200 protein-coding genes, 1 tRNA gene, 4 pseudogenes, 2 riboswitches and 1 other annotated feature (2 of these 208 cut by a window edge) are annotated in these 230,686 nt (G+C 64.1%); of the genes and pseudogenes, 93 read left to right on the top strand and 112 right to left on the bottom strand.

The genetic code is table 11. The features are described from left to right. From P73_RS20740 to P73_RS20705, 8 genes are all read left to right on the top strand, one after another. Positions 1-720, top strand: the 3' portion of a protein-coding gene (locus P73_RS20740) for an ABC transporter ATP-binding protein (RefSeq protein WP_043871034.1). Its footprint begins 9 nt before the window's first position; 720 of the gene's 729 nt are visible here — the last part of the coding sequence; its start codon lies beyond the left edge, outside the window; it ends in the stop codon at positions 718-720. Between the two features lie 15 nt (positions 721-735). Next, positions 736-2,073, top strand: coding sequence for an LLM class flavin-dependent oxidoreductase (locus P73_RS20735; RefSeq protein ID WP_043871033.1), 1,338 nt, complete (start codon positions 736-738; stop codon positions 2,071-2,073). A 250-nt stretch (positions 2,074-2,323) separates the two neighbouring features. Beyond that, positions 2,324-2,623 (top strand): hypothetical protein, encoded by a 300-nt coding sequence (locus P73_RS20730; protein ID WP_052453483.1) that lies wholly within the window; start codon positions 2,324-2,326, stop codon positions 2,621-2,623. Between the two features lie 237 nt (positions 2,624-2,860). Then, positions 2,861-3,595: a PRC-barrel domain-containing protein gene (locus tag P73_RS24620; RefSeq protein WP_158401963.1), complete on the top strand. Its 735-nt coding sequence runs from the start codon at positions 2,861-2,863 to the stop codon at positions 3,593-3,595. Between the two features lie 720 nt (positions 3,596-4,315). Beyond that, positions 4,316-5,287 (top strand): Bug family tripartite tricarboxylate transporter substrate binding protein, encoded by a 972-nt coding sequence (locus tag P73_RS20720; protein ID WP_043871032.1) that lies wholly within the window; start codon positions 4,316-4,318, stop codon positions 5,285-5,287. A gap of 112 nt (positions 5,288-5,399) precedes the next feature. Beyond that, positions 5,400-6,911 (top strand): tripartite tricarboxylate transporter permease, encoded by a 1,512-nt coding sequence (locus P73_RS20715; protein ID WP_052453481.1) that lies wholly within the window; start codon positions 5,400-5,402, stop codon positions 6,909-6,911. A 26-nt stretch (positions 6,912-6,937) separates the two neighbouring features. Beyond that, positions 6,938-7,474, top strand: coding sequence for a tripartite tricarboxylate transporter TctB family protein (locus P73_RS24615; protein ID WP_052453480.1), 537 nt, complete (start codon positions 6,938-6,940; stop codon positions 7,472-7,474). Positions 7,475-7,530: 56 nt separating this feature from the next. Then, entirely contained in the window at positions 7,531-8,292 is a 762-nt protein-coding gene (locus tag P73_RS20705) for an SDR family NAD(P)-dependent oxidoreductase (protein ID WP_043871030.1), read from the top strand. Positions 8,293-8,362: 70 nt separating this feature from the next. Here the strand turns inward: P73_RS20705 and P73_RS20700 are convergent, their stop codons facing one another. The 7 genes from P73_RS20700 to P73_RS20670 all read right to left on the bottom strand — a co-directional run bounded on the left by P73_RS20700 (position 8,363) and on the right by P73_RS20670 (position 14,711). Next, positions 8,363-9,061, bottom strand: coding sequence for an aspartate/glutamate racemase family protein (locus P73_RS20700; protein ID WP_052453478.1), 699 nt, complete (start codon positions 9,059-9,061; stop codon positions 8,363-8,365). After that, positions 9,058-10,092, bottom strand: coding sequence for a DUF6282 family protein (locus P73_RS20695; RefSeq protein ID WP_043871029.1), 1,035 nt, complete (start codon positions 10,090-10,092; stop codon positions 9,058-9,060). Before P73_RS20695 ends, P73_RS20700 begins: the two co-directional genes overlap by 4 nt. 29 nt (positions 10,093-10,121) lie before the next feature. Further along, positions 10,122-11,408, bottom strand: a complete 1,287-nt coding sequence (locus tag P73_RS20690; RefSeq protein ID WP_043871028.1) for a TRAP transporter large permease — start codon at positions 11,406-11,408, stop codon at positions 10,122-10,124. Next, positions 11,405-12,028: a TRAP transporter small permease subunit gene (locus P73_RS20685; RefSeq protein WP_052453477.1), complete on the bottom strand. Its 624-nt coding sequence runs from the start codon at positions 12,026-12,028 to the stop codon at positions 11,405-11,407. The genes P73_RS20690 and P73_RS20685 overlap by 4 nt, the downstream gene beginning before the upstream one ends. Positions 12,029-12,088: 60 nt before the next feature. Next, entirely contained in the window at positions 12,089-13,138 is a 1,050-nt protein-coding gene (locus P73_RS20680) for a TRAP transporter substrate-binding protein (protein WP_043871027.1), read from the bottom strand. Between the two features lie 202 nt (positions 13,139-13,340). Continuing rightward, positions 13,341-14,180, bottom strand: a complete 840-nt coding sequence (locus P73_RS20675; protein WP_043871026.1) for a MurR/RpiR family transcriptional regulator — start codon at positions 14,178-14,180, stop codon at positions 13,341-13,343. 123 nt (positions 14,181-14,303) lie between these two features. After that, on the bottom strand, positions 14,304-14,711 hold the full coding sequence (locus P73_RS20670) for a VOC family protein (RefSeq protein ID WP_043871025.1): 408 nt from the start codon (positions 14,709-14,711) through the stop codon (positions 14,304-14,306). A 75-nt stretch (positions 14,712-14,786) separates the two neighbouring features. Here P73_RS20670 and P73_RS20665 point away from each other — a divergent pair, with 75 nt between their 5' ends. After that, positions 14,787-15,404: a TetR/AcrR family transcriptional regulator gene (locus tag P73_RS20665; protein ID WP_043871024.1), complete on the top strand. Its 618-nt coding sequence runs from the start codon at positions 14,787-14,789 to the stop codon at positions 15,402-15,404. A gap of 130 nt (positions 15,405-15,534) precedes the next feature. Here P73_RS20665 and P73_RS20660 read toward each other — a convergent pair whose 3' ends face one another. Further along, the gene (locus P73_RS20660; protein ID WP_245629203.1) at positions 15,535-17,070 is read right to left on the bottom strand and encodes a multicopper oxidase family protein; all 1,536 of its coding nucleotides are present in this window, start codon (positions 17,068-17,070) and stop codon (positions 15,535-15,537) included. A 60-nt stretch (positions 17,071-17,130) separates the two neighbouring features. On the opposite strand from P73_RS20660, the gene P73_RS25780 reads away from it, so the two are divergent. Continuing rightward, positions 17,131-17,547 (top strand): hypothetical protein, encoded by a 417-nt coding sequence (locus P73_RS25780; protein WP_139267077.1) that lies wholly within the window; start codon positions 17,131-17,133, stop codon positions 17,545-17,547. A 154-nt stretch (positions 17,548-17,701) separates the two neighbouring features. On the opposite strand, the gene P73_RS20655 is transcribed toward P73_RS25780, so the two are convergent. After that, positions 17,702-18,445 (bottom strand): HugZ family pyridoxamine 5'-phosphate oxidase, encoded by a 744-nt coding sequence (locus P73_RS20655; protein ID WP_074743107.1) that lies wholly within the window; start codon positions 18,443-18,445, stop codon positions 17,702-17,704. 85 nt (positions 18,446-18,530) lie between these two features. Further along, positions 18,531-20,660, bottom strand: a complete 2,130-nt coding sequence (locus P73_RS20650; protein WP_158401962.1) for a TonB-dependent receptor domain-containing protein — start codon at positions 20,658-20,660, stop codon at positions 18,531-18,533. 593 nt (positions 20,661-21,253) lie between these two features. Here P73_RS20650 and P73_RS20645 point away from each other — a divergent pair. The 8 genes from P73_RS20645 to P73_RS20605 all read left to right on the top strand — a co-directional run bounded on the left by P73_RS20645 (position 21,254) and on the right by P73_RS20605 (position 29,975). Further along, positions 21,254-22,237: an MsnO8 family LLM class oxidoreductase gene (locus tag P73_RS20645; RefSeq protein WP_043872044.1), complete on the top strand. Its 984-nt coding sequence runs from the start codon at positions 21,254-21,256 to the stop codon at positions 22,235-22,237. Positions 22,238-22,250: 13 nt separating this feature from the next. After that, positions 22,251-23,591: an LLM class flavin-dependent oxidoreductase gene (locus P73_RS20640; protein ID WP_043871022.1), complete on the top strand. Its 1,341-nt coding sequence runs from the start codon at positions 22,251-22,253 to the stop codon at positions 23,589-23,591. Between the two features lie 10 nt (positions 23,592-23,601). Then, positions 23,602-24,801 (top strand): M20 aminoacylase family protein, encoded by a 1,200-nt coding sequence (locus P73_RS20635; protein WP_043871021.1) that lies wholly within the window; start codon positions 23,602-23,604, stop codon positions 24,799-24,801. Beyond that, a complete protein-coding gene (locus P73_RS20630) occupies positions 24,794-25,417 on the top strand; it encodes a GNAT family N-acetyltransferase (protein ID WP_052453474.1) in 624 nt (207 codons plus the stop codon). Before P73_RS20635 ends, P73_RS20630 begins: the two co-directional genes overlap by 8 nt. Further along, a complete protein-coding gene (locus tag P73_RS26835; protein ID WP_074743105.1) occupies positions 25,414-27,213 on the top strand; it encodes an amino acid ABC transporter permease/ATP-binding protein in 1,800 nt (599 codons plus the stop codon). Before P73_RS20630 ends, P73_RS26835 begins: the two co-directional genes overlap by 4 nt. Before the next feature lie 136 nt (positions 27,214-27,349). Next, entirely contained in the window at positions 27,350-28,279 is a 930-nt protein-coding gene (locus P73_RS20615; RefSeq protein ID WP_043871020.1) for an ABC transporter substrate-binding protein, read from the top strand. A 55-nt stretch (positions 28,280-28,334) separates the two neighbouring features. Next, positions 28,335-29,261 carry an ABC transporter substrate-binding protein gene (locus P73_RS20610; protein WP_139267076.1) on the top strand — a complete coding sequence of 309 codons (927 nt, stop codon included), beginning with the start codon at positions 28,335-28,337 and terminating at the stop codon, positions 29,259-29,261. 222 nt (positions 29,262-29,483) lie between these two features. Next, positions 29,484-29,975, top strand: a complete 492-nt coding sequence (locus P73_RS20605) for an asparaginase domain-containing protein (RefSeq protein ID WP_043871019.1) — start codon at positions 29,484-29,486, stop codon at positions 29,973-29,975. A gap of 86 nt (positions 29,976-30,061) precedes the next feature. On the opposite strand, the gene P73_RS20600 is transcribed toward P73_RS20605, so the two are convergent. After that, complete coding sequence (locus tag P73_RS20600) at positions 30,062-30,634, bottom strand: TetR/AcrR family transcriptional regulator (RefSeq protein ID WP_174446930.1); 573 nt, start codon at positions 30,632-30,634, stop codon at positions 30,062-30,064. 125 nt (positions 30,635-30,759) lie between these two features. Between P73_RS20600 and P73_RS20595 the strand changes: the two genes are divergently transcribed. Further along, complete coding sequence (locus P73_RS20595; RefSeq protein ID WP_043871018.1) at positions 30,760-31,626, top strand: aldo/keto reductase family oxidoreductase; 867 nt, start codon at positions 30,760-30,762, stop codon at positions 31,624-31,626. Between the two features lie 672 nt (positions 31,627-32,298). Here P73_RS20595 and P73_RS24610 read toward each other — a convergent pair. The 6 genes from P73_RS24610 to P73_RS20565 are packed head-to-tail and all read right to left on the bottom strand — an operon-like array spanning position 32,299 to position 38,888. Beyond that, on the bottom strand, positions 32,299-33,576 hold the full coding sequence (locus tag P73_RS24610) for an acyl-CoA dehydrogenase family protein (RefSeq protein WP_052453473.1): 1,278 nt from the start codon (positions 33,574-33,576) through the stop codon (positions 32,299-32,301). Further along, entirely contained in the window at positions 33,569-34,924 is a 1,356-nt protein-coding gene (locus tag P73_RS20585; RefSeq protein ID WP_074743103.1) for an LLM class flavin-dependent oxidoreductase, read from the bottom strand. The genes P73_RS24610 and P73_RS20585 overlap by 8 nt, the downstream gene beginning before the upstream one ends. Before the next feature lie 39 nt (positions 34,925-34,963). Then, the gene (locus P73_RS20580) at positions 34,964-36,202 is read right to left on the bottom strand and encodes an acyl-CoA dehydrogenase family protein (RefSeq protein ID WP_052453471.1); all 1,239 of its coding nucleotides are present in this window, start codon (positions 36,200-36,202) and stop codon (positions 34,964-34,966) included. After that, positions 36,190-37,260 carry an ABC transporter substrate-binding protein gene (locus P73_RS20575; protein ID WP_043871017.1) on the bottom strand — a complete coding sequence of 357 codons (1,071 nt, stop codon included), beginning with the start codon at positions 37,258-37,260 and terminating at the stop codon, positions 36,190-36,192. Before P73_RS20575 ends, P73_RS20580 begins: the two co-directional genes overlap by 13 nt. Before the next feature lie 28 nt (positions 37,261-37,288). Further along, the gene (locus P73_RS20570; RefSeq protein WP_245629202.1) at positions 37,289-38,089 is read right to left on the bottom strand and encodes an ABC transporter ATP-binding protein; all 801 of its coding nucleotides are present in this window, start codon (positions 38,087-38,089) and stop codon (positions 37,289-37,291) included. Beyond that, on the bottom strand, positions 38,028-38,888 hold the full coding sequence (locus P73_RS20565; protein WP_074743101.1) for an ABC transporter permease: 861 nt from the start codon (positions 38,886-38,888) through the stop codon (positions 38,028-38,030). Before P73_RS20565 ends, P73_RS20570 begins: the two co-directional genes overlap by 62 nt. Before the next feature lie 20 nt (positions 38,889-38,908). On the opposite strand from P73_RS20565, the gene P73_RS25200 reads away from it, so the two are divergent. Continuing rightward, positions 38,909-39,867, top strand: a protein-coding gene (locus tag P73_RS25200) for an IS630 family transposase (protein WP_144401203.1) whose coding sequence is annotated in 2 segments (ribosomal slippage) — positions 38,909-39,250 and positions 39,253-39,867 — 957 coding nt in all. Because the reading frame shifts where the segments join, the coding sequence is not laid out codon by codon here. Positions 39,868-40,548: 681 nt separating this feature from the next. On the opposite strand, the pseudogene P73_RS20550 reads toward P73_RS25200, so the two are convergent. Together P73_RS20550 and P73_RS20545 are read right to left on the bottom strand one after the other, a co-directional pair. Beyond that, positions 40,549-41,611: pseudogene (locus P73_RS20550) on the bottom strand (IS256 family transposase); the annotation flags it as partial. A 5-nt stretch (positions 41,612-41,616) separates the two neighbouring features. Beyond that, entirely contained in the window at positions 41,617-42,591 is a 975-nt protein-coding gene (locus tag P73_RS20545) for an ABC transporter substrate-binding protein (protein WP_043871016.1), read from the bottom strand. 208 nt (positions 42,592-42,799) lie between these two features. Here P73_RS20545 and P73_RS20540 point away from each other — a divergent pair, with 208 nt between their 5' ends. Next, positions 42,800-43,732, top strand: a complete 933-nt coding sequence (locus tag P73_RS20540) for a LysR family transcriptional regulator (protein ID WP_043871015.1) — start codon at positions 42,800-42,802, stop codon at positions 43,730-43,732. Here P73_RS20540 and P73_RS20535 read toward each other — a convergent pair. Then, positions 43,729-44,493: an ABC transporter permease gene (locus tag P73_RS20535; protein ID WP_043871014.1), complete on the bottom strand. Its 765-nt coding sequence runs from the start codon at positions 44,491-44,493 to the stop codon at positions 43,729-43,731. The two genes, P73_RS20540 and P73_RS20535, sit on opposite strands and share 4 nt — an antisense overlap. Then, a complete protein-coding gene (locus tag P73_RS20530; RefSeq protein ID WP_082033320.1) occupies positions 44,490-45,350 on the bottom strand; it encodes an ABC transporter ATP-binding protein in 861 nt (286 codons plus the stop codon). The genes P73_RS20535 and P73_RS20530 overlap by 4 nt, the downstream gene beginning before the upstream one ends. Positions 45,351-45,619: 269 nt before the next feature. Between P73_RS20530 and P73_RS20525 the strand changes: the two genes are divergently transcribed. Beyond that, complete coding sequence (locus P73_RS20525) at positions 45,620-46,486, top strand: TauD/TfdA dioxygenase family protein (protein ID WP_043871013.1); 867 nt, start codon at positions 45,620-45,622, stop codon at positions 46,484-46,486. Between the two features lie 257 nt (positions 46,487-46,743). Here the strand turns inward: P73_RS20525 and P73_RS20520 are convergent, their stop codons facing one another. From P73_RS20520 to P73_RS20455, 12 genes and pseudogenes are all read right to left on the bottom strand, one after another. Beyond that, positions 46,744-48,192 carry a mannose-1-phosphate guanylyltransferase/mannose-6-phosphate isomerase gene (locus P73_RS20520; RefSeq protein WP_043871012.1) on the bottom strand — a complete coding sequence of 483 codons (1,449 nt, stop codon included), beginning with the start codon at positions 48,190-48,192 and terminating at the stop codon, positions 46,744-46,746. An 8-nt stretch (positions 48,193-48,200) separates the two neighbouring features. Continuing rightward, on the bottom strand, positions 48,201-49,172 hold the full coding sequence (gene fcl / locus P73_RS20515) for a GDP-L-fucose synthase (protein WP_043871011.1): 972 nt from the start codon (positions 49,170-49,172) through the stop codon (positions 48,201-48,203). Positions 49,173-49,182: 10 nt separating this feature from the next. Then, positions 49,183-49,644: pseudogene (locus tag P73_RS20510) on the bottom strand (GDP-mannose 4,6-dehydratase); the annotation flags it as partial. A 92-nt stretch (positions 49,645-49,736) separates the two neighbouring features. Then, a protein-coding gene (locus P73_RS20505) for an IS3 family transposase (RefSeq protein ID WP_420836116.1) occupies positions 49,737-50,959 on the bottom strand; the annotation gives its coding sequence in 2 pieces (ribosomal slippage) (positions 49,737-50,671 and positions 50,671-50,959; 1,224 coding nt in all). Next, positions 50,562-50,678 (bottom strand) — a sequence feature (AL1L pseudoknot). It overlaps the preceding gene by 117 nt. 77 nt (positions 50,960-51,036) lie before the next feature. Next, positions 51,037-52,388 (bottom strand): IS3 family transposase gene (locus P73_RS20495; protein ID WP_139267244.1). Its coding sequence is split into 2 segments (ribosomal slippage): positions 51,037-52,052 and positions 52,052-52,388, totalling 1,353 coding nucleotides; the frame shifts between segments, so codons are not numbered across the junction. Between the two features lie 43 nt (positions 52,389-52,431). Then, complete coding sequence (locus P73_RS20485; protein WP_139267167.1) at positions 52,432-53,091, bottom strand: lipopolysaccharide biosynthesis protein; 660 nt, start codon at positions 53,089-53,091, stop codon at positions 52,432-52,434. A 103-nt stretch (positions 53,092-53,194) separates the two neighbouring features. Continuing rightward, positions 53,195-53,572, bottom strand: a complete 378-nt coding sequence (locus tag P73_RS20480; RefSeq protein ID WP_043871010.1) for a MarR family EPS-associated transcriptional regulator — start codon at positions 53,570-53,572, stop codon at positions 53,195-53,197. 328 nt (positions 53,573-53,900) lie between these two features. Further along, positions 53,901-54,113, bottom strand: coding sequence for a hypothetical protein (locus P73_RS26045; RefSeq protein WP_043871009.1), 213 nt, complete (start codon positions 54,111-54,113; stop codon positions 53,901-53,903). 109 nt (positions 54,114-54,222) lie between these two features. Continuing rightward, entirely contained in the window at positions 54,223-54,858 is a 636-nt protein-coding gene (locus P73_RS20470; RefSeq protein WP_043871008.1) for a YjbF family lipoprotein, read from the bottom strand. After that, positions 54,855-57,026 carry a YjbH domain-containing protein gene (locus tag P73_RS20465; RefSeq protein ID WP_082033318.1) on the bottom strand — a complete coding sequence of 724 codons (2,172 nt, stop codon included), beginning with the start codon at positions 57,024-57,026 and terminating at the stop codon, positions 54,855-54,857. The genes P73_RS20470 and P73_RS20465 overlap by 4 nt, the downstream gene beginning before the upstream one ends. 51 nt (positions 57,027-57,077) lie before the next feature. Continuing rightward, positions 57,078-57,599 (bottom strand): transcription termination/antitermination protein NusG, encoded by a 522-nt coding sequence (gene nusG / locus P73_RS20460; protein ID WP_043871007.1) that lies wholly within the window; start codon positions 57,597-57,599, stop codon positions 57,078-57,080. Positions 57,600-57,614: 15 nt separating this feature from the next. Continuing rightward, a complete protein-coding gene (locus P73_RS20455) occupies positions 57,615-58,685 on the bottom strand; it encodes an MraY family glycosyltransferase (RefSeq protein WP_052453612.1) in 1,071 nt (356 codons plus the stop codon). 443 nt (positions 58,686-59,128) lie between these two features. On the opposite strand from P73_RS20455, the gene P73_RS20450 reads away from it, so the two are divergent. From P73_RS20450 to P73_RS20440, 3 genes are read left to right on the top strand one after another with little or no spacing between them, the layout of a single operon-like run. After that, a complete protein-coding gene (locus tag P73_RS20450; protein WP_043871006.1) occupies positions 59,129-60,184 on the top strand; it encodes a polysaccharide biosynthesis/export family protein in 1,056 nt (351 codons plus the stop codon). Position 60,185: 1 nt separating this feature from the next. After that, entirely contained in the window at positions 60,186-60,623 is a 438-nt protein-coding gene (locus P73_RS20445; protein WP_043872028.1) for an arsenate reductase/protein-tyrosine-phosphatase family protein, read from the top strand. A gap of 7 nt (positions 60,624-60,630) precedes the next feature. After that, positions 60,631-62,835 carry a polysaccharide biosynthesis tyrosine autokinase gene (locus P73_RS20440; RefSeq protein WP_052453466.1) on the top strand — a complete coding sequence of 735 codons (2,205 nt, stop codon included), beginning with the start codon at positions 60,631-60,633 and terminating at the stop codon, positions 62,833-62,835. Positions 62,836-63,310: 475 nt separating this feature from the next. Here the strand turns inward: P73_RS20440 and hydA are convergent, their stop codons facing one another. From hydA to P73_RS20405, 7 genes are all read right to left on the bottom strand, one after another. Further along, the gene (gene hydA / locus P73_RS20435) at positions 63,311-64,747 is read right to left on the bottom strand and encodes a dihydropyrimidinase (protein WP_043871005.1); all 1,437 of its coding nucleotides are present in this window, start codon (positions 64,745-64,747) and stop codon (positions 63,311-63,313) included. 10 nt (positions 64,748-64,757) lie between these two features. Then, positions 64,758-65,534, bottom strand: a complete 777-nt coding sequence (locus P73_RS20430; RefSeq protein ID WP_202966928.1) for an SDR family NAD(P)-dependent oxidoreductase — start codon at positions 65,532-65,534, stop codon at positions 64,758-64,760. After that, positions 65,531-66,451 (bottom strand): NAD-dependent epimerase/dehydratase family protein, encoded by a 921-nt coding sequence (locus P73_RS20425; RefSeq protein ID WP_043871004.1) that lies wholly within the window; start codon positions 66,449-66,451, stop codon positions 65,531-65,533. Before P73_RS20425 ends, P73_RS20430 begins: the two co-directional genes overlap by 4 nt. Positions 66,452-66,464: 13 nt before the next feature. After that, on the bottom strand, positions 66,465-68,078 hold the full coding sequence (gene nikE / locus P73_RS20420) for a nickel ABC transporter ATP-binding protein NikE (protein WP_043871003.1): 1,614 nt from the start codon (positions 68,076-68,078) through the stop codon (positions 66,465-66,467). Beyond that, positions 68,078-68,923, bottom strand: a complete 846-nt coding sequence (locus P73_RS20415; RefSeq protein ID WP_043871002.1) for an ABC transporter permease — start codon at positions 68,921-68,923, stop codon at positions 68,078-68,080. The genes nikE and P73_RS20415 overlap by 1 nt, the downstream gene beginning before the upstream one ends. A gap of 8 nt (positions 68,924-68,931) precedes the next feature. After that, positions 68,932-69,972, bottom strand: a complete 1,041-nt coding sequence (locus tag P73_RS20410) for an ABC transporter permease (RefSeq protein WP_043871001.1) — start codon at positions 69,970-69,972, stop codon at positions 68,932-68,934. A 67-nt stretch (positions 69,973-70,039) separates the two neighbouring features. Then, the gene (locus P73_RS20405; RefSeq protein WP_082033317.1) at positions 70,040-71,683 is read right to left on the bottom strand and encodes an ABC transporter substrate-binding protein; all 1,644 of its coding nucleotides are present in this window, start codon (positions 71,681-71,683) and stop codon (positions 70,040-70,042) included. A 226-nt stretch (positions 71,684-71,909) separates the two neighbouring features. Here P73_RS20405 and P73_RS20400 point away from each other — a divergent pair, with 226 nt between their 5' ends. After that, positions 71,910-72,689, top strand: a complete 780-nt coding sequence (locus P73_RS20400; protein ID WP_052453465.1) for a GntR family transcriptional regulator — start codon at positions 71,910-71,912, stop codon at positions 72,687-72,689. 166 nt (positions 72,690-72,855) lie between these two features. Here P73_RS20400 and P73_RS20395 read toward each other — a convergent pair whose 3' ends face one another. Beyond that, positions 72,856-73,758, bottom strand: coding sequence for an EamA family transporter (locus P73_RS20395; protein ID WP_043872023.1), 903 nt, complete (start codon positions 73,756-73,758; stop codon positions 72,856-72,858). Between the two features lie 817 nt (positions 73,759-74,575). On the opposite strand from P73_RS20395, the gene P73_RS20390 reads away from it, so the two are divergent. Continuing rightward, positions 74,576-76,345, top strand: coding sequence for a thiamine pyrophosphate-requiring protein (locus P73_RS20390; RefSeq protein ID WP_043871000.1), 1,770 nt, complete (start codon positions 74,576-74,578; stop codon positions 76,343-76,345). 470 nt (positions 76,346-76,815) lie between these two features. On the opposite strand, the gene P73_RS20385 is transcribed toward P73_RS20390, so the two are convergent. Continuing rightward, on the bottom strand, positions 76,816-77,187 hold the full coding sequence (locus P73_RS20385) for an ArsR/SmtB family transcription factor (RefSeq protein ID WP_043872022.1): 372 nt from the start codon (positions 77,185-77,187) through the stop codon (positions 76,816-76,818). 247 nt (positions 77,188-77,434) lie between these two features. On the opposite strand from P73_RS20385, the gene P73_RS20380 reads away from it, so the two are divergent. From P73_RS20380 to P73_RS20315, 14 genes are all read left to right on the top strand, one after another. Beyond that, positions 77,435-78,289, top strand: coding sequence for an ABC transporter substrate-binding protein (locus P73_RS20380; RefSeq protein WP_202966927.1), 855 nt, complete (start codon positions 77,435-77,437; stop codon positions 78,287-78,289). 20 nt (positions 78,290-78,309) lie between these two features. Further along, a complete protein-coding gene (locus P73_RS20375) occupies positions 78,310-79,455 on the top strand; it encodes an LLM class flavin-dependent oxidoreductase (protein ID WP_043870999.1) in 1,146 nt (381 codons plus the stop codon). 162 nt (positions 79,456-79,617) lie between these two features. After that, positions 79,618-81,474, top strand: coding sequence for a TRAP transporter large permease (locus P73_RS20370; RefSeq protein WP_043870998.1), 1,857 nt, complete (start codon positions 79,618-79,620; stop codon positions 81,472-81,474). Positions 81,475-81,514: 40 nt separating this feature from the next. Then, on the top strand, positions 81,515-82,528 hold the full coding sequence (locus P73_RS20365) for a TRAP transporter substrate-binding protein (protein ID WP_043870997.1): 1,014 nt from the start codon (positions 81,515-81,517) through the stop codon (positions 82,526-82,528). Continuing rightward, entirely contained in the window at positions 82,525-84,117 is a 1,593-nt protein-coding gene (locus P73_RS20360; RefSeq protein WP_043870996.1) for a gamma-glutamyltransferase family protein, read from the top strand. The genes P73_RS20365 and P73_RS20360 overlap by 4 nt, the downstream gene beginning before the upstream one ends. Before the next feature lie 639 nt (positions 84,118-84,756). Continuing rightward, entirely contained in the window at positions 84,757-85,368 is a 612-nt protein-coding gene (locus P73_RS20355) for an NAD(P)-dependent oxidoreductase (protein WP_043870995.1), read from the top strand. A 4-nt stretch (positions 85,369-85,372) separates the two neighbouring features. Beyond that, entirely contained in the window at positions 85,373-86,707 is a 1,335-nt protein-coding gene (locus P73_RS20350) for an LLM class flavin-dependent oxidoreductase (protein WP_043870994.1), read from the top strand. 11 nt (positions 86,708-86,718) lie between these two features. After that, positions 86,719-87,957, top strand: a complete 1,239-nt coding sequence (locus P73_RS20345; RefSeq protein WP_052453463.1) for an acyl-CoA dehydrogenase family protein — start codon at positions 86,719-86,721, stop codon at positions 87,955-87,957. Then, positions 87,954-88,898 carry an ABC transporter substrate-binding protein gene (locus P73_RS20340; protein WP_043870993.1) on the top strand — a complete coding sequence of 315 codons (945 nt, stop codon included), beginning with the start codon at positions 87,954-87,956 and terminating at the stop codon, positions 88,896-88,898. Before P73_RS20345 ends, P73_RS20340 begins: the two co-directional genes overlap by 4 nt. Then, the gene (locus tag P73_RS20335; RefSeq protein ID WP_043870992.1) at positions 88,898-90,493 is read left to right on the top strand and encodes an ABC transporter substrate-binding protein; all 1,596 of its coding nucleotides are present in this window, start codon (positions 88,898-88,900) and stop codon (positions 90,491-90,493) included. The genes P73_RS20340 and P73_RS20335 overlap by 1 nt, the downstream gene beginning before the upstream one ends. 66 nt (positions 90,494-90,559) lie before the next feature. Beyond that, the gene (locus tag P73_RS20330; RefSeq protein ID WP_043870991.1) at positions 90,560-92,155 is read left to right on the top strand and encodes an ABC transporter substrate-binding protein; all 1,596 of its coding nucleotides are present in this window, start codon (positions 90,560-90,562) and stop codon (positions 92,153-92,155) included. Between the two features lie 4 nt (positions 92,156-92,159). Continuing rightward, on the top strand, positions 92,160-93,146 hold the full coding sequence (locus P73_RS20325; RefSeq protein ID WP_043872019.1) for an ABC transporter permease: 987 nt from the start codon (positions 92,160-92,162) through the stop codon (positions 93,144-93,146). Beyond that, positions 93,146-94,018 (top strand): ABC transporter permease, encoded by an 873-nt coding sequence (locus P73_RS20320; RefSeq protein WP_052453462.1) that lies wholly within the window; start codon positions 93,146-93,148, stop codon positions 94,016-94,018. The genes P73_RS20325 and P73_RS20320 overlap by 1 nt, the downstream gene beginning before the upstream one ends. Beyond that, complete coding sequence (locus tag P73_RS20315; protein WP_043870990.1) at positions 94,015-95,664, top strand: dipeptide ABC transporter ATP-binding protein; 1,650 nt, start codon at positions 94,015-94,017, stop codon at positions 95,662-95,664. The genes P73_RS20320 and P73_RS20315 overlap by 4 nt, the downstream gene beginning before the upstream one ends. A gap of 6 nt (positions 95,665-95,670) precedes the next feature. Here the strand turns inward: P73_RS20315 and P73_RS20310 are convergent, their stop codons facing one another. From P73_RS20310 to P73_RS20275, 8 genes are all read right to left on the bottom strand, one after another. After that, a complete protein-coding gene (locus P73_RS20310; protein ID WP_139267170.1) occupies positions 95,671-96,603 on the bottom strand; it encodes a LysR family transcriptional regulator in 933 nt (310 codons plus the stop codon). 856 nt (positions 96,604-97,459) lie between these two features. Next, the gene (locus P73_RS20305; protein ID WP_043870989.1) at positions 97,460-97,903 is read right to left on the bottom strand and encodes an RpiB/LacA/LacB family sugar-phosphate isomerase; all 444 of its coding nucleotides are present in this window, start codon (positions 97,901-97,903) and stop codon (positions 97,460-97,462) included. Positions 97,904-97,913: 10 nt separating this feature from the next. After that, on the bottom strand, positions 97,914-99,161 hold the full coding sequence (locus P73_RS20300) for an ABC transporter substrate-binding protein (protein WP_043870988.1): 1,248 nt from the start codon (positions 99,159-99,161) through the stop codon (positions 97,914-97,916). A 65-nt stretch (positions 99,162-99,226) separates the two neighbouring features. Beyond that, positions 99,227-100,117, bottom strand: a complete 891-nt coding sequence (locus P73_RS20295) for a carbohydrate ABC transporter permease (RefSeq protein ID WP_202966926.1) — start codon at positions 100,115-100,117, stop codon at positions 99,227-99,229. Then, positions 100,104-101,021: a carbohydrate ABC transporter permease gene (locus tag P73_RS20290; RefSeq protein ID WP_043870987.1), complete on the bottom strand. Its 918-nt coding sequence runs from the start codon at positions 101,019-101,021 to the stop codon at positions 100,104-100,106. The genes P73_RS20295 and P73_RS20290 overlap by 14 nt, the downstream gene beginning before the upstream one ends. Beyond that, entirely contained in the window at positions 101,018-102,100 is a 1,083-nt protein-coding gene (locus tag P73_RS20285; protein WP_043870986.1) for an ABC transporter ATP-binding protein, read from the bottom strand. The genes P73_RS20290 and P73_RS20285 overlap by 4 nt, the downstream gene beginning before the upstream one ends. 9 nt (positions 102,101-102,109) lie before the next feature. Then, a complete protein-coding gene (locus tag P73_RS20280) occupies positions 102,110-102,802 on the bottom strand; it encodes an RraA family protein (protein ID WP_043870985.1) in 693 nt (230 codons plus the stop codon). A 16-nt stretch (positions 102,803-102,818) separates the two neighbouring features. Beyond that, positions 102,819-103,580, bottom strand: coding sequence for a FadR/GntR family transcriptional regulator (locus tag P73_RS20275; protein ID WP_202966925.1), 762 nt, complete (start codon positions 103,578-103,580; stop codon positions 102,819-102,821). A gap of 97 nt (positions 103,581-103,677) precedes the next feature. Further along, a riboswitch (cobalamin riboswitch) is annotated at positions 103,678-103,871 on the top strand. Positions 103,872-104,060: 189 nt separating this feature from the next. After that, positions 104,061-104,203, top strand: a riboswitch (FMN riboswitch). Between the two features lie 73 nt (positions 104,204-104,276). Between P73_RS20275 and P73_RS20270 the strand changes: the two genes are divergently transcribed. Both P73_RS20270 and P73_RS20265 read left to right on the top strand, forming a co-directional pair. Beyond that, positions 104,277-104,711: a 6,7-dimethyl-8-ribityllumazine synthase gene (locus tag P73_RS20270; RefSeq protein ID WP_043870984.1), complete on the top strand. Its 435-nt coding sequence runs from the start codon at positions 104,277-104,279 to the stop codon at positions 104,709-104,711. Between the two features lie 265 nt (positions 104,712-104,976). After that, positions 104,977-105,630: an NAD(P)H-binding protein gene (locus tag P73_RS20265; protein WP_043870983.1), complete on the top strand. Its 654-nt coding sequence runs from the start codon at positions 104,977-104,979 to the stop codon at positions 105,628-105,630. Positions 105,631-105,701: 71 nt separating this feature from the next. On the opposite strand, the gene P73_RS20260 is transcribed toward P73_RS20265, so the two are convergent. The 11 genes and pseudogenes from P73_RS20260 to P73_RS20215 all read right to left on the bottom strand — a co-directional run bounded on the left by P73_RS20260 (position 105,702) and on the right by P73_RS20215 (position 115,423). Beyond that, positions 105,702-106,796 carry an alpha/beta hydrolase gene (locus P73_RS20260; protein WP_052453461.1) on the bottom strand — a complete coding sequence of 365 codons (1,095 nt, stop codon included), beginning with the start codon at positions 106,794-106,796 and terminating at the stop codon, positions 105,702-105,704. Between the two features lie 130 nt (positions 106,797-106,926). Continuing rightward, positions 106,927-107,280, bottom strand: coding sequence for a LysR substrate-binding domain-containing protein (locus P73_RS26800; protein ID WP_217621816.1), 354 nt, complete (start codon positions 107,278-107,280; stop codon positions 106,927-106,929). A gap of 155 nt (positions 107,281-107,435) precedes the next feature. After that, positions 107,436-107,576 (bottom strand): annotated as a pseudogene (locus P73_RS26795) (LysR family transcriptional regulator); the annotation flags it as partial. Between the two features lie 68 nt (positions 107,577-107,644). Then, positions 107,645-108,430: a hydroxyethylthiazole kinase gene (gene thiM, locus P73_RS20250; RefSeq protein ID WP_043870982.1), complete on the bottom strand. Its 786-nt coding sequence runs from the start codon at positions 108,428-108,430 to the stop codon at positions 107,645-107,647. After that, entirely contained in the window at positions 108,393-108,797 is a 405-nt protein-coding gene (locus P73_RS24605; RefSeq protein ID WP_052453459.1) for a Rid family hydrolase, read from the bottom strand. Before P73_RS24605 ends, thiM begins: the two co-directional genes overlap by 38 nt. Further along, positions 108,794-109,483, bottom strand: a complete 690-nt coding sequence (locus P73_RS20240; protein ID WP_043870981.1) for an HAD family hydrolase — start codon at positions 109,481-109,483, stop codon at positions 108,794-108,796. The genes P73_RS24605 and P73_RS20240 overlap by 4 nt, the downstream gene beginning before the upstream one ends. Continuing rightward, positions 109,480-110,871, bottom strand: a complete 1,392-nt coding sequence (locus P73_RS20235; RefSeq protein WP_043870980.1) for an amidase family protein — start codon at positions 110,869-110,871, stop codon at positions 109,480-109,482. Before P73_RS20235 ends, P73_RS20240 begins: the two co-directional genes overlap by 4 nt. After that, positions 110,868-111,785 (bottom strand): sulfurtransferase, encoded by a 918-nt coding sequence (locus P73_RS20230; protein WP_082033315.1) that lies wholly within the window; start codon positions 111,783-111,785, stop codon positions 110,868-110,870. Before P73_RS20230 ends, P73_RS20235 begins: the two co-directional genes overlap by 4 nt. After that, positions 111,752-113,101, bottom strand: a complete 1,350-nt coding sequence (locus P73_RS20225) for an LLM class flavin-dependent oxidoreductase (protein ID WP_043870979.1) — start codon at positions 113,099-113,101, stop codon at positions 111,752-111,754. The genes P73_RS20230 and P73_RS20225 overlap by 34 nt, the downstream gene beginning before the upstream one ends. A 188-nt stretch (positions 113,102-113,289) precedes the next feature. After that, positions 113,290-114,186 carry a LysR family transcriptional regulator gene (locus tag P73_RS20220; RefSeq protein ID WP_043870978.1) on the bottom strand — a complete coding sequence of 299 codons (897 nt, stop codon included), beginning with the start codon at positions 114,184-114,186 and terminating at the stop codon, positions 113,290-113,292. Between the two features lie 349 nt (positions 114,187-114,535). Further along, positions 114,536-115,423, bottom strand: a complete 888-nt coding sequence (locus P73_RS20215) for a LysR family transcriptional regulator (RefSeq protein ID WP_043870977.1) — start codon at positions 115,421-115,423, stop codon at positions 114,536-114,538. 114 nt (positions 115,424-115,537) lie between these two features. Between P73_RS20215 and P73_RS20210 the strand changes: the two genes are divergently transcribed. The 4 genes from P73_RS20210 to P73_RS20195 are packed head-to-tail and all read left to right on the top strand — an operon-like array spanning position 115,538 to position 119,653. Beyond that, the gene (locus P73_RS20210) at positions 115,538-116,839 is read left to right on the top strand and encodes an FAD-dependent oxidoreductase (RefSeq protein ID WP_202966923.1); all 1,302 of its coding nucleotides are present in this window, start codon (positions 115,538-115,540) and stop codon (positions 116,837-116,839) included. 3 nt (positions 116,840-116,842) lie between these two features. After that, positions 116,843-118,123, top strand: coding sequence for a TRAP transporter large permease (locus P73_RS20205; protein ID WP_043870976.1), 1,281 nt, complete (start codon positions 116,843-116,845; stop codon positions 118,121-118,123). Positions 118,124-118,153: 30 nt separating this feature from the next. Further along, entirely contained in the window at positions 118,154-119,131 is a 978-nt protein-coding gene (locus P73_RS20200; protein ID WP_052453458.1) for a TRAP transporter substrate-binding protein, read from the top strand. A 24-nt stretch (positions 119,132-119,155) separates the two neighbouring features. Continuing rightward, positions 119,156-119,653 carry a TRAP transporter small permease gene (locus P73_RS20195; RefSeq protein ID WP_043870975.1) on the top strand — a complete coding sequence of 166 codons (498 nt, stop codon included), beginning with the start codon at positions 119,156-119,158 and terminating at the stop codon, positions 119,651-119,653. 260 nt (positions 119,654-119,913) lie between these two features. Here the strand turns inward: P73_RS20195 and P73_RS20190 are convergent, their stop codons facing one another. The 6 genes from P73_RS20190 to P73_RS20165 form a co-directional block, all read right to left on the bottom strand. Further along, a complete protein-coding gene (locus P73_RS20190; RefSeq protein WP_043870974.1) occupies positions 119,914-121,788 on the bottom strand; it encodes a DUF2207 domain-containing protein in 1,875 nt (624 codons plus the stop codon). Between the two features lie 438 nt (positions 121,789-122,226). Then, on the bottom strand, positions 122,227-123,930 hold the full coding sequence (locus tag P73_RS20185) for a DUF4091 domain-containing protein (RefSeq protein WP_082033314.1): 1,704 nt from the start codon (positions 123,928-123,930) through the stop codon (positions 122,227-122,229). A gap of 29 nt (positions 123,931-123,959) precedes the next feature. Further along, positions 123,960-125,075 carry an ABC transporter ATP-binding protein gene (locus P73_RS20180; RefSeq protein ID WP_043870973.1) on the bottom strand — a complete coding sequence of 372 codons (1,116 nt, stop codon included), beginning with the start codon at positions 125,073-125,075 and terminating at the stop codon, positions 123,960-123,962. A 67-nt stretch (positions 125,076-125,142) separates the two neighbouring features. Further along, entirely contained in the window at positions 125,143-126,354 is a 1,212-nt protein-coding gene (locus P73_RS20175; RefSeq protein ID WP_245629201.1) for an extracellular solute-binding protein, read from the bottom strand. A gap of 45 nt (positions 126,355-126,399) precedes the next feature. Beyond that, the gene (locus P73_RS20170) at positions 126,400-127,242 is read right to left on the bottom strand and encodes a carbohydrate ABC transporter permease (RefSeq protein ID WP_043870972.1); all 843 of its coding nucleotides are present in this window, start codon (positions 127,240-127,242) and stop codon (positions 126,400-126,402) included. Next, on the bottom strand, positions 127,239-128,117 hold the full coding sequence (locus tag P73_RS20165) for a carbohydrate ABC transporter permease (RefSeq protein ID WP_043870971.1): 879 nt from the start codon (positions 128,115-128,117) through the stop codon (positions 127,239-127,241). The genes P73_RS20170 and P73_RS20165 overlap by 4 nt, the downstream gene beginning before the upstream one ends. A 292-nt stretch (positions 128,118-128,409) precedes the next feature. Between P73_RS20165 and P73_RS20160 the strand changes: the two genes are divergently transcribed. Continuing rightward, a complete protein-coding gene (locus P73_RS20160; protein WP_043870970.1) occupies positions 128,410-129,291 on the top strand; it encodes a DeoR/GlpR family DNA-binding transcription regulator in 882 nt (293 codons plus the stop codon). Then, complete coding sequence (locus tag P73_RS20155; RefSeq protein WP_043870969.1) at positions 129,288-130,223, top strand: ROK family protein; 936 nt, start codon at positions 129,288-129,290, stop codon at positions 130,221-130,223. The genes P73_RS20160 and P73_RS20155 overlap by 4 nt, the downstream gene beginning before the upstream one ends. A 54-nt stretch (positions 130,224-130,277) precedes the next feature. On the opposite strand, the gene P73_RS20150 is transcribed toward P73_RS20155, so the two are convergent. Genes P73_RS20150 through P73_RS20140 form a run of 3 tightly spaced genes read right to left on the bottom strand, consistent with a single transcriptional unit; the run spans position 130,278 to position 133,750 of the window. Continuing rightward, positions 130,278-131,366 carry an N-acetylglucosamine-6-phosphate deacetylase gene (locus P73_RS20150; protein WP_043870968.1) on the bottom strand — a complete coding sequence of 363 codons (1,089 nt, stop codon included), beginning with the start codon at positions 131,364-131,366 and terminating at the stop codon, positions 130,278-130,280. After that, positions 131,363-132,652: a class II D-tagatose-bisphosphate aldolase non-catalytic subunit gene (locus tag P73_RS20145; RefSeq protein WP_052453457.1), complete on the bottom strand. Its 1,290-nt coding sequence runs from the start codon at positions 132,650-132,652 to the stop codon at positions 131,363-131,365. The genes P73_RS20150 and P73_RS20145 overlap by 4 nt, the downstream gene beginning before the upstream one ends. 3 nt (positions 132,653-132,655) lie before the next feature. Then, positions 132,656-133,750, bottom strand: a complete 1,095-nt coding sequence (locus tag P73_RS20140) for an AgaS family sugar isomerase (RefSeq protein ID WP_043870967.1) — start codon at positions 133,748-133,750, stop codon at positions 132,656-132,658. A gap of 182 nt (positions 133,751-133,932) precedes the next feature. Here P73_RS20140 and P73_RS26340 point away from each other — a divergent pair, with 182 nt between their 5' ends. Next, positions 133,933-134,688 (top strand): hypothetical protein, encoded by a 756-nt coding sequence (locus P73_RS26340; RefSeq protein WP_202966922.1) that lies wholly within the window; start codon positions 133,933-133,935, stop codon positions 134,686-134,688. Between the two features lie 265 nt (positions 134,689-134,953). On the opposite strand, the gene P73_RS20130 is transcribed toward P73_RS26340, so the two are convergent. Next, positions 134,954-136,123: an IS110 family RNA-guided transposase gene (locus P73_RS20130; RefSeq protein WP_052453456.1), complete on the bottom strand. Its 1,170-nt coding sequence runs from the start codon at positions 136,121-136,123 to the stop codon at positions 134,954-134,956. Between the two features lie 76 nt (positions 136,124-136,199). On the opposite strand from P73_RS20130, the gene P73_RS20125 reads away from it, so the two are divergent. Next, positions 136,200-137,096, top strand: a complete 897-nt coding sequence (locus P73_RS20125; RefSeq protein ID WP_082033313.1) for a type II toxin-antitoxin system HipA family toxin — start codon at positions 136,200-136,202, stop codon at positions 137,094-137,096. A 391-nt stretch (positions 137,097-137,487) separates the two neighbouring features. Here P73_RS20125 and P73_RS20120 read toward each other — a convergent pair whose 3' ends face one another. Both P73_RS20120 and P73_RS20115 read right to left on the bottom strand, forming a co-directional pair. Further along, on the bottom strand, positions 137,488-139,668 hold the full coding sequence (locus tag P73_RS20120) for a TonB-dependent siderophore receptor (RefSeq protein ID WP_043870965.1): 2,181 nt from the start codon (positions 139,666-139,668) through the stop codon (positions 137,488-137,490). 82 nt (positions 139,669-139,750) lie between these two features. Then, on the bottom strand, positions 139,751-140,710 hold the full coding sequence (locus P73_RS20115; protein ID WP_052453455.1) for an ABC transporter substrate-binding protein: 960 nt from the start codon (positions 140,708-140,710) through the stop codon (positions 139,751-139,753). Between the two features lie 157 nt (positions 140,711-140,867). Between P73_RS20115 and P73_RS20110 the strand changes: the two genes are divergently transcribed. The 3 genes from P73_RS20110 to P73_RS20100 are packed head-to-tail and all read left to right on the top strand — an operon-like array spanning position 140,868 to position 143,574. Next, entirely contained in the window at positions 140,868-141,854 is a 987-nt protein-coding gene (locus tag P73_RS20110) for a FecCD family ABC transporter permease (protein ID WP_052453454.1), read from the top strand. Further along, on the top strand, positions 141,851-142,795 hold the full coding sequence (locus P73_RS20105; RefSeq protein WP_052453453.1) for a FecCD family ABC transporter permease: 945 nt from the start codon (positions 141,851-141,853) through the stop codon (positions 142,793-142,795). Before P73_RS20110 ends, P73_RS20105 begins: the two co-directional genes overlap by 4 nt. Continuing rightward, positions 142,792-143,574: an ABC transporter ATP-binding protein gene (locus P73_RS20100; protein WP_202966921.1), complete on the top strand. Its 783-nt coding sequence runs from the start codon at positions 142,792-142,794 to the stop codon at positions 143,572-143,574. The genes P73_RS20105 and P73_RS20100 overlap by 4 nt, the downstream gene beginning before the upstream one ends. A gap of 277 nt (positions 143,575-143,851) precedes the next feature. Here the strand turns inward: P73_RS20100 and P73_RS20095 are convergent, their stop codons facing one another. Together P73_RS20095 and P73_RS20090 are read right to left on the bottom strand one after the other, a co-directional pair. Beyond that, positions 143,852-147,721 carry an amino acid adenylation domain-containing protein gene (locus P73_RS20095; protein ID WP_052453452.1) on the bottom strand — a complete coding sequence of 1,290 codons (3,870 nt, stop codon included), beginning with the start codon at positions 147,719-147,721 and terminating at the stop codon, positions 143,852-143,854. Beyond that, a complete protein-coding gene (locus tag P73_RS20090; protein WP_052453451.1) occupies positions 147,718-147,981 on the bottom strand; it encodes an MbtH family protein in 264 nt (87 codons plus the stop codon). Before P73_RS20090 ends, P73_RS20095 begins: the two co-directional genes overlap by 4 nt. A gap of 193 nt (positions 147,982-148,174) precedes the next feature. Here P73_RS20090 and P73_RS20085 point away from each other — a divergent pair, with 193 nt between their 5' ends. The 6 genes from P73_RS20085 to P73_RS20060 all read left to right on the top strand — a co-directional run bounded on the left by P73_RS20085 (position 148,175) and on the right by P73_RS20060 (position 154,634). Then, on the top strand, positions 148,175-149,500 hold the full coding sequence (locus P73_RS20085) for an MATE family efflux transporter (protein WP_052453450.1): 1,326 nt from the start codon (positions 148,175-148,177) through the stop codon (positions 149,498-149,500). Beyond that, entirely contained in the window at positions 149,497-150,651 is a 1,155-nt protein-coding gene (locus tag P73_RS20080; RefSeq protein WP_043870963.1) for a PLP-dependent transferase, read from the top strand. The genes P73_RS20085 and P73_RS20080 overlap by 4 nt, the downstream gene beginning before the upstream one ends. Continuing rightward, positions 150,648-151,601, top strand: a complete 954-nt coding sequence (locus tag P73_RS20075) for an alpha/beta hydrolase (RefSeq protein ID WP_074743293.1) — start codon at positions 150,648-150,650, stop codon at positions 151,599-151,601. Before P73_RS20080 ends, P73_RS20075 begins: the two co-directional genes overlap by 4 nt. After that, entirely contained in the window at positions 151,591-152,646 is a 1,056-nt protein-coding gene (locus P73_RS20070) for a GNAT family N-acetyltransferase (RefSeq protein ID WP_052453449.1), read from the top strand. Before P73_RS20075 ends, P73_RS20070 begins: the two co-directional genes overlap by 11 nt. Next, positions 152,643-153,923: a lysine N(6)-hydroxylase/L-ornithine N(5)-oxygenase family protein gene (locus P73_RS20065; protein WP_052453448.1), complete on the top strand. Its 1,281-nt coding sequence runs from the start codon at positions 152,643-152,645 to the stop codon at positions 153,921-153,923. Before P73_RS20070 ends, P73_RS20065 begins: the two co-directional genes overlap by 4 nt. Before the next feature lie 147 nt (positions 153,924-154,070). Then, positions 154,071-154,634, top strand: coding sequence for a sigma-70 family RNA polymerase sigma factor (locus tag P73_RS20060; protein WP_052453447.1), 564 nt, complete (start codon positions 154,071-154,073; stop codon positions 154,632-154,634). On the opposite strand, the gene P73_RS24600 is transcribed toward P73_RS20060, so the two are convergent. Next, positions 154,601-155,257 carry a 4'-phosphopantetheinyl transferase family protein gene (locus tag P73_RS24600; RefSeq protein ID WP_139267174.1) on the bottom strand — a complete coding sequence of 219 codons (657 nt, stop codon included), beginning with the start codon at positions 155,255-155,257 and terminating at the stop codon, positions 154,601-154,603. The two genes, P73_RS20060 and P73_RS24600, sit on opposite strands and share 34 nt — an antisense overlap. A 775-nt stretch (positions 155,258-156,032) precedes the next feature. On the opposite strand from P73_RS24600, the pseudogene P73_RS26715 reads away from it, so the two are divergent. After that, positions 156,033-156,227: pseudogene (locus P73_RS26715) on the top strand (winged helix-turn-helix transcriptional regulator). Positions 156,228-156,270: 43 nt separating this feature from the next. On the opposite strand, the gene P73_RS20050 reads toward P73_RS26715, so the two are convergent. Continuing rightward, complete coding sequence (locus P73_RS20050; protein WP_202966920.1) at positions 156,271-156,906, bottom strand: TetR/AcrR family transcriptional regulator; 636 nt, start codon at positions 156,904-156,906, stop codon at positions 156,271-156,273. Positions 156,907-157,043: 137 nt separating this feature from the next. On the opposite strand from P73_RS20050, the gene P73_RS20045 reads away from it, so the two are divergent. Further along, entirely contained in the window at positions 157,044-157,928 is an 885-nt protein-coding gene (locus P73_RS20045; protein WP_043870962.1) for an aldo/keto reductase, read from the top strand. 34 nt (positions 157,929-157,962) lie between these two features. Here P73_RS20045 and P73_RS25190 read toward each other — a convergent pair. Beyond that, positions 157,963-158,921 (bottom strand): IS630 family transposase gene (locus P73_RS25190; RefSeq protein ID WP_144401203.1). Its coding sequence is split into 2 segments (ribosomal slippage): positions 157,963-158,577 and positions 158,580-158,921, totalling 957 coding nucleotides; the frame shifts between segments, so codons are not numbered across the junction. 20 nt (positions 158,922-158,941) lie between these two features. On the opposite strand from P73_RS25190, the gene P73_RS25765 reads away from it, so the two are divergent. Both P73_RS25765 and P73_RS20030 read left to right on the top strand, forming a co-directional pair. Further along, the gene (locus P73_RS25765; protein WP_139267198.1) at positions 158,942-159,337 is read left to right on the top strand and encodes a hypothetical protein; all 396 of its coding nucleotides are present in this window, start codon (positions 158,942-158,944) and stop codon (positions 159,335-159,337) included. 24 nt (positions 159,338-159,361) lie between these two features. Next, complete coding sequence (locus tag P73_RS20030) at positions 159,362-160,546, top strand: MFS transporter (protein ID WP_043870961.1); 1,185 nt, start codon at positions 159,362-159,364, stop codon at positions 160,544-160,546. 354 nt (positions 160,547-160,900) lie between these two features. On the opposite strand, the gene P73_RS24595 is transcribed toward P73_RS20030, so the two are convergent. The 8 genes from P73_RS24595 to P73_RS19990 form a co-directional block, all read right to left on the bottom strand. Then, positions 160,901-161,230, bottom strand: coding sequence for a hypothetical protein (locus tag P73_RS24595; protein WP_139267197.1), 330 nt, complete (start codon positions 161,228-161,230; stop codon positions 160,901-160,903). Then, entirely contained in the window at positions 161,227-162,084 is an 858-nt protein-coding gene (locus P73_RS20020) for a methylenetetrahydrofolate reductase (RefSeq protein ID WP_052453443.1), read from the bottom strand. The genes P73_RS24595 and P73_RS20020 overlap by 4 nt, the downstream gene beginning before the upstream one ends. Beyond that, positions 162,077-163,291, bottom strand: a complete 1,215-nt coding sequence (locus tag P73_RS20015; RefSeq protein WP_043870960.1) for an amidohydrolase family protein — start codon at positions 163,289-163,291, stop codon at positions 162,077-162,079. Before P73_RS20015 ends, P73_RS20020 begins: the two co-directional genes overlap by 8 nt. A 3-nt stretch (positions 163,292-163,294) precedes the next feature. After that, positions 163,295-164,386, bottom strand: coding sequence for a ferredoxin--NADP reductase (locus P73_RS20010; protein WP_043870959.1), 1,092 nt, complete (start codon positions 164,384-164,386; stop codon positions 163,295-163,297). An 81-nt stretch (positions 164,387-164,467) separates the two neighbouring features. Then, complete coding sequence (locus P73_RS20005; protein ID WP_043870958.1) at positions 164,468-164,782, bottom strand: zinc ribbon domain-containing protein; 315 nt, start codon at positions 164,780-164,782, stop codon at positions 164,468-164,470. A gap of 65 nt (positions 164,783-164,847) precedes the next feature. Further along, complete coding sequence (locus P73_RS20000) at positions 164,848-166,698, bottom strand: MtaA/CmuA family methyltransferase (protein ID WP_043870957.1); 1,851 nt, start codon at positions 166,696-166,698, stop codon at positions 164,848-164,850. Positions 166,699-166,722: 24 nt separating this feature from the next. Next, complete coding sequence (locus P73_RS19995; protein WP_082033310.1) at positions 166,723-167,949, bottom strand: uroporphyrinogen decarboxylase family protein; 1,227 nt, start codon at positions 167,947-167,949, stop codon at positions 166,723-166,725. Beyond that, positions 167,946-168,860: a tetrahydromethanopterin S-methyltransferase subunit H family protein gene (locus tag P73_RS19990; RefSeq protein WP_043870956.1), complete on the bottom strand. Its 915-nt coding sequence runs from the start codon at positions 168,858-168,860 to the stop codon at positions 167,946-167,948. Before P73_RS19990 ends, P73_RS19995 begins: the two co-directional genes overlap by 4 nt. 282 nt (positions 168,861-169,142) lie before the next feature. Between P73_RS19990 and P73_RS19985 the strand changes: the two genes are divergently transcribed. Further along, positions 169,143-169,736 (top strand): TetR/AcrR family transcriptional regulator, encoded by a 594-nt coding sequence (locus P73_RS19985; RefSeq protein ID WP_043870955.1) that lies wholly within the window; start codon positions 169,143-169,145, stop codon positions 169,734-169,736. A 103-nt stretch (positions 169,737-169,839) separates the two neighbouring features. On the opposite strand, the gene P73_RS19980 is transcribed toward P73_RS19985, so the two are convergent. From P73_RS19980 to P73_RS19955, 6 genes are all read right to left on the bottom strand, one after another. Continuing rightward, positions 169,840-170,808: a 2-hydroxyacid dehydrogenase gene (locus P73_RS19980; RefSeq protein ID WP_043870954.1), complete on the bottom strand. Its 969-nt coding sequence runs from the start codon at positions 170,806-170,808 to the stop codon at positions 169,840-169,842. 7 nt (positions 170,809-170,815) lie between these two features. Further along, on the bottom strand, positions 170,816-171,715 hold the full coding sequence (gene sucD / locus P73_RS19975; protein ID WP_043870953.1) for a succinate--CoA ligase subunit alpha: 900 nt from the start codon (positions 171,713-171,715) through the stop codon (positions 170,816-170,818). Positions 171,716-171,728: 13 nt separating this feature from the next. Continuing rightward, positions 171,729-172,907 carry a malate--CoA ligase subunit beta gene (locus tag P73_RS19970; RefSeq protein WP_043870952.1) on the bottom strand — a complete coding sequence of 393 codons (1,179 nt, stop codon included), beginning with the start codon at positions 172,905-172,907 and terminating at the stop codon, positions 171,729-171,731. A 3-nt stretch (positions 172,908-172,910) separates the two neighbouring features. Beyond that, positions 172,911-173,861 carry an HpcH/HpaI aldolase/citrate lyase family protein gene (locus P73_RS19965; RefSeq protein WP_043870951.1) on the bottom strand — a complete coding sequence of 317 codons (951 nt, stop codon included), beginning with the start codon at positions 173,859-173,861 and terminating at the stop codon, positions 172,911-172,913. A 21-nt stretch (positions 173,862-173,882) separates the two neighbouring features. Beyond that, positions 173,883-175,073 (bottom strand): aminotransferase class V-fold PLP-dependent enzyme, encoded by a 1,191-nt coding sequence (locus tag P73_RS19960; protein ID WP_043870950.1) that lies wholly within the window; start codon positions 175,071-175,073, stop codon positions 173,883-173,885. Between the two features lie 133 nt (positions 175,074-175,206). Next, positions 175,207-175,839 carry a LuxR C-terminal-related transcriptional regulator gene (locus P73_RS19955; RefSeq protein ID WP_052453441.1) on the bottom strand — a complete coding sequence of 211 codons (633 nt, stop codon included), beginning with the start codon at positions 175,837-175,839 and terminating at the stop codon, positions 175,207-175,209. A 367-nt stretch (positions 175,840-176,206) separates the two neighbouring features. Between P73_RS19955 and purU the strand changes: the two genes are divergently transcribed. Together purU and folD are read left to right on the top strand one after the other, a co-directional pair. Beyond that, positions 176,207-177,055, top strand: a complete 849-nt coding sequence (gene purU / locus P73_RS19950) for a formyltetrahydrofolate deformylase (protein ID WP_043871989.1) — start codon at positions 176,207-176,209, stop codon at positions 177,053-177,055. Positions 177,056-177,087: 32 nt separating this feature from the next. After that, entirely contained in the window at positions 177,088-177,978 is an 891-nt protein-coding gene (folD, locus tag P73_RS19945; protein WP_043870949.1) for a bifunctional methylenetetrahydrofolate dehydrogenase/methenyltetrahydrofolate cyclohydrolase FolD, read from the top strand. A 32-nt stretch (positions 177,979-178,010) separates the two neighbouring features. Here the strand turns inward: folD and glyA are convergent, their stop codons facing one another. Both glyA and P73_RS19935 read right to left on the bottom strand, forming a co-directional pair. Next, positions 178,011-179,309 (bottom strand): serine hydroxymethyltransferase, encoded by a 1,299-nt coding sequence (gene glyA, locus P73_RS19940; RefSeq protein WP_052453440.1) that lies wholly within the window; start codon positions 179,307-179,309, stop codon positions 178,011-178,013. Between the two features lie 13 nt (positions 179,310-179,322). After that, positions 179,323-182,043, bottom strand: a complete 2,721-nt coding sequence (locus P73_RS19935; RefSeq protein ID WP_043870948.1) for a phosphoenolpyruvate carboxylase — start codon at positions 182,041-182,043, stop codon at positions 179,323-179,325. A 619-nt stretch (positions 182,044-182,662) separates the two neighbouring features. Between P73_RS19935 and P73_RS19930 the strand changes: the two genes are divergently transcribed. From P73_RS19930 to P73_RS19900, 7 genes are read left to right on the top strand one after another with little or no spacing between them, the layout of a single operon-like run. Then, positions 182,663-184,078 (top strand): M24 family metallopeptidase, encoded by a 1,416-nt coding sequence (locus P73_RS19930; protein ID WP_043870947.1) that lies wholly within the window; start codon positions 182,663-182,665, stop codon positions 184,076-184,078. A gap of 35 nt (positions 184,079-184,113) precedes the next feature. After that, the gene (locus P73_RS19925; protein ID WP_043870946.1) at positions 184,114-185,352 is read left to right on the top strand and encodes an ABC transporter substrate-binding protein; all 1,239 of its coding nucleotides are present in this window, start codon (positions 184,114-184,116) and stop codon (positions 185,350-185,352) included. Between the two features lie 40 nt (positions 185,353-185,392). Further along, positions 185,393-186,307 (top strand): carbohydrate ABC transporter permease, encoded by a 915-nt coding sequence (locus P73_RS19920; protein WP_052453439.1) that lies wholly within the window; start codon positions 185,393-185,395, stop codon positions 186,305-186,307. Continuing rightward, positions 186,304-187,134 (top strand): carbohydrate ABC transporter permease, encoded by an 831-nt coding sequence (locus tag P73_RS19915; protein ID WP_043870945.1) that lies wholly within the window; start codon positions 186,304-186,306, stop codon positions 187,132-187,134. The genes P73_RS19920 and P73_RS19915 overlap by 4 nt, the downstream gene beginning before the upstream one ends. Before the next feature lie 4 nt (positions 187,135-187,138). After that, a complete protein-coding gene (locus P73_RS19910; protein ID WP_043870944.1) occupies positions 187,139-188,287 on the top strand; it encodes an ABC transporter ATP-binding protein in 1,149 nt (382 codons plus the stop codon). A gap of 8 nt (positions 188,288-188,295) precedes the next feature. Further along, positions 188,296-189,195, top strand: coding sequence for an ABC transporter substrate-binding protein (locus tag P73_RS19905; RefSeq protein WP_043870943.1), 900 nt, complete (start codon positions 188,296-188,298; stop codon positions 189,193-189,195). Between the two features lie 3 nt (positions 189,196-189,198). Next, entirely contained in the window at positions 189,199-189,912 is a 714-nt protein-coding gene (locus P73_RS19900; RefSeq protein ID WP_043870942.1) for an aspartate/glutamate racemase family protein, read from the top strand. Here the strand turns inward: P73_RS19900 and P73_RS19895 are convergent. The 10 genes from P73_RS19895 to P73_RS19850 all read right to left on the bottom strand — a co-directional run bounded on the left by P73_RS19895 (position 189,909) and on the right by P73_RS19850 (position 198,985). Further along, positions 189,909-190,811 (bottom strand): MurR/RpiR family transcriptional regulator, encoded by a 903-nt coding sequence (locus P73_RS19895; protein WP_043870941.1) that lies wholly within the window; start codon positions 190,809-190,811, stop codon positions 189,909-189,911. The two genes, P73_RS19900 and P73_RS19895, sit on opposite strands and share 4 nt — an antisense overlap. Before the next feature lie 150 nt (positions 190,812-190,961). Continuing rightward, positions 190,962-191,279, bottom strand: a complete 318-nt coding sequence (locus P73_RS19890; protein ID WP_043870940.1) for a hypothetical protein — start codon at positions 191,277-191,279, stop codon at positions 190,962-190,964. Between the two features lie 18 nt (positions 191,280-191,297). Beyond that, the gene (locus tag P73_RS19885; RefSeq protein WP_202966919.1) at positions 191,298-192,008 is read right to left on the bottom strand and encodes an orotate phosphoribosyltransferase; all 711 of its coding nucleotides are present in this window, start codon (positions 192,006-192,008) and stop codon (positions 191,298-191,300) included. Continuing rightward, positions 192,005-193,270, bottom strand: coding sequence for a Zn-dependent hydrolase (locus P73_RS19880; protein ID WP_043870938.1), 1,266 nt, complete (start codon positions 193,268-193,270; stop codon positions 192,005-192,007). Before P73_RS19880 ends, P73_RS19885 begins: the two co-directional genes overlap by 4 nt. After that, on the bottom strand, positions 193,267-194,205 hold the full coding sequence (locus P73_RS19875; protein ID WP_043870937.1) for a dihydroorotate dehydrogenase: 939 nt from the start codon (positions 194,203-194,205) through the stop codon (positions 193,267-193,269). Before P73_RS19875 ends, P73_RS19880 begins: the two co-directional genes overlap by 4 nt. Next, entirely contained in the window at positions 194,205-195,047 is an 843-nt protein-coding gene (locus P73_RS19870; RefSeq protein ID WP_052453438.1) for a dihydroorotate dehydrogenase electron transfer subunit, read from the bottom strand. Before P73_RS19870 ends, P73_RS19875 begins: the two co-directional genes overlap by 1 nt. 14 nt (positions 195,048-195,061) lie before the next feature. After that, positions 195,062-196,345, bottom strand: coding sequence for a TRAP transporter large permease (locus P73_RS19865; RefSeq protein ID WP_043870936.1), 1,284 nt, complete (start codon positions 196,343-196,345; stop codon positions 195,062-195,064). Next, positions 196,342-196,833 carry a TRAP transporter small permease gene (locus P73_RS19860; RefSeq protein ID WP_043870935.1) on the bottom strand — a complete coding sequence of 164 codons (492 nt, stop codon included), beginning with the start codon at positions 196,831-196,833 and terminating at the stop codon, positions 196,342-196,344. Before P73_RS19860 ends, P73_RS19865 begins: the two co-directional genes overlap by 4 nt. Before the next feature lie 122 nt (positions 196,834-196,955). Beyond that, positions 196,956-197,963: a TRAP transporter substrate-binding protein gene (locus tag P73_RS19855; protein WP_052453437.1), complete on the bottom strand. Its 1,008-nt coding sequence runs from the start codon at positions 197,961-197,963 to the stop codon at positions 196,956-196,958. Positions 197,964-198,103: 140 nt separating this feature from the next. After that, positions 198,104-198,985: a helix-turn-helix domain-containing protein gene (locus P73_RS19850; RefSeq protein WP_043870934.1), complete on the bottom strand. Its 882-nt coding sequence runs from the start codon at positions 198,983-198,985 to the stop codon at positions 198,104-198,106. Between the two features lie 378 nt (positions 198,986-199,363). Here P73_RS19850 and P73_RS19845 point away from each other — a divergent pair, with 378 nt between their 5' ends. From P73_RS19845 to P73_RS19805, 9 genes are all read left to right on the top strand, one after another. After that, a complete protein-coding gene (locus P73_RS19845) occupies positions 199,364-200,722 on the top strand; it encodes a sigma-54-dependent transcriptional regulator (protein WP_043870933.1) in 1,359 nt (452 codons plus the stop codon). 24 nt (positions 200,723-200,746) lie between these two features. Next, positions 200,747-202,693, top strand: a complete 1,947-nt coding sequence (locus P73_RS19840; protein ID WP_052453602.1) for a sensor histidine kinase — start codon at positions 200,747-200,749, stop codon at positions 202,691-202,693. Positions 202,694-202,940: 247 nt separating this feature from the next. Then, entirely contained in the window at positions 202,941-204,662 is a 1,722-nt protein-coding gene (locus tag P73_RS19835) for an OFA family MFS transporter (RefSeq protein WP_043870931.1), read from the top strand. Between the two features lie 35 nt (positions 204,663-204,697). After that, on the top strand, positions 204,698-205,606 hold the full coding sequence (locus P73_RS19830; RefSeq protein WP_338032858.1) for a LysR family transcriptional regulator: 909 nt from the start codon (positions 204,698-204,700) through the stop codon (positions 205,604-205,606). 389 nt (positions 205,607-205,995) lie between these two features. Further along, positions 205,996-206,847, top strand: coding sequence for a CsgG/HfaB family protein (locus P73_RS19825; RefSeq protein WP_202966918.1), 852 nt, complete (start codon positions 205,996-205,998; stop codon positions 206,845-206,847). An 18-nt stretch (positions 206,848-206,865) separates the two neighbouring features. Then, complete coding sequence (locus tag P73_RS19820; RefSeq protein ID WP_043870930.1) at positions 206,866-207,579, top strand: hypothetical protein; 714 nt, start codon at positions 206,866-206,868, stop codon at positions 207,577-207,579. A gap of 120 nt (positions 207,580-207,699) precedes the next feature. After that, complete coding sequence (locus P73_RS19815) at positions 207,700-208,107, top strand: hypothetical protein (protein ID WP_043870929.1); 408 nt, start codon at positions 207,700-207,702, stop codon at positions 208,105-208,107. Positions 208,108-208,299: 192 nt separating this feature from the next. Further along, a complete protein-coding gene (locus P73_RS19810; protein ID WP_043870928.1) occupies positions 208,300-208,809 on the top strand; it encodes a putative pterin-binding protein in 510 nt (169 codons plus the stop codon). Positions 208,810-208,828: 19 nt separating this feature from the next. Next, positions 208,829-211,399, top strand: coding sequence for a hybrid sensor histidine kinase/response regulator (locus P73_RS19805; protein WP_043870927.1), 2,571 nt, complete (start codon positions 208,829-208,831; stop codon positions 211,397-211,399). Between the two features lie 3 nt (positions 211,400-211,402). On the opposite strand, the gene P73_RS19800 is transcribed toward P73_RS19805, so the two are convergent. Beyond that, positions 211,403-211,852 carry a response regulator transcription factor gene (locus tag P73_RS19800; RefSeq protein ID WP_338032856.1) on the bottom strand — a complete coding sequence of 150 codons (450 nt, stop codon included), beginning with the start codon at positions 211,850-211,852 and terminating at the stop codon, positions 211,403-211,405. A gap of 554 nt (positions 211,853-212,406) precedes the next feature. Between P73_RS19800 and P73_RS19795 the strand changes: the two genes are divergently transcribed. The 4 genes from P73_RS19795 to P73_RS19775 all read left to right on the top strand — a co-directional run bounded on the left by P73_RS19795 (position 212,407) and on the right by P73_RS19775 (position 216,927). Then, a complete protein-coding gene (locus P73_RS19795; protein WP_074743372.1) occupies positions 212,407-212,916 on the top strand; it encodes an RNA polymerase sigma factor in 510 nt (169 codons plus the stop codon). 51 nt (positions 212,917-212,967) lie between these two features. Then, a complete protein-coding gene (locus tag P73_RS19790) occupies positions 212,968-213,966 on the top strand; it encodes a FecR family protein (protein ID WP_043870926.1) in 999 nt (332 codons plus the stop codon). 159 nt (positions 213,967-214,125) lie between these two features. Next, a complete protein-coding gene (locus tag P73_RS19785) occupies positions 214,126-215,532 on the top strand; it encodes a TonB-dependent siderophore receptor (RefSeq protein WP_052453435.1) in 1,407 nt (468 codons plus the stop codon). A gap of 43 nt (positions 215,533-215,575) precedes the next feature. After that, a protein-coding gene (locus P73_RS19775) for an IS3 family transposase (protein WP_139267244.1) occupies positions 215,576-216,927 on the top strand; the annotation gives its coding sequence in 2 pieces (ribosomal slippage) (positions 215,576-215,912 and positions 215,912-216,927; 1,353 coding nt in all). Between the two features lie 57 nt (positions 216,928-216,984). Here the strand turns inward: P73_RS19775 and P73_RS19770 are convergent. Together P73_RS19770 and P73_RS19765 are read right to left on the bottom strand one after the other, a co-directional pair. Beyond that, complete coding sequence (locus P73_RS19770; RefSeq protein ID WP_043870925.1) at positions 216,985-217,977, bottom strand: acyl-CoA dehydrogenase family protein; 993 nt, start codon at positions 217,975-217,977, stop codon at positions 216,985-216,987. Between the two features lie 8 nt (positions 217,978-217,985). Beyond that, on the bottom strand, positions 217,986-219,701 hold the full coding sequence (locus P73_RS19765) for an ABC transporter permease (RefSeq protein WP_202966917.1): 1,716 nt from the start codon (positions 219,699-219,701) through the stop codon (positions 217,986-217,988). Positions 219,702-220,114: 413 nt separating this feature from the next. On the opposite strand from P73_RS19765, the gene P73_RS19760 reads away from it, so the two are divergent. The 4 genes from P73_RS19760 (at position 220,115) to P73_RS19745 (ending at position 224,909) form a co-directional block, all read left to right on the top strand. Next, on the top strand, positions 220,115-221,491 hold the full coding sequence (locus P73_RS19760) for an aminotransferase class I/II-fold pyridoxal phosphate-dependent enzyme (protein WP_052453434.1): 1,377 nt from the start codon (positions 220,115-220,117) through the stop codon (positions 221,489-221,491). A 239-nt stretch (positions 221,492-221,730) separates the two neighbouring features. Next, positions 221,731-222,978, top strand: coding sequence for an efflux RND transporter periplasmic adaptor subunit (locus tag P73_RS19755; protein ID WP_043870923.1), 1,248 nt, complete (start codon positions 221,731-221,733; stop codon positions 222,976-222,978). A 1-nt stretch (position 222,979) separates the two neighbouring features. Then, positions 222,980-223,699, top strand: a complete 720-nt coding sequence (locus P73_RS19750) for an ABC transporter ATP-binding protein (protein ID WP_043870922.1) — start codon at positions 222,980-222,982, stop codon at positions 223,697-223,699. Between the two features lie 4 nt (positions 223,700-223,703). Then, complete coding sequence (locus tag P73_RS19745) at positions 223,704-224,909, top strand: ABC transporter permease (RefSeq protein WP_043870921.1); 1,206 nt, start codon at positions 223,704-223,706, stop codon at positions 224,907-224,909. A 161-nt stretch (positions 224,910-225,070) separates the two neighbouring features. On the opposite strand, the gene P73_RS19740 is transcribed toward P73_RS19745, so the two are convergent. The 4 genes from P73_RS19740 to puuE all read right to left on the bottom strand — a co-directional run bounded on the left by P73_RS19740 (position 225,071) and on the right by puuE (position 228,000). Beyond that, a tRNA-Met gene (locus tag P73_RS19740) sits at positions 225,071-225,147 on the bottom strand. Positions 225,148-225,249: 102 nt separating this feature from the next. After that, positions 225,250-225,735: an ureidoglycolate lyase gene (locus P73_RS19735; RefSeq protein ID WP_043870920.1), complete on the bottom strand. Its 486-nt coding sequence runs from the start codon at positions 225,733-225,735 to the stop codon at positions 225,250-225,252. Further along, positions 225,732-226,562: a bifunctional allantoicase/(S)-ureidoglycine aminohydrolase gene (locus P73_RS19730; RefSeq protein WP_043870919.1), complete on the bottom strand. Its 831-nt coding sequence runs from the start codon at positions 226,560-226,562 to the stop codon at positions 225,732-225,734. Before P73_RS19730 ends, P73_RS19735 begins: the two co-directional genes overlap by 4 nt. Positions 226,563-226,572: 10 nt before the next feature. After that, complete coding sequence (gene puuE / locus P73_RS19725; RefSeq protein WP_043870918.1) at positions 226,573-228,000, bottom strand: allantoinase PuuE; 1,428 nt, start codon at positions 227,998-228,000, stop codon at positions 226,573-226,575. 151 nt (positions 228,001-228,151) lie between these two features. On the opposite strand from puuE, the gene uraH reads away from it, so the two are divergent. Together uraH and P73_RS19715 are read left to right on the top strand one after the other, a co-directional pair. Continuing rightward, on the top strand, positions 228,152-228,511 hold the full coding sequence (gene uraH, locus P73_RS19720) for a hydroxyisourate hydrolase (protein ID WP_043870917.1): 360 nt from the start codon (positions 228,152-228,154) through the stop codon (positions 228,509-228,511). A 1-nt stretch (position 228,512) separates the two neighbouring features. Then, complete coding sequence (locus P73_RS19715) at positions 228,513-229,748, top strand: urate hydroxylase PuuD (RefSeq protein ID WP_043870916.1); 1,236 nt, start codon at positions 228,513-228,515, stop codon at positions 229,746-229,748. Here the strand turns inward: P73_RS19715 and P73_RS19710 are convergent. After that, positions 229,745-230,686, bottom strand: the 3' portion of a protein-coding gene (locus P73_RS19710) for an aldose epimerase family protein (protein WP_043870915.1). 54 nt of this gene lie beyond the right edge of the window; the window shows 942 of its 996 coding nt (coding positions 55-996); the start codon falls outside the window, past its right edge; the stop codon is at positions 229,745-229,747. The genes P73_RS19715 and P73_RS19710 overlap by 4 nt on opposite strands.

The raw sequence follows: 230,686 nt of genomic DNA, 5'->3' as shown, positions 1-230,686 counted from the left end.
CATCAGATCTTTTCTCCTGCCGTTACGCTGCGCGACGTCAGCCGCGCCTTTGCGGGGCGCACCGTGCTCGACCGCATCTCGCTGGACATCCGGAAGGGCCAATTCGTCGCCCTGCTGGGCGAGTCCGGCTCGGGCAAGACCACTCTCCTGCGGGCTCTGGCGGGACTCGACGACGACGCGGAGATCCAAGGACATTTTACTGTTCCCGACCACGTGTCCGTCCTGTTTCAGGATGCGCGCCTGTTGCCCTGGTTGCGTGTGATCGACAACCTGACGCTTGGCCTGCGCCGCTCCGACGCCCGTGAGGCCGCGCAGGAGATGCTCGCGGCGGTGGGGCTCGACGACAAGGCCGACGTCTGGCCCGGCACCTTGTCGGGCGGGCAGAAGCAACGTGCGGCTCTGGCGCGAAGCCTGCTGCGCGCGCCGGACCTGCTTCTGGCTGACGAGCCCTTCGGCGCGCTGGATGCGCTGACCCGGCTGAAGATGCATGCCCTTCTGTTCCGCCTGGTGGAGTTGCGCAAGCCCACCGTGATCCTCGTCACCCACGACGTGGACGAGGCGCTTCTTCTGGCCGACCGCATCCTGATGCTGAAGGACGGGCGCATTGCGGAGGATCATCGCGTGGACCTGTCCCATCCCCGCCGTACCAGCCATCCCGAATTCGAAGCCCTGCGTCTGCGTTTGCTGCGCAGCCTGGGCGTCGAGACCGATATCGTGTGAGAAAGGAGCGACGCCATGGCGCGCCAACTGCACCTGAACCTGTTTTTGATGCCACGCGGCCATCACGAAAGCGCATGGCGCCACCCGGCGGCCGTCGACCGGAAGCTGACGGATCTCGAACTCTATGCCGGTGCGGCGCGGATCGCCGAGGAGGCGAAATTCGATGCCGTATTCCTGGCGGATGCTCTGGTCGCGCAGAATAACGGTGGATTGGTGGCATCGGGGGCGTTGGAGCCCATTGCGCTTCTGTCGGCCCTGGCCGCCCTGACGCAGAGGATCGGTCTGATCGGTACGGCGTCGACCACTTACAGCCTGCCCTACACGCTGGCGCGGCAGTTCGCGACGCTGGACCACCTTTCGAAGGGGAGGGCCGGCTGGAACATCGTCACCTCCTGGGCCCCGCAGGCCGGGTCAAACTACGGGCGCGAGGCGGACGTGGGTCATGGCGAACGCTACGCCATAGCCGAGGATTTCGTACAGGCCGTGGAAAAGCTCTGGCGCAGCTTCCCTGCCGAGGCGGTCCTCGACGACCGTGCGGGTGGGCGCTACTTCGATCCGGCACTTGTCCAGCCGATCCACCATAATGGACGGCACTGGCAGACGCGGGGACCGTTGAATGTGCCCGGCAGCCCGCAGGGGCGCCCCGTCTTTATCCAGGCTGGCCAGTCCGAGGATGGCCGCGCCTTTGCCGCCCGCTGGGCCGAGGCGATTTTCACGGCGCATCTGGCCAAGGAGACCGCCCGCGCCTTTTATGCCGACATCAAGGGGCGGGCCGCTGCCCTGGGTCGCAGTGCCGAGGACATCGTGATCCTGCCCGGCCTTTCCGCGGCTATCGGCTCCACACAGGCAGAGGCCGACCGCGTGTGGGAGGAACTCGACGCGCTGACGAGCCCGGAGATCGGCCTCGCTCGTCTCGCGGCCCGGTTCGGAGGGCATGACTTCTCCGCCGTCCCGCTCGATCGGCCCCTGACCCGCGACGATTTCCCGGATCCCTCGGCCGTGGACGCGTCGAAGAGCCGCGCGACGAGCTATGTCGACGTCGCCCTGCGCGAAGGGCTGACCCTGCGCCAGTTGTTGCAGCGCCTCGCAGGGGCGCGGGGGCATTTCACCATCGCTGGCACTCCCGAGAAGATTGCCGATGTGATTCAGGATTGGTTCACAGATGGGGCGGCGGATGGCTTCAACATCATGCCGCCTGTCCTTTACAGCCAGTTCGAACTGTTCGCCCAGGAAGTCGTTCCGATCCTGCAAAAACGTGGCTTGTTTCGTGCTGACTACACCGGCACGACGTTGCGCGAACATTTCGGCCTCGCGCCGGTTGCCGCCTCCGGAGTGCTGCCGATGACTGCCTGAGCCTCTCTGCGCGGCGGTCGGCATCTCGGGCGGCCGCGCATCCTGTCTTCGGGACCGGAGACGACGGAGCGATGCCTTCCTCGCGGGCGTGGCAGAGACGTCCCGCAACGGCGACCGGAGTTGTCCCCGTGTGCCGTCATAGGCCATTGATCAACATAGACTGGTCCAGCCGAGCAAGAGCGCCTATCCCGGTGGGCACGAAGATTTCGTCGTCTGGCTGGATTACTACCTCGATCACCATCCACAGATCATGCGGTTCTTCCCGCGCATTCGCGAGATCGGGATCTACACCTGCGCCGATTGGCGGGACACGCTCGACTGGACGCGCAAGACCTACATGCAGCGCAACCGGTTGATCTTTGACGGCGCCGCGGCTCTGGAGGCCGCTTTGAATTCCAGTGTCCGTCACGACATGCGCACCGATCTCGAGGCGTTCCCTACCTTCACCGGGGGAAATGTCTCACGGAGGCTGAGCGCTGGAAGTCTCGGGCGCGCCTCCCCTTTCGATCTTTCGAGGGATGCGTGTTGGCTCGGGATGGCGCCTGAGTGACACCGACGAACAATCGCGCCAGTCCGCGGCAGGCGTTCCCGGAGGTTTCAGGGCATTTCAACGTCCGGCTGCCTTTCATGGTTCCCTCGACGCGCGAACTTCGCGTTTTGCGGCAGGGAGTTGCCGAAATTCGTGCGTCGCATGAGCGGCAAGTGGCGTGTCTCTCTCGCATGGAGGTCGCGACGCTTTCCCCCGGCTGAAACCGCCTAAGTTGAGGGGGGAAGGAGGATGAAGATCATGAAAAAGTACCTGTATATTACCGCTTTCACCCTTCCCATTGTGGCCGGTCCGGTCTGGGCACAGGATGAGACCACCCCGGACGAGACCGCCCCGGCCCCGACCGAGCAGATGGAAGACCAAACCCCCGGCGGAGACACGGGCACCACGCCCGATGCCCCCGACGCCGGGACGACAACACCCGACGACGGCACGATGACGCCCGACGCCGGGACCACCACACCCGACGACGGCACGACCGCGCCTGACGACGGGACGACCCTCGACAGTGATCCCTCGGCTGCCGAGGCCCCTGCCGAAGACGGGGCGCCGGCCGCGGCGTCGGGTGCAGTCGTGCCGCAGCAGGAAAGCGCGGAAATTCTCGGTGACTGGATTCTCAGCACGAGCGTGACCTCCCCTGACGGCGAGACCATCGGCAGCATCAAGGATATCATCATCACGGAAGATGGCCAGATCACCGGCGTCATCCTCGGTGTCGGAGGGTTCCTCGGGATCGGTCAGAAGGACATCGCGGTCGACTACAGTGAGCTGGACATCCAGTACGATGGCGACGCCATCGAGCTCGCAATGACGCGCGAGGAAGCCGAGGCCGCGCCCGAGTACCAGTATCGCGAGAAGGAAACGGCTCCCGCGCCTGTCGATGACACCATGGGAACCGGCGGAATGGACAGCGGCATGGGCGCCGGAACCGGCATGGGTGGAGACACCGGCATGGGCGGTACCACAGTCGAGTGACCTCTGCATGGCTCGCTGTTTTGAGCCACAAACCTTTGCTGCGCCCGGCGGGACGTCCCGCCGGGCGTTCGCATGTGATCAGTCCGGCCTCCCTTATTTCTGGCGGCCCCGAACGGGCGTCGCTCTTTCGCCGGGGCGCACGCATGGGGTGCCTGCCTGACAGCGTGACGCTATGGAAAACAGCGGCTCCCGCGTCTCCCCTGAAACAGCTTGCGCAAGCCGCCGACATATGGCGTGGTCCCGCGCTATCCGGCCGGGGCCGGGACGGTCGCCATGACCAGTTCGGGGGCAGGGGCGCCGGGGATGTTGCGGAATGGCCGGAGCGGGCGGCGGTGAGGGGCAAGTCAATGGCTGCCTTGACTTAGTCGTCGGAGCGGCGGCGATTGCGGGTCAATTCCGAAGCGGCTTCCGGGGGCGATTTCTGTGGCGATGATTGGGTATGAAATCAGTCAAATTTATTACGTATACGTATTAGTAACGTGACTGGGAATCTGCGAGACCACGTTTCTCCGGCGTGAGATTCAATGATGAAGACCTATCTTGTTCCGGGTTTCCCTCTTTTCTTGAAAGATAGTTGCGTGCGTGGGGCGGAGAGCTCCTGGTTTTCCGCGGTCTGCGGCCTGACACGCTTTCGTTGACAAAACGCAATTCGAGCGTATGGTGAAAGTTATAGTGCGTACACGTACAAATAACGATGCAAAGCAAGAGGGAGGAATTGCTATGTTTCGGGGACGTGGCCTGATCGGGCTGGGGTTTTCCATTGCCATGCTGACGGCACCGGTACAGGCGCAGGACGCCTGTGAATGGCAACCGTCGAGGGACATGCGGCTTATCGTGACCACCGGAGCGGGAAGCGCATTCGACGTCCTGGCACGCGCGGCCGCCAACCAATGGGAGAAGTATTTCGGCGTCGATGTCGTCGTGCAGAACCTGCCGGGGGCGGGTGGCCTTCTGGGGGTCGATGAGGTCCTGTCCTCCCGTCCCGACGGGAATGTCATCGGCCTGATGCCGAGCACGGGTTATCTGGACCAGCTCATCGAGCCTTCGTTCCCCTGGGATGTCAGAGACATTCCGGTGTTCCTCGGGATCAGTACGCCCAGCATCGGCGTGCTGACGAGCGTCGACTCCGGCTACGAGACCTGGGAGGACGTGCGGAACAGCGACGACCGGCTCGTCATCGTGCGCTGGGACAAGCTGACGATGGACATGCCGATCGTCGTGGACCTGTCGGAGCACGACGCCGATATCGCCACGGCGGCCTTCGATTCCTTCGCTCCCATCATTGCGTCCATCCAGTCCGGCGACGCGCAGCTCTGGTCGTCGGTGCTCAGCGTGACGGCAATGGAGCATGTGGAGGAAGGAACGATGCGCGTCCTCTTCGTCTACAGCGACGAGCGGCTGCCGAACCTGCCCGACGTGCCCACCTATCGTGAACTGGGCATGCCGGAGGAATGGGGGACGAACTCGGTCTCGCGCATGTGGTTCGCGCCCGTCGACACGCCGCAGGAGACGCTGGATTGCCTGAACGAGAGGCTGGGTCAGCTTCTGGAGGATCCGGAGATCGGTCCCTGGGCCCGCGAGAATGGCATCATCGAAGAGATCGTTCCGGGCGAACAGACCAAGACGCAGCAGGAAGGCCTCTACGAGATCATCTCGGAGCACAACGATCTCTACATGGAGCACGGCGGCTAGGCCGTTCGTCGGCTCCCGTGCAGGGAGGGGCGGACGGACGTCCTGCGGTGCCTGCATGATCGGCAGGCACCACGCCCCTCGGTCGCTGGTTCACGTCATGAGGATATAGAAGATGTCCGCCGACATAATGACTGCGTTTTTCGCCGGGTTTTCGGAGGCCCTGGCCTGGCCGAGCATCGGCTATATCATTGCCGGCGTCGTGATGGGCCTGGCATTGGGAATCGTGCCGGGACTGGGCGGGATCGTGGGATTGTCCCTGCTCCTGCCGCTGACCTTCACCCTCGACATCGGACCCGCCCTCGCGATGATGATCGCCCTCATGGCGGTGACGACCACCTCCGACACGATACCGGCGGTGCTGCTGGGGGTGCCGGGGACGGCGGCCGCGGCGGCGACGGTGGTCGACGGCTATCCCATGGCGCGGAAGGGGCGCGCGGCGGAGGCGCTCGGAGCGGCCTTCTTCGCCTCCGCGCTGGGCGGGATCTTCGGCGCTCTGGTCCTGGCCGTCTCCATTCCCATCCTGCGGCCGCTGGTCCTCGCGTTCGGCCCGCCCGAGATCTTCCTGTTGGCGATGCTCGGGATCGCCTCGGTGGGGACCATCGGCGGCGGCGATCCGCTGCGCGGCTGGGCTTCCGGGGCGATCGGCGTCATGTTGGCGATGGTCGGGCGGGACCCGATCCATGCGGTTCCGCGCTTCAGCTTCGGCCAGCCGATCATGTGGGACGGCATTCCCATCATCGCCGTGGCCTACGGGCTGTTCGTCATTCCCGAACTCATCACGCTCAGCCGGAGCGGGGCACGGATCTCCAACGTCGCTCTGCCGAAGAACCTCTGGGCCGCGCAGATGCGGGGCGTGCGCGACGTGGCGGCAAACTGGTTCCTGGTGATCCGGTGCAGCGCCATCGGCACCTGGATCGGCTTCATTCCCGGCCTCGGCGGCGCGGTCGCCGACTGGGTGGCCTATGCCCATGGCAGGGCGACGGTGCGCGACAGCGAGACCTTCGGCAAGGGCGACGTGCGTGGCGTCATCGCCCCGGAATCCGCGAACAATTCCTGCAAGGGCGGGGAGCTCATTCCCACCCTCGCCTTCGGCGTTCCGGGCAGCATCACCATGGCCTTCGTCTTCAGCGCCCTGCTGATCGCCGGCATCGCGCCGGGACCGGCGATGCTGCGGGATCATCTCGACCTCAGCATGCTGATGATCTGGTCGCTGGTGATCGCCAATATCGTCGGGACGGCGATCTGCTTCGGACTGACGCGCTATCTGGCGAAGCTGACCATGGTGCCGGGATTCTGGATCGTGGGCGTGATGGGGCCGGTCGTGATGCTGTCGACCTATGCCTTCAGCAACGTGACCGAACACATGATCATGCTGATGGTGCTCGGCCTTGTCGGTTGTTTCATGCGCCAGTTCGGCTGGCCGCGTCCGCCCATGCTGGTCGGCTTCGTGCTGGGCTCGATCATCGAAAGCAATCTCGTGAATTCGGTTCGCATGTTCGGATATGAGTTCCTGTTCCGGCCGATCTCCGCGGTTCTGGCGCTGATCCTCGTTCTCGTCTTCGTCAACGGCACGATCAGGCCGATCTACCGCAACCGCAGGCGCAACCATCCGGCCAAGTGCTGAGCTGACACCATCGAAAGGATTTCACCATGCGTGCCGAACGCCTGACGCGTCTTCTGTTCGACCTGTTCCTTTTCTTCGTGATGGTGTTCTCGCTCGTCTGGATCACGATCTCGGACTGGAATTTCTATTCCGCGCTCATGCCAATGGTCTTTTCGATCTTCGGGGTGGTGATGACCGGGGCGGTCGTGCTGCGCGATCTTCTGGTTCCCGAAGGCGGAGAGACCGGGCGGGCCGAGGGCGGTCCTGCGCAGGATATCGACACGGTGGAGGGAGAGGGCGAGGATGCCGGGCCCGACGAGTATGATGAAACATTTGGCGCATTCGTCCCGCCGATGCTGATGTTCTTCTCCTGGCTCGTCGCCTTCTACATCGGGATCGTGATCATCGGTTTCCTGCCGGCGGTCGCCATCGCGACCATCGCATTCCTGCGGATCTTCGGAACGGCGCGCTGGCTGCCGGCGGCGATCGCGGCGGTGTTGCTGGTGGCGGCGTCCTATTATTTCTACGACACGCTGATGCATGTCGTCTGGCCGGATCCGCTGATCATGCGGCTGCTCGAATGACGGCGCCTGTGCCCGGTCAGGGCATGGGGTGCGAGCTGGAGCGAGGGAGGAAGGACATGTCCTTAGAGGGAAAAGTCGTTGTGGTGACCGGCGGCGGGGCCGGCATCGGCCGGGCCTGCTGTGTGGCGCTGGCCGCATCGGGGGCGACGGTCGCGGTCGGGGATATCGACCCCGGCACGGCCGCGGAGACGCTGGCGACGATCGAGGAGGCCGGCGGTCGGGGTTTGGCCGGGCGGGTGGATGTCACGTCGTCCGAACTGGTCGAGGCGTTTGTGAATGGCGTGACCGGGAGGTTCGGTCGCATCGACGGACTGGTGAATGCGGCAGGGGGGATCGTGAGCGCCACCTCGGTCGCCGATTGCAGCGAAGAGGACTGGGACAGGACCTTCGTTCTGAACGTGAAAAGCACCTATCTGGTGAGCCGTGCGGTGCTGCCCGCGATGCTGGCCTCCGGGTCGGGAGCGATCGTCAATTTCAGTTCCGCCGCTGGCCTTGCCGCGCGGAGGAACCTTGCCGCCTATTCCGCCGCCAAGGGGGCGATCGTGGCCTTGACCCGCGCCATGGCCGCGGATTTCGGGGACCGCGGCATCCGCGTGAATTGCGTCGCGCCGGGGCCCACGATGACCGACGCATTCCGCGCGCATGTGCAATCGGCGGCCTACCCCGATGCCGTCTTGCGGGAGCGGGCGTCGGAACAGCTCCTCGGGCGATTGGGAAAACCCGAGGATATCGCGAAGGCGGTCCTCTTCCTTCTGTCCGGAGAGGCGGACTGGATCACGGGGCATACCTATCCGGTGGACGGCGGGAATACGGCGTGAGCGCCGGCTCGATGGCCGGTCGCCGGGCTGTATTTCGATCCGACCGGCCCCGCTGCTTCATACCCGCACCTCAGCCGAGTGCTCGCAGGACGGCCCGGATCGCCGCCGGAACGGGTTCGATCACCGGGACGGAGAATTCCCGTGACAGCCAGCGCGCCACGCTGACGAGCGGGCCGCCGCCCACGACGACCGCTTCGGCGCCGTCCTCGTTCACGGCACGGTCGACCTCCCGATACAATGCGGCCTGAAGGGCGGGGGGATCCTCCATCAGGCGGTCGGGATCGTCCTTCGTTGTGCGGACGGAGGTCAGCAGCGCGCCGAAACCGTAGTGGACGGCAGATCGGCGGATCGCCTCGGCAAGCAGCGGCGTCGTCGTCGCCACGGCGAACCGTCTGTCCCCGGCTGCGGCTTCGGTCATGCTGGCTTCGGCGAGACCGATCACCGGGCAGGAAAACCGCGACCGGAGCCGGTCAAGGCCGGGATCTCCGAATGCGGCGACGACCACCGCATCGGGCGGCGGATCGAGGGGGAGGGCGGCGATGTCCAGAACCGCCTCCTCGGCCGTCCGAAGCGCGGCGTCATCGGTGATGAGCGCCGTGCCGAAGGCGGCCGTTCTCGCCGTGATCGTGAGGCCGGCGCCCGGCCCCTGCCGCGCGGCTCTCAGCATGCGGCGGGTGGTGAGGCGCGATGTGTTCGGGTTGAGGAGCAGGAGATGTCCGAGCGTCTGTCGGGCGAGATCCGCGGGGGCGGGCGAGTGCGTGCGGGTCATGCGGTGTCGCGCTCCGGCGACAGGCCGAGGAGGCGCTCGGGGTTGTCCCGGATCAGGCGCCGGATGTCCTGCACCGGAAAGCCGAGATCGAGAAGCGAGCTCGCGAGGAGCCTCATGCCCTCGACCGGCGCGGGGGCCGAACGGATGCCGTAATCCGTGCCGACGACGAAGTGCTCCACACCGATTTCCCGGATCTGTTTCGCCCAGCCGACGAAGCCGTCGAAAGCCGGTTCGCTGGCGATGCCCGCGATCTCGTCGGCCCATTCCGGCTCGACATAGTAATTCGTGCGGCGCAGCCCCTTGTGGAACAGCCAATCTGAGCAGCAGGCCTCCAGAAACACGCCCTCGGCAGCAAGCTGTTTCTGTTCGGCCAGCGACAGCCGGGCCCGTGCGGGATGGGACACGAGAATGCGGGCGATCCCGCGGTCACGCGCGAGCCGGCAGAGGCGGATGGCCTCGGGACCGGACAGATGGCCGGTGACGAGGTAGACGTCGGGCCGTTCCGCGATCAGGTCGAGGATCTCGTCGAGTTCCGGGGAGATCGGATCCTCCAGCGGAATGCGGATCGCACGGGACAGTTCTTCCTGCGCGAATTTCGGATAGAGATCCTTGAAGGGAACGGGCGCGCCGTTGATCATCCGGCCCTCGTGGCTTGCCATGTAATAGGTGCAATGCGCGCCGAAGTGGATGAATTTCGCGCCCGCGCCGTAATGCAGCGCCGTCTTGACGGCGCGCGGGTTCATCCCGCCGAGGCAGGTGGTCAGGATGAGGCCGCCGTAGACCTCGATCCCATCCACCTGGCGCGACACCATCCATGCCGTGCCGGCACTGTTGCCGAAGGTATGGTCGTAGAAGACCACGGCGCGCTGTCCGGCCTCTCTCGCCGCGACGGCGAGCTGGAAGGGATCCATGCGGCCGGGGCAGGATCTGAGCCATGGCCCGCTATGGATATGGGTGTCGATCGCGCCGTGCAGCAACCGGTCCGGCAGGTCGTAGGACCGGCAGTCCGGCGTTTCATTCTCAATCGTCATGGAGACTCCGGGTTTGGCGACATGACCGTTCAGTTCGACAGGAGATCCGGGCCGAACAGGACGATCTGGGGAAAGATTGTGATGAGGATGATGAAGGCCAGCATGGTGAAGACGTAGGGCAGCGCGCCGATCATGACCTCGGAGATCTCGCCCTCTTCGCGGATGCCCTGGATGACGAAGAGGTTGAGGCCGACCGGAGGCGTGATCATGGCCATCTCGATGAGGATCATCATCAGGACGCCGAACCAGACGGGATCGAAGCCTGCGGCGAAGATGCTCGGCGCGATGATCGGGATCGTCGCGACCATCATCGTCAGCGTGTCCATGAACATCCCGAGGACGAAGTAGAAGACGACGACGACCAGAAGAAGCGCGTAGGGGGTGAGATCGAGATCCACGATGAGCTGGTTGATCCGCGCCGTGAGCCCGATGCTGCCGATCACGAAGTTCAGGAAATATGCCGCGACGAGCAGGGCCATCGACATTGCGGTCGTCCGCATCGTCGCGAGCAGCGCCTCGCAGAGCATCGGCCAGTTCAGGCGGCGGTTCTTCCAGGCCATGCCGAGGGCCGCGATCAGTCCCAGCGCCCCGGATTCCGCCGGCGTGGCGATGCCGGCATAGATGGAACCCACCACGAGGAGGAAGATGACGAGCGGCGCGATCAGCGAGGGCAGGGTGCGGAACCGTTCGGACCAGCCGTGACGTGTCCGCGTCCCGCGCGTGCCGGGCACCAGCCAGCAGATCATGAGGGTGGCGCCGATGAACAATGCCACGAGAAGCAGTCCCGGCAGGAAGCCGGCCAGGTAGAGCCGCGGGATCGAGGTTTCCGTCAGCAGGCCGTAGAGGATCATGTTCGTCGAGGGCGGGATCAGGATGCCCAGCGTTCCGCCGGCCGCCAGTGTGCCGAGGAACAGGGACCGGTTGTAGCCCTGTTTCTCGATCTGCGGGATCGCCACGGTCCCGACGGTCGCGGCCGTGGCCACACTGGTGCCCGAGGTCGCGGCGAATATCCCGCTGAAGGCGAAGTTGGAATGCATCAGCCCTCCGGGAAGCCAGGACATCCAGGCCTCCATGGCCCCGTACATCCTGTCAGCCACACCGGCGCGGAGAAGGATCTCTCCCATCAGGATGTAGAGGGGGATCGCCAGGAGGATGAATTTCGTGCTTGTGGACCAGGCCATGTCGCCCATCGCGGAGGCGAGCGGGAGGAAGCTGTAGCTTTCCGTCAGGGCGAGGCCGAGAAGGCCCATGGCCGCGGCGACCGGCAGGCTCAGCCCGACCAGGACCAGGAGCAGGATGATCGTGACCTGTATCATAGATGTGCCTCCGCTTCGTCCTTGCCGGACCGGGGTCCGATCAGTGACTTGACGCCTTTCGGATCGCGGCGGATCAGCCGGGAGACCGCGACGAGGAAGATGGCGATGCCTGTGAGCACGAAGATCACGTAGGCCAGTGCCCAGATACCCTGCGGGATGAAGAGGGGCGTCTGAAGCAGCGTGACTGCGCGCGCGCCGCGTTCGAACGAGACAAGCGCGGTCTCGGCCGCATGAAAGGCCACCACGGCGAAGAAGCCGGTGATGGAGGCGAGCGCCAGAAGGTCGAGCGCCGTGCGCAGCGGGCGAGGCAGGAACCGGACCACGGAATCCACCCGGATATGGCCGCGTTCGACGAGGCAGTAGGGGAATGCCATCGTCGAGCCGATGGCGAGCGCATAGGCCGTGAGCTCGTCTGCGATCCCCGTCGATCCGCCGAGCACCTTGCGGGCAAAGATCTCGACGGCGACCAGCGCGCCGGCGCCGAGGATCAGGAAGCCGCCCGCCAGGGCGAGGGTGCGGGACAAACCCTGCGTCAGGGACAGGAGCCGTTCGGTCGGGACGTCCTCCGTGTCCGGCCGTTCCGGCGGGGCAAGATCGGATTTTGCGATGCGATCCATCATCCATTCTCCGTTGATGGCGCCGCCGCCCGGCCGGGATGGCCGGGCTCGGGCCTGTGCAAGTCACTCTGCGGCGAGTTCGAAGCCGGTTGCCTTGCCGACGGTGTCGTTCCAGTCCGCGACGCAGTCGGCCCCGCAGCGTCCGGCGAAGGCCGGCAGGATGCTGTCACGGATGACGGCGGTCCGCGTTTCGGCATCGGCCTCGCTGATTTCCACGACGGTCATGTCGGCCTCGATGCCCAGTTCGCAGGGGCCTTCCCCGGAGTTGCAGGCGATCCCCTCGGCGGTGGCCCTGGCGGCAAGGTCCCAGAGAACCGGTTCGAGATCGGCATAGGCTGCCTCGATCAGCTCCTGCTGGTCTTCGCTCAGCGCGTTCCAGCGGTCCAGATTCACCCCCCAGTATTGCACCGCCCAGCCGAGGCTCATCGGATAGAGATAGCCTGCCACCTCGAACCATTTGGACGTATTGCCGGTCAGGGTGCCGGTGATCGCGCAGTCGATGACCCCGTTCTGGAGGGCCGGCACGACATCCGCATAGGGGATGGCGACCGCCGTCGCGCCGATACCGTTGACGAAATCGGTCAGCGCCTGCCCGAAGATCCTGATCTTCCTGCCCCGGATATCGTCAAGCCCGGAAACCGGATCGCTGCACCAGATCGCCTGGGGCGGATTGGCCGCGAGCGCGAGAAGCTTGATGCCGAAATCCTCCTCGAGCGTCTTCTCGAGCACCGGGCGATAGGCGTCGCAGACGGCGCGCGCTTCCTCGAGCGTGCCGGTGAGCCCCGGCAGATCACAGCCTTCGAACCTGGGCGCATCACCGACCGCCTGATTGAGGCCGCCGCTCCCGAACTCGATCGCGCCGTTCGACAACATGCGGGTGACCTCTCCGCCGGAGAGACCGAGCTGCTCCGCGGAGATGAGTTCGGCCGCGATCCTGCCGTCCGACAGCGCCGGAAGCGTTTCGGCGAAGAAGGGCGTTTCCCCCTGGGTGTAGAGGATGTTCTGAACCGGCTGACCGACCACCCTGAGGGTGACGTCGGCAGATTGCGCGTGGCCTGCGGTGGCGAGCAGCGTCGACCCCGCCGCGGCGCAGGCGAATAGGAAAGGTTTCATGCACGTACTCCGTTCGGTTGCTTCGGATGTCCCGTCCCTTCTGATGGCGGAACATTCGTTTCTTCCATTACAGAGGATGTGAAACATTTGTTTCTTATTGTGCAAGGTGGACGCAGGCGAAAAACATTTGTTTCACGGCCGGATACATGTGCCGCCTGTTTGCCGGGCGCTCCTCCGGCATGAATGCACGAAGATTGTGCGCTTAGAGTTCAGCGAAGGACGTATTCAGGGATTCGATGCCGCGCAGCCGCGACAGCCCCTCGCGTCCCGAGGCCTCGATGAGCCGGTCCGCGATCAGATGGCAGACCGCCATGACCGCGACATGGTTGAAGAGGGAGCCGGCGGTGGCCGTATGGCATCTGACCTGCCATCTGGCCGCAGGCTCATCGGGTGCGCCCTCGTCGGTGATGTAGAGGAGTGTCGCGCCCTTTGCGGCGACCGCCCTCGTGATCTTCTCCTGTATCGCCACCCGGCGCCGGAGCCCGAACATCACCACAAGGTCACCGGGATCGAGACTGATCAGATGCTCCCCGAGGGTTTCGCCCTGACCCGGAATATCCGTTATATTCTCGAAAACCTGCAAGAGTTGCCATGTGAGGTAGGCTGCCAGAGGTCTGCTGGCGCGAAAGCCGAGCACCCAGATCTTTCTCGCCCCGAAGAAGGCCGCCGTCATGTCCGTCAGGGTCTGCTCGTCGAGACCGGCGAAGGTCCGTTCCAGATTTCGGATGCCCTGGTTGAAATGTTTCGACATCGACCGCGGGCCCTCGCCCTGCTCGCGGGAGGAGAGGTAGAACCGGGATCCGGTTTCCCGTTCGGCCCGCACCTGGTGCCGTGCCTCTTCGTAGCTCGCATAGCCGAGCCTGCGGATGAAGCGGGAGACTGTCGCCTTCGACACCTCCGCGAGATCCGCGAGTTCCGCGACCGAGTAGCTGGCCAGCTCGCCCGGAAAGTCGCGCAGGAAAAGCCCGAGGCGCTTTTCGGCCGGATGCAGGGTCTCGAGCTTTTCGTTCAGACGGTTCGTGAACGGCTTCGAATTCTCCAACGGACCCTCCTGAAACAATCGTTTCAAGGATGGCCGAGCCGTCAGCGAATGTCCAGCCGCGGCTGCAATCTGGCGGAAACGGAGCGACCTGCCCGCACATTCCTCACGGCACAGGAGCGCGCGTTACAGTTCCGACGACAATCGCCCTTCGCGCTGCGGGGCGCGAACAAGCCGTTCGACGAGGTCATCCGTCCACTCCACATATTCGACGTGAAGGCCGTCGGGGTGGCGTGCGTAGAGCATCCGGCCTGTCGGCACATCGACGATCGGCTGGGTGATCGTCGCACCGCAGGCGAGCAATTCCGCTTCGACAGCTTCTATGTCGCGCACGATGACCGGGCCGTGACTGTCCCGGATGGGCGCCAGTGACTCTTCGGTTCCGGCCACGACGAACATGTCGCCGATCCCGGCCAGGTCCCACGCGCCGAAGCGGAAGCGGATATGCGGCTTTCGCCCGTGAAGCCGTTCGAGCGTGGCGAGAGTCGCGTCGCAGTCGGCGGAAAACATCCGTGCATAGGTCTTTAGGATCATGCTGCACCTTGTTTAGCGTTCGATAAAAAATATCCCTCTTGACGGTTGCCGGTCAACGGATTTTTAGTGGTCACTATGAAACAGAAGGCGAACAAGGGCGGTCGCCCGCGCGGCTTCGACCGCGATGAGGCGATCGCGACTGCCATGCGCCTCTTCTGGCGGCACGGCTATGAAGGCGTCTCGCTGGCCATGCTGACCGACGCGATCGGCGTGGCGCCCCCGAGCCTTTATGCGGCGTTCGGCAGCAAGGCCGGACTTTATCGCGAAGCCGTGGACCGCTACGCGACGGGGACCGCACTCTTTCCGTTGCAGGAGGAGGGGGAAAACCTGACCCTCGATCAGGCTCTGTCGCGTCTGTTCGACCGGGCGATCGACACGGCGGCGGGCGAAGACGGCGAGCGCGGCTGCATGGTGTCCACGGGCCTGCTCGCATGCCACCCCGATCATTGCGACCTGGCGGGTGAGCTGGCAACCCGCCGCCGCGACACGGCCGTGCGCCTCGATCAGGAATTGCGTCGCTGGTTCACGCCGACCCGGTCCGCCGAGGCGGCCCGGTTCCTGTGCGCTGTCCTTCAAGGCATCGCCGTGCAGGCGAAGGATGGCGCGACCGAGAACGATCTTCGCGCGGTGGCAGAGCTCGGACGGGCGGGAGTAACGGCTATGGTAGCGATCCGGCCGGAGATCAGCCACTGAGCGATCAGGACGGACATCTCCCGCGACGTGATCGTCAACCTGCCATGAGCGTGCCCTCGGAGCAGCCGGCGTCCCGAAGGACGCCGGACCCGTTCTTCCGGGTAAACGAGGCGCTATTGCGGAGCGCACATCACCTCATATCCTCATAAATCACGTAGGACATCATACCGGTTGCCATGTGGTACAGATGATGACAGTGGAACGGCCATTTCCCCGGATTGTCAGCGTCGAAGGCAATCGTCATCGTGCTGCCGGGAGGCACGAGAACGGTGTCGCGAACCGCTCCGGAGAGCCTGGCACCGTCAATCGAGATCACCTGGAAGTGGTGACCGTGCAGATGCATGGGGTGAGACATCATGGAAGAATTTCGCATCGTGATCTCGATGCGTTCATCCTGGCCGACACGAAGATCGTCTCCTCCCTCGATGGCCCAGGCATATCCCTCCATCTGACCGGTCAGGGACAGGCTGAACTGCCGGTCGGGTTGTCTTGCCGAGAGCGGAACACCTGCCCGCAGCCGCTTCTCAAGTGCGCTGCCGACGATCGGGCCGGCGGTCTCGCCTGAACTTCCGATCCGGCGAACGGTGGCCTCGGGTGTCGCGAGGATCACGCCGGTGCGTTCGACCGCGCCCTCCCTCAGCGCCAGAACGGGATAGGCGCCCTCGCCCGCCGGAAGGGTCAGGAGGATATCCAGCCGTTGTCCCATGCTGATTGGAAAATTCGTGCCGACGATCGGCTCGACATCCTGACCGTCGACGGCAATCAGCGTTCCCTCGACGATTCCCGTGTCGATGGTGAAGCCGGTCGCCGTCGCGCCGTTGATGATCCGAAGCCGGAGGCGGCCACCCCTCTCGACACGGACGACCTCCGGGTCGTCAAGTGTCCGGTCATTCGCGAGATAGGCATCGTAGTCGATGTCGTTCAGGTCCATCCCGGCGGTCGGGCTATCCGTCATACCGTGCGTCGGCATGTGGCCCATGGCGGAATGATCCATCGCCGGCATGCCTTCCATCGTGGAGTGGTTCATGGCTGCACCATGCCCGGCGCCATGTCCCGTGCCGCGCTGAAGCTGTGCCAGAAGTTCCTCGGCGGGCACGAAGGAAAAGTCATGCAGGAGAATGACGACCTCCTGTTCGTCGCGCGCCCGGTCCTCCGCGGTGCGGACAATGAGCGGCGCGGCGAGCAGGTTCTGTTCCTGCAACGTGTGCGCGTGCATCCAGTGCGTGCCGCCACGCCCGACGGGGAAGCTGTATCGGTGACGGTTCGCGGAGGCCAGTTGGGGCAGAGGATTGTCGGGCACACCGTCCGCCTCCCAGGGCGGGGTGAGGCCGTGCCAGTGGATGAGGGTGGGGTCTTCGATCTCGTTTACAAGCTCGACGTCGAACGCTTTTCCGGCGTCCAGGGTCACCCCGTGGATGCCGTTTGGCTGTAGCAATCCGAAAACCTCCGCGGCGCGGCCGTTCACCTCGATCGTCCGACGCGCAACGGCAAGTCGTATCGGTTGTGCGGATCCGGTCTGCTGTGCCCAACCGAGGCCGGGGCGAAGGACTCCGCCGGCCATCAGGGCTGTTGCGCCGGTCATCGTCCTCGTCAGGAAATCACGTCTGTTCATGGGTCTGGTCCTCTTGGTGCCTGTTTGCACAGGCGATCTGATCAACTGCGCCATGGGGCGCGTCTGGAAACCCGCGCATGTCGGGCGTTCGTCGGATCAGGTTCGAGGAGGCCGGTGAGGCGGGCCGAGCGCGATGCCGCTGCGATGATCGGGCAGTTTCATGTCGTGCGGTGTGGCGGCTGGCTCGGGGGCATGCAGACCCGTCATGTCAAGCGCCTCAAGGCAGAGGGCACAGGAAGATGCACAGCTTCCTTCGGGGTGACGGACATCGGGTTTGCCGGTCCCGCCGTCCGGCCGCGCAAGGTCGCGGTGATCGTGACCCGCAGGGAGGTGGCTCACATGGCCGGACGATGGGGTGACATCGTCACACCGCGGCGTCCGGGCGCTCGCCGCGCCGAGCCCGAGCAGCGCGAATACAACGGCGGTAACAAGCGCCGCTTGCATGTATCCCATGAGTGTCACGAGCCGAATCATCTCTCTCTCACCTACCGGCAGTCGTGCTGTATACCACCGCCGTCGGGGCTGGATTGATCACAATCAAGCGTCCACACGACAATGTGGCGGCGTGAGGAACGGTCGATCCGACTGCACGTGCCTTCCCGTGACCGCGCATGAAGAGCCGGTGATCGGTCCGCCATTCGTTTCGCTCCGCGGGAAAGACCTGCGCCACAGGCGAAACCGCCGGTCAGTGCAGCATCGCCAGCACGTCATCCGGGGTTCTGGCCCGTTCAGGAAACAGGAGGCGATGAAATTCCCTCTCCGAGGCGAGGTCAATGCCCTCGGGATCAATCGTCGCGATGCGCCACCGTCCCTTCGCTCCCCGCATATTGGCCGTTATCGCGTGGCTTTTCCCCGACGGACTTTCAAGACGACGGATCAGATCCTCTTCCGCGCGCAGGAGCTCTTCCGCACCTTCCAGGGGCACGCGGAGGTCCTGCGCAGTCAGGTCATCCGCGTAGCGTGCGGGCCCGCCGTTCAGCAGCGTCGCGGAGACGTCGAGGCGGAACAGCCGCGTATCCCTGAGATCCATGTATTTCGACGAACGGTGGAATTTGCGTCGGTATCGGCGACCTGCGCGGTCGAAGGCCTCGCCCTCCAGCAGGTGCGCCTCGCCGATCAGGGTCAGGCGCCGGTCCCTCAGCACATCCAGACCCTCGCTCTGACAGAGCGTCACCGAAATGCGGCGATCCGCGAGAATATTGCGGGTATGGTGACTGAGTTCGGAGGCATAGAAGACCACCGATCCATCGGGTTCGACGGAGGAATTCGTCACGGTGCTGTAGGGAAACCCCTCGTGGCGGTCCAGCGTGGCCAGCGCCATGTTGCGCGTGGTGCGCAGGATCCGCTGCGCCAGGGCCTTCGCACCGAAGGGTTCGACATGGGCCGTGTCGAGCGGCGCTTCGCGTTTCAGATGCATTGAGTGCGACATGATCGGTCTCCTGTATCGGTCTGGCTGGCTGGCCTTCCGGCTGGCTTGCCCGACGCCATGGCCGGGCGGCAGCGCGCCCGGCGGATCAGAACCGCGTGGTGAGGCCAGCGATGAAGGTGCGTCCTCGTCCCGCCATTTCCTGATAGCCCGCGGCACTTCCGCCGGGATACCCGTAGGACTTGTCAAAGACGTTCTCGACGGAGAAGAACAGCTCAGCCCCTTCGCTCACGGCGTAGCTGCCGTAGAGATCGACGAGCGTGTAGCTCCTGGTCTTTTCCAGGTAGGCCCCGTCGGGATAACTCGTCCAGTCGAAGGCCGCCTGGACGGTCGAGCCGGTGTGACGGATCTGGCTGCCGAGGGTCAGCCGTTCGTCGAGCGCCCGCAGTCCGAGATCGAGCGTCGCCATCCGGTCCGGTTGAGCCGAGGTCAGGCCATTGCCCATCCCGGTGCCGTTCGCGACGGGCTGGTCGTCCGTGTCGCTGATCGAAAAGCTGAGGTTGACGTAGACCCTGCCGCTGTCATAGCCGCCCTCGAATTCGAGCCCCTCCATCGTCGTGGTGCCGTCGGTGTTGATCCACATCGCGCGGCTGCTCGGATCGCCGGGGATCTCGACGAAATCGTTGACGATATAGTTTTCGATCCTGCTGCGGAAGGCGGAAAGCTTGAACCAGCCTTCGTCGCCCGCCGAGAGCAGGCCCGTCTGCCGGTATTCCCCGCTCAGTTCGAAGGTGCGGCTGCGTTCGGGGTCGAGGGAGAGGTTGTTGGTCATGCCGGAGCCGACCCCGTCGCCGAAGGGAACGAGGGAATAGAACATCTCATGCGTGCTCGGCGGCCGGAAGGTCTGCGCATAGCTTGCGCTTACGGTAAAATCCGGCGTCAGGTCGTGGCTTATGCCGAGATTCGGCAGAAGTTCCCCGCCGTCGCGCGTCACCCATTCATCGCCGCAGGACGGACCGCCCGCCGGGCAATCGGCCACGCCGGAGGGATAGGGCGGGCGGTAGCCATCGACCCGCCAGTGATCATAGCGCAGCCCGCCGAACAGGACCGTCCGGCCGTAGTCGATCTCGCCCTCCGCAAAGAGGCTCGCCTTGTCGAGCTTGCCCGGATGGTTGCCGCCCCGCATCGCATGGGTCTGGAAATCGTCCCGTGTCCAGCTCAGGCCGTAGTCGAGGACGAGATCGGCGCCGCCGGCGAGGCCGAAGCGGCTCCTGTTGGTGAGCGAGATGCCGGTGGTTTCCTCCTCGGTCTCCCGACCGGCATAGGAGCCGCCGGTTCCGGGATAGAACAGGGTGGTCTCGTTGTAATAGGCGGAGAGCTTCAGGTTCACCAGATCGCTGCCTGGCGCGTATTCGTAATCCGCCGTCCACGTCCGGTTGTCGACATCCCATGTATAGCTCGAATTCTCGAAGGTGTTCTCATACCATCGGGCACCGAAGCTCAGCTTGTGCGCCGCGTTCGGCGCGATTTCGATCTTGGCGAGCTTGCCTTCGGGCGTGTTGACGGAGGAGCGGTCGCTGCTCAGCTCCCCGCCGTCTCCCGTGGCATAGTCGTCCTCGTCGGTATAGGCGTAGCCCATCAGCACATCGACATGCCCGTCGCCGCCCCAGAGCCCGCCGAACCGCTTGCCGTAGCTCAGGAGGCCCGAATAGTTGTATCCGTTGTCGCCGAATTTCAGGCGCGCCATCCCGCCCTCCGTTCGCCCGCGCAGCAGGACGTCGTCGAGTGTGAGGGTGCGGAAGTCGGCAGAGCCCGTCAGCGTGCCGGATCCGGCCGCGCCGGCGACGACCCCGCGCTGGACCTCGAGGGCGCTGAGAAATTCGGGATGGACATAGAGCAGGCTGCCGCCGGAGGCTTCATGCCCTGCCGTGTTCTTGAAGCTCTGCGGCACCCCGTCGATCATCGCGTTCACCCGGCCATAGCCAGACATGCCGCGGATGTTGACCTCGATCCCCGGCTGGCTGGAGCTTTGACGGGTGGACACGCCGGGGATGGCGTTCAGCGCATTCTGCGCATTGCCGGAATACCTCGTCTGAAGCGTTTCGGAGGATATTTCGGTGTCCGCGGTGTCTGCGTCGCCGTCGACCACGATCGGATCGAGCGTGACGGCCGAACCACCGGACGACTGGGCCATGAGGAGGGAAGGGGAAAGCGCCAGCAGGCTTGCGCCCGAGGCAAGATAGAGGGCACGTCCAAGCGGACGCATTACATGCGACATTATCGTCTCCTGCGACTCTCGAGAAATAAAATTTCCCTGGATCGTTCGCAGGAGGCGCGGAGCGCCCGCCTTTTCGACTGTCTCGGAAGGTCTGTTGTGCGCATAAGGCTTAACGCATTTGTTAACCGTTTCGCAACAGGCTTCCTTCGGGACGGTTGGTCCTGACTCGTGGGATGACATTATGGCAAAGCCTCTCGGGTTTTGCGGCATAATCCTGCGCTGGTGCCGATGCCTCATCGAACAGGCGGCGCCGTTGTAGCGGAGCAGGCGCTGGTCTGCTCGCGGATGGATCGGGAGCCAGCCGGCCGCCACACCTTCCATCATGTCCTTTTTCGACCACGGTAGCTGCGGTCTCAGTCGTGGTTCCAACCCCGTTCGTCGGTCGCGACTCACCTGCGGCTGAAAGCGCGCCGTCCCGCTTCATGTCTCACGGCGCCTTGTCCACCCGCTATCCGGCACTCTCAGGAGATCTTCTGCCCCACAGCCCGAGGCGACAGGATTCTTCCTGTTTCGGCGTTCAGAAGGCAGGTTTCCGTCTATTTACAAAAAATCGACCGACAATATCGTTTATTTGCGCTCTGATGGAGAAGAAATTGACCTACCGATTGAGTTTGCTCGACAAATCCCCTGTCGCACCGGGAAGCAGCGGCGCGGATGCCCTGGCAGTTTCGACAGAGGCCGCCCGGCTGGCCGATCAGTTGGGCTATCATCGCTACTGGTTCGCCGAACATCACGGTCAGCCCGGATTGGCCAGCGCCGCGCCGGAATTGCTGATTGCCCATGTGGCCGCGCTGACGCAGCGCATCCGCCTGGGCAGCGGCGGCGTGCTGATCCAGCATTACAGCGCCTACAAGCTGGGCGAGCTGTTCTCGATACTGGCCTCGCTGGCGCCGGGCCGCATCGACGTCGGCATCGGCAAATCGCCGGGGGGCCTGCCGCTGGCGACGCGCGCGCTGCAATCGGAACTGGCCGAGGGCAGCGCGCAGGCCGTCACCCGCAAGATCGAGGAGCTGAGCGAGTGGCTGAAAGGTCAGCGCGACGGGACGGAAATCCACCCGCGCGCCACGACCACCGCCGCACCCTTCCTGCTGGGCGGCAGCCCCGCCAGCGCCGAACAGGCGGCAAGGCTGGGCTGGAACTTTGTCCATGCCGGCCATCAGGACGGCGACCGCGCCAATACGCTGGAAGCCCTTGCCCGCTTCGAGGCGATCGCGGGCCATCGTCCGCTGCTGGCGGTGCAGGCCTTCGCCGCGCCGACCCGTGCCGAGGCCGAGGACCGTGTCGCGGGGCTGGGCTTCGTGCGGCTGACGCTGGAGGACGGACATGCCGTCAACCTGCAATCCGAGGAGGGGGCGCATGAATACGCCCGTCAATACGGGGCCGGGATCCGTCGGATCGAGGCCAAGACCCCGACCGTCATCGCCGGAACCGCCGATGAGGTCCATGCCGAACTGCACGCCCTTTCGCAGGATCTGGGCGTTACGGAATTCATCATAGACCAGCCCGTACCCGAGGCTGAGGCGCGGCTGCGCTCGATCCGACTGATCGCGCGGGACGCCAGGCAGGCCGCGGCCTGAACAGGAGAGTGACATGAGCGCAAGACCGATTTCCCTTGGCATCATGCTGCACGGCGCCGGTGGCCACATGAATTCGTGGAAGCATCCCGCGGGTCCCGCCGATGCCAGCGTGAACCTCGATTTCTACGTCAGCCAGGCGCGCAAGGCCGAAGAGGCGGGTATCGCCTTCGCCTTCGTGGCCGACGGGCTTTATATCAACGAAAAGTCGATCCCGCATTTCCTGAACCGTTTCGAGCCGCTGACCATCCTGTCGGCGCTGGCGGTGGCGACGCGGAAGATCGGGATGGCGGGCACGGTCTCGACCTCTTATTCCGATCCGTTCACGGTGGCGCGGCAGTTCGCCTCGCTGGACCTGATCTCGGGCGGGCGCGCGGGCTGGAACGTGGTGACGACGCCACTGGAAGGGACGGCGCTGAATTATTCCCGCCCCCATCCCGAACACGCGCTGCGTTATGAGATCGCCGATGAATATCTCGCGGTGACGCAAGGACTATGGGACAGCTGGGACGACGATGCGGTGATCCGCGACCGGCAGACCGGGCAGTTCTTCGACCCTGCGAAGCTTCATGCGCTCAACCACAAGGGCAGGTTCTTCGAGGTCGCGGGGCCGCTGAACGCGCCGCGGTCGAAACAGGGGCAGCCGGTGATCTTCCAGGCGGGTTCCAGCGACGCCGGGATCGTGCTGGCGGGAAAATATGCCGATGCGGTGTTCACCCATTCGCCCTCGCTCGAGGAAACGCGGGACTTTACCACTCGCGTCAAGGATGCCGCGGTGGCGCATGGCCGGTCGCGCGACGACGTGAAGATCTATCCCGGCATCGGTCCCGTCGTGGCCGAAACCCGCGAGGCGGCCGAAGCGAAATATCACGCGATCCGCGCGCTGCTGACCCTCGACGAGGCATTGGCCTATCTGGGCCGCTATTTCGACCACCACGATTTCAGCCAGTATGACCCGGACGCGCCGTTTCCCGACCTGGGCGAAATCGGGCGGAACAGTTTCCGCTCGACCACGGATCGGATCAAGGCGGAGGCGCGTGAAAAGGGACTGACCCTGCGCGAGGTCGCGCTGGCCACCGCCACGCCGCGCCCGACCTTCATCGGTACCGGCGCAGAGGTGGCCGAAAAGATGATCGGCTGGATCGATGCGGGCGCTTCCGATGGGTTCATCCTGGGCTTTCCGGTTGCGGCCGAGGGACTGGAGGATTTCATCCGGCTGGTCATCCCGGAACTCGAGGCGCGCGGCCGCTACAGCCGCGATCTGCCGGGCGAAACGCTGCGCGACCACCTGGGCCTGCCGTTCAAGGTCAGCCGTCACGCCGGGCCCCAGGCGCAGGCACGCGCCGCGAGAGGCTGAGGGATCGACCATGACCGTCACCGCACCGCTTGCCGCAGGGGCCGAACCGGCCGTTCCATCCGCCATTGCCGCGCAGATCGGAGATTTCGTTGCGCTGCGCCGCCAGATTCATGCCCAGCCGGAACTGGCCTTCCACGAAAGGCAGACGGCGGAACTGGTCGCCGGGCTGCTGTCGCAATGGGGGTTCCGGGTCTCCCGCCTCGCCGGAACCGGACTGGTCGCCACGCTGGAGAACGGCTCCGGTCCGCGGCTTGGCATCCGCGCCGACATCGATGCGCTGCCGATCACCGAGGCCACCGGGCTGGACTATGCCAGCCGGGTGCCGGGGGTGATGCATGCCTGCGGCCATGACGGCCATACCGCGATCCTGCTGGCGGCGGCGCGGCATCTGTCTCAGACGCGGCGGTTTCGCGGCACGCTGCGGCTGATCTTCCAGCCCGCCGAGGAAATCGGCGCGGGCGCGCAACGCATGATCGACGAGGGCCTGTTCCGCGATCATCCGGTCGATGCGATCTTTGGCCTGCACAACTGGCCAGGAGAACCGGCCGGGCGCTTCGGCTTTGTCGAGGGCGGGGCGATGGCCGCGATCGACCGTGTCGAGATCCGCATCGCGGGCCGGGGCGGCCACGGTGCCGAGCCGCATCTGGCCGTCGATCCCATCGTTGCGGCGGCGCAGGTGGTCGGCGCGCTGCAAGGCATCGTGTCGCGCAATGTCGATCCGCTGCAAATGGCGGTGGTGACGGTCGGCTCGATCCATGGAGGCAGCGCCTCGAATATCATCCCGGACCATGTCGATCTGAGCCTGAGCCTGCGCAGCTACGACGCCGATCTGCGCATCCGCCTGCGCGACAGGGTGGAGGAACTGGCGCAACTGTCCGCCGCCGCGCATGGCGCGCGGGCGCATATCCGCCAGATACCGGGTTTTCCAAGCGTCATCAACGACGGCACGCAAACCCGGCTGATCCGGCAGGTCGCGCAGGACAGTTTCGGCGCGGATGCGGTGATCCCCGGTTTCCGGCCGCGCACCGCCTCCGAGGATTTCGCCCATTACCTGCACCACCGTCCCGGCAGCTTCGTCTTCGTCGGCAATGGCGACAGCGCCCCGCTGCACAGCCCGGAATACCGTTTCAACGACGACATCATCGCGCCCGCCGCCGCCCTCTGGGTCGCGCTGGCCGAGCGCTTCCTGACAGGAGAGACCGATGACTGACCAGATCATCCAGTCCAGCCCCCTGGACCCCCGCGCCCGACCCCTGGTCGAGGATCTGATCCGCGAATATGACAGCCGCTATGGCACGTTGTTCAGCGAGGGCGGGGCGCGGGAAGAATTGTTCCGCTATCCGCCCGAGGCCTTCGCCGCGCCGCATGGCGCCTTCCTCCTGCTGATCCGGGACGCCGAGACGATCGGCGGCGGTGCCTTCATGCGCTTCGACGAGGATACGGCGGAGCTGAAACGCATCTGGACACGCAGTGACCTGCGCCGGCAGGGCCTTGCACGCCGCATCGTCGAGGCGCTCGAGGATAGCGCGGCCGAACTGGGCTATACGCGGCTTTACCTGACCACCGGCTTCCGCCAGCCCGAGGCTCAGGCGCTTTACCTGCGGCTCGGCTACCGCCCGCTTTACGACCCGGAGGTTCCGCCCGAGCTTTACGGCACCCTGCCGTTTGAAAAACATATCGGTGCCCTTGCAGGTCAGCCGGGCAGAGCACCGCTGCGCCAGCCTGCGGAAACGCCGGAGGCCGCGATCCGTGCCGTTGCCGCGCGCAAGGCGGCCTCGACCTCGACAGCCGGCGCTGTGGCGCAACCGGCGGGACGGATCGCATGAGCATTACCGATCTGTGCCGCTCCTCCGCCCCCGACGGCACCAAGGCGCGGCTGGGACAGGACTTCTCGCGTCTCAATGTCGTGCCGCAACGCCACCTGGCGCGCACGCTGGGAACCATTGCTGCCGCAATCGTGCTGCTGGCGGCGCTGAACTCGGTTCTTGGCAATCCGCGTTGGGGATGGCCGGTCTTCGCGGAATGGTTCCTGTCGGAACCCGTTCTGGTCGGGCTGGGGCGCACCCTGCTGCTGACCGCGCTTGGCGCGCTGTTCGGCTTTGCGCTGGGGACGGTGCTGGCGCTGGCGCGGGTGTCGTCCTCGCCCCTGCTGGTCGCGGTGGCGTGGGGGTTCATCTGGCTGTTCCGCTCGATTCCGCTGATCGTGCTGCTGCTGATCCTGAACAACCTGGGCTATCTTTACGAAACCGTCGCGCTTGGCGTGCCCTTCACCGACATCACCTTTGCAAGCTGGTCCACGACGCAACTGATGACGCCCTTCCTGGCCGCTGTGCTGGGGCTGACGCTGAACCTTGGCGCTTTCTCGGCCGAGGTGATCCGCGGCGGCATCCTGTCGGTCGATCAGGGCCAGCACGAGGCCGCCGCCGCCCTTGGCCTGCCCCGGCGCCACCAGGCGCGCCGGATCGTGCTGCCGCAGGCGATGCGCTCGATCGTGCCGACGGCCTTCAACGAGATCATCGGTTTGGCGAAGGGCACCTCGGTGGTCTACGTGCTGGCCCTGCCGGAGCTGTTCTATACCATCCAGATCATCTATCGCCGCAACCTGGAGGTCATTCCGCTGCTGATGGTCGCGACGGTCTGGTATCTGATCATCCTCTCGGTCCTGTCGGTCATCCAGTATCATGTCGAGCGTCACTATGCCCGTGGCGCCCTGCGGACCCTGCCGCCCAACGCCTTCCGTCTGGTCCTTGCCCGGCTGGGACTGGTGAGCCTCTACCCTTCGGCGGCGCCTCTGCCGCAGCCGGTCCCGCATGGCGGGCAGGCCGTGCAGCCCGCCGGGGACTGGACCGCAAGCCTGCCGCAGGGCGGTACGGTCGAGATCCGCGGCGTCACCAAGTCCTTCGGCGCTCTGACCGTGCTGGACGACGTGACCCTGACCATGCCCGCGGGCAGCGTGACGGCGATCATCGGACCTTCGGGATCGGGCAAATCGACCCTGTTGCGCACGATCAACCACCTTGAGCGCGTGGATCGGGGCTTCATCGCCATCGACGGTGAGCTGATCGGCTATCGCCGTGAAGGAGACACGCTTTACGAACTGAAGGAGGCCGAGATCCTGACCCGGCGCACGGAAGTCGGGATGGTGTTTCAGAACTTCAACCTCTTCCCGCATCTGACGGTGTTGCAGAACGTCACCGAGGCGCCCGTTGCCGTCCGTGGCCTGTCCCGTGACGAGGCGGAAAGACAGGCGCACGACCTGCTGGCACGCGTTGGCCTGGCCGACAAGGCCAATGCCTATCCGCGCCAGCTATCCGGCGGCCAGCAACAGCGGGTGGCCATTGCCCGCACGCTGGCGCTGAAGCCCAAGGTGCTGCTGTTCGACGAGCCGACCAGCGCGCTGGACCCCGAACTGGTGGGCGAGGTGCTGGACGTGATCAAGGAGCTTGCCCGTTCCGGCATCACGCTGATCATCGTCACTCACGAGATCGGCTTTGCCCGAGAAGTGGCCGACAGCATCGTCTTCATGGAACAGGGCCGGGTTGTGGAGACCGGCGCGCCGGCGCAGATCCTGACGCATCCAAGACATTCCCGCACCGCTGCGTTCCTCGCCAAGGTCCTGTAGGGCAGGCGCGCGCGGACTGGCGAAAGGGGCGCCCGCCTTCCGGTCCTCGCGCATCCCGGCATCCCCGATATTCCCTGTTCCGGTTCGCCCTCGGCACCGGGCCGGGGGCGCACGATCCCAACACAAGGAAGATCAGATGACATATCCCGATCCCCGCCGGCTTGTCGTTGCCGGCCTGACCGCCGCTCTGCTGTTCCCTGGCGCCGTTGCGGCCGAGGTCGATCTCAGCCCGGAGCAGCCTGACCGCATTCGTGTCGAGCCGGTGCAGGAGGCCGTCGACCTGCTGCCCGAGGAGTACGAATGGGTCACGCCGGGCAAGCTCACCGTCGCTTCGGTTCCCAACCGGCTGCCGTTCGCGGTCTATGCCACCGACACGCGCACCCCGGTCGGGGCCGAACCCGACATCGCGCAACTGGTCGCGGACAGCCTGGGGCTGGATCTCGAGCTGGTTGCGGTCGCGTGGGCCGACTGGCCGCTTGGCATCACCTCGGGCAAATACGACGCGGCGATCCACAACATCACCGTCACCGAGGAACGCAAGGAGAAATTCGATTTCTCGACCTATCGAAGCGACCTTCTCGGCTTCTATGTCGCCACCGGCAGCGACATCCGGTCGATCGAGACGCGCGAGGACGTGGCCGGCCTGAAGGGGGCGGTCGCATCGGGGACCAATCAGGAACAAATCCTGCTGCGCTGGATCGAGGAGAACCGCGCGGAAGGGCTGGCTGACACCACGGTTTCCTATTTCGACGACGAGGTGGTGCAGGATCTGGCGCTGGAGTCCGGGCGCATCGACTTCTATCTGGGACCGAACGCGACCTCGGCCTTCAAGGCGGCGCAGGATGGCAAGATCCGGCTGGTCGGCACCCTTTCCGGCGGCTTTCCCGAAACCGCGGAAATCGCGGTGACCACGCGGAAGGGGGCGGGGCTGGCCGAGGCGATCACGGCCGCGCTGAATGCCCAGATCGAGAGCGGGTCTTACGGAGAAGTGCTGGGCAAATGGGGCCTGAGCGCGGAGGCGATCGCAGAGTCGCGCACCAATCCGCCGGGCCTGCCGAAGAAATAACTCACCATATCCCCCGGTCCGAGGGATCGGGACCTTACCCACAGGAAGCCTCAAGATGAACCGTATGACCATTCCCGCCCTGCTGACCGGCGCGCTCCTGTCCCTCGGCGCGGCGGCGCAGGAAAGCCCCTTCGATCTCAGCCCGGATCAGCCGGGCCGCGAGCATGTCGAACCGAACCCCGAGGCCATCGCGGCGATCCCGGCGGATTTCCCTTTCGTGACGCCGGGCAAGCTGACCGTCGGCTCGAACCCGGCGGGTGGGCCGCCGCTGACCGCCTATGCCACCGATACCCGAACGGTCGTGGGCGCCGATGCCGACGTCGCCCTGCTGATCGCCGAAAGCCTTGGGCTGGAACTGGAGATCATCCCGACCGCCTGGGCGGACTGGCCCCTGGCCCTGCAATCGGCCAAGGTGGACGCCGTATTTTCCAATGTCGGCGTGACCGAGGAGCGCAAGGAAAAATTCGACTTCGCCACCTATCGCCAGGGATTGCACGGCTTTTTCGTGCATGAGGACAGCGAGATCCAATCCATTGCCGAACCGCAGGACATCGCCGGGCTGAAAGTCGTCGTCGGCATCGGCACCAATCAGGAGCGGATCCTGAACAAATGGAACGAGATCAATATCGAGGCGGGGCTGCCTGCCGCTGAACTGATCTACTACGATGACGAGGGCACCAAGCTTCTGGCGCTGCGGTCGAAGCGCGTCGATGTGATGGTCCAGCCGAATGCACAACTGGTCTTCATCGCTGCGCGGGACGGCGATTTCCGCAGCGTCGGCACCCTGTCGGCGGGTTGGCCGGAGCGCTCGGACGTGGCGGCACCCTTCCGGAAAGGGTCCGGTCTGGCCGAGCCGGTGTCCATCGCGATCAACGGGTTGATCGAGGATGGCGTCTACCTGCGCACGCTGGAGCGCTGGCATGTGGGTGAGGAGGCCCTGGAGCAATCGCAGGTCAACCCGCCCGGCCTGCCGAAGTTCTGACATCCGGCGGTTTCATGGGGCGTGTTCCCACGACGATCATTCGCGTGCCAGTGCTTCTGCCGGTGCTCGACCGCCTCATCCTGCCGAGTTTCTGCCCGCACCTGTCGCTCTTTCTGCCCAACCTCGTTATTGGCGGATTGAGCGGCGGCGTGGAGCATCCCCGATGCCGCCAACAACGCGAACAGGTGCGCGACCATTTCAGCGACAGGAGACCGAGGCGGCATGAAAGATGTGAGGATCATCGTCACCGGGGGTACGATCGACAAGGTTCATGATATGCAAGGGGAGGGGCTGGGCTTCGCGCCGTCCGGCGCAAGTCACATCCCCCTGCTCCTCGAGCAGGCCCGGTGCTTTTTCCCGAAGGTTCAGGAGATCCTGCTCAAGGATAGCCTCGATTTCGATGAGGCCGACCGCGCCGCGATCCTGTTTGCCGTGCGCAATGCGCCGGAAACCGCGATCGTCGTGACCCATGGCACCGGCACTATTGGCCGGACCGCGCGGGAGCTCGCCGGGCAGGTGACTGGCAAGACGGTCGTTCTTACCGGCGCGATGCGCCCCTTTTCATTCGGCGCCTCTGACGGCCCGTTCAATCTCGGTGGAGCCGTCATTGCGGCACAGCATCTTCCCGAAGGCGTCTGGGGCGTCATGAACGGACGTGTCTTCGCCGCGGAGGCCCTGGATAAAAACACCGGGACTGGCCGTTTCGACACCTGACAGAGGGAGAATGAGGCAGAGGCCAGAGGAACGTGGCGCAGCATGTCTGAACGAGGCCGGAACAGGTCTTGTCCGACCCACGGCAGCTAGGCTTGAGACGAACTGTGCAGATATGCCGTGACCAGACGCACAAGCTGTTCCCTCAACGCATCGCCATACCCCGTCGGCGTGTCGCCATTTAGCAAGGCGATCACCGGGCCCGCCACGGCATGCAGCACGACCGCGGCGGTGACATCGGGCGCCGGAAAATATACATCGCTGGCGCTTTCCAACATCGCCGAGACTGCCTTGATGATCCTGCTTTGCAGGTCGGCCATCAGTTCCGGGCCTCCGCGCTCTCCGGCGACGGCGTAGAGTGCCCTCGACTCCGCAGGATCGCGCAACTTCACGGCAAGATAGGCCGTGACCAGTTCGGAGGCCATGACCGAAACCGGCATGCCCTTCTGAGTGCGGCAGGTTTCCTCCACAACGGCAAGCACACCGTTCAGGTGCCGTTCGAGCACAGCGGCAAGCAGAGCGTCGCGGTTCGGATAATACTGATAGAGGCTGCCGACGGAAACGCCTGCCCGCTCGGCGACGCGGGTGGTGGTGCAACGACTCAATCCCCCCTGCGTCAAAACCTGAATCGTCGCGGCATGCAGCATGTCGATCGTCGCCATGGAGCGACGCTGAACGGGATGTTTTCTGGGCTTTAACGCGGCAGTCGTGCTGTCCATCAAACGCGAATTCCAAATGTGAGTGATTCTTCATATCTTGTGTGGCGACAAGGAACAAGGAGTTCAGGATGGCTGATATTCGAGACACAGCTAGTTTCACGCTCGGCGATCGGCGTGTGCGGCGCATGGGATATGGTGCGATGCAACTGGCCGGACCCGGTGTGATGGGGCCTCCCAAGGATCGCGCCGCGGCGGTGGGGGTTCTGCGCGAGGCCGTCGAATGGGGTGTCAACCATATCGACACCAGCGATTTCTACGGCCCCCATGTCACCAATCAGATTATCCGCGAGGCCCTGCACCCCTATGCCGACGATCTGACTATCGTGACCAAGGTCGGGGCGAGGCGCGACGCCGAAGGCAACTGGCTGCCGGCCGCCACGCCGGGCGAACTGGAACAGGCCGTTCACGACAACCTGCGAAACCTTGGGCTGGAGGTTCTCGATGTCGTCAACCTGCGTGTCATGTTCGACATGGCCACATCCACCGAAGGGCCGATCGAGAAGCAGGTCACGGCTCTTGCAGAATTGCAGGCGCAGGGGCTGATCCGCCACATCGGTCTCAGCAACATCACCGCGACACAGCTTGCCGAAGCCCGTGGCATCGTGCCGATTGTCTGCGTTCAGAACATGTATAACATCGCCCTGCGCAACGACGATCCGCTGATCGATGAGACAGCCTCCGCCGGCATTGCGTTCGTGCCATTTTTCCCGCTGGGAGGGTTCTCCCCCCTCCAGTCCGCGACGCTGACGGAGGTGGCGACGCGGCTGGGGGCGACGCCGCTGCAAGTCGCTTCCATGTGGTTGCTGCGCCGCTCTCCCAACATTCTCATGATACCCGGCACCTCATCGATCGAGCACTTGCATCAGAATCTCGAGGTTGCGCATATGGAGCTGCCGGAAGATGAATTCGCACTGCTCGATGGCATGACCGGGTGAAGAGGGCATGGGGTGTGGGCGGATCAATGGTCGATCAATGTACCCCCCATAGGTCTGAAACGTGAGCGGTCGAAGATAGTCACATCAAGCCAATGGCCGGGAGCCGCTCGCTTTTCCAACGCCATTCGCGCCCAAGGCTCGCGGCGCGGAATATCGAAGTAGATCTGAAGCCGAGTTCGCACCAGCAACTTTACGAAATTATCGCATGATCGTGCGTTTGTTTACTCAGTGGTGCGATGAGAATGGGCACTCTGAAGGCGTAATGCAACGGCAAGCCTCTCCTCTGGGTAAGAAAGAAATCCTGAGTGCCATCAGTCGCCTCGGAACCACCAGACGTCATCTTCATGATAAAGCGCTTTTACGGAGGCTTTTGGCGCTGAGAGGACGCGAGGCGTGAACACGAGCGAAAAGTGAACGGTAGTTGACGCGCTTTAAGGATCGCGCTGATCTCGGATAGCGACCTTCCAGTTCATCATCAAATGTTTTGGAACAGTTCAGGATGCGGGATAGCGACGTCCTCACATGGTGGATGTCGCGCCGGGGTTTTCAAGTGCCAGCACCAACTGGCCGGGACCGGACTGCACATCCGGATCGCACCTGGATGGTTGCCTGGGGCCACGTCTGAATTTACCTAATCCGGCTCCCGCGAAAATGCTCCGGGCGGGATCTTCCTCAATCCGCCACGGCAGCGACAGACGGTTCCTGTGGGGTGATTGCGGTAAAGGGATGACCCAGAGTGAAGGCATCCGGTCGGCGCCCGTTCAGGGCCGCCTGCCCCAGGGTCACCGTCTTCCAACGCGAGGCATCGTGCAGGCTATGTGTGCGCGCATCGCGCCAGTAGCGATCGAGGTTTCGGCTCCTGGTGGCCACACGGGATCCGCACAGCTCGAAAAGCGTGGTCGCGCTGTTCAGGGCGAAGCGTTCCGTGACGATCTTCGCTTCGCAAACGGCGAACAGCACCTCTCCGGCGTGCGGCCGGTCGCTTGCCTTGGCGGCGTCGAGCGTGTCGGCCGCGCGGAAGGCGGCCCTCTCGGCGGTATGCTGCGAGATGACGAGTTCGCCCACCGCGCTCAGCGTCAGCGGATCCTCCACCGCCGCCATCGCATCGCTCCCGCGTGGAGGTGTGGCTTCGGTGCGAAGGATGTCCAGAGTCTCCCTCAACGCGCCATCTCCCAGCCCAAGCTCGATACCGGAATGGAGCAGATGGGAAACCCCCGAGAACAGGGCGGATTCCCCGGAGTCCGTCAGGGTCATCTCGAAATATTCGCCGGGGTCGAGGAAAACCGAGTCCAGTGTCACATTGCCGCTTGCGGTCGTGCGCTGGCCGACACCATCCCAGTTGTCGTGGATGGCCAGACCCGCGCGGCGCACATCGATGAAGGCGACGAGATCGGAGCCGGCACTTTTTCCACTGCTGCACATAACATACAGCCAGTCTGCCAACAGCGAACCCGTGGCGAACGCCTTTTCCCCGGACATGCGGGCGCCATTCTCGTCCAAGCTGAGGAAGGTGCCGTGCCGGTCGCCGCTTCGGCTGGGCCGGGCATCCTTCGAGGCGTTGCCGAGGAGATCTCCGAGTATTACCCTGCGGAGCAGCCGTTCCCGCAAAGCGGGCGGGGCCCATCTCCGCAACATCTCGATCCCTGACCAATGCGTGAGCGCGATCTGCGCGATCGAGGAATCGGCCGAGGCTATCAGCCTGATTGTTTCAAGAAGTGTGCGGTAGCTGACTTCGGGGCCACCCAGATCGCGCGGCACGTTCAGGATGCCGAGGCCAGATCGCGTGAAATCGGCAAACTCCTGATGCGGCAGAACCTTTTCCAGATCACGACGGGCCGCACCACCTCTGATGGACTCCACGAACTCGCGGGCGACGGCGAGCGCATGTTCATCGGACACAATGGACGCAACCTGCGTCGGAACGGTTTTGTTGGGATTGCGATCAGGCATTCGCACCGCTCCGATGCTGCTGCGCGTGCAGGAACTGATCCGGGAAGTCGTCCAGTCCCAGATGCGACCTCAGGGTATCCCCTTGATATTCCGTCCTGAAATAGCCCCTTTCCTGGAGCAGCGGCACCACGCCGCCGGTCAACAATTCGATCCCTTCGGGGGCATAGGTCGGCAAGAGAATGAACCCGTCGGCTGCGCCTGCATCGAAGATGGTGATCAATTCTTCCGCGATGGACTGGGGAGACCCCTCGAAAACCCAATGGCCGGAGGACGTCGCCTCCACTTCGATCAGTTCCCGCAGCGTCCGCTTCTCGTCGACCGCGAGGCGTCGGTATACGTCGAACCGGCTCTTGATCCTTTCCACGGTTTCGCCGCCGGGCAACAGCGAGGGAGGAATCTGCTCGTCGAGCCCCACCTGGGACAGGTCGGCGCCGCCGAGACGCTTGGAAATACGCTCGCGGCCGAAATCCTCGTGAATCAGTGCCGCCAGCTCCCGCCTGAGATCCCCCGCCTCCTCCTTCGTCGGCGCAATCAGCGGCGTTGCACCGACCAGCACCTTCACGGTGTCCGGGTTCCTGCCGTGGGCGGCGACCCTCGCCTTGATGTCACGGTAGAAGGCCTTGGCGCCCTCGAGAGATTGCTGGGCGGTGAAGACGACCTCGGCATATTGGGCAGCGAGATTCTTGCCTAGCTCCGAGGAGCCTGCCTGAACCAGCACCGGCCGTCCTTGGGGAGAACGAGCCACGTTCAGCGGACCCTTGACGCTGAAGAACTCGCCTTCATGGTTGATCTCGCGTACCAGATCGTCCCGCGCATAGATCCCGCTGTCACGGTCGATGACGAGGCTGCCGGGCTTCCAGCTGTCCCACAGGGCCATGGAGACATCGAGGTATTCTGCCGCGCGGGCGTAGCGTTGCTCCGCGGGAGGCAGCGGCTCGCTGCCGAAGTTCTCCTCCCCCAGGAAAGATGTGACGATGTTCCACGCCGCCCGGCCGTTGCTGAGATGATCCAGCGATGCAAACTGCCGGGCCAGGTTATAAGGCTCGCTGAACGAGGTCGATGCCGTTGCCACCAGGCCCACCTTCGATGTCTGTCCCGCAAGCGCCGCCAGCAGAGTGAAGGGCTCGAGAAACGACCGTGGCGCATATCGGTGGCCGCCCATGGTGGAGAGGCCGTCGGCGACGAAGACCGCGTCCAGCTTCGCATTCTCGGCAAGTCGGGCGATCCAGGCATGGAAGGCCAGGCCATGAGCATCCTCTACCCGGCTCCGCGGACGGCGCCAGGCGCCGTGGTGGTTACCAACGATGCCCGTCTGAAGCATCAGGTGCATCTGGTTGCGCTTGGTCATGGACATGTCTTTCTCTCAAGGGGGAGCAGGCTTTTGCGATCAGAAGTAGCCGTTCGTAGGCGGCGGTGTGTCGTTGAGGATGGCATCGCCCACCACCTGGGACTTGTAGTACATTGGACTGTGGGCAGCGATCGTCCTCGCATTCCGCCAGTGGCGGTCGAGAGCGGTGGACCTGGACACGGCCGAGCCGCCTCCGGTCTCCAGCACAAGATCGCCACTGGTGACGACAAGTTCGGCAACGATGGAGTGGATCTTGGCCACCTCCACAGCGCCCTCGACAAGCAGGTCGCCCAGACTGTCGCCGCGGCGGAGCGCCTCGAAGGTGCGGTCGAGCTTGGCAGCTGCCGACAGGACGCCGGCACGGGCGATCGTGGCGCGGGCCGCGATGCGTCCTATGATCTGCTGGACGAAGAGGTCGTTCCTGGGCTGGTCTGCATGTCCATGGGCAGCGGACCGCGCGCGCTTGAGCACGAAGCTCCGTGCGTCCTCGAGGGCGGCGGAGGCAATCCCGGCAAGCAGGGCCGCAAGATACAGCTGCTGAAGCGAGGAGCGGTAGCGGTTGACCTCTGGCAGGTCCTCGAGGGGTTCCACTTCCGATTTCCGGATGTGGACGCCAGTGAACCGCACGCCTCCACTTGCGGAGGCGCGTTGACCGATGCCATCGAAATCGTCGAGAAGCTCCACTCCCTCGCGCAGGGTCGGAATCGTGACGAGCTGGAGGCTCCGGTCTTCGCTCCTGGCCATCAGAAAGAGCCAGTCGGCATAGAGCGTGCCCGTCGTGTAGTATTTCTCTGTGTCAATCGTGTAGCCGTCCCCATCGGGCCGCAAGGTCGACTCGATCTCCATCGGGCGCGCGGTGGCACGTTCGGTGACTGCGGACCCGCATGTCTGGCCGGCGGCGATCCGTTGGAGCCAGGTGGAGCGGGCCTCGCTCGCGGGCGTCAGGAGCAATCCCTCGAGGAAGCCGAAGTGCGAGCGGAACGCATGTGCGATGCTCGAGTCGGCGGCCGCGACATCCATCACGACGGACATGGCCTCGGGCAGGTCGAGGGCAGGCGTGCCATCGGTGTCCGGAAACCGCAGGGCACCGAAGCCGAGCCTCTTCAGTCGGTTGACGGCCTCCCTGTCGCTGGTGCTTCTGCGATCTCGGTCGGCGGACGTGGACCGCAGTTCCGCCAGGGCGTCCCGAACGCTCTGCTCACGCCCCTCTCCAGCAAGCCAGGCACGTCCGGGCAAAACGGCGAAGCCCGCGAGAGTCTTCTCTGCTACTTGGACCATGAGTTGATCACCTCGTCTAGGACAGGTTCGAAGTCTCGATTCCACAAGGCCGAAACATCGACCTCTTTCTTCAGGGTCCCGGCCGCATAGAAGCCGTCGGCAAGCGCCTGTTCCCTTGCGATCACGGCGTCATCGATCCTGATGTAGCTCCAACGGTTGTTCTCCCACCACGATCTCGCAGCCTCCGGTTCGAGCTTAAGCACTCTGGCGAAGATCTCCGTGGCCTTCTCGGGATTGTCTTTCAGCCATTCCTGGTAAGCGCCCCATCGCTTGAGGAACTCCTCGATCTCCGCCTTCTTGTCGGCGAGGACGGAGGGCTTGGCGGTCAGGCAGGCGAGGTTCGGAACCTGTGTGTCCGTGGGCGTCCACAGCACCTTGGTCTTCCCCGCCTCGATCGACCGGCTGACTACCACATAGGGCCCGGAAAACACGTCGGCTTCGCCGCGCTCGAACGCCGCACCTGCGGTATACGCATCGGCCAATTGGATCGGCTCAATATCGGCGGCCGTGAGATTGGCTTTCGTGAGAGATCCGACATATTGCGCGTAGGCGGCGCCTCCGAAGCTGTAGGACCACTTCCGGCCCCTGAGATCCTCTGCCCCCTCGATTCCCGCCTCGGCACGCACAGCGGTGATCGGGCTGGGGAAGGGCGATTTCCAATTGTAATCCCATGCGACGAAGTTCTGGAGAAGCGGACCGTTGCTCCAGTCGCTCGCGGCATTGGCCGCCTCGAAGAGCACACCAGTATCGCCGACATATCCGATATCGATGGCTCCCGAATAGAGCGCGGTCAACTGCGCCTGCGCGCCGGTCAGAACGCCCCATTCGAGATCGAAGGAGGCGCTATCGAACACGCCGGAAGCTTTCACGAGTTCCGGTGTCGCCGGATCCTGGATGCCGATGATCAGGGTCGGGCGCTGCGCACCTGCAACGTTATTGGCTGCCTCGCCGCCTGATCGGCGCGTCACGGCAATAAACGCGGTTGCAGCGAGCGCAGCAACCAGCAAGATAGCAGCTATTGTCGTGCCCAGAGGATGGGTGCGGTTCGGGAATTTCATAGAAGTTGCATGTCCTTTTGGGAGCTTATCAAGTTTTTTCGACCACGCCGAGCTGGTCGAGCAGCTTGCGCCGGAGGTCCGCGAACCAAGGCGCGGAGCGATCACGCGGCCTGTCCTGGTCGATGGAAATGTCGAGCCGCACCTTGCCGTCGGAGAGCACGAGAACACGGTCCGAGAGAAGGATCGCCTCATCAACGTCATGAGTGATCAGCAGGACCGAGGGCCGGTGGACGCGCCACAGTTGCAGCACGAGGCTATGCATCCGGATCCTGGTCAATGCGTCCAGCGCAGCGAAGGGCTCGTCAAGAAGAAGCAGGCCCGGCTCCCGGATCAGGGCGCGGGCCAGCGCCACGCGCTGTGCCTCGCCTCCCGACAATGCCAAGGGCCATGCCTCCACCTTTTCTTTTAATCCAACCTCCTCCAGGGCGGCGATGGCTGCCCTGCGGGCGGCTCCCGACCGGCCGTTTGCGATCACGACATTCCGCCAGACCCGCTGGGACGGCACGAGGCGCGGTTCCTGAAACACGACGGAGCGGACCTTCGGCACAGTCACCTTTCCACCGTCATGCGCTTCCAACCCGCTCAAGATGCGAAGAAGGGTCGTCTTGCCGGTGCCGGAGGGGCCGAGAATCGCAACGAATTCCCCTTGTCCGATCTGAAGACTGAGCCGATCAAGCACGGCCCGTCCATCATAGATCTTCGTGAGGCCATCGACATCAACGGCGATATTCTGGCCGATTGGGGGAGCCTCGCGGACCCCGACTGCATCATACTCTGACATCTGCCCTCCACGGCAGCGAAAGCCGCTCGAACAGCCGCCAGATTCCATCCAGCATGATCCCCAGCATGGCATAGACAATGACCAGCGCGATCACGATGGCGGAATGCTGTTGCTGATTGGCCGTCATGAGCAGGTATCCGATGCCCGATGTGGCATTGAGTTGCTCGGAGACCACCAGGGCCAGCAGCGCGGTCGATGACGAGTAGCGCAGCCCGACGATCACGGAGGGCAGGCTGGTCGGCAGGATGACCCTCAGGGCGATCTGGGGCGGCGAAAGCTCGAAGACCCGCGCGGATTCCACCAGTTTGCGGTCGACATTCCTCACGCCGCCGTAAGTGTTTATATAGGCTGGGAAAATCGTCGCGAAGATGATCAGGATGATCTTTGAAAGCTCGCCGATACCGAACCAGGTAATGAACAGCGGCAGCAGGGCGATGAAGGGAATCGCGCGAAAGATCTGCATCGGAGCATCGACGATTTCCTCGTCGATCTTCCACAGCCCGGAAAATACGCCGAGAAATACGCCGATCGCGGAGCCGATCGTAAAGCCGAGCAACGCCCGCTGGAGAGAAATGGGAAGAGCTTCGCTCAGATCCCCGGACGTGATCAGATCCGCCAAGGCGCGCATGACATCGGTGAAGGCCGGCAGGGTCGTGGCCGGGATGACTCCGTAGTATCCGGCGACCTGCCAGAACGCCAAGACGCCGAAAACGACAGCGGCGCGCAGGGACAAACCGCGCAGCCAGCCGCCCACCGCTCGCCGCCGCGGCGCGGACAGCGACACTAAAGCGTTTCGGCTTGAATTTGAATCGGCGGGGGTTTCCTTGAGGTGGCTGATGTGATTCATCCTGTTTGGGAGGATGGATCATGTCAGCACCTTTGCCGAATGCGCTTCGGGCGCGGTTTCAGGAGTATATTGAGGAAGGGTTAAGCGGGCGGGCGGCGGCGTTGCGCCTGAAAGTGTCTGCGGCGACAGGCGCGCGGTGGGCGCGTCAGGTTCGGACCAAGGGCCATGCGGAGCCCGCACCGCAAGGCCCGCCACGTGGTCGGGGAAAGCTGGCAGCGCATCAGGCTTTCCTGAAGGAACTGGTCGCGCAAGACCCCGACATCACGCTCTTTGAGTTGCGCGACGCGCTGGCGGCCGCGGCAGGCGTGCGGGTGCATCATTCTTCCATCGCCAACCTGCTGTCCCGGCTCGGTTTCACATACAAAAAAAGTCGCTGGTCGCCACCGAGCGCGGTCGCGCCAAGGTAAGACAGCAGCGGACTGAGTGGTTCAAGCATCGGCTGCCTGCCATTGCGGCCTTTCCCGAACGCGTTGTCTTTATTGATGAAACGGCAGTGAAGACCAACCTGACCCGTCTGCGTGGCCGGGCCAAGCGGGGTCATCGCCTGACCATGGATGCACCGTTTGGCAGTTGGGGAACCCAAACGCTGATCGCCGGGCTGGCCTCGGATGCTTTGATCGCACCATGGGTCATCAAGGGTGCCATGGATGGCCCCGCCTTTGCCGTCTACATCCGAGAAGTGCTTGTCCCGGAGATCGCCCCCGGCACCGTTGTCATCCTGGACAATCTGGCGACCCATCGGAACAAGGAGGCGGCTCAGGCCTTGCACGACCACGGCTGCTGGTTTCTGTACCTCCCGCCTTACTCGCCGGATCTCAATCCCATCGAGCAAGCATTCTCCAAACTGAAAGCTCACCTTCGAAAGATCGGCGCCAGAACCTTCACCGAAGTCTTCGACGCCATCGGCGCAATCTGCGAGCTCTACGACCCAACAGAGTGCTGGAACTACTTCAAGGCTGCTGGATATGTCTCGGGTTAAAGCCGAAACGCTTTAGCGCCATCGATCGGTCCGGAACCTCGTCGTCTCGATCGCCATCGCGGCCGGCGTATAACGCAACCGCCCCGGAGGAGCCCGTCGAGACGAGGTTTCGGCTGCCTTGGCTGGTGCGGATGGCAGAACCCCAGGTCTCCTCTCTCATTCCGTCTCTCCTTTGCGTATCGACGAACGTCGAGCGCGGTGCCGTACCTTGGCCGTACCTTGTGCCGGATTGGAGACCGCGTCGGCTTTCTCGGGTATTTCTAGCAAACCCATTGGAAAATGGGCGTCTGTTGTAAGACAGCGGGAAGGAAGAAATACTCCGCTCGTCTGCTGCAAATTGGAAGAAAGCTGCTGACGCAGAGGCATCCGCCCCTCTACGATCTTCATAAATCTGATCATGTTAATCGTGATTCGACTTAGATCCGGAGACTGATCCTCATGCTGCCATGACAGTTGCATCGCGAACTGTTCAGCGGGGCGTCGTAGCACAAATCATGTGAAGGATTCACTGTGTGGATCCAGCACGATAGCGGGGTGTGATGAGCAGTCGGGGCCCAGCGAAATGCAAGAGCACGAACTGGTCAGCCTACAATGAAGTATTGAAGCGGCATGGGGATAGTGCCCAGGGAAGTGATGTAGGAACTGGCGTCCACCTGCTTCTTCATAGCTGGTGTTGCTCGTTCACTTCGCGTCGATCATTGTCGCCGCGTCTGGATCGTTGCATAGAGCGGTCAGCTTTTCCACCGGCACGTAACGGCGTGAGACCGCCCACTCATCATTCTGTTCCAGCATCAGCGCGCCGACGAGTCGGATGACGGCTCTACGGTTTGGGAATATCCCGACGACGTTGGTGCGCCGCTTGATCTCCTTATTCAGGCGCTCAAGTGGATTCGTAGAGTGAATTTTCGGCCAATGTTCCCTGGGAAAGCTCTTGTGGGCCAGGACGTCCTCTTCTGCGCGGCGCATCAGATCTGCGAGCTTGGGATGGCGTGGCTCGAAGGCGTCGACCAGCTTGCCCCAGTGCTCTCTGAATGCCGCGAGCGTGTCCTGCTCGAAGGCGTTCTGAGCGCGGCGGTGATGATCGGGCAGTACCTTCCTGCCGACGCAGGCGAGCGCGTTGCGCATGAAATGCACGCGGCAGCGCTGGACGGTCGCGCCGCGCACCTTGGCTGCCGCAGCCTTCAGCCCCCTGGGGTCATCGGCGATGATCAGGCATGTACCGCGCAGGCCGCGATCTGCGAGAGAGCGCAGGAATTCGTCCCAGAAGACCTCTGTCTCACTCGGCTGGACGGCGATGCCCAGTACCTCGCGGCGACCATCCAGGTTGACCGCCACGGCCGCGACGCTGACGAACCGGCCAGAGCGGCGGGCCTTGATGTAGGTGGTGTCGAGCCAGAGGTAGGGCCATTTGCCTTCCAGCGGTCGGCTCAGGAAGGCATCGCCCCCTTCGTCGATCTCACCGCAAAGCCTCGAGACCTGGCTTTTCGACACGCCGGTCATGCCCATGGTTTTGACCAGATCCTCCACCGATCGTGTCGAGGCCCTGGACATAGGCTTCCTGGATGACTGCCGTCATGGCCTTTTCTGCCGCTCGGCGCGGCTCCAGGAATGCTGGAAAGTCGCTGCCCTTGCGCAGCTTCGGGATCTTCACGTCGACCGTCCCGGCACGTGTTTCCCAGGCTCGGAACCGGTCTCCATTGCGCCGGTTCATCCGTTGGGCGCTGTGTTCGTGCGCACCGGCGCCGCCGATCAGCGAAAGCTAGGATCCACCAGTTCATCCGGGTCAATGACTTCCCGATCATAACCTTGTGAGGCTGCAACGACCTCCCAGCCGGCCTTCAGCCGTTCGGATCGCAACGCGCCCATGCCGTCGGCGTCGCTGATCTCGTTGCTCATGAGCGGGATGGCGGCCTCGAGTTGTGCAAGGGCGATTTCCCGATCGATTTCCGGGGCGCTGGCGATCAGGGCGTCGATCGTTTCCTCCGGATGCTGGATCGAGAACTCCACACCTTTCCCGAATGCGCGAACGAAGCTGGACACCACTTCGGGGTTTTCCGCGATCATACGGTCGGATGTGTAGAGCGATAGCCCGTAGCCCTCGAGGCCGAAATCCGCCCAGGGAAGGACCCTTCCTTCCTTTCCATTCTCTTGCAGCAAGGCGAGTGCGAGCGGCGCCGTCGTCACCCAGGCGCCGATGGCGTCGACCTGCCCCGAGGAGAGGAGAGGTGCGAGCACGGCAGGTTCTGCCTGACGGAGCTCGATATCATCGCGAGAGATTCCATTTTTTGCAAGAACATGGTCGAACACGGCCTGGGAACCCGACAGCGCGGCAAAAGCGTTTGTCTTGCCCTTCAGGTCCGCGATCGACTCGATACCGCTTTCCGCCAGAACGACCGTGGCGCTCGGCTGTTTCGTGAAGATGGAGTAGATCGCCTTGACGGGAATGTCCTGCTCGGCTGCGGCGCTGAACAGGGCGGAGATGTCGCCGGTCGCGAAATCGGCAGATCCCGTCGCGAGTTTGGTCAGCGCGTCGGACGAACCGCGTCCGGAGACGATCGTAACGTCGAGACCTTCCTCTTCGAAGTATCCCTGGTAGAGGGCGGCGTAGACAAATGCCTTGTCTCCCGCCGGAAGCCAGTCGATCTGAACGGTGACGTCCTCGGCCTGCGATGCCGCCGGTGAGAGTAGAATAGTCGCCAATCCGGCTGCCGCCAGGAACTTCATGATGTTTCTCCGTTGCAATGGGTTTAGCGGCGCGACTGGCGGGAGTACCGGGCGCCACGTCAGCAGTTTGACCCAGGCCGGGACAATGGCAAATCAGTAAAATCCGGCTAAATCGTTCTCAAAAAAAGAACAGGGTCCCGGCCACAATTCTTGCTATCGGCCGGAACGGCGGGGACAATCCTTCAACGACTCGCTGGGGATCCCGAATATGCTGCGTCTGCAAACCCGATCCATTCTCTACTTTGACAAGGTGCGGCAGTGCGGTTCGATCCGGGAAGCTGCGCGCCATCTCCATGTCGCGGCCTCGGCGGTTCATCGTCAGATTGTCAATCTTGAGGATGAAATCGGCGCGCCGTTGTTCGATCGCCTGCCGGACGGCCTCAAACTTACCTCGGCCGGTGAGGTGCTGACGCGGCACGTCCAGACGATTTTGAAGGATGCCCGCCGTACCGAACGTGAGCTTCAGGCCCTTCGCGGAGTCCGGGCGGGCGAGATCGTAGTCGCGACGGTGGAATCAGCGGAATTCGACCTTTTGCCGCGGGCAGTGATGCGAATGCGGGATCGGTTCCCTGGGGTCGAGATCCTGTGCCGGACAATGGCAGCCAGTGCGGTTCCCGACGCGGTGCAATCTGCAGAAGCGGATATCGGCCTTTCCTTCGGAATTCCCAGACGCCCCGAATTCCGCCGGGTTTGCACGACGCGGTGCGATTTCGGCGTGGTGATGAGGCCGGATCATGAGCTCGCTGCTGAGCCGTATTTATCCGTCGGTCGATGTGTGCATTTCCCGATGGTTCTTCCCGCCCCGGCCGCGACCATGAGCCCTACCTCGAACCATGCCGTCATCCTGCCGCTGCTTCAAACCGTGGAAGAGCGGCTGAATGTGGTTGCGCGGGTCAGCTCCATTGCCATGGTGCGACGGTTGGTCAAGCAGACCGGCGCGATCGGTTTTCAGAACCGGATCGGAATGGAGCACGAACTGATGCGTCGTACACTCGTTCATGTGCCTCTGCATGCCCCGAATCCGCTTTCGAGTGACTTCGACGTGTTCACGCGCAGCGGAAGGTCCGCGCATCACGCCTTGGATGCGCTTATCGAAATCATCAAGGAAGAACTGATGAACGAGGAGAAACCGCAAAACTAAGTCTTTGCGGTAATGCTCCAGGGGAAGAAAATGCGCTGGACCAGCGTGACAAGCCAGTAAAGCGTGAGGCTCATCAGGATCAGAATGATTAGGGCAGAAAAACTCTGCGGCAGCCGCATCAGCGATGTGGAAAAGAGCACGAGGTATCCCAGGCCCCGCTCGGAAGAGACGAATTCCCCAACGACGGCGCCGATGACGGCGAGGGTAGAGGCGACCCGTAGCGACGCGAACACGTAAGGGATGGCGGACGGCAGGCGGATGTCCCAGAGCTCTCGGAATTTGCTGCCGCGAAGGGAGCGAGACAGCTCGATCATCTCGGGGGGCGCTGCGAGGAGTCCTGTCGTCGCCGAGATCACCATGGGAAAATAGGAGATGAGACAGGTGATGACCGCCTTTGAGGTCAGATCCGCACCCAGAGCCACGATGATGATCGGCGCAAGGGCCACGATAGGCAACGAATGAATGATGATTAGCAGGGGCATCAGAGCGCTCTTCATCAATGGCGATCCGGCCAGCAGAAGCGAGATCGGGATGCTGAACAGGACGCTCGCCCCGAAGCCCACCAGTACGATTTCGAGTGTGGCCCAGGTGTGCATGGCCATGATTTGCCAATCCGCTCCCGCCAGAGCTGACAGGATGGCGGTGGGGGGTGGCAAGACGAAGCTTGGAATCTGCAGTGCCCTGCATGCCGTTTCCCACATGACGAGAAAGAGCGCGAGCGCCAGGACTGGTGGGACTGCCGAGGCGAACCGGGCATTCATTCGGTAACCTTCCGTTTGCTGAAGACATGCCGGCGGATATCGTCAGCCATGCGACTGAAGTTCGGGTCCGTGAGGGTGTCGAGGCTCCGTGGCCGGGGAAGGTTTGTCGTCTTGATCTCCGTAATCCGTCCCGGACGGGAGGCCATGATCGCTATGCGGTCCGAAAGCAGGAGCGCCTCCTGGATCGAATGCGTGACGAATACCACGGTCTTCGGTCGCGCGGTGAGGATGCGAAGGAGTTCGATGCTCATTTCGTCGCGTGTGAGCGCGTCGAGGGCGGAAAAGGGCTCATCCATGAGAAGGATGTCGGGATCTTGGAAGAGCGCGCGTGCGATACCCACCCGCTGCTGCATGCCCCCTGAAAGCTGTGGCGGCCGCCGGTGTGCGAAATCCTCAAGACCGACCATCTCAAGCAGATCCAGCCCCTTCCGTCGCTCCGCGCTGCTGACCCGGCCTCTCTGATGCCGTGCCGGGAATGTGACGTTGTCCAAGACCGTCAGCCACGGCAGGAGGGTCGGCCTCTGGAACACCAGGCCCACGTCGTCGCGCGGGCGCGAGACGGGTAGGCCAAAGATCTCGACACGCCCCTCCGTTGGTTGAAGCAGGCCCGCGATCAAGCGGAGCAGCGTTGATTTCCCGCAGCCGGAAGGACCGATCACACCCAGGAATTCGTGCCGATGGACATCCAGATCTATGGCGTCAAGCGCGACGAATGCCTCCCTGGTCCGTGCCCCGGCAAAGGTCTGTCCGACCCCGCGCAAATGAATGGAAACCGGCGCTTCCGACAAGGACGACGCGCGCTCGCACGGCGCGATTGCCGACGCCGGCAGCCGAAGATGTCGATCTCGTGTCTGCATGCCTTCCCCTTGAACCCGCCGCGACACATTTGCAGGCGCAGCGATCCATCCATGGATAGAACCAACCGTTCCCCTTCTTCCATAAGAAAATATGGACCGGATTGTTCGTGAAACGAGAACGGAGATGGGGCGGCGGCGTTCTATTCTTGCGAACTGTTCGAGCGGCAAATGCTAATGGACGAAACGCCTCCGGATTGGTCAACTCCTCTGCACCGGCTGTCCTCAGGGTGCGCCGAGCAAGTCCCGAAGATCATCAGAGGAGAATGACAATGTCCATCTTCGACAGTGCAGAACTCACGCAACTGCGTCCGGATCTCGGAACCAGCATCCGGGGGCTGTCTCTGCCCGATTGCCTGAGCGAAACCTTCGCCCAGGAGTTGAGGCTGCTCCTTGCGGACAGGGGCGTGGTGGTTTTCAAGGACCAGAAGATCACGCCCGCCGAGCAGGTGGCCCTCACTTCCCTGTTCGGTGAACCGGTTCCCACCACGGCGCGGGAATTTCCGGTGCCCGGTCATGAACAGATTGCGATCCTCTCCAACATCAAGGTTGATGGAAAACCCATTGGCAGCACCGACGCGGGCCGGACGTGGCATACCGACGCAGCGTTCAATGCGCAGCCGACCTCGATCACGGTGCTCCACGGCCTTGAAGTGCCTGCGATAGGGGGAGGAACCGCCTTCGGCAGTCTGCGGCGCGCCTATGACAGCCTCACGCCGGAGGAGATCCGGTCGTTGCGGGGAAAATCGGCGCATTACAGTATCTGGAAACTGATCCGCGCACGTCCCGACGCCCGCGAGATTACGCCTGAAGAGGAGGCGCAGCGCCCGCCGTCGAGCCATCCGATCCTCCGTATCCATCCGGAGACGGGCAGGGAATGCATCTACATCAATCGCGGCGACTGCATCGGGATCGACGGCTTTTCGGATGAGGATGCCCAAGACTTCGTGGATCGCATGTTCGCCGTTGCCTGCGATCCCGCACATGTCTACGAACACAAATGGGAGGCGGGGGATGTGCTGCTCTGGGACAACCGGATCGTTCTCCACATCGGGACACCTTACGACACGAAGACGGAACGGCGCCTGATCCACCGTTCTTGGGTTAAGGGCGAGAAACCGATTGCGGCTGTTGGTTAATGATGGGCCAGGGACGATGGTGCTTCGTAAGACCGTCTATCCCCTGTGTTTGAGCTCCCGCCCGCAATTCGGACACTGACCTAAGCTACGATCTGCAATCTGCTGATTTTCGACGAGAAGGAGAGCAGATATGTCGAAACGCAACCAGCCCGTCACCCCGACCATAGCCGGAAAACTCTGCCCGCTGCTGGTCCAAACACGGGGATCGCTTCAGCGGCAGTGTCGCATGGTCTAGTATAATGGTGCTTTCTACTGCCTCACCCCTTCGCGCCTTGCCCCCGCGCATAGACGTCATCGTAGCGGATAATGTCGTCCTCGCCGAGGTAACTGCCGGTCTGAACCTCGATCAGGGTCAGCGGCACCTTGCCGGGGTTCTCCATGCGATGCACCGCGCCGAGGGGGATGTAGACGGACTGGTTCTCCGTCACGAGCTTCGTCTCGTCATTGACGGTGACCTGCGCGGTGCCTGCGACGACGATCCAGTGCTCGGCGCGGTGGTGATGACTTTGCAGGCTCAGCGCCGCGCCGGGGTGGACATGGATCCGTTTCACCTGAAAGCGTTGCCCCACGACCAGGCTTTCGTACCAGCCCCAGGGGCGGAAGTCGCGCGGCAGGGTCTCGGCCTGAGGCACATCCCTGGACTTGAGGGCGGCGACGGCGGTCTTCACGTCCTGCGCTTGATCCTTGTGCGCGATGAGCACCGCATCGGGCATGGCAACCGCGACGATATTCTCGAGGCCGATACCGACGATCTCCTGCGCCTCGCTCGTCGCATGCAAGAGCGTGTTGGTGCAGCCTATCGCGGTCGCCTGCCCCGTGGTGACGACGCCTGCGGGATCGGCGTCGCCCTCGCGCCAGACGGCATGCCAGTCCCCCAGATCGGACCAGCGGCCCGCATAGGGCACGACCGCAAGGTTTTCGGACCGCTCCATCACCGCATAGTCGATGGAGATGTCTTCGAGATCCGACCAGGGCGCGGGGGCGAGGCGGGTGAAGCCGAGATCGCGTTCGGCGCCCTCGACCGCGGCCCGTGTCGCGGCCAGGGTGTCCGGCGCATGACGCGCGAAGGCCTCGAGGATCGCGGTGGTGGTGAAGAGGAAGATGCCGGCGTTCCAGAGATGCATGCCATCGGCCAAAAGCGCCTCGGCCGTGGCGCGGTCGGGTTTCTCGACAAAGGCCTTGAGCGGTTGCGGCGCGGCACTGAACTCCGCGTCAGGCTCCTGGGAAAGCTTGAGCCAGCCATAGCCGGTCTCGGGTCGATCCGGCCGGATGCCGAAGGTGACGAGATCCCCGTCGAGCGCGGCGGGAGTGGCCGCTCTGACGGCCTCACGGAATCGCTCCGCGTCCGGAATGACGTGATCGGAAGGGGCCACGAGCATCACCGAACCGGGTGCGCGCGCCTCGAGCGTGAGAGCCGCTGCGCAGATCGCCGCCGCCGTGTTCTTCGCCTCCGGCTCGATGAGCACATCCCCCGGCGCGATTTCGACGCCTGCGAGCTGTTCGAGAACGATGAAGCGGAAATCCGATCCGGTCACGATTGCGGGCGGCGCGAAGCCTTCGCCGCTCAGGCGGCGCGCGGAAGCCTGGAAAAGGCTCTCCTCTCCGACGAGCCTGACGAATTGTTTGGGATAGGACTTGCGCGACAGGGGCCAGAGCCGCGTGCCGGAGCCGCCGCAGAGAAGGACGGGATGAATGGGGTGGGTCATGACTATCCTCAGTTTCTGAGATCGGCCTGGTGATCGAGGAACCAGCGGTAGGTCTCCGCGATCCCGTCCTCGAGCGCGATTGTGGACCGCCATCCCATCCTGTCGAGCCGGCTCACGTCCATGAGCTTGCGCGGCGTGCCATCGGGTTTCCCCGGATCGGTGGTGATCCTCCCTTCGAAGCCCGTCACCTTGGCGACGAGCCGCGCGAGGTCGAGGATGGAGATATCCGTGCCCGATCCGACATTGATATGGCTCAGCATCGGTTCGGTATTGGCCTCATACTCCGCTTTCGGCAGATCGAAGACGAAGAGCGAGGCGGCCGCCATGTCGTCGACATGCAGAAACTCGCGCCGGGGCGTGCCTGAGCCCCAGATCACCACCTCCTCACGACCGCCGACCGCTGCCTCGTGAAAGCGGCGGATCAGCGCGGGAAGCACATGGCTGTTCTCGGGATGGAAATTGTCCCCCGGCCCGTAGAGGTTCGTCGGCATGACCGAGCGAAAATCCGTGCCATGCTGGCGATTGTAGCTTTCGCAGAGCTTGATCCCGGCGATCTTCGCGATCGCATAGGGTTCGTTCGTCGGCTCCAGCGTACCGGTCAGCAGCGCGTCCTCTCGCATCGGCTGCGCCGCCGCTTTGGGATAGATGCAGGAGGAGCCGAGTTGCAGGAGGCGGGTGACGCCACTGGCGAAAGCCTGATGGATGACATTGCATTCGATCATCAGGTTTTCGTAGATGAATTCCGCCGGATAGCTGTTGTTGGCATGGATGCCGCCGACTTTTGCCGCCGCCAGGATGACCGCATCGGGGCGCTCGCCGGCAAAGAAATCCCTGACCGCCGCCTGGTCTGTCAGGTCCAGCTCGGCATGTGTGCGGGTCACGATCTCCAGATCTGCGCCCGATTTGTGCCGTGCCTCGAGCTGGCGGAGAATTGCGCCGCCCACCATCCCGCGGTGTCCTGCAACATAGATCCTTGTCATCCTTCGCGCCTCATCCTTCGAGTGCCACGGGCAGTTCGAGTCCATGCTCTTTCAGAAGCGCCACGCGACGTGCGGACTTCAGGTCTTCCGCGACCATCTCGGCGCACATGTCCTGCGCGGTGATCTCCGGCACCCAGCCGAGTTTCTGCTTGGCCTTCGCGGGATCGCCCAGAAGCGTGTCCACCTCGGCAGGGCGGAAATAGCGCGGGTCGATGCGCATGATCACGTCGCCGGCCCGCAGCGCAGGAGCCATGTTGCCCGTGACTGCGGTGACGGTCGCGATCTCTTCGGTGCCGGAACCGGAGAATGCGAGCTCGATGCCCAGTTCGCGCGCGGTCCAGGTGATGAACTCCCGCACGGAATACTGTACGCCGGTCGCAATCACGAAATCCTCCGGTGCGTCCTGCTGGAGCATCATCCACTGCATGCGCACATAATCCTTCGCATGGCCCCAGTCGCGCAGACTGTCGATTGTCCGTCGTCAGATAATTTGGGGCAGTTAGTTGGCTGAACTAAGAGAGGGTCTGAACCGCTCCGGGTTTGCCGGAGGCTGTTTGGTTTAAGTTATGCGGCTATGGTCTTAGTTACCAGAGCTGCGTAGAAGTTTGCCTCTGCTTCCGCTGGTGGGATGTTCCCGATGGGCTCGAGGAGGCGGCGATTGTTGAACCAGTCGACCCATTCCAGAGTGGCGTATTCCACGGCGTCCAGACTGCGCCACGGGCCACGGCGGTGGATGACCTCCGCCTTGAAGAGACCATTGATTGTCTCGGCCAAAGCGTTGTCATAGCTGTCACCGACGCTGCCGACCGAGGGTTCGATTCCTGCCTCGGCCAAGCGTTCGGTGTATTTTATCGCCAGGTATTGCGATCCGCGGTCTGAGTGATGGATCAGTCCCACACCAGGCTGCCGCTGATGAACAGCCTGTTCCAAAGCGTCGAGAACGAAGCCTGTGTGAGCCGTGCGGCTGACGCGCCACCCAACGATCCGGCGCGCGAACGTGTCGATCACGAATGCCACATAAACGAACCCTTGCCAGGTGGCGACATAGGTGAAATCGCTGACCCAGAGCATGTTCGGTGCCGGCACCCGGAATTGCCGGTTTACCTTGTCCATCGGGCACGGCTGCTTCTTGTCAGGGATCGTCGTTTTATGCGGCTTGCCCCGGATGACGCCCTGCAGGCCCAAATCCTTCATCAACCGGGCTATCGTGCATCGGGCCACATCAAATCCTTCCCGCCGCATCTGGCGCCAGACTTTGCGCACGCCATAGACCTTGTAATTCTCATCGAACACGCGCTCGATCTCGGGGCGAAGCTCGTCGTCGCGCTTGAACCGATCCGAGCGCAGATCAGGGTCGGCCCGTTTGGCCAGATGATCGTAGTATGTGGACGGGGCAATCGGCAGGTGCTTGCAGATCGGCTCGACCCCGAGCTCTCCACGATAATCGTCGATAAAGGCGATCATGACTTCGGTCGGCGGTCGAGCTCCGCCATCGCAAAATACGCCGACGCCTTCCGCAGGATCTCATTCGCCTGCTTGAGTTCGCGGTTCTCGCGCTCCAGCGCCTTCATCTTCTCGGCCATCTCGGTACTGACCCCAGCACGGTCGCCACGATCAATCTCTGCCTTTTTGACCCAGTCATTCAGCGTGTTCGTCGAACAGCCTATCTTCGCCGAGATCGATACGATCGCTTGCCAGCGGCTCTCATGCTGACCGGCGTTGTCCAAAACCATACGAACCGCTCGCTCGCGCACTTCAGGGGAATATTTGTTCGTTGTCTTGCTCATGATGCTCCATCCTACTCAAGAGTTGGAGCCTCCGGCAAACCCGGAGCGGTTCAGTCTGGCTCATCCGGTTGATTTAATTATGCGGCGGAATTGCGGTGAAGCAAACGTCGCGTTTCGATGGTTTTTCGTTTGATCCTCTCTCGTTGTTTTAGAATGGCTTGTCCGCGACCGAAGTAGACATCGGCGGGCGTGAGGTTATGCAGGCTCTCATGATAGCGCCGGTGGTTGTAATGCTCGACGAAGGCCTCAATTTGGCTGCTGAGTTCGCCGGGCAGGTAATAGTTCTCCAGCAGGATCCGGTTTTTCAGGGTCTGGTGCCACCGCTCGATCTTACCTTGGGTTTGCGGGTGATATGGGGCACCGCGAACATGCTCCATTTTTTGATCTTCCAGCCACTCAGCCAGTTCAACCGAGATGTAACTGGCTCCGTTGTCACTGAGGAGCCGCGGTTTGTGAACGACGGTTGCCTGATCGCAGCCGGAGGCCTGCAACGCCAGATCCAGCGTGTCGGTCACATCCCCCGCCTTCATCGTGGTGCAGAGTTTCCAGGCGATGATATAGCGACTGTAATCATCCAGGATGGTCGACAGGTAGAACCAGCCCCAACCGATGACCTTCAGATAGGTGAAGTCGGTCTGCCAAAGCTGGTTGGGTCTCGTCGTCTTGTCCTTGAACTCATCGGCGGCGGATAAAACCACGTAAGCCGGGCTTGTGATCAGGTCGTGCTCCTTGAGGACGCGATACACGGAAGACTCTGATACAAAATATTTTTCCGTGTCCGTGAAGCGCACGGCCAGTTCCCGCGGCGACAGTTCGCTTTCCTCCAGCGCCAAGCTAACGACCTTCTTGCGAACAGGCTCGGGAATACGGTTCCAGACCCGTGACGGTCTCGAACTGCGATCTTCCAGCGCTTCGGGGCCGCCCGATAGATACCGATCATACCAGCGGTAGAAGGTAGCCCTGGGGATGCCCAGCTTGTCCAAGGTTCGCTTCGTCGGCAAGTGCGACTGCTCGACCAAACGAATGATCTCCAGCTTCTCGGATGCAGGGTATCTCATGAGTCGTCGCCCCCATCCCCGAGAATGCTTTTTTTGAGCAGGCGAAGCTCGAGCGCCTGCTCGGCAACAACTTCTTTGAGTTCGCGGGATTCACGACGCAGGGTTTTGACTTCGGTCGAGTTTGCCTCTCGCGCCGTGTCGCCGGCGAGACGCTTCTTGCCGGCCTCGAGGAATTCCTTCGACCAGCTGTAATACAGGCTCTGAGCGATACCTTCCCGGCGACACAGCTCAGCAATGCTGTCCTCACCTTTCAGGCCATCCAACACGATCCTGATCTTCTCTTCCGCTGAATACTGTTTGCGGGTTGCGCGCCGGATGTCTTTGACAACCTTCTCGCCATGGCTCTGTTTGGGTACGGATTTCTGTCTCATCTTCACTCCTTGGTGGTTACGATGAGCCAGAAATCCTCTCTTATCAAATCGCCCTAAGCTGTCCCATTGGCGCTGACGTCACACACAGGAAACCAAGGCTCAGCGCGATCTGAACCATCGCCTGCCCGAGCAAGAGACCGAATGGCTTTACTCCCAGAAGCCCCAACAGGACTTTGCTGACATCCGAGATCCCTCTGGATCCGATTTCGCTTTTTGCCATGGCCCCATAGCGACGTTTCCGGGTCGCCCATGCGGACATCGCTTCGGAGAAGACGATAAACGGCAATGACAGGAGGATCAGCCAGACGTAGGGGCGAAGCAACTCCGCTTCGGTCAAGGCGAGCACCTGTGACGGAGCGAACAGAAGTGCGGCGGAGAGGCACAAATAGAGGACTGCCGCAACGAGCAAGGACAGAGCGAGGATATTGATCGCTGTCGCATCGCGCCGGGGCAAGGGAATGGCCATTACGAACCGCATAGACAATAGCGGCTGAAACAGAAGGACGAAGGCAGTATAGACTGAAAGGGTGCCGAAGTCTTCGGGCGCATAAATCCGCGTCAGAAGCGGCATCAAGGCGAGGCCGACAATCCGCGCAGTCACGCTGCCCGACATGATCTTGAGCATCCCGCGCGACGCTCTTCCCGATGCGTGATTGCGGTCGAAAATGCGGGCGAAAAGGGTTCTGCCAGCATCTAACATCATGCTTGCTTTCCCCAACTGGCGGGAGTTCTGATCTTGCTAGACTGCATCATCGGATTCAATGGTTCCGTCGGATTCAATGGTTCCGAAGGTCAGGTCCACACCCTCACCCCTCATCACGCCCGCTCCTGCACCCTTCCACGCTTCCGTCCAACTCGCGCTGCACCCGTGCAATCTCTGCCGTTAGTGCCTCGTACTCTTCCATCTTGCGCGCGAGGAACCGTCGGGTGAGGCGGGCTTTCTCGGTCACGCCCCTGGCGGTGAGCAGGTAGCGGTAGGAGGCCTTGTTCTCCGCGGCGGAGAAGTTTCCGGCCTTGATCAGACCCTTTTCGATGAGCGCGTGCAGCAGGTAGTGGATCCGGCCGAGGCTCGTGCCCAGGGCGCGGGAGAGCTCGCGCTGGGAGATCTCGGGGTTCTGTTCGATCTCGCGCAGAATGCGGAAGCGGATGTCTTCCTGAATCGTCTTGCGCCGGCTCTCCGTCATTGCGGGGCCGCCACGGCTACCGCACCGGAGGTGGCCTCAGCGCCACGCCCGTCCGCAATCGGCAAGTTTCGCGCGAATGCGTTCATAGTTGAACGCTAACAGGTTTCTGCGGGTGCGAAAAGACGCAAATGCCGGAGGAATGGAGGCCGCCGCCTCCCGGTGGAAAACCGCCGATCCTGCGTCAGGGGGCCGGACAAGAGTCCTGTCGGCCGTCGCCGTGGCGAAGGCCGAGGCGTGAGATGGGCGCCGCTTCTGAAGGGCGGCGCCCATCGTCGTTGTTCGGACACGTTGATGAGGCGTCACGCATGTTCTATGCGCATCCCGCCCCTCAGGTGCCGCTGGTCGAGTCCGAGGAGCTGTCGTTCGCGACGATCCCGATGATGATCGCGCCGACGATCGCGCCACCGACGGCTTCTGCGGTCGTGATGGCGGGGGCTCCCAGCGTGGTCGTGGTCGTGGTTGTGGCCGTGGTTTCCTCCTGCGCCATCGCGGCGGTCGCGACGGAGGCGAGGAGTGTCGTGGCAACGAGAAGTCGTTTCATGGTCACTTTCCTGTCTAAATTGAAGTTTCATCAAGTTGCAGTTGACTGTCACACTCATGCGGTCGGTCCGCGATGTTATTGTCCCGCGATTTGTGCCGGGCCGCAATCGTCATGTGACGGTTTCCATCACCAGGTAGCCGATCTGCGGACTGACCCATTGGCGCGAAGCCTTGATCCGGCCGGACCCGTCGATCTGGTACGTGTTGTGGAACGCGTGCTCCGCCGCATGGCAGCGCTCATGCAGGACGGAGTTTTCTCTCGTGTAGTTGCAATTGTAGGTCGTGCTGACGATCCTGTTCTCGCCGTCGAGATGCTGCATGATCTTTGTGCCGGCTGTCGCCTCCCGTCGGTTCAGGAGAGCGGTCGGGATACTCGAGGAGACGAGATCATAGCCGAAGCCGCGGGTGGCGACGATCACGCCGCTGCGCAGGCTCACGGCGGACTGACCGTTCTGGGTGTGCCAGGTGAGCACATCGCCATTCTGCGCGACCGGTACGAAGCCGGAGGCCAGCCCGAGTTGCGGCGCCTCCACCAGAAGAACCGTCCCCCCAAGGGCGGCGATCGTGTCCGGCGTCGCGTCCCGGCGCAGATCCGCCATCGTCGTCGGCTGTCGCGGCTTGGCGGTGACGCCCGAGGCCACCGTTTGCGCCACCGTGACGAGGGTCGACCGGTCACCGGTTCCGCAGGCGGAGAGAAGGGCGAGGGTGAGGCCGAGCGTGGCGAGCGGCTTCATGGTTGCGGTCATCTCCAGAACCTCCCCCAGCTTTCCGTCAGAGCGGTTTCGTGGTTCTTGCGGACGGTTTCATACAGGCGGTCATCGACGCGCAGGCGCGCGCCTCCGTCGCGGGCGAGGGATTGCAGGGTCGTCTGCTGTACCCTGCGATCCGGCGTGCCGAAGAGTGTCTCGACGGGGATGGTGAACCGAAGTCCCTTGTCAAAGGAGCCTTCGCCGAAATCATCGAAAGACACGTCGGTCAGCGTGACATAGGCCCCGACCCTGAAGCCGTTGCGAAACTCGCGATCGAGCGCGAAGGTCGCCCCCCAGTCGCCGGCAAGGTAGCGCCCGACGTCGACCTGCGCCAGGAAACCGCGGTCGAAATCGTAATAGGCCGAGACATGGCCGGTCGCGACCTCGTAATCCTGGAGACCGAACATCTGGTCGAATTCCCGTTGCCAGACGTAGTTCACTTCGGCCCCGAGCGCGAGGCGGCTGTCGACCGGTTTCCACAGCAGTTCTCCGGAGATGCCCGCGAACATCGGTTCGAGCAGTCCGGCGGTGATGCGGCTGTAGAGATGTTCCCCCGGTCGCCCGAAATGGGCGGCGGTCAGATGCTCGATCCCCGGATCGCCTTCCTCGGAATAGAGACTGGCGTCGGAGCGGACATGCGGCAGGACCGAATTCGACGGATCGCTGCCGCCGACATTGCCGGCGAGTTTCTTGCGCAGCGCGCCGGAGATTCTCACGCCGGGGGAGAGATCGTATTGCGCATTCAGTTCGAGGCCCAGATCCGCTCTGACAGGACGGTCAGGGTCGAAGTAGGACAGCGCGATATAGGGGCCGAGCGACCAGCGGAACCGCGGATAGAGATCCTCGGGCGCGATCTGATCGGCATCGCCGAGGGGCGCTTCGTCGATCTGTGCCCGCGCGCGGCTTTCCTGAGGGGCGCGCGCTGCGAATTCGAATGCCTCGAGATCGCGCCGCTTCAGGGTCACCATCGACTGCGGCTGGCCGTTCTCGATGGGGATGATCCGGAAGGTTTCCACCGAGGCGGGCAGGGTGCGGGTCATCACGCGGGCGGCGCGGCCGACGGCCTCGGCGGAGGCGCCATAACGGTGATTGCGCAGCTTCAGGGTCACCGTGTCTGCGCTCAGCGACACCGCCTCGAAATCCAGGCCGAGCGTGTTCATCATCTTGCGCGTCTGCGCAAGGGAGTCCGTCGTGACGGTTTCGCCGGTGGTCCAGCCGAGATCGGCCGAGGCGCCGGGGGCGCGGACCGCAACAGGGGGTGGGGCAGGTTCGAGGCCACCGTAGGCGGTGGACTCCCGCGGATTGAACGTCAATGTCAGCGACGCGCCGACCTCGGTGCCGTGAAGATAATATCCTTGGGCAGAGATGTTCTGTGCGAGGCGGTAGTCGAGCCCGAAGTTGAACGGGCTCTCCCAGTCGTTCGCCCCGGACCGGCGTTCACGATCGAAGTCGTCCGAGGAATATTCCGCCTTGAACACCAGCTTGTCGGTCACCTGCCAGGCCAATCCGCCGAAGGCTGCGGCGTCGCCGGTGAACCAGCGCGAGGGCTTGGGGCGGCCGCCGCGTCCGACGAAGCCGCCCTCGCGCGTGTCGAAATGATCGCTGATCGCGCCGAGCGGATTATCGAAAGTCCCGTAGGACGCAAGCCGGCCCCAGCCGATGCCGCCGGTCACCGAGAGGGTCGGTGTGATATGCTTGGTCGCGACGATGTATTCGCTCGAATAAACGCTCGTCCCGATGAAATCCTGAAGGCCGATGGCCAGGGCCGGCGACCATTGGCCTTCCTCGAGCAACAGGTATCGCAGGTCGAAGGAGCGGTCGTAGAGTTCGTCGCCGTCCGTGTTGTAGGGGTCGATATGGGAATAGCGGAAGCTGCCCGCCAGGCGCGGCAGGATCTGGAAGCTGAGCGTTGTCCGCGTCGTCCCACCGAAATGCGAGACCGTCGCAGACAGGTCGCCTTCCGCCGCCATCTCCGCGGAGGGCATGTCGATGAGGCCAGGCGCGCCGAAGAGGTTATAGCTCAGGGTGGGCGCGCGGGCGATGCCGGCGGGCGGTCCGTCCTGCGCGGCGGCCCCGGTGACCGGTCCGAGGAGCAGGAGGCTTGCTGCGAAAAGGCTCCGTCCCGTGCGCGTCCCGCGTGTAAGGATCGTCTTGTGCTGGATCATTCCCGAAGCGCCTTTCAAATCCGTCGGTTGCGCTTATGCGCCTGTACCCTTTCAGGCACGTTGCAGTTCAGAGCCACGCAATGCAACCCGTGTTTCCCGCCCCAGTATTTCCAGCAGCACCCAGATCCGCTTTTCCCTGTCGATCCGTTCCACCATCGTGGTGAAATTGGCGAAAGGACCCGATCTGACCCGGACGGCGTCTCCCTCCGCGAGCTCTGCGTCCGGCAGCAGCCGCCCGCCGCTGTCGCAGCGGATCACCAGATCGGACATGAGATCCGAGGGCACCGGAGACGGGCGATTTGCGAAGGACACGAGACGTGCCACGCCGCGCGTGCTGTTCACCTTGCGCCAGGCCGTGCCGAGCGGATCGAGCGCGACGAACAGATATCCGGGAAAGAGCTGCTCGCGCCGCGTCTCGAACCTGTTCGCGCGGGTCACCGGGACGTCATGCGTCGGATTGAACACCTGGAAGGACTGGCGCTTCAGATGGGTGATCGCCATGTTCAGGCAGTTCGGCCTGAGCTGAAGAATGTACCAGCGCCAGTCCTGCCCTGCGGAAGTCTCGAAACTCATTACGTCACCGTGATCTCAGCGGCCCGTGGGCGCCGGGATCTGTTTGCGGAGCAGTCCCACCTTCCCGAGGGCGAGCTCGAGAAGGAAGCGGCGGCCGGAGCGGCGCCGGCAGGAGCGTGCGACGAGGATGCCCGTGGAATAGGTGGTCACGAACAGCACGGAGAAGAGGAGCAGCGCCAGTGCCGCGGCGTCCGGATTGTTCCAGAACATCACCCCGGCGACCGAAGGGGCGACGAACATCGGCACCATCACGAGGGTCGACAGCGGGTTGGCGATGTGACGGGTGTTCCGTCCCAGCTTGCTGATTTCGAGCATCCGCATGACGAGCTGGTGGAAATGAAGCCGGTCGGGCTGGTCCGTCGGTTTGCCCGCGCGTCTGCGCCGGGCGATCGCGAGCGCCGTGTCGGCGAGCGGCCAGAAGAACACCAGAAGCAGTGCCCAGGGCGTCAGCGTCGGAAGGAGGGCCAGCAGCAGGAAGGAGAGCCAGGCGAGCAGGTGGCCGATGCCGTAGGCGCCCGCGTCTCCCATGAAGATCTTGCCGAAGGGAAAATTGAACAGCAGGAATCCGCCGAGAGCGGCGGCGAGGACGAGGCCCCAGGCCATAATCTCCGGCCGACCGCCCTGTTGCGCGATCACCGCGAGCGAAAGTGCGACGGTGATTCCTATCAGGCTCGACAGCCCGTTCAGCCCGTCGACCAGGTTGAACGCGTTGCAGATGCCCGCCCCGCCGAGAATGGTCAGGGCGATGGCGACCGGGGCGAGGGAGATCAGGAGATCGAGGCCCGGCATGTCCGTGCGCGGGATCCAGACATCGAAAAGGCCGATGCAGAGCGCGGAGGAGAGCGCAGCGGCGAGGAGCCGGACGCGCGGTCGAACGTTATAGCCTAGATCCTCGGCAAGCCCCGCAAAGACGACGGGAACGAGGGAGGGCGCCAGCAGCCATGTGGTCTGGACGGAGATGTTCTCGGACAGCAGGCCCGCGATTACGGTGCCGCTCAGGACGGCGATTCCCCCGATGCGGGGTGTGGGGACGGAATGCGCCGCCTGGACCGCCCTGACGTCTTCCCGCCGGTGTATATAGGCCATCTGCCGCGACTTCGTCAGAAGAATGATCCCGCAGATAAGCGCCGAGATACAAAAGGAAAGCGTCACATGAAACAACATCACTCCATCCACCATTTTATTGCCTCTACTCCGTTTGGGTAGGGATTGGCATAACTTTAGGCTGATCCATACTTAAGTACGTTACGCAGAACCGCGCACTCTTTCCAATACCAGACTTAATGAAAATATTTTTGACATGCATACCAGGCATCCCGATCAAAGTGAGCACAGGGTCAAAGAAAGACTGCGGTTTTCAGACTACACCTTCGGCGGCGACACGTCGAGGTAAGCGATATTGTACGTTGGCCTCGTCCGTCTCTGCGGGTAGAAGGGTGTTGTCTGCCACATGGGACCAGTCTTGGGTGTGGGTTGTAAAGGCCAAAGCGCATATTGAGGTAAGGGAATCGGGTTTGCGGAAATTGTTGATGCTGTTTTTGCTGGGGTTGACCCTGGCAGGATGCGAAGGAGGTCATGTTAGTTTCCCGGTCTCCGAGACGAAGCAGGCGGATCTGCCGCCGGAGATCGAGGTGATTCGCCTTAGCCGCGAAAACATCGATGCCTACACTCAACCTGAGATTGCACCCAAAACCGATTTCGTCCCGCAGGCCCAGGTCTGGAACTATCAGGTGGGCGTCGGGGACGTGCTGAACATCGAGGTCTTCGATCATCCCGAATTGCGCCTCCCGCCGGTCGAGGGCAACAGTGAGGCCGAACCTGGCTTCCGTGTCCAGGCGAACGGTACGATCTATTATCCCTATGTGGGCGAGGTGCCTGCCGCAGGCCGCACGCCCGATCACATTCGCGAGGATCTGACCGAGCGGCTGACGGAATATATTCCGACGCCCGAATTGCAGGTGCGGATGTCGGGCTTCAACTCCCAGTCGGTGATCGTCTCCGGCGAGGTGAAGGCGCCGAACACCCAGCCGTTGCGCGCGACGCCGCTGACGGTGCTCGCGGCGATCAACGCGGCCGGGGGGTTCACCGAGAATGGCGACCTGAGCCGCGTCAAGCTTCAGCGCGGGGGGCGGACCTACAACATCAACCTCGCGCTCTTCATGAGCGGAAGCGGCCCGCGCCACAATCCGATCCTCGTTGCCAATGACGTGATTTCCGTGCCGCGCCGCCCGACGCGTGAAGCCTATCTGCTTGGCCAGATCGCGGATCCCGCGCCGGTCGATCTGTCGATCGAACCGATCAACCTGACCCAGGCGATCACCCGGCAGGGCGGGGTCGATGAACGCCGCGCGGATGCCAGAGGCGTCTTCATCTTCCGCAACAAGCAGTCCGGCGAGGGCATCACCGTGTTCCAGCTCGAGATCGGCTCGCCGGCGGGCCTGCTGCTCGGCACCGAATTCATGCTGGCGAGCAATGACGTGATCTACATCACGCGCGCGCCCGTCAGCAAATGGAACGACGTGATCAGCCAGTTGCTGCCGTCGATCGGGTTCGGCAGGACCATCGAAACCGTCGTTGGGGAGTGAGGTGTTTTCATCGGTTCTCGTGGTGTGTGTCGGAAACATTTGCCGCTCTCCGGTGGGAGAACGGCTCCTCCAGGCTGCCTTGCCGGAGATGACGATCTCCTCCGCCGGAATCGGCGCGCTCGTCGGTCATGCCGCGGACGAGACCATGTCGGCCGTCGCGAGCGCGAAGGGACTGTCGCTCGAGGGACATGTCGCAAAGCAGTTCACCCCGGCGCTCGGCAGTCAGTTCGATCTCATCCTCGTGATGGAGCCGGGGCACAAGCGGGACATATTGCGGACCGCGCCCCAGCTGTCAGGCCGGACGATGCTTTTTGATCAGTGGACAGGCCGTCAGGGAATCGCGGACCCTTATCGGCGGGAGCGGCGTGTCCATGAAATTGTATTTGAAGAGATCGCCACGGCGGCAGACGCCTGGGCGGGACGATTGATCAAGGGATAGGGACGTCATGAAACCGATGACCGTCGAAACGGTGCATGAGACGCAGGAGAACGAGATCGACCTGCTGGATTTGGCGCGGCGCATCTGGGGCAGCAAGCTTCATGTTCTGGCGATCACCTGTGTCGTTGGCCTCCTCGGCTTCATCTTCGCTATGGGCACCCCGCCGACCTATCGCGCCGATGCGCTCTTGCAGCTCGAGGAAAAGGGCGGGCAGCTCGTCCTGCCGACGAGCCTGTCGGAACTGACCGGGGAGGAGCCGCGCAGCGCGGCGGAGATCGAAATCCTCAGGTCGCGTTTCGTGATGGGGCAGGCGGTCGCGAGCGGCCATTTCGACTGGGTGGCGGAGGCCAAGACGCCTCCGGTGCTCCTGAATGTCCTGTTCCGGCTCGGCATCCCGGTTCCCGACCTGGGCTGGTTCGACAGCTTTGCCCGTGCCGGGGACCGCCTCACCCTCGAATATCTGGAGGTTCCGCCGGAGTGGCTCTCGATGCCCGACGAGAGGCCTGTCGAGCTGGTGCTCGGGGAGGCGGACAGCTTCGAACTGATCCTGCCGAACGAAACACGGATATCAGGCCGGGTGGGAGAGATGGTGCGCGACGAGGCGGCGGGCTTCGCCATCCGCGTCGGATCGGTGATCGGGGAGCCGGGGCGAGAATTCACCATTCGTCAGCTCAGCGAGGACGGCGCAATCGCACGGCTCAGGGGACGATTCAGCGTCAGTGAGCGCGGACGGCAGACCAACATCCTCGAACTGGGGATGGTGTCGCGTGACCGCCAGGATGCGGAGCGGGAATTGCGGGCGATCACGGACGCCTACCTGAGCCAGAACATCGCGCGCTCCGCCGCGGAGGCGGACAGCAGCCTCAGCTTCGTCGAAAGCCAGCTTCCGGCGGCCGAGGCGGAGGTACGCTCGGCCGAGGCCGCGCTGAACGACTATCGCTCCGAACAATCGGCGATCGACCTGAGCTTCGAGGCGCAGAGTGCGCTCACGCAGATCACGACGCTCGAAGCGGATCTGCGCCGTCTGGACGCGCGTGAGGACGAGGTCTCGGAACGCTATACGCCGAACCACCCGGTCTACCAGCAACTCCTGGCGGAGCGCCAGCGCCTGGAGGACCGGCTGGCCGAACTTCGAAACGAGGTGAACGTCCTGCCCGAAACGCAGCGCGAGGTCATCAACCTGACCCGCGATCTCGAACTCGCCCAGGAGGTCTATGTCCAACTCCTGAACCGGGCGCAGGAACTTCGGGTGCTCAGCGCCAGCACCATCGGCAACGTGCGTGTGGTGGATCAGGCGCGGACGGCCGTCGAGCCTGTCGCGCCGGCGCGCGCGCGCATCCTCGCCCTGTCCATTCTGCTGGGGATGATCCTCGGCATCGCCTATGTTCTCATCCGTGCCGCGCTGCGCCGTGGGGTCCACGATGCGCAGGAGATCGAGGCGACGGGGTTGCCGGTCTTCGCCACGATCAACCTGATGCCCGACGCGACCAATCACCGCAAGATCAAGGGCGACCTGCCGCTGCATGCGCTCACGCATCCGAACGACCTCGCGATCGAGGGGTTCCGGTCGCTCCGCACGAGCCTGCATTTCGGCATGCTCGACGCGGACACGCATACGGTGGCGATCACGAGTGCCGCGCCTGGCATGGGCAAGTCCTTCGTCTCGACCAATCTCGGCGTGGTCGCGGCGCAGGCCGGGCAACGGGTCTGCCTTGTCGATGCGGACCTGCGCATGGGCTACCTGCGCCGCTATTTCCGAATTCCGAAGGTGCATCTCGGACTGTCCGACGTACTCTGCGGAAAAGCGACGCTCGAGGACGTGCTTGTCGAGGGACCGCTGCCCGATCTGTACCTGCTGCCCTCGGGCGCCTTCCCGCCGAACCCGTCAGAACTCCTGATGCGCGACAGGTTCAGGGAGGTGCTGGCGGAACTCGACGACCGGTTCGACCTGACGCTGGTGGACACGCCGCCGGTGCTCGCGGTGACCGATCCCCTGATCATTTCGCGGGCGGTCGGTGCCACCCTGCTCGTCACACGTTTCGACGAAACGCCTGTCCGTGAAATCGAGGCGGTGCAGAAACAGTATCTAAACGCTGGCCTGCGGCTGAACGGCGCGGTGCTCAACGCCTACGATCCGAAACGCGCCACCTCCAGCGCCTATGGCTATAGCTACAGCTATCGCTATGCCTATGGGCAGGGAAAGAAGAAGTGACGGCTTTTGTGGTGTTGTAAGAAGCCTGGGCGGAGAGTGCGTGCCATAGGGGCGGACGGTCGGTGTCACCTCCGCCTCGATCCGGTCGAGGGTGCGTTGGGAGGGGCTCGGCGTCCTGCCTGTAGATCTCGCTGACCACATTCATCAGGTCGGCATAGTCGGCGGGAGACGATCGGCGGCGCCGAGGCGCTCAATCCTGCGCCGGTCAAATCGGGGCCACATCGCTGTTCCGTCATCTGTAGACGAAAGGCGGCCGGTTCGGGCGTGATGGAGCCGACGCACGAAGATCTGTTGCTCTGGACGGGAGACATTCAGCGCGCGACGCAGGTCTCAATCTTTTCCTGTTGCCCCGGAGAAGGGCAGAAGCACGACCTCGCCGTTCCGCATGTTTTGCTGCGCAACGAGATGGTCCGTGAAGTGCCTGACGTCGCCGACCTTTCCCTTGAGGCGGCGCTGCGCTCATCATCTATTGCGCTCAAAAGGGATCTCCGCTCTCGCGCGCCCGTAGCGCTTCGTTCGAAATTTCGCGGGGCAGAAAATTTCCCATCGTGGGATTGCCCAAAACTTCGCCATCGCGCATCATGATCTCGCCCCGCAGGATCGTCATTGCAGGCCAGCCAGTGACCTCGACGCCTTCCCACGGAGTATAGTCCGCCCCATGTTCCATGAGCGACTGTGTGATCGTGATCTTACGCTTCGGATCCCAGAGGGTCAGGTCCGCATCGAAGCCCGGAGCGATGGAGCCTTTTTGTGCAAGCCCGTAGATGCGTGCGTGATTCGTCGATGTCAGAGCGACGAATTCGTTTGGTGAAATGCGTCCCTTCATAACTCCCTCCGACCACAAGAGCGGCATCCGCACTGCAACTCCGGGAATTCCATTCGGGACCCACCGAAAACTGCTGCGGGCCGCGGCGGATTTTTTTCCCAGCTTGCCTTCGAAGTAGAACGGGCAGTGATCCGACGAGAAGGTTTGGAACACTCCGGTCTGTATGCCGCTCCATATGGCGGCCCAGCTTTCAGGATCACGCGGGGGTGGTGAGCAGACATATTTGCTGCCCGTATCGTCCATGTTCAGCCCTTTCAGGTCATCCGCGGAAAGCGACACATACTGCGGGCATGTCTCCCCCATGATCCTGAGACCACGGTTGCGTGCCCAGCGAATCTGTTCCATGGCCTCACGGCCGGACACATGCACGATCATGATCGGCACTCCGGTGATTTCCGCATGGCTGATTGCGCGATGGGCGGCCTCGCGCTCGACGGCTTCCGGCCGGGAGACGGCGTGATAATAAGGGGAAATTTTTCCTGCTTTCTCAAGCTTCTCGGTCATGAAGCGGATCGCATCATAGCCTTCGCAATGCACCATGACGAGCGCGCCGCAATCTCCGGCGGCGTCGAATACCTCCAGCAGCTCGCGATCATTCAGCACCATGTCGTCATAGGTCATGAATACCTTGATGGAGGTATAGCCCCTGGACACCAGAGCGGGTAATTCCTGGCCGAGTGCCTCGGGGGTCGGATCTGTCAGAATGATGTGGAAGCCATAGTCGCAATAGGCTTGCCCGTCCGCCTTGCGGTGATAATCCGCAACTGCGTCACGCAGAGACATCCCGCGTGATTGCAGGGCAAAGGGAATGACCGTCGTGTTGCCGCCGGCAATCGCGGAACGCGTGCCGCTTTCGAACCCATCCGCCATGACCGTGCCTTCTGCGGAGGGCTGTGCGAGATGTACGTGGCTGTCGATTCCGCCGGGCATCACTATGAGACCGCGTGCATCGATCTCCCGTTTGCCTTTCGGTAGACCAATCCCGACGGCAACGATTTTGCCATCCCGAACGCCAACATCGGCACGAGCATGGTCGGAGGCGGTAATGACTTCGCCGCCCCGGATCACCAGATCCAGATTTTTCATCTTGGTCTCCTTATAGCATCACGTCGCCGCCATTGGGCGAAAGGGTCTGGCCGCAATAGAAGGCGCCGCCTGTCTCGGAAGCGAGCAGCAGCGCCGTCGGCGCGATTTCATAGGTCCGGCCGAAGCGCCCGACGGGCAGTTGGCCTTTTTTCATCTTGAGCCACGCGTCGCTGTGCGAGAGTAGAAGCGGAGTTTCGACGGGACCGGGGGCGATGCCGTTGACCATGACATTATGCGGCGCGCCCTCGTAGGAGAGAGCCCGCGTCAGCCCGACCACTCCGGATTTCGCCGCTACATAGGCCGCGAGGCCGGGGGCGCCCTTGTAGGCCAATTGAGACGCCACATTGACGATCCGGCCATAACCGCGGTCGATCATGCCGGGGAAGAAGGCACGGGTGACCAGAAAGACTCCGCGCAAGTTTATCCCGATCATACGATCCCATTCCGCGACCGAGACCTCGCGGAACGGTTTGTCTTGTCCACCGATGCCTGCGCAATTGACGAGAATATCGATTTTGCCCAGGGTTTCGGTTGTCCACTCGGCGAGGGCGTCGACCTCCGTCTCTTGGGCGACGTCGCATTCGTGCGCGTGCAGTACGCGGTCAAGCTCCCTGAAGTTTTTAGAAAGATCGTCTGCACCTCCTTTGTCGCCGAAATGACAGACTGCCACGTCCGCGCCCGCCTCTGCAAAAAGCCTTGCGATGGCTGCGCCGATGCCGCGGCTGCCGCCGGTCACGAGCGCCTTGCGCCCGGCAAGAGAGAAGGAAAGGTCAGGGCTCTGCATCATTCTGTGCTTCTTTCTGTTTTAAGCCAGTCGAAATAGCTGCGGATACCATCCTCCAACGTGACGCGTGGGCTGTAGCCGAGATCTCTTGCGGCGGCGGAGATATCGAATAATGCCTGCCTCATGTCTCCGGGATCTTCTCCGGGAGCGACGGAGATCCGGGCGCCTGGGATTACGCGTGAGACGATATCCGCGACCTCGCCTATGGTGTGTCGGCGCCCGCCTGTGATGTTGTAGCTCTGCTCTGGCAGCAATGGCGTGTCGAGAGCGAGGAGCATGGCCCGTGCCACGTCGTCGACATGCACATACTGGCGCGGAAAATCCTTGCCGAAGGGGATGTGGCTGGCGCGGCCTGCGAGTGCGTCGCAAAGCATGTCCCGGATCAGGCAGGCGGTGCGCCGTCGCGGCCCGTAGACCCAGCTGATCCTCAGGCTCACCGTGTCCAGCCCGAATTGCAGCTTGTAGGCATTGAGCAGGTGTTCGGCCGAAGCTTTCGTGGCACCGTAGACACTGTCGGGGATCATGATCGTATGCTCTGGAACCGGTCCAGGCGGGGTGACGCCGTATGCTGTTGCCGTTGAGGCAAAAGCCACCCGAGCCCCGCCAATATTACGGGCGAGCTCCGCAATGTTGACCGCGCCACCGATATTGACCTGAACTATCCGGCTTGGATGATCCGCCGCGACCATCGGCCCGGAGAAGGCACCACAATGCACGATGTGGGTGAAGTCATGGCGCCGAGCTAATGCATAGAGCCCGTGAATATCGGTCACGTCACATTCACTTACATCGAAGCCGTCAATCTGGCCGGCCACCCGGTCGATCGCAACAACTTTGTCGCCTCTTTCCTCGAGGCGAAGACGCACGGCGTGGCCGATCAGGCCCAAGGCCCCCGTGACGAGAACGGTCTTTCGGTTCATTCCGATATCTTCCTCATCGGGAAAAGCTCTCGATGGGCAGTTCTGCGCTCAGGAGCATTTTCGTGTAATCATTTTCGGGGTGGGAGAAGATGCGTTCGGTCTCGCCGGTCTCCACGATTTTTCCGTGGCGCATGACCGCGACCCTGTGCGCCAGAGAGCGGACGGAATTCAGGTCGTGCGTAATGAAGAGTGTTGCGAGATTCATTTCGCTTTGCAGATCGCGCACAAGATCGATGATCTGCGCGCGCACGCGAATATCCAGTGCGGTGGTCGGCTCATCGAACACGACGAAGCGGGGTTTCGTTACCAGCGCGCGGGCCATGCCCACCCGCTTCTGTTCGCCGGCCGTCAATTGGTGGGGGAAGGCACTGGCCTGATCCGCGCGAAGACCGACCAGATCCAGCATCTCCATGACCCGTTCGCGGCGTCTGGCCGCGTTTTCCATCTCGGGATCGAGCGCCAGCGGTTCGGAGACCAGCCGCTCCACCGTCCATCGCGGGTTTAGAGCCACGTATGGCTCCTGAAAAACCATTTGGATATCACGGCGGAGCGGTCGGAACATGGAGTGCGAAAGCGGGAGGACGTCCGAACCATCGAACAGAATGCTGCCACTGTCGGAGCCGAGCAGGCGAACGAGGCATTGCCCGACCGTCGTCTTGCCCGACCCGCTTTCGCCGACGAGCGCAAGGGTTTCACCGGGGCGGATGGAAAAGGAGACATCATCCACCGCCCTCACGACATGTCGGGCGGAAGTGGTGAAGTGCTTGACGAGATTGATCACTTCGATGATGGGCCGTTCCAGTCCTTTCGTTGGATCATCATTGCTCGTCATCGGGACGGGGCGGGCACGGGCAGCGCCCAGAAGTTCCGCCCCGTAGGGGGTCGAGGGCGCTTCGAGAAATGCGTGCGTCTCTCTCTCCTCCACGATCCGGCCTTCACGCATGATCGCAACTCGATCGCAGTAGCGCGCGACGATGCCGAGATCGTGGGTGATGATCATCGCCGCCATTCCCGCCTCGCGGCAGCGCGCCACCAGCAGATCGAGCACTTGAACCTGTATTGTTGCGTCCAGACCAAGGGTCGCATCATCGGCGAGAATGATCTCAGGTTCGGCGATAAGGGCCATTGCGATGATCACTCGCTGAGCCATCCCGCCGGAAAGCTGGTGGGGATAGGCCTCGGCGCGGCTCGCGGGATCCACGATGCCGACCTGAGTGAAGATTTCGATGGCCCGTGCCTTTGCTTGTTTGGCAGAGAGCCCCTTGTGTGCCCGCAGCACGTCGGCCACCTGCTCGCCCACGGGGCGGACCGGGTCGAGGAGGGACTTGGCGTCAGTCCCGATCAGAGAAATTTTTCCGCCGCGGAACTGTCGGAGTTCCTCCGGTAACAGTTGGGTCGGATCGCGATCGTCGATCAGGACGCGTCCGCCGCTGATCCGTCCCTTGCCAGGGAGTAGGTCGAGGAGGGCTCGGGCCAGAACGGATTTGCCCGCTCCGGTTTCTCCCACGATCCCCAGGACCTCGTTTCGGTGCAGCTTGAGCGAGATGGTATGTAGGACGGTTTTTTCCTCGAAGGCGACGCTCAATTCGCTGGTGGTCAGGATCGGGATGTTCAGGGAGTGTATCATCAGCGTCGCTCCCTGCGGGGGTCCACGTATTCTCGCAAGCCGTCTGCCAGAAGGGAAAAGCTTAGCACCGAGAAGATAATGGCCAGCCCTGGGAAGAGTGCGACCCACCAGACTCCCAAGATCATTTGCTGAGAACCAACGGAGACCATCAAACCCCATTCCGGCGTCGGCATCCGTACACCGGCGCCGATGAAGGAGAGCCCGGCAGTGAGAAGGATTGCCATGCCCAGCGAGATCGAGATCTGCACGATGGCCGGCGTCAGGGCGTTCGGGAGGACATGGCGGAACATGATCTGCCAGTCAGTCGCACCGGAGCAGCGGGCTGCCGCCACGAAGGGGCGGTCGCGCAGCGAAAGCGCCTCTGCGCGGATGAGCCGGGCGAAGACCGGCACGAACAGAGCCGCGAGTACGATTGCCACGTTCCAGATCTCCTGTCCCATGACGGAGACGAGAGCCATGCCCAGAACAAACACCGGGAAGGACTGGATGAAATCGAAGACGCGCATCACCAGCGTGCTCGACCAGTTCCGGTAATATCCGACGACGAGGCCGGTTGGCACGCCGATCAGGAAAGCGGTGGCCACAGCGGTTACCGAGATCAGCAGGTTGATCCGCGTCGCGAAGACGATGCGCGAATAGATGTCCATCCCCGATACGTCAGTGCCCAGCCAGTGCTCAGGCGAGGGCGGCTTAAGGGACATGAGCGGATTTGCCTGCGTCGGGGAATGTGTTGTGAGGAGCGGTGCAAAGAGAATTGCAACGACCTGCAAGACCAGCAGCGCAAGTCCGAAGGTTGCCCCAGGTCGATGCAGGATGAAGCGAAGGAAGTCGGTCGTTTGGGTCATGGGGCGGCTCATGTCTGGATCCGCGGGTCGGTCAGTTCGTAGAGAATGTCCACGACTAGATAGACGACCAGAATGAAAACCGCCGCGACCAGCACGAACCCCTGTAGCGCTGGGTAATCGGAATAGGTGACGGCCTGCACCGCGTATTGCCCGAGACCACCCCATGAGAAGATGGTTTCCACGAGAACGGCGGCGCCGAGCAGGAATCCCATGAGAAAGCCGACGAGCGTGATGACGGGCGGTAAGCTGTTGCGCAGCGCGTTTCGGATGATCCGGCTCTGGGCCAGGCCGCTGGCGCGTTGGTGCCGGATGAATTCGGCCCGCCAGATATCCGCGAAGGCGGTCTTGCTCATCTTCATCAGCGCCCCGGCATTGACGATTGTGAGCGTGAGTACCGGGAGGATCAGGCGGCCGGCCGCGGACTTCAGCGCGGCGAGATCGCCGGCAATCAGAGCGTCGAAAGTGTAGAAGCCGGTGACGGCCGGGGGCGGGGCAATCATGGGGTCGATGCGGCCGAAGGGGGCGGGTGCGACGCCCAGAATCGCGAACAGGAAAAAGATAAGAAGGAGCCCGACCCAGAAATCCGGGATGGCACCCGCCGCCATGCCGTAGATACGGCTGACGTAATCGGCAATGCCGCCGGGATGCACCACCGCCAGGACGGCCACGGTCACCCCAAGGATAACGGTGAGCAACATGGCATAGAAGATCATCTCCAGCGTGGCCGGCGCACGTTCCATCAGGTCGACTACCACGGGGTTCGATGTGAAGAGCGAAATTCCCAGATCGCCTTGAATGACGCCAGTCAGGTAGCCGACGAATTGTGTGAGAAGGCTGTCGTTCAATCCGAGCTGCTCACGGAGATTGTCGATGCTCTCTTCGGTCGCCATATTGCCCAGCATCAACAGCGCGGGGTCGCCGGGCAGCAGCCGTACAAGCATGAATGTCACAAAGATCACGCCCAGAACCTGCGGGAAAACCATGGGAAGGCGTTTGAGAAGGATGCGGAGAAAGCGTGGCAATCGCTGCCATGTCGGGGAAAGGGTCATGACGATATCCTCGCAGGAATAAGTGCCGTCCGGTGGGACCGGACGGCATGGAAGGGGCTATTGAGTCTTATTCCTTATGGAAATCGAACCAGGCATTGCCGTTGGGGGTGTACCAAGAGTAGCCTGTCACGTTGTCGCGCATGGCCAGTTGGTAGCCTGGGTTGAACAGGAATACCCAAGGAGCCTCTTCCATGGTGATTTGCTGAACACGCCTCATGTCCGTCAGACGAGCTTCCTCGTCAGTCGACGAAAGTGCATTGTCGATAAGTTCGTTCACCTCATCGCTGTGGAAATTTGAGTAGTCGATAAGCGAATTCGAGTTCAGCCAGAGATTCGCGACATAGGCTGCGTCGGGCACGATAGCCATGTCCCGGAAGAAATACATGGGGATGTCGCCCTGTGTGTATCGTTCCACCAGGGTGGAGGCCGGAAGCTTCGAAAGCTGGACCGTCACTCCCGCCTGCGCGAATGCCGTCTGAAGGATTACAGCCAGTTCTTCTTCGATCTGGTCGCCGGTCCGATAACCGAGTTCGGTTTCGAAACCGTCGGGATAGCCGGCTTCCGCCAGAAGTTCCTTCGCCTTTTCCACGTTGTCCTCGTACTGGAAGTATTCGTCCGTGAAGGCCGGATAGATCTCGGATATGGGACTTTTCGTAGGACGGGCGGTGCCGAAATACACCGCCTGCGAGATCTCGTCACGCGGGACGAGGTAGTTCATCGCCTGCCGCACTTTCGGATTGTCGAAGGGCGGTGTCTCGTTCTGCATCTCGACACGGTGGATATAGTTCCCGTAGACCTGCTCGATGCGCACGCCGGGCATGTTTCCAAGCAGCGCAAGTTCGCGCGGCGCCAGATATTCTGCGACATCCACCGCGCCGGCCTGAAGCGCGGCCACACGGTTTGCGCTGGTGGGCATCTCGCGGAAAATCACGCGCTTGATCTCGGGCGCGCCGCGGAAGTACTCCTCGTTGGCTTCGTAGATAACTTCCTGCCCCGGCGCGTATTTGGACACGGAGTAAGGGCCGAAGGATGCGGAGTTCGTTGCAAGCCAGCGCTGACCCCACGGATCGGAATCCGTCGCAATCTCTTGCATCTTGTCGGCATCGAGAATTCCGAGGTCGCTGTTCGTCCACAGCTTCTCGAGCAGGGGAGACGGTTCCGGCACTGTTACCCTGACAGTCTGGTCGTCGACCTTTGTGAATGCCGTCTCGAAATTTTCGATCTTGAGAACCTGCGTCATATACCAGTGGAAATTCGACTTGAGATTCCATCCTCGCTCGAAGGACCACATGACGTCGTCCGCATCCAGCGGATTTCCCCAACTGCTCACCACGTCGGAGCGAAGAGTGAAAGTGATGGAGGTGAACTCGGGGGAAACTTCCCAGCTTTCGGCCAGGGAGCCACCAATGTTCCCGAAATCCTCGTAAAGAACTCCATCGTCGCCTTCTGTCATTTCATAGGCGAGCAGCCGTTCGTAGACGTTGCGTCGCATCTCGTGGACCGCTTCCGTGGGGGGGTATTCCTGATCTAGAGATTCCGGCGTACGTGGGCCGGCGACGATGAGCGTCTGCGCTGCGGATTGGGCCCAGGCTTCGCACGCCGGGAAGGCTGCCAGTGAGAACAGGCCACAGGCTGCAAGTTTCAGGGTCGAGCGTAGGCTCTGGCTTTTCAGATCTCTGGAATTAGCAAAAGAAACAGGTTCGCATCTCATGTTTAGTCTCCCGTTGGTCGTTTTTTTGATTTGCGCCGTGAAGCAGGCTTGAAAGGGTGGCATGAATATTTGTCTTTATCATTGGATACAATGAAGAATGCTGCAAAAAATACGTCAATTGAAAACTAGAAGTTTTTCGTTCATAAGGGACTGAAACGGCGCGAACGGCCTGCCATGATTAACTTTCGGGCAAGATCCTTCGCTATATGCTTAAGGAAAGATCTCTGTGAATCTGGATATGTCATCGGATCGTCCAAACGAAGGAAACGAAAGCCATGAAACGCCGCAGCGACTGAAGCATGGATATGCAGCGAGCGAGATCACACGCCGCCTGATCCATGCGATTTTTGAACAGAGGCTCCCGCCGGGGGCGCGGATCACGGAGGCGCAGCTTGCCGAGGCCTTCAGTGTGAGCCGAACAGTCGTGCGTCTGTCAATGAACCAGATGTCCGAAATCGGCGTGTTCATCAAGACGCCGAACATCGGCTATACAATCGCTTCCCCGAGCCGTCGCGAGGCGGGAATGATGCTGGAACTTCGCCATATGATCGAGCCGCCGATGGTGAGCAAGATTGCGGATCAGCGCAGCGAGGCCGATCTGAAGGTTCTGGAACGTCACATAGAAATGGAGGCGGAGGCGCGGGTAACGAACAATCGTGCGCGGTTGGTCCGGTTGACGGGCGAATTCCACATGAAGCTCGCCGAGATAAGTGGAAATCCTTATCTGATCCGTTGCATGACTGAGCTGCAGGTTCTGACTTGCCTTGCCATTCTCGTGCATGCCGAGCGAGAGCTCGGGTGCCCGCGTGATGAGCACAGCGAAATCGTTGACGCGATTGCGCAAGGGCATGGCGAAAGGGCTTCTGCCGCGATGGCGCATCACCTCGATCACATTCGTCAGGATCTGCAACTGGACAGCGCTGACGAGAAACCGGATCTGGAAAGCGCCTTCCGCTGGCTCGGCAATCCGGAAGACGGCGAGGAATCGATTCATCAGGTTCCATGAGGGAACTGCTCGGGTCGGGCTGGTCGAGCAGCCGAGACGCAAAGCCCAAGAACTCCAGCTTCGGGCGGTCCAGAGTTGGTAGGTACAGCACTGGATGGTTGAACGAGGGCAACGATCCCAGGGCCGGCTCTGCTTCCAAGGGACATTCTCCCCCTTCGCTTGACCATTATCGCACTGCAACAACAATCATTACCGACAGCGTGACAAGGGCCATTCCCCATGCTTCCCGCCGACTGATCCGCTCGTCGAAAAACAGGACGGTTGCGAATATGGAGAAGATGACCTCCACCTGACCTACAGCGAAAACCATTGCTGCATTCTGGAGGGTGAAGGCGGTGAACCAGCACAGGCTGCCGGCCATGCCGCTCAGGCCGATCCAGATGGCTGTGCGCCACGCCGAGGCGACTCGTGTCACTTGCCCCGGCTCGCGCCACATGAGCCATAAGGAGAGTGCGACGGACTGCATCACGGTCACGACCGCCAGAGACACGCCCGCGCGCAACAGGGGATCCGCGCTTTCGACGGAAAGGGTGGCGCCGCGATAGCCCACCGCCGATATGGCGAAGAACGCGCCGGATGCAACTCCCAGGATCGTTGCGCGGCTCCCCAAACGCTTCCAGGTGCGGCCCTCAAGGCTGGGTGTGTCGGAGAGCACGAGCACACCTGTCAATCCCAGGACAATCGCCCCTATTCCGGGGAGCGATATCCGGTCTCCGAGAACCAGGAAGCCGACAAGGGCCGTCTGAATGACTTCCGTTTTCTTGAAGGTGATGCCCACAGCGAAGTTTCTCTGGGCGAACAGGGCCACGACACACCACGTCGCCAGGATCTGTGCCAATCCCCCCGCGACGGAATAAAACCAGAAGATCGGTGTGATTTCGGGAAGAAGGACGCTTCGGGCGACCAGATAGATCACAAGGAGGACGACCACGAACGGTGCCGAATACCAAAAGCGCGCCAGCGTTGCGCCACCCGCGCTGAGCGTCCCCATGCTGAGCTGCTTTTGGAGCATGAAACGCAGCGTCTGAAATGCCGCGGCGGCGGCGGCAACTATAATCCAGGTTTCCATGCGCCCTTGGTGCTCCAGAATAAGCGGGGCGGCAAGCCCTGAAGAGCACCGTGTATCGAGCCGCGATGTCGTGAACATCATCGCGGTGCGCACGCGCCTTGGCGCTGCTGATTGCCCAGCGCCTTTTGAATTCCCCGGAGCGTGTTGAGGTAAATTTCCCATTTGCACTGGTCCAATGATCAGAGGGGGATGTCCCGGAAGAGATTTGCTTGTCTTGGGCATGGTGCGTGCTGACAGGGCCCGGAACAGAAAGACGTTCCGGGCAGGACGGTGCGGCGGGTAGGGTTCGCCGCGCCGGGATCCGCCGTATGGCTTCCGGTGCTACCGCGCGTCGCCTATATGGATCGACCGATCGCGATCGAGATGTTGGGAGCCGGTATCTGAAAATCACGCACCACGTTGACGATGCCGGATGCTTGGCCTGCCCAACGCGTGCGGAGATGAAACGCTGGGCGGTCAGCGGCACGTGGGCAGCCGGGAGCCAGTTCAGCCAATTGCCGGAAACTGTTTCCGTGCGTCCGGACTTCGGACGCTGAACGCCCCCTTGCGATGCTCTGCGGTGCAGCAGCGGGCGGGAAGAGCTGAGCCGTGCTTCGGACGCATCTGCAACAGCCTGGGCAAGCGCAGGTTATGCGCCTGCTTGGGGAAAGTCCGCGGCCATTTTCGGCCCGCATCGGCGTGATCAGACGCGCCGCGATGCTCCTGGAACGCGATGGAGCATCCGGGTCTCCGACGCGGGTGACGCGTGTTTCTCTGGAACAGCTCCGGCCGTGCTCGGTTCGGAGGAGGAACCTTTCAACCAAGGGGAGGGCGGCACATGGCACCGACGGTCGGCGATTTCTTCTGGGAGCGGCTCAAGGCATGGGGGGTGACCCGCGTCTTCGGCTATCCTGGCGACGGGATCAACGGTCTGCTGGGCGCGTTGCAGCGACGTGATGGCGATATCGAGTTTGTTCAGACCCGGCATGAGGAGATGGCGGCCTTCATGGCCTCTGCCCACGCCAAGTTCACCGGGGAACTGGGCGTCTGTATCGCGACCTCGGGGCCGGGTGCCTCGCACCTGCTGACAGGGCTTTATGATGCAAAGCTGGACCATGTGCCGGTTCTCGCCATTGCCGGACAACAGGCACGCACGGCTGTGGGCGCGCACTACCAGCAGGAGATTGACCTGCTCTCGATGTTCAAGGATGTGGCCGGCGCCTTCGTGCAGCAGGCAACGGTGCCCGCGCAAGTGCGTCACCTCACGGACCGCGCCGCGCGCATCGCCATTGCGCAGCGGAAGGTGACGGCGCTGATCTTTCCGAACGATCTGCAGGAGATGCCCTTCGAGGAGCCTCCGCATGCCCACGGCGCGGTGTTTTCCGGGGTTGGGTATTCTCCACCAAAGGTCATTCCGGCCGAGGAGGATTTGCAGAGCGCTGCGGACGTGCTGAATGAGGGATCGAAGGTCGCAATGCTGGTCGGCGCCGGAGCACTGAGCGCCGGCACGGAGGTGCAGTCTGTAGCCGAGGCGCTCGGTGCCGGCGTGGCCAAGGCGCTGCTTGGCAAGGCAGTGGTCTCCGACGATCTGCCTTATGTGACCGGCGCGATCGGGCTTCTTGGCACTTCGGCCAGCTGGGATCTTATGCAGGGGTGCGACACACTGCTGATGGTGGGATCGGGCTTTCCGTATTCCGAATTCCTGCCTCGGGAAGGGGCCGCTCGGGGGGTGCAGATCGATCTCGACCCGGCCATGCTGTCGTTGCGCTATCCCATGGAGGTTAACCTGACCGGCGACAGCGCCGGAACGCTGAGGGCGCTGCTGCCGCTTCTGAAGCCGAAGAAGGACAAAAAATGGCGTGAGACGGTCGAGAAGAGCGTGACGAAGTCATGGAAAATGCTCGAGGACCGCGCCATGCAACCGGCTCAGCCGGTTAATCCGCAGCGTCCGTTCTGGGAGCTGTCGCAGCGTCTGCCGGAAAAGGCCATCCTGACCTCGGATTCCGGGTCCTGCGCCAACTGGTTCGCGCGGGATATCAGGATCCGCACCGGAATGATGGCATCCCTGTCCGGCGGCCTGGCCTCGATGGGGGCGGCGGTGCCCTATGCCATCGCGGCCAAGTTCGCCCATCCCGGCCGTCCCGTGATCGCTCTGGTGGGCGACGGGGCCATGCAGATGAACAACATGGCTGAGTTGATCACCGTCGCCAAATACTGGCGGGACTGGAGCAACCCCACCTGGATCTGCCTCGTCCTGAACAATCAAGACCTGAATCAGGTGACCTGGGAACAGCGGATCATGGAGGGCAATCCGAAGTTCGAGGCGAGCCAGACCATTCCAGACGTCCCCTACCACCGCTTTGCCGAACTCATCGGGCTGAAGGGCATCTTCATCGACGATCCCGACTGCGTCGGTTCAGCCTGGGACAGGGCGCTGGCGTCTGACGTGCCAACGGTAATCGAGGTGCGCACCGACCCCGAGGTGCCGCCAATGCCACCGCATCTCGATTTCAAGCAGATGCGCAATTTCGTGGCATCGAGCGTCGCCGATCCGGAGCGTGGCTCCGTGCTGCTGAACACCGCACGGCAGGTCATCGGCGGGTCATGAGCGGTCATGATCGGAGGAACCGGTTGCGTCCCCGGAAGCTATTCGGGAGGTCTCGCCTGCCACGGGAAAAACCGGTGCAGGTCTTCGGGTCTGTGAACCGGCATGTTTGCCGAGGCAGGTTTCGGCGGATCCTTAGCGCGCTGTGGCGAAGGAACCCTTGTCAAAGAGGCAACGATGGCCTGCTCGAGCACTTGTTGAACTCACGGAGAGCCAAAATGCGTCCTGCGCGGCACGCACGGTAAGTGCGGGCGCTCGCGCCATGTTTCAGGGGACATGTGAGCCGGCAATCAGGGGCGTCTCGCAAGACTGTCAGCGCAAAGTCTCCCCTGAAAACTCACACTGAGCCAGGGTTCGCACGCCTGTCGCAGGTGACGGGACTGAACGGACACACCTCAGGATTGCGGGCATTCGACCGAACCCCACACTTTGGGGTCAGCTCATCCTTTCTTGATCACCAGAGCCAGGCTCCATCAGTCGAACATGTCCATGGCTCCGGGCAGGACGCCCTCGCCACCCCGGTTCTGCATTCGGATATCGTTAAGTTCAGCGAAAATCAGACGCAGCGCCTGTACCAGTGGCAGGACCCGCGAATCCTCGATCCGGTAGATCACCTGCCGCGCCTGGCGCTGCCCGATGATCATCTTCGCCTCCCGCAGTTGGGTCAGTTGCTGAGACAGCGTAGGCTGCGGAATGCCGAGGTCCTCTTCCAGCTCGGCCACCGTGCGCGGAGCTTCTATCAGGTAGCAGATCACCGCAAGCCTATTGGGGTTGGCCAACTGCTTGATCAGCGCACTGGCCTCTTCGACGCTGTGACAGACCTTTTCCGGTTTTCTCTTGCTCACCGCAGATTCTCCCATGGAGCAGGCTGGCAAGGCCTCCGGCCGCGCACCTCGTTCCGTAGTTAATCTATATAATCATAGAACAGATTACCAATAATGAATGCCGATCCGCGCCACTTGCCCTGTTTTTATCCAATTTAAAGTAAATTATTATTAGATTTTCTGTCAACGTTGACAAAACCAATCTCCCTGATACCAATTTACAAAATTATATATTGAAAACCACCCCAACGCCCCCCGGAGCGAGAAGATGATCAAGATCGGCGTCCACCCAATGAACCTTCATCTCAGGCTGGCAGAAATCTGGCCGGACCTTTTCGACGGGATCGAGACCAGCTTCGTGTTCTATCAGGAGGGCCGTGACACCGGCGCGCTGATCGAGGCTGGCACCATCGACGTCGGCGGCACCGGATCCACTCCGCCGCTGATCTCCCAGAATGCCGGGCGCCCGGTGATCTACCTCGGCGCTTCTGCGCCACGCCCGGCCAACGGCGCCCTGCTGGTGGCTAAGGACAGCAAGATCGAGACCCCCGCCCAGCTCAGGGGAAAGAAGATCGCGCTGATCGACGGTTCCTTCCATACCTATCTGCTTGCCCGCTCGCTGGAGCAGGCGGGCCTCGGTCTCAAGGACGTGGAGCGCCGCGAAATGTCCCCGGCCGCCTCCCGCGACGCACTGGCGAAGGGGGCTGTCGATGTCTGGATCGCCATGGCGCCGCTGATCGACCAGACTATTGCACAGGGCGAAACCCGGCTGTTGTCGCTTTGCGGCTCGACCATCCCTAACCGCTCCGTCTTCTGGACGCTGGGCACTTCGGGTGCCTCCGACGCCGAACTCGAAGCCTTCGTCGCTGGCCTTGTGAAACTCGGTCGCGAGGTCTCTGCCCACCCCGAACGTGCCGCGGCTCTGTTGGCGGGCGAGAAGGCGGACGAAAAGAGCCTGGCAGCGTGGAAGGGCGTCGTCTCTGGACGCGACTGGACCGTCGTGCCCGCCTCCGAGGCGCTCGTCGCCGAGCAGCAGGAAGAGGCGGATGTTCTCCATGCCCATGGCGATTTTGCCGAGGCCCTCACCATTTCCTCCTTCCGGCCCGCGATCAGCGTGGCCTGATCGTAAGAAAGGACGCTCCCATGAACGTACTCTGGTACATGTGCGCCCCCGACGGCCATTACCCCTGGACCCCGGAAGGCTCTCGCACAGTCGACTACGGCTATTACAAACAACTGGCCCAAGCCTATGACCATCTGGGCTATACGGGCGCGCTGTTCGCCACCGGTGCCCATGACGTCTGGGTGCTTGCCTCGGCCCTGATGGCGGCAACCGAACGGCTGAAGCTTCTTTGCGCCGTTCACCCCGGCATCGTAGCGCCCACGCTGCTGGGCAAGATGGCGGCTTCTCTTCAGGAATTCTCCAAAGGCCGCGCCATGCTCAACATCGTTTCGGGCGATGCGAAGATGATGGGCGCTTATGGCCTGACCATGAGCCATGACGAACGCTACGAGATGGCCGACGAATACCTGACCATCTACAACCGCCTGATGGCGGGCGAAAGCGTCACCCAGGACGGCAAATATTTCCCCACCGTGGGCGCCAAGCTGGCACTGCCCACCACGGCCGAGACCGCCCCGCCGCTCTGGTTCGGCGGCTCCTCCGACAAGGCGATCGAGGTCGCGGCCAAGCATGTGGAGACCTACCTCAGCTGGGGCGAAACCCCCGAGCAGATGGCCCAGAAGATCGAGAAGGTGAAAGTTGCCGCCGCCAAGTACGAGCGCGAACTGACCTATGGTATTCGCCTCTACGTGATCTGCCGCCGTACCGACGAGGAAGCCTGGGCCGCGGCCCAGGACATGTACGATCACATGGATGCAGCCTCCATCGCAGGCAACCAGAAGTTCGTTTCCAACACTGACAGCGTGGGGCAGCGGCGGATGAGCGAGATGCACGGCGGGGTCAAACCCGACAACCTGCGCGATCTCGAGATTGCGCCGAACATCTGGGCCGGCATCGGCCTTGTCCGCCCCGGCCCCGGCTCGGCAATCGTCGGCTCTCCCGACACGGTCATCCGCACGCTCGAGGCCTATCGGAAAATTGGCATCGAGACCTTCATCCTCTCGGGCATGCCGCTGCTGGAAGAGGCGTACCGCTTCGGCGAGCTGGTTCTGCCCAAGCTCGACGTCGCCCGCGAAGAGACTGCGCCGAAGAAGCAGTTCACCTGGAACACGCTCTTTGATCGCGACCTCGATGCCAAGCCCGCGGATGCGCGCGCCGGCGCCTGAGCTCTCCCCGGCGTCCCTTGCCCCTTCCGGGGTCGCCGGAACATGTCCGGGCAGATTTGCGAGAACTGACCGCCCCTGCGCCTCGTTCCGGCGGTCCGCTCTGATCAAAACATTGCGCCTCCGGCATCACAGCGGGGGGTGAGCCAACAGCGAAAGAGCGCCATGTCTTCCAGCCTCGCCCTCTCCGCCTCCGATCCCGGCCGCAAGAGTCAGGCCCTGCCCCGCGCGGCAGCCTGGACGCTGGAGCATCTGGGACGCGCTCTCGGCTTTCTGGCCGCGCTGGTCCTCGCCGCGATGCTGGGGCTGGTGGTGGCGGGTTTCGTGCTGCGCTACGGCTTTTCGTCGTCGATCATGGGGGCCGAGGATGCGGGCACCTGGGGCTATGTCCTGATGACCGCCTTCGGCGCACCACTGGGGTTGAACACGGCACTGGCCATGCGGCTGGACGTCTTACATGCGCTGATGCCGCGCCGGATACAGAGCATTGCCGATGTGGTGGGCGAGGCACTGACCCTGCTTTCCGGCCTCGTGCTGGCGCATGGCTCCTTCATCGCGACGCAGATCATGGGCGGCACCAACGCGAGCCTCGGCCTGCCGAACTGGATCCCCTTTGCGCTTTTCGGCCTGGCGGGCGGGCTGGTGATGCTCTTCGCTGCGCTGCGCCTGCTGGCGGAAGGACGCGTCGGTGTGCTGGTGGCGGCCCTCGTGCTGGCTCTGGCGGGCTTCTGGACCGGTCTCCAGGGCTTCCGCTTCGATCCGGGCGTGCCGCCCAGCATCGCCCTTGGCCTGATCGTGATGATGGGTCTGATTGTCGCCGCACCGCTGCCGCATGCCTTCATTGCCGCCGCCTTTCTCGTTTCGGCGCTGGGTAGTCCGCTGCCGGAGCCCGCGATGATCAACGCCGCTCTCTCGGGCATGATGAAGTTCCTTCTGCTGGCGATCCCTTTCTTCCTGCTCGCGGGCGTGCTCTTGACGAAGTCCGGCGTAGCGGGTCGGCTGGTGGCTTTTGCCGATAGTGTGGTGGGCCACATGCCAGGAGGCCTGGCGCAGACCACTCTTTTGACCAACGTGCTCTTCTCCGGTGCCTCGGGCTCTTCGATCGCCTCGGCCGCCTTCGGCGCCAATACGTTCCAGCCCGAACTGGAGGCGCGGGGCTATCCGCGGGCCAAGGCTGGCGCGATCATCGCGTCGACGTCGGTGCTGGACAACGTCATCCCTCCCTCCATCGCTTTCCTGATCCTGGCCACCGCCACCAACCTCTCCGTTGGCCAGCTTCTGCTCGGCGGTCTGTGGGGCGGTCTTCTGTTGGCCCTCGCGCTCTTCGTGGTGATCCGCCTCACCTGCCGCGACATGCCAGTCACCACGCGCTCCTCGGGACGCGACCGGGGTCGGCTTGCCCTGCGTTCCATCCCCGCCTTCGGTCTCGGCCTGATCGTGGTCTTCGGCATCCGTCTGGGCCTTGTCACAACAACTGAGGCTGCGGGCATCGCCGCTCTCTATACCTTCCTTCTGAGCCTCCTCTTCGGCGTGCCGGGGCGGGATCTTCTCGCGGCCTTCCGGCAGGCAGCGACCGAAGCGGCCGCCATCGCACTGCTCATAGCCTCCGCTGCGCCCTTCGCCTTCCTGCTGGCGGTCGACAACATCTCGGGCATGATCGGCTCCATCTCCGCGGCGCTCGGCTCGGGCCCGGTGGCCGCGCTCGCCGTCTCCGTCGGTATCCTGCTGCTTGCAGGTCTCGTCCTCGACATCGGTGCCGCCATCCTGCTCTTTGGGCCGCTGCTGCTGCCCATCGCCACTGGCACCGGCCTTGACCCGATCCAGTTCGGCGTCATCATGGTCGTCACCCTGATGATTGGCGGCCTGACGCCTCCTTTCGGCGTCCTCGTCTTCGTCGTTTCCGGCGTCACCCGCATCCCCACCGGCGCGCTGTTCCGTGCGGTCCTTCCTCACGTGGCAGCGCTCTGCATCGCGCTCCTGGCCATCTGCCTTTTCGCCTTGGGCTGGGCCGCCTTCACCTGATCAAAAAGTCCCAAACGGGCACCAACACAGGAACAAGACCATGACCACCAACACTTTCTCCGGCCGCCGTGCTTTCCTCAAGGGTTCCGGCAGCCTGGCCCTGGCCGCCCTCGCCATGCCCGCGCTCGTGGGCCGCGCGCAAGCCGCGCAAAGCCTGACCGTCGCCTCCCTCATGGCGCCGGAAAAACCGGAGACGCTGATCTGGACCAGGATCGCGGAGATCGTGGAAGAGAAAATGCCCGGTGCGTTTTCCTTCAACGTGGTGCCCAACGCCGCGCTCGGCGCCGAAAAGGAAGTCGCCCAAGCCGCCAAGCTGGGCTCCGTCCAGGCCTCCCTCTCCACCATTTCGCTGATGTCCAGCTGGGTGCCTGAGACGCAGATCCTCGATCTGCCCTTCCTCTTCCGCGACGCCGACCACATGAAGGCTGCCACCGAAAGCGAGGTTGGTGATAACCTGAAATCCCAACTGGCCGACCAGGGCTTTGTCGTTCCCGCCTTCATCAACTACGGTGCGCGCCACCTGCTGACCAAGGAGCCAATCTCTGCTCCCGGTCCGCTCAGGGGCATGAACATGCGCACCATCCAGAGCCCGCTGCACACCAGGCTCTGGGCGTCCTACGGGGCCAACCCCACCGGCATTCCGATCGTTGAAACCTACAACGCGCTGCAAACGGGCGTTGTCGACTGCATGGACCTCACGAAAAGCGCCTATACCGGCTTCAAGCTCTACGAGGTCGTCCCCTGCCTGACCGAGACCTCCCATATCTGGGCGGGCGGTGTAATCTACTTCAGCTCCATTTTCTGGAACGGCCTGAACGACGACCAGAAGGAAGTCCTCTCGGCCGCCGCCACCGAAGGCGCCACCTATTTCAACGAATTGATGGTGCAGGACGAGAAGAGTTCCATGGAACAGGCGACCGCAGCAGGCGGCCAGACGATCCAGCCGACCGAGATGGACGCCTGGGTCGATGGCGCAAAGCCGGTTTGGGAAGATATGGCCGATATCGTCGGTGGCATGGATCGGATCGAGATGGTTCAAAGTATCGGCGCATGATCGAAACTCCGATGAGCCTTGGGGGCATGGTCACTGCCCCTCACCACCTCGCGGCAGCGGCCGGGCGCGATGTTCTGCGCCTCGGCGGCACCGCAATCGAGGCGGCCGTCGCGACAGCGGCGGCGCTTTCGGCAGTCTACCCCCATATGACCGGCATCGGCGGTGACGGCTTCTGGCTGATCTCCGACGGCACCGGCGCGCCCCCGAAGGCGCTGCATGCCACCGGGGCTGCGGGAGAGCGGGCGACGGATGCCTATTACGCCGAACGGCAGCTCTCTGCCGTGCCCTGGCGCGGGCCCGCCGCCGCCTGCACGGTCCCCGGCACCGTTGCGGGCTGGGACGCGGCGCTTGCGCACTCTGCTGGTTGGCAGGACCCGTTGCCGCTGGAGCAGATCCTCGCCGCGGCCATCCACCACGCGGAGACCGGCATCGCCGTCACCCGCAGCCAGTCCTGGCTGACCGGGGCGCGGCTCGATGAATTGGCTCCCGTGCCCGGCTTTGCGGACGTGTATCTCCCCGGCGGCCAGCCGCCCGAGGTCGGGCAACTGCTGCGACAGCCCGCCCTTGCCGCCACTCTGCGCCGCCTTGCGAGGAACGGCCTTCGCGATTTCTACGAAGGCGAGACCGCAGCGATGCTCGCCTCCGATCTCGCCGCCGCCGACAGCCCGGTCACAGCGCGCGACCTTGCCCGCCACCGCGCCGAATGGCTGGAACCGCTGGCCCTGCGCCTGCCACGGACAGGCGCCACGGTTTGGAACACGCGACCTCCGACGCAGGGGCTGGCCTCGCTGCTGATCCTCGGCATCGCAGAACAGCTCGACCTGGGGGAGGAAGGCTCCTTTGCCCATTTGCACGGACTGGTGGAAGCCACCAAGCGCGCCTTCCGGCTGCGCGATGTCCATGTGGCCGACCGCGGGACCGTGGCGCGTCCTGACCCGTTGCTGGAACCTGCGGCACTTTCTGCCGAAGCCGCCGCGATCGACCCCGCCCGCGCCGCGCCCTGGCCCCATCCCGCGCAGCCCGGCGATACCGTCTGGCTTGGGGTGACGGATGCGCAAGGGCGGTCCGCCTCCTTCATCCAGTCGCTCTATTACGAATTCGGCTCGGGGCTCGTCTCGCCGCAAACCGGCGTGCTCATGCAAAACCGCGGTGCCGCGTTCCAGCTTTCGGGAAGCTGGAACCGGCTGGCGCCTGGGCGGCAGCCCTTCACCACGCTGAACCCGGCCATGGCGCTCTTTGACGACGGGCGGCGGTTGACCTACGGCACCATGGGCGGCGAGGGGCAGCCGCAGACCCAGGCAGCGGTGTTCACCCGCATTGCCCGCTTCGGGCTGCCTCCGCAAAAGGCGGTCAGTGCGCCACGCTGGCTACTGGGCAAGACATGGGGCCAGGGCACCATGACGCTCAAGGTCGAGGACCGTGTCGATGCTGCCACCATTCAGGCACTGCGGGCCGCGGGCCACGACCTCGAGGTGACGGGTCCCTACGAAGATTTCATGGGCCACGCCGGCGCCATCCTGCGTCACCCTGATGGGCTTCTCATGGGTGCAACAGACCCGCGCTCGGATGGAGCTGTGGCCGCGCTTTGAGTCTTGTACGCGCCGCTCTTTTGAAGGCGAGGCCAGCGTTATGAGGTGTGATACGTTCTGTCATCCCCCGTGGCAAACATTCGGCGAAACTTGCAGTTAACCGGCGGGACCGGCATCACGCCGGCGCGCCGCCTGACGTTTCTGGCGATGTTGTGAGAAGCGACCCTTCTCGTGCTCAAGGGCCCGATCCATGATCTTGCCACGCGCGCGCAGGAGAGCGCGAACCAAGGGCGGAAGCCCTGAAAAGGTGTTCACTTCTCAATTGATGAGAGGGGCAAGGTCGAAAACCTGAGTGATCGGGGCGGGCATGAGTGTGGTTCTCCCGAACAAGGCAAATCTCACCCCATCACAGAAGCAGCCTCCGGTTTCAATGAAAACGGATGATGATTGGCGATTCGCCACGTAAGCAGAGAAAGAGATTGGGGAGCCAGGTTGGGTTGCCCTCTCCGGCCAGCAAGCCCAGAAAACTTCTTCTACCGGTGGCCAAGCAAAGAAAACATCTTATCGGCCCAACAAAGCTCAAGCAGCATAACATTTGTTTTTTGAATTCTTGCTCATTTAGAATTCACTTATTGTATTTACTCTCGCCTTCAAATCCCGGAAATACACGACAAAGGTTGTAGTCTTTCTGGGGGTTTCATGTCTGTCCTGCTGATCGGAGCTACAGGTGCCGCGGGTACTCGTATCCTGGACGAGTTGCTGCGCCGCGGCAGAACCGTTACCGCCCTCGTCCGCCGAGCTGAGCGGCTCACGCCGCGCCAAGGGCTCTCGGTCGTAGGAGGCGACGTCAATGATCCCGACGTAATTGCCCCGATTTTGTTTGGGCATGAGGCGGTGATCACGGCCACCCGCTTTCTGGATATCGAGCCGGCGGCTTTCATCCGCGCCGTCAAGGCGGCGTGTGTGCCGCACCTCCTGGTCGTCGGCGGGGCGGGAACCTTGTACGCCCGGCCCGGCATTCAGCGTGTTGACGAGCCCGAATTCAACCCCGCTGTCCGTCCGGAATCGCTCGCCGGACGCGCCTTCCTCACCGCGCTCCAGGCCGAGCATGAGTTGAACTGGTCCTTCTTGTCTCCGTCGGCCAACTTCGAGCCAGGTCAGCGCACCGCCACCTACCGCCTTGGCACTGACGATCTTCTGATCGGTGCCGATGGCCGCAGCGCCATCAGCTTCGAGGATTACGCCGTGGCACTGGTGGACGAACTGGACAGTCCCCGCCATCTCCGCCGCCGCTTTACCGTAGGTTACTAATCCCATGACTGCTGCACGCAAACGCGAGATTCACCTTAACCTCAACATCCTGAACGTGGGTGTCTATGGTTCCGCCTGGCGCTGGCCTTCAGTTGATCCGGCGGCCTTCGTCGATCCGGCGCATTACATCCGCTGCGCACAGATCGCCGAGAAAGGCAAGCTCGATGCCGTCTTTATGGCTGACAAGCCGGGACTGGTCGATCACCCGCAATATCGTCCCTTTCAGGCGCTTGATCCGCTGGTCGTTCTTTCCGGGATCGCGGCGACAACCAGCCACATCGGACTGATCGGCACGGCCTCGTCCAGCTACAACAGCCCCTACAACATCGCGCGCCGCTTCGCGTCTCTCGACCTGCTGTCGGGCGGGCGCGCGGCTTGGAACATCGTCACCTCGGCCGAGATCGAGATCGCGAGGAATTTCGGCCGCAGTGATGTGACTGCCCATGCCGACCGCTACGCCATCGCCCGTGAGTTCGTCGAAATCGTCAGGGCACTGTGGGATAGCTGGGAGGATGAAGCGCTGATCGCAGACAAGGCGCAGGGTCTGCTGCTCGACATCTCAAAGATCCACCCGATTGACCATCAGAGCAAAAATTTCTCGGTCGCGGGTCCACTGACGCTTCCCCGCTCACCCCAGGGGCGGCCTGTGCTGGTGCAGGCTGGCGCCTCGGATGACGGGCGCAACCTGGCGGCAGGCGTGGCCGAGGTGATCTTTACCCTATCGCAAACGCTTGAGAAGAGCATCGACTTTGCCGCCGACATCCGGCGCCGCGCCGCAAGCTTCGGCCGCGTGCCGGAGGATGTCGTGATTCTGCCCGGTCTCTGCACCGTGATTGGCGATACCGAGGCCGCCGCTCAAGCCCGCCGTAGGGAACTGGAAGAACTGGTACCCGCCGAATACGGGCTGGCACGGCTGGCCGGCACACTTCAGGTCGACCCGGACCTTCTGAAACTGGACGAGCATCTGCCCGAGGATCTGCCCATTCCGGTCAATCATAACCAGACCATGTTCGCAGGCACTGTCGCCATCGCCCGTCGGGAGAATCTGACGGTGCGACAGCTGATCCGCCGCCTGGGCGGGGGGGCGGGACATCGCATCGTAGCCGGAACGCCCGAGCAGATCGCCGACGATATCGGAACCTGGTTCGCCGCCGGGGCCGCGGATGGTTTCAACATAATGCCCGACGTGCTGCCCGAAGGCGCGGAAACCTTTGTGACCGAAGTCGTCCCGATCCTGCAGCGCAGGGGGCTCTTCCGCACCGAATACGAGGGCTCGACCCTGCGCGACCATCTCGGACTGACCCGCGCTGAGCGTGGCCGGTTCTCCACCGCCATCTGAGAGGATCAGCGATGACAACCACACTCAAGACTGTCCCCGTCCTGGACAACGCCGCCGAGGCGTTCCATGTGGCCCGTGACTATGCCGAAAGCATTCGCGAAGGGGCCGGTCTGCGCGACCGGAAGGGCACCCCGCCGTATGACGAACTGCGTGCCTTGGCGCAAACCGGCCTTCTGGGCATCAATATTCCCAGAGCCTATGGCGGGGCCGGCGTCGCCATTTCAGAGGTGATCGACGTCATTCGCATTCTCGCCTCGGTGGACAGTTCCATCGCGCAGACAGTGCAGTCCCATTTCACGTCGATCGACCGACTGCGCGTGATGGGACCTGAACATTTGCGTCGGCGCCTCTATCCCCGCATCTTGGCGGGCGAGCGCCTGTCGAATGCCTCGGCCGAGCGAGGCGGTAAATCGGCCGCCTCTTTTGTCACCCGCATCAACCGGCAGACGGATGGCTCCTACCTGATCGAGGGGCGCAAGTATTACACCACCGGTGCTCTGACGAGTCAGTGGATCGCGGTGCGTGCCTTGTCGGATGACAACCGGCTGGCCACCGCTTATGTGCCACGCGATACGCCCGGTATCCAGATCGACGATGACTGGCACGGCTTTGGCCAGCGTAGCACCACCAGTGGTACAGCCACGTTCACGGCGGTGCGGGTACCGGCGGAACTGGTGGATTTCCTGCCCTATCACGGCCCGGAAAGCGACATCAACAAGGCTCTGGCCTTTCTGACCCATGGTGCCATCGAGACAGGGATTGCCGAGAACGCCCTGCATGACGGCACAGATTTCGTCCGCACCAAGGCGCGCCCCCATGCCGAAATCATCACCGAGGGCGGGGCAGATGTAGTTGCCGAGGATCTGCTTGTGCAGGCCCAACTGGGCAGGTTGGCAACCTCGACCCATGCCGCCCGCGCTATGGTGCTGCGCGCGGCGGAGATCATCGACGCGGTCCACGCCACAGGTGACTACAACGTCGACAATGTAGGTGAGGCCCTGATCGCGGTGTCAGAGGCCAAGGCCTTCGCGGCCGAGGTCGCGCTGGAAACGTCCACCGCCGTCATTGGACTGGTCGGTGCCTCGGCTACCGATCTGAAGCACGCGCTCGACCGGCACTGGCGCAATGCGCGCACCCACAGCGTGCATGACTCCCTGACGTGGAAATATGTGCAGGCGGGACGATACCTGCTGACAGGCGAGGCTCCGAACTGGGCGCCCTTCACCGCGCCGGAGGCACAGGCGAAATGACTGCCCCTGTTCCACTGCGCATCGGTGTGCATCCGGGCAGTCAGGCGTTGTTCCTGGCCTGGCATCTGGGCACGGCAGATGCCGCCCTTGCCGCCTCCGGCGCGAGAGCCGAGTGGCTGGAATTCTCGCGCGGGTTGGATCTGCCGGGCCTTCTGGCTTCGCGCCGGATCGAGGTCGGCGGATCCGGCGCATTGCCTCTCCTGCTTGCGCTGGCGGACGGGGTGGAACTCGTTCTCCTAGGGGCGACCGCGCCGCGTCCTGCCTTCGCGGGCATTCTGGTGCGCAAAGGCGATCCGGCCCGCGATCTGACGGACCTGATCGGGCGAAGCATCGGCGTAACGCTGGGGTCGTGGCAGGAGATGTTCTTGGCACTGGCAGCCGAACACGTGGGAGGAACTCTTGCGGATTTTACTTTGGTCGAGGGATTTTCGGGTCGAGAAGCGCTTCTCGCCGGTCGGACCGATGCATGGTTCGCCAGCGGCGCGGCGCTTGTCGCCGCCGAACGTGATCCGGCGGTGCGCCTGCTGCCTGATCTGACCCCGGAACTCGCAACGAGAGGGCTGTGGCGCGGTAATCGTTCCTACTGGTTCGCCGATCGTTCCGCCCTGCGCGATAAGCGCGGCGCCATTGCAGCGCTCCTTGAGGCCCTACGCGCGACCGGGGCCGCGGTCCAGGCCGATCCCGAACGCACCTCCGCCATCTTCGCCGCGCACCACCCCCGGGGCGACAAGGCCCGGGATTGGGCAGAGGCCCTGTCGCGCCTGCCGTGGGAGGTGCTACCAGCCATCGTCCCAGGTATCGCCGAAGAATTGCAGGCCGGCGCCGATGCCCTGCTGCGCGCAGGCCGTCTGTCCGGCCCTGTCACAATAGCCGCGGCGCTTGCTGACCCCCAGACTTTTGAAACCGTGTTGCAACCGCAGCGGATCCCGAGGAAACTGTGATGACCGACCTTTCCCGCCGTACCTTCACCACCCTATTTGGTGCCTCTGCCTTCGCACTTGCCTTTGCCCGCCCCGATTGGGCTACCGCCGCCACCGCGCGGGATACGCTGAACTTCCTTTTGCCCAACGATCCGGGCACCCTGTCGAACCTGTCAGGCGGCAGCATCGGCGCCTTCTATATCGGAGCAAAGATCAACGAGGGACTCGTTTCCTATGATCACGACCAAAACCCGATGCCGCTGCTGGCGTCCGCCTGGGAAGTGTCAGAGGATGCCAGAATCTATACCTTCCATCTGCGTGACGGGGTGAAGTGGCATGACGGCACGCCGTTCACATCACGGGACGTGGCCTATTCGATCCGTACCCTGCGCGAGCATCATCCGCGTGGTCGATCAGTCTTTGCGGGTCTGGTCGACATCGACGCCACGGACCCCCTCAAGGTGGTCGTCACGCTAGAAGACCCGGTTCCCTACTTCCTGTATTTCCTTCAGGGCACGGAAACCCCAATCGTCGCCGCCCATCTTTACGAAGGCTCTGATCCGCTAGCCAATCCGGTGAATAACGCACCCGTTGGCACCGGACCCTTCAAGTTCAAGGAATGGGTGCCGGGCAGCCATGTGATCCTGGAAAAGAACGCCGAATACTGGGATCTCGGCAAACCGACCCTCGCCACGATCGTCTATAAGATTATCGTCGATCCCGCTGCCCGCGCGGTGGCGATCGAGACGGGAGAGGTGGACCTAGCGGTCGAAACCCCGATCTCGCGCAATGAGATCAGCCGGTTGGCGCAACTGCCGAACATCGCCGTCGAAAGCGCATCCTACGAGGATGAGCCATTCTACACCCGTCTGGAGTTCCGTCTGGCGAATGAGCATCTGGCGGACCTGCGGGTGCGGCAGGCCATCGCCCATGCCATAGACAAGCAACTGATCCTAGATGTCGCCTATCTGGGACAGGGTGCCATCGCCACCGGCCCGCTTCAGCCGGGTAGCCACCGGTTTTACACCCGCGACGTCACGCTTTATGACTTCGATGTGTCGAAGGCCGAGGCCTTGCTTGACGAAGCGGGGTTCCCACGCGGCGCCGACGGCACCCGATTCACTCTACGGTTGCAGAACTATCCCGCCGGCCCCGATCACCGCTCCGCCGCCGAGATCGTCAAGCAAGCCCTGATCGCAGTGGGCATCGGAATCGAGCACAATGTGGGCGATGTGGCAGCTTATATCCAGGCCGTCTATACAGATGCAGCCTTTGATCTCAACCTGACGCCCGTCAATACCAACAAGGATCCCGCGATCGGTGTCCACCGGCTGTTCTGGTCCAGGAACATCAAGCCCGGCGTAGCCTTCTCGAACGGGTCAGGCTATTCCAACCCCGAAGTGGACCGCATCCTTGAAGCTGCCGCCATTGAGCCCGATCTGACCAAGCGCCAGGCGCTTTATGTCGAGTTTCAGCAAATCCTGACCCGCGACCTGCCAGAAGTGCCATTGGTCGCTTTCGCCCATGTCACCCTCGCGAATGCGAAGCTGAAAGACTACGTCGCCAATGGCGATGGGGTGAAGGGCGATCTCGCCTCGGCGTGGTTCGAAACCTGAATCCGAGAGGCGCGTGCCGACGGATAGGATGCGCCTCGAACCTGTCCCTACACCGGAGCAACGATCATGATCAGCCGCCGCAGCTTCACTACCCTTCTCGGCGCCACCATCCTTGGCGGTGGGCTTTCCGCCGCAGGTCCCGCCCGCGCCGCGACCACGGCGCGCGATACACTGAATTTCCTGCTGGGTTCGGATCCCGGCATCCTCACCGGTATCCGCGCGGCCAACGCCGGGATTTACTATATCGGACCGAAGATTAACGAGGGACTGGTTCAGTACGATTTCGACCAGAACCCGCAGCCCCTTCTGGCCGAGAGCTGGGAAATTGCTCCCGATGCCCGCAGCTTCGCTTTCCATCTGCGCAAGGGGGTGAAATGGCATGACGGCGCACCCTTCACAGCGAAGGACGTGGCCTTCTCGATCCGCACCCTGCGCGAGACGCATCCCCGCGGCGGCGTCGTGTTCAAGAGCCTGACCGATGTCGAGACGCCGGACGAGCACACCGCTGTCCTGCAGCTGTCCGATCCGGTGCCCTATCTGATGGATTTCCTTCATGCCTCGGAAACCCCGATCTTGCCGGCTCATCGGTATGAGAATGCAGGTGATCCACTGGAGAATCCGGCGAATAACGCTCCCGTCGGCACCGGCCCATTTGTTTTCCGCGAATGGGTGCCCGGTAGCCATGTGATCCTTGAACGCAATCCGGATTACTGGGACAGCACAAAGCCCATCCTGAACCGCATCGTCTATCGCTTCGTTGGCGATACCGCTGCGCGCTCGGTGGCGCTTGAAACGGGCGAAGTCGATATCGGGGTGGAAACGCCCATTGCCCCTTCCGAGGTGCAGCGACTGCGCGCCCTGCCGACGATACAGATCGAAAGCGCATCTTATGAGGCGGCACCTTTCTACGTCCGGCTGGAATTCCGGCTGGACAACGAGTTCCTCTCCAAATTGAAGGTGCGGCAGGCCATCGCCCATGCCATCAACCAGCAAGCGATCCTCGATATCGCGTATCTGGGTAACGGCAGCCTTGCGACAGGTCCTCTGCCCCCGACCGCGAAACGGTTTTACGAGTCGGATGTCACGACTCATCCCTTTGATCCGGCGCGGGCGGAAGTGCTGCTGGACGAAGCGGGCTTCCCGCGTGCGACGGATGGCACCCGTTTCACCCTCCGGCTGCGCGGCTATCCCGAAGGTGCCGACCACCGCGCCGCCGCGGAGATGATCAAGCAGCAACTGATCGCTGTAGGCATTGGTATCGATCATGTGGTGTCCGACACCGCCGAATGGATCAGGACGGTTTACACCGATCGGGCGTTTGACCTCAGTTTCTCCTCCGTCAGCGTGAACCACGATCCGGCTATCGGGGTGCAGCGCTTGTTCTGGTCCAAGAACATTCGCCCCGGCGTCGCCTTCTCGAATGTGACGGGCTATGCCAATCCTGAGGTGGATCGACTGCTGGAAGGCGCCGCCGTCGAGCCCGATCTGGAAAAACGGCGCGAGCTCTATTCGCAGTTCCAGAAGATCGTGACCGAGGAACTGCCCGAGGTGCCTTTGGTCGCTCTGAAAAAATTCACCCTCGCCAATGCGAAGCTGAAGGATTTCGTCGTGAGCGGTGACGGGGCCAAGGGTGATCTGGGCGCCGCTTGGTTCGAGGCCTGATCAGATGAGCGTTTCACGCAGAATCTTGCGGGCGCTCTCCCGCAATGTGCTGCAGGCAGTGCCCACGGTCTTGGTGATCGTGACGCTGGGTTTCCTGCTGATGCAACTTGCCCCCGGCGATGCCGCCGACGTGCTGGCGGCCGAAGCCGGCGCTGCGACAGAGGAAAGTCTGGCGGCGATCCGCAAGACACATGGCCTCGACCGTCCCCTGATCGAGCAGTTGTGGACCTACTACAGCCATCTTGGCCGGTTCAGCTTGGGCCAGTCAGCACGCTACAACGTGCCGGTGGCGGATCTGATCCTGCAACGTCTGCCCGCCACGGTGATCCTGATGGCCTCGGCTATCGCAGTCGCGCTGGTTCTCGGACTTGCCATGGGAACGGTCATGGCACTGTCGGCCGGCCGTTGGCCTGACCGGGTGTTGTCGGTGGTCTCCCTTCTCTTTTATTCGGTGCCGACTTTCTGGATCGGGCTTATGCTGATCATTCTCTTCTCAGTCCGGTTGGGCTGGTTGCCGCCGGGCGGTGCGGGAACGGTGGGAGTAGGACTGAGCGGGATTGCCTGGCTGCGCGACATTTTACCCTATCTTCTGCTGCCGGCGAGCTCGCTCGCGCTCTACTTCATGGCGATTTATGCTCGACTGACCCGCGCCGCGGTGCTGGAGGCTGGAGGGCAGGACCACGTCCGCACCGCCCGTGCCAAGGGTTTGCGTCCCGGTCGGGTGATCCGTCGCCATGTGCTGCGCAACGCGCTGATCCCCGTCACCACTCTGGTCGGCAGCCATGCCGCCGGCATCCTGGGTGGAGCCGTGGTGGTGGAAACCGTCTATACTTGGCCTGGACTCGGTCGGCTGGCCTACGAGGCGGTGCTTGCCCGCGAATACATGGTGCTTCTCGGCATCCTTCTGGTCTCTGCTATGGCGGTGATCGTGATCAACGCGCTTGTGGATATCTTGCAGGCCCTGCTCGACCCCCGGCTGGAGATCCGCTGATGTTCGACGCCGTCGCTCCGGTTGAAACCCGGCTGGGCTGGATCCGGCTCCTCTTGCGCAACCCGAATGCGCTGGCGGGCCTTGGCCTGCTGGCGCTGATCGTGGCGCTGGCCGGACTGGCCGATGTGCTTACGCCCGGCAGCCCAATGGCGCTGGTGGGACGCCCTCTTCAGTGGCCAAACCAGAATCCAGCGTTTCCCCTGGGCACGGATTCCCTCGGTCGCGATGTACTCGCCGGGCTTCTGCATGGCGCGCGCGTTTCCCTTTTCGTGGGCATCACGTCCGCCGTCATCGCGCTGGCCATTGGCGTCACCGTCGGCGGTATCTCCGGCTATGCGGGTGGGCTAGTAGATGATCTGATCGTCCGATTGATCGAGATCTTCCAGACCATCCCGCATTTCGTGCTGCTCGTCGTTCTGGTGGCGTTCGTTCAGCCTTCGGTCGCCACGGTGATTACCGGGATCGCGCTGGTGTCATGGGATAATATCGCTCGCCTGACCCGAGCTGAGGTCCGCAGTTTACGACAGCGCGAATTCGTGGCCGCGGCCCGAGCCTCGGGTTTCGGCCCTGTGCATATCCTTTGGCGAGAGATCCTGCCTAACGCATTACCACCCCTCATCGTGGCAGTGTCGATCACCATCGCCTCGGCCGTGCTCATGGAATCTGCGCTGTCCTTCATGGGTCTCGGGGATCCGAATGCGATGACCTGGGGTACGATGATCGGTATCGGCCGCGAGTATGTGCGCAGCGAATGGTTTCTGACCGTAATACCGGGGCTGGCCATCGTGCTGACCGTCCTTGCGTTCAACCTGATCGGAGATGGACTAAACGATGCTCTGAACCCGCGTTTGCGACACGGAGGTCGGCCATGACTATCCCGCTGCTCGAGTTGCGCGGCTTGACGGTCCGACATGCCGGCGCAGCTGCCCCGGCCGTAACGGCGCTGGACCTGAAACTCGCCCGCGGGGAAGCCCTTGCGCTGGTGGGCGAATCTGGCTGCGGGAAATCGACTACGGCGATGGCGGTGATGGGCCTTTTGCCCCCGAACACGACAGTTACCGGCGAGGCGCGGCTTGCGGGCGAGGACCTGTTGTCCATGCCTTCGGCCTGCCGCCGCGCATTGCAGGGCAACCAGATGGGCATCGTCTTCCAGGAGCCGATGACCTCGCTGAATCCGATCTATCCGATCGGCTGGCAAATCGCTGAGGTTCTGCGCGAGCACCGGCCCGCCCGGCGCGCCGCCATCCGGGAGCGGGTTCTGGAACTCCTGGACCTGGTGCGGCTGGACGATCCCGCTCGGCGCATTGCGCAATATCCGCACCAGCTATCGGGCGGTCAGCGTCAGCGGGCAATGATCGCCATGGCGATCGCCTGCTCGCCCGACATCCTGATCGCTGACGAGCCGACGACGGCGTTGGATGCCACGATCCAGCACGAGATACTGGAACTGCTGGGCAGTCTCCGGCGTGAGATGGCGATGGGCCTGCTCCTGATCTCGCACGATCTGTCAGTCGTGTCCCGCCACACCGACCGGGCCATCGTCATGCACCATGGGGAGAAGCTCGAGGAGCTGAGTTCGACCGACCTGCGAAGCCACGGGCATCATCCCTATACGCGCGGGCTGATCCGGGCGTCGATCCGGCTAGAGGACAGGCGGCACTATGCCACGGAACGGCTGGCCGAAATCGACATCCAGGAGAAGCCGGATGGAACCTATGCCTATGACGTCCGGCACGCCCCGCCGCCGATGCCGACGATGCCGCTGACCGCGGCCCCGCTTCTGTCGGTGGAAGATCTTATCGTCACTCATAAATCTGCTCCCGCACCCGCCGTAGACGGGGTGTCGCTGACCATCGCTCCAGGCGAAACACTGGGGCTGGTGGGCGAGTCAGGCAGCGGCAAATCGACCTTGTCGCGCGCCCTCCTGCGGCTGCTTCCTGCACAGGCGGGGCGCATCCTGTTTGATGGGCAGGACATTACTCATCTGTCCGAACGGCGTATGCGCCCGGTGCGGCGTAATATCCAGATGGTGTTCCAGGATCCATTCGCCAGTCTGAACCCGCGTCATAGCATTGGCGACACATTGGATGCGGTCTTGCGTCTGCATGGAGTTGTGGACCGGCGCGAGCGCCGCGCCAAGATGGCCGAGGCGCTGGACCAGGTGCGGCTGCCAGTTGACAGCCTGACCCGCTGGCCGCATGAATTCTCGGGCGGGCAAAGGCAGCGTATTGCCATTGCCCGCGCCCTGATCCTCCGGCCACGGCTTCTGGTCTGCGACGAGCCGGTCTCGGCACTGGACGTCTCGGTACAGGCCAAGGTGCTGAACCTTCTCGCCGATCTGAAGCAGGAGTTCAGGCTCTCGCTCCTCTTCATCTCGCATGATCTGGCGGTGGTCGACTATTTCTCGGACCGAACGCTGGTGATGCGGCATGGAAAGATCATAGACAGCCTCCAGCGCCTGACCGCCGGCGATGCCGGCATGGATGATTACACACGCGCGCTGATGTCGGTTGCCTGATCCATATCAGGCGTGCCGAAGGAGACGGGCGTGGTCCTGCGCCTCGTGCAGGCGGAAATCGGGTACGATCCGGCTGGCGGTATCGGCAAGGACTTGGACGAAATCAAGGACATGCGGCAGGACCATCGCCCGGCCCGCTGGTGTGATCGCTCCGAAGGTGTAAGGCAGCGTCATCTCCAGCGGACGCAGCACCACATCGGGCAGCGACATACTGGCGGCAATGGTCGGATGCACGATGGCGATACCCAGCCCTGCCTGCACCGCCATCAGAAGCGCAATGGCGACATTGGTCTCAATCGAGGCCAGTCCGCCGGCATGGGCGTCTTCGATCAGCCCCCGCAACGCATCTGGTGCCCGATGTGGGTTCGACAAGAGAATCATCCGCCGCCCATGAAAATCCGTCAGAGCGATCCGCTCCTTTGCCGCCAGCGGGTCATCGGCACGGACAGCCGCCAGCCGCGGCCCCTCGCCCAGCCAGTGGATCTGTAGCCCTTGATGTTCCAGCGGCAGGCTATTCAGGCCGATGTCGACCAGCCCGTTCTGCACGAGTTGCACCACGACTTCCGGCGAGTGGCCCTGGATGCTGACCGGTATATCGGGACGATTCCAGTTGGCCAAGGCCGCCGGCAAAAGGCTGGCCGCCAATTCATGGGTCGCTGCCACGCGCAGGGTCGGGACTCGGATCGTTCCGCCCGCCTCGACATAGCTGCGGGCTTCACGCAGTCGCTGTAGTGCCGGCTCGATCTGCCTGTAAAATTCATACCCGCTATCCAAGGGGGACACGCGCGGTCCGCTACGCTGGAATAATTCCCGCCCCAACGAGGTCTCCAGTTCGCGGATCAGCCGGGTGACTGTCGGCTGAGAGCGTCCGAGCTTACGGGCTGCCGCCGTAATCGAACCAGTCGAAATCACTGCAGCAAAGGCTTCAAGTTGTTTCATGTCCAAAGGGAACGTCCCGATATCCGCAGCACACCGGCAAGGTGTTCGTTATGTTATCTTCATTAGCAAATTGGCCGCAGCTTGGACAGGTCTGCGTGAAGAACTGTTGCTGACACTCCGCCTGTCGTATTCCACTAGCAGCGGTCGCACCAAACGAGGAAGCTGTGGTTGCCGCGGTGCTCCTGACCTGTCCCCGGATCGGTCACCGGGATGATATGGTTCCCGCCACATACTGTTCGTGCAATACACCTGCTATCGCAATGGCTGGGTTCGGGGCGACGGCCTGCTCCGGGCGATGAAGAAAAGCGAATATTCATAGGGCGCAGCTGCATGAGATCTTCGAGATGAGTGACAAGTAGCGCTTCACCATTAGCGAATACGGTCGACGTTTCAGCGCGGCTTATGGGCATTCTGTGGAGGTCAGCCTTGGACTGGAGCCGCTCGAGCTTCCTATACCGGACCGTATCGCCGGCCATCGACGGTATTTTTCCACTGGGCTTGATCTTGGCCGACGGGAGCAAGTGACTCTCTCCCCTGAGGCGAAGACCAACATCGGGATCGGCCGATGTCAGGGAAAACCGGTCGCTTTGCGCGGGGAGGCACGGAAGATTTATGTCCGGTTCTGGCGACGGCGGGCAATCTGCGGGCGGGATCACCATGCGGGTATGAGGAGTTCTCCGGAAGCCCTCGCCGCACCCCTCCTGCCATGCTGAGTTTGACTGTGAGGCTCCTGCTTGAGTGGAGAGGCAGGACTGGACGGCAAAACGGGCGGCTAGCCGCTCCATTGGACGAGCAGCGAGGCCGCACCGAAGGAAGGTGGCGCCGCGGGGCGGGCGATTCCGGAGACTGCCACGGATCAGTCGTGTTCCATGGCAGACAACATCGCCACGCGGCGGCGAAAATGCTCTTCGGTGCTGAATTCGGCTGCGAGAAACGCCGTGATCGAGTGCCGCATGACAGCTGGGCCGACAATCCAGGCGCCGAGGCACATCACATTGGCGTTATCATGCTCGACGCCTTGCGCCGCAGAATAGGCATCATGGCCGACGAAGGCGCGGATGCCGCGGATGCGGTTGGCGGCCATGACCGCGCCGACGCCGGTGCCGCAGATCAGCAGCGCACGATCGGCCTCGCCTCCAGTCACAAGCTGACATACCTTGCGGGTCATGACGGGGAAGTCGACGGGCTCCGTGCTGTCGGTTCCGCAATCCCTCGGCTCCATGCCGAGCGAGTTCAGGATCTCGAGGACCGTATGCTTTGCCGGAAACCCGGCGTGGTCACAACCGATCGCGATACGCATGGACGTCTCCTTACTGCTCTGCTTCGGCGAAGAAGGCGTCGGCGGCCTCTTCAGGCGTCAGACTGCCGAAGAACACCTCCATGATCATCCGGCGGTGGACTTCGGTGAAGCGCGTCTGGAAGCCGGAGGGGAAGATCTGCGGGACGCTGCCGCGCTCGTTCACCGCCTCGAAAACCTCGAGAAGGATGCGGGAGCCTTCAGGGGTCTCGGGATCGGCGATCTGCTCGGCCAGCAGCGCGGCATTGGTCACGGCGCCGTTATCCGATACGAAGATGGCTGCCGCCTCGGGATCGTTCAGGAAGAAGTCTGCGAAAGCCGCCGCCAGCGGCAGGTTCTTGCAGCTTGCCGCGATAGAGAGTGAATTTACGGGGACGAAATCACCCACGCCCTCGGGCCCGAGCGGGTAGAGCAGGGTCTCCAGCCTGGCATCGCTGCCCGATTGCGCCACACCGCTGTGCAACGCGGGTTGGGCATTCGCCGGGCGGTTCGAGGCCAGCGCGCGGCCCTCGGCGAAATAGCTCATCTCATGCGGGCCCGGTTCCTCTGACAGCATGTCGGGCGGGATTACGGCGCCCATCTCGGCAAGATCGGCCCATTCCTGGAACCAGGCAATCAGCAGTTCGCGCGGGAAACCGAGCTGTTCGTCATCGAAGGCCTGATAGCCATGCGATCCGATATAGGCCAGCAGCAGGTCGGGGTTGTTGGTCGGATTGTCGGCCGCCCAGACGCCATTCGGCAGATGCTCCTGGCTCGAGGCCAGCCAATCGAAGTAATCGTCCCAAGTGTAGCCATCACCTGGCACTTCGAGGCCAGCTTCTTCAACAAGTGTCGCGTTGTAGGTGATGGTATCGGGTGCCGCGCCGTAGGGCAGCATGAGCAAAGCACCGTCGCGGGTGCGGCTGGCCTCGATCAGGCTGTCGGAAATCTCCGACAGGTCAATCATGCCTTCATCAACCAGCGGCTGCATGTCGAGAAGTAGATTCCGGCTGGCATAGTCGGGCAGGTTGAAGGGCAGCATGCCGACGAGGCAGGGCATGTTGTCCCCAGCCGCTTGCACGCTTAGGCGCTCCCAATAGGCCATCCAGTCCATTGGCTCCTGTTCGATGGTCGCGCCGGGATGGCGGTCCTCGAACAGCGCGACCATCTCGTCTATCTTCTGGTTGCGGACGGTTCCGCCGTACCATGAGAAGCGGATGCTGCCCGAAAGCTCCTGCTCCTGCGCGGCGGCTGCGACCGGCGCGAAGGTGGGCAGTGTCATCGACAGCGCCAGCGCCGTCCTGGTAAGGGATGCCGGGGAGCGGCCTGTAGGTCTGGTTATACGCATCATTTTGCTCCTGTGGTTGCGATGCCTGTCGTCAGCAGCCGTTGCGCGACTGCGAAGATGACGACGAGGGGGACGAGAGACAGCACCGACATGGCGAAGAGGCTGCCGATCATGGAGCGGCCAGTGGCATCCATGAATTGCGAGAGCCCCAGCGGCACGGTGTAGAGATCGGGACTGTTCAGGTAGAGAAGCGGGCCAAGGAAGTCGTTCCAGCTGTAGATGAAGGTAAAGACAGCCGTGGTGGCGAGCGCGGGCAGGCACAGCGGCAGAATGATCCAGAAGAAGATCCGCGCATGTCCGCACCCGTCGATCCGGGCAGCCTCGTCCAGAGATTGCGGTATGCCGCGGATGAACTGGACCAGCAGGAAGGTGTAAAAGGCATCGACCGCGGTGAACTTGGGGATTAGCAGCGGTCCGTAGGTGTTCACCATTCCCAAGGCGTTGAAGATGATATACTGCGGGATCACCGTGACCTGGTTGGGGAGCAGGATCGTCAGCAGAAGGAGCGCGAAGAGCGTCCGCTTCATCGGGAATTCCATGCGCGCAAAGGCATATGCGGCCATGGTGCATGAAAACAGGTTGCCGACGATGGAGATTAGCGAGATCGCCATTGAATTGACGAAATAGGTCGAAAAACCGATGTTGCCCACCCCCGCCCAGCCGTCTCGGTAGTTGTCGAGCGTGGCCCGCTCGGGCAGGATGGGCAGCGATCCCACGGCGCTGGAGCCCGGTGCGAAGGAGGCGCCCACGAGCCACAGCATCGGGTAGAGCAGCGCGACAATGAGCACGACGATCGGACCGTGAAACGCCAGTTTCTTCGCGACCGTCGATCGCGAAAAGAGCAGCCGCTGCGCGACGCCGGGTTCCGAGATCTGCTCAGCGTTCGCCATAATGCACCCAATAGCGGGAGGTTGCGAAGAAGAGGCCCGTGAGCATGGCCAGCACGGCCAGCATCAGCCATGCCATGGCCGACGCGTAACCCATGTCCAGTTGGCGGAAGGCCTTGTCATAGAGGTAGAGAGCGTAGAGCAGGGTGGAATCCACCGGCCCGCCGGTACCTTGGCTGACCACATAGGACGGGGTGAAGGCCTGGAAGCAATGAACGGTGACCATGATCGCGTTGAAGAACATCACCGGGCTGAGCGAGGGCAGGGTGATGTGGAAGAACTGCCTCACTGGCCCGGCGCCGTCGATCCTTGCAGCCTCGTAATATTCCGCGGGGATCTGACGCAGTCCGGCGAGGAAGATCACCATCGTCGACCCGAAGGCCCAGACCGACAGCGCGATCAAGGTGTAGATCGCCGTCGAGGGCGAACCGATCCAGGATCCTCCGGCCAGTCCCAAGGGGGCCAGCGCCGCATTCAGAAGCCCCTCGCGTCCGAAGACCTGGCGCCATAGGATGGCGACGGCGACACTGCTGCCCATCAGGGAGGGCATGTAGATCAGTACGCGATAGACGGGCATCATTCGAGAGCCGCGATTGAGCACGATGGCAACTGCGAGCGAGAAGACAAGGATCGCCGGGACCGAGAAGCCCACATAGACGGCGGTGGCACGCACGGAACGCCAGAAGCGCGGATCTTCGAAGAACATCTCGCGAAAATTATCGAGGCCGATCCAGTTCGGCATGCCGTTCAGGTCGTAGTCGGTGAAGGCCAGCAGCAGCGAGACAAGGATTGGACCCAGGGTGAAGACCACAAGGCCCAGCAGCCAAGGCCCGAGGAAGGCGGCGGCGATCAGCGTCTCGGCTCTGGCGAGGCGGCGCTCGTCGGCGTCTTGCACTTGCCGGCTCATGGCGCCCTCCGGGACAGTGCAGCGCCGGTATCGGGATCGAAGAGCACCGCCTTCTCGGCATCGACCTCCAGGCAGACCGTTTCGCCGGGGGCGATCGGTGTGCGTCCGGGCGCATGGATCATCAAGGGGATGCTCTTCAGGTCGACCTGCACATAGGCCTCATGGCCAAAGGTCTCGACCCCCGTGACACGTCCGGCCGGGCCGCGTTCCGACAATGCCATGTGCTGCGGACGGATGCCATAAGTGACGCGCTGCCCCTCGGGCAGGGCATGGTAGCCGGCCGGCAAGGGGAATTCGGCCCCGTTTTCCGCCCTGAGTACCCGTGCGCCTTCCGACCGAGATGTTGTGGCGGGAAGGAAGTTCATCGACGGCGAGCCAATGAACCCGGCGACAAACCGGGTGGCGGGAGCGTCGAACAATTCCAGCGGCGAGCCAGCCTGTTCGATCCGTCCCGCGCGCATGACGACGATGCGATCGGCCATAGTCATCGCCTCGACTTGATCATGTGTAACGTAAACGCTGGTGACGCCGAGCTTGGTCTGCAAGGCGCGGATCTCGGTGCGCAGTTGAGTCCGCAACTGCGCATCGAGATTGGACAGGGGCTCGTCGAACAAGAAGACATCGGGCTCGCGCACGATGGCGCGGCCCATCGCCACCCGTTGCCGTTGACCACCCGAAAGTGCGCCCGGTTTGCGATCGAGCAGCGCCTCCAGCCCCAGGAGCCTGGCGGCGTCGGTGATGCGCCGGTCGGTATCCGCGCGGCTGTAGCCCAGCATCCTCAAGCCGAAACCCATGTTCCGCCGCACGGACATATGCGGATAGAGCGCGTAGTTCTGGAAGACCATCGCGATGTTGCGCGATTTGGGTTGCAGTCCGTTCACCCGGCGACCGTTGATGACGATGTCACCATGCGAGACAGTCTCGAGCCCCGCGATCATGCGCAGGAGGGTCGACTTGCCACAGCCCGAGGGTCCGACCAGGACGGTGAATTCTCCGTCCATGATTTCCAGGTTGATGTCGGACAGAACTCTCTGATCGCCGAAGGTCTTTGCGACATTGCGAAACGCGAGGTTGGCCATGAATTCAGCTCAGAGTACGCGGCGGGAGTCGTCCCAGCCGAGTTTGTCATACCACTGGGTCCGCCATTCCTTGTCGCGGTCCAACTCACGTCGCGCCCACTTGGCGACGATCTCGAAATGCGTTTGCGGGACGACCAGCACGCCGTCGCCGTTGGCGACGATCAAGTCGCCGGGATTGACCAGCGTGCCATCGAGGTTGACCGGCACCTGCGTCGCGGCCAGTTCCGAATAGCCCTGTACCATCGTCTGCGCGCGGTGGGCGCTGAAGATCGGGATCCGGTGGCGGATGCATTCGTCGATGTCGCGCACCCCGCCGGTGGTGACGATGCCGCGCGCGCCCATCGCGTGCCACTCGAGCGAATTGGCCGAGCCGATCTCGCCGCTGCCAGTGCCGGCAGACTCGAAGACGATGAACTCGCCCGGCTTGACGTTCGGGGTGATTTCGCTGCGATCCTGGTAGCGATCTAGATAGTATTGCAGTGACCAGTCGCTGTATTCCTCGGGCGTCATCGTGGGGATGCGCACCTGCGTCGGGCGGCAAAGGACGGTGCGTGCGATGCCCATCGCTTCGGCGCCCTGGAATACCGGGCCGATGGCGCGGTTGACGCTGCCCACGTTGTGGAGACCGGCCCAGTCCATCCCGTCACGGATGTCGGCCAGGCGCAGGCCCTCGAAGAGGGCGAGCACGTCCTCGTTTGTCATTGTGTAAGCTCCTTGCTCAGGTTGGGGAGGATGGCCGCTTGATCTGACTGAGCACGGCGCGCCGGTTGAAATCGGCGCCGATCTGGAAATGCTCGGCCAGCAGCCTGTCCGCAGCGGCGGGGTCGCGCCGCACGATCGCATCGAGAAGCGATGCGTGATGATCGATGAGGTAGCTCCGGATGCCCGTAACCTGGAGAATGCGCTGCCGCCGCACGAAGTGCAGGTCGGTCAGGAAACGCGACAGTGCGCCGTAGATCGTCGACAGAGCAGGTGAGCGTGCAGCGGTGACGATGGCCGTGTGAAAGGCAAAATCGGCATCGGCTCCCTGTTGTGCGTCCTCTATGGTGTCGTGGATGCGGTCGAGGATGCGGGACATGTTGTCGTAATCCGACTGGGTGGCCCGCGCGCAGGCCAGCCGGATGGCGTGGTGCTCTATGGCGATGCGGGCCTCCAGGATGTCATCGAACTGTTCTCCGTGCTGCACCAGGACGAACGAGAAGAAGTCGCTCAGCGATGAGGCGTCGGGCGTGGTGACATAGGTGCCAGCCCCGTGCCGGACCTCCACCGCGCCGATCATTGCCAGAGCGCGCAGGGCTTCGCGCAGCACCGGACGGCTGACGTTCAGGAGCGCAGAGAGATCGCGCTCGGGCAGCAGCTTGTCTCCGGTCTTGATTTTGCCCGTCAGCAGTTGGTCGCGCAGGAAGGCAAGCACGCGGGTGTAGTCCCCGCGGGCAGTCTCTTTGTGGTTGATGATGTTAAGGTCGCTATCGGCAGGCACCGCACGCTCTCCAAATTGGTAATACCAATGGAAAATAACTTTTTTATACTGGCAAACATAAGATCAAATATTAGCGGGGAAGTTAGCGGTGAGGGCAGCTTCTGATTATAATGCAGGCTAGTTTTTGGAGTTTTGCCTAGAAGAGAGTCGCAATAGGGAGCTCATTCGAGCCGAATCCATGAGTGCAAGCGGTGGGCGAGGCTGTCGAACGCCATCGTCCCGACGGGATGGGAAGGCGCAGCAAAGCTTCGACCCGCAAGGCAGGAGACCTGCCGGAATGTTCGCCCTGTCCGGATGCAAGGCGCACCAGAGACATCGGAATTCTTGAAACGGGCCGTGACCGCCGCGCTGGAAACCCTCTGGAACAGGGCATTTCAGAAGGCTTGGAAAACGCATCGCCTGCACAGGGAGGTGGCTGTTGATCTTGATGATCAGCAGATCCTTGGGTCTTGTCTCCGGCAAAACGCCATCCTATGGTCATCTCGTTCTCAGGGCGAGGTGCAAGTCCTCACCGGCGGTAAACGGACCTGGTCCGAAGCCCGCGAGCGCCTTCCATGGAAGGGACCAGCAGATCAGGTGCAACTCCTGAGCCGACGGTTATAGTCCGGATGAAAGAGACTACGTTCAGTCCGCATTTCGCGAGCGGATGGCGTAAGTGACGCCTTGGGTGACGTGTTGTTATCAAAGGAGATCACAATGACACACACCCGCTATGCTTTTATCAAAGCAAACTGGCATTCCGAAATTGTCGACCGCGCACTGGATGGCTTCTGTGAAGTCATCCCTGCCGATCAAGTGGATGTCTTCGATGTTCCGGGCGCCTTCGAGATGCCACTACTTGCGCGCGATGTCGCCCGCAGCGGGCGTTATGCCGCTGTTGCTGCGGCGGCCTTCGTGGTGGACGGCGGCATCTATCGTCACGAATTTGTTGCTCAGGCGGTGGTTAACGGTTTGATGCAGGCCGGGCTTGAAACCGATGTTCCCGTGCTTTCGGTTTCCCTGACGCCGCATGTTTACCAGGAAACCGACCATCATCAGGCGATTTACCGAGAGCATTTCGTACAGAAGGGGCGGGAGGCAGCGGAAGCAGCACTTGCTGTGGCGAAATTGAGACTGACCGTCGCGGCATAACCGGGGGGAGGAATACCTGTTTGCGAGGCACGCCCCGGTTCGAATGCAAGGGTGCCCGGTCATCCGGATCAGCCGCAATCCGACGGCATTCTGTACCTCCCTCGGGAAGCTACGAACACGCTTCGGCTGTTGAATATGGAAATCCGCGCTGATTTGAACAGCGCAAACCAGCGGGGCGTAGAAGCGTCCTCCATTGCAGGAACCAACCAAATGTTCACGAGCGTTTGTTTCGATAACACCCACTGGAGACAGAAAGAAGATCCCCATGAAGATATTCCTGATCGGAGCCACCGGCGGCGTCGGCCACCGTCTTCTTCCCATGCTCGTGGAGGCAGGCCACGAGGTCGTGGGCCTGCATCGCAAGCCCGAGCAGGCTGAAGCGATCGCGCAGGCGGGAGGAACGCCGGTTCCGGGCGACATAATCGACATGACGGTCGCCGACCTGATCGAGGCCGCGCGCGGCTGCGAGGTGATCGTGTTTTCGGCCGGGGCGGCGGGCAGCGGGCTGGACCGGACCACTGCCATCGACGGTGACGGGCCGGGCAAGGCCGCCGAAGCCGCCCGCGACCTGGGCATCTCGCGTTTCTATCTCGTCTCGGCGTTTCCGGAGGCCGGGCGCCAGCGCGAACGAAATCCGCGTTTCGAGCATTACATGGCCGAGAAGAAGCGCGCCGATGTCGCTCTGGCCCGGTCGGAACTCGACTGGATCATCATTCGGCCCGGCACACTTGTTCACGAGGATGGAGACGGGCGCGTGACGCTCGGCCCGGCCATCCCCTACGGCGCCGTCGCGCGGGGCAATGTTGCCCGCGTCATCGCCGCGCTGATCGAACGGCCTGCAATCCGGCGCGAGATCCTCGAACTGACCGATGGCGACATGTCGGTCGATCAGGCGGTCGCCCGGCTGATGCGCGTCTGACCCCGCAAGCCGCAGGGGGCGAAGCGGTTGTCTCGCCCCCTGACTTGGGTCCCCGCGCGCACGCTCGTCCCTTACGCGACGAGATGCTCCTCAAAGAACGACTGGAGCTTGTCGAAGGGGATGATGTTGACCTGATCGTAGAGGTCGACATGATCGGCACCCTCGATGATCATCAATTCCTTGGGTTCGGCTGCCGCCGCGACGGCGTCTTCGCTGAAATAGCGCGAATGCGCCTCCGAGCCGGCGATCACCAGCATAGGCCGCGGCGAGATTTCGTCGATATAGGTCAGCAGTGGCATGTTCATGAAGGACAGCGGGTTGGTCACCGTCCAGCCGTCGTTGGAGTTGACCGATCGGGGATGATAGCCGCGTTCGGAATCCTTGTAATAGGCGTGATACATGCGGATGACCGGATCGTCGATGCCGTCGAGGCTGTCCGGCAGGCCGCCAGCAAGGGCCGGCTCGCTGCTTGCCGCATCTTCCCAGCGCTGACGGCTCATCTGTTCGAGGCCCGCCGCGCGCTGCTCGTCGGTCAGGCTGTCGTAATAGCCCTTCGCCATCACGCGCGACATGTCATACATGCTGGTGGTGGCGACCGCCTTGACCCGCTTGTCGGCCGCCACGGCGTTCAGCGCCATGCCGCCGAAGCCGCAGATGCCAATGATGCCGATCCGCTCGCGGTCCACGCCCTCATGCAGGCCGAGGAAATCGACCGCGGCCATGAAATCCTCGGTGTTGATGTCCGGCGATGCAACCGAGCGCGGCTGTCCGCCGCTTTCCCCGACATAGGACGGATCGAAGGCGAGCGTAACGAAGCCGCGCTCCGCCATGGTCTGGGCATAGAGGCCCGCGGCCTGTTCCTTGACCGCGCCGAACGGACCGGCCACGGCCAACGCGGGCATGGCGTCGGATGGCCGCTCGGCGGGGGTATAGAGATCACCAACCAGGGTGATGCCGTAGCGATTGGTGAACTCGACCTTGCTGTGCTCCACCGCGTCGCTTTGCGGAAAGGTCTTGTCCCAATCGGAGGACTGAGCGCGCAGCGGTCTGCCGAAGGCAGAGGCTGCGCCAAATGCGGCGGCGGTGATGCCGACCGTCTTCAGAAGATTGCGGCGGCTTGGATCGACTGCCGCGTTTGCGGGGATTGGCTGTGTGGTGTCGGCCATTTCGATACCTCGTCTTGAATGCGAATGAGGTAAAGATGGGAGCGCAAGACCATGCGGATTAGAGGGTCAGTTCGGCACGTAGTCATGAAGAGATTTCATGAAATTCCGCGTGCGAAGGGAATAGCGGTGGTTATGCCTGTGCTTCACCGGACGCCAGGTTGGCCAGCCAGTGCCGAAATTTGCCTATTGTCGAATGCCTTTCCGGCTCTTGCGCCGAAAGTACGTAATAGGCGCTTCCATCCGAATGGAAACCTTTGGGCGCGACAAGCAGCCCGGCGCGAATATCGTCCTGAACGAGATGCCGCGGCCCGATTGCGACGCCCAGCCCCGCCACGGCAGCTTGCAGGCTGAAATAGAAATGCTCGAAATCGCGTCCGGGGTTAGCCGCACAGGTTTCGCCACTGATTTCGCCCCATGTCGTCCACGCCGATGGCCGCGTGGCATTCTGGGGATGAGCCAGCGCATCATCAGTGTCGGTTCGCACGAGACGGTGACGGGCGCGTGCGCCTGTGCGGCCTTGATGCGCCGCGCTTCCTCCTCGATCTCGCCGAGGCCCCGCGCCACCACCTGCGCCAGCCTGCGTCCGGCATCGGTCAGAAAAACCGCACGGTTGCGGCGCTCGAAAAGCGGCGTACCAAGGTCATCCTCAAGCAGCCTCACCGCGCGGCTGACCGCGCCAAGCGTCAGGTTCAAGCGATCCGCTGCCTTGCTGAAGCTCTCAAGCTCGGCAGCAACCCGAAAACAAGCGAGCGCGGGGAGCGATGTGAATTGCTGTCTCATGTGTGATTTTTCCTCACGCATCATGTGAGAAGTCATCCGTCGGCGCTCATCCCGCGTCCTAGCCCACTTCACGCTTCGGATGGATCCATCAGCGACAGCTGATCCAGGAACGCCACGGCGAAGTTACCCGTGCCGATGGCCGATTTTGCCCGGTTGGCGGCCTCGGCATACACCGCATGGGCGGCAACGACCGCCATTATCGGATCCTCGGCATTGGCCAGCATACCCGCCATCAGCGCGCCCAGCGAACAGCCCGCGCCGGTAACCTGCGTCAGCCGCACATCGCCGCCGCCGACCGCATAGGTCGTCGTCCCGTCGGTGATGTAATCCACCGCCCCGCTGACCGCCGCGATGGTGCCGATCTCTCCGGCGACCTTGGCCAGGAAGGGCACCGCCTGATCCGAAGTCATGGTCGTTTCCACGCCTTGCCCGCCGCCGTCACCGCCCGCCAGCGCGATCAACTCGGAGGCATTGCCGCGGATGGCCGTCGGCTTGAACTCCAGCAGACTGCGCACGACGGCGTCGTATTCCACCGCGCCCGCGCCGACGGCGACCGGATCCAGAACCCAGGGCACGCCGCCTTCATGGGCGGATTTTGCCGCCAGCCGGATCTCGTCAGGCCCGCAGCTCATCAGGCTCGCAGCGTTGATCCAGACCGCATGTGCGTGGCCGCCGAAGGCGCTCGGCCAGTCCATCGCCGTGCCGATCGCAGGGCCAGCGCCCACGGCCAGCAAGACGTTCGCGGAGAGGTTGGCGGCGATGTAGTTGGTCAGGCCGTAGCAGAATGGCTTCATCTGCTTCAGCCGCGCCAACTCGTTACGGATTTCCGGGTCGGTCCAGGACAGTTCTTTCATGGAAGGCTCCTGTTGGGGGATGCGCTCTGATTGCGCGTTCCGGGTCTTGGAATGTCACGGGGGCAGGCAGGGTCATCGTGACCCCCAGCTTGACCTGCATGTGCGGGTCGATCAGACGCGCAACCTGCATCATGGTGCGGGTCGGGCGCACGGGGTCGAAGGCGATGCTACGGGCGCGGAGCGGCGGATCCCGGTCTGCCGCGTCGGTCAGGTAGATACGGCTGCGGACAACGGCGCCCGGCGAGGCTCCAGTCTGCGTCAGGATGCCCTCGCCGTTCTCGACGGTGCGGGCGAACTGTACCACGGCATGGACATAGCTCATCAGCTCTTTGTAGTCGCTTCTGGTGGCAATGGTCCGGCGGATCATGCGGAAGCTCCGGTGAGGACGCGCGGGGCGGCCAAGGCGACAAGCCCCTGTCCATCCAGCGCCATGAAATCGGTGATCGTGTGGACGGGCCCCGGACCAAAGACATGTGCCCCGGTCTCCAGCGCGACAAAGGCCAAGCCCAGGCGCTCGGCGGTCACCTGGTCCCATTTGCCGTCGCCCAGGATCACGACGCGCTCGGGGGTCTCGTTGCCCATGGCCTGTGCCATGGCATCCTCGACCATCGCCTCGCGGGTCAGGTGTTCTCCGCCCGTCGCCAGCGCCAGCCCTTCGACATCCAGCCCCAGCAGCGACAGCTTGACCGCCGCCATGCGCCGCAGGGATCCGGTGGCAAAGGCCACCGCCACGCCCTCCATCGCGGCCAGGTCCGCCAGCAGTGCTCGCGCGCCGGCGATCTCGCCGATCGCGCGGAGTGCGAGATGGTCGCGCAGGGCGGCCTCGTACAAGCGATCGTAGCGGGCGAGTTCCTCGGCGGTGATGCCACGTCCGCGCATATGGCGGTAAAGCTCATCCAGCACGCCAAAGTCGGTATAATGCCGGTAGGCCCCCCAAGGCTGGAAGGTCACGTCCAGCCCGTCCCCGGCCAGCACCCGCGTCGCGAGGTCGTGATGCAGCCCGGCCGTATCCAGCAGCGTGCCGTCGACGTCGAAAACCACCAGGACCGTCATGCTCGCGCCTCCGGCCACTGAATGTCGAAGCCCCTCAGGGACTCCAGCCGCGATACGACACCCAGAACGCCGGTGTCGTCAAACCGTTTTCCGGCGATCTGGACCGACACCGGCACGCCCCCATCCTCGGGCTGATGCACCGGCACCGTCGCGGCCGGCCAGCCGATCTGGTTGAACCAGCAGGCAAAGGCCTGATGGCTGGCCGCCCCCAGAGCCGGGTCCGGACAGGTCAGCTCCGCCGGGAAGGACCGGACCGGCAGAGCGGGCGACAGGACGTAATCGAAAGGGTCGAGCTGTTCGGCAATCCGGATCGCGGCCGCATTGATCCGCCGGATCATACCTGCCGCCCGGATCGCCGACTGGCCCAGCAGCCTGTCGTACATGGTCCCGATCGCCGGATGAATCCGTCCCCGCGCCTCGGCATCCAACCCGAAGTAATCGGGCGCGCCAACGTAGAGCATGTTCCAGTGGATCGCCATGTAATCGTCGGGCTCTGCCGCCAGGTCCTCGATCTCGACCAGTTCTGCGCCGAGGTTCGCGAGGACGGCCGCCGCCATCTCCACCGCCACGCTGCTCGGGTCATCCGGAGCATCGCCCCAGTCGGCCCGCCGCCACAGCGCGATCCGTTTCCCGTCCAGCCGCTCGGGCGCCTCTTCAGGGACAAACCTCCCTTCTAGCGACACGAAATCCCTGTGCGAAAACCGTCCCAGCGCTGCCAGCGTCCGCGACACGTCCTCGACGCAGCGCGCCATCGGCCCCGCGCTGCGATAGGATCCCGGCGGGTCATAGGCGATCCGCCCCTGCGTCGGCTTGATCGAGGCAAGCCCGCTCAGCGCCGCGGGCAACCGCACGGACCCCACCATGTCGGTCCCCAGCGCCACCGCCGCTCCACCCAGCACCACGCTCGGTCCCGCGCCCGAGGATGACCCACCGGGGCTGGTCCCGTGGTCCCAGGCGTTGCGGATCACCCCGTGCTGCGAACTGAGCCCGGACATGATCATCGCGAAATCCGGCATGCTGGTCTTGCAGGTCGGGATCATCCCCGCCTCCCGCGCCCGCACCACCGGCAGCGAATCCGCCCCAGACACTGTCCCCGGATGGCACGCCGTCCCGTGCCAGCGCGGCAGTCCCCCGATATGGAAACTGTCCTTGAAACTGATCGGCACTCCGTCGAGCGGCCCCAGCGGCGTGCCCATTTTCCAACGATCCGCGCTTGCGCGGGCGGCTTGCATCGTCAGCCCGGCGTCAAAGCTCGACACCCCGTTCAGCGCGTCGAGCGGCCCCGAGACCACCGCCAGCGCCGCCTCGGCCACATCGAGGGGCGTCACCTCGCCCCGGCGATAAAGCGCGGTCAGCTCCGAACTGCTCATCATGGTCGGATCCGTCATGCAGTTGCCTTTCCGCGCGCCACGGGGCGGGACGGGTCCAACGTCCAGCCGCTCATGGATGCCTCGTAGACCCGGAATTCCGAATGCCCGGTCGCGACCAGCGCAAGCGCCAGCCCCGACGCATTGATGCCCCCGCCGCAGTAGAGAACCGGCACACTGCCCTCGGGCAGAGCCAGCGCCTTCAGACGCGTCTCGACGCGGTTCAGGTCCAGCCGGCCTTCCTCATCCAGAAGCTCGGAGAACGGCAGGTTCACGCTTCCTGGGATATGCCCCAGCCGCGGATCATCGCTGCCCTCGCCGGTGAATTGCGGTGGCCGCAACCCGCAGACCAGCGGTCGCATCGCATCGCCGCCGCCGGCCACCAGACGCGCGACCTCCTCGGTCGACACGAATTCCTCCCGCAGCGGTCCGGCGCGGAAATCCCCAAGGGCCACCGGCGCGGAGGGGCCGCTTTCCACGGCCCCTCCGGCGGCTGTCCAGGCCTGCAATCCGCCGTTCAGCACCCGCACCCGGTCAAAGCCGACACTACGGAACAGCAGCCAGATCCGCGCGGCATAGGCTCCGCCCAACCGGTCGTAGACCACCACCACGCTGTCCCGGTTCACGCCCAATTCGCGGGCACTGCGCTCCAGCACGTCCACGGACGGACGGGTGAAGGACAGCGGCGCATCCGCATCCGAAAAGCCTCCGAACAGGTCCGCCAGCCGCGCCCCCGGCAGGTGTTTCCCGGCAAAGACATCGGCGCCCGAGCCAAAGCCCGTCACCCCGCCTGGCCGGTCGATCCTCGCCACCGAGGCATCCAGCAGCACCACGCGGTCAAGGTTTCCGGCCAGCCAGTCAGGATCGACCAGCAGAGAAACGGGCAGATCGGGCGCTTGTGTCATGCCTTGGCCGATGCCGCGCGGTTCTTCCATTCGTCCCTCTTGGGACGCTCCAGACCCAGCGTCTCACGCGCGGTCCGGCCGGTGTATTCGGTCCGATGCAGGCCACGCCGCTGTAGTTCCGGCACGACGAAATCGGCGAATTCCTCGAAAGCACCGGGCAGATGCGTCGCCTGCACCATGAAGCCGTCCGATGCCCCAGCGTCCATCCACCGTTCCATGTTGTCGGCGATCGTCATGGGCGAGCCGATCATGTTGCCCTCGCTGCGCGCCCCGTACCAACGCCCGATCTCGCGCACGGTCAGGTTCTCGCGCTGCGCGAATTCGACGACCTCCTCGTAATGACCCTGCACGCCGACCTCTTCCAGCGTGGGCAGCGGCCCGTCCAGGTCGTATTTCGTCAGGTCGACGTTCACATGATAAGCCAGCCGCGAGAGGCCGGCCAGCGGATGAACGAGCTCTGCGAATGCCTCGTGCTTGGCCATGGCTTCGGCGTCGGTCTGCCCCACCACCACGGTGGCGGCGGTCAGGATCTTCACCTGGTCCGGATCCCGGCCATGGGCTTTCGCCCGCGCCTTGATGTCGGCATGGAAGCTGGCAGCACTTTCCATCGACTCGGCGCTGGAAAAGACCACGTCGGCCCAGCGGGCGGCAAAATCGCGTCCACGCGGCGACGCCCCCGCCTGAATCAGCAGCGGATAGCCCTGCGGTGGACGCGGTACCCCCAGCGGGCCCTGCGTCTTCACATGTGCGCCCACGAAATCGACCGACCGCACCCTGTCCGGATGGCCGAAATGACCGCTGTCCTTGTCCTGGAAGATCACTTCGTCATCCCAGCTGTCCCACAGCTGGGTCGTCGCCTGGAGCACTTCCTCGGCTCGGGCATACCGCTCTTCGCGCGGCGGCAGCTTGTCCTGTCCGAAGTTCTGCGCCTCGGCATCCTGGAACGAGGTCACGATGTTCCAGCCGGCGCGCCCCTCCGTCATGTGATCGAAGGTGCCTAGAGTCCGGGCAAGGTTGTAGGGCTCGTGGTAGCCGGTCGAAATCGTGGCCGCGAGGCCCAGGTGTTCCGTCACCCCGGCCATCACGCCCAACACGGTCATCGGATCGATGCGCGGTGTGCCCGATCCCCATTCCACCGCCGGCCTGAAAGATCCGCCCAGCGAGCGCGGCACCGACAGCGCGTCGGGAATGAAGGCGAGGTCGAACCGGGCGGCTTCGAGGATGCGCGCGGCCTTTTTGTAATAGGCTGCGGTCATGAACCCCGGATCGGCATCCTTGTGACGCCAGCCGGTGGTGCCCATCGGCCCCGCGTTCATAAAGGCTGCAAGGTGCATCTGTCTGGTCATGAACCAATCCTCTCCTGTCGGCAACGTGCAGGCGGGACGGAGCGTCGGGGAGGAAACCGGTCCGTGATGCTATCGGCTCCTGTGCCACTGGCCCGCCCACAGGTCTATGAAAAGACCATGCCGCCGCGATCCCACGCTTTGAAGCACAAAGGTTTCGAGCCCGTAATAGATTTTGGAATAAGGGCTGCTCACTCTTGCGGCGCACGCTCGTCAAGCGCCTGAGCGATGCGCAGGAAATTCCAGACCGCCGGGCTTTTCTCGTCCTTGCGCCAGAACACACCGACCTGCCAGGACAGGGCCGGCCCCTCGATTCCCTGAGCGATGATCTCATGGCTGTCGATAACCCCTGCAAGCGCGGATTCGTGCATCACCGCCACCCCAAATCCTGCCGAGACCATGCGCAGCTGCACCAGGCTCTCATTGACCCAATGGATTACTGCGGGATTGATCTCCTTCCATGCGAACAGCCGCTCGACCGCCCCTTCGAACCCCGGCGCCACGGACGTCTTCAGCCTGATGAACGGCAAATCCCGCACCGCAGGGCTATCTATCGACGTGATCCTGTCCGAGAGCCGCACCGGGAATACGAAAGCCAGCCGGTCACGCGCCACCTGGCGCGAGGCGAGATCCGGCGCGCCGGGCCAGCGCGCGAATGCCACGTCGAGCCGACGATCTCGCACCATCGGTATCTGCGCCTGGGACGAGATGTCGTCAAAGGTCAGTTCGACCTCGGGATAGGCCTCGCGATAGGCAATCAGCGCCCGTGTTACCACCTCGAGCGCCGAAAATGTAAAGCCAATGGCCAGTCGCCCGGTCTCGCCCCTGGCCATGCGCTGGCCCAGGTCCCAAATGCGCTCTGCCTCGCACACCAGCGGGTTTACCTCCGCAAGATATTGGCGACCGAAGTCAGTCAGTTCGGTCCCTTGCCGCGAACGCAGGAAGAGCTGCGTGCCCAGCATGTCCTCGAGCCGGGCGATCTGCTTGGTCAGCGTCGGCTGCGCGATTCCCAGCTGCGCTGCGGCCGCGTTGAAATTTCCCAGCTCTCCGAGCACGGCAAAGGCGCGGAATAGTTCGAGATTTTTCATGACTGACTCCGGCCTGTCCCGTCTTCCCTGGCAGCATGCTAGCAAGCTCGCTCCAGCGGGACCAGACAAGCCCCGTTTCGCGGCGCGGCGACGAAGGGCGTGACCGGAAGCCGCGGCGATGGCGGGTCGAGCCTCGGACACTACACCTGAACTTGCAAAGCGTCGTCGCTGTTCAGTCTGCTGCCAAGGGAGGGGGCTGAGGACAAGCGCGCGGCCGGGCACCCATCGCGGTGGAGCCGGTCCTCCGCGCTCATGTTCACCGGAAAGCAAGATCGGCGGATCGGGGCAGGGGCCGGGTTTCTCGACGCTCCGGGAAACGGTGGAATGCCCATGGACCAGGATCGACCGGTTACACCTTGCCGGACAGCACGTGTTTCACCTCCGCCAGGAAGGCGCCGGACAGTCTCGACAACGGCGCGTCCTTGAAGGTCAGAACGTTGAGCGGAAACCGGTAATCTATGTCCAGAAAGGCCACCCGCGTTCCGGCGGGGATACGGCCAAAGATCGTGAACTGGTCGAGCAGGGTGAGCCCGATCTCCTCCTGCACGAGGGCGCATGCCGTGTTCATCAGGCGGCAGCGGGCCCGATAGTCCGGTGTCAGACCGCGTTCCCGGAACATACCGTCGATCATCCGTTGCTGAAACGCATGGGTCCCGTAGCCGATCATCGGAAATTTCGCCACCTCCTCCAGTGTCACGCTCTCCGCGCCGGACAGCGGGTGGTCTTCCGCCATCAGGCAAACCAGCGGCGCCTCGGCAATTCTCGTTGTCTCGATGCGCGGGTCTTCGAGCTCGTAGATCGTCAGGGCAAAATCGTAGCGGTCGAATTCCAGCATCGGGATCACCTCGTCGACATGCAGGCTGCCCAGTTCGAAACGGATATCGGGATGTGTCTTGCGCATGCTCGAAAGCGCCTGCGGGATGAGGCTCTGCCCCAGTCCCGGCGAGCTTCCGATGCGCAGGGGAATGTCGCTCGTCTCCTGATGCGTCAGCCGGTCCTCGATGCGTTTGAGGCTGCGGTGGATCGACACGAGATCCGGCATGAGAGCCAGCGCATCCGCGGTCGGGACAAAGCCGCCGGGCGTGCGGGCAAAGAGGTCGAATCCGATCTGTGCTTCCGTGTGGCGCAACATCCGGCTTACGGCCGCCGCCGACACGTTCAACAGCTGCGCTGCTCCGCCGATCGACCTGGCCACCATGACCGCCCGTACGACCTCGACCTGCCTGATGGAAATCATTTGCCTCGCCCTGTTAACAAAATGCTAATCATTTCGACCGAGATGTTAATCGACCTTTGCGGGCTGTTCAATTTACTGTCTCCGAAACGCGACGATGCGATGGAGGAGACGCCCGTGACACCATGCGAAACAAGCTCCCGCTACAGTTACGACGTCATTGTCGTCGGCGGAGGCATGGCGGGTTGTGCGGCGGCTCTGGCGGCGGCACGCAGCGGCTCCAATGTGCTTCTCGTCGAACAGAATGCCTTTTTAGGGGGTGCGGCCACCGCAGGTATGGTCGGCCAATTCGTCGGCTGGCAGACCCGCGCCGGTCGCAAGGTCGTGGGCGGAGTGGCGGAGGACATCGTGACGCGGTTGCGTGCCGACGGTGGGTGCGGCGAACTCGGGACATTCGTCATGTCGACCGGGCACGAGATGAACCGGATCGAATACGACGCCCAGATCCTCAAGGTCTCGCTCGAACAGATGCTGATCGAGGCAGGCGTCTCGATATTGTTCAAGTCCTTCGTCATGGCGGCGCGTTGCGACGGCGACCGGATCGGTGCCGTGTCCGTCTGGACGGCGGGTAGGCCGATCGAGGCGAGCGCATCCATTTTCATCGACGCATCGGGCGATATGGCTCTCGTGACGGCCGCGGGCGGGTCCTTCCTCGGGCTGGGGGATGACGAGGCGCTTCAGCCCGGCACGATGATGTTCGAGATGGCACCCGTCGACCTCGCCGAGATGGATGCGATGACACGGTCCGACCGCGACCGGGTGATCGAGGCCGGCCTGCGCTCCGGCGCGCTGCCGCGGGCGGCGCTGCATTATTCGCGCGTTCCGGGTGCTGATGCGGCCTGGTTCAACATCTCGCGTGTGTCCGTCGACCCCGACGATCCCTTCTCGGTCAGCAGGGGCGAGATCGAAGGCAGGCGGCAAGCTGTCGAGATCTCCAGATTTCTCAAACAGAACATGCCCGGATGCTCGAAGGCGCGCCTTTCGGCACTGGCTCCGCAACTGGGGATCCGCGACACGCGCCGGGTTCTGGGCGATCACGTCATCACGCGCGATGAGATCAGCGCCGGGGTGGGCTACGAGGACACGGTGGCTTGTGGCGCCTATCCGATTGACGTCCACAAGCCGACAGGCACAGATCTGACCTTCATTGAGTTCGGTGAGGATCATCACTATTCCATACCCTATCGCGCGCTGGTGCCCGCAGGCTTTCGCAATGTCCTCACCGCGGGCAGGGGCGTGTCGGCAACGCATGAAGCCTTTGCCGCGCTGCGCGTCATGCCCACCGCCATGGCGATGGGACATGCGGCCGGGGCCGGCGCGGCGCTTGCCGCCACCTCCGCACAAGGTGAGGTTCGCGCAGTGTCGATCCCCGAGTTGCAGGCACGGCTTCGCTCGGAGAACGCATTCCTGGGAGTTTGAGAAATGGCCTTTACCGCGCTTCTGATCACCTTCGCCATTTTCATGGCCATGGGCGCGCCCGTCGCGCTTGCCATGGGGTTTGCCTCCATGGTCTACATTCTCCTCGGCGATGTCATGCCCTCGATCTTCATCTTTTCGATGGTCGAAAGCCTCGGCGGAGTGACGCTTCTGGCCATTCCGTTCTTCGTGCTGGCGGGCGAAATCATGAACGTCGGCGGTGTGACGGCACGGATATTCCATTTTGCCGGCCTGCTCGTGGGGCACATCCGCGGAGGGCTCGCCCATGTGAACATCCTCTCCAGCCTCTTTTTCGCCGGCATCTCCGGCTCGGCCGTGGCCGACACCGCCGGACTGGGCCGGATCGAGATCAATGCGATGACGAAAGCCGGCTACTCGCGGGCCTTCAGCGCCGCGGTCACCGCCGCGTCGAGCTGCATCGGTCCGATCATTCCGCCCTCCATCCTCATGGTGCTCTACGGATCCATGTCGGAGGTGTCGATTCCCGCGCTGTTTGTCGGCGGATTGATTCCCGGTCTCCTGCTCGGCGCGTTCATGATGATCTACGTCTATTTCGCGTCGAAGAAGGAGGGCGTCGTTCCCTCCGAGCGCGCGAGCCTCGGGGAAATCTCAAGAAGCTTCATCCGCAACGCCCCTCCGCTCGCGACGCCTGTGGTCATTCTCGCCGGGCTGGTCTTCGGCATCGTCACCCCGACCGAGGCCGGGGTGGTCGCGGTCTTCTATGCGGCGGTCGTCTCCATGGCTTACGGCGACATGAACTGGTCGAACCTCGGCGCGATGCTGGAGGAAGCGCTGATCACCACGACGCAGATCATGTTCATTCTGGGGATGTCCTCGCTCTTCGGATGGCTCGTGACCACCGAACAACTGCCGCAGGCGATGGCGCAGTTCTTCCAGGGCTCCGGCTACGGGCATCTGGCCTTCCTCTTCGCGGTCAACGTCATCCTGCTGCTGCTCGGCACGTTCATGAGCCTGACCTCGATCCTCGTGATCTTCACGCCGACCCTCGTCGGCATGGGAACGGCGCTCGGGGTCGATCCGGTTCACCTCGGGGTGGTCGTCGTCCTCAATCTCACGGTGGGCCTCATCACGCCGCCGCTGGGCTGGTGCCTCTACATCGTGACCGAGATCGCCGAGATCCGGTTCATCGACACGGCGCGTGCGATCCTGCCGTTCCTGATCCCGATCCTGATCGTGCTCCTGCTCATCACCTATATTCCGGGCCTCGTGCTCCTGCCGGGGGAGCTTCTGCTCCCCAGCCGCTGATACCAGATCGTTTTCGAAAGGGAGGAACCAATGAAAACTGCTTTCACATCCACGCTCGCCCTCGTCGCCCTGTCCGTCTCGGCGACCTGTGCCTCGGCGGCCACCTACCGCCTCGCCTGTCCATCGGCCGAGACCTCGACGACCTGCCTTGCGGCGACGCATTTCGCCGACGAGGTCCGGGAAAACTCCGGCGGAGAAATCGACATTCAGGTCTTTCCCGGTGGCCAGCTCGGCTCGGGGGAGAAGGCGATCCAGCAGATGCGCGCAGGTGTGCTCGATCTCGTCGTCGAAAGCCTCTCCAACTACGGGAATTTCGTTGACGATTTCAATGTGGTGTCCTGGGGATTCACCTTCAGGGACAACGCCCATTTCCAGAGCTTCCTTGCCTCCGACGTCGAGAAGGAGATGGAAGCCCAACTGTTCGACGAAGCCGGCATCAAGATGCTGGCAAGCAACTGGTCCAAGTTGCCGCGCGTGGTCGTTTCGACCAGGCCGGTGGAGACGCCGGAAGATCTCGCGGGGCTCAAATTCCGCGTGCCGGGCATCCCGTCCTATATCAAGACCTGGCAGACCCTCGGCGCGAATCCGACCCAGGTTCCGTGGGCGGACAGTTTCCAGGCATTGAAGACGGGGATCACGGATGCGATGGAAGCCCCGTACGACTCGGTGCTGAGCCAGAAATTCCACCTCGCGGCGCCCTATGTGTCCCTGACGGACCACGTCTACGACTCCGTCACCGTGTCGATGAACGGGATGCGCTGGTCGCGGCTGGATGAGGCGCAGCAGCAGGTCATGCTCGAGGCCGCCGCCAATGCCGCCTCCTATTCGGCGGAGCTTGTCGCCGAGGCCGCGAAAACCGTGTCCGATCAGCTCGAGGCGGACGGGGCGACCATCATCGAGGTCGACCGATCCGCATTTGCCGACAAGCTGCGCGCGGCCGCAGAGGAACAGGAAGCCGAGGGGCTTTGGGCCGAAGGGCTCTACGATGCCATTCAGAGCATCGACTGACGATCCAGGCTCCGGGAGAACGCCATGAAATCAATCGACAACCTTCTTCGGACGATCAGCACGGTCTATCTGCGTATATCGCAGGTCGTGTTGCTCGCCCTCGTCCTGGGAATCCTGCTCGAGGTCTTCATGCGCTATTTCCTGGGGCGGGCCTTTGTCGGCTCTGCGGAGCTGACGCAGCTCGCGATCACCTGGGTGGTCTTCCTGATGGCCTTCGTGTTGTTCCGGACGCGCCGGCATATCGTGGTGACCGCGCTTGTCGACATGCTTGGTCCGCGCGTCAATCGGCTGTTCGATGCGATCATCAATCTCGCGACCATCGTCCTGTCGATTTACGTGCTGGTGCAACTCGGAAACGTCTGGGAATTCCTCGGGCTGAAGACGCCCGTCTTCGGAATACCCGACACGGTGTTCAAGATCTCGCCGGTGTTCTGCTTTGTGCCGATGGCGCTCCAGGCGGCCCTCAACCTGGCCGCGCCATGGCTGGAGCCGTCCGATCCGCATGAAACCGAGCACGTCTGAGACGCCGCCCAGGCAGGTCGCCCGATCCTGAAAGGCGCCGGACGCGCGTCCGCCCGCCTGTCCCTTACCGGCCGGCTCGGGATGTGGATGTCGGTGCGGCGGTGCGCATGACCTGGGCGCCACCACCAGCGGCGTCGCGCCCGTCGCGGAGATTCAGCCGTGAGCCGGGCTTTGTCAGTGTCCGTTGCGACAGCAGGGGGGGAAGGGCCTACGCCCTCCGTCGCGTTCTCTTGGTCGCGCTCCTCCCGATCCGCCCCGGATTACCATCCGCCGCCGCCGCCTCCTCCGCCGCCGCCGCCGGAGAAGCCGCCGCCGGAAAAGCCCGAGGACCCGGAGCTTGACGAGGTGGTGCAGGTCGTGACCGCGGAGGTCATGGATTGGCAGGCCGTCGCGATGGAACTGCCGAACGATCCTCCTTCGCCCGTGGTGCCCTGATACCAGACGGGCCTCCAGACATGGGTTGGAGCGCCGGATCGCGTGGCGGCGCGGTCGAGCGCCATCTCGTAGGCCTGCGCCCATTCCCTTTCGACGTCAAGGGCGATGGCATAGGCTAGGAAGTCCTCGAACCGGCGGCGGGCGCTGCGGCGGGACCGCGCCTGGGTGCGCCTGCGGGAGAGGTGGCGGCGAAAGCCTTCGATCTCGGCCTTGAGCCTGCGTCCGTCGGGTGTGGTCAGACCGATCCCTCCGGCGAAGACGCCGAGCATCACCGGCAAGCCGACAAGCGCAACGCCCGCGATCAGCCCGAGCCCGCCTGACATGATACCGAACAGCAGCCACATCAGGCAGGAGATGCCAAAGGCGATGCTCAGCGTCGTCGCGATGAGGCGCAGAGCTTGCGGTCCTCGACCGAACATCGTCGTCACCAGGGGTATGCCCAGCGGAATCAGCGGCATGAAGCTCAGAGGTCGTGCCTGCCCCGCCATCGCCTGCCAGCTCACCGCGAAGGCCAGCAGGTAGCAGGCCACCGCCGCCAGAAGCAGCCAGCCGCCGTTCGACTTGTGGAAATTTTCCCCGTGTTCCCGCTCCATCGCGGTACGGAACGCAGCCAGGAGGGCCTGTACGTCCTTCCGGTTGTCCGGCGAGATGACAAAGGGTTCGTCCTGCCCCTTCAGATGCGTCAGGATCGCCGCCTCGCCGGCAGGCAACCCGGCGCCCGCCGGTTTCCCCGTGCGGGCGATCGACCATGTGGTACCGGACCGGGTGAGGACGAGGTGGCCTTTGACGCCCAGATGTATGGCCGCCGCCACCATGGCGGAATTTCCGAGCATTCCATTTGCGGCGATATAATGCGCCAGCGCGGGCGAGACGCCTCCGGGCGGGGTGCTGCGTTCACGGACAGGGCCGAGCGGTGCGTCCCGCCCCTTGCGCCGCCAGATCCACCACAAGCCGGCCGCCATTGCGATCATGCCGAACAGCGCGGTCATCTCCGCCGGGCGGTCCCGCAGGGGGAATAGGAGCCGCTCCATAAATCCGGGTCGGGCCACGATGCCGCTGGGAAAGGCGACGGCGGCGGTCAGCCCCTCGTAACGGTCCAGCGGTGTGGTTGCCATGACATAGACGCTGCGGCCGCCGTCCTCCAACTGCTCCCACGCCTCCCGCGCGTCGGAACCGTAGGGGCCGGTATACGCCGCGACATCCGTCGCCTGCGCGCCCTTGGGCAGGCGGATATGAGCCGCGGCCATGTCGACGTGGAAGTCCCACGCATTGCCGGTGATGTTCCAGTAAAGTTCGTCATGGTCGCCAAGGAAGCGGATCTGTCGGGCCACGCGGTAGTGCAGCCGGAAGCGGCGTTCTCCACGCGGCACAAGCCTGTCCTCATCCCCCAGGTAGATGCGGATCATACCGTCCCGGCGCAGGACGCGTGTCTCGACCGGTTGTCCGTCCAGCGATGCCGAAACGAGCTTGAACCCGCCCCACCGGATGCCATCCCCGCTCAGCGGGAGGTCGCGAAAGATGCCGTGCCGGATGCGCGCGCCCTCGGCCTGCACGTCCAGCGTCTCGACGACGGACAGCGCCCCCGAGGGCTCCACCGTGATTTCGCTGACGAAGTTTCGGATGCGCTCATAGGCATGGGCCTGAGAGACGGAGAGGGCGGTGAGGAGAAGGATGAAGAAGATACGGAAAAAGCGCGTCATCCCCGTGTACTATGCGGCGGAGGGCGAGGTCGCAACCTGTCGGACCCACAACAAAATGGTCATTACGGGCGTGATTTGACCATTCCGGCACAGGATTAATGACCACCGGCTGCGCTGTGACTGGTGTTTTTTATATCGGTGTTTTTTATATCAATGGCTTACTTGCGCGGCAGCTTCCGGGGCTGAATAGCCCCGTGTATCGTGGACGCCTTCTTTGCTAATTTTGAGGCAAGGAGGCCATGATGAGCAGCAGGCGGTCGTGGGGCGAGAGGCAGAGCGCGCAAGCCTTTCCCCAATCTTGCGCCATATCTGGAGGTCGGTATTTCCTTCGTCTTTTCCGGTCCGCACAGCCGTCGGAAACGCATGTGCCGACGCGCAAACCGGTCAGGCCCTGCCGGAGGGAAGGGGGTCTTCCGGCAGGGCCTTGTTCCATCCGTGTCAGGCTGCGAGGGCCGCGACCAGCGCGTTGCGCAGATCGAGATAGAACACAGGGTCGGTCGGATAGTGCGACAGCGACATCGTCCGCTCCGGATCGATGAGATCGAGAACCGCCTCGCGGCCCTTGCGCTCCTCGAGGGCCTGCATCAGGCGCAGATCCTCGAGTGCTTCGCCGAACACCATCCCACGCGTGGAATGCCAGACGGTGTAATCGGGACCGGGGTAGACGATGAACGGGTCGCCCGCGGGAAAGGCGCCGCCCGCGTCCGGCTCGAGAAAGGGATCGAGCGCGCGTTTGGACAGGTAGGTGTTGTAGAAGTTGAAGCCCCAGTGAAGGAAGCCTGCCGCTTTGGTCACGAAAAGCTGGCTGCCGAAGACCCGGTTGCGGCTCGGCGGCATCGCGAAGAATCGGTTCGCTACGTCGCGGTTCTGGCCTACGCAGTAATAGAGCCACATGTTGTCCACGCCCGCCTCGATGAAGGGCGCGGCATGGTTCGTGGCGACAACGGGGGTATCGACGATGCCTTCCTCGAAAAGAGAGAAGGCACTCATTGCGTCGACGATCGTGCAGCCGTCGAGCAGGTCGGCCACCACGTTCTTGGCGGCGCGATAGGTCGGCGCCATCGCGGCGGTGGGCTCGTCGGAGATGTGGAAGATCACGCGATCGAGACCCCATTCGGCGTCGAGTACCTCGCGCAGCGCGGGCACGAGCTGTTCGAGCAGCTTGCGGTAGGAGGGGTCGGTTGCGGGCACGTCCCAGCCGAATTCGCGCGTCGTCGCGCCGTTGCGCGTGACGTAGATCGGCGGAGTCGCCTCGGCGCCCCACTGGGTAAAGAAGTGCGCGATTTCAATTTGTTGCAGGCCGGCGTCGTGCATGATCCCCAGCCAGCGACGCAGCAGGGAAAAGTCAAAGTCATAGTGGCCCTGCGCATCCGCCGCGATGCCGAGAAGCTGGCAGGTCAGTCGCTGCGCGCCGACGGCCGTGTCGAGGACCGGCGTCCAGACCGGCGCCAGAAGCGAGGTGATCCCGATCTCGGCCGCGGCCTTGGCGTAGGCCTCGACCGAGGTCCAGAAAGCTCCGGAGAAGGGCTCGATCCCGTAGTACTGGGCGATGCAGTCGCAGTGCATCCATTGCGTGACGGGGATCGACAGCGGCGCGAGGTCGAGGGCGTGGATGTCGAGCGATACCGTGTGGCTGCCGAGGTCCTGACCGGTGCTGGTCGCAAGGGCGATCTCGACCGATTGCCGCCCGAGAGGGGCATCCGCGGTCACGATGAAATCGATCCAGACTGCCTGCCACTGGCCGACAAAGACCTTGGTCGCGCCGCCGTCGCCCAGCGGGCGCAGCGGATCGGGCCAGAGGCCGGCATCGTCGCGCAGGTAGTTGTCGTCATGGTTCTCGAACGCGAGAAAACGGGCCGGCACCAGATCGACGGACGATACTTTCGCAGTGATGCCCGCGCCGGTACGAGGGGTCGTCACGACGCCTGGCAGGAGCCCCTCGGGCGGATGCGGCACGACGGCACCGGTGGTGACATCCGGCGGCAGGATCGCGACCTGGAGGGACACCCGCCCGCCGCGCCAGGTCGAAAAGGTAAAGGCCTCGGGCAGGGGGCGCGGTTTGGTGTCGGGAAAAATCTTTTCCAAGCTGTCACAAAGATACGTGGTCCAGTCGCGCGGAATCGAGGGAGAGGTGGGCGTCAATTTTTGCTCCTTGGTCAGATGCGGGCCACTCAGACGAGACGCAGGTCTTCGTCGAGTTTGGCGAAACGGCGGTGAAGCGCGGATCCATCGGTTCTGAATAGATGGGCGTCTTCGGGATGGAAGCGTGCCAAGAATTCCTGTGCGGGCGGCAGTGCCATGGTACCGCTACCGGTCACGCAATGCAGGCGTCCACCCTTGTCGAAAGCGTGGACTTCGGTGATCGCGCCGAGGCGTTCGACGACATCGGGCACGAGCGTCACGCCGACGCCCTCGCCGTCCACCCGGAACTCGATGGGGCGGATGCCCAAATGTAGCGTCTCGCCGGCGGGGCTGTCGCCGTCCACCGGCAGCGTGACCTCGGTGCCGTCCTCGAGCCGGACGCGCACGCCGTCGGTGCTCGTGCCCAAGCTGGTGACGGGCAAGAAGTTCATCGCGGGCGTGCCGATGAATTCGGCGACAAAGCGGTTGGCCGGGTGGTGGTAGAGCTCGAGAGGTGTACCGACCTGTTCGATCCGTCCGGCCCGCATCACGACGATGCGGTCGGCGAGGGTCATCGCCTCGACCTGGTCGTGGGTCACGTAGATGATGGTGTTCCGGAGGGTCTTGTGCAGGCGCGAAAGCTCCACGCGCATCTCGCCGCGCAGGGCCGCGTCGAGGTTGGACAGCGGCTCGTCGAAAAGGAACACGTCGGGTTCGCGCACGATCGCGCGACCGATCGCGACGCGCTGGCGCTGGCCGCCCGAGAGGGCTCCGGGCTTGTGGTCGAGCCGGGCTTCGAGTTTGAGCGTGCGCGCGGCGCTTTCAACGCGGCTGCGGATCGTGGCCTTGTCCAGTCCGGCGACACGCAGCGGGAAAGCGATGTTTTCGAACACGCTCAGGTGGGGGTAGAGGGCATAGGACTGAAACACCATGGAGATGCCGCGCTCGATGGGCGGCAGGTCATTGACGACCTTGCCGTCGATCTCGAGCGTGCCGTTTGTGATGTCCTCGAGGCCTGCGATCATGCGCAACATGGAGGACTTGCCACAGCCCGAAGGACCGACGAAGACGACGAATTCGCCATCCTCGATGGTGAGGTCGGTCGGCTCGATGACCTTGTGGGAGTGGTATGATTTTGTCACCCGCGCGAGTGTCAGCTTGCCCATGTGGTTCGTCCGTTCGTGTCCTTGAGGGGTGCGGAGGGGACGCATCCGCACCCTCCGCTTGTTTGGGTCAGTCCAGCAGATCTTCGAGTTCGGCCTGCGCGGTATCGGCAGCCTCTTCGGCCGTGCCGTCACCCACGACGACCGTCTGGATTGCCTCGTTGATGGCGTCACGCATGCCAATGTAGTCCACGAACAGCGGCTCGCTGCCACCGGAGGGCACGGAGTCGATGAAGTAGGACCAGCTTGGATCCTCGGCGATCAGCGCGTCGATCGCGGCGGTTTTGCGGATCGGGGTCCAGCCGCCTGCGAGGTCGAAGTCGGCCTGACGCTCGGGCGCGGTCAGGTAGGTCACGAGGTCCTCCGCCGTATCCCCGACGCCGGTGTTGTCGAAGACCACGAGGCTGTCGGTGATCAGCACCGAGCCGCTTTCTCCCGAAGGGCCGTGCGGCACGAAGGCGATGCCGTAGTCCACGTCGCCGGTCTTGCTGCGACCCCAGCCACCGGTGGTATACATGGCGATACGGCCTTCGGAGAAGAGGGGCTCGAGGCTTGCGCGGTCATAGGCGAGCGGGCCGTTCTGGCTATACTTGGCCAGTTCGCCGTACATCGCGAGGGTTTCGACCACCGCGGGGCTGTCAAAGGTCACGTTGCCGTCGGCGTCGAGGATCGCGCCACCGTTGGAGTAGAGAAAGTTCATCCAGGCATGCATGGCGGTATCGGTGGTGTCGGCGGGCATGCCGAAGCCGTCGGCGTCGGTGTTCTCGGAGACGGCCTTGGCGGCAGCGAGCAGTTCTTCCCAGGTCGTGGGACCTTCGGGCATATCGACGCCGGCCTCGGCAAAGAGGGTCTTGTTGTAGAACAGCGCCTGACTGGAGAAGGCGCGCGGCATGCCCCAGACCTTCTGGTCGAAAGATACGGTGGAGAGCACGGAGGGCTCGTAGCTGTCGAGTTCCTCGGCCGACAGGTCGATCGGACGGATCAGGCCGCTTTCGGAAAGCTGTTTAAGCACGCGCGAGCCGAGGTAGGCAACGGCAGGGGCGTTCCCTGCGGCGGCGAGGGTCATCACGCGTTCCTGGCACTGGCTCCAGGCCACGAATTCCAGGTTCACGGTGTAGTCGGGATTGGCCGCTTCCCAGTCGGCGATGTGCTCGGCTTGTACGGCGGCTTGCGGATCGGACCCGGACCCGCAGGAGACGAAGACAATCTCCTCCTGGGCCATGGCGGCGGTTGCGCTGAGAGCCAGTGCGGTCCCAGCGATCAAGTTGCGTTTGATGGTCACGTTGAACTCCACTGTTGATCAAGCTGTTCTGGTTATTGTGGCGTCTCATTCCTTGACCGCGCCCGACGTCAGACCGGCGACGAGATAGCGTTGAAGGAAGAAGAAGACGAGAAGGACCGGCAGGGTCCCGACGATGCTCGCCGCCATCAGTTCGTTCCAGGCCACGTGCTGCTGGCCGAAGAATTTGAACAGGCCGACGGGCAGGGGGGCGAAATCGTCGATCGCGTTGAAGGTCAGCGCGAACAGGAATTGCTGGGCATAGGCGGTCACGAAGGTGGTGATGGCGACCACCACGATGCCGGGCATCGCGAGCGGCAGGATGATCCGCCGCATGGTCAGCACCCGCGAGGCACCGTCGACATAGGCCGCCTCTTCGAGATCCCTAGGAATGCGCAGGAAATAGGTGCGCAGCAGCAGAATGCCCGTGGGCACGCAAAAGGCCGCACCCGGAATGATCATCGCGAAATAGGTGTTGAGCAGACCGGTCGCCATCATGAGCCGGTAGAGCGGGATGATGAGCACCGCGGCGCCGATCATGTTGATGGCGAGGAAGGCGGTCAGAAAGCCGTCGCGCATCCTGAATTCGAACCGCGCAAAGGCGTAGGCGGCAGGCACAATGCACAAGAGGGCGAGCAGGGTGACCGAGAGCGCGATGAAGAAGCTGTTGAGGATGTAGCGCAGCAGGTTCGGCACCGAGGTCCACATCGTCACATAGGCCTCGACGCCCATGTTTTCGGAAAGTAGGCTGTAGGGCACCTGGAAGACGTCTTCGAGCCGGCGCAGCGAGACAAAGAAGGCCTCGGCGAAAGGCGCAAGAAGGAACACCAGCAGGCAGGCCAGCCCCAGGTAGATAGCCACCAGTTCGTGTTTGGAATACTTGTTGATCATTTTCCACTCTCTCGGGGCGCGCGACGGGCCGCGAGCGAGAAATAGACTCCCGCGACCACACTTACGCAGACGAGGATCGCGATGGCACGGGCCGCGCCCTCGCCGTAGCGGTAGCGGCTGATCGCGGTCTTGTAGGTGTCCACAATCATCGTGGTGGTCGCATCGCGCGGGCCGCCTTCGGTGAGGATCCAGATGATGTCGAAGCTGTTGAGCGACCAGATCACGCACAGCAGGGTGATGGTGGCCAGCGACGGCTTGAGCAGGGGCAGCGTGATCCGGCGGAAGCGGTAGAGGCGCGATGCGCCGTCGGTCCAGGCCGCCTCGTAGAGATCCTTCGGGATCGACTGCATGGCCGCGAGCAGGAACAGGGCTACCATCGGTACGCCGACCCAGACGTCCGTCAAGACAGTCGCGACGAAGGAGGAATTGCGGTGCGCGAGGAACTCGAGTGGGCCGTCGAGCAGTCCGAGACGCTGTCCGACCCCGGAAATCATCCCGAACTGGCCGTTGTACATCCACTTCCAGATGAAGGCGCCGATGGCGACGGGGATGATCCACGGCAACATGGAGAGGATTCGCGCGAGCTTCTGGCCCGGGATCGCGGCGTTCAGGAGCACGGCGGCGTAAAGGCCGATGCCGACCTTCAGCACCACCGCCAGAAGAACCCAGAGAAAGGTACGCAGCATGACCACCGTGAAGTCCCCGCCGAAGATGTCGGCGTAGTTCTCGAGACCGACATAGTCATAGGAGGGGCGCAGGGAGGCATCGGTGAAGGACAGACGCACCGTATCCGCGAGCGGATAGGCCACGATCACCAGCGTCAGGACAAGGGCGGGGACCAGAAGGAGGTAGGGAAATGCACCTGCGGATTTCATGTGACGTTCTTCGGAACAGCGAGCGGGACAAGGGTTTTGATTACTCCGCGGCACATGGAAAAGGCCAGAGCGGAGACTTTAGCAAATATATCACGATGCCGTTGTATCGCTCTTCGTTCCACCGTCTGGCGCTCCACTTTTTGTGTTTACTATTAGACACTCTCAGATATTTTGGTATTTTCAAGGTTTTGTTTTATATGAAGTGATAATTTGTGGTGAGGATTATTAGTTTGACAAAATATTCAACCTGTCGGACATTGAGGTAGCCGAAAATTTGATCGTTGGTAAAATAATGACTGAAACCGATTTGCTGCGCAGACTCGAAACTGAAGGCCAGACCCTGACGCCGAAGCTGCGCGCCATCGCAGCCTACGCTCTAAAGGAGACCGAAACCTTCATTCGTAACACGAGTCGCGAACTCTGCGCGGATCTCGGTGTCTCGGAGCCGACGCTCATCCGATTCTGCCGCGAATTCGGCCATACGGGCCTGTCGGAGTTCCGCATCAACCTTGCTCTCAGCCTCGCCCACCAGTCGGATGCCGGCACCTTTATCGAGCCGCTGCCGACCGACCGCCGCTTGGTCAACATGGATGCCAAGCGCGCCATCGCGGAGCGCGCGGCCCAGCTCGTCACGGGCGATTCTTCCTTCCTGATCGACAACGGTTCCACCGCTGAGTTCTTTGCGTCGGCGCTCGCCGACCACGCTCCGATGACCGTCATGACCACGGGGCTGATCGTGGCGCGCAACTTGCTGTCGCTGGGCAAGCATGAAGTGATGATGACTGGCGGCACAATCCGTCCCGATGCCATGGCAATGACCGGGCGGCTGGTCGAGAGTAGCCTGGCCCACATGCGGTTCGATGCCTTCGTCATGAGCGCTGACAGCGTTTCGGCAGCGGCTGGCCTTTCGACCTATCGCGAGGACGAAGCCCACAGCAACCGCGCGATGATCGCGGCCTCCTCGCGGGTGATCGTGCTTGCGGACAGTACGAAATTCTCGAAGCCCGCCCTGCACAACATCTGCCGGTTCAACGCCGTCGCAACCCTCGTCACGGACCTGCCCGAAGAATCCGACGAACTGCGGGCGATCCGCGCGCAGGGAGTCGAAGTCTTTTGTGTGCGTCCCGACGCCTCTGCAGCCTCCGATGCCCGTACGGTAAAGGGCACGGCATGACCACGACGGACACCAAGCGCCTCCACGGCGGCATCGACCTGGGCGGCACGAAAATCGAGGCCGCCCTTTTTGACAGAGATTTCAAGAAACTGGACACGCGTCGCCTCGACACGCCCCGGGGGTCCTACGAGGATCTTCTGGCCGCGATTGATGCGCAATATGCCTGGCTTTCTGTGCAGGCGCAGGATCCCGCACTCGCCGTCGGGATCGGGCTGCCCGGCTATTTTAGCAAGACGAGCGGGCTCTACCATGCCGCGAACCTTCCCGCTTCGGGGCGTCCGTTCCGCGACGACCTGACGGCCCGCCTGCCGCATCTCGTGATCGGGCAGGACCTCAAGTGCTTTGCCTTGTCCGAGGCCCGTGGGGGGGCCGGCGACGGGGCCCGCCATGTCTTCGGTCTCATCATGGGTACGGGACTGGGCGGCGCCTATTGTGTCGACGGGCATCTCGTCGACGGGCTGCAGGGCCTCGTGGGCGAGGTCGGCCATCTGCCGATCGGGGCCGCGACGGCGCGGGCGCATGATCTGCCGCAGATCGCGTGCGGGTGCGGTCGGATCGCTTGCCTCGAAACGCTGGTCGCGGGGCCGGGCCTGGAGCGGCTGGCGCGCCACCTCGGTCTGGAGGCTACCGGCACGCGCGAGATTTTCGCTTTGTACGCCAAGGCCGATGCACAGGCGCAGGCTGTCGTCGACGTCTGGCTTGACCTATGCGCACAAACCTTGCTCACCATCCAAATGTCGCTCGATCCCGATGTGATCGTCCTGGGCGGCGGGCTTTCGAATGTCGACGGCGTCGAGCGCCTGCTCGAGGACCGGCTGTCGCGCGTCGTCCTGCGCGGAACCGTGGGGCCATCCATCCGCAGGGCGAAGTTCGGCGATGCAAGCGGCGTGCGCGGCGCGGCGATGCTGACGCAGGACTTGGTGATCGCTTGACGGGAAAAGGCGCCCCGAGTTCCGGAGGCGCCTTTTTTCATTGGGTTTGTTGCGTCAGAGTGTGACCCGCTCCACAGCGGCATCGAAGGCGATCACCTCGGCGAGCGGCTGGCCGGGGCGGAGCGCCGCACGCGGCAGACGCATCGCGTCGCGCGGCACCATCGCGGCCATAAGATAGGCCTCTTCCAGCGGCAGGCCGATGTGGCGCACGGCGTTGCGGACGGAGGTTGCGAGGTCGATATGGGCACCGGCGAGCGAGCCTGCCCCATTCACCAGCGCTCCGTCTTGCACGCGGATGGTTTCGCCGTAAAGCTCGAAGGAGTCCTCGCCCCCGACCGTCGCCATGGCATCCGAAACCAAGAAGGTGCGACCTGAGGTCGGGCGCGCGCGACAGGCCAACTGGAGCATGCCCCATGCCACATGGTGGCCGTCCGCGATGATCCCGCAAAAGCCGTCCGAGTTGATCGCAGCACAGACGAGCCCCGGATCGCGCGAGAGCATCGGCGGCATTGCATTAAAAAGATGGGTGAAAGCGCGCAGGCCGGCGGCGAGCGCCTCCTTGCCCTGTGCTTCCGTGGCCGCCGAATGTCCGGCGGAGACGACCACGCCGAGCGCGGTCATCTCTCGCACCACCTCGGGGTCGACGATCTCGGGCGCGAGCGTCAGCATGACCGGAATGCCCGCCGCCCGCAGGCGCGTGACCGCCGCCCGCGTCTCCGTATCGAAATCGCGCATGTAGCGGGGATCGTGTGTCCCTTTGCGTGCCGGATTGATGTGCGGGCCTTCGATGTGCAGCCCGAGGAACCCAGGCTCGCCCCGCACGTCAAGCGCCGCTTGCGTCGCGAGGTGGAGCTTTTCCGGCTCGCAGGTGATAAGCGTGGGCATCACCCAGCCGGTGCCGAGGCAGCGCTGCGTGGCGACGATCTTGCGAAGGGTCTCGGCGGTAGGGTCAGAGTTGAGCATGACCCCGCCACTGCCGTTGACTTGCAGGTCGGTGAGCGCCGGGCCGATCAGCTCGACCGTGGCATCGCCATCGCGAGCGGGCGCGATCGCGACCACGCCGTCGCGGTCGTATTCCAGCGCCAGACCCGACTGGAAACGCCCGTCGGCCCAGATATGGCGGGCAGCCAGGCGTTGCGTCACCGGCTGACCTCCAGATAGGGCGCGAGGGCGGCCTCGATCCGCGTGTGGATCACGGCCTTCGACGGGCTCATGCCCTGTGCCCTGAGGTCGCTCACGCGCCTGCGCGCATCGGCTGAAAGATACTGGGCGAGCAGCGGTTCGGGAATGTCGGCTCGATCCATCCGCGCCTCAAGTTGCTTCACGGCCTCGATGGCCTCCGGATTGGTCCAGTAATACCGGATACGATCAGCATAGCCGAAGTGGCGCAAGAGCTGAAGTCGCTGCGCGTCGCCCACGTAGTGGTTAGTCCAGGCGGCGGGATCGGCGAGCATGAGCCGTTCCATTGTGCCGGACACAGGCGGGGACTGTGTGATCCAGCCGTCGATCGCGGACAGCAAGTAGAGCGCCTCGCGATAGGCAAAGGTCAGGGCGGGGCCGACCTTGAGCACGCCGAAGTGCCGGCGGCCGAGGGCCTTGAAAACCTCGGGGAACTGGTAATCGGTGGAATGGGCCTCGAAGCAGATCGCCGGATGGTCGGCGAGCACGGGCGACAGGAGGTCGGGTTGCGCGATGTCGAAGCGGTCGACGTGATCGGGCGCGAATTCGAGGCCAGGCTGCACAACGAGGCCGCGGACCCGCGACCATGCGCTGTCGAGACTGGCCGCGACGAAGGCTGCGCGATGCGCCTCGATCGTGGCGGCTGCATTTGCCGGCGGTGTCGGCGCAACCGCCTCTCCCTCGCCCGCGCGGGCGCCACCCGGCGGCGGCACTTCGGTGCCCACGATGTAGGAGATCGAGCCGGACCGATCCTTGGCCGCGGCCTCGCAGACTTGCGCCAGACGGGCGGCGCGCGCGGCGGCGACCATGTCATTCACGGCGCGCGGCTCGCCCGCACATCCTTCCGAGCAGTCGAGGTGGATTTTGGTAAAACCCGCCTCGATGTAGAGGGTCATCATTGCCTCGGCGCGGGCCATGGCCTCGTCCGCAGGAAGGTGTTTCCAGGCCTGCGGACCAAGGTGATCGCCGCCGAAAATCACCCCGTTCGGCTCGATCCCGTTGGCAGCGCAGAGGGCGTGGACCATGGCGACGAAATCGGCCGGCTTGAGGCCGGTGTAGCCGCCGAACTGGTTCACCTGGTTGCTCGTCGCCTCGACGATCATGGGTACGCCGTAGTCCCGCGCGAGGCGCAGCGAGGCCACGAGGACATCGGGATGCGCCGAGCAGACGCTGCAGAAGGCAAAGCCCTCGTCCGCTCGGTTGCGTGCGATCCCGGCCGCGAAACCGGTGCTGTCGGAGTGATCCTTCATCGCTCAGGCCTCCAGCGGATAGAGCGTGACGCCCGAGACGACCCGCGACAGGTTTCCCTGTTCTACGAAAGGGTTGTCGATATTCAGCCCGAGGACTGCCGACCATTGCGTGGCCCAGACCTGCGCTGCGAGGACGTAGAGTACGGCGTCCCAGGTGGCGTGCCCGGATCCGCCGAGGTCGATATCTTCCCGTTCAGAGCCGAGCGACACTACCGTTGTCTCGGGGAATTGCGCGCGGATTTCCGAGACGACATCGCGGTCGTAACGCGCGGCATGGGTGTCGGGATGAACGCCCACGACCACCAGATCCGCACCGGTCAGGATCGACTTCGGCCCGTGTCGGAACCCCAGCGTGCTGTCCCAGGCGGTGACCGTGCGGCCCGCCGTCAGTTCGAGCACCTTGAGAGCGGCCTCGCGCGCCGCCCCCTTGTAGGCGCCGGAGCCGAGGAAGACGGCGCGCCCTGGGCGCGCCGGGGTCTTTTGAGCAAACAGCGCAACCAGCCGCTCGGCCGCGGCGGAGAGCGCGTCGAGCCGGGCGCGGAGATCGCTGGGCGCCCCGAAACAGGCCTCGGCCGTCAATAGCATGGTCGAAAAACTCGAGGTCATCGCAAAGCCCGAGTCATGGGTGGCTTCGGGCAGAAGAATGACCTTTTGTGCGCCGCGCCCGCGCGGGGTGCGCGTCGCAAGCGCCCCTTCGGAGTTGCAGGTGATGTGGAGCCGCGCGACATCGGGGAACTGCGCGTCGAGAAGATCGAGCGTTCCCACGCTTTCCGAGCTGCTCCCCGAGCGCCCGAACTGGACCACGAGCGTTTTCGGGTTGTTCACGAGCGTCTCGAGCGGGTTGGACACGATGTCGGTCGTGGGAATCGCGTGCAGACGCGGGCCGGTAGCAGCAGGCCGTACGAGAATATCGCCGATAAAGGCCGATGTGCCCGCGCCCGCAAAGATCACATCCTCGAACCCTTCTGTAGCGACCCAGTCCCGCACCTCTCGCGCATGGCTTTCGAGGGCGTCGGCCCAGCCTCGCCAGATGGCCGGCTGTGCGCAGATTTCGGACCATGTCGCGCTGTGCGAATACTCAACGGTTGCGGTTCCCATGCGGCGTGTCACCTCTTTGTCTAGATGTTGACCAGAATTTTCGCTACCCAAAAGAAGTCGAAAGTTTCATGGAGTAAGTTTAGCTTTGCATTTCAATTTTTTTAGCAATGCAAATATTTTTGCAAGACAACTTTCACCGTCTCAAAAAATCGGCGCGAATTTCCTCGGATTTTATGTAGCTGATGGCAATCGGAAGGCGTTTGGCAAAACAAGGGCGAGCTCCGGTCGACATGCAAAAGGGGCGGAGATTTCTCCCCTTCCTTTTGTCCCGCGCCCCTGCAGATCAGAGTTTACCGTCGCCTTCGGCCTTACATATAGGCGCCGTTGTCGACCTGCAGGATTTGGCCGGCAACGGCTTTGCCCATGTCGCTGGCGAGGTAGAGGCAAGCGTTGGCCTGATCGCGGGCATCCGTCGCCGGCAGTTTGGTGGTCGTGTAGCTCTCTGCCAGTTGCAGCATTGCGCCGCCGCCATCCATCTCGCCCGCCGCCCATTGCGCGGCAAGCCGCGTATCAGCGTTCTTTCCGGCCGTGTCCAGGATCCGATTGAAACAGTCATCAACCCGCTGCGGAAGCGCCGTGGGAGTGTAGACGCTGCCGGTGACATCTACCTGCCGGCGGCTCAGCCGCCCGACAGGCTCTGGCCAGTGCCGATTTGCCGAAGAGTGTCCATTTCAAACGGCCAGCTGGGCCAACGCGCGATGGCTGATTTCGAGGTTCACGTCGATCTGAATGGCTGCCTGCATCCTGTCGGGCTGGCGCGCAGCAACCGTGTCCGCGGTAATGAGACCATCCTGTTCGAGTACGACCCCGCCTGGCTGAAGGATGCGGAGCGGTTCTCGCTTGAGCCCTCTCTCACTTTTATGGGGCCCCACCTGTCAATAGGGCATAACGTGGCCGCCGGGCGCAACGCAACTCGAGGCCCCGCACTGCAATCATAAACTTGGCTTCCTGTCGCCGGATGTTCCTGGCAAGGGCGTGATCTGCAAAAGCCTGTCACCGGCTCGACTTTTATCCGGTCCGACAATCCCGGTCAGCGCCGGCGCCGTAACCCCAATCCCGTTTGCTGCGGGTGCTGCCCTTCGAGGGATGGGACCCTTCTCTAAAAGCGGCATCTTTCAGCCCAGTGAGAGTTCGGTCGCACATCCACCCGGCATCCCCGGCGGTCGCGAGCCGCGCAGGAATTAGAAACTTTGACGAGGCCGCTCAGGTAACGATGGCGCCCCGCGGAACCATGCCCGTCGTCGCATACCGCCACAAGGCTATCAGCAGCTTGCGCGCGAGTGCCACCACCATGATGCGCCGCATTCGACCCGTCGCACCTTCAGTGCGTTTTCGGAACCATTGCGCCAGATCGCTGTCCGGTTGCCAGAACAGCCAGCGCCAGCACATCTGAATCAAGTGCGCCCGCAGCAGCGGCGGTCCCGCCTTGGTGATGCCCTGGTCGCGCGACACCGATCCGCTGGCCCAAGGTGCCGGCGCAAGCCCGCTCCAGCCGCCAATCTCGCGACGGTTGCGGAAGCCGCGCCAGAACGCTTCCCGCACCAGGATCGTGGCGTCGCTCATCCCGATCCCTTTCAGCCGGTTTAGCACCGCGATCATCGTCGCCGCCCGTTCAGGTTCTGCGGTCGTATCGACTTGTTGCCCACACTTCTGGACTACGGCGTCACGTTCTGCCTCGACCTGCTCGATCTGCTGCATCACCAGCCCCAGACGTTCGAGCTCGCGCACAATCTCCCGCTTCAAGCAAGGCCCGAGCGGCCGGCCATCTCCAGTAACGAGCGCATCCAGGCGTGCCACTGCATCTGCGGCACGGGGGTCGAAATCCATGATCCCCTGCGTTTTCAGCAGACCTTTGATCCGGTTCCCGTGCGCCGTCCTCTCTTTTACCAGACGCTGTCGCTCGCGCAGTCCGCGACGCGCATCGTCCTGTTTTACGGTCGGCACACGAACCTCGCTAAGCACTTGCGGTTCGCCTCGCGACCAGGCCATCAAAGCACGAACCATCGCTCGCGCATCGATCCGATCTGTCTTGGCGCGCTTGGCCCGGCGGTCGACCAGCAAGCTTGCCGGATCAATCACCACGACACGGATACCGAGCGTGATGAGGCGACGGTAGAGCCAGAAGCCTTCGTATCCCGCCTCGTAGCAGACGACGACGGCCGGTGTGCCGCCGTCCGGTGCTAGCTTCGCTCGTGCTCGATCGACCAATGTCAGTAAGGCGTCTACATCGCCGCAGGTCATCGTATGCAACGCAATCTTGTCAGCCGTTGGCACATGGATGCCAACCACCCACTTTGACCGGCTCATCTCCACCGACACGAAGATGTTCGCACAGCTCGGTGCATCCGTTACAGCATCATTTTCCTCAAGCATCGCCCTTTCTCCTGTTTCGGTTCAACACGTCGAACCGTAACAGGCGGCGCGACACGCTCCATAGGATCTCTTACGCGTGGCTCTTTTGCTTACGCGTGGCGCTTTTGCCCCCCCGGCGGGGCTGTCGACCTTTGGCTCGATCGGCGACTCCGCGCCCGACACCTGGGGGCGCCGCCTCATGCAGCGCGCGGAGCGACGCAGCGCCGAGCGTGATCGCCGTGCCGTGCGCACGCTGACCGAAAGCGATTACCTTCTTGATGTGGCCGACGAGACCCGGCTTGGCGCCCTTCGCTTTCGCCGGGTGGGAGAAGAGCCGTTCCTGGCGCCGATCCGCGTGGGGATTCCGGCCCTGATTGATCTCGGACGCCTGCTTCAGGTCACCGAAAGGATCCTGCGGGATGAGGAAACCGACGAGGACCTCCAGCTCATCTTTGCGCCTGGCTCATCGCTCGGCGGCGCGCGTCCGAAGGCGTCGGTGATTGATCAGCATGGTCATCTTTCCATCGCCAAGTTCCCGAAGGAAACTGACGAATACAGCATGGAGACATGGGAGGAGGTCGCTCTCCGATTGGCTGGCCAGGCTGGCATGGTCACGCCGCACCACGAGCTCATCGATGTGGCGGGCAAGAAGGTCATGCTGTCGCGGCGGTTCGATCGCGAGGGCGCCTTGCGGATCCCGTTCCTGTCAGCGATGGCGATGATGGGCGCCAAGGATGGCGAACGCGGAAGCTATCCGGAGATCGTCGACGCTCTGGCTGAGCATGGCGCACAGGGCAAGACCGATGCCCAGGCCTTGTACCGCCGTGTTGTCTTCAGCGTGCTGATCTCCAACGTCGACGATCATTTGCGCAACCACGGCTTCCTCTGGCGTGGCAGGGCTGGATGGTCGCTGTCCCCGGCCTCGATGGGCATTAATCCTGTGCCAAAAGGACAAACTGGCAGCCCAAAGCTCGAAGTAGATTTTATGAGATAAATTATTTCAATAGCTTGCGGCGGGCTCGAGTGACGTTGATGGCGTTTTCTTGTTGGGGCCAACACAACCCGCGGGGGAGGTGGAAATCTTCGGGATTTCCGCCATGTGCGGCGTCCTGTGCGAGAGGGCATGAGATATCAGGCACTCTGGCCGGGGCAGGCCCTCGTGACGACGGCAGGAACGTTATGAGGCGGCTTGCGGGACGAGAGCTGGAGCCGCGATCCGATTGCCCGTTCTGTCCGCACCTAGTGCCGTGCCTCTTCATCGCTCGCGTAGTCGGGCTTGCGGATGAATTGGGACACCGTCGTCTTCTACATCCCGCGGAGCGAAGGTGGACAGGTCCGGGACGTAGGGCGGCGCCGCTGCGCAGAGCGCAGACGGCGCGCCGGTTTCAGAAGCTCCGCTGGAGGGAGAGCGTGACGATCCGCCCTTCGCCCCTGGTACAGCCGTAATCGTCGTAGCACATGCTGTAATAGTCCTCGTCAAAGAGATTGGTCACACCGAGGTCGATGGAGAAATCCGATACCTCGTAGCTGACTGCGAGATCCGCGAGCGTGTAGCCCGAGGTCCGCCGGCCGTTCTCCTGCGTCGCGTAATAGGAGGAGACGGAGCGCAGGCCGCCGCCGAGGCTGAGGCCGGGCAGAAGGGCGGAGGCATCGTAGTCGAGCCAGAGCGAGAGTTGGTGGTTCGGGGCGAAATTGTTTTCGTTGCCCCGTATGTCGACAGTCCCGGCATCCGGGTCGTCCCGCATCACGCTCTTGGTGATTTCGGTGTCGAGATAGGTGTAGCTTGCCGTGCCCTGGAGCCTGGCGCTCAGGCGACCGCGGGCCTCCAGCTCGAGCCCCCGCGACCGGACCTCGCCGGCTTGCAGGAAGCTTGACCATGTCGTGTCGCGGGTGTCGTATTCCTTGACATTGGTCTTGCGTAGATCGAACAGGGCGGCGCTCAGGATCAGGTCTGCCGTGGGCGCGTAGCGCAGGCCGAGCTCCCATTGCGTGCTCTCGGAGGGATCGAGCACATCGCCCTCGAGGGTCGTCCCGACGTTCTGGATGAAGCCTTCGGTGTAGCTGGCATAGGGCGTCAGACCGTTGGCGAAGTCATGGGTCAGGCCGATCATGCCCGTTGTAGCGGAATTATCCTGACTGTCTTCCGTGTCGTTGTCTAGATCTTCGGCCTTGGTCTCGAACCAGCTGTGGCGCAGGCCCGCGGTCACCGTCGTGCCCTGTCCGAAGTCGATGTGGTCCTGGAGATAGAGGCCCTTCTCGACATAGGTGGTTCGTGTCGTCGAGCCGTCGATGGGATCGGAGACGGGAAAGTCGAACTCCGGGTCGTCGTAGGGCACGATATATTCGGAATAGTCGAGCTTCTGCGCCACCCGATAGCGCGAATGCTGGTAATCCACCCCGGCAGTGAGCGTGTTTTCGGCCGCCCCGAAGCCGCGTGTCCAGGACAGGTTCGTGTCGATGCCGAGGGTCCGGGCCCGTTCCTCGTTGTGGAAGGCGTAGTAATGCAGGCCATCCGCCTGGGCGGATCCGAAATCGAGCTGCGCATAATCCGTGGACTGATCGGCATAGCGCAGTCGCTGGTTCAGCGTCAGCTCGGGAGTGAAGCTGTGCGTCAGCTCCCAGCCGATGGTTTCCTGTTCGGTCTCGAAGAAATTGTAATCCGACTGCCGGTAGGCATAGTCGCCGGGCACGCGGCCCCAGCTCGGGTCGATATCCTCGCCATTGACCGGAGTGATGGTCAGCGGCGTGAGCGAGTCCCGCTGAACATGACCGAGTATCGTCAGAGCGGTGTCATCCGTCGGTGCCCATGTGAGGCTGGCCGAGAGGAAGCTGCGGTCGTTCTCGGAGCGGTCCACCTCGGTTTCGCCGTCGCGCACCAGTCCCGTGATCCGCCCGGCGACGGCCCCGTCGGGGCTCAGGACATCCGACCAGTCGAAACCGACGGATCCGGTGCCGTTGCTGTCATATGACAGTCGCGTTTCGCCGAGACTGTCGAAGACGGGGCGCTTGGTCACAAGGTTGACCATGCCGCCCGCGTCGTTGGAGCCATAGAGCACCCCCGCCGGACCGCGCAGCACATCGACGCGCTCGATCATGTAGGGATCGACGGTGAAGCCCGAGAAGCTCAGCGCCTTTTGCGGCAGCCCGTCACGATAGAGCGCATAGGGTCCCATGTCGAAGCCCCGGATCGAGAACTGGTCGTAACGGTCGTCCGTCCCCCAGGTGGAGGGCAGGACGCCCGCGACATAGGCGATGCTGTCCTCGACCTGGCGCGGCGCGCGAGCCTCGAGTTCGGTCGAGGTCACGACGGTGATGGACTGCGGCACCTCGGCCAGGGGCACGCCGGATTTCACGCCGGTTTCGGTGGCCGGGGCGAGGTAGCCGTCGATCGCGCCGGAATAGGCGAGCTTGTTCTGCACCACGATGGGCATCAGCTCGACCACGCCGGCCTCATCCTGTGCCTGGGCGGGAAGGCCGCTCGCCAGCAGGCCGATGAGCGCGGTGTGGCAAAGCAGGTGACGTTTCGCGGCGACGCGCGGAGAAAGACCTCTGTCCGAGGATATCATGGAAGGAGCTCCCGAAGCTGTGTGACATCTGGTTGCCTGGGAGCTCCTGGGTGGGTGCAACCTACGGATGTTATGCGCGGTGTCAATCTCGTGATCGACCCGTGACCGCCTTTGCAAGGCGCGGCAAGAGCCGTTTGGCCGCCCAGGGGATGGAGAGCGGCGACTGGAAGCTCATCGCGCCCATTTCGTCCTCATCCGCCCAGACGGAGCGGTTCTCGCGCGCAAGTCCGCTGTCGCGATAGGCGGGGAGGGTTTCGATCATTTCCCGCCCGCGGCCCTCGGTCAGCCAGAGCGCCACGTCGCGGTCGAAGATGTCGAGCCGCTCGAGGCTCACGGAGAAATTCCCGGCCCCGGTCACCATTTCGTCGAATTCGGCCGGGACCCTCAGCCCGAGATCCGCCAGCATCCGGTTGGCGCCGTCGCCGGAGCCGTAGCCGATGAGCTCGGTCTCCGACAGGTAGACCACCGCCGCCTCCCGACCGGCGAGTTCGGGATGGTCCGCGGCGAGGGCGTCGAGCGTGCCCTCGACCTGCGCGATCACCTCCTCGGCCTTCGCGCTGCGGTCTGTGGCCGCGGCGATGAGGCGCAGTTCCTCCTGCCAGGGCGCAGTCCAGTCGGCATGGCCGGCGGGTGGGCCGAGCACGGGCGCGATCCGCGACAGGGTCTCGTAGGTTCCCTTGTCGAGCGGCGCGAAGGTCGCCACGATCAGATCGGGCTTTTGCTGCCAGACCCATTCCAGGTCGATCTCGAAGCCGCGCTGCACCTCCGGCTGAGCGCCGAGCGCCGCGCGCGCCTCCTCGGCCCAGATCCACGTCGCATGGGGGCGGCCGCCGAACCATTCATGCACCCCCACGGGGGCGATGCCGAGCGCATAGAGGAAATCCTGTTCGTGATAGCCGACGGAGACCACGCGCGCGGGCGGCGTCTCCAGCGTAACGGTGCCGTATTTGTGCGTGACGGTCACGGGCTCCGCCGAAAGCGTCAGCGGCAGGATAGCGAGCAGGGTGGAGAGCAGGAGACAGAAAGACAGGACCGGGCGCATGACATCCTCCGTGGGGTGGGGCCTGGCGCGCGGCTCGGTGCCCCAGTCATTTCCCGAACCCGGCGTGCTGTCAAGCCGCGCCCTTGCGAGCCGGGCCGATCCACGATAGGGCAAACGGGCAAGCGACGCGCCAGCAGCAACCCAACTCCGGTCTCCCATGTCGCGTTGTTCCTTTCCCGCCCTGCTGTTCCTTGCCTGTCTCGGCCTCTGTGCCGCGCTATTCCTGTCCCTGCGTTTCGGGTCCGCCGATCTTGGTGTCGGAGCGCTGTGGTCCGACACCCGCGGCATTTTGGAGAGCCGTCTGTTCCGGACGGCCTGTGCCATGGCCGTCGGCGCCGCGCTGGCCATTTCAGGACTCATGCTCCAGGCGCTGACTCGAAATCCACTGGCCGATCCGGGCATCACCGGGGTGAATGCGGGCGCCGCCCTCGCGGCCGTCGCGCTGGCCTATCTCGCCCCTGGCGCGACGGGCGGCGGGGCAGTGCTCGTCGCCGCCTCCCTCGGCGCCGCAGCCTCGGGGCTCGCGCTCTGGCGGCTGGCCGGGGGCGTTTCGGCCACCGGCATGGAAGGGATCGCGCTGCGCCTGCCCCTGGCGGGCCTCGCGATTGAGGCACTCTGCCTGTCGCTCGCCTCCGCGCTCATCCTGACGGATGCGGAGATGCAGGCGCGCTACCTGCGCTGGCTTTCCGGGGCGATCCCGGCGGTGGCGCGCGGCGAGGCGCCGGCGCTGGGGGCGATCACGCTGTTGCTCCTCTCCGGGTTTTTCCTCTGCGGCCGGCTCGAACTGCTGAGCCTCGGCGCCCAGACCAGCGACAGCCTCGGGCGCAGCCCGGTGCGTACGGTCGCGCTGACGCTCGCCCATGTCACCGGCCTGAGCGGGGCGAGCGTCGCCATTGCCGGCCCGCTCGCCTTCCTCGGCCTGCTCGTGCCATTCGTGGCGCGCGGCGTGGCGCGGGGCGATCTGAGGCACAGCTATCTTCTGGCCGTTCCACTCGGCGCCACCGCGCTCTTGCTGGCGGACACCGCCGGGCGGGTCGTGGCCCCGCCCGGCGAGGTGGAGGCGGGCATCCTCGCCGCGCTCTGCGGCGGACCGGCCCTGATCGTTGTCCTGCGCCGCCTCCTGAACCGGGGACAGGCTGCATGAGGCCCGTGCTCACCCTCTTGCTCGCGCTGCTCGTCGTGAGCGTGGTTGCCCTGGCGGGCGGCCGCGACTGGCTGTCGCCCGCGGAACTCTGGCGCGGCCTCTGGTCCGGGGAGGATTTCGTCATCCACGTCCTGCGCGGGCCGCGTGTGCTTCTGGCTATCGGGGCAGGGGCGTCGCTCGGGCTCGCGGGCGCGCTGATGCAGGGGCTGACGCGCAATCCGCTGGCGACCCCCGACGTGATCGGCCTCGTGCAGGGCGCCGGGCTGGGGCATATGCTCGCGCTGTCCGCGGGGCTGCCCCTGCTGACGGGCGAAATGCTTGGGGCTATCTGTGCGCTGGCCGTCGTCAGTGTCCTTGCGCGGGGTCAGGGGCCGGTCGCCTTCGTCCTCTACGGGATCGGCACGGGCGCGACCGCGGCGGCGGCCACGACCGTCCTGCTGTTGCGCGCGCCCGAGGCGCAGGCCGGGCAGATGATGCTCTGGCTTTCGGGCTCTCTCGCGCGGGCCGATCCCGGCACCGCCGGGCCGCTCTTCGCCGTGCTCTCCGGCGCGGTGATCGTGACCGTCTGGCAGGCGCACCGGCTGAACACGCTCTGGCTCGGCGACGACGTGATGCGCGGGCTCGGGGTCGGCCTCGGGGGCGTCCGCCTCATGAGCCTGGCCGTGGTCGCGCTGCTCACCGCCGGCGCGACCCTCGCCGTCGGTCCCGTCGGCTTTCTGGCCTTCACCGCGGCACCGCTCGCGCGTGCCGTCACCGGCGCGCAGCCCCCCGCGCTCTTGCCCGCCGCGCTGATGGGGGCCTGCCTGCTGACCACGGCCGATCTCGCCGCGCGGCTTATCGCGCCGCTCGTCACCCTGCCGACCGGGCTTGTGATGACGCTCATCGGCGCGCCCTATCTCATTTGGTTCCTCGCCCGCGAAAAACGGAGGCTCGCCCTGTGACCGCACCGCTCTACGAGATCCGCGATCTCACGCTTCAGCTTGGGACGCATCGCGTCTATGACGGGTTTTCCGCCGTGCTGCCGGATGTGGGGCTCACCGGCATCATCGGGCCGAACGGCTGCGGCAAATCCACCCTCTTGCGCTGTCTCGGCGGGCTCCTGGCGCCGGACCGGGGGCGCATCGTCATGCGCGACACCGAGCTTTCGACGCTCGTGCCCACTGACCGCGCCCGGCGCATCGCCTTCCTGCCGCAGGAGCCGCCGGCGCTTTCCGACATGACGGTCGAGGGGCTGGTGGCCAAGGGGCGCACACCGTGGCGCCGGCCGTTCCTGCCGCCATCCGCGACGGACCGCGCCGCCGTCTCCGGCGCGTTGGAGGCCACCGCGCTCACCGCCTTGCGCCACCGCCCGCTGACCGCGCTCTCCGGCGGACAGCGTCAAAGGGCGTGGATCGCCATGGCGCTCGCGCAGGAGACGGAGGTGATCCTGCTCGACGAGCCGACCTCCTATCTCGACCTGCCGCACCAGATCCGGCTCATGCACCTGTTGCGTGACCTTGCCGTGCGGGAGGACCGGCGCATCGTCATGGTCCTGCACGACCTGACCCTCGCCGCGCGGTTCTGCGATCATCTTCTGGCGCTGTGCGATGGCCGGCCGGTCACGTCCGGGACGCCGTCGGAGGCGATTACACCCGAGGCCGTCGCGCGTCTCTACGGGCTCGAGGCGGTGGTGCATCCCGATCCGGTCTTCGGCCGTCCCGTCGTCTATCCGTGCCAGTGACGGAGGGCGGACAGGGCGGCCGGTGCTCTTGTCGCACACGCCGCAGAAATTCGTGCCGGGCTCCACTATCTTCGGCCTTCATCCGGGGAGAGGCGCAGGACGGGTTTCAGGTGCCGCAGCCGCTGCCCGACCGCCGCGAGCGTCCTCAGGGCAGGACGCGCGTCGGACGGCAAAACCGACACCAGGATGGCCGGTTGCGGTCCGGCACGTGTCCGGACGAAAAGCTGGCCGCGATGCGGCCAGCCGAAACAGGTTTGCCAGGACGGCCGCCTTTCCCTCAGTCGCCGAAGGCCGCCTCCAGCCGGGCCCGGAACCGGGCATGGAACCGGCTTTCGCCAATGATGTGGAGATGGTTCGTCCCCGCGACAACCTCGGCGGGGGTGGCCTGCGGCGAGAGCCTGCGCCAGTCCACCAGGTTCAGCCCCCGGCTCAGGCTGTCGCCCGCGCTGAACGAGGCCACGGGGACCTCGAGCGGGCCGGGGCGGTGGCGGCGGAACACAAGCGCGTTGTCGATGAGCACCCAGAACGTATGTTCGCGGCTCGAGATCTCCGGCCCGTCGAAGGGCAGAGGATCCCTCTCGTTTGCGATGAAGCGGAGGAATTGCGCATGGCATTCCGCATCCATTGCGCCGATCAGCCGGTCCCATTGCGCGCGCATCCTCGTCTTGCCGAGCCATTCCCGCAGCTCCTCCTCGAGCCGCTCCCGCTCCCCGGCCGCGAATTGCGGCGCGACCCCCGGCATGAAATCCGTGCCGAGATCGCAGACATCGACCATGCCCAGAAGGCGCAAGTCGACCTCACCCTGCAATTGCCGCGCCGCCTCCCAGGCGAGCAGGCCGCCCCAGGACCAGCCGAGAAAGGCGACCGGCCGGCCGGCGCTTTCCGCGCGGATATGGGCGACATACTCCGCCACCACCTCCTCGACCGAGACATTGAGCCGCTTCTCCTCGTTGAGCGAATGACACAGGAAGCCCGTCACCGGCTGGTCCGGGCCGAGGTAATCCGTCAGGCGCAGGTATTCGCGGGTGGAGACCAGAAGGCCGGGGAAACAGTAGAGCCGCGGTTTCGTCCCCGTGGCGCGGAGGGCGATGGCGGTGCGCCCGGTCTGCCCGCCGCCCGCCTCGATCCGCGCGGCGATCGCGCGCACCGTGGGCGCATCGAAGAGATCGGCGATGGTGAGCGCGGTTGCGGGCCAGTGCCTGCGCATCGCCGCGAGCGCCTTGAGCGCGAGCAGCGACTTGCCCCCCATGGCAAAGAAATCGTCGGTCACGCCCATGTCCGGGGTGCCGACGGTCTCGCGCCAGATGGCGAGGATCGTCTCCTCCGTCGCGCCCTCGGGCGGGACGCCGGCGCCCTTGCGCGCCTTCGGTGCGGCCATGGGCAGGGCGGCGCGGTCGAGCTTCGCGTTGGGATTGGTCGGCATCCTGTCGAGCACGATCACCGCCTCCGGCAGCATGTGCCGCGGCAGTTTCGTCTCCAGCCCGGACAGAAGCGCGTCGCCCGCCGACGGTTCCGGCCCGACCACATAGGCCATGAGCCGCTTTCCACCCCCGTCCTCGCGCAGGAGCACCAGCGCCTCGCTCACATCCGGCCCGGTCAGGAGCGCCGCCTCGATCTCGCCGGGCTCGATACGATAGCCGTTGATCTTGACCTGGAGATCGACGCGGCCGACAAAGTCGATAGTGCCGTCCTCGCGCCACCGGCCGAGATCGCCGGTGCGGTAGAGACATGCGCCGGAGGTGCCGTCTAGCACCGGGCCGAACGGATCGGGGATGAAGCGGTCCGCCGTGACATCGGGCTTGCCGACATAGCCGCGCGCCATCCCCGTGCCGCCGAGATGGATCTCCCCCACCAAGCCCTGCGGGCAGGGCATCATCGCGGCGTCGAGAACATAGGCCCGCCGGTCGCCCACGGCCCGCCCGAGCGGGGCATAGACTCCTTCGAACCGGGTGCCGGACGCGACCTTCCAGACCATCGGCGTCATGATCGTCTCCGTCGGGCCGTAGCCGTTGATCAGGGTCTTCGCCCTGAGCGCGCGGGACAGGAGATCGAAGGTCGATTGCGCCAGCCCCTCGCCGCCGAAGCTATAGAGCCGCATGGGCGGTGCGCTGTCGGTCTCCTCGGCCCATTCGGCGAGCTGTTGCAGATAGGTCGTAGGGATGGACGCGTTGTTGCAGCCGTGTTCGCGCATCGCCGTCAGCGTCTGTTCGGGTGTCCAGAGCGGCCCGTCCGGGATCACCACGGACCCGCCCATCATCAGCGGCACCATCCAGCGTTCGTGCCCGCCGTCCGAGGAAAACGGCAGGAAGGGAAGCTCCCGGCTTTCCGCGCTCATCTCGTAGACGCGCGCCGTGGTCTGGTTGTGGGCCGACAGGGGCCCGTGTTCAACCGCAACGCCCTTGGGTTTCCCGGTCGAGCCGGAGGTATACATGATATAGGCGAGCTGGTCGGGATGGATCGTGACATCGGGCGCGTCGGCGCGGGGCGGATCGGTGAAATTCTCGAGGCAGAGCACCTCGGCGGAGAGCCCTTCCGGCAGGCGCCCGAGGTAGCGCCGGCGCGTGAACACGACCCGCACCCCCGCATCCGTCAGGATATGGTGGTTGCGGCTTTGCGGGTGATCCGGTTCGACCGGAATATAGGCCCCGCCGGCCTTCATCGCGGCAAGGATCGCGACCACCGCTTCCGCACCGCGTTCGATCAGGATCGCCACCGGAATCTCCGCCCCGACGCCGAGCGCGACCAGACGATGTGCAAGCGCGTTGGCCCGAGCGTCGAGGGCGCCGTGGGTGAGCCGGTCCGGCCCGCAGATGACCGCCAGCTTGTCGGGGGTGGTCCGGGCATGCGCCGCGATGATCTCGTGGGTCGCGCGCGGGTCGATGGGTGTGTCGTCGGGGTAGGGAGCGGACAACGTGTCCAGCTCCTCGCGGGAAAGGAGGTCGATGCGCCCGGTGGGACGGTCCGGCTGGGCAAGCCCCGCCGCGACGATCCGTTCGAGATGGGTGAGCAGCCGGACGATCTGCGGCTCCGTGAACAGCCCGGCATCGGCATCCGCCGCGAGGTACAGCCCCTCGGGCGTGTCTTCGGCGATGAGCACCACCTCTTCGGCGGAGGGTGGCACCGGGCGGATATGGCGGATGACGCCCTCCGGCAGATCGCGGGCGGGCAGGACGTGCAGGGACAGCGCGCCCAGCGGGTGACGGTCGGCATCGGCGCGGCTCAGCCGGTCCTGCACCAGCACCTCCGCGGGCAGGAGATGGGCGCGCCCCTCCGCGATGATTCGTGCCACGCGGGCCTCGGTTTCTGCAAAGCCCCGTGCCGGATCGGGCGCGACGCAAAGCGGCATGACGCCGGCGTGGCGATATGCGTCCCCGGCGTGCTGCCCGAGGGCGAAGCGCAGCGCGTCGAGGCCGCTGTAGCGGTGCAGCAGGAGTGCGGTGGCGGTGGCCAGCACCGCCTCGGTGTCGCGCTCCGCGATCCGGGCGGAGAGGTCGGGCGCGAGGCGGCGGCTCCGCCGGATGCGCCCGCCGTCGTCCTGCGGATCGGGGCGATGGGGCAGGCGGGCGATGGCGTAACTGTCGAGAAGCCCCTGCCAGGAGCTCAGATAGCGGGCGCGGGTGTCGCGTTCGGTGGCGGGATCGGGCGCGCCCGTATCCTCCCCGGCATCCGCGGCGATCCCTTCCGTCCCGAGAGCCGCCCAGAGGCGCCGCTCGATCGAGGCGCAGACCCCGTCATCGGCCAGCAGGGGATGGAGCGTCAGCGCGAGGATATGCCCGCCCTCGGGCGTCGACCAGAGATCGGCAAAGGCAGGCTGATTGGTCAGGTTCGGGCGGTGCGCCATGGTGGTGGCCTCGGCATCGGCGACCGTCCCTGCGCCGCGCAGGGTCAGTTCCGTGCGCCCGTCGCCGTGGCGCAGGACCTCGCCGCCCGGACGGATCTCGAACCGCGCGGTGAAGGCGGGATGGGTGTCGAGCAGCTCCCCGAGCGCATCGTGGAGCGCTCCGGACGACCAGCGGGCGTCGAAACCGAGGACCAGGCGCTCCGTCGCGAAAGGCGCGAGCTCGCCCACCTGCTCATGGGCGAAGATGCGTTTTTCCAGGTGAACGAGCCGGCGCGGCGGTGCGGAGAAGACCAGATCCTTGCTCATGCCGTCGTCTCCTCGTCCATTGCGTCGCAAGGCGCCGCGGGTTCGTTCATCGCGTCGCGCAGCGCCGCGGGGCGCATGTCGGTCCAGAGCGCGGCGATCCGTGTCAGGCACGCCTCGCGCGGAGCCGGCTCTCCGACCGCCTCCCAGCCTGCCGGGATGTCATGAGCCGCGGGATGGACGGAATACCGGCCATCGCCGCTGCGCAAGATGCGCCAGGGCGCACGGGCCAAGGGGGAAGGGGAGATGGGGGAAGGGGACATGGATGAACCTCCGGCAGAAAGACGATGCACTTTCCCTCCGACGTTCGGGCGGGCGGAAAATTCACCCCCGGCGCGGAATTTTCGGCGCGGGAGAGGGTGAGAGCCATTTTTTCGGATTCTTTTTTCGGATTCGGAGTGAATTTTCGCGAGGCCCGCGCGTCGTGTCACGAAAGCCCCTGCAAAGGATCCCGCGATGACCGCGCCCGACCTCTCCGATCCGAACCTGCCGAACCTGATGCTGCGCCTCGGCCTTCCCGCGATGGCGGGGCTGTCGCTGAACGCCGCGCATCAGGTGGTGGATGCGGGCTTCGTCGGGCAGCTCGGCGCGGCGCCGCTCGCGGTGCTCGCCCTGCTGGCGCCGTTCGCCGGGCTGGTCGCCTCGCTCGGCGTGGGGCTCGGCATCGGCGCGGCGAGCACGGTGGCCCGTGCCCTCGGGGCGGAGCGACCGGAGCGGGCGCGCCAGATCGCCGGGCTCGGGTTTTGCGTGGCGGGCCTGCTCGCCATCGGGCTGTGGGTCGTGCTTCAGGCGCTGTGCCTCCCTGTTCTGCACCTTCTGGGCACGCCCGAGGAGAGCCTGTCGCTCGCGCGCGGCTATTTTCCGGTCCTGACCCTCACCCTCTCCTTCGGCCTGTTGCAGATCCTCTGCGATTTCCTGGCGATCGGGCGGGGGGAGGCACGGGTCAGCCTCAGGACGCTCGCGCTCTGTTTCGGGCTCAACATGGCGCTCGATCCGCTGTTCATCTTCACTTTCGGCCTCGGGCTCGAGGGTGCCGCCTGGGCGACGCTCACCGCGCAGATCGTCACGCTCGGCATCTGGGCGCTGTGGTTCCTTGCACCGGATCGCCGCCCCGAGATCGGGCGCCTCGCCCTGTTGGGACCCATCCTGCGTGTCGGCCTGCCGGAGGCGGCGGCGCTGGCGGTCACCACCTGCGGCTTCATCGCCGTGCTGCGCCTCTCCGCCGGGCTGGACGGGGTCGAGGCGGTCGCGGGACTTGGCCTTGCGCTGCGTCTGCTGTTCCTGATGATCCTGCCGCTCGAGGGATTCGCGATCGGAGTGCAGCCAGTTCTCGCCCATGCCCACGGGGCCGGCGATGCGCCACGCGTGGCGCGGGTGCAGGGGCTCCTGATCCTCGGCGCGCTCTGTGTCGGCGGGCTGGCCGCGGCGCTGCTGTGGCTCGGCGCCGCCCCGGTCTGCGGGCTTTTGAGCGAGGACATCCGCGTGCGCGCCGAAGCCGTCGCCGCGCTGCACTGGCTGGCGCTCGCCGTTCCCGCGGTGGCGCTGCGCCTCGTGGTGCAGATCGGCCTGCAGGCCGCGATCCGCCCGCGTCTTGCCCTCGTGCTCGGGCTCGCGCCGATGGGCTGGCTGTTGTGGCCTGCGCTGGCCCTGCTCGTGCCGCGCCGCGGCCTCAACGCCCTGCCGATGGCGATCACCCTGGCTGCCTGTCTCTCCGCAGTCTTGGCCCTCGCGCTGTTGCGCCACGGCCGTCTTTCACCCGATGCAATGGGAGTTTCCGCATGACATCACCCGACCTGATCAGCCCGGTCCACGAGGCCCCCCACGCGGCCAGCGCGCCGCCGATCTTTCAAACCGCGTCCTTCCTGTTCGACAGCTACGCCCAGATCGCGGACGTGTTCGCGGGCCGCTCCGACCGGCTGGTCTATTCGCGCGGCGACAATCCGACGGTGAGCGAGCTCGAGGGGCTGATCGCCCGGCTCGAGGGCACCGAAGCCGCGCGGGGATTTTCCTCCGGCATGGCGGCGATCTGTGGGGCGGTGCTGCCCTTCGTGGAGGCCGGGGACCGGATCGTGGCGGTCGAACACCTCTATTCCGACGCCTATCGCCTGTTCGAGACGGTGCTGCGCCGCTTCGGTGTCGAGACCGTCTATGTCGACGGGACCGACACGCAGGCGGTGATCGACGCGCTGCCGGGCGCGAAGCTCCTCTATCTCGAGAGCCCGACGAGCTGGACCTTCCGCCTCCAGAACCTCCAGCCGATCGCGGCACAGGCGCGGCGCCACGGGGTCCTGTCGGTGATCGACAATTCCTGGGCGACGCCGGTCTTTCAGCGCCCGGCCGAGCTGGGGATCGACCTCGTGGTTCATGCGGCCTCGAAATACCTCTCCGGCCACAGCGATACGCTCGCGGGGCTGGTGGCCGGCCCGAAGGAGCTGATCGCGCGGATCGACGGAGAAGCGACGCATCTTTACGGCGGGCGGATGTCGCCGATGGACGCCTTCCTCGTGCTGCGCGGGATGCGGACACTCGAGCTTAGGATGCGGGCGCATATGCAGAGCGGCCTCGCCGTCGCCCGCGCTCTGGCTGTCGATCCGCGCGTCACCGCCGTGCATCACCCCGGCCTTTCGCATCCCGCGCCGAAGGAGCTGTCGGGCTTCGGCGGTCTCTTTGCCTTCGACCTTGCGGAGAGTGTCGACGCCGAGCGCTTCTGCGACGCGCTGCGGGTGGTCCGCCTGGGCGTGAGCTGGGGCGGACCGGAAAGCCTCGTCGTGCCGGGACAGGCGGCCTGCGGCCTCGCGGGCGCTGCGAATTCCTTCCGTCGGTTCGGCGTCAGCCCGCGCACCGTCCGCCTTGCCGTGGGCCTCGAACCCGTCGAGGCGCTGCTCGGCGATCTTGCCCATGCGCTCGAGCGGGCAGAGGCGGTGGCGGCATGAGCGGGCTCGCGGATCAGGGGATCTGGTCGGTCGGCGGCATCCGCTATTTCGATCTTGCGGACAGCGTGACCGGCGACGTTCGGCGGGTCTTTCTCTGGCTGCCGCCGGGGCCGGAGCCGGAGTCGGGCTGGCCGGCGCTCTGGCTGCTGGACGGCAATGCGGTGATCGGCACGGCGGTCGATGCGATGCGCGCGCAGGCCTTCTGGCCGACGGGCACGAACCTCGGCTGGGGCGCGCTGGTCGCGGTGGGCTATCCCACGGAGGACGCCTATGACAGCTTCCGGCGCAGCCGGGATCTCGGCCCGCCGCCGGGACGAAGCTATCCGCCCTTTCGCGAGGGCGGGCCGGAGGTGCGCACCGGCGGAGGCGCGGACATGGCGCGGTTCCTGATCGAGGATGCGCGGAGCTTCCTCGGCGCGCATGTCCGGCTCGACCCGGCCCGGCAGTCGCTCTTCGGCCATTCCTTCGGCGGGCTCTTCGCGCTCTGGCTGATGTTCACGAAGCCCGCGGCCTTCCGCAATGTGATCGCCGCCAGCCCCGCGATCACCTGGGAGGACAGTTTCCTGCTGGCGCATCTCGAGGCGTTCCGGCCGCCGAGCCCGGCGCCGCGCGTGCATCTGTCCGCGGGGGAATGGGAGGGCGACCGGCTCGCGCCGTTCCAGGAACACGGAGTCGAGCGGGACAGCCGCCTCGCCGAAAAGGTCCGCACGCGCACCATTGCCGCGGCGCGCGAGATGGCCGGGGTGCTGGCGCGGCGCGGGCTCGAGGTCGGATATGAAACCTATGCGCAGGAAACCCACATGTCCGTCCTGCCCGTGGCCGTGAACCGGGCGCTGCACTGGGCCTTTGCCCTCGATCGCGCGGCGTTACCGCTTTGGCCCGCTTCGGCGGAGGACGGTGCGGACAGCCTTGCAATGCAGCAGAAAAGGGAGGCAAGCCATGCCCCGTGACCTGACCCGACAGCCGGTTCTGGCCCGGCGTACCGGAGATTGCGTCGAGGTCGGCGCGCATCCGCCCCTGCCGCTCGCCGATCTCGGGGAGGGGCGGCTGGAGCTTGGCGCGCCGGCGGACGGGATGGCGGAGGAGACGGCCTTCGAGATCGCTCTCGCCGCCTTCGAGGCGCTGAGCGCCGCGGGGCCGGAGGTCGCGATCCGCCTGTCCCATGCCGCATGGGCGCCGCTTCTGCCCGAGCTCTTGAGCAAGGGTATCGCCCTGCCGACGGAGGCCGGAGCGGTGGTTCTGCCCGCAGCCTTCTGGCAGGTGTCGGATCGCTGGCTGATGCAGGAGGCCCCGGCCTATCCGACGCTCTGGACGCAGGGCCCGCACGGTCGCCACCCGATCCGCCCCCCGAAACCCGCGGGACCGCTCTATCGGCGCCATATCCCCTGGCTGGATCAATGGCTGGTGCTTCGGGCGCTCGACCTCTCCGATCTCGACACGTTCCACCGCTGGCAGAACGATCCGCGCGTGGCGGAGTTCTTCGAGGAGCGGGGCACGCGCGAGGAGCACCGTGCCCATCTCGCGAAGCTTCTGGCCGATCCGCATGTCCTGCCGGTGATCGGCTCTCTGGATGGGCGCGACTTTGCCTATTTCGAGCTCTACTGGTGCCGCGAGAACCGTCTCGGCGCGCAATATGATGCCGCGCCCTGGGACCGCGGCTGGCATGTGCTCGTGGGCGAGGAGGACATTCGCGGCGCGGAGTACGTCACGGCATGGATGCCCTCGCTCATGCACTACATGTTCCTGTCCGAGCCGCGCACCCGGAACGTCATGGGCGAGCCGAAGGCCAGCCACACGCGCCAATTGCACAACCTCTCGCGTGGCGGCTTCGCCCATCTGCGCGAATTCGATTTTCCCCACAAACGTGCCAGCCTCGTGCGCCTCGAGCGCCAGCATTTCTTCGAAGCCCGCCTCTGGGCGCGGCCTGACAGCGGACGGGGTGAGCCCTTGGCCTTTTCGCCCGCCCGCCTTCCCAAAACAGGAGACTGGACATGACAGCGACCGACCAGGAGAAGACATACGACCTTATCGGGGTGGGCTTCGGACCCTCGAACCTCGCGCTGACCATCGCGATCGAGGAAACCGAGCTGCCGATCCGGGTGAAGTTCCTCGAGGCACGGCCGGGCTTCGCCTGGCATCCCGGCATGATGATCCCCGGTGCGGACATGCAGATTTCCTTTCTCAAGGATCTTGTGTCGCAGCGCAATCCGCAAAGCCGCTATACATTCGTCAACTACCTGCACGAAAAGGGCCGGATGAATGCGTTCATCAACCGCAAGACGTTCTTTCCGAGCCGGGTGGAATTCAACGACTACCTCGGCTGGGTGGCGGAGCAGCTTGGCCATTGCGACTATGACCGGCGGGTCGTGGGGATCGAGCCGGTGGGGCAGGGCAACACGGTCGGGGCCGTCGACGTGCTCACGCAGGACGCGGCGGGCGGGACGCACAGCTATCGCGCCCGCAACCTCGTGATCGCGCCCGGCGGCACGGCCCGGCTGCCGCCGGTCTGCGACAGCCTGAAGGCCGATCCGCGCGTGCTTCATTCAAACGACTACATGCGCAAGGTCGTCCCGCACCTGCGCCCCGGTGAGCGGATCGCGGTGGTCGGCGCGGGCCAGAGCGCGGCGGAGATCTTCAACGATCTCGCGGAGCGCCCGGAGGCCCCGCACGTCGATCTCATCCTGCGCGGGCACGCGATGAAGCCCTCCGACGATTCGCCCTTCGTGAACGAGATCTTCGCGCCGGAACAGACCGATGCCTTCCACGCCATGCCGGAAGGCGCCCGTGCCGCCCTGCGCGCCGAATTGTCGGCCACGAATTACGCGGTGGTCGACGAGGATCTGATCCTCGACATCTATACCAAGCTCTACGAGCAATCCGTGCTCGGCGAGGGGCGCCTTGCGCTGCGCAGCCAGACGCGGATCGCGGGGCTGTCCGACTCGGGCGCCCGCCTGCGCCTGCACTTCGAGCACCGGCACGGTATGTCGGAAGCGGAGTATGACAGGGTGATCTTCGCCACCGGCTATCTCCGGCAGCTCGACGAGACCGTGCTGCACGGGATCGCCGGTTTCTGCGAAGACTTCCGCACCGGGAGGGATTACCGCCTGTCGATGAAGGATGGATTCTCACCTGCCGTCTTCGTGCAGGGCTACAGCGAGGTGAGCCACGGGCTGAGCGACACGCTTCTGTCCGTTCTCGCGCAGCGATCGGCGGAGATCGTCGAGACGCTCAGCGACCTGTTCGACGACAGGCAGGCGGTCGCGGCGGAGTGACGTTTTCCCCCGCGGGCGAATGCACGCGGGGGATGTTCGCGTATTGAAAAACTCTCGCTTGGAGTGTGTCGCTCCCTGGTGTATCTGTTGCCCATCCACTCAGCGCTGTGCCCGGTAGGTCTTTTGATCCACCACACCGGGATTGCCATGTCTGAGATAAAACACTCCGCCGAATTTTCGAATGCCGCCCCTCATCTGTCTGCCGAACGGGCGCGGGTGCGACGGCTCCTGCTGGCCCATCTCGTCGAGGAGCGCGACATGCTGCTGTGCGACGCCATCCGCATCCTGGGATCGCCGGACAGGGCGGAGGACGTGGTGCAGGACGCGGCAGTGCGGTGTCTGTCGAGCGCGGCGCTGAGAGAGGCGCCGGAGAACCCGCTGGGCCTTTTGCGGCGGATGGTGCGCAACCTCGCCCTCGACCATTACCGCAAGCACAGCCGCGAAACGCCCTGCGAGGGGGTCGTCGAGACGCTCGTCTGTCCCTCCGCGTCCGTCGAGCAGAGGCTCGCCGCGCGCGAACAGGCGGCGCGCATGGCCCGTTCCATCGGGCGCCTTCCGCCGAAGACGCGGCGCGCCTTCGTCGAGGCACGGCTGGGCGCGCGTCCCCAGACGGACATCGCGGCGGAGATGAACCTGTCGGCATCGCGCGTCCATGCGCTCATCCGCAGCGCCCATGATCAGCTTTCGGCGGAGATGGCCGCCGGGGAATGAAGCGCGGTCCAGGTGAGCACGCTGCCGGCGAAGTGCCGGTATCCCACGGCGACGGCGCGTCCGGCGGCGAGGCCGGGTGAAAGATCCCGCGTCAGTTCGAACCGAAGGGTGCCGGTGCCGGGTTCGGCGAGCAGGCGCAGCGCGTCGAAGCCGAACAGGTGCCCGACCTGGGGACGGGCCGCCTTGTAGACACTCTCCTTTGCCGAAAAGACGAGCGCCGCCTGGCGCGGGAGATCGCCGCGCAGAAGCGCGCGTTCCGCGGAAGACACCGCCTCGCCGCAGATCGCGGCAAGCGCGTCGGCTCCGGCATGGCCCTCCAGATCGACGCCCCAGTCGAAATCGTCGTCCGGAGAAAGGAGACAGAGGCTCGTGCCGTTCCAGTGGCTGAAACTTCCCCTCTGACCGCGGGGCCAGAGGGGACCGCCGAACCGGTCCCGCTCCACCGGCAGGACCGGAAGGCCCAGCTCCCGCTGGGCCGCCGTCAGCAGCCGCCCTCCCGCCCGGCGCCGCAGCTGGGGGCGGTCCGGTCCGGGCGCGCGGTCCGCGCCGGAGGCCATGCTCAGGATCACCATCTGTCTGCCGCACCAAGTCAGTCTGAGCGTCTCGGGGAGGGAAGGTGTCATCGGCTGGATCATCGAGCGGGCCTTTCAGTCGGACCGGGGCGCAGAGGCCGCCGAACGCGGAAGAACGCCGGCGCGCGCGGCAGGGTAACGCCCGCGGCAGTGCCCGTCGAGACCGCCTGAGATCACCGCCGTCGTCTCCGGCAGGCTGCCCGAGGCAGGGGAGGACGGAGGGCACGCGTCTCTCCCGCACCTCGCTGTCGACTTCCGGGGCGAAGACCGCGGCGCGATTCCCGACCTGCGCCAGCTTTTGTGCCCCTCTCGATCTCGCACCTGCCCGATACCGCACCTTTGGGACGACCGCAGGCGGTGATCCGAGGTTTCAGTGCAAGGCGTGCCGGGCGACCTTTGCCACGGGCAACTCGACGCGACGACGCAAGCGCTGATGGACTGCATTCTCTAGGTGCATCGCACTGTCCGTCGCAATTCAGAGAATACCGCTTGCGCGAAATCTGGATTTTGCGCGTGCGTCTTTGGCTGTGCTTGCAGTTACTCTCAGAGCGTATGGCGTTGTAAAAGCCACCTGATCATGGAGAATAGGCGGAAATTCGTTGTCTGACACCCTCAGGGTATTAGGTGCGGGAATGTACGGAGTTGTGTGAAAACGGAAACTCCTTGGCTGTGATCTGAGCGATGTTCGGTTGAATCGGCGGCTGGGAACGATGCTCGGGGCTCTGGGGAAAGCCGGGCATCGAAGGGGATAGCCATTCATGCTGGGGTTTATCGCTATCTTACGACGGGCAATGGATGAAGCAGCACGCCTGGCGTCTCGCAAAAGATGCTCGCCCAGCATCTTCGGGATCTCGTCAAGGACGGACTGGTGAAACGGATGGATTACGCAGAGTAGCCGCCGAGGGTCGAATACCGGCTGACCGATCCGGGGCGTCGGCTGCTTCACGCCCTGGAGGACATCCACAATTTCGCGACAGCTCGAGCGGCCGATCATCAGGATGATGCTTCTATCAGGTCCTGAAAGGGACATGCCGGTAGCACCGCCTATACCGATGTCATAGCAATCAATCGGCAAGCTGGTCGTTTGAATGGGCGGCATCGAGAGGCCCAAGGCCATGGAGGGCATATTGGATGGTTTCATTCAGCTCTTCCAGCGTCGCCCCGTTTCGCGCCTGAACGCTCATCCCCTGCAGCATAGTATTGAGAAAGCGAGCCAGTTTCGCGGCGTCTTCATCCGTCGGCACCCATCTCCGAAATGCTTGGGCGATGTTTGCCTGAAACCGGGCGCGGCGCTCCACCAGGTCCTGCGTGAGCGCCGCGTTGTCAGGATGAGACGCAAGCATGCCGACATTGATCATGCATCCGCGTTCCCCCTCCGGATCGACAAGCGCTTTAGCGGTCGAATGCAGGAACAGGTCCGCTGCCTCAGCAAGGGAGCCGGCGGCGTCCAGATAGGACATGCTGCCAACCCGGGTGCAATAGTAGTGATCCAAGGTATGTTTATACAGAGAGGCCTTGTTGCCGAACGCCGCATAGACGGTCGGCGGGGTCACCTGCATCGCTTCCATCAGTTGCTGATATGACACGCCGTCATAACCATGCCGCCAGAACAGCCGCATGGCGCTCTCAAGCGCGGCTTCTCGGTCAAAACTGCGCGGCCTGCCCGGCGGGCGTCTTTCCTTCTTTTTCATAAAGGTCATTAAAAAACTCCTTGACGGAAAATGCAAGCGCTGTTTTATAACGGACATTATTAAATAGTTAGACGATCAACCCCGGCAAACCTCGCCGACCGCTCGCAACCCCGCCACATTGGCGGCATCATGCTCAGGAGCAGACAATGACAAACACCAACGCCAAGTCCGCCGGCACATTCAAAATCGGCGGAGAGATCGAAATCGCCCGTCTCGGTTTCGGCGGTCTCCGTCTCGCAGGTCAAGGAGGGGGCAGCTACGGCCCACCCGAAGACAGGGAGGAAGTGCTCAAAACGCTTCGCCGGCTGCTCGACCTGGGCATCAACTTTGTCGATACGGCCGACAGCTATGGCCCGGATGTTTCCGAGGAACTGATCCGGGAAGCGCTGCATCCTTATCGCGATGGCCTCGTGGTCGCGACCAAGGGGGGCGTGGTGCGCCCCTCCGCCGAAGTCTGGGTGCCGGTCGGACGGCCGGAATATCTCATCCAGCAGGCGCACAAGAGCCTTCGCAATCTCGGCCTCGACCAGATCGACCTCTGGCAACTCCACCGGGTCGATCCGCAGGTTCCCGCCGATGAACAGTATGATGCCGTCAGACAGTTGATCGATGAAGGCACGATCCGTCACGCTGGTCTCAGCGAAGTCGGCATCGCGGAGATCGAGGCGGCATCGAAGTTTTTCCCCGTCGCCACAGTGCAGAACATGTACAATCTCACGACGCGGGTACACGACGCCGTCGTTGACTACTGCACCGATCACGGCATCGGTTTCATTCCGTGGTTCCCGCTTGCGGCGGGCGCCCTGGCGCAGCCCGGTTCGATCCTCGGGGTAATTGCCGGGAAGCATGAGGCGTCACCGAGCCAGATCGCGATTGCATGGCTGCTCAAACGCAGCCCGGTCATCCTGCCGATCCCCGGCACATCGAAGGTGCGCCATCTGGAACAGAATGTTCAGGCTGCATCCATCACGCTGTCTGATGAGGATTTCGCGGAACTCGACGCGGCAGGCCGGACCGTCTCCGCCGGCTAGACCGTCAGCAAAGCGGGGTTAGAGCATTTCGGCTTTAACCTGAGACATATCCAGCAGCCTTGAAGTAGTTCCAGCACTCTGTTGGGTCGTAGAGCTCGCAGATTGCGCCGATGGCGTCGAAGACTTCGGTGAAGGTTCTGGCGCCGATCTTTCGAAGGTGAGCTTTCAGTTTGGAGAATGCTTGCTCGATGGGATTGAGATCCGGCGAGTAAGGCGGGAGGTACAGAAACCAGCAGCCGTGGTCGTGCAAGGCCTGAGCCGCCTCCTTGTTCCGATGGGTCGCCAGATTGTCCAGGATGACAACGGTGCCGGGGGCGATCTCCGGGACAAGCACTTCTCGGATGTAGACGGCAAAGGCGGGGCCATCCATGGCACCCTTGATGACCCATGGTGCGATCAAAGCATCCGAGGCCAGCCCGGCGATCAGCGTTTGGGTTCCCCAACTGCCAAACGGTGCATCCATGGTCAGGCGATGACCCCGCTTGGCCCGGCCACGCAGACGGGTCAGGTTGGTCTTCACTGCCGTTTCATCAATAAAGACAACGCGTTCGGGAAAGGCCGCAATGGCAGGCAGCCGATGCTTGAACCACTCAGTCCGCTGCTGTCTTACCTTGGCGCGACCGCGCTCGGTGGCGACCAGCGACTTTTTTTGTATGTGAAACCGAGCCGGGACAGCAGGTTGGCGATGGAAGAATGATGCACCCGCACGCCTGCCGCGGCCGCCAGCGCGTCGCGCAACTCAAAGAGCGTGATGTCGGGGTCTTGCGCGACCAGTTCCTTCAGGAAAGCCTGATGCGCTGCCAGCTTTCCCCGACCACGTGGCGGGCCTTGCGGTGCGGGCTCCGCATGGCCCTTGGTCCGAACCTGACGCGCCCACCGCGCGCCTGTCGCCGCAGACACTTTCAGGCGCAACGCCGCCGCCCGCCCGCTTAACCCTTCCTCAATATACTCCTGAAACCGCGCCCGAAGCGCATTCGGCAAAGGTGCTGACATGATCCATCCTCCCAAACAGGATGAATCACATCAGCCACCTCAAGGAAACCCCCGCCGATTCAAGTTCAAGCCGAAACGCTTTAGCTGCTCTGTTTGACGGCTACCTCTCACTCACCCTTCCTTCATTGCACTTCCTGCCGGACGGCCACTCGGGTCGCCCGATGGAGTCGTATTGCTTGCAAACAGCGATCCGATCGCTTCGACCGGCGTTGACCATGAAGAACCGCATCATGTCATCTCACAGCAAGCCCCTGTCGCAGCTTCCTTATTCCGACGAGGCCGCGCGCTTCCTGACGCGTCCGCCACGGCTGTTCATCAACGGCAAGTGGACACAATCTTCCCACGACAGCACCACGCGGTATCGCCGCAAGCTTGAATGTTTTCTTCTAACAAGTTACAGGTTTGGTAAATTATAATCCCCATATACACAGGTACCTGCCGTGGGTTCTCTTCTGAAGGACCGTCGCGCTGTCGCGTTGCTTCTTGCCGCCACGCTGACGGTCATGTCCAATGCCATCATCAGTCCCGGACTGCCGGGGATCGAGGCTTATTTCGCCGCGACCCCCAATGCCGATATGTTGACCCGGCTTCTGATCACGGCGCCCTCGCTGACGGTCGCAGTGATCGCGCCCTTTGCTGGGCTGCTGATTGATCGCGTCGGCCGCAAGGTCATGCTGATTATCGGTGCCGCGCTTTTCGGCTTGGCCGGCAGTGCAGGTCTCTGGGCGCCGACGTTGCGTGCCCTGCTGGCGACCCGCCTGATCCTGGGTATGGGCGTCGCGCTGCTGATGACCGCGATGACCGCACTGGTGGCGCAGTATTTTCACGGTCCCGAACGCGGCAGGTTCATGGGCCTGCAAATGACCTTCATCAACTTCGGTGGGTTGATATTCATCGCCGTGGCGGGACAGCTGGCCAACCATTCCGCCTTCTATCCGTTCGCGCTCTACCTGGTCGGCCTGATCTATCTGCCGATCCTCTATGTTTGCTTGGAGGAGCCGAAGAGCCATTCCCACAAGGATGGCAGTCGCCCGCCCGCGCAGGGGCAGGAAGGCTGGCCGCGGGTATTAGGCACAGGGTTGCTGCTTATGGCGCTGACCTTCTCCATTTTCTACATTCTGCCGACGCAGATCGCCTTCTATTTGGGGGAACTCGGCCATACCGATGCGAGTACGGCAGCTCTGATGATGGTCTGCGTGACCTTGGCTGCGGGCACCATCGCCATAGTCTATCCGACTCTACGGCGGACTTTGGGGCGTGGTGGTGTGCTGAGCGCGGGCTTCCTGATGCTGGCTGCGGGCTTCCTGCTGATGAGTTACGTGCAACTGGTGCCGATGATTGCCGTGGCCTCCTTGCTTGTGGGCATGGGGCCGGGGCTGATCGTGCCGACGCTCCTGAACTCGACCTTGGATGCGGTGCCGATGCGCCATCACGGCATAGCCTCGGGTGCGCTGACCTTCAGCCTATTCATCGGTCAGTTCATCTCCCCCATCTTGACGCAGCCTTTGATCACGGCAGGGGGATTCCACTTGGCCTTTCTGGTCTTCACGGCAGCCGCGGCCACGGGCGCGGTGGTGGCGATCTCGATCTTCCGCGAGCGCAAAACGGGTTGGGCCCGCAGTTGAGCGCATTACCTGGTCGACACCGCAATGGCCGCTGCATCCCGGCCGTTTTGTTATCCGCCCGACTTGAAGTGCCTCTTAACACTTGTCCCAGTGGGAATATCAGATATTCCGGTACTAGGCTGCAGGGATAGCGAGAAGGCTCGTTATTATGGGCGGCAACGGGGCTATGCAGGATCCTAGATTATCTCGGGTTGCCGACTCCTTCTGCACAAGACGTTATTGGCGGTCTTGCACGAGGGCAGGTAAAACGCGCGTACCCGGAACAGCCTTGGCCGATGCGAGACCTTGTAAGGGGCGGTCCGGAGTGCAAGGGAGAGTTTTGGTTTTGAGCATCTCAAGTCCGGCGGGCGGAATTTACGGGGGCCGGGTTTGGCTCCTGTCGGCGGTGTCGCTCAGCGCGCCCCGGCGGATTTCATCTAGTTCCACCGGGCTGTAGGCTCTGGCAACGAAGTGGCAATATCGCATATGCCTCGACGTGCAGATCGCACCAAGCTCCAGCGCGACGAAAAGGCGCCGCAGGGCCAGGCGTCGGTGACCGCACCGAATGCTGTGTTCAAGCAGTACGAGTGCCGCATCGGCATTCCGCTCCCGGCACTTGCGCTTGAGCTGCCGAATTTCGTCCCGCTTCAGGAAGCGGCCCACGGGCATCGCCGGTGCCGCAGGTCCTCCATGCGCGCAGGTCATGGCGTCTCCCGATAGCGCTGAAGCCAGTCGAGCGTCTTCTGCCATCCCCCAAAGGGAAAGAAATGCAACTCGACGCGCCCGTCGTGATCCGTGATCCGCTGCTCGATGACGTTGGCCACATCCGACGGGTCCTTGTCGGCGAGCACGCCGAGGAGTTTGCCGGACGATTTCTTCAGCACCGAAAGCGACGGTCCGACGCCGCACATGATCGCGTAGCGGATCAGCTTGGGAAGCGAGGTCACGCCGGCGAGGCCGAGACGGACGGGCACATCGGGATGCCGCGCCTGCATCCTCCATGCGAAACCTGCCAGAACCTCGCCGTCAAAGGCGAATTGCGTGACGACCTCAGGGGCAAGCCCGATGTCGTGACAACGGTCGATCTTCGCTGAGAGCGCCGCGTCGAGCCTGTCTTCGGAAATGTCGGGATGTCCCTCGGGATAGCCGCCGAGGAAGGCCCTGCGTATGCCGCTGTCGTGCAGAGACGGATGGTGCAGCAGGTCGAGCGCCTGCCCGAAGGGGCCGGAATACCGCGCGGGATTGCCGCCGAGAAACAGTGCATGGGTCACGCCGTTGGCGCTGTGCGCCTCCAGATGCCGAACGAAATCGGCCTCGGTGGCGAAATGGCGCGCGCCCAGATGCACGACGGGTGTGTAGCCCATATCGATCAACGCCTTCGCCGCCGCGACCTGCTGCTCCGGGGGTTTGCCTTCCAGATGCGGCAGAAAGACCTTGGCTCCCGGCGACAGCACCTTCGCGTCCGGCCTGAACTTGTCGACTGCGTCCGGCGGCAGTTCGAGGGAGATGTCGCCGTCGATCAGGCGGGCGGGGAGCACGGACAGGCTTGCTTCAGGCATTGGCGGTCAATCCTTGGCTAAGGGTTTGGTCGAAGACCTCCAGCGCACCATTGCGGATGACCGCGAGACAGTCGGCGTCGCCGGTAACGAGGTCGGAAGGAGTCTGTGCTCCGAAGAGGGCGAGATCGGCTGGGCGGCCTGGCGCGATCACACCAGCACTGTCGTCGAGCCCCAGCGCCCTGGCCGCGTGCCGCGTCACACCGAGAAGGCATTCCGCGGGCGTGAGGCCGAGCCGCCGGTACCCGGCGCGCATCGCTGCCAGTATGTCGAAGTCGCCGCCGTCCGGGCCGGCGTGGACCGACAACGCGATGCGTGCGCCGGAGGCGCGTAGCACGTCCAGCCGCGGTGCCGGCGCTCCGGTATCGCGCTCCATTGCTTCGGGGATCAGAACAGCCACCGTTCCGACGCGTGCGAGGCCGTCGAGCCCCGTCTCGTCGGTGTGGTTCAGGAAGGTGGCGGCACGGGAATAGAAGGAGGCGGGCAGCGTCGCGCCCGCGGCATCCTCGAACCGGTCGCAGGAGACCCGGCTTGGCGTCTTCTTTTTGTAGTAGAGTTCGAGGATGGTCGAGCATTGGTCGAGATCGAGCGCCGCGTCCTCGTCGCAGAACACCTCCACGGCGTCGGCACAGCCGAGGGCGTAGGTTTCCGGCACGATTGTGGTTTCGATCCCGGCAAGGACTTCATCCGGATCGCTGTCCTCGGGAAACTGGTGTCCGATGAAAAGCGTGATGCGGCTTTGCACGGGCAGATCTCCTGCGGCCCGGCGCAGGAGCGCGGTCAGCCGAAGTTCGTCCGTTGCGGTCGCGCCAAAGCCGCATTTCAGTTCGCAGGCCGTTACGCCGGAGCGACGCAGCCGGGCGATCCGTTCGTCGAGCGCCGAGAGCAGCGCGTTCTCATCGGCACGGGTGGTCGCTTCGGCCACCCGACGGGCGAGCGCACGGTATTCCGTGGCGTCGAGCGAGGCAGGGGGCGCGGCCTCGCCAAGCCAGAGCAGCGGCGCGTGGCAGGCCACCAGCCCCGGTAGGGCCAGCGCACCGCCCATGTCGCGCGCCGCCGACAGGTCGCCCCGAAACCCGGCCTTCGGACCGGCATAGGTGAACTGCCCGTCCTCGATGGCGACCACCGCATCGGGAAGCGGGTCTGTCGCGGGCGTTTCGCCCTCGAGCGTGAGCAAGTGCAGGTTGGTCAGCAGAAGGGAATTGTGCATGGCTCAGATCTCGTCGAAATCAATGCGGATGGTGCGGGTGAGTGGGCGCGACAGGCAGGCGAGGGTCAGCCCTTCGGCAAGGTCGTCCTCTCGCAGCGTTTGCAGCACACCGGGACGCACTTCGATCCGCCCGGCGGTCAGCTTGGAGATGCAGGAGGAACAGGTGCCTTCCTGGCAGGAGAAGGGGACGTCCGCATCCATGCGCAGCAGGGCGGCGAGGATGTTCTCGCCCTCCTGCCAGTCGGCTTCGTATTCCTCGCCTCCGACGACGGCGACGATCGTGGCGGGCGGACCATCTTCGCCGGGATCGTCTTCGGCGACCACTTCGAGGCCCGGTTCGGTTTCATCGTCCTCCAGCACCATGTCGAAGCTTTCGCGGTGGATTGCGGAGGCGGAGAGCCCGGCGCTCATCAGCGCGCCCTCGGCGGAATCCATGAAGCCTTCGGGGCCGCACATATAGGCCACCATCGGCAGCTCGGATGCGGCCTGCCAGCTGGCAAAATGCGCCTCGATATAGGCGCGGTCGATGCGACCATGGGCGCCGGTCCAGTCCTCTCCCGCGCGGCTCATCACGTGTTCGATCCGGCAGATTCCGGCATGGCGTTCGGCGATCTCGGCCATCTCGTCGGCCAGGATCACCGTGTCGGGGGTCCGGTTGCCGTAAACGAAGGTGACGGTGTGGCCCTGGTTTGATTCCAGCAGCCAGCGACCGATCGACAGGATTGGCGCGATGCCCGACCCGGCGGCGAGCATCAGGACGTGATGCGGCGCGTCCAGATCCTTGAAGAAGCGGCCGCGCGGGGTCTGGACCTCGAGATAGTCGCCCTCTCCGGCCTGATCCACGAGCCAGGTGGACATACGCCCGCCCTCGATCTTTTTTACGGTGATACGCAGTCTGGGATGGGCGCCGGGCGAGGACGACAACGAATATTGCCGCGAGATCAGATCGCCGCCGTCGTCGTTTTCCACGGTCAGGAATTGCCCCGGCCGGTAGGTAAAGGCGCCGGCCAGATCCTGTGGCACATCCAGCCACAGGCTTGCCGTGTCGTTGCACTCCATGCGTTTTTCGCAAACCTTGAGCGGATAGGTGGCCATAAATCCTCCTTGCCGGGAAACGCGCGTACAGGCGGTGTTCCCAGATCATCTTGCAGTCGGTCGTGTCTTGCGCGGTGCCGGTCAGTTCTCGTCGGTAAACCCGTGCGCGGCGCGGATTTCCTGCCTGAACGGGTTCTGCCGGGTCAGTTTCACCCCGCAGCGGCAGGCATGGGTGTGGCCGCAGGCCTTGGCGAAGTAAGCCCTCTCTTCGGAGGCCCTTTCGGCATTCTTCGCGCGGATCGCGGGGCCGATGACATTGAGCGTCATCACCGGCGCCCGCCGCATCGTGCCACCGCAGGCGAAGCACAGAAGCTCCAGCGCCTCGGCCTCGGCGAACTCCGCCATGACCTCGCGCTCCGCGTCGCAATCCTCGCATCGGAAGGTGTAGATCGGCATCGCTTCTCCTTTCGGGATGAGGTTCCCTCTCCTGCCCCGGATGCGGGAGCCCCCTTGCTCGAGGCTCAGGCGGCCGTCGCCCGCTTCGCGACATGGTCCTTCACAAGGCTCACCGCGGCATTGGCGTCGATGCCATACTCGACGCCGATCTGACGTCCCAGGCCGACATTCGCGGCAGCACCGCCGAACATCAGCAGGTACTTGTCGCCCTTGCCCTGCTCTTCGAGAAGCTGCTTAGTCTTCTCGACGTAGACAGACGAGGAGTTGGTCATCACCGACATGCCGATGGCGATGGCATTCTCCTTCTCGGCGGTCTCGACGAACTGCTCGGGTTTCACGTTCTTGCCAAGGTCGATGACGTTGAAGCCGTTCGCCTTGAGCATCAGGCACACCAGATTCTTGCCGATGTCCTGGGTATTGCCGCGCACCAGGCCGACCACCACGGTTCCGGTCGGGCCGTCGCCGTCGCCGGCGGCTTCGAGCAGCGGGGTCAGCACCGGCATCGCCTTGTCCATCGTCTTGGCGGCCTTGAGCATGTCCGTCACGAAGCGCTCGTTGCGCTCGTACATGTCGCCGACGATCTTCATACCGAGCGACAGGCCGTCAAAGACGATGTCCTGTGCGGTCATGCCCCGCTCGAGCCCCTTCTTCGTCCATTCGATGGCCTTTTCGCCGTCGTATTCCATGATCGCCTCGACCAGCTTCTGATTGACCTCCTCGACGGGTGAGAGATCTTCGCTGCGGGACTTCAACTTGGTGACGCTCTGGTCTTCCTCGGCCGAGGAGGACCGCTTGCCCGGATGTTTGGGATGGCCGGGAAGATAGACTTCCGAGAGATCTCCGAGCGCGGCGACATCCATCGGATACTTGATCTCGGCGCATTGCTGGATCATCGCGTGCATGTTCTCTTCGGGAATGTTCCAGTCGATGTCACAGCCCGGCATGCAGATGAAGCCACCGTTGTAGCCGACTTCGGCTGCCAGCTTCTTGACCTCGTTGCGCACGGCGTCGGTGGAGCCGTGCATCAGCGTGGAATAGGGGGAGAGCGTGCCCATCAGCGAAATCTGCCCCCCGATGGCCTGCTTGCACTTGTCCATGCCGGGATACATGTCGCCGTTGAAGTTGAGGCACCCGTTGCCGGCGATGTCGCGCCAGATTGGCTGGGTGAAGGTGCAGGTGTGGGTAAAGCCGATGCCCTTCAGATCCTCGTTGATGTAGCGGAACAGTTCCTTCTGATAGGGAAGCCCGTGCTCGCGATAGACCTCCGGCGGCAGGATGTCGGACGAGTTGAACGGATCGAGGATGTTGCACACGTCCGCCCCCGCCTCGAACATCATGCGGCAGACGTTCTTGACGATATCGAGCGCCAGTTTGGTCACCTCATGCGCATAGTCCGGATCGTCCGAGAGCAATTGCAGGAATTCCGATGACCCGGTCATGAGCTGCGCCGTGGTGATCGGGCCGCCGACCGGCGTGGGGATAGCATGGGTATCCTTCAGCCCCATTTTCACATAGGTGCGGATCTCGTCCTGGATGGCGCGAACGCGCTTCGACGGCTGGAAGCCCTCCTTCTCGTATTTCTCCTTGAAGCGGTAGAATGCCTCCTTCGTCGGCGTCGGATGGGTGACCAGCGAGGGCTGGGCATAGGGCAGATAGTCCAGTTCGCAGCCCGGAACGCATTCGACCGGGGTGAACAGATCGGTGCCCGCGATGATCACATCGCCGCCGAACTTGTCGAGCGACTTCTTCTTGGCATGGGCCTGTGCCTCGCCGTCGAGCAGAACCTCGTCCACGCGCACGCCGCCCTCGCGGATGCCGCGGGTCATGAGCAGCGGCACGACGGGCACCTGGTCGGGCAATTCGGTCATCGTGACGGCCGCGAAAACCCTTTCGCGGCTGGTCATTTGCTGTGCCATTCCATTTCCTCCCTGGTTCAGGCTTCAGACAATGCGCGGGCGGTCGCCGGACCGGCCCCGCATATCGGGAGCGGCGGCGTGCCGCGGCATCGTCCCGATCCGGATTTCTTGGAGTCCCAGTTCGGGCATCTGACAGCCCGACGCCTCGGCCGCCGCCCTGTCGATCACATGCTTGATCGGCCCGTATCTGCGCAGAGCCCTGAGATCTTCGGTCGAAAGCGCCCGGACAAAGGCTGCGCCGCGAAAGTTGTGCCGGGCGTCCTCGTAGCTGCCGATGCTGTCGATGGGCGCTACGATGCAGGGCGCGGCATTGGCGACTTCCTCGGAGAGGATCGCCAGCGCGGCACCGTCGGCGTTCTCCACCGCGCGACCGATGGCGGCGAGGTTGACCGGCCCGTGAAGGATCATGTCTTTGGGCAGTGCCTTGCGGACATCGGCCAAGATCATGTTCTTGGCGTAGAAATCGAGGTTCATCATGTCCACGCCCAGCTCCGCCAGATCGCCGCAGATCGACCGGATCGCGCCGCAGGAATGAAAGCAGAGCAAGGCGCCGGACTTGCGGCGCAGCCGGGTCAGCAAGGTCTGGAGACGTGGAAAGATGAAGTTGCGGAAATCCAGGTCGGACAGGTACATGCCGGATTCGAAGCCGAGATCGTCGCCATAGATGATCACGTCCGGATCTTCCGGCAGCGCTGCCAGCACCGCGTCATAGGAGGCCTCGATCGTGTCCAGCGCCCAGTCGAGCAGCGCGCTCGCGACGCGGAAATCCTCGGTCAGATCCGTCATGAACTGCCAGCCGTTGCGCAGCAGGAAACAGGTGTCGAGCAGGCCGGGGCAGGGCGCATCGAGTACCGTCATCAGCGCAGGCGTGTCCTGGGCAAGCTGTACGTGCTCGGGCAGCGCGGGGCGGGGATGGCGGGCCAGATGACCCCATTCGGCCTGCTCCAGAGGATGCCGAAAGGGCGCTCTGTTGCCCTCGTGTTCGAGCCAGGCGACGCCATAGGCATCGGTCAGCTCCTCCTCCTGCCGGCCGGGCCGCGGCCAAAGCGGTCCGACGCGCTGGAAGTCCGAGCCAAGCGCGGCACATTCACCGGCGGCGAGCGGCAGCGTCTCGTACACCGGATGCGCGACGTTGGGCACGTGGCGGCCAGGGATGGCGGTGGCGCGCACCGCGGTGAGCGAGCTGGTGCCGATATCGACCGGCACCCTCTCGCGCAGTGTCTGCGCCAGCATATGCGGTCCGGCGCTCATGCGGCCTTGGCCTCGGCCAGCTTGAACATCTTCAGCAGCGCGTGACCCTCGGGAAGCTGCTGGCCGTCCAGTTCCATCGCCGCGAAGCCGAGGAACACCTCGGCCGAACCGAGCGCATGGGCCATCGCGCGGGATTTCTCGATGATGCCGTAATGCAGGAAATCGCCCCCCGCCATGCGGCAGCAGACCATCGCCGTGGCGAGCGAGAGGTTGACGTAATCCTTGCCGAGCGAGTTGAGCCCGGTCCACTGCGGGAAGCAGTTGGAAAAGGCGCAGCCCGCGGGATAGCCGAATTCCTCACGCACCGCTTGGATGCCGCGCATCGCGATCCCGACCGAGGGCGCGTCCATCACCCCCAGGTCCACGATCGGGGAGTCGCAGCCGATTTCGTCGAGCATGGGCCGGAAATGGGAGCGGATCATCTCGATCGATCCTTCGGGCGTCGGATCGCCAACGTCATTGGCGAGGATCATCACGGCGGCGGGCTTGTGGCGCCCGAGCGCCTCGATCTCCTCGTCCTCGGTATCCTCGTTGAGCGAGGCAAAGATCGCGCGGTTGAGGATGCCCTTTTTTGCCGCGAACTCGAGCCCCGCGATGCGCACCTCGGCTTCGGTCGCATTGAGCAGCAGCGGCAGATCGGTCCGATCAGCGGTGAAGTCGATGAATTTGCAGAAGGCATCGGGATCCGAGCCGATCACGTCAAAGGCCATTTGGATGCCGTGGCGCCGGGCGAGTCCGTTGACCCGGTCGATCAAACCGGCGGCCTTTTCGGCGTTGAAGCTTCCCTTGAACGCATCTTCGACGATGGAATGATTGTCGTAGAAGATGCTTCCCACCGCGAGCCCGGTATGCGACCCGAGCGGTCCGCCCACGACACAATTTCCGATACGGACCGGCTTTGGCTCGGCCATGTGCTTTCCTCCCTGATATTTTCCGGGCTCCTCCAGCCCGATTCTTAAAGACAGACTAGTCTGTCTATTTACAAATGCAATACATCATTCCTGAGCGTGGAAGTTATTCGTTATTTCCTGCGCTTGATCGTTGGTCATTCGGAGGGCGATCTATGCCGATTTCTTTCGAAATCCGGCGCACAGACTTGTATTTCCGTCTCATCCCCCCTATTCCTCTGAGTCAGACGGACCCGTGCGACAGGCGGGTTCGTGACCGAACCGTATTGCAGAGGCGAAACCGACATGAGCGAAGGCCGATCCAGAGGCGCGCGGGACCGGATCCTCCGGTCCGCCTACAGGCTGTTCAGCAGCCGGGGAACGAACCAGGTCGGCATCGATACGATCCTTGCCGATTCCGGTTGTGCCAAGGCGAGCCTCTACAAGCATTTCGGATCGAAGGACGAGCTGGTGCTCGCCTTTCTCGAAATGCGCGAGGACATCTGGACCCGCGACTGGCTCGAAGCCGAGGTACGCAAGCGCTCGGCTGATCCGGTCGAGCGGTTGCTCGCGGTGTTCGATCTGTTCGACGAATGGTTCCACAAGCGCGATTACGAGGGCTGTGCCTTCATCAATGTGTTGCTGGAATGCGAGATGAACTCGCCGATCCACCGGGCGGCGGCGCGGCATCTCGGCAATATCCGGTCGATCATTTCGGGTTTCGCGCAGGATGCGGGGCTGGAACGGCCTCAGCAGTTTTCCGAGATGTGGCACATCTTGATGAAAGGCGCGATCATTTCGGCTTATGAGGGCAATCGGGAGGCGGCGCGCAGCGCCCGTATTGCCGCGGAGGCCGCGATCCTCGCCTGGCCGCGCAAGACGCAATCCGCCGTCGCTTGACAGACAGTTTCCGATCCGGATGGTGCGCACCACGCCTGTGGACAGCAGTTCGCCCGCGGCGCGGGAGACCGCCGCCTCCGACGGCATGCGTCGCGTGGCGATCTTATGCGACACGGTTGGGCAGGTCGCGGCCGGAAAAGAACGCGTCGAGGTTGTCGACGACCATCATCCCCATCGCCTCCCGTGTCCGGTCCGTAGCGCTGCCGAGGTGGGGCAGCAGCACGGCGTTTTCCATCAGCGTCAGAGCGGCGGGCACCGAGGGCTCTCCGTCGTAGACATCGAGGCCCGCGCCGCCGAGCCGCCCCTCGGCCAGCGCCGCGATCAGCGCTGCCTGGTCGACCACATCTCCTCTAGCGGTGTTGATCAGCATCCCCGCGGGCCCGATCAGCGACAGGCGGCGGGCGTCGATCACATGGCGGTTCGACCCACCGCCGGGGATGTGCAGGGAGACGATGTCGGCCGCCTCCAGCACTGCGTCGATGCAGTCGAGCCGCGTGGCGTCGAGCCCGGCCATCTCCTCGGCGGGCGGAAGGCTGCGGTTGTAATAGACGATCTTCATGCCGAACCCCGCCTCAGCCCGGCGGGCGGTCGCGCGGCCGATGCGCCCCATGCCGACGATACCCAGCACCCTGCCGCCGATCCGTGTGCCGATCAGATGCGTCGGCCGCCAGCCGGTCCAGCGTCCGGCCCGCAGTTCGCGTTCGCCCTCGCCCGCGCGCCGCGCGAGCATCAGCATGAGCGTCAGCGCCAGATCGGCGGTGCAATCGGTCAGGCAACCAGGCGTGTTGCTGACCACCACTTCGGCGGCGCGCGCGGCGTCGAGATCGATATGGTTCACGCCGACCCCGTAGTTGCCAAGCATCCGACCTCTGGGCACGCCGGCGAAGACCTCCGCCGGCAGCGCGTCGCTGACCGTAGGGCAGACGGCGTCAAAGGTCCGCAGCGCCGCACCGATCTCGGTGGGGCTCATCGGACGATCCTCCGCGTTAAGGGTGGCGTCGTAGCTTTCCGCCAGCCGCCGCTCCACGGCGGCCGGCCATCTCCGGGTCAGGAGGATCTGAGGCCGTGCCATCGCCGGATCACGCCGCGGTCATCTGTCCGGACAACACGGCCTCGACCGTCTCGCCGAACGCCGCCGGATGAGGGACGATCGTATGACCCGCCTCGCGGATGATCTCCACCTTCTCCTGTGCGGACTCGCCAAAGGCCGAGACGATGGCGCCGGCGTGGCCCATGCGCTTGCCCTTGGGTGCGGAGAGCCCGGCCACATAGGCCATGAGCGGCTTTTTCATGTGCTCACGCGCCCATTGCGCGGCCTCGGCTTCCTGCGGGCCGCCGATCTCGCCGATCATGACCACGGCGTCGGTGCCCGGATCCTGCTCGAACAGTTCGAGGATATCGCGGAAGGATGAGCCGTTGATCGGATCGCCGCCGATGCCGACCGAGGTCGACACGCCGATGCCCCGCGCCTGCATCTGCGACGCGGCCTCGTAGCCTAACGTGCCCGAGCGCCCGACGATGCCGACCCGTCCCGGCGTGTAGATGTGACCGGGCATGATGCCCATCATCGCCTGTCCGGGAGAGATCACTCCGGCACAGTTCGGTCCCACCAGCCGCATCCGGTTCTCGAACCGGTAGCGACGCATGTAGCGTTTGACGCGCATCATGTCCTGCGCGGGGATGCCGTCGGTGATGCAGACGCAGAGCCTGATGCCCGCATCCGCCGCCTCCATGATGGAATCCGCGGCGAAAGGCGGCGGCACGAAGACCAGCGACGCCTCGGCGCCGGTTTCCTCGATCGCGCCCTTCACCGTGTTGAAGACCGGCAGGTCCAGATGGGTGCCGCCGCCCTTTCCCGGCGTGACCCCGCCCACGACATTGGTGCCGTAATCCACCATCTCGGCGGCGTGAAACGATCCGATGCGTCCGGTGAATCCCTGGATGATCACCGGGGTCTTGCCGTCAATCAGAATGGCCATGTCCGTTCTCCTTTCATGCCGCGTTCGCGGCGGTGGTCTTCCACGCTCTGACGGCCGCCTCCGCAGCTTCCGCCAGCGTGTCGGCCACCACCACCCGAGGCGCCTTTTCCCGAAGGATCGCCTTGCCTTCCTCGACCTTCGTGCCCGAGAGACGCACGATCAGCGGGATCTCGACGCCCACCTCCTCGAGTGCCTTCACCACGCCCTCGGCCACCCAGTCGCAGCGGTTGATGCCGGCGAAGATATTCACGAGGATCACCTGCACCTTCTCGTCGGCCAGTACCGCGCGAAAGCTCTTTGCCACACGCTCGGGGCTGGCCCCGCCGCCGATGTCGAGGAAATTTGCGGGCTCGCCGCCGGCGATCTTGATCATGTCGAGCGTCGCCATGGCGAGGCCGGCGCCGTTGATGATGCAGCCGATGTTTCCGTCGAGCCCGACATAGCTCAGTCCCCGGTCGGAGGCGAAGGTCTCGCGCGGATCCTCCTGGCTTTTGTCGCGCAATTCGCTGATCTCGGCCCGGCGGAACAGGGCGTTTTCGTCGAAGCTCATCTTGCAGTCGAGCGCGATCAACTCGTCATGGGAGACGACCAGCGGGTTAATCTCCAGCATCGACGCATCGAAGTCGCGGAACACCCGGTAGCAGCCGATCAGGGTCTCGACGGCCTTGCCGATCAGCGCGCCATCGAGTCCGAGGCCGAAGGCGATTTCACGCGCCTGGAAGTCCTGCATCCCGAGGCCGGGGTCGACGATGGCGCGCACGATGCTGTCGGGCACGCGTTCCGCGATCTCCTCGATCTCCATCCCGCCGGAGGAGGAGGCGACGATCATGATCCGTTCGGCCGAGCGATCGAGCACGAAGCCGAGATACAGCTCGCGGCCGATCGGCACTGTCTCCTCGATATAGATCCGGCTGATGAGCTTTCCGGCAGGGTCGGTCTGCTGCGTCGCGAGGCGGCGGCCGAGCAGCTTGTCGGCGGCGGCCTCCACATCCTTCTCGTCATTGCAAAGGATGACCCCGCCCGCCTTGCCGCGTGCGCCGGAATGGATCTGCGCCTTGACCACCCACCCGTTGCCACCAATCTCGGAGGCGCGGTAGGCTGCCTGTTCGGGGCTGTAGGCGAGCCCGCCGCGGGGCAGTCTGATGCCGTGCGACGCCAGCAGTTCCTTGGCCTGGTATTCGTGGATGTCCATGGCTTATGCCTCCTCCATAGTGCCCTTGATGGCCGCGTCCACGGCGAGGACGTTGCGCGCCATCCGTTCGGAGGCGGCGTCGATCATCTTGCCGTCGAGCGAGGCTGCGCCGCGCCCCTGCGCTTCGGCCTCCTTCAGCGCCACGATGATGCGCCGCGCGCGCTCGACCTCTGAGGCGGGCGCAGAGAATTCCTCGTTCGCCAGCGCGATCTGGTCGGGATGGATGGCCCATTTGCCTTCGATCCCCAGTGCCGCGCCGCGTTTGCAGGCGGCGCGGAAACCTCCGGGATCCGAGAAGTCCCCGAAGGGCCCGTCGATGGGCCGCAGCCCGTAGGCGCGGCAGGCGACCGTCATGCGCGACAGGGCGGCGTGCCACTGGTCGCCGGGATAGTTTTCGTTCAGCCCGCCGATGTTGACGGTGCGCGCCTTGGTGAAGGCGGCATAGTCGGCAACGCCGAAATGCAGCGCCTCCAGCCGCGAGGGGGCGGCGGCGATGGCTTCGACATTCCCCATGCCGAGCGGCGTCTCGATCAGCGCCTCGAGTCCGACCTGGTGGGAATAGCCCCTGGCCATCTCGATCTGGTTGCACAGGGCCTCGACCATATAGACATCCGCAGGCACGCCGACCTTGGGGATCAGAAACATGTCGAGCCTGTCACCCGCCTGTTCCATCACGTCCACCACGTCGCGATACATGTAATGGGTGTCCAGACCATTGATGCGCACTGAAATGGTCTTACCCTTGGCCTTCCAGTCAATATCGTTCAGCGCCCCGATGACATTGCGGCGGGCCTGCTCCTTGTCTGGCGGGGCCACCGCGTCCTCGAGGTCGAGAAAGATCACGTCCGCGGCACTTTGGGCGGCCTTTTCGATCATGCCGGGATTGGACCCCGGCACTGCAAGCGTGCTGCGCTGGACGCGTAGCCTGCGCAAGGTGTGGATGGTATGGCTCATGTCTCTGCTCCCGCTCCTCGGTCAGGCCGCCTCGGCGATCTTGCCGGCTGGCGTCCTGGTGAAATGGTCAATCGCGGCCCCGACGCCCGAGCCCGGCTCGATGGCGATGCCGCTGTCGATCATCGCCATTTCGGCGACCGCCAGCGCGGTGTTCACCATGCCTTCGTTAAGCCAGCCCAGATGGCCGATGCGGAAGACCTTGCCCATCACTTTGGACAGCCCCGTGCCGAGCGAGGTGTCGTAGGCGGTATAGGCCCGCGCGATCACGTCGCGCGCGTCCACCTCCTCCGGCACCACGACGGCGCTCACCGTGTCGGACTGCCATTTCTCCTCTGCCGCGCAGAGCTTCAGGCCCCAGGCGTCGATCGCGGCGCGCACGCCCGAGGCGAGCCGGTGATGCCGGGCCCAGACCGTTTCGAGCCCTTCCTCCAGCAGTATGTCGCAGGATACGTCGAGCCCGCGCAGGAGCTGGGTGGCCGGGGTATAGGGGAAATAGCCGTTATCGTTATGGGCCATCATGTCCTCGAAGGAAAAGAAGGTCCGCGGAAAGCCGGCCCGCTTGTGCGCATCGAGCGCCCATTTCGAGATTGACAGGATCCCGAGCCCCGCAGGCAGCATGAAGCCCTTTTGCGATCCCGAAACGCAGCAATCCACGCGCCACCCTTCCTGATCGAAGGGGATCGAACCCACCGAGGAGACGCCGTCGACCATCAGCAGCGCGGGGTGGTCGGTCTCGTCCAACGCCTTGCGCACTGCGCCCACGTCCGAGGTGACGCCGGTTGCCGTCTCGTTGTGGGTGACGAAGACAGCGGCATATTCCCGTGCCCTGTCGGCACGCAGCCGCTCGGCGTAGGCTTCTACCGGCACGCCTTCGCCCCAGGGGCGGTCGATCACGTCGACGTCGAGGCCGAGCCGCCGCGCCATGTCGACCCAGAGATGCGAGAACTGTCCAAAGCGGCTCATCAATACCTTGTCGCCGGGGCTGAGCGTGTTCTGGATGGCCGCCTCCCATGCCCCGGTGCCTGAGGACGGATAGAGAAAGACCCGGCCGGTCTCGTTGCGGAAGACCTGCTTGACCTTCTCGAAGAGCGGGATCGTCAAATCTCCGAAATCGGGTGCGCGCATGTCCTGCATCGGCACGTTCATGGCCATCCGCACGCGTTCGGGCACATTGGTCGGTCCCGGAATGAAAAGGTGATTGTAGCCTGCCATGGCTGGTCCTCCCTCGGACTGATGCGATTTCCGCTTGTACCAGCATGGCGTTCCCGCCCCGCCCGGCAAACACTCGCCCGGACAGGATCTGCGGCCCCGTGGGGCGAAGACGCACTACCCGTTCGGGCGCTGCCTATGCCTCGGATTCGCGGGAATAGATCGCCACCGCCATCGCGCGGTTCCTGACCCCGAGCTTTTCGTAGAGGTTCTTGAGGTGGTATTTCACCGTGTTCTCGGAGATGCCCGTGCGATTGGCGATCTGCTGATTGGTCCAGCCGCGCGCCAGCACCGACAGCAACTCCCGTTCCCGCACCGTTAGCTGGGACAGAGGATTGTCGTTGATCGTCGAGACATCGATGAAGGGCACGCAGATCCGCCCGTTGGCCACCGCGTGCAGCGTATCGAACAGCACCGACGGATCGTCGAACTGATAGCAATAGCCATAGGCGCCGAGCCGCACCGCTTGACGGATCGTTCCGAGATCGCGTTTGTTGGAGAAGATCACCACTCTCGTGTCCTGTTCACGGCGGCGAATTTCTTTCAGCACTTCGGTCGCGCTCATGTCCGCCAGTTGCCAGGCCAGCACCGTCAGATCGCCCGCGATGCCCTCTCCGTCGAGGAAGGCGCGACCGTTCTCCGTCGTTCCCGCCAAACTGAACCTCGGATCCCTGGCGAAGAGCACCTCCAACGCAGATACGACCAGCGGGTTAGGTTCGACCAGAAACACCTTGTAAGGGGCAGTTTCGCCCCTGATCGCCTCGTCCATTCATATCCTCCCTCCGGCGCGTCCGGCCGGTCCGCTGCAAGCATGACTAAAACAGACCAATCTGTCTATTCATAACTCTTCTGGTCTGATGGGCGCAGACGGCTGGAATACCGCGTTTCAACCGGAACAATGGCCTTAATCGTGGAATTGGTAATGAAGAACTACCCGTTTGGGTGGCTATACTTTCCCTGTTTCTCCAACAATAAAGACAGAGCTGTCTATTCTGATGGCGCGCTGGGATACCGGCGTTCAGGAGGAGACTGCGCGTGACCCGGCGATCCGGCGCGCGCACCGGGCCGAAAGCGGCGGCGGGCCTGTCCGGGCCCGCCGGTGGTGGGAGCCGGAAGGAAAAGGGCACAAGTATCAGATGACCGACCAGATTCTCACGCTCAAATGCGTCAATCGCCCCGGAATCGTCCATGCCGTCTCGGGCGTGCTGGCCGAGGCCGGCGGCGATATCACCGAGGCGCGGCAGTTCGACGATCCGCTGACCGGCAATTTCTTCGCGCGCATCTCCTACCGCGTGCCCGGCGACGGCGGTCCCGTGCGCGAGGGCATGGCGGAGCTCGGCGACCGACTCGGCCTCGACTGGAGCGTGACAGATGCGGCCCACCGGCCGAGGGTGCTCATCCTGGTTTCAAAATTCGACCACTGCCTCGCCGATCTTCTCTATCGGCAACGCATTGGCGAATTGCCTGCCGAGATCGTCGCCATCGGCTCCAACCATCCCCGTGAGGCGCTGGGCCTGCCGATGAACGACGACATCCCCTATCACCACCTGCCGGTCACGGCGGGGACCAAGCCGCAGCAGGAGGCGCGGATCAAGGCGCTGGTGGAGGAGACGGGCGCAGAGCTCATTGTGCTCGCGCGCTACATGCAGATCCTGTCGGATGATCTCTCGGCATGGCTCTCGGGGCGCTGCATCAACATCCACCATTCCTTCCTGCCCGGCTTCAAGGGAGCCAAGCCCTACCATCAGGCGCACGTGCGTGGCGTGAAGATGATCGGCGCGACAGCGCATTACGTGACCGAGGATCTCGACGAAGGGCCGATCATCGCGCAGGACGTGGAACACGTCACCCATGCCGATACGCCCGACGACCTCGTCCGCAAGGGTCGGGACATCGAGCGCCGGGTGCTGGCGCGGGCGGTGGACCTGCATGTCCAGCGCCGCGTGTTGATGAACGGCAGCAAGACCGTGGTCTTCGCCAAATGATGCGCTGCGGGACCAGTGAGGGAAGAGAGGCCATGAGTGCGAGGATCATCGACGGCAAGGCCTTTGCCGCGCAACTTCGCCGGCGGGTCGCCGCGGAGGTGGATCGGATCAGGTCCGGGGCCGGTGTGACCCCAGGTCTCGCCGTGGTGCTGGTGGGCGATGATCCCGCCAGCCAGGTCTATGTGCGCGCCAAGGGTCGCCAGACCGTCGAGGTGGGGATGGAGAGCTTCGAGCACCGGCTCCCCGATACCACGTCGGAGGCGGACCTGCTGGCGCTGATTGGACGGCTCAACGCCGATGTCCGCGTTCACGGCATTCTCGTACAATTGCCCCTGCCGCCACAGATCGACCCGGCGCACGTGCTCGACGCCATTTCCCCCGAAAAGGACGTGGACGGGTTCCATGTGGTGAACGCGGGACGGCTGTCGACAGGCCAGGAGGCGATGGTGCCCTGTACGCCGCTCGGCTGCCTCATGATGCTGCGGGCCGAGCTTGGCGTGCTGGCGGGCAAGCGCGCGGTGGTCGTGGGCCGCTCCAACATCGTCGGCAAGCCAATGGCGCAACTGCTGCTGGCCGACGACTGCACGGTGACCATCGCCCACAGTCGGACGCGGGATCTGCGGGCGGTGGTCCGTAGCGCCGATATCGTCGTGGCTGCCGTCGGGCGTCCGCGGATGATCCCCGGCGACTGGATCAGGCCGGGTGCCACCGTGATCGACGTGGGCATCAACCGCATCGCGGCAGGCGGCAAGACCCGGCTGGTGGGGGATGTCGACTACGACGGCGCGGCGGACGTGGCGGGTGCGATCACTCCTGTGCCGGGCGGGGTCGGTCCCATGACCATTGCCTGCCTGCTGTCCAACACGCTGACGGCCTGTTGCCGCATTCACGGCCTTCCGGCTCCGGATCTGGGGAACGCCTGAAACGGCGGCCGGGGAAATACGCGCCGGCGCCCTCAGTAGATCGGGAATGCCGCGAGCAGGTCGAGTACCGTCCTGCGCACCCGCGCCTCCACGGCGCCGTTGCCTTCCTCGCCCAAGGCGGCGAGCCCGTCGACGACGTCGAGGATCAGCGCGCCAATCTCGCGGATTTCCGTCTCCGCAAAGCCGCGCGTGGTCACGGCCGGGGTTCCGAGGCGCACGCCGGAGGTGACCGCGGGCGGCTGCGGGTCGAAGGGAATGCCGTTCTTGTTGCAGGTGATATGCGCGCGGCCGAGCGATTGTTCGACGGCCTTGCCGGTCAGTCCCTTGCCGCGTAAGTCGGTCAGCATCAGATGCGTGTCGGTCCCGCCGGAGACGATGTCGATCCCGCCGCTGGCCAGCACCTGCGACAGGATCGCAGCATTGGCCACGACCTGCGCGGCATAGTCGCGGAACTCTGGCGTCAGCGCCTCCCCGAAAGCCACCGCCTTAGCGGCGATCACATGCATGAGCGGCCCGCCCTGGAGCCCCGGAAAGACGGCCGCATCGAGCTTCCTGCCCAGATCCGGGTCGTTGCAGAGGATCAGCCCGCCGCGCGGGCCGCGCAGCGTCTTGTGGGTGGTCGAGGTGACCACATGGGCGTGGGACAGGGGGCTCGGATGCACGCCGCCCGCCACGAGGCCGGCGAAATGCGCCATGTCGACCATGAGCTTCGCGCCCACCGAGTCCGCGATCTCGCGGAACGCGGCGAAATCGATGTGGCGGGCATAGGCCGATCCTCCCGCGACGATCAGCGCCGGACGGTGGTCGCGGGCCAGCTTCGCGAGCGCCTCCATGTCGATGCGGTGATCGTCCTGCCGCACGTCGTAGGCGACGGCGTTGAACCACCTTCCCGACTGGTTGACCCGCGCGCCATGCGTCAGATGGCCGCCCGCGGCGAGGTTCAGCCCCAGAAAGGTGTCGCCCGGTTTCATCAGCGCCATGAACGCGGCCTGGTTCGCCTGGCTGCCGGAATTGGGCTGCACATTGGCCCAGGCGCAACCGAACAGCGCCTTCGCCCGCTCCAGCGCCAGCGTCTCCGCCTCGTCAACCACCTGACAGCCGCCATAGTAGCGCCGGCCGGGATAGCCCTCGGCATATTTGTTGGTCAGCACGGTGCCCTGCGCCTCCATCACCGCCCGGCTGACGATGTTTTCCGAGGCGATCAGCTCGACCTCGTCGCGCTGGCGTCCGAGTTCGCGCCCGGTGATGGCAAAAAGCTCGGGGTCGCGCGTCGCGAGGCTTTCGGAAAAGAAGGCGCGCTGCGGCGTTTGTCCTGTATTGGAGATATGCATCTGGTCCTCCCTTTCAGCCGGTCCAACCCAGACCGGTGGATATGACGTGTATGGTCATCAGCAGCGCGTCGACATCCTGTTTCGGCGCGGCCTCGTGCCCGCCGGCGGCGCGCACGTCGCGCAGCAGTTCAACCTGCATGCGGTGCAGCCCCGCCATCTGTGCGCGCGATCCCTCGATGCGGTCCCGGAAGAGCGGAAAGCGGCAGCAGGGCGCGGCCTCGCCCGTCAGCTTCAGGATCATGTGGCAGGCCAGGTCATGTTCGGCCTGGACCTTGCCCAGTACGGCGTTGCGCAGCGCCGCGTCGGGCACCAGCCCGGCGTACTCCCCCGCGATCACCATGTCGGACTGCAACAGCAGCTTTTCCGCCTCGTCCACGACAAGCCGGAACAGCGGCGAGCGTTCGAACATCATGTGCAGGACGGACCAGCCCTCGGCGCCGCGCACGTCGGTGAAGGCCCGCATGGCCGAGCCGATGCCGTACCAGCCGGTCAGCATGTGGCGGTTCTGGCTCCAGGCGAAGACCCACGGGATCGCCCTCAGTGCGTCGAGGTCGCGTTTGCCCCCGGCAAAACGCCGCGCCGGTCGCGAACCGATCTTGAGCAGGCCCAGTTCGTCCACCGGGCTCGCCTCGTGGAAATAATCGGCGAACCCCGGCATCCGGACGAGGTTGAGATAGGCCACGTGACTCACCCCCGACAGGGCTTCAAAGGCCTCGTCCTGCTCGACCGGCGGCGCGGCGTCCCGTGTCCGGGCCGGCAGGCCGAGCGTGTGCGACAGGACCGCCGCAGCCAGATATTCCAGATTGCCGAGCGCGGTGCCCCGGTTGGCGAACTTTGCCGACACGATCTCGCCCTGTTCGGTCACCCGCAACTGGCCGTCGACCGTCCCGGCCGGCTGCGCGGCGATGGCCCGACTCGCCGGTGCGCCGCCCCGGCTGACCGAACCGCCGCGACCGTGGAAGAAGCGCAGCCGCACGCGATGCCGTGCCGCCACCCTGTGCAGCGCCGTCTGGGCCCGCGACAATTCCCAGTTGGAGGTGAGAAACCCGCCGTCCTTGTTGCTGTCGGAATAGCCGAGCATGATCTCCTGGCAGCCGCCGTTGTCACGCACGGCGCGCAGGACGAGGCGCTGCGACAGCAGTTTTTCAAGAATGCCCGGTGCGGCGCGCAGGTCGTCGATGGTCTCGAACAGCGGCACGATCTGGATCGGCGGCACGGCATCGGTTGCCGCGCCCGGTGCTGCGCTGCACCAATGCGCCATGAGATAGGCGGCAAGGATGTCCTCGGCGGAGGTGGTCATCGACAGCACGAAGGTCGACAGCGCCTCGCGGTCGCGCTGCCGTACCTCGGCGATCAGCCGGAAGAGTGTGATCGTCTCGCGCGTTTCTTCCGACAGCCCGTCCCGGACGGAGAGGTCGGGAACCGCCTCCCGGAACGCGCACCCGAGGCGTTCGCTCCAGCGAGGATCCTTCGGCGTGGTGCCGAGCAGTTCGGCCACCGCGCGGTTGATGACCGTGACGTTCTGGCGGATGTCAAGCGCGACGGCGTGGAACCCGAAGGCCCGCACGCGGCGCAGCAGCGGCACGACCTTGCGGCGGGCGATGCGCGCGCCGCCCGCTGCCTCCAGCGCCGCGCAAAGCTCGCCCAGCAACTCGGCCAGATGCCGGGGATCCGAGAAGGGCACGGCGCCGTTTTGGCCCATCGTGGCTTCGAGCCGGTACAGCAGCGCGTTGGCATATTGGCGGAAGGGTTCGCCGGGATTGCGGTCGCGGAGCCTGTCGGCATCGGCGCCGCAGGCTTCGATCTGTGCAGCCAGCCGCGGGCCGAACCAGTCGGGCAGCGCAGCGACGCTTTCACCGACCGACAGGTCGCGCCCGAGTTCGGCCAGGAGCGGACGATAGGAGGCGAGCGCCGCCCGCCGGCAGCTTTCCAGCGCCTGCCGTGTCACCTCCGCCGTCACATGGTGGTTGCCGTCCCGGTCACCGCCGATCCACGAGGCGAAGCGCAGGAAGCGATCGGGCAGGGCATCCCCTGTACCCTCCGGCAGGGCAGCCTGCAACGTGTCGTGCAGCGTTGGCAGGGCGGCGAAGAGCACCTGATCGAAGAAATGCAGCCCCCACGCGACCTCCTGTGCGACGGAGGGTTTTTCCAGCCGTAGCTCTCCGGTCAGCCAGAGCAGTTCCACCTCGGCGGCGAGCGCGTCCCGGTAGCCGGCTTCCTCCGAGGACGCCCAGTGACGTGTCAGCAGATCGGTCAGGCGGCGGTAGATCCGGCGGTGAATTTCCAGAACGGTCACGCGCTTGGTCTCGGTCGGATGTGCCGTCATGGTCGGTGCGATCCTCAGGCTCCCGACGGCTTTCCCGATCTTTGCCGGGCTGTATCCGCCGCGCGAGGCCTCGGTCAGAACCTGCGCAAAGCTGCCCGGAATGGCTGCCGCGCCGGAAAGACGCTCGACCTCGCGGCGATGGCGCATCGCCTCGAATTCCTGGGCGATGGCCCTAAGCTGATGCCAGGCACCCACCGCCTGAAGGGCGGCGAACCGCGTGTGGCGCGGTACGGCGGCGACGGGCGTCTCGCCGGAGATCAGCGCGGCAAGCCCGGCGACTTGTCGGCCGGCAACATCGAGGAAACACGCGCGCAGAACGGCTTCGGCTCCGGTCGCGGGAGGGGTGCCGGCTTCGAACTCCGACAGCAGCGGGCCAGGGGGCCTGAGGTTTTCAAGCGAGCGGGTCATGGTGCCATCACAGCGAATTTCACGCCGGCTGACCAAATCCGTTCGCATAAAATCTCGCCGCCGAACGGGGAGATTCCGCTTACCCGTTCGGACAAGGCGCAGTTGCGGCTCGGTTCGAGAACGTGATCGCTGCTTCCAACCTGCGTGCTCGGGCACGGCGTCGGCGGATGATGCAGCGTTGTGCAGGACACGGGGCCCTCGGGGTGGCTTCGATAATCTGTGCTCCGGCTCAGACCCGGAACTGAACTCAATGTGATCTAGCTGTCCTGAGACAGCCTTCTGAACGCGCCCCCCATCGATTCGAAGTCGAACCGAACGTTCATTCTCCGATCGCCAATAAAACAGGCTGATGAAAGAGCGGCCTGTTGAAATAAAAATTTCAGAAGCCGCGTCGCATCGACAGCCGAACTCGGAAAATGCCGCCGTCCGTCGCGTGCTCCGTTCCGGCCATGACTAAAAAAATCCGCCATACCCCGCGAAGTGTTTCAAACGCGTGCCCGAAAATACTGCACAAATTTTGTTCGGCATGCCCCTGCTCCCGGTGCCTGTCCCCTGCTTCTTGTTGAAATTTTTATTTCCGGAACGCTCCTTTGGCCCATCAGAAATTAAGGCCGATACCATGACCGCGTCCCGCAAGATCCCCGAGAATACCCGCCTGGAGAAGCTGCTCGATGGCTTCCGGCCCGACTTCGACTTCACGCTGCCCGACCCGTTGCCAGAATCCGAATTTGCCGACCGCCTGCGCCGCATTCGCCGTGCGGCCACTGTCGCAGGCCATGACGTCACCCTCGTCCATGCCGACAGCATCGGTTCCTATCGCACCTCGAACATGTACCTGCGTTACATCTGCGACTGGACGCGCGAGGGCGTGCTGGTGATCCCGACAGACGACGACAAGCCGCTGACGATGTTCTCGATCTTCTCGAGTTCGGTGCTGCTGCCGCCGGAGGGCGAGCCGGTGCTCGTCGAGGATATCTGGCAGGTCGGGACTTGGGGGCGCGAGACATACAATCGGCCCGGCCGCACCGCCGACCGGGTTGCCGAGGCGGTCGCCGGGTTCCTCGAGCGCGAAGGCTTTGCCGCCTCGCAGGTCGGCCTTTTCGGGGACGGCACCTCGGCCCCGTACTGGGCGGGACTGAAGGCGCTCCTGCCACGCAGTCGCTTCGTCGAGGACAGCGGCATCATCGAGCGGATGCAGCGCCGCCGCAGCAAGGCCGAGCAGGGCCTGATCCGTGCCGCGACCCAACTCGCCAGCATCGGCATGCAGGCCGCCTATCACGTCACCCGGCCAGGAGTGACCGATCACGAGATCTACGCCGCCTTCACCTTCGCCCAGATGGCGCGCGGCGGCGAATGGGGGGACGGCTACCAGATCGGCATCAACCGCTTTGGCACCGCCTGCGGCAAGCCTTACGGCCATGTCGTGCGTCGCGGCGACATCATCAACCTCTATATTTCCGGCGTTTCCTGCCGGGGCTATTCCTCGCAGATCACCCGGATGATCGCGGTCGGCGAGATCACCGACACGCAGGAGGAGGTGCTTGCGATGTGCGTCGAGGGCGTCGAGGCCGCCGCCGCGCGGATCCGCCCCGGTGCGCTGGTCTCGGAACTCGCCGATGCCTCGTTCGAACCCTATATCCGGCGCGGCTACCTCGCCTCCGCCGACAGTCGCACCATGCCCTACAACTGGAGCGCCAACGAGGACGGCAGCCCCCGCCTTGTGCCACGGCGCCATGTTCATGACGAGGACTGGGAGCGGCAGGGCCGCAAGATGATGCATGTCTGGCCCGCCACGAAAGGCCCGCACAATCCCAATGTGGGCCATTCCGTCGGCATCCAGAAATTCATCCCCTACAACATCCAGTCGAACAACCACGACAGGCTGGAAGAAGGCATGACCTTCGTGCTCCATGCCCAATGGCTGGAACCCGAGGTTGCCGGCTGCAATGTCGGCGATTGCTATCTCGTGACGGAAACCGGGGCAGAGAACCTCAGCCATCACACGCCGCTGGCGCCGTATCGCGTCGCGGTCTGATCCGAACTGCCAACGAAATCCAACAGGAGCCCATCATGGACAACAAAATCAGTCGCAGACGACTTTTCGCGGCGGCGTTTCTTCTCTCCGCGGCCGTCACGCCGATGTCGCTCTCCGCGCAGGAGCCGGTTACGCTGGTGATCGCCAATTCCCAGTGGCTCGACGCGCTGCGGGGCGAGAACCTCTGGGCCGCGGTCAAGGCCTATGAGGCAACGCAGCCCGACGTCGTGCTCGAACAGGAAGCGATCCCCTCGGCCCAGTTCGCCGACCGGATCATCACCGAGATGGGGGCGCGCCAGGGCCCCGACATCGTCATCGCGCAGGAGGGGGTGTTCTATTCGCTGGCCGACGCCGGTTTCCTCGTCGACATCGGTGCCGCGACGGAGGGCGTCGACCTCAACGGCACGGCCGAGAACGGGGTGATCGACGGCGTGACGCTGGGTGTGCCGTGGCAGCGCGCGGTCTATGCGCTGATCTACAACAAGGCACTTCTCGAGGAGGTCGGTGCCGAAGTGCCGACCGACCTCGATGGGCTGATCGCCTCGGCACAGCAGGTCCAGACCAAACCCGGAGCGATCGGTTTCACCGCCCGCCACCAGATCAGCGACTTTTCCGGCTGGTTCATGGACTTCCAGAACTGGGCGTATGGCTATGGCGTGAACTGGGTGGATGACGAGGGCAATCTGACCATCGACACGCCTGAGGCGCAGGACGCGATGGCGGCATTCAAGAAGCTTTATGACGCCGACGTGATCCCGGTCGGCGACGACATGCCAACCCAGAGGAACCGCTTCAAGCAGGAGCAGGTCGGTTTCAGCCTCGACAATTCGGGCGGCACGCTCAACATCGGCTCGGGCGGCCCGCTGCCGTCGGCCGACCTGATGGCCGCGCGGCTGCCATTCCCGCAGCCCGGCGCACACCAGCAGCTCTTCGTCAGCGTGAGCGACCATTCCGAACACAAGGATGAGGCGATCGCCTTTCTGTCCTGGCTGATGTCACCCGAAGGCCAGGACAGCCTGCGCGCGGCTTCGGGCCCGGATGCGCTGGCGACCGACGTCCCTGTCGATCCCGATTTTGTCGCAGCCAACCCTTGGGCGCCGACGTTCGACGAACTTGCGAAGACCTCGCGTTCCACCCTGATCCCCGGTTACGAGGTCGAGACGCCGCAGATCATGCGCCCCGTCATGGAAGCGCTGGAGAAGGTGATCCTCGCCGGCGTCAGCCCCTCCGACGCGTTGGCCGAGGCGCAACAGCAGGTCGATGGCCTGTTCTGAGCCCAGCGTCAACGCTCTCAACCACCGGCAGGAGAATGGCATGACCCGCCACCCTCGAGATCATCTGGCCTTCCGCCGCCTCGGCCGTGGCTTCCTTCCCTATGCCTTCATGGCCCTGCCGGTGGTCTATCTCGGAATCTTCATGTTCTGGCCTCTTGGCCGACAGATCTGGCTCAGTCTGACGCGCACCCGGCTGACCAATCCGAACAACAGCACCTTTGTCGGTATGGACAACTACGAGCGATTGTTCGCCAGCGGCGATTTCTATTCCTCGCTCGGGATTACCGTCATCTACTCGGGTGTCGTGGTGATCGTGGGGGTCGCGCTCGGAATGATATCGGCGCTCGCGCTGAATCGGCCCTTTCCGGGACGCTCCGTTGTCCGCGCCGTCCTGCTGTTCGGCTGGGCGGTGCCCAATGTCGCCTCCGCGCTGATCTGGCTCTGGATCTTCAACGAGCGGTCGGGCGTCCTCAACCGGATCGTGACCGGCCTTGGCCTCGACCGGATGTCCTGGTTGACCTCGACGGATCTCGCCTTGCCTTCGGTGCTTGTGGTGACGATCTGGCAGGTCGCTCCCTTCGTCATGCTGGTGATGCTGGCGGCGCTGCAATCCGTGCCCGAAGAGGTGCAGGAGGCGGCCCGCGTGGATGGCGCGGACCGGCTCAACGTGTTTCGCCATGTCACGCTGCCGCATGTCATGCCGATGCTCCAGCTCGTCTCCCTGCTTGTCACTGTCTGGTCGATCCGGCGCTTCGACATCATTTACCTGATGACCGGCGGCGGCCCCGTGGGCAGCACAAGTACCCTGATCGTGCGGCTGCGCCAGATCGCCTTCGAGAATTACGACCTCGGCCTCGCAAGCGCCTATGGCGTGATCGGGCTGATCCTCGCGCTGGCGGTGGCAGCGGTCCATGCCACGTTTTCGCGCCGCCGAGCGAAAGGAGCCGCCCAATGATCTCCCGCATTTTCTCCCGCGCCGGATGGATCGCGCTCGTCGTGGTGCTGCTCGTGTTCGGCGGTTTTCCGATCTACTGGATGGCCTCGACCGCGCTCTCCGCCAATTCCGAGCTTTACAGCACGGGGCAGGTGCCCTGGCCCCAGCCCGGCAATCTGCCGCAGCTCCTGCGCGACATGGCGGATGTGCCGGTTCTGAGCTGGATGGCCAACACCCTCGTCGTCGCCGTCGGCACCACTGTGCTCAGCCTGCTCCTCGGGGCGCTGGCAGGCTATGCGCTCAGCCGCTTCCGCTTCCATGGCAAGGGGCTCATCGGTTTCTTGCTGTTCATGACACAGGTGGTCCCCGAGGCGCTGATCGTGGTGCCGCTCTACGCGATCTTTATCACGCTTGGCCTGCTGAACAGCCTGTGGGGGCTTGTGCTCGCCAATGCCGCCTTCTCGCTTCCCGTCGCAACCTTCATCGTCAAGGGGGCGATCGACGTCATCCCCTACGAGATCGAGGAGGCGGCCGCCGTCGACAACTGCCCGCGGATGAGCGTGCTGACGATGATCCTGTTGCCGATCATCGCGCCGTCCCTCGCGGCTGCGGCGGTGATGTCGTTCTTTTCCGGCTGGAACGAATATCTTTTCGCGGCCACCTTCCTGATGGACAAGGAGCTCTGGCCCGCAAGCGTCGGTCTTGCTTCCTTCATCGGCCAGTACGAAACCCCCATGACCGCCGTCATGGGCACGGCGCTGTTGTTCAGCGTGCCGGCCATCATCTTCTTCCTCCTGATCCAGCGCAAGATCGTCGCCGGGATCTCCTCGGGCGCAGTCAAGGGCTAAAGTCATGCCGAAAATCACTCTCTCAAACATCGCCAAGCACTACGGCACGACCCAGGTGATCACCGATTTCAACGCCACGGTCGAGGACGGGGAATTCCTCGTCCTGCTCGGTCCCTCGGGCTGCGGCAAGTCCACGCTGCTTCGGATGATCGCCGGGCTGAGCGAGGTCAGCCGGGGAACCGTCGCCTTCGACGGCACGCCCGTCAACGACTGGACGCCGGGCGAGCGCGGCATCGCCTTCGTGTTCCAGTCCTACGCGCTCTATCCGCATATGTCGGTGCGCGCCAATATCGCCTTCCCGCTGGTGATGGACAATTTCCGCGGGTGGCACCATCTGCCGCTCGTCAACGGCATGATGCGCCGGCACCTGATGCGCCGCCCGGACATTGCCGAGAAGACCGAGCGCATGGCCCGGCAACTCGAGTTGACCGCCTATCTGGACCGTCGCCCGGCCAATCTTTCGGGCGGCCAGCGCCAGCGCGTCGCGCTCGCCCGCGCACTGGTGCGCGACCCGCAGCTCTATCTGCTCGACGAGCCACTCTCGAATCTCGATGCGAAGCTGCGGGCGCAGATGCGCTCGGAAATTTCCGCCCTGCACCAGCGCGTCGGCAAGACCTTCATCTATGTCACCCACGACCAGATCGAGGCCATGACGATGGCGACCAAGATCATCGTCATGGACAAGGGCAGGATCCAGCAGATCGGCACCCCCGACGACATCTACGAGCGCCCCGCCAACACCTTTGTCGCCCGCTTCGTCGGCGCGCCGCCGATGAACCTGCTGCCGGTTGCGGCGGAGGGTGCGCGGCTCTCCTTGCCAGGAGGCCAGAGCTGGAACCATGACGGTGCGGCGCCACAGGGGCGGGTCATTCTGGGTATGCGCCCGGAGGACCTGCGTCCGGTCGAGGCGACCGATCCCGCGGCACGTTTGCATGGCGAGGTCGTTCTTGTGGAAAAGCTGGGCCCCGAGACCGTCATCGGCTGCCGCCTCGGTCCGGACGATGTTCAATCGCTGGGCGAGGGCGACCTGTTCTTCGTGCGGGTGCAGGGCAACCCCGGCATCGCCCGAGGCGATACCCTCGCCCTCGCCTATGCCCCCGACCGGGCCCGCTGGTTCGATCCCGACACTGGCGACGCGATCGCCCCCAACTGAGAAGACCCATGGAAAGATTTCACGTCACCGCCACTGGCCACAGCCTGAACTACCTGCCCGAATATGTGGCCAATCATCTCGGATATTTCGAGGAGGAGAACCTCGCCGTCAGCGCGACCGTGCCGAGGCCCTGGGATCTCGTGCTCGACGACCTGCGCGACGGCCGCGCCGAGGCCGCGCTCGGCGGCATCTGGGTGCCTTCGATGTATCTCGGTCGTGCCGACCGGTTCACGCCCTTCGCGCAGGTCTCCGCCCGCGCGCCGCTGGCGCTCGTCGGCCGGGAGGCGGCCGAGGCCTTCGACTGGGCCGCGATGCCCGGCAAGGTGGTCGCGATGAAGGGCTCCAACGGCGCAAGCGTCGGGCTGTATTTCAAGCTGGTGCTGCGTGAGAACGGCATCGACCCGGCCGGCGTCGGCTTCATTCAGGATCTCGACGGCGTGATGCTGTCCGAGCTGTTCCTCGGCGGCATGGGAGACTACCTGATGGTTGACTACCCCACGGCGCTTCGCCTTGAGCGACAGGGCGGCTGCCATATCGTGCAACCGTTTCCGATCAGCGGGGGGCCGATCCCGTGGAGCGTGTATTACGCCCGCGGCGAAAGCACGCCGGAACGACAGGCACAGCAGACCCGCTTCTGCCGCGCGCTCGGTCGGGCGATGGGGTGGATCTGCGAGACGGATCCCGAGGATTACGTTGATTTCCTCGACACGACCTTTCCCGCATTTCCCGCGGATCTCCTCGTCGGTGCGGTGCGCACATATGTCGCGCAGGAAATGTGGACGACGCCGCGGATCGAACCTTTGGGATATGCGCGCTGGCAGGGCGGCATCGCGGCCGGCCATCTCGTTGCAGAGCCCTTGCCCTATGACACGCTTATCGACCCGGTTCCCACCGCGGCATGGGCCTGAGCCATGCGGATCGCCGTCATCAACCCCAACACCACCGAGGCCATGACCGAGGCCATCGGCGTGGCAGCGGCGCGCGCCGCCGCGCCAGGCACGACGATCCTCGCACGCCAGGCCACGCGCGGTCCCGAGGCGATCGAGGGACCGTTCGACGGGGCGCTCTGCCTGCCGGGCCTGCTCCAGGCGATCAGGGGGGCCGAGGCCGAGGGCGCGGACGCCCATGTCATTGCCTGTTTCGACGATACCGGCCTCGATGCCGCCCGTGCGCTGTCGGAGCGGCCGGTTCTTGGCGTGGGGGAGGCGGCGATGCATCTTGCGAGCCTCGTCTCGCAGCAGTTCTGCATCGTCACGACCCTGTCACGCTCGGTGCCGACGCTGCGCCAGAATGTTCGCCGATATGGTTTCGCCGACCGTTGTCCGCAGATCCTCGCGAGCGATATTCCCGTGCTGGAGTTGCACCGCCCGGAAAGCGGCGCGCGCGAAAAGCTGGCCGCGATGATCCTTGCCGCGCGTGACCGGGGCGCCGAGGCGGCGGTTCTCGGCTGTGCCGGCATGGCCGACTTCGCCGCCAGCCTGACGGAAGATCTCGGCCTGCCGGTGATCGACGGGGTGGATGCCGCCGTGCGCCTCGCGGAGACACTGGTGGGCGCAGGGCACAGACCCTCGAAGATCGGCGGATGGGCACGTCCCGCCCGCGTCGCGCTGCTCGACGCGTTCTAGCTACGCACCGGGGTTGAGACATCGTCGAACAGTGTCACCATCCGGTCAATCCGGCGGAATCTCTCTGCGCTGTCCTCACCGAGCTGATATGCGACCGCCCAGGCGAGATAGTCGATAATCGGAAGCGCGGCTGCGAAGGAATTGAACGGGGAGGGCACGCGGCAGCGGCAGCGGATCACCCTTTGCGCGGCCCGCGCACTTTCCAGGGCGCTGACATCCGTCAGAAGCATCGTGGAGGCACCGGCCCTTTCCAACTCCCGCAGCATCCCCGCCAGCATCCGCGGCCGGCGGCGGAACGCCACCACCAGGACCGCGTCTCCTGCTCCGACCGAGGAGAGGTCGGCGGCGAGCGAAGTCCCCGTGCCGGGCAGCACCCGCACGCCGCTTTTGACCAGGCTGAAATAATGCCCTGCAACATGCGCGATGCCGTAGCCGTTGCGCAGCCCGATGATCCAGAGCGTCCGTGCCTCGCAGATCGTGTCGCGCCAGCGGTCGAGCTCATCCGTTGGCAGGCTCTCCATCGTGCTACGGATATTGTTGAGTGTGGCCTGTAGCAGAGGGGCCACCGCAGGTGTTCCGGAACCGCTGATCGACTGACGCGAATCCACCAGCCCCGCCTGTGGCGATCCCCAGTGGTTTTCCTCCCGGATCCGCCGCTTGGCTTCGGGATAGGACTCATAGCCGAGTTCCCGGAACAACCGGGCTGCCGTTGCCGTGGAGACACCGGCCTCCCGCGCGAGTTCGGCTGCGGTATAGAGCGGCAGGTCCATTTGGTGCAACAGCAGGATGTCGGCCATCCGCCGCTCTGCCGTTGACAGGTCCGGGTAGGCATCGTGGATCCGCGCTTCGAGCGAGCGCGCATCGTCCGGTGGTCGGAAAGGTGGATCGGTCGGTTCCATGCGGAGTCACCTTACCCTTCCTGCCCACCGTATGATATACCGCTTTTTGCACCGCCATCTTCTTATGACGGGACGAACGGCGCTTTCAAGTGTCGGGACGGAACCGGGGCTGGCCGGACCGATGTGGACTTGCAAGAGGGGCGAAAGGTATCAGCCCGTGCGCTCGATCCGGGACGCCACGATTTCGTTGAGCACGGACAGGCGCGTCCCTTCCGGGGCTTCGGCCGTTTTTTCCAGGGCGTGAATGTCTGCTTGAAAGGCCATGAACGTCTGTTCGAACTCCTCGCTCGACAGCGGTTGGCGTTCATGCCGGTCGACGAAATTCTCCGCGCTCGTCGCGAGGTAATAGAAGGCCGCGGCGTGGTCGGGCTCTTTGAGCGCCTGCGCATATGCGGCTTTGGCAGCCGCGGCATAGGCATGGATGCTGCGGCCTTTTTCGGTGGCCAGATCGAGAAGGAAGGTGAACATGAAACTGTCTCCTTGGAGTTAGAAGTCGAGGCCCCTCGCGCCGCCATGGGCGGCCGACCAGGCCAGAGGATCCCTGAGAAACGCGGCAATGGTGGCGCGCTCCTCGGGTGTGAAGCGATCGTGGACCTGCGCGACGTGGAGGATGTCCTTCCATGTGGCCAGCGCATGCAGGCGTATATCGGAACGCTCCATGGCGGCGCTGGTCTCGGGGAAGATGTCATACTGGAACACCATGAAGACATCGCTGACCACGAGCCCCGCGGCGCGCAGGGCTTCGCAGAACCGCAGTTTCGAGGCGCCGTCGGTCGTCAGGTCCTCGACCAGAAGAACGCGCTGTCCGGGTTGCCAGACGCCTTCGATATGGGCCTCGGGGCCGAAACCCTGCGCACGTTTGCGCACATATTGCATCGGCAGGCCGGTCTCGGCGGCGATCCATGCGGCGAAGGGAATGCCCGCGGTTTCCGCCCCGGCGATGGCGTCGATCCGGTCGCGGCCGATTTCGGCGTCGATCACCTCCGTGGCGAACCCCGTGAGTTTCTCGCGCAGGGCAGGAAAGGAAATCACCTTGCGCACATTGATATAGACCGGGCTCGCCACACCGGAGGAGAGAATGAAAGGGCGTGCCCCGGCCACCTCCACCGCGTGAATATCGAGCAGCGCAAGCGCTGTGCGGTGCGCGAAATCGGCGCGGGTGTCGGCGCTCAATGGCATGGTGTGAGGCTCCTTCATGATGCGGCCTCCATATAGGTGGAAAGGATGTCCACGCCCACCATGAAATCGGCGATTTCCATGGCCTCGTCCGGGTTGTGCGAGCCGTTGCGGTTGCGCACGAAGACCATGCCGGCGGGCACCCCTGCCTGTGCAAAGACCGCTGCATCATGGCCGCCCCCCGAGGCCATCGCAAAGACCGTGCCCGTGACACGCTCCATGGCTTTCTTCAGCCCCTCGACCAGATCCGGATCCATCAGCGCGGGGGCGACCGCCACCTCGGAGCCGCGTTCGAATTCCACGCCACGGGTGCGGGCGATGTCGGCCATTTCAGTCTTGAGATAGGCGCGCATCTGGTCGAGCGTTTCGGCATCCTGCGAGCGGATGTCGAGCGAAAAGGCGATCTCGTCGGGGATACGTGCAATCGCATGACGGCTCGGATCGGTCCCCACGACACCGGAGGTCAGGACGAGGTCTTCCCCGGTGTTCAGAAGATGCTGCCATGTGTCGTCCAGCCTGTGCATCAGTTCGGCAAAGGCCAGAACCGGGTCATGCCGATAGGCGCGGGGCACGGCGCCGGAATGACCTGCCTGTCCGATGCAATGGATGTCGCGATAGCGGAAATTGCCGCGAATGCCCGTCACCACGGCGGCGGGAATGTCACGCTCGACCAGGAGCGGACCCTGTTCGATATGCAGCTCGAGATAGGCGTCGATCCGGCTCAGGTCGCAGATCGGCTGCCGGGCCCGGACCGGGGCGGTGTCGACGCCGAGCGCCTCCAGATGCGCACTCAGGGGCCGCCCGTCGCCTTTGTGCGCGGCGCCGAACTCGCCTTCGGGCAAGCTGCCGGTGAGCATCTTGGAGCCGATATAGCAGGCCCCGAACCACGCGCTTTCCTCGCCGCGCATCGCCAGCACCTTGACCGCCCTTCCTGGCCTCCGCCGGCCCTGGCGTGCCTCGATGAGGACCATCAGCCCGGCGATGACGCCCGCAAGCCCGTCATAGTTTCCGCCCATGGGCACGCTGTCCACATGGCTGCCGATCACGGTGAATTTTTCGGCGTCGATATGTTCAGGCAGGGAAAACCAGAGGTTTTTCCCTGCATCCTCGTAGACGTGAAGCCCTTCGGCGCGGGCGCGGGTGGCGAGATAATCCAGCGTCTCGCTTTCCTTGTCCGAGAATGCGGGACGGCTGACGCCCGCCTTGTCGCTGGACAAGAGGCGAATGTCGTCGAACATCTTGGCGGCCAGATCCGCCACGCCATCTGTGCGGTGGTGTTTCATTCGAATGCCCCTGCCTCGGGTGCCTCGATGGAACCGATGACCTCGTCGAGGGAGGTGATGCCCTGCGCCGTCATCCAGTCGCGAAGGTCGCCGATCAGCCGGGCCATGACGGTGGGGGACTGGAAGGTGGCGGTGCCGATCTGAACCGCCCGCGCGCCCGCGATCAGGAATTCGAGCACGTCCTCCAGTGTCGAGATGCCGCCGCAGCCGATGACGGGAATGCCGGTGGCCCTGGCGCATTGATAGGTCATGCGCAGCGCGATGGGTTTGATTGCCGGACCCGACATGCCCCCCATGACATTGCCGAGGCGCGGACGGCGTGTCCCGATGTCGATGGACATGCCGAGCATGGTGTTGGCGACCACAAGCGCGTCCGCTCCGGCGGCTTCGGCTGCGAGGGCGACCCCGATCGGTTCGCCCGTGTTGGGCGTGAGCTTGGCCCAAAGGGGCAGATCGGTTTCCGCGCGCAGGCGGGTGACGACCTCATGTGTCGTGTCGGGGCGCATGGCAAAGGCGTTTCCGTCCGCCTCGATATTCGGACAGGAGATATTGGCCTCGATCGCTGCGACGCCCGGCAGGCTGACCTCGCCGCAAAGCCGGGCGAACTCGTCGAACGAATGCGCGGAAATCGACACCACGAGCGGCGCGCGATAGGCGGACCAATAGGGCAGCATTTCCTCGCGAAAATAGGTGATGCCCTTCGAGGGAATACCAATGGCGTTGATCATCCCCGATTGCATGTCACAGACACGCGGCGTGGGATTGCCGGCGCGGGTGCCGTGCATGATGGTCTTGAGCACATGCGCGCCCAGGACATCGAGATCGAAGACATCGGCGAGATCTTCGGAAAACGTGCCGGAGGCGGGCATGATCGGGTTTTGCAGCGTGAGCGCGCCAAGGCGGACGCTCAGGTCGACAGGATGCAGGTCTTTCATCAGATCGCCTCCGAAATGGGGAAAACCGGCCCCTCGCGGCAAACGCGGCGCTGGATGATCCGCTCTCCGACACGGAAGCTGCGCACGCAGGCCTGACACATGCCGAGGCCGCAGGCCATTTGCTGTTCCATGGCGATCTCGCCGGGGATGCCGTGGGCCGCACCGAGCTCTTGCAGCAGGCGCAGCAGGCGTGAGGAGCCGCAGGTATAGAAGGCATCGACCCGGCGTTTCGCAATGCGGTCCTCGATCAGCGGGCGCAGGGCTTCGGGGGTGGAGCTGCCGTCTTCGTCATGGACGACGATCACCTCCGCGCCGTAGCTCTCGAACAGGTCGACGGACATGGCGAGTTCGGCGCGGCGGGCGGAGCAGATCGCCGTCAGCTTGCGGCCCCTTTCGTATGCCATGCGGGCCAGCGGGGCCAACGTGGCAAGGCCCACGCCACGGGCGACCAGCATGATATGCTGCCAGTCGTCCGGCATGGAGAAGCCCTGCCCCAGAGGGCCGAGCACGTTGAGGGGATCGCCGGGCGCGAGCGTGGCAAGCCCGCGTGTACCGGCGCCGGCGACCTTGTAGAGGAACTCCAGACGCCCCGCCCGTTTGTCATAGCCATAGATGCTCATGGGACGGCGCAGGAAAGGGTGCTCTCCCTTGGGAGCGGGACAGAGAAGCTGAAAGAACTGGCCCGGATGGCAGTCGAGAACGGTCTCCGGCGCGTCGAGGACGAGTAGGCGATATTCGCCGTTCACGGGGGTGTTCGAGACCACGGCACAGGTGGCTTCGGAACACCGGGGGGAAAGCCCCTGCGGCACAGGGACGGGGATGATGGTCGGATGATGAGTCATGGATCTGCCTTCGATCAGCCGTAGATCAGCTTCGGAATGAAGAGGGAGATTTGCGGGATGTAGGTGATGAGCAGGAGCACGATGAGGTTCACGAGCACGAAGGGCCAGACACCCCGGATGATATCCGCAACCGGTTTGTTCAGGGTCGAGGAGGCGACAAAGATGTCGAGGCCAAAGGGCGGCGTGATCATGCCAAGGCTGACGTTGAGCGTCACCAGCATCCCGAAATGGACCGGGTCGATGCCGAAGCTCAGTGCGACCGGATAGAGCGGCGGGACCAGCACCAGAAGCGTCGAGTTCGGATCGATGAACATGCCTGCCACGAAGAACAGGAGATTCACCGCGATCAGGAACGTGATCTTGCCCGCGCCGGTGGCCTCCAGAAAGGCGATGATCTCGTTGGGCACCTGCGCCAGCGTGACGAAGAAGGAGATCAGCCCGCCCATGGCCAGCAGAACGAAAATGATCGAGGTGTTCACGGCACTGTCTTCGGTGATCTTCGCAAGGCCTTTCAGATCCAGCGCGCGAAAGACGAACATTTCGACGAGGATGGCATAGACCACACTGACGGCGGCGGCTTCGGTCGGGGTGATGATGCCGGAATAGATGCCGCCCAGAATGATCACGGGCATGCCGAGGGCCCATTTGGCATGCCAGATCGCGCGCAGGCGATCGGCCCACGGGGCGCGCGGATCGTGGGTGACGCCGTCGCGGGCCGCCTGAATGCGGACATAGACGGCAAAGGCGAGGCCGAGCACGAGACCGACGGCCAGGCCGCCGGCGAAAAGCCTCGAGATCGAAGTGCCGGTGATCCAGCCATAGACGATCAGCGTGATCGAGGGCGGGATCAGCAACGCGGTTTCCGCAGAGGAAACCAGGAGCCCGAGGCTGAAACGGTCGGAGTATCCCGCCTTGCGCAGTTCCGGATAGACCATGCGGCCCATTGCGGCCACGGTCGCGGGGGCCGAACCGGAGACGGCGCCGAAGGCCATGCTGCCGCCGACGACCACATGGCCCATGCCGCCCCTCGTGTGGCCGACAAGCGCCTTGACGACACCGATCAGCTGGCGTGCGATCTGTCCCGAGCCCATGAGATTTGCCGCAAAGATGAAGAACGGGATGGCCAGGAGCGTCGAGTGGTCAATGCCGCCCACGATCTTCTGCACCACGGCGGCGTCCGGCAGGCGGGCATAAAAGGCTTCCTTGTAGACGAGGGCCGGAACGCCGAGAACGAGCAGCATTTCGAAGCCCGCGACCAGGAGCACGATGGCGAGAAGGAGGATGAGAGCGAGGATCATGCCGAGGCCTCCTGATACCGGTCAATGAGGCCCAGGAGGCTTAGCCCGTAGCGCAACGCCAAAAGCAGGAAGCCCAGCACCGGGGCGAGATAGATATAGCCCATCGGAACGCCGAGGGTGGGAGACCTCTGGCCTGACCTGAGGACGAACTGCACCAGATCGAGCGCCAGCCACGCCACATAGAGGCTCATGCAAAGCCCCACGAGGTCGATGACTTTCAGCAGCAGGGCGAGCATGGGAGCGGGCAGTCGATCGCGCATGCTGGTGATCCCCACATGTTTGCCGCGCTCCAGGGCGAGCCCGAGGGCGAGAAACACCAGAAACAGGTTCATCATCCGCACGGCTTCCTCGATCCAGGCAAAACGACTGGCAAAACTGCCGCCGATTTCGCGGGTGACGACGGAGCTGGTATAGAGAAACACCATGAGCAGGAAGAGACCGATCAGGACGGTGCGTTCCACAGTTCGGAGTGCATTGAGAAGACGCATGAGAGGGGCTTTCTGGGATCGCCGTTACAGGAGATTTCGCTGGCCGGGAGATGTTTCGGCAGGCACGCCGGAAAAAAAGAATGCCGAACCTGAACAGGGAGTCAGGTTCGGCGTCGAGTGTCTCAAAGCGCGTTATAGGCTTCGGTGTAGATGTCGAGCAGGCGCTGACCGGCCTCGCCGGTTTTCTTGACATAGGCATCGGACGCCGGGCCGAACGTGACGTCGCGCAGTCTGGCGCGTTCGTCTTCGTCGGCGACACGGACATTGGTGCCCGCCTCCTTGACGGTCGCAAGCGCGGCTTCGACGGCGGCGGCCTTGTGTTCGGTCAGCTCCGGGATGACTTCGGCAAAGGCGTCCCTGATGACGGTCTGATAATTCTCCGGCAGGCTCTCCCAGAACATCGGGTTGAAGAGGACCACATCTTCCATCGCGCCATGATCGGAGACGACGAGGTTCTTTTGGACCTCGTAGAATTTCATCGCCGTGATCGTGTCGAGCGGGTTTTCCTCGCCATCCACGACGCCGGTCTGAAGCGAGGTGTAAAGCTCGCCGAAGGGCAGGGCAATGGCGGAGGCCCCAAGGGCGTTGAACTGTTCGATCAGGATCGCGCTGTCCATGACGCGGAATTTCTGGCCCGCGAAATCCTCGAGCGTGTCGAGCGGTTCATTCGAGGTGAACTGTTTCTTGCCGTTGGGCCACAGATCGATTGCGACCATGCCCTTGTCGGAGAAACTGTCGAGCAGCGCCTGTCCGAAGGGTCCGTCGCGCAATTCTGCGGCGGCCGCAGCGTCTTCGGGGATCAGGTAAGGGATGTCGAGGATCGACACGAGCGGATTGAACCCGCCGAGAAACGCCGCCGGCGCGACGGTGGCCTCCAGCGTCCCAAGCTGCACACCCTCATTCATCTGGCGCTGGTTGCCGAGTTGGCCCTGGGGGAAGATCTGGAACTCCACATCGCCATCCGTGCGCTCGGAGACAAGCTGGGCCACTTTTTCAAGAAGGACGTGGCGACTTTGCTGTGTGCTTTCGAGATGGCCGATGCGGGCCACATAGTCCTGCGCAAGCGCGGGGCTGGCGAGTGCCAGTCCTGCGAGCAGGACGGCTGGGAAAAGGGATTTGGGTTGAGACATGAAACGCTCCCGGTTGTCAGGTTATGAGGCCATAGACTCCAAAAAGCGGAGGGGAGATCAACAGGAAAGTCTAAAAAATGAGACGAAAATCGATTTTGACCAGAGGATATAATTTAATGATGAAATTTTAGGCGAAAATATCAGTCTTTGACGCCCTCAGAGGCCATGAGCCCTTCCACATGTTCCGCAGCTTCGCGCCCCTTGAGTGCAGTCTTCCAGAGGCGTTCGGCGATGCTTTCGTGCAGATCGAGGGCTTCGGGGGCGGATGTGATGAGGCCGACACCTACACGAGTATTCGGGTTATGTCCAAGGCGAAACGGGCTGATCGTCAGGGTCGAGCGTCCGGCCTGTCGCATGATCTGAAACGACGTCGACGGGATCGGTTCCCGTGCAACGCCGATCTGCACTCCGATGTCAGGAGAGCGCAGCATGTCGACGATATGCTGCACTTCGTGACAGGCCATCTTGCGGCGCTCCTCGCGGAGGCCCGGCGCAAGCTGCGTATTGCCTTCGAGCCCTTCGCGGAGGAATTTCCTGATGTCCGCATCGGAAATGATCGACGCGAGAAGGGGGCGCCGCCGGGCGAAGCGCCGTTTCCTTTCTCTGAGTATTTCCAGTATTTTGTCGATATCCTGACGTTCGTCAGCCGCACTGGACTCGCTCAGCACGTCCTTGAGGACAACGTCGTATTGGTCGGTTGTCACCAGATAGGAGATCGGGCTGAACAGGCCGATAATCTGATCGCAGTCTTCCTCGATCTGGCGCATGCGTTCGAAGAAGCTCAGGGCATTGTCCACATATTCGATGCCGACTCCGAGCAGGCTCGGAAGGGACACCTGAAGCTCGTTGGAGATCGCCGAGAGCATGTCGATCTTGGTGATTTCACCCTTTTCCGCGCGATACAGTGCGGCACGGGATATATTCAGCCTGGAGGCAAGCTCTTCGGGGGACAGGCTGCGTCCGAGACGATGCGCCTTGAGGCGCGCCCCGATCTCCCTGAAATTGAGTTCCGTCTCTTCCACAGTGCGCCTCGTCTGAAATTCCGCCGGTTTGCTCGCGCGGTCTGTCCGCGAGGATGGCCTACAGGTTGTATCAAAAATGAGATGACCATGCTTTCCGAGTTGTCGCAATGGGTTTTTGATATCTGCATGAGCGTTTTGAGATCTCTCGGACGATCGCTTGGATATCACAGTCCGGAAAGGACGTTCTCCGGACGGGACACCACAAGAGAGGGAATCCCGCTGTGGCTTCCGGGAAATGCAGGCGGGGTGTCGGTCGCCGGGGACACCGGGGTCGGCGAGGACGACGATATGGCCCGATCCGGCCGATATCATTGCCTCGCGGTGCATCTTGCAGTTTGATGCGACCTGCAATTGGGACATTTGGCCTGGGAGGAGCGGATGTCGGAGGAGAGATCGGGCGGGGAGGGAGATCCGCTTGCCGGCGCGGCGATTCTCGTCGTGGACGACGAGCCGGGCATGCGGCATTTCCTTGTGGAGACGCTGAGGCCCCTGTGCCGGCGGGTCGACGAAGCGGCCACGGCGCAGGCGGCATCCGTTCATCTCAAGGCGCGCCAGTATGACGTGATGATCCTCGACAACCTGATGCCGGGGGAGAAGGGGCTCGACTGGCTGATCGGGCAGCGCGCGGAGGGCGGCTTTACCGATACGATCATGATCACCGCCTATGCGGACCTCCAGACCGCCATCGAGGCGCTGCGGGCCGGTGTCTCCGATTTCGTGCTGAAGCCGTTCCGGTCGAGCCAGATCCTGAACGCGTTGCGCCGGTGTATCGAGATGGCCGCGCTCAGGCGGCAGAACATGCTGCTGCGCCGCGAGCTGGAGACGGGCAGTCTGGGGCGGCGGCGGCGGCATGAGCTGGTCGGCTCCTCTGCGGCGGTCGGACAGGTGCGCCGGATGCTGGAGCGGGTGTCGAAAGTGTCCACGCCGGTGTTGATCACCGGCGCCTCCGGCAGCGGCAAGGAGGTTGCCGCGCGGCATCTGCACTGGCAGTCGCCGCGTGCGGCCGCCCCTTTCGTTCCGATCCAGTGCGGCGCCATTCCCGCGGAGATGATGGAATGCGAGCTCTTTGGGCACGCCCGCGGCGCCTTTCCGGGCGCGACGACGGGAAGCGAAGGTCTGCTCGCCTCCGCGACCGGGGGGACGGTCTTCCTCGATGAGGTGGCCGAACTCAGCCCGGCGGCGCAGACCGCGCTGATGCGGGTGCTGGAGGATGGGATGATCCGTCCCATCGGCACCGCGCGCGACGTTCAGCTCGACCTGCGCTTCGTCATGTCCTCGAGCAAATCGCTTCCGCAGGCGGTGCAGGAGGGGCGCTTTCGCGAGGACCTGCTGTTTCGCATCAACGTCATCGAGATCCCGATGCCCGCCCTGCGGGAACGCGGCACCGATGTGCTTGAACTCGCAGAGCTTTTCCTCGCCGAGATCTCCCTGAACCTGCAACTGCCGAGACTCGAGATGGATCAGGCCGTGCGGGCGGCGATGCTGCGGCACGACTGGCCGGGCAATATCCGCGAGCTGCGCAATTTCATCGAGCGCTCGCTGATCTTCGGGGCCTTTCCGCTGGACACCTTGTCCACCGTTCCGGCGACGGAGCGCATTCCCTCGCTGGAAGAGACCGAGCGGCGCGAGATCCTGCGCGCGCTCGACGCGCTGGGCGGCAATCGCAGCGAGGCGGCGCGGCACCTGGGGATTTCGCGCAAGACCATCGACCGCAAATGCGCGGCCTGGGGTCTTTGAGCGGTGTCGCGCCTCTCGCGGATCATGTCGTCCGTCCGGGTGCGATTGCTGGTGATCGCGCTGTTGCCGATGCTGGTCCTGCTGCCGCTGATGCTGGGCGGGACCATGTGGCGCTGGTCGGGCAAACTCGACGATCTCCTGGTCAACAAGGTGACCGGTGATCTGACCATCGCGGACCAGTATCTCGGGCGGCTCGTGGAAATGTCCGGTGAGCGGCTCGACGCGGTGGCGGGCTCCGTGCCGTTCCGCGACGCGCTCGACCGGGGAGAGGCCGGTGCGTTCCTTGCGGCAACGCAGGCCCGGCTGGGGCTGGATTTCCTCTACCTGTTGCCCGAAGGCGGAACACAGGCGGGTTTCGGTGCAGACGACTGGCCGGTGATCGGCGCCGCGATGGCGGGGCGATGGCACAGTGCGGTGGATATCTTCGATCACGCGGAGCTCGAGGCGCTGGCGCCCGGACTGACCGCGCAGGCCGAGATTCCGCTGGTGCCGACGCGCGCCGCCGTGCCGACCGACCGGAATGCCGAAAGCCGGGGCATGGTCATCCATTCCGCCGCGCCGGTCACGCTACCCGGCGGAACGCGGGGCGCTCTTGTCGGCGGCTTGCTCCTCAATCGCAACCTCGAGTTCATCGACACGATCAACGCGCTGGTCTATCGCGAACAGAGCCTCCCGGCGGGCAGCCAGGGCACCGCCACGCTGTTTCTTGACGACGTCCGGATCTCGACCAACGTGCGGCTTTTCGAAAATGTGCGGGCACTGGGCACGCGGGTATCGGCGGAGGTGCGGGCACAGGTGCTCGATGAAGGCCGGATCTGGCTCGACCGCGCCTTCGTGGTCAACGACTGGTATATCTCCGCCTATGAGCCGATCCTCGACAGCCGGGGCGACCGGGTGGGGATGCTCTACGTCGGGTTTCTCGAGGCGCCGTTCCGACAGGCCAAAATCACCTCCGTGCTGATGCTGTCGGCGGCATTCCTGCTCATCACCCTTCTGTCCGTACCGGTGTTCCTGCGCTGGGCGCGCCACGTCTTTCGCCCGCTCGAGGCGATGACCCGCACGATCGCCCAGGTCGAGGCCGGGGATCTGACCGCGCGCAACGCGGCAGGACGCGGTCAGGGGGAGATCGCGCAGGTGGCCGCCCATCTCGACGACCTGCTCGACAGGCTTCAGGCGCGGGACCGGGAATTGCGGGACTGGGCGGAAAGCCTCGAGGCCAAGGTCGAGGAGCGCACCGCCGATCTGCGCGCCGCCAACCGCCAGCTCGAGCGCACCACCGAGCGCCTGATCATGTCGGAAAAGCTCGCTGCCGTGGGCGAGATCACGGCCTCGGTTGCCCATGAGATCAACAATCCCGTTGCGGTGATCCAGGGCAATCTGGAGCTTGCGCGTCATCGGCTGGGGGCAGAGGGCGACAAGGTGTCCGAGGAGTTCCGCCTGATCGACGATCAGGTCTACCGCATCGGCGTGATCGTCTCCAAACTGCTGCAATTCGCCCGGCCGGAGGAGTATTCCGGCACCGCCAACCAGATCCTGCCCGCCGAGGTCGTTGCCGATTGCCTCGTTCTCACCCGGCACCAGATCGACAGCGCGGGTCTCGTGACGCAGGAGCGGCTGGCGGGGCTGGCACGGGTCCTGATGTCGCGCACCGAACTTCAGCAGGTTGTGGTCAACTTGATCCTCAACGCGGTTCACGCCATGCCGCAGGGCGGGGTCCTGAGCGTCGCGACGAAAGATGCCGCCGACGGTGTCAGGATCACCATTTCCGACACGGGAACGGGAATTGCCACCGATGTTCTGCCGCGCATCTTCGATCCGTTCTTCACCACGAAGCAGGCGCAGGGCACCGGGCTCGGCCTGTCCATCAGTCAACAACTCGTGAGTCGGGCCGGAGGCCGGATCACGGTGCAGTCCCGGCCCGGAGAGGGGAGCCGGTTCGACATTTTTCTTCCCGTTGCTGCACCGCATTGATCCGGACAGAATGGGACAGAATGCGCCGGCCATTCCGCCCGGAGGATGACAGAATGTCTCAATTCGCCTGCGTGGCGGGGAGATCCGGGGGACAGGATTTCATCTTAACTATTTGTTTTATATAAATATAAATCTTGACTTATCAAGCCTCCCCCGGTCCCCTCTGATCTGTGCATGCGCTCGCATGCCGCTCGGTCGCGTCGCGAGAGGAGGTCGCGGCGCCCCAGCAGACAAGGGAGGATAACTCATGAGCAACGCATCTGGAGGTGCGCTGGGGTTTCTGCACAAGAGCCACATCGTCGCCGAACCCGGTTACAACCGCTGGCGCGTTCCGCCGGCATCCATCGCCATCCACCTCTGTATCGGTTCAGTCTATGCCTGGTCGGTCTTCAACCCGGCGCTGACCCGCGAACTCGGCGTCGTGGCCTCGAGCGCCGAGGACTGGAGCCTCAGCTCCGTCGTCTGGATCTTTTCGGTGGCCATCGTCTTTCTCGGCCTGTCCGCCGCCTTCGCCGGCAAGTGGCTCGAAGAGGTCGGACCCCGCATGGTCGGTGTCGTCGCCGCCTTCTGCTGGGGCGGCGGGTTCATCATCGGCTCTTTCGGCATCACCAGCCATCAGCTCTGGCTGATCTATCTGGGCTATGGCGTGCTGGGGGGCTGCGGTCTCGGCCTCGGCTATGTTTCGCCCGTGTCGACCCTGATCCGGTGGTTCCCGGACCGGCGCGGCATGGCCACGGGCATGGCGATCATGGGCTTCGGGGGCGGCGCGATGATCGCAGCCCCGGTCAAGGGCTGGCTGCTCGAGATGTTCCAGAGGGCGCCGGAGTATCTCGGGGCACAGGGCACGGTGGAGACCATCGTCGAGAACGGCCGGGTCTTTGCCCAGACCGCACAGGGACAGATCGAGGTCGTCGTCGCGACCGCGGCACAGGCCGCGAGTTTCGGCGGAGAGGCCGGTGTCTATGTCGTCGGCTCCGGCAATACCGGCGCGGCACAGACCTTCCTGACGCTCGGCATCGTCTATTTCGTGGTGATGCTCATCGCGTCGTTCCAGTACCGCGTCCCGGCCGAAGGCTGGAAACCCGAGGGCTGGGAACCGAAACCCGTCGCTTCGGGCATGGTCTCCCGCAACAACGTGCATATCGACCAGGCGCTGAAGACGCCGCAATTCTGGCAGCTCTGGATCATGCTCTGTTTCAACGTGACCGCCGGGATCGGCGTGATCGGCGTGGCCAAGACGATGATGAGCGAGATCTTCGGCACGGTGATGCCGCTGGTCGTCACCGCCGGCTTCGCCTCGACCTATGTGCTGATGATCTCCGTCTTCAACATGGTGGGGAGGTTCTTCTGGGCCTCGACCTCCGACTATATCGGGCGCAAGGCGACCTACATGATCTTCTTCGTCCTGGGGACGGCGCTTTATCTGTCGATCCCCTATTTTGCCACGGCCGTGGCCACCAACCCGGCGATGATCTACCTGATCGGCTTCTATGCCGCGACGATGATCATCTTCTCGATGTATGGCGGCGGGTTCGCGACCATTCCGGCCTATCTGGCCGACATGTTCGGCACCATGCATGTCGGCGGCATCCACGGACGGCTGCTGACCGCATGGTCCACGGCCGGCGTGCTCGGGCCTCTGGCGATCACCTCGCTGCGGCAGATGTCGGTGACGAGCGCGATCAGCGATCTGGCAAGCAGGGTCGATCCGGACACCTTCGCGGCGACATTCGGTGCGCCGCTGACGCAGCTCGACCAGCTCGTCGCGGCCAACACGGTGACCATCGCCAAGCTGATGGAGATCGCGCCGGCCGGGACGGTCGACCCGACGCCCAGCCTCTACAATACCACGATGTATTGCATGGCGGCGCTGCTGGTGGTGGCGTTCTTCGCCAACCTCTTCATGCGTCCGGTGAAAGAGCATCACCATCACGACGAGCCTGATCTTCAGGCCGTGCCGGTGGAGTAAGCCAGTGCCTCGGGGCGTTCCTCGGGACGCCCCGGATGCCTGTCTCGTTTCCGATCATGATCGACAAACTGGACATGTTCATCGCCCTGTCGCGCGAGGCGCATTTCGGGCGCGCAGCCGAACGGCTCAACATCTCCCAGCCGACGCTTTCCGCGGGGATCAAGCAGCTCGAGGAACAGCTGGGCGTGCAGCTCGTCTATCGCGGCTCGCGCTTTGGCGGGCTGACGCCGGAGGGACAGACAGCCCTGGTCTGGGCGCAGCGGATCGTCGGCAACACCCGGCAGCTTCGCGAGGAGATGCGCTCCGGGCGGCACGGTCTGGCAGGGGAAATGCGCCTGGCCGTGATCCCGACCGCCCTGACCTGGGCGGCGGAGCTCGCCACCTCGTTCAGCGCTCTGCATCCGAAGGTGCATTTCACCATCCTGTCGCGCAGTTCGCGGGAGATCCTGCACCAGCTCGAAAGTTTCGACGCGGATGCGGGGATCACCTATCTCGATAACGAGCCTCTGGGGCGGGTCGACACACTGCGGTTGGGAGAGGAGCGCTACGTGCTGGTCTGTGCGGACACGAGCGATCTGGCACGGCGCGCATGTGTCGGGTGGGGCGAACTGGCCGGCCGCCCGCTGGCGCTCCTGACGCCCGACATGCAGAACCGGCGTATCCTCAACCAGATCTTTGCGGACCACGGGGTGACCCCGGCCACGACGATCGAAACGAATTCGATCATCGCCCTCGTGGCGAGCGTCGCATCCGGTGGCTGCGTGACGGTCCTGCCGGGCACGATCACGCGCTTCCTTGCCGGCGGGGAGGGAGTGGTCACGGTGCCGATGGAGGTGACGGGGGCTGAACACGGGATCGGTCTCGTACTGCCTCATCGCGGCGCACGCACCCCCATGCTCGACGCATTTCTGGCGGAGGCGGGGAAGCTCTTTGCGCCGGTGTGATTTCCGTTTGAGCCGAAGTTGCACCTGCGACTGCCGTTGTCTGCGCGACCGTTCAACTGGCGCGGACTTGGAGATTCTGGCTCGCTCTGCTGGGGCTCGATAACGGCCCGTATGGACGTACACCCCATATTATCGAGCCTGAGAAACATGCCAGCTCTGCCGAGCGGACCGCACTGCCTTCGGCGTACCTGAAATGAACGCCGAAGGCACGCTCGGGGAGCAGTCGTCCGGGATGAGGCGCCGATCTCCGGCTATCCTTCCGCATAGGGAAAGCGCTCGCAGGAGGAGCCATCCTACCCTTTTCGCCCTCTCTGCTACTCCGCTGCATGATATCCTGCCGGCGCTGCATGTCGGATGCTGTCTCTCGTGGGAAGACAAGGGAGGCAACGATGAAACAGCTTCAGAAGACACCGCGGAGCCGGGCTCTGCTGGCGGCCGTGCTGGCGGGGGGGATGGGACTGAGCGCATGCTCACCGGCGATCGACACCACCGACAGGATCGTCCCGTTGCTGGGCCCGCCGGTCACTGACAATGCGACACCCTATACGGCCTGCCTGTTCGCCCTTGCGGCCAGCCCGAGCCAGAACAGGCCGACCTTTGCCGTCGGTCAGGTCTCCGACAAGACCGGCAAAAGGGCCTACGACAGCCTGAACGACAGCACCGAACTGACGCAGGGCGTGTCCGAGATGGTCATCAGCGCGCTGTTCAAGACGCGGCAGGTGAACCTTGCCGAGCGGCTCGATCCGAGGGTGGCGCTGGCCGAACAGCAGCTTGTCGCGCAGAATCTGATCAAGCGGCCGGCTGGTGTCGTGAACGTTGCACCCGCGCATTTCGTGGTGCTCGGTGCGCTGACCGAGCTCAACTACAACATCCACTCCGGCGGCGAGCGTCTTCATATCGCCGGTATCGGCGGCGGACGTCGGGCGGCGGTGATCAATGTCGGGCTCGATCTGAGACTCGTCGACATGCAGAGCTTCGGGACCGTCTATGTCACGAGCCTGCAAAAGCAGATCGTGGGCATCGAACACGAGGCGGGTATCTTCCGCTTCTTCGACGACCGCTTCGTGGAATTCGACTCCGGGAACATCCGCAACGAGCCGTTGCAACTCGGAGTGCGATCGGTGGTGGAACTGGCCGTCTACCAGATCCTCACCGAAGGGCTCGGCCTGCCAGCACAACGGACCGAAGGCTGCACGCCGGGCGGGGAGTATCCCCGACAACCAGACGAAACGCAAACCTGACCTGAGGAGGACTATCCCATGAAACTGCATCATCTCGCCGCTTCCGCAATCGCGATCATGGCTGCCGTGCCGGCCGTGGCCTTCGATACCATCACCTGGAACTGGGACGCCGACGTCCAGACCACGATTGCGACCGATGCCCTGAGCAGCGTTTCCGTCGCACCGACCGGCCTGGAGCAGGTGGAAAGCGACCAGACCACCCTCGGAGCGTTCACGGCCACCAGCTCGAGCACCGCGATCGACAATGCGCTCACGGGGCTGACCGGCCTTTCCACCGACGACGTGGTGAACGTGGAGACCCAGGCAAGCGCCCTCGGCAACAGCGCGAGCTTCGACTCTGATGTCTCAATGGCGCTCGACGCCCGCCAGGTCTTCGGCGGGGTCGATACAAGCCTCTCCACCTCCCTGACGGGAGAGATCGTTCCCTCGGTGCCGGGGGTCATCACCGCGAGTGCCAGCACGATCGGAATTCTCAACGGCACCGTCGACAGCGACGCGACCGGCGTGGCCAACAACCTGACGGCCGCGCTGACGACCGCCTCGGCGCAGGATGCCTTCCTGCTTGCCAACAACGTGCAGACGGCCCTGGCGACGGTCACCTCGACCTCGAGCGTCGATGCGGTCAGCTTCACCGGCATCGGCGGTCTGGGTACGCTCTCCGCGCCGGCGGTCTCCTCCGCCTCAACCGCCGTCGGCAACAATCTCGGCGTCACCATCGACGGACCGAACTGAGTACCGGACAGCGTCTGAAGCCCTTGCCTCACCCAGTCTCCCCTCACGGGCTTCTGGCGCTCGGGCGGTCCGGCCTGCACTCCGGACCGCCCCCCATCCTTCACCCATAGGAGACCTGCGATGAAATACCTGCTTCTTCCCTGCCTTCTGCTGGTCGCGCCGGCAGAGAGCTTCGCCGGAGAGACGACCTTCATGGTCGGTTCGCGCCCCTGGAACTTCGTCCCGCGGAGTCGCGAAACTCATCTCACCATGCAGATGCGCGGCCCCGACAGCACCGGACAGGCCGGGAGCGGGGTCGGCATCCTGTCCGGCGGCTATCCCGGCTATCCGGTCGCGTCCAGCGCCTACGCCGTCGGTAACTGGATACAGATCGAGATGTCCCTTGCGGAGGGCGCCGAAGGGCTGATCATGGTGGAAAACCACCAGACGAGCGAGGGTAGCCAGCAGTCGCTGTCGGACGCCCTCGGCGAGATCGCGGAAAGTTACCAGATCGACGATGCGACGGACGCCGGCGTTATCTTGGAATAGAGCAATCCGTCCCGAGCCGATCGGTCACGGCGTTCCTGCGCGGCTGCGGCCGGTCCTGCCCTGCCGGCGAAAGCCGCACCTGAGGAGCGCTATCCTTTCGTATAGCGGTTCTTACTCTGATGAGTTCGCCACAGGCGGCGCTGATGCGCTAAAACGGAGGAACCGAACCGGAGTGCGAGGAAAGGACATGCGATGCGGATTCAGACACGGATCACGGGGGCAGCCCTGCTTTTCTCGCTTCTGCCCGCATGGGCGATGGCCGATCTGCCGGCCCCGAGCGGTCCGGTCCTCCTGACGGTGAGCGGCGCGATCACCAGAACGAATTCCGAAGGGACCGCCGAATTCGATCGGGAGATGCTGGAGCGCCTGCCGGTCACGGAGTTCGAGACGAGCACGATCTGGACCGAGGGCACCCATGTCTTCACCGGCGTGTCCCTGGCCGATCTGCTCAGATACCTCGGTGCCGAAGGCGCGCAGATCAAAGCCTCGGCGCTCAACGACTATGTCGTGACATTGCCCGTCACGGACGCCGTTCCCCATGGCCCGATCATCGCCTACGAGATGAATGGCGCCGCGATGAGAGTCCGGGACAAAGGGCCTCTCTGGATCGTCTATCCCTATGATGCCAACGCGGACTACCGCAGCGAGGTCATCTATTCGCGCAGCATATGGCAGCTTGACCGCCTTCATGTGGGAGAGTGAGCAGGTGTCGGGAAGGAACATGTCCTCGACGCCGTGTCTGGCCGGATCCCGTGACGAAAGTCGCGCGCGTGATTTGACGTTCCGGTGCTTTCTCGTCGGCACGGCCGGGCTTGCGGCCGTGTTCTGCCTTTTGCTGGCCATCCGGCTCATCGGCGCGGCCGACGAGTTGCGCGCCGCTCCCCATGATAATCTTCAGTGGTCGCTGTCGCAGCTCGAGGTCGATCTGGTAAAGCTCCAGAATGCGGCCCTTGGCGCTCAGGCAAGGGCCGGTGCGGCAGCTGAACTCGGGGAGGTCCGGAACGCGTTCGACCTGTTTTTCAGCCGGGTCGGCACGGTGGCGGAGGGGCGTCCCTTCGTCCCGCTGCGCAGGACCGAGGCCGGTGCCTCGGCTCTGGCGCATCTCACGAGCTTCCTGGAGACCTATATGCCATTGGTGGACGGCCCGGACGTCGGCCTGCGAAACGGACTGGCGGAGCTTGCCGCCGCGGCCGGCGATCTCCGCGGTCCGACCCGGAACCTGTCCCTCGCGGGCGTCTCCCAGTTCGCCGCCGCGGCGGATGCCGCCCGCGGGGAGTTCCAGCGCCTGATCTGGTTTGCCCTCCTCGCCGCGGGGTCGCTTCTGCTGCTCCTCGCTCTGCTGACGACCACGCTGATCCTGCAAGGACGGCGGTCGGCCAGGCAGGCTGGCGAAGTGGCGCTGAGCGAGGGTCGCCTGAACGCGGTCATCAACGCCTCGCTCGACGCGATCGTGGCGATCGACAACACCGGCCAGGTCGTCGAATTCAACTCGGCGGCGCAGGAAATGTTCGGCTACCGGCCGGACGAGGCCCTCGGTCGCGACGTGGCGGAGCTGATCGTGCCCGAGCGGATGCGGGAGGAGTCGCGGGCCAACCTCGAGCGTTTTAACCGGACCGGTGAAAAAACCATCCTCGACAAGGGCCGGGTGGAAAGTTCTGCGGTCCGACGCGACGGGGCCGAGTTCCCCACCGAAATCTCCGTGAAATCCGTCGAGGTGAACGGGGATATCACCTTCGTCGCCTTCATCAGGGACATCTCCGCCCAGAAGGCGGCCGCGCAGGCCCTCGAAAAGGCGCGGGACGAGGCGCTGGCGGGGGATCGTGCCAAGTCCCGTTTTATCGCTGTCATGAGCCACGAGATGAGAACGCCCCTGAACGGTCTGCTCGGAACCCTCGACCTCCTCGGCCGTAGCAAGCTTCCGTCCGGGGATCTGGAGCTCGTGCGCATCGCGATCTCTTCCGGCGAAGTGCTCCTGAGACATGTCAACGACGTTCTGGAATTGTCGCGGCTCGAAGGCCATGATGTTGATGTCCGGGATGAAGATGTCGATCTGGACGCCATGGTGCAGGACGTCATGGCCCTCCATCGTCCTCTGGGAGCAACCGGAGTAATCCTTGCTGCGCAGGTGGAGCCGGGCTTCCCCGTGGTGCGCGGGGATGCCCACAAGCTGCGGCAGGTTCTGATGAACCTCGTCGGCAACGCCGTGAAATTCACCGCAAAGGGCCGTGTGGACGTCGCGTTGCGACAGCGGAGCTTTGAGACCGGAGAGCGTTTTTATGAACTCACGGTGGCGGATACGGGGCCTGGCATAGCCGAAGGGGAGAAGGCGCGGATCTTCGAGGACTTCGTGATGCTGGACGACAGCTACCGCAGGCACGCCTCGGGCTCCGGGCTTGGACTTGCGATCGCGAAACGTCTGGTCGCGGCCATGGGCGGAGAGATCTCCGTGGACACCGCGCCCGGTCGGGGCAGCACCTTCAGCGTGCAGCTTCCCCTGATACCGGGAAAGATGCCGCCGGTCGCCGCTGACACGGCGACGACGACGGTGCCGGAGCGGGCTCTCAGGATCCTTTTGGTCGAGGACAATGACACCAACCGCATTGTCGCCAGCCGGATGCTGGAGGCAGAAGGCCATCGGGTCGTTGTGGCGCAGGATGGACCCGAGGGCGTCGGGAAGGCGCGGGAAAGCGCCTTCGACCTGATCCTCATGGACATCAGCATGCCGGGCATGGACGGTGTGGAGGCGGCGGCAACCATCCGTGCCACGAAGGGGCCATCGCAGCGGACGCCGATCTTCGCGCTGACCGCGCACGCCCTGCCGGAGGAACTGGACCGCTTTCGCGCGGCCGGGATGCAGAAATGCCTTCTGAAGCCCCTGCGCATGGACATGCTGCGCCGGGAGCTGGCCTGCTTTGCATCCGGCGAGACGGCAGGCGAGATCGACGCGCCCGATCCGATCGACGGGGATATGCTTGTCGAGCTCGATCACACCATGGGGCGCGACGCGTTTCTGGCCCTGCTGTCTCGGGTCGTGACGGAGATAGACGCAGCCGTTCCGGAAATCGCGCGCCTCCTTTCGGAGCGCGACTACGATGCCGTGGCCCGGCTGTGCCACAAGATCGCCGGGACTGCGGCAGTCGTGGGGGCGTCGGACCTGCATGCGCGGGCGGCTGACCTCCAGGCGGCGGCAAAACACTGCGATGGAGAGAGGCTCGACCGGATGTTCCGGCTCTTCGACGCCGCAGCGCGGGACGCCGCCGCCATCCTTCGGGAATACGGGCAGAGGCCGTAGCGCTCAGACGAGTCCGCGTTCCTTTCCCAGCAGCGCCGCGTGGGTTCGGTTCCTGGCATCGAGTTTTCGAAACAGGGACTTCACATGAAGCTTGATCGTGACTTCCTGTAGGTCGAGGTCGCGGGCGATCTCCTTGTTGGACTTTCCCTCGCCCAGCCCGACAAGCACTTGCATCTCCCGGCTGGTCAGGACGACCTCCGGGTCGGAAGGCGCCGCCATCGCCTCCGCCTGCGCTTCGCGCAGCCAGCGCACGGGCGCAAACTGTTCTCCGGAGACCATGAGATTGATGGCGCTCACGATTGCCCGAACCCCCAGCGTCTTCGGGACGAAGCCCGCCGCCCCGCTTTCGAGCGCCTGTTCGGCGATCTCGACGGAGGCGACACCGGACATGAGGACGACCGGAATGTCGCCAGCGGCCTCGCGCGCCTTCCCGAGGCCGCTCAGACCGTCCATCCCAGGCATGTCGTAGTTCGAGAAGGACGATGTCGGGGCACGCCTCCGGAAGGGCCGAAAGAGCCTCGGTCAGCGTCGAAGACTGGGTCACGGACATTCCGGCGACGCGCTCCAGGAAACTGGCGAGCGCTTCACGGACAAGGTCGTGGTCATCGGCGATGAGGACGTGCATGGGACAACATCTGTGGGTTTGTCTTTTACCGAAGTTGGCAGGAACAGGCACAGGAATGCAATCCATTTTGCACGCCCCGTCGTTTTCGCGAGGGACAGCCGGCGGCGACGGCTCTCGGACCTCCACGGATGAACCGGAGCGATGACAGGGCCGCTCTCCGAAATCATTGCCACGGGCGATATCTTGCATGTTTGATGCGATCTGCGTTCCGGGCATCCGGCCTGGGGGGACGCGAATGCCGGAGAAGGGATCAGGCGCGGCGGGCTTGCGGGCGGCCTTTTCCTAAACTTGACAAAATTACATGGAAATATCAGGAGTGACCCGACTGCCGGGACAGAGCCCGCCGATCCCCGGCCGGCGGCGCCGGTGGTGGGCGATCCTGATGAAGCGACTGAAGGCACAGAAACTGGAGGACCTGTACCGGGCGGAGCATGGCCGCCTGGAGCGTATCGCCATGCGCAGGGTCGGGCCCGCGGGGGCCGCCGATGTCGTGCAGGATGTCTTCGCCGCGATCTGGTCGAAGACCCATGACCAGGTGAAGCTCACCCCCGCCTATCTCGCGCAGGCGACGAAATACACCGCGATAAGCCATTTCCGGTCGAGAACCCGGCGGGACGCCTTCTTTCGCGGGATCACCGAGGAGCAGTATGCACCGACCCCGATCCTGCCGGAGCAGATCGCCTCGGACCGGCAGGAGTTGCGCAGGCTGGAGGAGGCGATCCGGGCCTTGCCCCTGCGCACGCGGCAGGTCTTCCTGCTCAACCGGCTGCATGGCTGCACCTACCGGGAGATCGGCATCGGCCTCGGCATCTCCACCAGCACCGTCGAACGGGAAATGGCCCGCGCGATCATGGCATGCAGGACCGGGGCGGAAGGCGGGCCGGATGCGTGAGCGGGCATCATCTCGGGGCCCCCTGACCCTGTGCGGAAGAGAAGGCGAGACATGAGCGACGACGAGACCGACCGCGAGAGAGACAGGGCCCTGATCGAGAAGGAGGCGGTGGCATGGTTCACCCGAACCGGCGGCCGGCCGACAAGGGTCGAGCGGCGCGACTTCGCGGCCTGGCTCGAGATGTCGCCGGAGCATGCCCGCGCCTATGAGGACGTCAGCGCGCTCTGGGCGGATCTCGATGCCACGGCCCATAGCCTGGGCGAGGATGGCGAGGAACTGGCGGGACCCTTGCGGAAGATCGCGGACTACCGGCGCGCGCGGCGGCGGGCGAAGGCTTCCGGGATCGTCGCGGGCTGCCTTGCGGTGCTCGCCGTCAGCGGCTGGCTCTGGATCGACTCCCCGAACCTCCTCCAGAACCTCGGCGCCGATCACGTCACGGACCGGGCGGAACGGCGGGTGGTGGCGCTTGCCGACGGGTCCACGGTGCTGATGGATGCGGATTCTGCACTGGAAACCGAATTCTCGGACCGGGAGCGGCGGATCCGCCTGTTGCGCGGGAGCGCCTTCTTCGACGTCAATCCGTCGCCGGTCCCCTTTGTCGTCGAGGCCGCCGGCGGCGAAGCCCGCGTCCTCGGGACGGAATTCGACGTGACGCTGACCGGCGGGCGGGACGTCACCGTGACCCTGGCGCGCGGCAGCCTCGAGGTCGGGCTCGAGGGCGCGGCGCGGCAGGTGCGCCTTTCCCCCGGCGAACGGGTGGAATACGGCAGGGCCGGGCTCGGCGCCGTGCAGGCCGTGGATCTGGAAGAGAGCACTGCCTGGCATGAGGGCAGGCTGATTTTCGACGATGCCCGCCTTGCCGATGTGCTGGCGCAGATCGGCCGCTACCGGGAAGGGCGGATCGTGCTCCTAGGGTCGGAGGTGGGCGAGCGGCGGGTGTCCGGCAACATCTCGCTCGAGAACAGCGAGGCGGCGCTGACGGCAATGCAGGCGACGGTCGGCTTCCACATGACCCGCCTCGGGCGCAGGATCACCCTGATCGGACCGTGACGCGCCCCGTTCGGCATATTTTTCCCCGCGGCGCGATTTTTTTCGCCCTTTCGTGGGGGTGGGAGCCGCCCTGCGGCGATGGATAGGGTGAGAGGGTAGTAGCTTCATCGTTCCGCCAATCGCCTCTCGTGAGAAATCCGGGAAAAAGGGTGCGAACGGATGAACAGGACGAACAAGGGAACGAAGCGCGGGCGGATGATCGCCCTCCTGGCCAGCACGGTCATGGTGTCGGTGGCAGGGGCGGGCCTTCCGCTGCGGCCGGCGGTCGCACAGGAGGCCGCGCGCGTCTACGACTTCAACATTCCCGCCAAGCCGATCCGGGCGGCGATGAACGACATCGTCCGGGTGAGCGGGATCGACGTGGTCTTTGCCGAAACGCCGGCGGCCTCGGCCATGGGCAACCCGGTCCGCGGATCGCTGACGCCGTCGCAGGCGGTGGCGACGCTCCTGTCCGGGACCGGTGTGACCTACGGGTTCACGGACAGCAATACCGTGACGATTTCCGCCACGGGGGAGCGCCTCGGGGCGGTGGACGACGGGTCGGTGCTGTTGGACAGCATCATCGTTCGGACCCAAGGCGCCACGACGGAAGGGACCGGGTCCTATACCACGACGCAAATGAACACGGCGACGCCCCTGGGGCTTTCCATTCGGGAGACGCCACAATCGGTCAGCGTCGTCACGCAGCAGAAGATCGAGGACAAGAACTATCAGACGTTGGAGGAAGCCCTTCTGGACACCCCCGGCATTACAGCGTTTCAGGGCAATACGGGAGACAGGTGGAATTATTATGCCCGTGGGCAGCAGATCAGCGGCATTCTCTATGATGGGCTGAAATATTCATCAGGCAGTTTCACGAGGGACCTGACGGCCTCGGACGATATGGCGGTCTACGATCGGGTCGAGGTGGTGCGGGGCGCGACGGGGCTCAGTCAGGGGACGGGCAATCCTTCGGCGACCATCAATCTGGTCCGCAAGCGCCCGACCGCCGGAAACCAGTCTTCCGTCACCGTAACGGGATCATCCTGGGGCCATGGAAGCATCCTGTTCGATACCAGCGGGCAGTTGAACGACGACGGCAGCGTTCGTGGCCGATTTGTCGCAAACGCGGGTGCCGGCGACTGGTATCAGGACCACAATGAGCGGAGCAAGCTGCAATTCTACGGGACGGTCGAAGCGGATATCGGGGAGGCCACTACGGTCAACCTTGGTGTGAGCTACCAGAAAGACCGCGAGGACGGCTATGCCGGTGGCGGGTTTCCGGTTCGGGCCGACGGATCGTTCTACGACCTTGACCCGACCGACTTCCTCGGCGCGGACTGGAACTATCTGAGAAAGGAGGCCACCACGGTCTATTTCGACCTCGAACACGAGTTCGCGAATGACTGGACGTTGGAATTCACAAGCCAGGGGAAATGGTCGGAAGGCGATCTCCTTACCTACTATCACTATCCCGACTCCATGGGAAATCTCACCTATAATCCTCGGCGTTGGTGGGGCGATGATCGCCAATTCTCGGCGGACTGTGTGACGTCAGCGCCAATGGGACAGCTTAGGGCGATTTGATAAGAGAGGATTTCTGGCTCATCGTAACCACCAAGGAGTGAAGATGAGACAGAAATCCGTACCCAAACAGAGCCATGGCGAGAAGGTTGTCAAAGACATCCGGCGCGCAACCCGCAAACAGTATTCAGCGGAAGAGAAGATCAGGATCGTGTTGGATGGCCTGAAAGGTGAGGACAGCATTGCTGAGCTGTGTCGCCGGGAAGGTATCGCTCAGAGCCTGTATTACAGCTGGTCGAAGGAATTCCTCGAGGCCGGCAAGAAGCGTCTCGCCGGCGACACGGCGCGAGAGGCAAACTCGACCGAAGTCAAAACCCTGCGTCGTGAATCCCGCGAACTCAAAGAAGTTGTTGCCGAGCAGGCGCTCGAGCTTCGCCTGCTCAAAAAAAGCATTCTCGGGGATGGGGGCGACGACTCATGAGATACCCTGCATCCGAGAAGCTGGAGATCATTCGTTTGGTCGAGCAGTCGCACTTGCCGACGAAGCGAACCTTGGACAAGCTGGGCATCCCCAGGGCTACCTTCTACCGCTGGTATGATCGGTATCTATCGGGCGGCCCCGAAGCGCTGGAAGATCGCAGTTCGAGACCGTCACGGGTCTGGAACCGTATTCCCGAGCCTGTTCGCAAGAAGGTCGTTAGCTTGGCGCTGGAGGAAAGCGAACTGTCGCCGCGGGAACTGGCCGTGCGCTTCACGGACACGGAAAAATATTTTGTATCAGAGTCTTCCGTGTATCGCGTCCTCAAGGAGCACGACCTGATCACAAGCCCGGCTTACGTGGTTTTATCCGCCGCCGATGAGTTCAAGGACAAGACGACGAGACCCAACCAGCTTTGGCAGACCGACTTCACCTATCTGAAGGTCATCGGTTGGGGCTGGTTCTACCTGTCGACCATCCTGGATGATTACAGTCGCTATATCATCGCCTGGAAACTCTGCACCACGATGAAGGCGGGGGATGTGACCGACACGCTGGATCTGGCGTTGCAGGCCTCCGGCTGCGATCAGGCAACCGTCGTTCACAAACCGCGGCTCCTCAGTGACAACGGAGCCAGTTACATCTCGGTTGAACTGGCTGAGTGGCTGGAAGATCAAAAAATGGAGCATGTTCGCGGTGCCCCATATCACCCGCAAACCCAAGGTAAGATCGAGCGGTGGCACCAGACCCTGAAAAACCGGATCCTGCTGGAGAACTATTACCTGCCCGGCGAACTCAGCAGCCAAATTGAGGCCTTCGTCGAGCATTACAACCACCGGCGCTATCATGAGAGCCTGCATAACCTCACGCCCGCCGATGTCTACTTCGGTCGCGGACAAGCCATTCTAAAACAACGAGAGAGGATCAAACGAAAAACCATCGAAACGCGACGTTTGCTTCACCGCAATTCCGCCGCATAATTAAATCAACCGGATGAGCCAGACCCTCTCTTAGTTCAGCCAACTAACTGCCCCAAATTATCTGACGACGGACATCGCGCTCATCGACGCCAGCTCGGCCTCGACCGTATCGCCCTGTTGCCACAGCGCGACCGCGTGTTCGAAATGGGCGATGGCGGCGTCGAGGGCGAGCCGCATCTCTCCGGTGCGCAGTTGAACCAGCGGCTGCCCCGCCCGGCCACGGGCGCGCGTGTAGTCGAGATACCAGGCGAACAGGCCTTCGGCCGAGCCGATGTAATTGGCGGCGAAACCGAGATGGAACTTGGCGAACCAGCGCCCGCGCGGCATCACCCCCGGCCGCTCGCCGACCAGATGGCTGTCGGGAACGAAAACCTCCGACAGGGTGATCAGCGGACTGCGCGCCGTCTTCATGCCGTTCGGACGATACCAGCCGTTGTCGATGCTCACGCCCTCCGAGGAGGGGTCGATCATCAGCGAGAGGTGCTGATCGGCCGGCGAGGTGCCGGGCGCGGGGGTCTCGACCGCGACGCTGGTGAGGATGAGGTCGGCGGCGGTGCCGTTGGTCACGAAGCTCTTGACCCCGTTGACGCGCCAGCCACCCTCCACCTTGCGCGCACGGGTCTGCAACGGATCCTTGTTCGAGGCGCGTCCCGGTTCGCTGCCGACGAAGCCCAGGAGGCCGAAGCGCGAGGTCAGCGGGCGCAGGATCGTCTCGATCTGCCGCGGCGTGCCCATCGTCTCCAGCATCCAGAGCGCGTGATTGTGGAGCTGGTAGCAATGGGCCGCGGCGGCATCGCCACGGGCCAGCCGCCGCAGCGCCTGCACGAACAGCCCCGGATTCTCCCTGCCCAGAAGGCTGCCGCCCAGACCGCCGTTCTCCGGCGACGCAGAGACGTGCAGGAGGCCGAGTTCGTGGAGGTCCTGAAGTGTGTCGAGCTGGATATGCGTGCTGTTCTCGTCGCGCAGGGCGCGGGGCAGGAAATCGGCGCGCGCCTTTTCCGCCAGCCGTTCCAGCAGGTCCTGCGCAGTCGGGGGTCTGGTGTCGAGCATGGTTTTCCTCATAGGCGTTTGGTGCTGAGTGCGCGAATGGCCAGGGCCGCGACGACGGCCATGGCGACGACGATGACCCCGACGACGGCCGAGAGCTCGTAGAGCCCCTGGCTCATGAACTCGAGCTGCAACAGCGCGAGGGGGCGGTTGTCGGAGGTGACCAGCAGCGCAAGGTTGCTGATGCTGCGGGTGGCGGCGACGAAGGCGACGACCGCGACGACGGCGATGGAGCGCATCGCGAGCGGTGCGACCACCGTGAGAATGGCCCGCAGACGGGATGCCCCCGAAAGCCAGGCCGCCTCCTCCATGTCGAGCCCGATCTGCCCGAAGCTGCTCTTCAGGATCTGGACGCTGAAGGTCAGGCCGCCAAGCGCCACCGCGCAGGCCAGGCTGAAGGTCGATCCGTAGATTGCGATCAGCGCGTCGCTGGACAGTATGATCCACAGTACGGCCAGCGAGAACAGGATGCCGGGCATGGTGGACGGCAGCCACGACAGGAAGGCCAGCACCCTGCGTGCGGGGCCGGGCGCGCGGACGATGCCGTAGGCAACCGCCGTTCCCAGCGCCACGCCCATGGCCGAGGCCATCAGAGCCAGTTGCAGCGTATTGCCCAGCGAGGAGAGGAAGACATTGTCGCCCAGCACCTTGTGCCAGTGAGCAAAGGTCCATGGGTCGGGCAGAGAAAAGAAGCCGAAGAGCTTCATCACACTGCTCGTGATCAGCAGCCCGACGGGCACGACCGTCAGCATCGCCACGACCACGGCGACCAGCGCAAAGGCGGGCCAGCGCCATGCCCCGAGCTTCACCGGCGCCTGACGGCTGGCCGAGGAAAGGGTGACGAAATGACCCTGCGACAGGCCCCGGTCCCCGCCGGAGACGACGGAGGGCAGCGTGGCAAGCAGGGTGAGGAACAGGATGATCACCACGCCCAGCACGTTCGCCGTCGCGAAATCGGGGGGATCCCTGCCGATGATGTCGTAGATCATCGTGGAATAGACGGTGATCCCCTGCGGAATGCCCAGGATCAGCTCGATCTCGAAGGATTCGAGTGTCCGGATCAGGCCGATCATCCCGGCGGCGAACACGATCGGCAGGGTCAGCGGCAGGGTGATGCGCCAGAGGGTCCTGAGCGGACTGTCTCCGGCAAGCTGCGCCGCCTCCTCGAGCCGGGAATCGAGACCCTGATAGACCGGGGTGAGCAGCATGACCTTGGCGGAAATCGTGTTGGTGACGAGATGGGCAAAGACGATGCCCCACCAGCTGTAGGCATTGAGCTGCGGCGCCGATTGGCCGAACAGCATGGCGAGGATCTGGTTGATCAGGCCGTAATGGGGGTCAATCAGCAGCAGCCAGCCCTGAAGCACGGCAAGGACGGGCAGGAAGAAGGAGATCCAGAAGCCGAGTTCGAGCCAGCGAGCGCCCGGTATGTCCGTGCGCCCGAGAAGCCAGGCGAGCAGGACGCTGAGCGGCAGGGCGATCACCTGTCCGGTCAGCGCCAGAAGCACGGTGTTGCCGATGGCGCGCAGCAGGCCGGGATGCTCCGCGGCACCGGCCCAGGCCGCCAGGCTGACGCTTTCGCGGCCCGTGACCGGGTCGGGTACGAGCAGGCTGCCGGCGAGGATCGCCGCAATCGGTGCCAGCGTCACCACGGCCAGAAGGCCGACGCCGATCCAGTAAAGTCGAGGGTAAAGACCAATGCGGCCTGCGGTTTGTGAGAGGGGCAAAACGTCGGGGCTCGGGCTGGTTTCAGGGACGGGGAGACTGGCGCGGGATGCACATGCGCCGGGTCCGTGGGGTCGAAATCTAGCGGCGGCACCTTTTGTTCACAAACCAAATATGAACATACTGCCCTCGCAAGATGCAAAACGCATAGCCTCTTCGGTTTTGTCTTTGGGGCCGATATAAATTTTCCAAATTCATCGCGTCGGATGACAGGTAAATTCTCATGCGAGTCTTGCTTTGTCATGGATTTCCCTGTGGAAAATTCTGTCTCCTCGGTCGTTGTTTCATCTTGTCAACCGCCCGGCCTCCGCAATATGTTATTGAACATAACAGGACGCCGCCCCAGTGGCGCCGGACTCCCGCGGCGGGATATCATTGGCAAGCCCGAGTGCGAGGGGCTGGAAGCGGAGGGCGCGTGACCGAGAAACAGCCGATCCCCGAGGACGAGATCCTCACCCTTCTGGCCGAACGGCTCCAGGGGCAGCCGCTCACGGCCCTGGGTGATTTCATGAGCCGCGCAATTCTCGACAAGGATCTCGCCGCCGGAACGCGGCTGCCGACGGTGCGCGCGATCGCCCGGCAACTCGGGGTGAGTCCCGCCTCTGTGTCGGTGATCTGGACCCAGCTCCGCGAGCGCGGCCTGATCCAGACCAACCGGCGCGGCGGCAGCTTCGTCGCCTCCGACCGGACGTCCGAATTCCCGAACCTGGATGTCTGGTCCACGATGGATCTGGCCTATGGCGTGCCGGATAGCGCCCTGCAACCCTCGCTCGCCCCGGCCTTTGCTGCGGTGTTGGAACAGCGCCCCCGCAGCCGGCGCAACACCTCGCGAAAAGGCCTGAGCGCCCCGCTCCGCGACGCGGTGGAGCGCGACTGGCCCTTTCCCGCGGAGGCCTTTGTCGCGGTCGGCGGCCATAACGAAGGCACCATGCTGGCGGTCGAGGCGGCCGCGCCGCGCAATTCTCTGGTGGTGATCGAGGAGCCCACCAGCCCCCGTATCCTCAGCATTCTCGGCATTCTCGGATTGCGCTCGCTCCCGGTGCGCTGCGACGGCGAGGGCCCCCTTCCGGCCGCCCTTTCCGCCGCGCTGGCGCAGCACCCCGCGGCGGTGATCCTCCAGCCGCGCGCGCAGATCCCGACCGGCCGCTCCATCCCCGCCGATCGGCTGAGGGAACTCGCGGAGGTTCTCGCCAGGGCGGAACATCCGGTCGTCGTCGTCGAGGACGATCACATGGGACCTGTCGCCACCTCCCCCGACCTCAGTGTCGGCGCGTTTTATTCCGGTGAGATCCTGCATGTGCGGGGCTATTGCAAATCCTACGGGGTCGACCTCCGGACCTGCGTGATCGGCGGCAGCCAGAGGCTGATCGACCGCGTGCAGGCGTTGCGCGTGCATGGCATCTCCGCCACGAGCGAGATCCTCCAGAACGCGCTCGCCTGGCTGATCCGCGACCCGGCGACGGGCAGGGTGATCGAGACGGCCCGGCGGCGCTACGAGGCGCGGCGGCTTTCGCTGGCGCAGGAACTTGCCCGGCGCGGGCTCGAGGCGACGGGACAGGACGGAATGCTGCTTTGCCTGAAAGTCCGGGACGAAGCCTCCGCCGTCCTGTCTCTGGCCCAGAACGGCCTTGTCGTCGGCTTCGGAAGCAAGTGTTTCAGCGGCCACGGCGCACAGTCGGGTTTCGTGCGCCTCGCCACCAGCCTGTTGCCCGACAGCCGGGCGCAGATCGTGCAACTGGCGGACATCATGGCCTCGGCGCTGGAACGGGAAGGCGTGCCGGAGCCGGATTGAGGTCCGAGGCCCCGGATCTGTCCGCCGAAATCCTCGCGGGGATTGCCTTCGGCGACGGGATAACGCACCTTCGGATTGCCGCCTGATCACATCGTCACCGGGTTTCGGGCATTGCTCGCTGCGCGGCGAGGTGCGGCATTCTGCCCTGCCTGCGACCGGTTTTCTCCGGTCCTGCGTAGGAAGGAAGGCAGGGCCTGCTTCCGGGGCGGGGGCCTGTGCCGCGGCAGAAGGAACAAGAGATGGGACGCAGCACCGCCGAGATTTCGGAAACGCTTCAAAAGGCAAGGCAGCGGCGTCACCCGCTCCGGATCGTGATCGTTCTGGCGATTCTGGCGGCAGTGGGCGGCTGGATCTGGCTGGGCACGTCGCGCTCCGAGGACAGCCTGCGCTATGTGACCGAACCGGTGCGGCGGGGCAGTTTCCAGGTCGACGTGACCGCGACCGGCACGGTGCAGCCGACCACCAAGGTGACGGTCTCCTCGGAACTCTCGGGCACCCTGTCCAGCGTCGAAGTGGACTACAATGACCGGGTGAGCGTCGGCCAGGTTCTGGCACGGCTCGACGACACCAAGCTGCGCGCGCAGGTGACCAATGCGGAGGCGTCGCTCGCGGCCGCGAAGGCACGCCTCACCCAGGCGGAGGCGACCGCCCGCGAAGCGCAGTCGAATTACGACACGCAGAGGCATCTGGACCAGCGCGGCGTCACCGCCCGCACCGGCCTGATCACCTTCGAGGCGGCCCATGAACGGGCCCAGGCCGCCGTCGATCTGGCGGCGGCGGATCTGAAGCTGGCGGAGGCCAATCTCCTGCTCGCGCAGGCGGATCTGGAGGATGCGGCGATCGTGTCGCCCATCGACGGCATCGTGCTCGACCGGGTGGCCGAGGTGGGGCTGACCGTCGCGGCGAGCCTCTCGGCGCCCGAGCTCTTCACGCTGGCCGAGGATCTGCGGCAGATGGAAGTGCAGGTGGATATCGACGAGGCCGATATCGGCCGCGTCTCCGAGGGCAATGCCGCCACGTTTACCGTCGACGCCTATTCGGGCCGCCGCTTCGAGGCGCAGCTCGCGCAGTTGCGCTACGCTTCGGAGGAAACCGATGGCGTGGTGACCTACAAGGGGGTGTTGACGGTGGACAACGAAGAGTTGCTGCTGCGTCCTGGGATGACCGCCACCGCGACCATTGTCGTGGCGCAGGTGGAGGACGCGCTGGTCGTGTCGAACTCGGCACTGCGCTATGTGCCGCCACAGCAGGCCCCCGACGGCGACGGCGGTGGCGGCAGCGGACTTCTGGGCCTCCTCATGCCGTCGCGTGACGGGCTGGGCGCCGGCGGTCCCGCCGATGCCTCGTCCGTCTGGGTGCTGCGCGGCGGCGCGGCCACCGAGATCGCCGTGGTGACCGGCGAGAGCGACGGCCGCAGCACCGAGATCCGCTCCGGCGACCTGGCCGAAGGGGACCTGGTGATCATCGACCAGACCGAGGCGCCGTGACATGGCGGACGGGGACAGCAGCCCGCTCATCGTCCTGCGCGATGTCAGCCGCGTCTATGGTGAGGGCGAGGCCGAGGTGCGGGCGCTCGACGGCGTCGATCTGACCATTGCCGAAGGCGAGTTCATCGCCATCATGGGGCCATCGGGCTCGGGCAAATCCACGGCGATGAACATCATCGGCTGCCTCGACCGCCCGACCGGCGGCAGCTATCTGTTTCACGATGTGGAGGTGGGCGGGCTCGACCGCGACCAGCGCGCGATCCTGCGGCGCGAATATCTGGGCTTCGTCTTCCAGGGCTTCAACCTGCTGCCGCGCTCCACGGCACTGGAGAATGTCGAACTGCCGCTGATCTACAAAGGTGTGCCGCAGGCCGAGCGCGCCACGCGGGCGACATCGGCGCTGGAGAAGGTCGGGCTGGCGGGCCGGGAACACCACCGGCCTGCGCAGCTCTCCGGCGGCCAGCAGCAGCGCGTGGCCATCGCGCGGGCGATCGTCGACAATCCGATGGTGCTGCTTGCCGACGAACCCACGGGCAACCTCGACACCCACCGCTCCCATGAGATCATGGAACTGCTCGCGGCGCTGAACCGCGACGACGGGATCACCGTCATCATGGTGACCCATGAAGAGGAGATGGCGGAATACGCCGACCGCATCGTCCTCTTCGTCGACGGTCGGGTGCAGAGCACCGATTATCGGCCGGCGGAACGGGAGGGCTAGATCAATGCTGTGGGAAACCGTGCGCCTCGCGCTTCTGGCGATCACGCGCAACGCGCTGCGCTCGTTCCTGACGGTGCTCGGCGTGGTGATCGGCGTCGCCGCGGTCATCGCCATGGTGACCATCGGGCAGGGGTCGTCGGAACAGGTGACCTCGGACGTGGAAAGCCTCGGCAGCGACGTGCTGATGCTGTGGCCGGGCAACAGTTTCGGCGGCCCCGGCGTGTCGGAGGCCGTTGCCGAATTCACCCTGCGCGACGCCGAGGCGCTGCGGGAACTCAGCGTGCTCTCGGCCGTCGCCCCCGTTGTCAGCAGCCCGGCCACCGCCGTCTACGGCAATGCCAACAGCACCACCACCGTGACCGGCAGCAACAGCGATTACCTCGATGTCGCGAACTGGACGATCCTGCGCGGGCGCGCTTTCAGCCCCGCCGAGGAAAGCTCGGGCGCGGCGGTCTGCATTCTGGGCGAGAGCGTGCGGCAGGAGCTTTTCGGCAATGCCGATCCGACCGGGGAGACGATCCGGATCAGGACCGTCTCCTGCGAGGTGATCGGTTCTCTCGAGGCCAAGGGCGCGGGCATGATGGGACAGGATCAGGACGATCTGATCCTGATGCCGATCCGCGCGGTCCAGCGGCGGCTGGCGGGCTCGACCGATGTGTCGAGCCTTCAGCTGGCGCTGGCGCCCGGCATCTCGGCGGACCGCGGCACCCGCGAGATCGAGGCGCTGATGCGCGAGCGGCGGCGGATCCAGATCGACGAGGTCGACGACTTCCGCGTCATGGATATGGCGCAGATCGCCTCGATGCTGACCTCCGTCAACACGGTGCTGACGGGGCTCTTGTCGGCGGTGGCGGCGGTGAGCCTGCTCGTGGGCGGCATCGGGATCATGAACATCATGCTGGTCTCGGTGACCGAGCGCACGCGCGAGATCGGTATCCGCCTTGCCATCGGCGCCACCGCGGGACAGGTCCTGACACAGTTCCTGGTCGAGGCCATCGTGCTGTCGGTGCTGGGCGGGGTGATCGGGATCCTGCTTGGCTTCGCCCTCGCCTTTGCGGCGGCGCAGTTCATGGCGATCCCCTTCACGCCCAGCCTCGAGATCACCGGCCTCGCCTTTGTGTTTTCAGGGCTGGTCGGTGTGGTTTTCGGCTATTTCCCGGCCCGCCGCGCCGCCCGGCTCGATCCCATCGAAGCCCTGCGGCACCAGTGAACCCCTGTAGCCTCTCGGTTCCTTCCGACAAGGTCACGCGCGCGGCGTCTTGCGGCACATCTGGACATCTGTCGGCGGCACACCACGCCCCGAGGCGCCGGGGAAAGGGAAACCTGCCGCGTCGAAGCGCAGTCCGGGTTCAATGCTCGATGACGGGGATTTGGTAGCGGAGGAGGGACTTGAACCCCCGACACGCGGATTATGATTCCGCTGCTCTAACCAACTGAGCTACTCCGCCGAAGTGCCGCGTAGGTAGTCGGTCGCGGGCGGTGGGTCAAGGGGGAAATCGGCGCCGGCGGCGAGAAAGTGGCCGCCTTCTCCCCGGCCGGCGTCGGAGAGGTCACGATGCTCCCCGTTCGACCCTCCAGGGCTGTTCGAACCAGTGTTCCTCGAGGTTCGGCGTCTCGCCGATCCGGTCCACGACGGCGAAGAGGCCGTTGCCCGACAGCGGGGTGAGAACGCCGTGCCAGGTGCCGCGGTGGAGGTTGATCGCCTGCGCCCCGTCGGTGAGGAAGGCGCGGGGGGTGGCATCCGGCCCGTCGGAGACGATCACCAGGAACGGATCCGCCGACATCGGGGCGAAGGCCTGTGATCCCTCGGGATGACGTTCGATCATCTCGAGACGGTAGGGAAGCGCGCGCAACTCGGCGTGGAAGATCGAGATGCCGACCCGCGCGCCCGCCACATCCACCCGCGCCCGGTCGTGGTAGCGCGCGCATTTGCCCTGGTTGATGATGCGGTCGGGCGCGCCGGCCGCCTCGAGCACGTCGCCATAGCGGGCAAAGGCCGTGGTGGTCAGCGGCTCGGTGAGGATCGTCCGGCTCATGCGAGGTCCAGCTTCGGATGCCGGTTCACGTCCTTGTAGAGCAGGTAGCGGAAGGGCCGGCGTCCGGCGGCATAGCAGGCCTGCGGGCAGAAGGCGCGAAGCCAGAGGAAATCGCCCTCCGACACCTCGACCCAGTCCTGGTTGAGCAGGTAGACACCGCGCCCCTGGAGCACGTAGAGCCCGTGTTCCATCACATGCGTTTCGGCAAAGGGGATCGTGCCGCCCGGCAGGAAGGTGACGATATTGACGTGGAAATCGTACCGCAGGTCCTCGGGGTCCACGAAGCGCGAAGTCGACCAGGAGCCCTGTGTGTCGGGCATCTCGACGGGCGCCTTTTCCCGGTCCGCGGTGACGAAGCTCTCGGGCAGGTCGAGCCCCGGCGCCGGTTCGTAGCGCTTGCGGACCCAGACGAAGGTCGCCGGCGTGTCGCCGCTGTTTTTCACGCTATAGGCGTCGCCGGGCGCGACGAAGACGTAACTGCCCGGTTCGAGCGCATGGTCGCGCCCGCCGAGCGACAGTTCCACATGCCCCGCCAGCACGAAGATCACGCATTCGGCCATGGGGTCGGGCTCGGGGTCGGTCGCGCCGCCGCCGGGGGAGACCTCGACGATCAATTGGGCGAAGGTCTCGGCGAAGCCGGTGAGCGGCCGGGCGAGCACCCAGGCGCGCGTCCCTGTCCAGCCGGGCAGGTAGCTCACGACGATGTCGGACATCACCCCTTGGGGGATGACGGCATAGGAATTGGTGAAGACCGCCCGTTCACGCGCCCGCGTGTTCTGGTCCGGCAGGCCCCCCGTGGGGGCGAAATAGGTATATTCGTCGGTCATTGCCTGTGCCTCAGAGATCCATGTCCTTGAGCCTGTGCCACGCGATCCGTTCGACCTGCCGGCAGGCGGTGCGGAATTCCTCTTCCGGGGCATTCTCAAGCCGTGCGTGGAAGGCGTCGAGGATCGTGGCCTTCGTATTGTCTTTCACCGCGATGATAAAGGGGAAGCCGAATTTTCCCGTATACTCCGCGTTCAGCCGCTCGAATGTGGCGCGCTCCTCGTCGGTCAGCGCGTCGAGCCCGGCGGAGGCCTGTTCGGCCGCGCTCTCCGCGGTCAGGCGCCGGGCCTGTGCGAGCTTGCCCGCCAGATCCGGATGCGCCTCGAGCACGGCGCGCCGGTCGGCCTCGGGCGCGGCGCGGAAGGCGCGGCAGAGCGCGGAATGGGTGCCGATCCAGCTGTCGTGCGCGGGACCGAGCTCGAGCTCCCAGGCGCGTTCCGCAACCCAGGGCGAATGTTCGAAGATGCCGCCGAAGGCGCGCACATAATCGTCCCGCGACATCTGCGAGGGGCGGGGTTTTCGGCTGTGCGGATGCACCTGAGCCCAGTGCCGGGCGATGTCGATCCGGCGCGGCGTCCAGACATCGTCGAAACGCCGGATATAGTCGATGAACCTCTTCAGCCCCGCGATCTTGCCGGGACGGCCGATGAGGCGGCAATGCAACCCGATCGACATCATCTTCGGCCGGCCGGCCTTTCCCTCGGCATGGAGCACGTCGAAGGCATCCCGGAGATAGACGAAGAACTGTTCGCCCGTGATATAGCCCGGCGCGGTGGCGAAGCGCATGTCATTGGCCTCGAGCGTATAGGGAATGATGAGCTGGTCGCGCTCCCCGACCTCGAGCCAATAGGGCAGGTCGTCGTCATAGGTGTCGGAAATATAGTCGAACCCGCCTTCCTCGGCGACGAGCCGCACGGTGTTGGCGCTGCACCGTCCGGTATACCAGCCGCGCGGACGTTCGCCCGTCACGTTTTCATGCAGGCGGACGGCCTCGGCGATGGCGGCGCGTTCCTCCTCCTCCGGCATGTCCTTGTGCTCGACCCATTTCAGCCCGTGCGAGGCGATTTCCCAACCTGCCTCCTGCATCGCCGCCACCTGTTCGGGGGAGCGGGCGAGCGCCGTCGCCACGCCGTAGATCGTCACGGGGATCTCCGCCCCGGTGAACAGCCGGTGCAGCCGCCAGAATCCCGCCCGCGCGCCGTATTCGTAGATCGATTCCATGTTCCAGTGGCGCTGGCCCTTCCACATGGTCGCCCCGGCGATGTCGGAGAGGAAGGCTTCCGACGCCTCGTCGCCGTGAAGGATGGAATTTTCCCCGCCCTCCTCGTAGTTCAGCACGAATTGCACCGCGACCGTCGCCCCCTCGGGCCAGAGCGGATCGGGAGCCTCGGCTCCGTATCCCTGCATGTTGCGGACATAGCGTGGCGGAAAATCTTGCATTTGGAGATGCCTTCGGGTTTTTTGACTATTTGGTAGGCTTTCGCATTGTTTTTCTACGTTCGCCTTGCGTAAAGCTCAAAAGATTGATTGCGCTTGGACGCCCCATGAACAAGCCTTTCAAAGAAACGCATCCAAAATGAGCAGAAAACAGATGACCTCCGGGTTTTTGACCACCCATATCCTCGATACCGCCAGAGGCGTCCCGGCCGAGGGGATCGAGATCGCCCTCTACCGCGTCAGCGGCAACAGCCACAGGAAGATCGCCACGGCCGTGACGAATTCCGACGGCCGGACCGACGCGCCGATCCTGCCCGCGGAGAAATTCGCGCCCGGCAGCTACGAACTCGTGTTCTTCGCCGGCGACTACCTGCGGCGCACCGGGCAGGCGGGGGCAGAACCGCTCTTCCTCGACCAGATCCCGATCCGCTTCGGGATCAGCGATGCCGAAAGCCATTACCATGTGCCGCTGCTCCTGTCCGCGCACGGCTATTCGACCTATCGGGGGAGCTGAGATGCAATTCGTACCGATCGTCTGGGAATGGGCCGAATTCGCGCTGCGCTGGCTGCATGTGATCACCGCGATTGCGTGGATCGGATCGTCCTTCTACTTCATCGCCCTAGACCTCGGACTGCGCCCCTCCGCCGACCGGGATCACGGCGTGGGCGGCGAGGAATGGCAGGTCCATGGCGGCGGCTTCTATTTCATCCAGAAATACATGGTCGCGCCCGCGCGGATGCCCGAGGACCTGATCTGGTTCAAATGGGAGAGCTATTCCACATGGCTCACCGGCTTCGCGCTCATGGCGGTGGTCTACTACATGGGCGCCGAGCTCTACCTCGTCGACCCGAACGTGCTCGAGATGCCCGCCTGGGTCGCAATCCTTGTCTCCATGGGCTCGCTGGCCTTCGGCTGGATCGCCTATGACCTGATCTGCAAATCGAAATTCGGCGAGGACAACACGCGGCTGATGCTGTTGCTCTACGCGATCCTCGTGGTCATGGCCTGGGGCTATACGCAGGTCTTCACGGGACGTGCGGCCTTCCTCCATCTCGGGGCCTTCACCGCCACGGTGATGAGCGCCAACGTGTTCTTCATCATCATCCCGAACCAGAAGATCGTGGTGAAGGACCTGCGCGCGGGCCGCACTCCCGATCCGAAATACGGCAAGATCGCGAAGCAGCGTTCGACCCATAACAACTACCTCACGCTGCCCGTGCTGTTCATGATGCTGTCGAACCATTATCCGCTGGCCTTCGCCTCGGACTATAACTGGATCATCGCGGCGCTCGTGTTCCTCATGGGGGTGACGATCCGCCATTTCTTCAACACGATGCATGCGCGCAAGGGGATGCTGTGGTGGACCTGGGGGCTGACGGTCGCGCTCTTCCTCGCGGTCATGTGGCTCTCGACCTTCGGGATCTACGGCCAGCGGGACGGCGGGGAGGAGGCCGCGCTCGGACCCGAGGCGCAGCGGTTCGCCGCGGCGGCGGGGTTCGAGGAGGTGCATGACATCGTCGTCACCAACTGTTCGATGTGCCACGCGAAGGAGCCGCTCTGGGAGGGCATGGCCTCCCCGCCGAAAGGCGTGATGCTCGAGACGACGCAGGAGGTGGCGGTGCATGCCCGCGACATCTGGCTTCAGGCCGGCGTGACCCATGCGATGCCGCCCGCGGGCAGCTACATGATGCTCGATGACGAGACCCGCGCGCTCATCCGCGACTGGTATGCCGCCGGGATCGAGGGTTAATCGCGCGAGAAATGCCAGCGCGTGACCTGCCGCCAGGTCTCTCCCGGCCGGAGCACGATCGACGGGAACTCCGGGTGATGCGGCGCGTCCGGCCAGTGCTGCGCCTCGAGCGCTATGCCGCAGAACCCGACCTCGGGCACCCCGCGATGGCCGCGGAACGCGCCGGATTCGATGGGGGCGCCGTCAAAGACCTGAAGCCCCGGCGCGGTCGTCTCCATCCGCAGCGTCACGCCGCTCCGCCCGCGGAGGATCGCCGCGGGTTTCATGTCCCGCGCCTCCCCGGACAGACAGAAGTTATGGTCGAACCGCTGCGGATGGTCGCGGCCCATCGTGACACCCGATCGCAGGTCGAAGGGCGTGCCCGCAACCTCCGCGAGGCCGGTCGGGATCAGCCGGTCGTCCACGCGAAGGTAACGATCCGCCGCGACCGCAAGGCGATGGCCCTCCGCGGTCGGCGCATCGTCGAGCCGCCAGTAGGAATGGTTGGCGGGCGCCATGAACGTGGGCCTGTCGGTCACCGCCTCAAGCGTGAGGGTGAGCGTTGCGGGCGCGCTCACCTCGTATCGTGCGGTGATGTGGCGCGTGCCGGGAAAGCCGCCCTTCCCGTCGGGCAGGGTCAGCGCGAGGGTGACGGCGCTCCCGCTCTCCGCGACGATGTCCCAGACCTCCGCGCTCATCTGCGCCTGCCCGCCGTGGAGCGCGGTGTCGCCCTCGTTCGGCTCGAAGCGGAGCACGGCGCCGTCAAGCGCGGCCTGCGCCCCGGCGATGCGGTTCGCCACGGGTCCGACAATGGCGCCGAACCAGCCCATCGGCCCGCCGTCATAGGCGGCGAGTTCGTCCGAGCCGAGCGTGAGCCCGTAAGACACCCCGGCGAGCCGCACATCGTTCAGGATGGCACCGAGGGTGAGGATGCGCAGGCTCAGGTCCCCGTCGGCAAG

This window comes from Celeribacter indicus (assembly GCF_000819565.1).
GTDB lineage: Bacteria > Pseudomonadota > Alphaproteobacteria > Rhodobacterales > Rhodobacteraceae > Celeribacter > Celeribacter indicus.
The sequence above is the reverse complement of the archived record's forward strand: the minus strand, read 5'-3'. Positions and strand labels throughout refer to the sequence as shown.

Bases quoted from the DNA above. Each gene is read 5' to 3' on its own strand.
- P73_RS20000 (WP_043870957.1), bottom strand. From the start codon at position 166,698: ATGGCACAGCAAATGACCAGCCGCGAAAGGGTTTTCGCGGCCGTCACG.
- P73_RS20220 (WP_043870978.1), bottom strand. From the start codon at position 114,186: ATGAAAAATCTCGAACTATTCCGCGCCTTTGCCGTGCTCGGAGAGCTG.
- P73_RS19755 (WP_043870923.1), top strand. From the start codon at position 221,731: ATGGGACGCAGCACCGCCGAGATTTCGGAAACGCTTCAAAAGGCAAGG.
- folD (WP_043870949.1), top strand. From the start codon at position 177,088: ATGAGTGCGAGGATCATCGACGGCAAGGCCTTTGCCGCGCAACTTCGC.
- P73_RS20735 (WP_043871033.1), top strand. From the start codon at position 736: ATGGCGCGCCAACTGCACCTGAACCTGTTTTTGATGCCACGCGGCCAT.
- P73_RS20695 (WP_043871029.1), bottom strand. From the start codon at position 10,092: ATGACGATTGAGAATGAAACGCCGGACTGCCGGTCCTACGACCTGCCG.
- P73_RS19960 (WP_043870950.1), bottom strand. From the start codon at position 175,073: ATGGCAGGCTACAATCACCTTTTCATTCCGGGACCGACCAATGTGCCC.
- P73_RS20455 (WP_052453612.1), bottom strand. From the start codon at position 58,685: ATGGCCTATATACACCGGCGGGAAGACGTCAGGGCGGTCCAGGCGGCG.
- P73_RS20370 (WP_043870998.1), top strand. From the start codon at position 79,618: ATGTCTTCCAGCCTCGCCCTCTCCGCCTCCGATCCCGGCCGCAAGAGT.
- P73_RS20080 (WP_043870963.1), top strand. From the start codon at position 149,497: ATGACATCACCCGACCTGATCAGCCCGGTCCACGAGGCCCCCCACGCG.
- puuE (WP_043870918.1), bottom strand. From the start codon at position 228,000: ATGCAAGATTTTCCGCCACGCTATGTCCGCAACATGCAGGGATACGGA.
- P73_RS20340 (WP_043870993.1), top strand. From the start codon at position 87,954: ATGACTGCCCCTGTTCCACTGCGCATCGGTGTGCATCCGGGCAGTCAG.
- P73_RS19800 (WP_338032856.1), bottom strand. From the start codon at position 211,852: ATGGACGGTCTGAGCGGCCTCGGGAAGGCGCGCGAGGCCGCTGGCGAC.
- P73_RS20130 (WP_052453456.1), bottom strand. From the start codon at position 136,123: ATGCTTGAGGAAAATGATGCTGTAACGGATGCACCGAGCTGTGCGAAC.
- P73_RS20155 (WP_043870969.1), top strand. From the start codon at position 129,288: ATGACCACGACGGACACCAAGCGCCTCCACGGCGGCATCGACCTGGGC.
- P73_RS20145 (WP_052453457.1), bottom strand. From the start codon at position 132,652: ATGAAGGATCACTCCGACAGCACCGGTTTCGCGGCCGGGATCGCACGC.
- P73_RS20660 (WP_245629203.1), bottom strand. From the start codon at position 17,070: ATGGCGCAGTTGATCAGATCGCCTGTGCAAACAGGCACCAAGAGGACC.
- P73_RS20095 (WP_052453452.1), bottom strand. From the start codon at position 147,721: ATGAGCAAGGATCTGGTCTTCTCCGCACCGCCGCGCCGGCTCGTTCAC.
- P73_RS20545 (WP_043871016.1), bottom strand. From the start codon at position 42,591: ATGAAGTTCCTGGCGGCAGCCGGATTGGCGACTATTCTACTCTCACCG.
- P73_RS20045 (WP_043870962.1), top strand. From the start codon at position 157,044: ATGACAAACACCAACGCCAAGTCCGCCGGCACATTCAAAATCGGCGGA.
- P73_RS19820 (WP_043870930.1), top strand. From the start codon at position 206,866: ATGAAACTGCATCATCTCGCCGCTTCCGCAATCGCGATCATGGCTGCC.
- P73_RS24620 (WP_158401963.1), top strand. From the start codon at position 2,861: ATGAAAAAGTACCTGTATATTACCGCTTTCACCCTTCCCATTGTGGCC.
- P73_RS19750 (WP_043870922.1), top strand. From the start codon at position 222,980: ATGGCGGACGGGGACAGCAGCCCGCTCATCGTCCTGCGCGATGTCAGC.
- P73_RS19985 (WP_043870955.1), top strand. From the start codon at position 169,143: ATGAGCGAAGGCCGATCCAGAGGCGCGCGGGACCGGATCCTCCGGTCC.
- glyA (WP_052453440.1), bottom strand. From the start codon at position 179,309: ATGCATATCTCCAATACAGGACAAACGCCGCAGCGCGCCTTCTTTTCC.
- P73_RS26835 (WP_074743105.1), top strand. From the start codon at position 25,414: ATGAGCATTACCGATCTGTGCCGCTCCTCCGCCCCCGACGGCACCAAG.
- P73_RS20015 (WP_043870960.1), bottom strand. From the start codon at position 163,291: ATGCACAATTCCCTTCTGCTGACCAACCTGCACTTGCTCACGCTCGAG.
- P73_RS20005 (WP_043870958.1), bottom strand. From the start codon at position 164,782: ATGCCGATCTACACCTTCCGATGCGAGGATTGCGACGCGGAGCGCGAG.
- thiM (WP_043870982.1), bottom strand. From the start codon at position 108,430: ATGAAAGAACTGTCCTGGACCGACCCGGAAATCCGTAACGAGTTGGCG.
- P73_RS19910 (WP_043870944.1), top strand. From the start codon at position 187,139: ATGCCGAAAATCACTCTCTCAAACATCGCCAAGCACTACGGCACGACC.
- P73_RS20065 (WP_052453448.1), top strand. From the start codon at position 152,643: ATGACAGCGACCGACCAGGAGAAGACATACGACCTTATCGGGGTGGGC.
- P73_RS19880 (WP_043870938.1), bottom strand. From the start codon at position 193,270: ATGAAACACCACCGCACAGATGGCGTGGCGGATCTGGCCGCCAAGATG.
- P73_RS20240 (WP_043870981.1), bottom strand. From the start codon at position 109,483: ATGACGGTCCTGGTGGTTTTCGACGTCGACGGCACGCTGCTGGATACG.
- P73_RS20020 (WP_052453443.1), bottom strand. From the start codon at position 162,084: ATGCCTGAAGCAAGCCTGTCCGTGCTCCCCGCCCGCCTGATCGACGGC.
- P73_RS20690 (WP_043871028.1), bottom strand. From the start codon at position 11,408: ATGATACAGGTCACGATCATCCTGCTCCTGGTCCTGGTCGGGCTGAGC.
- P73_RS20525 (WP_043871013.1), top strand. From the start codon at position 45,620: ATGTCCATCTTCGACAGTGCAGAACTCACGCAACTGCGTCCGGATCTC.
- P73_RS19920 (WP_052453439.1), top strand. From the start codon at position 185,393: ATGACCCGCCACCCTCGAGATCATCTGGCCTTCCGCCGCCTCGGCCGT.
- P73_RS20200 (WP_052453458.1), top strand. From the start codon at position 118,154: ATGAAAACTGCTTTCACATCCACGCTCGCCCTCGTCGCCCTGTCCGTC.
- P73_RS19890 (WP_043870940.1), bottom strand. From the start codon at position 191,279: ATGTTCACCTTCCTTCTCGATCTGGCCACCGAAAAAGGCCGCAGCATC.
- P73_RS20425 (WP_043871004.1), bottom strand. From the start codon at position 66,451: ATGAACCGAAAGACCGTTCTCGTCACGGGGGCCTTGGGCCTGATCGGC.
- P73_RS20415 (WP_043871002.1), bottom strand. From the start codon at position 68,923: ATGACCCAAACGACCGACTTCCTTCGCTTCATCCTGCATCGACCTGGG.
- P73_RS20295 (WP_202966926.1), bottom strand. From the start codon at position 100,117: ATGGCGAACGCTGAGCAGATCTCGGAACCCGGCGTCGCGCAGCGGCTG.
- P73_RS19790 (WP_043870926.1), top strand. From the start codon at position 212,968: ATGAGCGACGACGAGACCGACCGCGAGAGAGACAGGGCCCTGATCGAG.
- nikE (WP_043871003.1), bottom strand. From the start codon at position 68,078: ATGATACACTCCCTGAACATCCCGATCCTGACCACCAGCGAATTGAGC.
- P73_RS20480 (WP_043871010.1), bottom strand. From the start codon at position 53,572: ATGACGGAGAGCCGGCGCAAGACGATTCAGGAAGACATCCGCTTCCGC.
- P73_RS19795 (WP_074743372.1), top strand. From the start codon at position 212,407: ATGAAGCGACTGAAGGCACAGAAACTGGAGGACCTGTACCGGGCGGAG.
- P73_RS20540 (WP_043871015.1), top strand. From the start codon at position 42,800: ATGCTGCGTCTGCAAACCCGATCCATTCTCTACTTTGACAAGGTGCGG.
- P73_RS19935 (WP_043870948.1), bottom strand. From the start codon at position 182,043: ATGACCCGCTCGCTTGAAAACCTCAGGCCCCCTGGCCCGCTGCTGTCG.
- P73_RS20535 (WP_043871014.1), bottom strand. From the start codon at position 44,493: ATGAATGCCCGGTTCGCCTCGGCAGTCCCACCAGTCCTGGCGCTCGCG.
- P73_RS20600 (WP_174446930.1), bottom strand. From the start codon at position 30,634: ATGGCGACGATCGACATGCTGCATGCCGCGACGATTCAGGTTTTGACG.
- P73_RS20730 (WP_052453483.1), top strand. From the start codon at position 2,324: ATGCGGTTCTTCCCGCGCATTCGCGAGATCGGGATCTACACCTGCGCC.
- P73_RS20320 (WP_052453462.1), top strand. From the start codon at position 93,146: ATGTTCGACGCCGTCGCTCCGGTTGAAACCCGGCTGGGCTGGATCCGG.
- P73_RS19965 (WP_043870951.1), bottom strand. From the start codon at position 173,861: ATGAGCCATACCATCCACACCTTGCGCAGGCTACGCGTCCAGCGCAGC.
- P73_RS20115 (WP_052453455.1), bottom strand. From the start codon at position 140,710: ATGCGCCCGGTCCTGTCTTTCTGTCTCCTGCTCTCCACCCTGCTCGCT.
- P73_RS20380 (WP_202966927.1), top strand. From the start codon at position 77,435: ATGATCAAGATCGGCGTCCACCCAATGAACCTTCATCTCAGGCTGGCA.
- P73_RS20705 (WP_043871030.1), top strand. From the start codon at position 7,531: ATGTCCTTAGAGGGAAAAGTCGTTGTGGTGACCGGCGGCGGGGCCGGC.
- P73_RS20630 (WP_052453474.1), top strand. From the start codon at position 24,794: ATGACTGACCAGATCATCCAGTCCAGCCCCCTGGACCCCCGCGCCCGA.
- P73_RS20305 (WP_043870989.1), bottom strand. From the start codon at position 97,903: ATGCGTATCGCGATCGGTTGTGACCACGCCGGGTTTCCGGCAAAGCAT.
- P73_RS20235 (WP_043870980.1), bottom strand. From the start codon at position 110,871: ATGACGGATCCGACCATGATGAGCAGTTCGGAGCTGACCGCGCTTTAT.
- P73_RS26340 (WP_202966922.1), top strand. From the start codon at position 133,933: ATGGCAATCGGAAGGCGTTTGGCAAAACAAGGGCGAGCTCCGGTCGAC.
- P73_RS19810 (WP_043870928.1), top strand. From the start codon at position 208,300: ATGCGGATTCAGACACGGATCACGGGGGCAGCCCTGCTTTTCTCGCTT.
- P73_RS20070 (WP_052453449.1), top strand. From the start codon at position 151,591: ATGCCCCGTGACCTGACCCGACAGCCGGTTCTGGCCCGGCGTACCGGA.
- P73_RS20395 (WP_043872023.1), bottom strand. From the start codon at position 73,758: ATGGAAACCTGGATTATAGTTGCCGCCGCCGCCGCGGCATTTCAGACG.
- P73_RS20010 (WP_043870959.1), bottom strand. From the start codon at position 164,386: ATGGCCACCTATCCGCTCAAGGTTTGCGAAAAACGCATGGAGTGCAAC.
- P73_RS20580 (WP_052453471.1), bottom strand. From the start codon at position 36,202: ATGGTCCAAGTAGCAGAGAAGACTCTCGCGGGCTTCGCCGTTTTGCCC.
- P73_RS20635 (WP_043871021.1), top strand. From the start codon at position 23,602: ATGACCGTCACCGCACCGCTTGCCGCAGGGGCCGAACCGGCCGTTCCA.
- P73_RS20360 (WP_043870996.1), top strand. From the start codon at position 82,525: ATGATCGAAACTCCGATGAGCCTTGGGGGCATGGTCACTGCCCCTCAC.
- P73_RS20440 (WP_052453466.1), top strand. From the start codon at position 60,631: ATGAAACCGATGACCGTCGAAACGGTGCATGAGACGCAGGAGAACGAG.
- P73_RS20110 (WP_052453454.1), top strand. From the start codon at position 140,868: ATGTCGCGTTGTTCCTTTCCCGCCCTGCTGTTCCTTGCCTGTCTCGGC.
- P73_RS20605 (WP_043871019.1), top strand. From the start codon at position 29,484: ATGAAAGATGTGAGGATCATCGTCACCGGGGGTACGATCGACAAGGTT.
- P73_RS20685 (WP_052453477.1), bottom strand. From the start codon at position 12,028: ATGATGGATCGCATCGCAAAATCCGATCTTGCCCCGCCGGAACGGCCG.
- P73_RS20345 (WP_052453463.1), top strand. From the start codon at position 86,719: ATGACAACCACACTCAAGACTGTCCCCGTCCTGGACAACGCCGCCGAG.
- P73_RS20140 (WP_043870967.1), bottom strand. From the start codon at position 133,750: ATGGGAACCGCAACCGTTGAGTATTCGCACAGCGCGACATGGTCCGAA.
- P73_RS20655 (WP_074743107.1), bottom strand. From the start codon at position 18,445: ATGTCGCACTCAATGCATCTGAAACGCGAAGCGCCGCTCGACACGGCC.
- P73_RS19990 (WP_043870956.1), bottom strand. From the start codon at position 168,860: ATGGCCGAGCCAAAGCCGGTCCGTATCGGAAATTGTGTCGTGGGCGGA.
- P73_RS20390 (WP_043871000.1), top strand. From the start codon at position 74,576: ATGGCACCGACGGTCGGCGATTTCTTCTGGGAGCGGCTCAAGGCATGG.
- P73_RS20310 (WP_139267170.1), bottom strand. From the start codon at position 96,603: ATGAAACAACTTGAAGCCTTTGCTGCAGTGATTTCGACTGGTTCGATT.
- P73_RS20280 (WP_043870985.1), bottom strand. From the start codon at position 102,802: ATGACAAACGAGGACGTGCTCGCCCTCTTCGAGGGCCTGCGCCTGGCC.
- nusG (WP_043871007.1), bottom strand. From the start codon at position 57,599: ATGAGTTTCGAGACTTCCGCAGGGCAGGACTGGCGCTGGTACATTCTT.
- P73_RS20205 (WP_043870976.1), top strand. From the start codon at position 116,843: ATGGCCTTTACCGCGCTTCTGATCACCTTCGCCATTTTCATGGCCATG.
- P73_RS20375 (WP_043870999.1), top strand. From the start codon at position 78,310: ATGAACGTACTCTGGTACATGTGCGCCCCCGACGGCCATTACCCCTGG.
- P73_RS20485 (WP_139267167.1), bottom strand. From the start codon at position 53,091: ATGATGTTAGATGCTGGCAGAACCCTTTTCGCCCGCATTTTCGACCGC.
- P73_RS20565 (WP_074743101.1), bottom strand. From the start codon at position 38,888: ATGAATCACATCAGCCACCTCAAGGAAACCCCCGCCGATTCAAATTCA.
- P73_RS19905 (WP_043870943.1), top strand. From the start codon at position 188,296: ATGGAAAGATTTCACGTCACCGCCACTGGCCACAGCCTGAACTACCTG.
- P73_RS20365 (WP_043870997.1), top strand. From the start codon at position 81,515: ATGACCACCAACACTTTCTCCGGCCGCCGTGCTTTCCTCAAGGGTTCC.
- P73_RS19815 (WP_043870929.1), top strand. From the start codon at position 207,700: ATGAAATACCTGCTTCTTCCCTGCCTTCTGCTGGTCGCGCCGGCAGAG.
- P73_RS20465 (WP_082033318.1), bottom strand. From the start codon at position 57,026: ATGATCCAGCACAAGACGATCCTTACACGCGGGACGCGCACGGGACGG.
- P73_RS20290 (WP_043870987.1), bottom strand. From the start codon at position 101,021: ATGAGCCGGCAAGTGCAAGACGCCGACGAGCGCCGCCTCGCCAGAGCC.
- P73_RS20330 (WP_043870991.1), top strand. From the start codon at position 90,560: ATGATCAGCCGCCGCAGCTTCACTACCCTTCTCGGCGCCACCATCCTT.
- P73_RS19885 (WP_202966919.1), bottom strand. From the start codon at position 192,008: ATGAAGGAGCCTCACACCATGCCATTGAGCGCCGACACCCGCGCCGAT.
- P73_RS20300 (WP_043870988.1), bottom strand. From the start codon at position 99,161: ATGACACTGCCCACCTTCGCGCCGGTCGCAGCCGCCGCGCAGGAGCAG.
- P73_RS24600 (WP_139267174.1), bottom strand. From the start codon at position 155,257: ATGACACCTTCCCTCCCCGAGACGCTCAGACTGACTTGGTGCGGCAGA.
- P73_RS19855 (WP_052453437.1), bottom strand. From the start codon at position 197,963: ATGTCTCAACCCAAATCCCTTTTCCCAGCCGTCCTGCTCGCAGGACTG.
- P73_RS19980 (WP_043870954.1), bottom strand. From the start codon at position 170,808: ATGGCACGGCCTCAGATCCTCCTGACCCGGAGATGGCCGGCCGCCGTG.
- P73_RS20665 (WP_043871024.1), top strand. From the start codon at position 14,787: ATGAAACAGAAGGCGAACAAGGGCGGTCGCCCGCGCGGCTTCGACCGC.
- P73_RS19970 (WP_043870952.1), bottom strand. From the start codon at position 172,907: ATGGACATCCACGAATACCAGGCCAAGGAACTGCTGGCGTCGCACGGC.
- P73_RS20670 (WP_043871025.1), bottom strand. From the start codon at position 14,711: ATGATCCTAAAGACCTATGCACGGATGTTTTCCGCCGACTGCGACGCG.
- P73_RS19995 (WP_082033310.1), bottom strand. From the start codon at position 167,949: ATGAGCGCCGGACCGCATATGCTGGCGCAGACACTGCGCGAGAGGGTG.
- P73_RS20650 (WP_158401962.1), bottom strand. From the start codon at position 20,660: ATGTCGCATGTAATGCGTCCGCTTGGACGTGCCCTCTATCTTGCCTCG.
- uraH (WP_043870917.1), top strand. From the start codon at position 228,152: ATGACCTCCGGGTTTTTGACCACCCATATCCTCGATACCGCCAGAGGC.
- P73_RS19870 (WP_052453438.1), bottom strand. From the start codon at position 195,047: ATGACTCATCATCCGACCATCATCCCCGTCCCTGTGCCGCAGGGGCTT.
- P73_RS20585 (WP_074743103.1), bottom strand. From the start codon at position 34,924: ATGACCAAGCGCAACCAGATGCACCTGATGCTTCAGACGGGCATCGTT.
- P73_RS19955 (WP_052453441.1), bottom strand. From the start codon at position 175,839: ATGGACGAGGCGATCAGGGGCGAAACTGCCCCTTACAAGGTGTTTCTG.
- P73_RS20680 (WP_043871027.1), bottom strand. From the start codon at position 13,138: ATGAAACCTTTCCTATTCGCCTGCGCCGCGGCGGGGTCGACGCTGCTC.
- P73_RS19860 (WP_043870935.1), bottom strand. From the start codon at position 196,833: ATGCGTCTTCTCAATGCACTCCGAACTGTGGAACGCACCGTCCTGATC.
- P73_RS20195 (WP_043870975.1), top strand. From the start codon at position 119,156: ATGAAATCAATCGACAACCTTCTTCGGACGATCAGCACGGTCTATCTG.
- P73_RS20720 (WP_043871032.1), top strand. From the start codon at position 4,316: ATGTTTCGGGGACGTGGCCTGATCGGGCTGGGGTTTTCCATTGCCATG.
- P73_RS20085 (WP_052453450.1), top strand. From the start codon at position 148,175: ATGACCGCGCCCGACCTCTCCGATCCGAACCTGCCGAACCTGATGCTG.
- P73_RS20270 (WP_043870984.1), top strand. From the start codon at position 104,277: ATGACACACACCCGCTATGCTTTTATCAAAGCAAACTGGCATTCCGAA.
- P73_RS19730 (WP_043870919.1), bottom strand. From the start codon at position 226,562: ATGACCGACGAATATACCTATTTCGCCCCCACGGGGGGCCTGCCGGAC.
- P73_RS20265 (WP_043870983.1), top strand. From the start codon at position 104,977: ATGAAGATATTCCTGATCGGAGCCACCGGCGGCGTCGGCCACCGTCTT.
- hydA (WP_043871005.1), bottom strand. From the start codon at position 64,747: ATGAAAAATCTGGATCTGGTGATCCGGGGCGGCGAAGTCATTACCGCC.
- P73_RS19745 (WP_043870921.1), top strand. From the start codon at position 223,704: ATGCTGTGGGAAACCGTGCGCCTCGCGCTTCTGGCGATCACGCGCAAC.
- P73_RS19900 (WP_043870942.1), top strand. From the start codon at position 189,199: ATGCGGATCGCCGTCATCAACCCCAACACCACCGAGGCCATGACCGAG.
- P73_RS20405 (WP_082033317.1), bottom strand. From the start codon at position 71,683: ATGAGATGCGAACCTGTTTCTTTTGCTAATTCCAGAGATCTGAAAAGC.
- P73_RS20335 (WP_043870992.1), top strand. From the start codon at position 88,898: ATGACCGACCTTTCCCGCCGTACCTTCACCACCCTATTTGGTGCCTCT.
- P73_RS20610 (WP_139267076.1), top strand. From the start codon at position 28,335: ATGAACCGTATGACCATTCCCGCCCTGCTGACCGGCGCGCTCCTGTCC.
- P73_RS26045 (WP_043871009.1), bottom strand. From the start codon at position 54,113: ATGAAACGACTTCTCGTTGCCACGACACTCCTCGCCTCCGTCGCGACC.
- P73_RS19915 (WP_043870945.1), top strand. From the start codon at position 186,304: ATGATCTCCCGCATTTTCTCCCGCGCCGGATGGATCGCGCTCGTCGTG.
- purU (WP_043871989.1), top strand. From the start codon at position 176,207: ATGACCGACCAGATTCTCACGCTCAAATGCGTCAATCGCCCCGGAATC.
- sucD (WP_043870953.1), bottom strand. From the start codon at position 171,715: ATGGCCATTCTGATTGACGGCAAGACCCCGGTGATCATCCAGGGATTC.
- P73_RS20700 (WP_052453478.1), bottom strand. From the start codon at position 9,061: ATGACCCGCACGCACTCGCCCGCCCCCGCGGATCTCGCCCGACAGACG.
- P73_RS20060 (WP_052453447.1), top strand. From the start codon at position 154,071: ATGTCTGAGATAAAACACTCCGCCGAATTTTCGAATGCCGCCCCTCAT.
- P73_RS19895 (WP_043870941.1), bottom strand. From the start codon at position 190,811: ATGGAACCGACCGATCCACCTTTCCGACCACCGGACGATGCGCGCTCG.
- P73_RS20105 (WP_052453453.1), top strand. From the start codon at position 141,851: ATGAGGCCCGTGCTCACCCTCTTGCTCGCGCTGCTCGTCGTGAGCGTG.
- P73_RS19735 (WP_043870920.1), bottom strand. From the start codon at position 225,735: ATGAGCCGGACGATCCTCACCGAGCCGCTGACCACCACGGCCTTTGCC.
- P73_RS19840 (WP_052453602.1), top strand. From the start codon at position 200,747: ATGTCGTCCGTCCGGGTGCGATTGCTGGTGATCGCGCTGTTGCCGATG.
- P73_RS20230 (WP_082033315.1), bottom strand. From the start codon at position 111,785: ATGGAAGAACCGCGCGGCATCGGCCAAGGCATGACACAAGCGCCCGAT.
- P73_RS20285 (WP_043870986.1), bottom strand. From the start codon at position 102,100: ATGGCCAACCTCGCGTTTCGCAATGTCGCAAAGACCTTCGGCGATCAG.
- P73_RS24595 (WP_139267197.1), bottom strand. From the start codon at position 161,230: ATGACCTGCGCGCATGGAGGACCTGCGGCACCGGCGATGCCCGTGGGC.
- P73_RS20190 (WP_043870974.1), bottom strand. From the start codon at position 121,788: ATGACGCGCTTTTTCCGTATCTTCTTCATCCTTCTCCTCACCGCCCTC.
- P73_RS20215 (WP_043870977.1), bottom strand. From the start codon at position 115,423: ATGATTTCCATCAGGCAGGTCGAGGTCGTACGGGCGGTCATGGTGGCC.
- P73_RS20075 (WP_074743293.1), top strand. From the start codon at position 150,648: ATGAGCGGGCTCGCGGATCAGGGGATCTGGTCGGTCGGCGGCATCCGC.
- P73_RS19845 (WP_043870933.1), top strand. From the start codon at position 199,364: ATGTCGGAGGAGAGATCGGGCGGGGAGGGAGATCCGCTTGCCGGCGCG.
- P73_RS20430 (WP_202966928.1), bottom strand. From the start codon at position 65,534: ATGATGCAGAGCCCTGACCTTTCCTTCTCTCTTGCCGGGCGCAAGGCG.
- P73_RS24605 (WP_052453459.1), bottom strand. From the start codon at position 108,797: ATGATCCGCCGGACCATTGCCACCAGAAGCGACTACAAAGAGCTGATG.
- P73_RS19835 (WP_043870931.1), top strand. From the start codon at position 202,941: ATGAGCAACGCATCTGGAGGTGCGCTGGGGTTTCTGCACAAGAGCCAC.
- P73_RS20325 (WP_043872019.1), top strand. From the start codon at position 92,160: ATGAGCGTTTCACGCAGAATCTTGCGGGCGCTCTCCCGCAATGTGCTG.
- P73_RS20530 (WP_082033320.1), bottom strand. From the start codon at position 45,350: ATGCAGACACGAGATCGACATCTTCGGCTGCCGGCGTCGGCAATCGCG.
- P73_RS20575 (WP_043871017.1), bottom strand. From the start codon at position 37,260: ATGAAATTCCCGAACCGCACCCATCCTCTGGGCACGACAATAGCTGCT.
- P73_RS20160 (WP_043870970.1), top strand. From the start codon at position 128,410: ATGACTGAAACCGATTTGCTGCGCAGACTCGAAACTGAAGGCCAGACC.
- P73_RS20595 (WP_043871018.1), top strand. From the start codon at position 30,760: ATGGCTGATATTCGAGACACAGCTAGTTTCACGCTCGGCGATCGGCGT.
- P73_RS20615 (WP_043871020.1), top strand. From the start codon at position 27,350: ATGACATATCCCGATCCCCGCCGGCTTGTCGTTGCCGGCCTGACCGCC.
- P73_RS20315 (WP_043870990.1), top strand. From the start codon at position 94,015: ATGACTATCCCGCTGCTCGAGTTGCGCGGCTTGACGGTCCGACATGCC.
- P73_RS19875 (WP_043870937.1), bottom strand. From the start codon at position 194,205: ATGAAAGACCTGCATCCTGTCGACCTGAGCGTCCGCCTTGGCGCGCTC.
- P73_RS20570 (WP_245629202.1), bottom strand. From the start codon at position 38,089: ATGGAATCTGGCGGCTGTTCGAGCGGCTTTCGCTGCCGTGGAGGGCAG.
- P73_RS19865 (WP_043870936.1), bottom strand. From the start codon at position 196,345: ATGATCCTCGCTCTCATCCTCCTTCTCGCCATCGTGCTCCTGGTCGCG.
- P73_RS20640 (WP_043871022.1), top strand. From the start codon at position 22,251: ATGAGCGCAAGACCGATTTCCCTTGGCATCATGCTGCACGGCGCCGGT.
- P73_RS20520 (WP_043871012.1), bottom strand. From the start codon at position 48,192: ATGACCCACCCCATTCATCCCGTCCTTCTCTGCGGCGGCTCCGGCACG.
- P73_RS20050 (WP_202966920.1), bottom strand. From the start codon at position 156,906: ATGACCTTTATGAAAAAGAAGGAAAGACGCCCGCCGGGCAGGCCGCGC.
- P73_RS25765 (WP_139267198.1), top strand. From the start codon at position 158,942: ATGAATCACATCAGCCACCTCAAGGAAACCCCCGCCGATTCAAGTTCA.
- P73_RS20450 (WP_043871006.1), top strand. From the start codon at position 59,129: ATGCTGTTTTTGCTGGGGTTGACCCTGGCAGGATGCGAAGGAGGTCAT.
- P73_RS19930 (WP_043870947.1), top strand. From the start codon at position 182,663: ATGACCGCGTCCCGCAAGATCCCCGAGAATACCCGCCTGGAGAAGCTG.
- P73_RS20090 (WP_052453451.1), bottom strand. From the start codon at position 147,981: ATGTCCCCTTCCCCCATCTCCCCTTCCCCCTTGGCCCGTGCGCCCTGG.
- P73_RS20165 (WP_043870971.1), bottom strand. From the start codon at position 128,117: ATGAAATCCGCAGGTGCATTTCCCTACCTCCTTCTGGTCCCCGCCCTT.
- P73_RS19805 (WP_043870927.1), top strand. From the start codon at position 208,829: ATGTCCTCGACGCCGTGTCTGGCCGGATCCCGTGACGAAAGTCGCGCG.
- P73_RS19715 (WP_043870916.1), top strand. From the start codon at position 228,513: ATGCAATTCGTACCGATCGTCTGGGAATGGGCCGAATTCGCGCTGCGC.
- P73_RS24615 (WP_052453480.1), top strand. From the start codon at position 6,938: ATGCGTGCCGAACGCCTGACGCGTCTTCTGTTCGACCTGTTCCTTTTC.
- P73_RS19925 (WP_043870946.1), top strand. From the start codon at position 184,114: ATGGACAACAAAATCAGTCGCAGACGACTTTTCGCGGCGGCGTTTCTT.
- P73_RS19770 (WP_043870925.1), bottom strand. From the start codon at position 217,977: ATGCTCGACACCAGACCCCCGACTGCGCAGGACCTGCTGGAACGGCTG.
- P73_RS20120 (WP_043870965.1), bottom strand. From the start codon at position 139,668: ATGATATCCTCGGACAGAGGTCTTTCTCCGCGCGTCGCCGCGAAACGT.
- P73_RS19785 (WP_052453435.1), top strand. From the start codon at position 214,126: ATGAACAGGACGAACAAGGGAACGAAGCGCGGGCGGATGATCGCCCTC.
- P73_RS20170 (WP_043870972.1), bottom strand. From the start codon at position 127,242: ATGATCAACAAGTATTCCAAACACGAACTGGTGGCTATCTACCTGGGG.
- P73_RS20260 (WP_052453461.1), bottom strand. From the start codon at position 106,796: ATGGCCGACACCACACAGCCAATCCCCGCAAACGCGGCAGTCGATCCA.
- P73_RS20355 (WP_043870995.1), top strand. From the start codon at position 84,757: ATGTCTGTCCTGCTGATCGGAGCTACAGGTGCCGCGGGTACTCGTATC.
- P73_RS19825 (WP_202966918.1), top strand. From the start codon at position 205,996: ATGAAACAGCTTCAGAAGACACCGCGGAGCCGGGCTCTGCTGGCGGCC.
- fcl (WP_043871011.1), bottom strand. From the start codon at position 49,172: ATGACAAGGATCTATGTTGCAGGACACCGCGGGATGGTGGGCGGCGCA.
- P73_RS20470 (WP_043871008.1), bottom strand. From the start codon at position 54,858: ATGACCGCAACCATGAAGCCGCTCGCCACGCTCGGCCTCACCCTCGCC.
- P73_RS24610 (WP_052453473.1), bottom strand. From the start codon at position 33,576: ATGCCTGATCGCAATCCCAACAAAACCGTTCCGACGCAGGTTGCGTCC.
- P73_RS20225 (WP_043870979.1), bottom strand. From the start codon at position 113,101: ATGACCAGACAGATGCACCTTGCAGCCTTTATGAACGCGGGGCCGATG.
- P73_RS20180 (WP_043870973.1), bottom strand. From the start codon at position 125,075: ATGGGCAAGCTGACACTCGCGCGGGTGACAAAATCATACCACTCCCAC.
- P73_RS20350 (WP_043870994.1), top strand. From the start codon at position 85,373: ATGACTGCTGCACGCAAACGCGAGATTCACCTTAACCTCAACATCCTG.
- P73_RS19830 (WP_338032858.1), top strand. From the start codon at position 204,698: ATGCCTGTCTCGTTTCCGATCATGATCGACAAACTGGACATGTTCATC.
- P73_RS20410 (WP_043871001.1), bottom strand. From the start codon at position 69,972: ATGACCCTTTCCCCGACATGGCAGCGATTGCCACGCTTTCTCCGCATC.
- P73_RS20715 (WP_052453481.1), top strand. From the start codon at position 5,400: ATGTCCGCCGACATAATGACTGCGTTTTTCGCCGGGTTTTCGGAGGCC.